The organism is Arthrobacter sp. StoSoilB5, from assembly GCF_019977235.1.
Taxonomy (GTDB): domain Bacteria; phylum Actinomycetota; class Actinomycetes; order Actinomycetales; family Micrococcaceae; genus Arthrobacter.
Genome location: NZ_AP024646.1, coordinates 3,675,447 through 3,906,132, shown reverse-complemented (window position 1 = coordinate 3,906,132; position 230,686 = coordinate 3,675,447). Strand labels below are relative to the sequence as shown.

204 protein-coding genes, 3 tRNA genes and 1 riboswitch (2 of these 208 only partly in view) are annotated in these 230,686 nt (G+C 62.0%); of the genes, 139 read left to right on the top strand and 68 right to left on the bottom strand.

Annotated features, from left to right (window positions below):
• A protein-coding gene (locus LDN75_RS17645; protein ID WP_223933899.1) for a formate--tetrahydrofolate ligase crosses the window boundary here: on the bottom strand, positions 1–1,446 show its 5' portion. Its footprint begins 243 nt before the window's first position; only the first 1,446 of its 1,689 coding nucleotides appear in the window; it begins with the start codon at positions 1,444–1,446; the stop codon falls past the left edge of the window.
• Positions 1,447–1,548: 102 nt separating this feature from the next.
• Positions 1,549–2,793 carry a D-inositol-3-phosphate glycosyltransferase gene (mshA, locus tag LDN75_RS17640; RefSeq protein WP_223933897.1) on the bottom strand — a complete coding sequence of 415 codons (1,245 nt, stop codon included), beginning with the start codon at positions 2,791–2,793 and terminating at the stop codon, positions 1,549–1,551.
• Positions 2,794–2,903: 110 nt separating this feature from the next.
• Between mshA and LDN75_RS17635 the strand changes: the two genes are divergently transcribed.
• Positions 2,904–3,440 (top strand): GNAT family N-acetyltransferase, encoded by a 537-nt coding sequence (locus LDN75_RS17635; RefSeq protein WP_223933895.1) that lies wholly within the window; start codon positions 2,904–2,906, stop codon positions 3,438–3,440.
• Between the two features lie 9 nt (positions 3,441–3,449).
• Here the strand turns inward: LDN75_RS17635 and LDN75_RS17630 are convergent, their stop codons facing one another.
• Entirely contained in the window at positions 3,450–4,826 is a 1,377-nt protein-coding gene (locus LDN75_RS17630; protein ID WP_223933893.1) for a 6-phospho-beta-glucosidase, read from the bottom strand.
• Positions 4,827–4,872: 46 nt separating this feature from the next.
• Here LDN75_RS17630 and LDN75_RS17625 point away from each other — a divergent pair, with 46 nt between their 5' ends.
• The 6 genes from LDN75_RS17625 to tsaD are packed head-to-tail and all read left to right on the top strand — an operon-like array spanning position 4,873 to position 10,217.
• The gene (locus LDN75_RS17625) at positions 4,873–5,967 is read left to right on the top strand and encodes a carbohydrate kinase family protein (protein WP_223933891.1); all 1,095 of its coding nucleotides are present in this window, start codon (positions 4,873–4,875) and stop codon (positions 5,965–5,967) included.
• A 49-nt stretch (positions 5,968–6,016) separates the two neighbouring features.
• On the top strand, positions 6,017–7,270 hold the full coding sequence (alr, locus tag LDN75_RS17620) for an alanine racemase (protein ID WP_223933890.1): 1,254 nt from the start codon (positions 6,017–6,019) through the stop codon (positions 7,268–7,270).
• Positions 7,267–7,878, top strand: a complete 612-nt coding sequence (gene tsaE / locus LDN75_RS17615) for a tRNA (adenosine(37)-N6)-threonylcarbamoyltransferase complex ATPase subunit type 1 TsaE (protein WP_223933888.1) — start codon at positions 7,267–7,269, stop codon at positions 7,876–7,878. The genes alr and tsaE overlap by 4 nt, the downstream gene beginning before the upstream one ends.
• A complete protein-coding gene (gene tsaB / locus LDN75_RS17610) occupies positions 7,878–8,549 on the top strand; it encodes a tRNA (adenosine(37)-N6)-threonylcarbamoyltransferase complex dimerization subunit type 1 TsaB (RefSeq protein WP_223933886.1) in 672 nt (223 codons plus the stop codon). Before tsaE ends, tsaB begins: the two co-directional genes overlap by 1 nt.
• 28 nt (positions 8,550–8,577) lie before the next feature.
• On the top strand, positions 8,578–9,054 hold the full coding sequence (rimI, locus tag LDN75_RS17605) for a ribosomal protein S18-alanine N-acetyltransferase (protein ID WP_223933884.1): 477 nt from the start codon (positions 8,578–8,580) through the stop codon (positions 9,052–9,054).
• Positions 9,055–9,089: 35 nt separating this feature from the next.
• On the top strand, positions 9,090–10,217 hold the full coding sequence (tsaD, locus tag LDN75_RS17600; RefSeq protein ID WP_223933882.1) for a tRNA (adenosine(37)-N6)-threonylcarbamoyltransferase complex transferase subunit TsaD: 1,128 nt from the start codon (positions 9,090–9,092) through the stop codon (positions 10,215–10,217).
• Between the two features lie 62 nt (positions 10,218–10,279).
• On the opposite strand, the gene LDN75_RS17595 is transcribed toward tsaD, so the two are convergent.
• Positions 10,280–11,431, bottom strand: a complete 1,152-nt coding sequence (locus tag LDN75_RS17595) for a glutamate--cysteine ligase (protein ID WP_223933880.1) — start codon at positions 11,429–11,431, stop codon at positions 10,280–10,282.
• Positions 11,432–11,617: 186 nt separating this feature from the next.
• Between LDN75_RS17595 and LDN75_RS17590 the strand changes: the two genes are divergently transcribed.
• The 3 genes from LDN75_RS17590 to LDN75_RS17580 are packed head-to-tail and all read left to right on the top strand — an operon-like array spanning position 11,618 to position 13,777.
• Positions 11,618–12,757: a GTP-binding protein gene (locus LDN75_RS17590; RefSeq protein WP_223933878.1), complete on the top strand. Its 1,140-nt coding sequence runs from the start codon at positions 11,618–11,620 to the stop codon at positions 12,755–12,757.
• 46 nt (positions 12,758–12,803) lie between these two features.
• Positions 12,804–12,926, top strand: coding sequence for a type B 50S ribosomal protein L36 (ykgO, locus tag LDN75_RS17585; protein WP_011775528.1), 123 nt, complete (start codon positions 12,804–12,806; stop codon positions 12,924–12,926).
• Positions 12,927–12,964: 38 nt separating this feature from the next.
• Positions 12,965–13,777, top strand: coding sequence for a shikimate 5-dehydrogenase (locus LDN75_RS17580; RefSeq protein WP_223933876.1), 813 nt, complete (start codon positions 12,965–12,967; stop codon positions 13,775–13,777).
• A 6-nt stretch (positions 13,778–13,783) separates the two neighbouring features.
• On the opposite strand, the gene LDN75_RS17575 is transcribed toward LDN75_RS17580, so the two are convergent.
• The gene (locus LDN75_RS17575; protein ID WP_223933874.1) at positions 13,784–15,010 is read right to left on the bottom strand and encodes a class I SAM-dependent methyltransferase; all 1,227 of its coding nucleotides are present in this window, start codon (positions 15,008–15,010) and stop codon (positions 13,784–13,786) included.
• 67 nt (positions 15,011–15,077) lie between these two features.
• Here LDN75_RS17575 and LDN75_RS17570 point away from each other — a divergent pair, with 67 nt between their 5' ends.
• The 17 genes from LDN75_RS17570 (at position 15,078) to LDN75_RS17490 (ending at position 40,440) form a co-directional block, all read left to right on the top strand.
• Positions 15,078–15,506 carry a hypothetical protein gene (locus tag LDN75_RS17570; RefSeq protein ID WP_223933872.1) on the top strand — a complete coding sequence of 143 codons (429 nt, stop codon included), beginning with the start codon at positions 15,078–15,080 and terminating at the stop codon, positions 15,504–15,506.
• 191 nt (positions 15,507–15,697) lie between these two features.
• Positions 15,698–15,994, top strand: coding sequence for a co-chaperone GroES (groES, locus tag LDN75_RS17565; protein ID WP_011775524.1), 297 nt, complete (start codon positions 15,698–15,700; stop codon positions 15,992–15,994).
• 84 nt (positions 15,995–16,078) lie between these two features.
• A complete protein-coding gene (gene groL / locus LDN75_RS17560) occupies positions 16,079–17,692 on the top strand; it encodes a chaperonin GroEL (RefSeq protein WP_223933870.1) in 1,614 nt (537 codons plus the stop codon).
• Between the two features lie 249 nt (positions 17,693–17,941).
• The gene (locus tag LDN75_RS17555) at positions 17,942–19,597 is read left to right on the top strand and encodes a response regulator transcription factor (RefSeq protein WP_223933868.1); all 1,656 of its coding nucleotides are present in this window, start codon (positions 17,942–17,944) and stop codon (positions 19,595–19,597) included.
• 170 nt (positions 19,598–19,767) lie between these two features.
• The gene (locus LDN75_RS17550; protein ID WP_223933866.1) at positions 19,768–20,109 is read left to right on the top strand and encodes a hypothetical protein; all 342 of its coding nucleotides are present in this window, start codon (positions 19,768–19,770) and stop codon (positions 20,107–20,109) included.
• 35 nt (positions 20,110–20,144) lie between these two features.
• The gene (locus LDN75_RS17545) at positions 20,145–21,254 is read left to right on the top strand and encodes an NAD(P)-binding domain-containing protein (RefSeq protein WP_223933864.1); all 1,110 of its coding nucleotides are present in this window, start codon (positions 20,145–20,147) and stop codon (positions 21,252–21,254) included.
• 147 nt (positions 21,255–21,401) lie between these two features.
• The gene (locus tag LDN75_RS17540) at positions 21,402–23,504 is read left to right on the top strand and encodes an acyltransferase family protein (RefSeq protein ID WP_223937621.1); all 2,103 of its coding nucleotides are present in this window, start codon (positions 21,402–21,404) and stop codon (positions 23,502–23,504) included.
• Complete coding sequence (locus LDN75_RS17535; protein WP_223933863.1) at positions 23,501–25,555, top strand: acyltransferase family protein; 2,055 nt, start codon at positions 23,501–23,503, stop codon at positions 25,553–25,555. The genes LDN75_RS17540 and LDN75_RS17535 overlap by 4 nt, the downstream gene beginning before the upstream one ends.
• Before the next feature lie 257 nt (positions 25,556–25,812).
• Positions 25,813–27,324, top strand: coding sequence for an IMP dehydrogenase (gene guaB, locus LDN75_RS17530; protein ID WP_223933862.1), 1,512 nt, complete (start codon positions 25,813–25,815; stop codon positions 27,322–27,324).
• 88 nt (positions 27,325–27,412) lie between these two features.
• A complete protein-coding gene (locus LDN75_RS17525) occupies positions 27,413–29,302 on the top strand; it encodes an ABC transporter ATP-binding protein (RefSeq protein WP_223933860.1) in 1,890 nt (629 codons plus the stop codon).
• A gap of 100 nt (positions 29,303–29,402) precedes the next feature.
• Positions 29,403–30,539 (top strand): GuaB3 family IMP dehydrogenase-related protein, encoded by a 1,137-nt coding sequence (locus LDN75_RS17520; RefSeq protein ID WP_223933859.1) that lies wholly within the window; start codon positions 29,403–29,405, stop codon positions 30,537–30,539.
• Between the two features lie 72 nt (positions 30,540–30,611).
• Positions 30,612–32,366, top strand: a complete 1,755-nt coding sequence (locus LDN75_RS17515) for a glycerol-3-phosphate dehydrogenase/oxidase (RefSeq protein ID WP_223933857.1) — start codon at positions 30,612–30,614, stop codon at positions 32,364–32,366.
• A 47-nt stretch (positions 32,367–32,413) separates the two neighbouring features.
• A complete protein-coding gene (locus LDN75_RS17510) occupies positions 32,414–32,902 on the top strand; it encodes a PTS sugar transporter subunit IIA (protein ID WP_223933855.1) in 489 nt (162 codons plus the stop codon).
• A gap of 83 nt (positions 32,903–32,985) precedes the next feature.
• Entirely contained in the window at positions 32,986–33,873 is an 888-nt protein-coding gene (locus LDN75_RS17505; RefSeq protein ID WP_223933854.1) for an SURF1 family protein, read from the top strand.
• Entirely contained in the window at positions 33,870–34,370 is a 501-nt protein-coding gene (locus tag LDN75_RS17500) for a DUF3817 domain-containing protein (RefSeq protein WP_223933852.1), read from the top strand. Before LDN75_RS17505 ends, LDN75_RS17500 begins: the two co-directional genes overlap by 4 nt.
• Positions 34,371–34,492: 122 nt before the next feature.
• Positions 34,493–36,082: a glutamine-hydrolyzing GMP synthase gene (guaA, locus tag LDN75_RS17495; RefSeq protein ID WP_223933851.1), complete on the top strand. Its 1,590-nt coding sequence runs from the start codon at positions 34,493–34,495 to the stop codon at positions 36,080–36,082.
• Positions 36,083–36,210: 128 nt separating this feature from the next.
• Positions 36,211–40,440, top strand: coding sequence for a DUF4011 domain-containing protein (locus tag LDN75_RS17490; protein ID WP_223933849.1), 4,230 nt, complete (start codon positions 36,211–36,213; stop codon positions 40,438–40,440).
• Between the two features lie 43 nt (positions 40,441–40,483).
• Here LDN75_RS17490 and cpaB read toward each other — a convergent pair whose 3' ends face one another.
• From cpaB to LDN75_RS17475, 3 genes are all read right to left on the bottom strand, one after another.
• Positions 40,484–41,110, bottom strand: a complete 627-nt coding sequence (cpaB, locus tag LDN75_RS17485; protein WP_223933847.1) for a Flp pilus assembly protein CpaB — start codon at positions 41,108–41,110, stop codon at positions 40,484–40,486.
• Positions 41,111–41,343: 233 nt separating this feature from the next.
• Positions 41,344–41,610: an FmdB family zinc ribbon protein gene (locus tag LDN75_RS17480; protein ID WP_223933845.1), complete on the bottom strand. Its 267-nt coding sequence runs from the start codon at positions 41,608–41,610 to the stop codon at positions 41,344–41,346.
• A 165-nt stretch (positions 41,611–41,775) separates the two neighbouring features.
• Entirely contained in the window at positions 41,776–42,381 is a 606-nt protein-coding gene (locus LDN75_RS17475) for a 5-formyltetrahydrofolate cyclo-ligase (protein WP_223933843.1), read from the bottom strand.
• 127 nt (positions 42,382–42,508) lie between these two features.
• Between LDN75_RS17475 and galU the strand changes: the two genes are divergently transcribed.
• From galU to LDN75_RS17450, 5 genes are all read left to right on the top strand, one after another.
• Positions 42,509–43,414: a UTP--glucose-1-phosphate uridylyltransferase GalU gene (galU, locus tag LDN75_RS17470; protein ID WP_223933841.1), complete on the top strand. Its 906-nt coding sequence runs from the start codon at positions 42,509–42,511 to the stop codon at positions 43,412–43,414.
• A 5-nt stretch (positions 43,415–43,419) separates the two neighbouring features.
• On the top strand, positions 43,420–44,046 hold the full coding sequence (locus LDN75_RS17465) for a GNAT family protein (RefSeq protein ID WP_223933839.1): 627 nt from the start codon (positions 43,420–43,422) through the stop codon (positions 44,044–44,046).
• Between the two features lie 131 nt (positions 44,047–44,177).
• On the top strand, positions 44,178–45,074 hold the full coding sequence (locus tag LDN75_RS17460; RefSeq protein WP_223937620.1) for a hypothetical protein: 897 nt from the start codon (positions 44,178–44,180) through the stop codon (positions 45,072–45,074).
• A gap of 6 nt (positions 45,075–45,080) precedes the next feature.
• Complete coding sequence (locus tag LDN75_RS17455; RefSeq protein ID WP_223933838.1) at positions 45,081–45,881, top strand: NAD(P)H-binding protein; 801 nt, start codon at positions 45,081–45,083, stop codon at positions 45,879–45,881.
• Positions 45,882–45,918: 37 nt separating this feature from the next.
• Positions 45,919–45,991, top strand: a tRNA-Ala gene (locus tag LDN75_RS17450).
• Between the two features lie 66 nt (positions 45,992–46,057).
• Here the strand turns inward: LDN75_RS17450 and LDN75_RS17445 are convergent.
• Positions 46,058–46,261 carry a cold-shock protein gene (locus LDN75_RS17445; protein WP_144648155.1) on the bottom strand — a complete coding sequence of 68 codons (204 nt, stop codon included), beginning with the start codon at positions 46,259–46,261 and terminating at the stop codon, positions 46,058–46,060.
• 202 nt (positions 46,262–46,463) lie between these two features.
• On the opposite strand from LDN75_RS17445, the gene LDN75_RS17440 reads away from it, so the two are divergent.
• The 5 genes from LDN75_RS17440 to LDN75_RS17420 are packed head-to-tail and all read left to right on the top strand — an operon-like array spanning position 46,464 to position 48,691.
• Positions 46,464–46,808: a zinc ribbon domain-containing protein YjdM gene (locus tag LDN75_RS17440; protein WP_223933836.1), complete on the top strand. Its 345-nt coding sequence runs from the start codon at positions 46,464–46,466 to the stop codon at positions 46,806–46,808.
• Positions 46,809–46,822: 14 nt separating this feature from the next.
• A complete protein-coding gene (locus LDN75_RS17435) occupies positions 46,823–47,329 on the top strand; it encodes a universal stress protein (protein ID WP_223933834.1) in 507 nt (168 codons plus the stop codon).
• On the top strand, positions 47,316–47,747 hold the full coding sequence (locus LDN75_RS17430; RefSeq protein ID WP_223933832.1) for a CrcB family protein: 432 nt from the start codon (positions 47,316–47,318) through the stop codon (positions 47,745–47,747). Before LDN75_RS17435 ends, LDN75_RS17430 begins: the two co-directional genes overlap by 14 nt.
• Positions 47,744–48,115, top strand: coding sequence for a fluoride efflux transporter CrcB (crcB, locus tag LDN75_RS17425; RefSeq protein WP_223933830.1), 372 nt, complete (start codon positions 47,744–47,746; stop codon positions 48,113–48,115). The genes LDN75_RS17430 and crcB overlap by 4 nt, the downstream gene beginning before the upstream one ends.
• 45 nt (positions 48,116–48,160) lie before the next feature.
• Complete coding sequence (locus tag LDN75_RS17420) at positions 48,161–48,691, top strand: ferritin (RefSeq protein ID WP_223933828.1); 531 nt, start codon at positions 48,161–48,163, stop codon at positions 48,689–48,691.
• Between the two features lie 40 nt (positions 48,692–48,731).
• Here the strand turns inward: LDN75_RS17420 and zapE are convergent, their stop codons facing one another.
• From zapE to LDN75_RS17400, 4 genes are read right to left on the bottom strand one after another with little or no spacing between them, the layout of a single operon-like run.
• A complete protein-coding gene (gene zapE, locus LDN75_RS17415; RefSeq protein ID WP_223933826.1) occupies positions 48,732–49,889 on the bottom strand; it encodes a cell division protein ZapE in 1,158 nt (385 codons plus the stop codon).
• Positions 49,886–50,881: a magnesium/cobalt transporter CorA gene (gene corA / locus LDN75_RS17410; protein WP_223933824.1), complete on the bottom strand. Its 996-nt coding sequence runs from the start codon at positions 50,879–50,881 to the stop codon at positions 49,886–49,888. Before corA ends, zapE begins: the two co-directional genes overlap by 4 nt.
• A 9-nt stretch (positions 50,882–50,890) precedes the next feature.
• Entirely contained in the window at positions 50,891–51,316 is a 426-nt protein-coding gene (locus LDN75_RS17405; RefSeq protein ID WP_223933822.1) for a DUF1761 domain-containing protein, read from the bottom strand.
• Between the two features lie 47 nt (positions 51,317–51,363).
• On the bottom strand, positions 51,364–51,834 hold the full coding sequence (locus LDN75_RS17400; RefSeq protein ID WP_223937619.1) for an Lrp/AsnC family transcriptional regulator: 471 nt from the start codon (positions 51,832–51,834) through the stop codon (positions 51,364–51,366).
• 186 nt (positions 51,835–52,020) lie between these two features.
• Between LDN75_RS17400 and LDN75_RS17395 the strand changes: the two genes are divergently transcribed.
• On the top strand, positions 52,021–53,256 hold the full coding sequence (locus tag LDN75_RS17395; RefSeq protein WP_223933821.1) for an MFS transporter: 1,236 nt from the start codon (positions 52,021–52,023) through the stop codon (positions 53,254–53,256).
• 6 nt (positions 53,257–53,262) lie between these two features.
• Here the strand turns inward: LDN75_RS17395 and LDN75_RS17390 are convergent, their stop codons facing one another.
• Positions 53,263–53,769, bottom strand: a complete 507-nt coding sequence (locus tag LDN75_RS17390; protein ID WP_223933819.1) for an Lrp/AsnC family transcriptional regulator — start codon at positions 53,767–53,769, stop codon at positions 53,263–53,265.
• 158 nt (positions 53,770–53,927) lie between these two features.
• A complete protein-coding gene (locus LDN75_RS17385; RefSeq protein ID WP_223933818.1) occupies positions 53,928–55,151 on the bottom strand; it encodes an MFS transporter in 1,224 nt (407 codons plus the stop codon).
• A 124-nt stretch (positions 55,152–55,275) separates the two neighbouring features.
• On the opposite strand from LDN75_RS17385, the gene LDN75_RS17380 reads away from it, so the two are divergent.
• Positions 55,276–56,250, top strand: a complete 975-nt coding sequence (locus tag LDN75_RS17380) for a LysR family transcriptional regulator (protein ID WP_223937618.1) — start codon at positions 55,276–55,278, stop codon at positions 56,248–56,250.
• Here the strand turns inward: LDN75_RS17380 and LDN75_RS17375 are convergent.
• Positions 56,225–57,274 carry a nitronate monooxygenase gene (locus tag LDN75_RS17375; protein ID WP_223933816.1) on the bottom strand — a complete coding sequence of 350 codons (1,050 nt, stop codon included), beginning with the start codon at positions 57,272–57,274 and terminating at the stop codon, positions 56,225–56,227. The two genes, LDN75_RS17380 and LDN75_RS17375, sit on opposite strands and share 26 nt — an antisense overlap.
• 41 nt (positions 57,275–57,315) lie before the next feature.
• On the opposite strand from LDN75_RS17375, the gene LDN75_RS17370 reads away from it, so the two are divergent.
• Complete coding sequence (locus tag LDN75_RS17370) at positions 57,316–58,251, top strand: BadF/BadG/BcrA/BcrD ATPase family protein (protein WP_223933815.1); 936 nt, start codon at positions 57,316–57,318, stop codon at positions 58,249–58,251.
• Positions 58,252–58,261: 10 nt separating this feature from the next.
• Here LDN75_RS17370 and LDN75_RS17365 read toward each other — a convergent pair whose 3' ends face one another.
• Positions 58,262–59,284: a pirin family protein gene (locus LDN75_RS17365; RefSeq protein ID WP_223933813.1), complete on the bottom strand. Its 1,023-nt coding sequence runs from the start codon at positions 59,282–59,284 to the stop codon at positions 58,262–58,264.
• Between the two features lie 50 nt (positions 59,285–59,334).
• Here LDN75_RS17365 and LDN75_RS17360 point away from each other — a divergent pair, with 50 nt between their 5' ends.
• The 9 genes from LDN75_RS17360 (at position 59,335) to LDN75_RS17320 (ending at position 68,953) form a co-directional block, all read left to right on the top strand.
• Positions 59,335–61,131, top strand: a complete 1,797-nt coding sequence (locus LDN75_RS17360; RefSeq protein ID WP_223933812.1) for a beta-galactosidase family protein — start codon at positions 59,335–59,337, stop codon at positions 61,129–61,131.
• Positions 61,132–61,208: 77 nt separating this feature from the next.
• Entirely contained in the window at positions 61,209–61,661 is a 453-nt protein-coding gene (locus LDN75_RS17355) for an NUDIX domain-containing protein (protein ID WP_223933810.1), read from the top strand.
• A gap of 223 nt (positions 61,662–61,884) precedes the next feature.
• Positions 61,885–63,072 (top strand): ribosome small subunit-dependent GTPase A, encoded by a 1,188-nt coding sequence (gene rsgA / locus LDN75_RS17350; RefSeq protein WP_223933808.1) that lies wholly within the window; start codon positions 61,885–61,887, stop codon positions 63,070–63,072.
• Positions 63,073–63,169: 97 nt separating this feature from the next.
• On the top strand, positions 63,170–64,264 hold the full coding sequence (locus tag LDN75_RS17345) for an ATP-binding cassette domain-containing protein (protein ID WP_275959787.1): 1,095 nt from the start codon (positions 63,170–63,172) through the stop codon (positions 64,262–64,264).
• Positions 64,264–65,007, top strand: coding sequence for an ABC transporter permease (locus LDN75_RS17340; RefSeq protein WP_223933807.1), 744 nt, complete (start codon positions 64,264–64,266; stop codon positions 65,005–65,007). Before LDN75_RS17345 ends, LDN75_RS17340 begins: the two co-directional genes overlap by 1 nt.
• Positions 65,004–65,750, top strand: a complete 747-nt coding sequence (locus LDN75_RS17335) for an ABC transporter permease (RefSeq protein ID WP_223933805.1) — start codon at positions 65,004–65,006, stop codon at positions 65,748–65,750. The genes LDN75_RS17340 and LDN75_RS17335 overlap by 4 nt, the downstream gene beginning before the upstream one ends.
• A complete protein-coding gene (locus tag LDN75_RS17330; RefSeq protein WP_223933803.1) occupies positions 65,747–66,706 on the top strand; it encodes an ABC transporter substrate-binding protein in 960 nt (319 codons plus the stop codon). The genes LDN75_RS17335 and LDN75_RS17330 overlap by 4 nt, the downstream gene beginning before the upstream one ends.
• A 120-nt stretch (positions 66,707–66,826) precedes the next feature.
• A complete protein-coding gene (locus tag LDN75_RS17325) occupies positions 66,827–68,047 on the top strand; it encodes a pyridoxal phosphate-dependent aminotransferase (protein WP_223933801.1) in 1,221 nt (406 codons plus the stop codon).
• 51 nt (positions 68,048–68,098) lie between these two features.
• A complete protein-coding gene (locus LDN75_RS17320; RefSeq protein WP_223933799.1) occupies positions 68,099–68,953 on the top strand; it encodes a polyphosphate kinase 2 family protein in 855 nt (284 codons plus the stop codon).
• 131 nt (positions 68,954–69,084) lie between these two features.
• Here LDN75_RS17320 and LDN75_RS17315 read toward each other — a convergent pair whose 3' ends face one another.
• Together LDN75_RS17315 and xseA are read right to left on the bottom strand one after the other, a co-directional pair.
• The gene (locus LDN75_RS17315) at positions 69,085–69,339 is read right to left on the bottom strand and encodes an exodeoxyribonuclease VII small subunit (RefSeq protein WP_223933797.1); all 255 of its coding nucleotides are present in this window, start codon (positions 69,337–69,339) and stop codon (positions 69,085–69,087) included.
• 56 nt (positions 69,340–69,395) lie between these two features.
• A complete protein-coding gene (gene xseA, locus LDN75_RS17310) occupies positions 69,396–70,673 on the bottom strand; it encodes an exodeoxyribonuclease VII large subunit (RefSeq protein ID WP_223933795.1) in 1,278 nt (425 codons plus the stop codon).
• A 229-nt stretch (positions 70,674–70,902) separates the two neighbouring features.
• Between xseA and LDN75_RS17305 the strand changes: the two genes are divergently transcribed.
• Together LDN75_RS17305 and LDN75_RS17300 are read left to right on the top strand one after the other, a co-directional pair.
• Entirely contained in the window at positions 70,903–71,775 is an 873-nt protein-coding gene (locus LDN75_RS17305; RefSeq protein ID WP_223933793.1) for a hypothetical protein, read from the top strand.
• 9 nt (positions 71,776–71,784) lie between these two features.
• The gene (locus LDN75_RS17300; protein WP_223933792.1) at positions 71,785–72,870 is read left to right on the top strand and encodes a 4-hydroxy-3-methylbut-2-enyl diphosphate reductase; all 1,086 of its coding nucleotides are present in this window, start codon (positions 71,785–71,787) and stop codon (positions 72,868–72,870) included.
• Positions 72,871–73,016: 146 nt separating this feature from the next.
• On the opposite strand, the gene LDN75_RS17295 is transcribed toward LDN75_RS17300, so the two are convergent.
• On the bottom strand, positions 73,017–74,246 hold the full coding sequence (locus tag LDN75_RS17295; protein WP_223933790.1) for a DNA recombination protein RmuC: 1,230 nt from the start codon (positions 74,244–74,246) through the stop codon (positions 73,017–73,019).
• A 112-nt stretch (positions 74,247–74,358) separates the two neighbouring features.
• Here LDN75_RS17295 and ychF point away from each other — a divergent pair, with 112 nt between their 5' ends.
• From ychF to LDN75_RS17270, 5 genes are all read left to right on the top strand, one after another.
• Positions 74,359–75,444 (top strand): redox-regulated ATPase YchF, encoded by a 1,086-nt coding sequence (gene ychF / locus LDN75_RS17290; RefSeq protein WP_223933788.1) that lies wholly within the window; start codon positions 74,359–74,361, stop codon positions 75,442–75,444.
• Positions 75,445–75,771: 327 nt separating this feature from the next.
• Entirely contained in the window at positions 75,772–77,454 is a 1,683-nt protein-coding gene (locus tag LDN75_RS17285; RefSeq protein ID WP_223933787.1) for an ABC transporter substrate-binding protein, read from the top strand.
• Between the two features lie 126 nt (positions 77,455–77,580).
• Positions 77,581–78,510 carry an ABC transporter permease gene (locus LDN75_RS17280; protein WP_216925185.1) on the top strand — a complete coding sequence of 310 codons (930 nt, stop codon included), beginning with the start codon at positions 77,581–77,583 and terminating at the stop codon, positions 78,508–78,510.
• On the top strand, positions 78,500–79,444 hold the full coding sequence (locus tag LDN75_RS17275; protein ID WP_223933785.1) for an ABC transporter permease: 945 nt from the start codon (positions 78,500–78,502) through the stop codon (positions 79,442–79,444). The genes LDN75_RS17280 and LDN75_RS17275 overlap by 11 nt, the downstream gene beginning before the upstream one ends.
• Positions 79,445–79,454: 10 nt before the next feature.
• Positions 79,455–81,164: an ABC transporter ATP-binding protein gene (locus LDN75_RS17270; protein ID WP_223933783.1), complete on the top strand. Its 1,710-nt coding sequence runs from the start codon at positions 79,455–79,457 to the stop codon at positions 81,162–81,164.
• 153 nt (positions 81,165–81,317) lie between these two features.
• On the opposite strand, the gene LDN75_RS17265 is transcribed toward LDN75_RS17270, so the two are convergent.
• Positions 81,318–82,169, bottom strand: coding sequence for an SGNH/GDSL hydrolase family protein (locus LDN75_RS17265; protein ID WP_223933781.1), 852 nt, complete (start codon positions 82,167–82,169; stop codon positions 81,318–81,320).
• A 281-nt stretch (positions 82,170–82,450) separates the two neighbouring features.
• On the opposite strand from LDN75_RS17265, the gene typA reads away from it, so the two are divergent.
• The 5 genes from typA (at position 82,451) to LDN75_RS17240 (ending at position 88,174) form a co-directional block, all read left to right on the top strand.
• Positions 82,451–84,367 carry a translational GTPase TypA gene (gene typA / locus LDN75_RS17260; protein ID WP_223933779.1) on the top strand — a complete coding sequence of 639 codons (1,917 nt, stop codon included), beginning with the start codon at positions 82,451–82,453 and terminating at the stop codon, positions 84,365–84,367.
• Positions 84,368–84,400: 33 nt separating this feature from the next.
• Positions 84,401–84,850: a hypothetical protein gene (locus tag LDN75_RS17255; RefSeq protein WP_223933777.1), complete on the top strand. Its 450-nt coding sequence runs from the start codon at positions 84,401–84,403 to the stop codon at positions 84,848–84,850.
• 318 nt (positions 84,851–85,168) lie between these two features.
• Entirely contained in the window at positions 85,169–85,495 is a 327-nt protein-coding gene (gene fdxA / locus LDN75_RS17250) for a ferredoxin (protein ID WP_018776555.1), read from the top strand.
• Positions 85,496–85,509: 14 nt separating this feature from the next.
• Entirely contained in the window at positions 85,510–86,658 is a 1,149-nt protein-coding gene (gene dapC, locus LDN75_RS17245) for a succinyldiaminopimelate transaminase (protein ID WP_223933775.1), read from the top strand.
• A 232-nt stretch (positions 86,659–86,890) separates the two neighbouring features.
• Positions 86,891–88,174: a citrate synthase gene (locus LDN75_RS17240; RefSeq protein ID WP_223933774.1), complete on the top strand. Its 1,284-nt coding sequence runs from the start codon at positions 86,891–86,893 to the stop codon at positions 88,172–88,174.
• Positions 88,175–88,256: 82 nt separating this feature from the next.
• Here the strand turns inward: LDN75_RS17240 and galE are convergent, their stop codons facing one another.
• Positions 88,257–89,297: a UDP-glucose 4-epimerase GalE gene (gene galE / locus LDN75_RS17235; RefSeq protein WP_223933773.1), complete on the bottom strand. Its 1,041-nt coding sequence runs from the start codon at positions 89,295–89,297 to the stop codon at positions 88,257–88,259.
• 80 nt (positions 89,298–89,377) lie between these two features.
• On the opposite strand from galE, the gene LDN75_RS17230 reads away from it, so the two are divergent.
• Both LDN75_RS17230 and LDN75_RS17225 read left to right on the top strand, forming a co-directional pair.
• Entirely contained in the window at positions 89,378–90,004 is a 627-nt protein-coding gene (locus LDN75_RS17230) for a TetR family transcriptional regulator C-terminal domain-containing protein (protein WP_223933771.1), read from the top strand.
• Between the two features lie 114 nt (positions 90,005–90,118).
• Positions 90,119–90,730, top strand: coding sequence for a hypothetical protein (locus LDN75_RS17225; protein WP_223933770.1), 612 nt, complete (start codon positions 90,119–90,121; stop codon positions 90,728–90,730).
• 31 nt (positions 90,731–90,761) lie between these two features.
• On the opposite strand, the gene LDN75_RS17220 is transcribed toward LDN75_RS17225, so the two are convergent.
• Entirely contained in the window at positions 90,762–91,604 is an 843-nt protein-coding gene (locus LDN75_RS17220; RefSeq protein WP_223933768.1) for a hypothetical protein, read from the bottom strand.
• Positions 91,605–91,617: 13 nt separating this feature from the next.
• Positions 91,618–92,631 (bottom strand): 2,3,4,5-tetrahydropyridine-2,6-dicarboxylate N-succinyltransferase, encoded by a 1,014-nt coding sequence (dapD, locus tag LDN75_RS17215; RefSeq protein ID WP_223933766.1) that lies wholly within the window; start codon positions 92,629–92,631, stop codon positions 91,618–91,620.
• Positions 92,632–92,737: 106 nt separating this feature from the next.
• Between dapD and dapE the strand changes: the two genes are divergently transcribed.
• Positions 92,738–93,862 carry a succinyl-diaminopimelate desuccinylase gene (dapE, locus tag LDN75_RS17210; RefSeq protein ID WP_223933764.1) on the top strand — a complete coding sequence of 375 codons (1,125 nt, stop codon included), beginning with the start codon at positions 92,738–92,740 and terminating at the stop codon, positions 93,860–93,862.
• Positions 93,863–93,949: 87 nt separating this feature from the next.
• Here the strand turns inward: dapE and LDN75_RS17205 are convergent, their stop codons facing one another.
• The 4 genes from LDN75_RS17205 to LDN75_RS17190 all read right to left on the bottom strand — a co-directional run bounded on the left by LDN75_RS17205 (position 93,950) and on the right by LDN75_RS17190 (position 97,264).
• Positions 93,950–94,807: an amino acid ABC transporter permease gene (locus tag LDN75_RS17205; protein ID WP_223933762.1), complete on the bottom strand. Its 858-nt coding sequence runs from the start codon at positions 94,805–94,807 to the stop codon at positions 93,950–93,952.
• The gene (locus LDN75_RS17200) at positions 94,804–95,454 is read right to left on the bottom strand and encodes an amino acid ABC transporter permease (RefSeq protein ID WP_223933760.1); all 651 of its coding nucleotides are present in this window, start codon (positions 95,452–95,454) and stop codon (positions 94,804–94,806) included. Before LDN75_RS17200 ends, LDN75_RS17205 begins: the two co-directional genes overlap by 4 nt.
• A gap of 96 nt (positions 95,455–95,550) precedes the next feature.
• Positions 95,551–96,432 (bottom strand): glutamate ABC transporter substrate-binding protein, encoded by an 882-nt coding sequence (locus LDN75_RS17195; protein WP_223933758.1) that lies wholly within the window; start codon positions 96,430–96,432, stop codon positions 95,551–95,553.
• 76 nt (positions 96,433–96,508) lie between these two features.
• Positions 96,509–97,264 (bottom strand): amino acid ABC transporter ATP-binding protein, encoded by a 756-nt coding sequence (locus tag LDN75_RS17190; RefSeq protein ID WP_223933757.1) that lies wholly within the window; start codon positions 97,262–97,264, stop codon positions 96,509–96,511.
• A 163-nt stretch (positions 97,265–97,427) separates the two neighbouring features.
• Between LDN75_RS17190 and LDN75_RS17185 the strand changes: the two genes are divergently transcribed.
• From LDN75_RS17185 to LDN75_RS17170, 4 genes are all read left to right on the top strand, one after another.
• On the top strand, positions 97,428–98,267 hold the full coding sequence (locus LDN75_RS17185; RefSeq protein WP_223933756.1) for a TIGR00730 family Rossman fold protein: 840 nt from the start codon (positions 97,428–97,430) through the stop codon (positions 98,265–98,267).
• Positions 98,268–98,288: 21 nt separating this feature from the next.
• Entirely contained in the window at positions 98,289–98,630 is a 342-nt protein-coding gene (locus LDN75_RS17180; RefSeq protein WP_223933754.1) for a DivIVA domain-containing protein, read from the top strand.
• 80 nt (positions 98,631–98,710) lie between these two features.
• Entirely contained in the window at positions 98,711–99,901 is a 1,191-nt protein-coding gene (locus LDN75_RS17175; protein WP_223937616.1) for a hypothetical protein, read from the top strand.
• A 229-nt stretch (positions 99,902–100,130) separates the two neighbouring features.
• On the top strand, positions 100,131–100,298 hold the full coding sequence (locus tag LDN75_RS17170) for a DUF3117 domain-containing protein (protein ID WP_064721643.1): 168 nt from the start codon (positions 100,131–100,133) through the stop codon (positions 100,296–100,298).
• Positions 100,299–100,424: 126 nt separating this feature from the next.
• Here the strand turns inward: LDN75_RS17170 and LDN75_RS17165 are convergent, their stop codons facing one another.
• Positions 100,425–101,057, bottom strand: a complete 633-nt coding sequence (locus LDN75_RS17165; protein ID WP_223933752.1) for an O-methyltransferase — start codon at positions 101,055–101,057, stop codon at positions 100,425–100,427.
• A gap of 236 nt (positions 101,058–101,293) precedes the next feature.
• Here LDN75_RS17165 and sigE point away from each other — a divergent pair, with 236 nt between their 5' ends.
• Genes sigE through LDN75_RS17150 form a run of 3 tightly spaced genes read left to right on the top strand, consistent with a single transcriptional unit; the run spans position 101,294 to position 103,311 of the window.
• The gene (sigE, locus tag LDN75_RS17160; protein WP_223933751.1) at positions 101,294–101,917 is read left to right on the top strand and encodes an RNA polymerase sigma factor SigE; all 624 of its coding nucleotides are present in this window, start codon (positions 101,294–101,296) and stop codon (positions 101,915–101,917) included.
• Positions 101,918–101,924: 7 nt separating this feature from the next.
• The gene (locus LDN75_RS17155) at positions 101,925–102,881 is read left to right on the top strand and encodes a hypothetical protein (RefSeq protein WP_223933749.1); all 957 of its coding nucleotides are present in this window, start codon (positions 101,925–101,927) and stop codon (positions 102,879–102,881) included.
• Between the two features lie 31 nt (positions 102,882–102,912).
• Positions 102,913–103,311: a Sec-independent protein translocase TatB gene (locus tag LDN75_RS17150; protein ID WP_223933748.1), complete on the top strand. Its 399-nt coding sequence runs from the start codon at positions 102,913–102,915 to the stop codon at positions 103,309–103,311.
• Positions 103,312–103,342: 31 nt separating this feature from the next.
• On the opposite strand, the gene LDN75_RS17145 is transcribed toward LDN75_RS17150, so the two are convergent.
• The 3 genes from LDN75_RS17145 to LDN75_RS17135 are packed head-to-tail and all read right to left on the bottom strand — an operon-like array spanning position 103,343 to position 106,478.
• Complete coding sequence (locus LDN75_RS17145) at positions 103,343–104,470, bottom strand: Mrp/NBP35 family ATP-binding protein (protein WP_223933746.1); 1,128 nt, start codon at positions 104,468–104,470, stop codon at positions 103,343–103,345.
• A 3-nt stretch (positions 104,471–104,473) separates the two neighbouring features.
• A complete protein-coding gene (locus LDN75_RS17140; RefSeq protein WP_223933745.1) occupies positions 104,474–105,202 on the bottom strand; it encodes a DUF1003 domain-containing protein in 729 nt (242 codons plus the stop codon).
• Positions 105,195–106,478, bottom strand: coding sequence for a CBS domain-containing protein (locus tag LDN75_RS17135; protein WP_223933744.1), 1,284 nt, complete (start codon positions 106,476–106,478; stop codon positions 105,195–105,197). The genes LDN75_RS17140 and LDN75_RS17135 overlap by 8 nt, the downstream gene beginning before the upstream one ends.
• A 76-nt stretch (positions 106,479–106,554) precedes the next feature.
• Here LDN75_RS17135 and LDN75_RS17130 point away from each other — a divergent pair, with 76 nt between their 5' ends.
• Positions 106,555–107,361: a general stress protein gene (locus LDN75_RS17130; protein ID WP_223933742.1), complete on the top strand. Its 807-nt coding sequence runs from the start codon at positions 106,555–106,557 to the stop codon at positions 107,359–107,361.
• A 97-nt stretch (positions 107,362–107,458) separates the two neighbouring features.
• On the opposite strand, the gene LDN75_RS17125 is transcribed toward LDN75_RS17130, so the two are convergent.
• Positions 107,459–109,042 carry an aminopeptidase P family protein gene (locus LDN75_RS17125; RefSeq protein WP_223933740.1) on the bottom strand — a complete coding sequence of 528 codons (1,584 nt, stop codon included), beginning with the start codon at positions 109,040–109,042 and terminating at the stop codon, positions 107,459–107,461.
• An 80-nt stretch (positions 109,043–109,122) separates the two neighbouring features.
• On the opposite strand from LDN75_RS17125, the gene LDN75_RS17120 reads away from it, so the two are divergent.
• Together LDN75_RS17120 and LDN75_RS17115 are read left to right on the top strand one after the other, a co-directional pair.
• The gene (locus tag LDN75_RS17120; RefSeq protein ID WP_223933738.1) at positions 109,123–109,971 is read left to right on the top strand and encodes a PHP domain-containing protein; all 849 of its coding nucleotides are present in this window, start codon (positions 109,123–109,125) and stop codon (positions 109,969–109,971) included.
• Between the two features lie 154 nt (positions 109,972–110,125).
• Entirely contained in the window at positions 110,126–110,488 is a 363-nt protein-coding gene (locus LDN75_RS17115; RefSeq protein WP_223933736.1) for a hypothetical protein, read from the top strand.
• Positions 110,489–110,498: 10 nt separating this feature from the next.
• Here LDN75_RS17115 and LDN75_RS17110 read toward each other — a convergent pair whose 3' ends face one another.
• The 3 genes from LDN75_RS17110 to LDN75_RS17100 form a co-directional block, all read right to left on the bottom strand.
• Positions 110,499–111,362, bottom strand: a complete 864-nt coding sequence (locus tag LDN75_RS17110; protein ID WP_223933735.1) for a site-specific DNA-methyltransferase — start codon at positions 111,360–111,362, stop codon at positions 110,499–110,501.
• An 8-nt stretch (positions 111,363–111,370) separates the two neighbouring features.
• On the bottom strand, positions 111,371–113,077 hold the full coding sequence (locus LDN75_RS17105) for a DEAD/DEAH box helicase (RefSeq protein ID WP_223933733.1): 1,707 nt from the start codon (positions 113,075–113,077) through the stop codon (positions 111,371–111,373).
• A gap of 286 nt (positions 113,078–113,363) precedes the next feature.
• Entirely contained in the window at positions 113,364–114,848 is a 1,485-nt protein-coding gene (locus LDN75_RS17100) for an RNB domain-containing ribonuclease (protein ID WP_223933731.1), read from the bottom strand.
• Positions 114,849–114,889: 41 nt separating this feature from the next.
• On the opposite strand from LDN75_RS17100, the gene LDN75_RS17095 reads away from it, so the two are divergent.
• The gene (locus tag LDN75_RS17095) at positions 114,890–115,558 is read left to right on the top strand and encodes a ferritin-like fold-containing protein (RefSeq protein WP_223933729.1); all 669 of its coding nucleotides are present in this window, start codon (positions 114,890–114,892) and stop codon (positions 115,556–115,558) included.
• Positions 115,559–115,600: 42 nt separating this feature from the next.
• Here LDN75_RS17095 and thiE read toward each other — a convergent pair whose 3' ends face one another.
• A complete protein-coding gene (gene thiE, locus LDN75_RS17090; RefSeq protein ID WP_223933728.1) occupies positions 115,601–116,284 on the bottom strand; it encodes a thiamine phosphate synthase in 684 nt (227 codons plus the stop codon).
• Between the two features lie 27 nt (positions 116,285–116,311).
• A riboswitch (TPP riboswitch) is annotated at positions 116,312–116,429 on the top strand.
• On the opposite strand from thiE, the gene LDN75_RS17085 reads away from it, so the two are divergent.
• The 4 genes from LDN75_RS17085 to LDN75_RS17070 all read left to right on the top strand — a co-directional run bounded on the left by LDN75_RS17085 (position 116,422) and on the right by LDN75_RS17070 (position 119,093).
• A complete protein-coding gene (locus tag LDN75_RS17085; protein WP_223933726.1) occupies positions 116,422–117,708 on the top strand; it encodes an FAD-dependent oxidoreductase in 1,287 nt (428 codons plus the stop codon). (Overlaps the previous riboswitch by 8 nt.)
• Positions 117,705–117,941 carry a sulfur carrier protein ThiS gene (thiS, locus tag LDN75_RS17080; protein ID WP_223933725.1) on the top strand — a complete coding sequence of 79 codons (237 nt, stop codon included), beginning with the start codon at positions 117,705–117,707 and terminating at the stop codon, positions 117,939–117,941. Before LDN75_RS17085 ends, thiS begins: the two co-directional genes overlap by 4 nt.
• Before the next feature lie 4 nt (positions 117,942–117,945).
• Positions 117,946–118,743 (top strand): thiazole synthase, encoded by a 798-nt coding sequence (locus tag LDN75_RS17075; protein WP_223933723.1) that lies wholly within the window; start codon positions 117,946–117,948, stop codon positions 118,741–118,743.
• Positions 118,744–118,757: 14 nt separating this feature from the next.
• Positions 118,758–119,093 (top strand): 4a-hydroxytetrahydrobiopterin dehydratase, encoded by a 336-nt coding sequence (locus LDN75_RS17070; RefSeq protein ID WP_223933721.1) that lies wholly within the window; start codon positions 118,758–118,760, stop codon positions 119,091–119,093.
• Between the two features lie 74 nt (positions 119,094–119,167).
• Here the strand turns inward: LDN75_RS17070 and LDN75_RS17065 are convergent, their stop codons facing one another.
• The 3 genes from LDN75_RS17065 to LDN75_RS17055 are packed head-to-tail and all read right to left on the bottom strand — an operon-like array spanning position 119,168 to position 120,514.
• Positions 119,168–119,470: a hypothetical protein gene (locus LDN75_RS17065; RefSeq protein WP_223933720.1), complete on the bottom strand. Its 303-nt coding sequence runs from the start codon at positions 119,468–119,470 to the stop codon at positions 119,168–119,170.
• A gap of 34 nt (positions 119,471–119,504) precedes the next feature.
• On the bottom strand, positions 119,505–119,729 hold the full coding sequence (locus tag LDN75_RS17060; RefSeq protein WP_223933719.1) for a DUF3107 domain-containing protein: 225 nt from the start codon (positions 119,727–119,729) through the stop codon (positions 119,505–119,507).
• A gap of 50 nt (positions 119,730–119,779) precedes the next feature.
• Positions 119,780–120,514 (bottom strand): TetR/AcrR family transcriptional regulator, encoded by a 735-nt coding sequence (locus LDN75_RS17055; RefSeq protein WP_223933717.1) that lies wholly within the window; start codon positions 120,512–120,514, stop codon positions 119,780–119,782.
• Between the two features lie 6 nt (positions 120,515–120,520).
• On the opposite strand from LDN75_RS17055, the gene moeB reads away from it, so the two are divergent.
• Both moeB and LDN75_RS17045 read left to right on the top strand, forming a co-directional pair.
• On the top strand, positions 120,521–121,720 hold the full coding sequence (gene moeB / locus LDN75_RS17050; RefSeq protein WP_223933715.1) for a molybdopterin-synthase adenylyltransferase MoeB: 1,200 nt from the start codon (positions 120,521–120,523) through the stop codon (positions 121,718–121,720).
• Positions 121,721–121,776: 56 nt separating this feature from the next.
• Complete coding sequence (locus LDN75_RS17045) at positions 121,777–122,781, top strand: SDR family NAD(P)-dependent oxidoreductase (protein WP_223933713.1); 1,005 nt, start codon at positions 121,777–121,779, stop codon at positions 122,779–122,781.
• A 10-nt stretch (positions 122,782–122,791) separates the two neighbouring features.
• On the opposite strand, the gene LDN75_RS17040 is transcribed toward LDN75_RS17045, so the two are convergent.
• The gene (locus tag LDN75_RS17040) at positions 122,792–124,111 is read right to left on the bottom strand and encodes a glutamyl-tRNA reductase (RefSeq protein WP_223933711.1); all 1,320 of its coding nucleotides are present in this window, start codon (positions 124,109–124,111) and stop codon (positions 122,792–122,794) included.
• 159 nt (positions 124,112–124,270) lie between these two features.
• Here LDN75_RS17040 and hemE point away from each other — a divergent pair, with 159 nt between their 5' ends.
• From hemE to LDN75_RS16990, 10 genes are all read left to right on the top strand, one after another.
• Positions 124,271–125,398, top strand: coding sequence for a uroporphyrinogen decarboxylase (gene hemE, locus LDN75_RS17035; RefSeq protein WP_223933710.1), 1,128 nt, complete (start codon positions 124,271–124,273; stop codon positions 125,396–125,398).
• 5 nt (positions 125,399–125,403) lie between these two features.
• Positions 125,404–126,897, top strand: coding sequence for a protoporphyrinogen oxidase (gene hemG / locus LDN75_RS17030; RefSeq protein ID WP_223933708.1), 1,494 nt, complete (start codon positions 125,404–125,406; stop codon positions 126,895–126,897).
• A gap of 72 nt (positions 126,898–126,969) precedes the next feature.
• A complete protein-coding gene (gene hemQ, locus LDN75_RS17025) occupies positions 126,970–127,671 on the top strand; it encodes a hydrogen peroxide-dependent heme synthase (protein ID WP_223933706.1) in 702 nt (233 codons plus the stop codon).
• Positions 127,668–128,891 (top strand): ferrochelatase, encoded by a 1,224-nt coding sequence (locus LDN75_RS17020; RefSeq protein WP_223933704.1) that lies wholly within the window; start codon positions 127,668–127,670, stop codon positions 128,889–128,891. The genes hemQ and LDN75_RS17020 overlap by 4 nt, the downstream gene beginning before the upstream one ends.
• Positions 128,888–129,874: a hydroxymethylbilane synthase gene (hemC, locus tag LDN75_RS17015; protein ID WP_223933702.1), complete on the top strand. Its 987-nt coding sequence runs from the start codon at positions 128,888–128,890 to the stop codon at positions 129,872–129,874. The genes LDN75_RS17020 and hemC overlap by 4 nt, the downstream gene beginning before the upstream one ends.
• Before the next feature lies 1 nt (position 129,875).
• Positions 129,876–130,781, top strand: coding sequence for a uroporphyrinogen-III synthase (locus tag LDN75_RS17010; RefSeq protein WP_223933700.1), 906 nt, complete (start codon positions 129,876–129,878; stop codon positions 130,779–130,781).
• Entirely contained in the window at positions 130,778–131,758 is a 981-nt protein-coding gene (hemB, locus tag LDN75_RS17005) for a porphobilinogen synthase (protein ID WP_223933698.1), read from the top strand. The genes LDN75_RS17010 and hemB overlap by 4 nt, the downstream gene beginning before the upstream one ends.
• Positions 131,758–132,873 carry an LLM class flavin-dependent oxidoreductase gene (locus tag LDN75_RS17000; protein ID WP_223933697.1) on the top strand — a complete coding sequence of 372 codons (1,116 nt, stop codon included), beginning with the start codon at positions 131,758–131,760 and terminating at the stop codon, positions 132,871–132,873. The genes hemB and LDN75_RS17000 overlap by 1 nt, the downstream gene beginning before the upstream one ends.
• Positions 132,874–132,926: 53 nt before the next feature.
• Complete coding sequence (hemL, locus tag LDN75_RS16995) at positions 132,927–134,246, top strand: glutamate-1-semialdehyde 2,1-aminomutase (protein WP_223933695.1); 1,320 nt, start codon at positions 132,927–132,929, stop codon at positions 134,244–134,246.
• A 143-nt stretch (positions 134,247–134,389) separates the two neighbouring features.
• A complete protein-coding gene (locus LDN75_RS16990) occupies positions 134,390–135,670 on the top strand; it encodes a glycoside hydrolase family 3 N-terminal domain-containing protein (RefSeq protein ID WP_223933694.1) in 1,281 nt (426 codons plus the stop codon).
• 149 nt (positions 135,671–135,819) lie between these two features.
• On the opposite strand, the gene LDN75_RS16985 is transcribed toward LDN75_RS16990, so the two are convergent.
• The 4 genes from LDN75_RS16985 to LDN75_RS16970 all read right to left on the bottom strand — a co-directional run bounded on the left by LDN75_RS16985 (position 135,820) and on the right by LDN75_RS16970 (position 139,315).
• A complete protein-coding gene (locus LDN75_RS16985; RefSeq protein ID WP_223933692.1) occupies positions 135,820–136,557 on the bottom strand; it encodes an amino acid ABC transporter ATP-binding protein in 738 nt (245 codons plus the stop codon).
• On the bottom strand, positions 136,554–137,318 hold the full coding sequence (locus LDN75_RS16980) for an amino acid ABC transporter permease (RefSeq protein WP_223933691.1): 765 nt from the start codon (positions 137,316–137,318) through the stop codon (positions 136,554–136,556). The genes LDN75_RS16985 and LDN75_RS16980 overlap by 4 nt, the downstream gene beginning before the upstream one ends.
• A gap of 12 nt (positions 137,319–137,330) precedes the next feature.
• Positions 137,331–138,281 (bottom strand): ABC transporter substrate-binding protein, encoded by a 951-nt coding sequence (locus LDN75_RS16975; RefSeq protein WP_223933689.1) that lies wholly within the window; start codon positions 138,279–138,281, stop codon positions 137,331–137,333.
• A gap of 323 nt (positions 138,282–138,604) precedes the next feature.
• On the bottom strand, positions 138,605–139,315 hold the full coding sequence (locus tag LDN75_RS16970) for a 3'-5' exonuclease (protein ID WP_223933687.1): 711 nt from the start codon (positions 139,313–139,315) through the stop codon (positions 138,605–138,607).
• 65 nt (positions 139,316–139,380) lie between these two features.
• Between LDN75_RS16970 and LDN75_RS16965 the strand changes: the two genes are divergently transcribed.
• From LDN75_RS16965 to LDN75_RS16955, 3 genes are read left to right on the top strand one after another with little or no spacing between them, the layout of a single operon-like run.
• Positions 139,381–139,797, top strand: coding sequence for an MGMT family protein (locus LDN75_RS16965; protein ID WP_223933685.1), 417 nt, complete (start codon positions 139,381–139,383; stop codon positions 139,795–139,797).
• Positions 139,794–143,129: an ATP-dependent DNA helicase gene (locus LDN75_RS16960; RefSeq protein ID WP_223933684.1), complete on the top strand. Its 3,336-nt coding sequence runs from the start codon at positions 139,794–139,796 to the stop codon at positions 143,127–143,129. The genes LDN75_RS16965 and LDN75_RS16960 overlap by 4 nt, the downstream gene beginning before the upstream one ends.
• Entirely contained in the window at positions 143,126–146,668 is a 3,543-nt protein-coding gene (locus LDN75_RS16955) for an ATP-dependent DNA helicase (protein ID WP_223933683.1), read from the top strand. Before LDN75_RS16960 ends, LDN75_RS16955 begins: the two co-directional genes overlap by 4 nt.
• A gap of 33 nt (positions 146,669–146,701) precedes the next feature.
• Here the strand turns inward: LDN75_RS16955 and LDN75_RS16950 are convergent, their stop codons facing one another.
• On the bottom strand, positions 146,702–148,036 hold the full coding sequence (locus LDN75_RS16950; RefSeq protein WP_223933682.1) for a macrolide 2'-phosphotransferase: 1,335 nt from the start codon (positions 148,034–148,036) through the stop codon (positions 146,702–146,704).
• A gap of 179 nt (positions 148,037–148,215) precedes the next feature.
• Between LDN75_RS16950 and nudC the strand changes: the two genes are divergently transcribed.
• From nudC to LDN75_RS16935, 3 genes are read left to right on the top strand one after another with little or no spacing between them, the layout of a single operon-like run.
• On the top strand, positions 148,216–149,205 hold the full coding sequence (gene nudC / locus LDN75_RS16945; RefSeq protein ID WP_223933680.1) for an NAD(+) diphosphatase: 990 nt from the start codon (positions 148,216–148,218) through the stop codon (positions 149,203–149,205).
• The gene (locus tag LDN75_RS16940; protein WP_223933679.1) at positions 149,202–151,334 is read left to right on the top strand and encodes an ATP-dependent DNA helicase UvrD2; all 2,133 of its coding nucleotides are present in this window, start codon (positions 149,202–149,204) and stop codon (positions 151,332–151,334) included. Before nudC ends, LDN75_RS16940 begins: the two co-directional genes overlap by 4 nt.
• Positions 151,334–151,969, top strand: coding sequence for a M48 family metallopeptidase (locus tag LDN75_RS16935; RefSeq protein ID WP_223933677.1), 636 nt, complete (start codon positions 151,334–151,336; stop codon positions 151,967–151,969). Before LDN75_RS16940 ends, LDN75_RS16935 begins: the two co-directional genes overlap by 1 nt.
• A gap of 39 nt (positions 151,970–152,008) precedes the next feature.
• Here the strand turns inward: LDN75_RS16935 and LDN75_RS16930 are convergent, their stop codons facing one another.
• Complete coding sequence (locus LDN75_RS16930) at positions 152,009–153,460, bottom strand: zinc-dependent metalloprotease (RefSeq protein WP_223933676.1); 1,452 nt, start codon at positions 153,458–153,460, stop codon at positions 152,009–152,011.
• 226 nt (positions 153,461–153,686) lie between these two features.
• Between LDN75_RS16930 and LDN75_RS16925 the strand changes: the two genes are divergently transcribed.
• The 5 genes from LDN75_RS16925 to LDN75_RS16905 all read left to right on the top strand — a co-directional run bounded on the left by LDN75_RS16925 (position 153,687) and on the right by LDN75_RS16905 (position 159,510).
• A complete protein-coding gene (locus tag LDN75_RS16925) occupies positions 153,687–154,823 on the top strand; it encodes a S16 family serine protease (RefSeq protein WP_223933674.1) in 1,137 nt (378 codons plus the stop codon).
• Between the two features lie 130 nt (positions 154,824–154,953).
• A complete protein-coding gene (locus tag LDN75_RS16920; RefSeq protein WP_223933672.1) occupies positions 154,954–157,950 on the top strand; it encodes a UPF0182 family protein in 2,997 nt (998 codons plus the stop codon).
• Between the two features lie 207 nt (positions 157,951–158,157).
• A tRNA-Met gene (locus LDN75_RS16915) sits at positions 158,158–158,231 on the top strand.
• A 251-nt stretch (positions 158,232–158,482) separates the two neighbouring features.
• Positions 158,483–158,556, top strand: a tRNA-Met gene (locus LDN75_RS16910).
• Between the two features lie 156 nt (positions 158,557–158,712).
• Complete coding sequence (locus LDN75_RS16905; protein WP_223933671.1) at positions 158,713–159,510, top strand: GntR family transcriptional regulator; 798 nt, start codon at positions 158,713–158,715, stop codon at positions 159,508–159,510.
• 99 nt (positions 159,511–159,609) lie between these two features.
• Here LDN75_RS16905 and LDN75_RS16900 read toward each other — a convergent pair whose 3' ends face one another.
• The gene (locus tag LDN75_RS16900) at positions 159,610–160,401 is read right to left on the bottom strand and encodes a PspA/IM30 family protein (RefSeq protein ID WP_223933669.1); all 792 of its coding nucleotides are present in this window, start codon (positions 160,399–160,401) and stop codon (positions 159,610–159,612) included.
• A 99-nt stretch (positions 160,402–160,500) separates the two neighbouring features.
• Positions 160,501–162,549 (bottom strand): TPM domain-containing protein, encoded by a 2,049-nt coding sequence (locus LDN75_RS16895; protein WP_223933667.1) that lies wholly within the window; start codon positions 162,547–162,549, stop codon positions 160,501–160,503.
• 346 nt (positions 162,550–162,895) lie between these two features.
• Between LDN75_RS16895 and LDN75_RS16890 the strand changes: the two genes are divergently transcribed.
• From LDN75_RS16890 to LDN75_RS16865, 6 genes are all read left to right on the top strand, one after another.
• Complete coding sequence (locus tag LDN75_RS16890) at positions 162,896–164,575, top strand: trypsin-like peptidase domain-containing protein (RefSeq protein WP_223933665.1); 1,680 nt, start codon at positions 162,896–162,898, stop codon at positions 164,573–164,575.
• 296 nt (positions 164,576–164,871) lie between these two features.
• Positions 164,872–165,675, top strand: a complete 804-nt coding sequence (locus tag LDN75_RS16885) for an electron transfer flavoprotein subunit beta/FixA family protein (RefSeq protein WP_223933663.1) — start codon at positions 164,872–164,874, stop codon at positions 165,673–165,675.
• 13 nt (positions 165,676–165,688) lie between these two features.
• Positions 165,689–166,642 (top strand): electron transfer flavoprotein subunit alpha/FixB family protein, encoded by a 954-nt coding sequence (locus LDN75_RS16880; protein ID WP_223933662.1) that lies wholly within the window; start codon positions 165,689–165,691, stop codon positions 166,640–166,642.
• 5 nt (positions 166,643–166,647) lie between these two features.
• The gene (locus tag LDN75_RS16875; RefSeq protein WP_223933660.1) at positions 166,648–167,427 is read left to right on the top strand and encodes a PIG-L deacetylase family protein; all 780 of its coding nucleotides are present in this window, start codon (positions 166,648–166,650) and stop codon (positions 167,425–167,427) included.
• Between the two features lie 74 nt (positions 167,428–167,501).
• Entirely contained in the window at positions 167,502–168,047 is a 546-nt protein-coding gene (locus LDN75_RS16870; protein ID WP_223933659.1) for a gluconokinase, read from the top strand.
• On the top strand, positions 168,044–169,447 hold the full coding sequence (locus LDN75_RS16865; protein WP_223933657.1) for a gluconate:H+ symporter: 1,404 nt from the start codon (positions 168,044–168,046) through the stop codon (positions 169,445–169,447). Before LDN75_RS16870 ends, LDN75_RS16865 begins: the two co-directional genes overlap by 4 nt.
• Before the next feature lie 101 nt (positions 169,448–169,548).
• On the opposite strand, the gene LDN75_RS16860 is transcribed toward LDN75_RS16865, so the two are convergent.
• The 4 genes from LDN75_RS16860 to LDN75_RS16845 all read right to left on the bottom strand — a co-directional run bounded on the left by LDN75_RS16860 (position 169,549) and on the right by LDN75_RS16845 (position 172,679).
• Positions 169,549–170,382, bottom strand: a complete 834-nt coding sequence (locus tag LDN75_RS16860; RefSeq protein WP_223933655.1) for an anti-sigma factor — start codon at positions 170,380–170,382, stop codon at positions 169,549–169,551.
• 1 nt (position 170,383) lies between these two features.
• Entirely contained in the window at positions 170,384–170,989 is a 606-nt protein-coding gene (sigK, locus tag LDN75_RS16855) for an ECF RNA polymerase sigma factor SigK (RefSeq protein ID WP_223933653.1), read from the bottom strand.
• Between the two features lie 190 nt (positions 170,990–171,179).
• Positions 171,180–171,647, bottom strand: a complete 468-nt coding sequence (locus LDN75_RS16850) for a tRNA (cytidine(34)-2'-O)-methyltransferase (protein WP_223937615.1) — start codon at positions 171,645–171,647, stop codon at positions 171,180–171,182.
• Between the two features lie 87 nt (positions 171,648–171,734).
• Positions 171,735–172,679 (bottom strand): J domain-containing protein, encoded by a 945-nt coding sequence (locus tag LDN75_RS16845; protein ID WP_223933652.1) that lies wholly within the window; start codon positions 172,677–172,679, stop codon positions 171,735–171,737.
• Positions 172,680–172,801: 122 nt separating this feature from the next.
• On the opposite strand from LDN75_RS16845, the gene LDN75_RS16840 reads away from it, so the two are divergent.
• Both LDN75_RS16840 and LDN75_RS16835 read left to right on the top strand, forming a co-directional pair.
• Entirely contained in the window at positions 172,802–173,728 is a 927-nt protein-coding gene (locus LDN75_RS16840) for a YegS/Rv2252/BmrU family lipid kinase (RefSeq protein WP_223933651.1), read from the top strand.
• Positions 173,729–173,792: 64 nt separating this feature from the next.
• Positions 173,793–174,494 (top strand): hypothetical protein, encoded by a 702-nt coding sequence (locus LDN75_RS16835; RefSeq protein ID WP_223933649.1) that lies wholly within the window; start codon positions 173,793–173,795, stop codon positions 174,492–174,494.
• A gap of 3 nt (positions 174,495–174,497) precedes the next feature.
• On the opposite strand, the gene LDN75_RS16830 is transcribed toward LDN75_RS16835, so the two are convergent.
• Complete coding sequence (locus LDN75_RS16830) at positions 174,498–174,917, bottom strand: hypothetical protein (RefSeq protein WP_223933647.1); 420 nt, start codon at positions 174,915–174,917, stop codon at positions 174,498–174,500.
• A 91-nt stretch (positions 174,918–175,008) separates the two neighbouring features.
• Between LDN75_RS16830 and LDN75_RS16825 the strand changes: the two genes are divergently transcribed.
• Both LDN75_RS16825 and LDN75_RS16820 read left to right on the top strand, forming a co-directional pair.
• Positions 175,009–175,692 (top strand): helix-turn-helix domain-containing protein, encoded by a 684-nt coding sequence (locus tag LDN75_RS16825; RefSeq protein ID WP_223933645.1) that lies wholly within the window; start codon positions 175,009–175,011, stop codon positions 175,690–175,692.
• A gap of 43 nt (positions 175,693–175,735) precedes the next feature.
• A complete protein-coding gene (locus tag LDN75_RS16820) occupies positions 175,736–176,965 on the top strand; it encodes a cysteine desulfurase family protein (protein WP_223933644.1) in 1,230 nt (409 codons plus the stop codon).
• Between the two features lie 53 nt (positions 176,966–177,018).
• On the opposite strand, the gene LDN75_RS16815 is transcribed toward LDN75_RS16820, so the two are convergent.
• Positions 177,019–178,269 carry an FAD-dependent oxidoreductase gene (locus LDN75_RS16815; RefSeq protein ID WP_223933643.1) on the bottom strand — a complete coding sequence of 417 codons (1,251 nt, stop codon included), beginning with the start codon at positions 178,267–178,269 and terminating at the stop codon, positions 177,019–177,021.
• Positions 178,270–178,469: 200 nt separating this feature from the next.
• On the opposite strand from LDN75_RS16815, the gene mnmA reads away from it, so the two are divergent.
• Positions 178,470–179,591 (top strand): tRNA 2-thiouridine(34) synthase MnmA, encoded by a 1,122-nt coding sequence (gene mnmA, locus LDN75_RS16810; protein ID WP_263422404.1) that lies wholly within the window; start codon positions 178,470–178,472, stop codon positions 179,589–179,591.
• 103 nt (positions 179,592–179,694) lie between these two features.
• Positions 179,695–181,320, top strand: coding sequence for a hypothetical protein (locus LDN75_RS16805; RefSeq protein WP_223933641.1), 1,626 nt, complete (start codon positions 179,695–179,697; stop codon positions 181,318–181,320).
• Positions 181,321–181,349: 29 nt separating this feature from the next.
• On the opposite strand, the gene LDN75_RS16800 is transcribed toward LDN75_RS16805, so the two are convergent.
• Complete coding sequence (locus LDN75_RS16800; RefSeq protein WP_223933639.1) at positions 181,350–182,177, bottom strand: caspase family protein; 828 nt, start codon at positions 182,175–182,177, stop codon at positions 181,350–181,352.
• A 319-nt stretch (positions 182,178–182,496) separates the two neighbouring features.
• Here LDN75_RS16800 and LDN75_RS16795 point away from each other — a divergent pair, with 319 nt between their 5' ends.
• From LDN75_RS16795 to LDN75_RS16780, 4 genes are all read left to right on the top strand, one after another.
• Positions 182,497–184,125 carry an ABC transporter substrate-binding protein gene (locus LDN75_RS16795; RefSeq protein ID WP_223933638.1) on the top strand — a complete coding sequence of 543 codons (1,629 nt, stop codon included), beginning with the start codon at positions 182,497–182,499 and terminating at the stop codon, positions 184,123–184,125.
• A 127-nt stretch (positions 184,126–184,252) separates the two neighbouring features.
• A complete protein-coding gene (locus LDN75_RS16790; protein WP_223933636.1) occupies positions 184,253–185,344 on the top strand; it encodes an ABC transporter permease in 1,092 nt (363 codons plus the stop codon).
• 2 nt (positions 185,345–185,346) lie between these two features.
• The gene (locus tag LDN75_RS16785; RefSeq protein WP_223933634.1) at positions 185,347–186,351 is read left to right on the top strand and encodes an ABC transporter permease; all 1,005 of its coding nucleotides are present in this window, start codon (positions 185,347–185,349) and stop codon (positions 186,349–186,351) included.
• Positions 186,348–188,054, top strand: a complete 1,707-nt coding sequence (locus tag LDN75_RS16780; RefSeq protein ID WP_223933632.1) for an ABC transporter ATP-binding protein — start codon at positions 186,348–186,350, stop codon at positions 188,052–188,054. Before LDN75_RS16785 ends, LDN75_RS16780 begins: the two co-directional genes overlap by 4 nt.
• Positions 188,055–188,127: 73 nt before the next feature.
• Here LDN75_RS16780 and LDN75_RS16775 read toward each other — a convergent pair whose 3' ends face one another.
• Positions 188,128–188,784 (bottom strand): NAD(P)-binding domain-containing protein, encoded by a 657-nt coding sequence (locus tag LDN75_RS16775; RefSeq protein ID WP_223933630.1) that lies wholly within the window; start codon positions 188,782–188,784, stop codon positions 188,128–188,130.
• Positions 188,785–188,914: 130 nt separating this feature from the next.
• Between LDN75_RS16775 and LDN75_RS16770 the strand changes: the two genes are divergently transcribed.
• Positions 188,915–189,304: a chorismate mutase gene (locus LDN75_RS16770; RefSeq protein ID WP_223933629.1), complete on the top strand. Its 390-nt coding sequence runs from the start codon at positions 188,915–188,917 to the stop codon at positions 189,302–189,304.
• A 4-nt stretch (positions 189,305–189,308) separates the two neighbouring features.
• Positions 189,309–190,340: a hypothetical protein gene (locus tag LDN75_RS16765; protein ID WP_223933628.1), complete on the top strand. Its 1,032-nt coding sequence runs from the start codon at positions 189,309–189,311 to the stop codon at positions 190,338–190,340.
• Positions 190,341–190,348: 8 nt separating this feature from the next.
• On the opposite strand, the gene LDN75_RS16760 is transcribed toward LDN75_RS16765, so the two are convergent.
• The 6 genes from LDN75_RS16760 to LDN75_RS16735 all read right to left on the bottom strand — a co-directional run bounded on the left by LDN75_RS16760 (position 190,349) and on the right by LDN75_RS16735 (position 196,417).
• The gene (locus tag LDN75_RS16760) at positions 190,349–191,074 is read right to left on the bottom strand and encodes a DUF4166 domain-containing protein (protein ID WP_223933626.1); all 726 of its coding nucleotides are present in this window, start codon (positions 191,072–191,074) and stop codon (positions 190,349–190,351) included.
• Positions 191,075–191,085: 11 nt separating this feature from the next.
• The gene (locus LDN75_RS16755; RefSeq protein ID WP_223933624.1) at positions 191,086–192,378 is read right to left on the bottom strand and encodes a DUF58 domain-containing protein; all 1,293 of its coding nucleotides are present in this window, start codon (positions 192,376–192,378) and stop codon (positions 191,086–191,088) included.
• Between the two features lie 43 nt (positions 192,379–192,421).
• On the bottom strand, positions 192,422–193,507 hold the full coding sequence (locus tag LDN75_RS16750; RefSeq protein ID WP_223933622.1) for a MoxR family ATPase: 1,086 nt from the start codon (positions 193,505–193,507) through the stop codon (positions 192,422–192,424).
• A complete protein-coding gene (locus LDN75_RS16745; RefSeq protein ID WP_223933621.1) occupies positions 193,504–194,607 on the bottom strand; it encodes a DUF4350 domain-containing protein in 1,104 nt (367 codons plus the stop codon). The genes LDN75_RS16750 and LDN75_RS16745 overlap by 4 nt, the downstream gene beginning before the upstream one ends.
• Before the next feature lie 86 nt (positions 194,608–194,693).
• Entirely contained in the window at positions 194,694–195,386 is a 693-nt protein-coding gene (locus LDN75_RS16740) for a DUF4129 domain-containing protein (RefSeq protein WP_223933619.1), read from the bottom strand.
• Positions 195,383–196,417 carry a hypothetical protein gene (locus LDN75_RS16735; RefSeq protein ID WP_223933618.1) on the bottom strand — a complete coding sequence of 345 codons (1,035 nt, stop codon included), beginning with the start codon at positions 196,415–196,417 and terminating at the stop codon, positions 195,383–195,385. The genes LDN75_RS16740 and LDN75_RS16735 overlap by 4 nt, the downstream gene beginning before the upstream one ends.
• A gap of 464 nt (positions 196,418–196,881) precedes the next feature.
• Here LDN75_RS16735 and mtrA point away from each other — a divergent pair, with 464 nt between their 5' ends.
• The 7 genes from mtrA (at position 196,882) to secA (ending at position 207,321) form a co-directional block, all read left to right on the top strand.
• Positions 196,882–197,556: an MtrAB system response regulator MtrA gene (gene mtrA / locus LDN75_RS16730; RefSeq protein ID WP_144649950.1), complete on the top strand. Its 675-nt coding sequence runs from the start codon at positions 196,882–196,884 to the stop codon at positions 197,554–197,556.
• Positions 197,557–197,728: 172 nt separating this feature from the next.
• A complete protein-coding gene (gene mtrB / locus LDN75_RS16725; RefSeq protein WP_263422403.1) occupies positions 197,729–199,507 on the top strand; it encodes an MtrAB system histidine kinase MtrB in 1,779 nt (592 codons plus the stop codon).
• The gene (locus tag LDN75_RS16720; protein WP_223933615.1) at positions 199,504–201,222 is read left to right on the top strand and encodes an LpqB family beta-propeller domain-containing protein; all 1,719 of its coding nucleotides are present in this window, start codon (positions 199,504–199,506) and stop codon (positions 201,220–201,222) included. The genes mtrB and LDN75_RS16720 overlap by 4 nt, the downstream gene beginning before the upstream one ends.
• A gap of 100 nt (positions 201,223–201,322) precedes the next feature.
• Complete coding sequence (locus tag LDN75_RS16715) at positions 201,323–202,333, top strand: phosphoribosyltransferase family protein (RefSeq protein WP_223933613.1); 1,011 nt, start codon at positions 201,323–201,325, stop codon at positions 202,331–202,333.
• 158 nt (positions 202,334–202,491) lie between these two features.
• Positions 202,492–203,220: a ribosome-associated translation inhibitor RaiA gene (gene raiA / locus LDN75_RS16710; RefSeq protein ID WP_223933612.1), complete on the top strand. Its 729-nt coding sequence runs from the start codon at positions 202,492–202,494 to the stop codon at positions 203,218–203,220.
• A gap of 27 nt (positions 203,221–203,247) precedes the next feature.
• The gene (locus LDN75_RS16705) at positions 203,248–204,537 is read left to right on the top strand and encodes a crosslink repair DNA glycosylase YcaQ family protein (RefSeq protein ID WP_223933610.1); all 1,290 of its coding nucleotides are present in this window, start codon (positions 203,248–203,250) and stop codon (positions 204,535–204,537) included.
• Between the two features lie 42 nt (positions 204,538–204,579).
• Positions 204,580–207,321, top strand: coding sequence for a preprotein translocase subunit SecA (gene secA / locus LDN75_RS16700; RefSeq protein WP_223933608.1), 2,742 nt, complete (start codon positions 204,580–204,582; stop codon positions 207,319–207,321).
• A gap of 51 nt (positions 207,322–207,372) precedes the next feature.
• Here secA and LDN75_RS16695 read toward each other — a convergent pair whose 3' ends face one another.
• The 3 genes from LDN75_RS16695 to LDN75_RS16685 form a co-directional block, all read right to left on the bottom strand.
• On the bottom strand, positions 207,373–207,795 hold the full coding sequence (locus LDN75_RS16695; RefSeq protein ID WP_223933606.1) for an Rv3235 family protein: 423 nt from the start codon (positions 207,793–207,795) through the stop codon (positions 207,373–207,375).
• A gap of 161 nt (positions 207,796–207,956) precedes the next feature.
• Positions 207,957–208,754, bottom strand: a complete 798-nt coding sequence (locus LDN75_RS16690) for a LysM domain-containing protein (RefSeq protein ID WP_223933604.1) — start codon at positions 208,752–208,754, stop codon at positions 207,957–207,959.
• A 747-nt stretch (positions 208,755–209,501) separates the two neighbouring features.
• Entirely contained in the window at positions 209,502–209,717 is a 216-nt protein-coding gene (locus tag LDN75_RS16685; protein ID WP_223933602.1) for a helix-turn-helix domain-containing protein, read from the bottom strand.
• 156 nt (positions 209,718–209,873) lie between these two features.
• Here LDN75_RS16685 and LDN75_RS16680 point away from each other — a divergent pair, with 156 nt between their 5' ends.
• Genes LDN75_RS16680 through LDN75_RS16665 form a run of 4 tightly spaced genes read left to right on the top strand, consistent with a single transcriptional unit; the run spans position 209,874 to position 218,241 of the window.
• Complete coding sequence (locus LDN75_RS16680) at positions 209,874–210,518, top strand: SAF domain-containing protein (RefSeq protein ID WP_223933601.1); 645 nt, start codon at positions 209,874–209,876, stop codon at positions 210,516–210,518.
• On the top strand, positions 210,515–211,825 hold the full coding sequence (locus LDN75_RS16675) for a P-loop NTPase (protein ID WP_223933599.1): 1,311 nt from the start codon (positions 210,515–210,517) through the stop codon (positions 211,823–211,825). Before LDN75_RS16680 ends, LDN75_RS16675 begins: the two co-directional genes overlap by 4 nt.
• 57 nt (positions 211,826–211,882) lie before the next feature.
• Complete coding sequence (locus LDN75_RS16670) at positions 211,883–216,739, top strand: NAD-glutamate dehydrogenase (RefSeq protein WP_223933597.1); 4,857 nt, start codon at positions 211,883–211,885, stop codon at positions 216,737–216,739.
• A gap of 32 nt (positions 216,740–216,771) precedes the next feature.
• Positions 216,772–218,241, top strand: a complete 1,470-nt coding sequence (locus LDN75_RS16665; protein WP_223933596.1) for a PAS domain-containing sensor histidine kinase — start codon at positions 216,772–216,774, stop codon at positions 218,239–218,241.
• 132 nt (positions 218,242–218,373) lie between these two features.
• Here LDN75_RS16665 and LDN75_RS16660 read toward each other — a convergent pair whose 3' ends face one another.
• Entirely contained in the window at positions 218,374–218,622 is a 249-nt protein-coding gene (locus LDN75_RS16660) for a WhiB family transcriptional regulator (protein WP_003804966.1), read from the bottom strand.
• 301 nt (positions 218,623–218,923) lie between these two features.
• Here LDN75_RS16660 and LDN75_RS16655 point away from each other — a divergent pair, with 301 nt between their 5' ends.
• A complete protein-coding gene (locus tag LDN75_RS16655; protein ID WP_346347146.1) occupies positions 218,924–219,370 on the top strand; it encodes a hypothetical protein in 447 nt (148 codons plus the stop codon).
• Here LDN75_RS16655 and LDN75_RS16650 read toward each other — a convergent pair.
• A complete protein-coding gene (locus tag LDN75_RS16650; RefSeq protein ID WP_223933594.1) occupies positions 219,367–223,542 on the bottom strand; it encodes an FtsK/SpoIIIE domain-containing protein in 4,176 nt (1,391 codons plus the stop codon). The genes LDN75_RS16655 and LDN75_RS16650 overlap by 4 nt on opposite strands.
• 171 nt (positions 223,543–223,713) lie before the next feature.
• Here LDN75_RS16650 and LDN75_RS16645 point away from each other — a divergent pair, with 171 nt between their 5' ends.
• The 7 genes from LDN75_RS16645 to LDN75_RS16615 form a co-directional block, all read left to right on the top strand.
• Positions 223,714–224,331, top strand: coding sequence for an acyltransferase (locus tag LDN75_RS16645; protein ID WP_223933593.1), 618 nt, complete (start codon positions 223,714–223,716; stop codon positions 224,329–224,331).
• On the top strand, positions 224,328–225,419 hold the full coding sequence (locus tag LDN75_RS16640) for a DegT/DnrJ/EryC1/StrS family aminotransferase (RefSeq protein ID WP_223933592.1): 1,092 nt from the start codon (positions 224,328–224,330) through the stop codon (positions 225,417–225,419). Before LDN75_RS16645 ends, LDN75_RS16640 begins: the two co-directional genes overlap by 4 nt.
• Complete coding sequence (locus LDN75_RS16635; RefSeq protein WP_223933590.1) at positions 225,419–226,405, top strand: Gfo/Idh/MocA family oxidoreductase; 987 nt, start codon at positions 225,419–225,421, stop codon at positions 226,403–226,405. The genes LDN75_RS16640 and LDN75_RS16635 overlap by 1 nt, the downstream gene beginning before the upstream one ends.
• Positions 226,406–226,591: 186 nt before the next feature.
• Complete coding sequence (gene glf, locus LDN75_RS16630) at positions 226,592–227,776, top strand: UDP-galactopyranose mutase (protein WP_223933588.1); 1,185 nt, start codon at positions 226,592–226,594, stop codon at positions 227,774–227,776.
• The gene (locus tag LDN75_RS16625) at positions 227,773–229,785 is read left to right on the top strand and encodes a glycosyltransferase (RefSeq protein WP_223933586.1); all 2,013 of its coding nucleotides are present in this window, start codon (positions 227,773–227,775) and stop codon (positions 229,783–229,785) included. The genes glf and LDN75_RS16625 overlap by 4 nt, the downstream gene beginning before the upstream one ends.
• A 2-nt stretch (positions 229,786–229,787) precedes the next feature.
• Positions 229,788–230,645: an ABC transporter permease gene (locus tag LDN75_RS16620; RefSeq protein ID WP_223933584.1), complete on the top strand. Its 858-nt coding sequence runs from the start codon at positions 229,788–229,790 to the stop codon at positions 230,643–230,645.
• Positions 230,646–230,686, top strand: partial view of an ABC transporter ATP-binding protein gene (locus tag LDN75_RS16615; protein ID WP_223933582.1) — the start only. The gene runs 691 nt beyond the window's last position; only the first 41 of its 732 coding nucleotides appear in the window; its start codon is at positions 230,646–230,648; its stop codon lies beyond the right edge, outside the window.

The following is a 230,686-nucleotide window of genomic DNA, read 5'->3' as shown; positions in this document are numbered from 1 at the left end:
CTTCTGGATATCGAGGAGCCTCTTCTGTGCCGGCACGGAAAACTCCACGCCGTCAGCGCCATAGATCTCCTGCACTATGGTCCGGATCTTGTCCTCCACAGACATTTCAAGCGGGTAGAGGTGGTGGAAGTTCGACGGCCCTTCCATGGCCGCTGCGACTTTCGCCGCGAGCTCATCTCCGCCGTCACCTCCGCCGCCACCGCCCCAGACATCGGCGACGGCGGCCTCCACACCTTCCGCTGCGCACCACGTCAACAGCCACTGAAGTTCTTCGGGAGTGTCGGTGGCGAACTTATTGATGGCAACGACCGGCGAAATGCCGAATTTGGCAACGTTCCCGACATGGCGTTTAAGGTTTTCCACCCCGGCGGCCACGGCATCCACATTGGGTTCGCTGAGTTTGTCCTTTGGAACCCCGCCTTGCATCTTAAGCGCGCGGATCGTTGCCACGACGACGACGGCGGACGGTGCCACGTCAGCGATGCGCGACTTGATGTCCATGTACTTTTCGGCCCCGAGGTCCGCACCGAATCCGGCCTCGGTGACCACGACGTCGGCAAGCTGCTGTGCGGTCCGTGTTGCGATGAGCGAATTGCACCCGTGGGCAATGTTGGCGAAGGGGCCACCGTGCACCAGCGCCGGTGTCCCGGCGATGGTCTGGACAAGGTTTGGTTTGATTGCGTCCTTCAGGAGCAGAGTCAGGGCACCTTCCACACCGAGGTCCGCGACGGTGACGGGTTGGCGTTCGAAGGTGTAGCCGAAAGTGATCCGGCCCAAGCGCGCTCGGAGGTCGTCAAGATCCGCTGCCAGGCAGAAAACGGCCATGATTTCGGAGGCCACTGTGATGTCGAAGCCATCTTGCCGGGGTACGCCCTGGGCAGGGCCGCCGAGTCCAATAACTATTTCCCGCAAGGAACGGTCGTTCATATCGATGACGCGCTTGAACGTCATGCGTCGGGGGTCGATTCCCAACTGGTTGCCTTGGAAGATGTGGTTGTCAACGAGTGCCATGAGTGCGTTGTTGGCCGACGTGACTGCATGGAAGTCGCCAGTGAAGTGGAGATTGATGTCATCCATGGGCAGCACTTGGGAGTAGCCGCCTCCGGTTGCTCCTCCCTTCATGCCGAGGATGGGTCCGAGTGACGGTTCACGAAGTGCGATCATCACTTTATGGCCTGCCCTTGCGAGGGAATCGGCCAGCCCAACTGTGGTTGTCGATTTGCCTTCGCCCGCCGGGGTGGGGGACATGGCTGAAACAAGGACCACCTTGCCGGGTGCCTTGCCTTCTGGGAGTACAAGCTTGGCCGGATTGATCTTGGCCTTGTAGGGCCCATAGTGTTCCAGCGCGTCCACGCTGATGCCGGCCCGCTGCGCGATCTCCTCGATGGGCAGGATAGTGGCGTTATGGGCGATCTCGAGATCGCTCAGGCCCTTGTTTTCAGACATCGTTGTCCTTCGGCTTGGTGCTTACGCTGTGTGGCTGACGCTAAGCGCTGCCTACGCTGTGCGCGACAATCTATCAGCCGGCAGGCGGTAACGGCGTGAGGTTCACCGCCGCGGGACGAGCAGGCCACCAACTGCCTCCCTGTAGCTCTCCAAAGTGATGGCGGCAGTGCGCTGCCAGCCAAAGGATTCGGCATGGGTCGCGGCTAAACGGCCCATGTCCTCGCGTGTTTGTGCGTCGTCGTATAAATCCTCAAGTGCATCAGCCCAGTCGGACGGATCGTGGCCGTCCACGAGAATGCCCGTCCGGCCATCGGAGATGGCGCGCGAGAGTCCGCCCACGTTGGTGGCCACCACAGGGGTCCCGCACGCTTGTGCTTCCAAGGCCACAAGACCGAAGGATTCGCTGAACGAGGGCATCACCACGACGTCGGCAGAGCGGAACCAACTGGCGAGCTCGAGCGCTACAACCGGCGGGCGATGGGTAACGACGTCGGCCAGTCCGGCTTCCTCGATGAAGTGTTGCAGGTTGAAGTCCTTGGCCCCGCTGAGCGAGCCCAGGATGGTCATTTCCAGATCGATGTCCGGCCTGCGTTTCCGCAGCAGACCGGCGGCCTTGACGAAGACCTGGGGGCCTTTGAGCCGTTGTATCCGGCCCGCGAACAGAATGTGGAAGCTATCCGGCCTGACGTCCCGTTCGGCGCGCGACTTGCGACGGAACGATGGTGTGAAGACCTTAAGGTCCACACCCGGAGGTGCGATATCGATTTTGTCGATATCGGCGCCATAGTGGGAGACGAGTTCTTCAGCCTCGGCGGGTGTGTTGGCGATGAGGCGGGCGGCCCCATCAACGATCCGCTGCTCGCCGTCCTCCCGACGCCGCGGCTCGGGGCGCTCGCCGGACTGGAGGACGAGGTTCTTGACCTTGGCCATGGTGTGCATGGTGTGCACCAGCGGAACACCCCAGAGTTCAGACAATTCCAGACCCGCAACCCCGGACACCCAGTAATGCGAGTGGATGGCGTCGTAACGGCCGTGCGGCTGCTGCTGGCGGATCCGATCGATTTCCTCCACCATCTGGTGGAGGAGGGCAGGTAATTCTTCCTTGGCGATTTTCCTGCGGGGTCCCGCCATGACGTTGTGGACGCATACGCCGGGTCCGGGATGCTCGACGGCGGCTTGGCCGGCTTTGGTGGAACGGGTAAAGATCTCTACCTCCACACCGGACTCGGCCAGCGCCATGGCCAATGCCCGGACATAGACGTTCATCCCACCCGCATCACCGGCCCCTGGCTGCTCCATGGGTGAGGTGTGCAGCGAAAGGAATGCCACCCGACGGATCAACGGCACGCTCTCCTCCTGCATATGAAGCCAAACCACTTTTGCCCTGCAGAAAACACTACTCCTGAAGCCCACCGGTACAGGGCGCCAATCCCGGCTATGTGGATAAGGCTGCTAGCGTGTGCGCTGTGAGCCAAGAAACCACCTTCGACATTCGCCCGGCAACGCCCGATGACTGGCCCGGCATCTGGTCCGTCATGGAGCCAATCGTCCGTGAGGGGGAAACCTACACCTGGGACCGCGACACCACCGAAGAAGCCGCCCGTGCCAAGTGGATGAAGGAAGCCCCCGGCCAAACCTTCGTGGCAGTGCGTATTGGGGGCGACCAGCGCCCGGGAGGAGAAATCCTCGGCACCGGTGAGTTCCATCCCAACCAAGCCGGTGGCGGCAGTCACGTGGCGAACGCCGGATACATGGTGGGTTCCAGGCATGCGGGCCAGGGAATTGCACGGGCACTGTGTGCCTACTCGCTAAAGGAAGCCAAGGCGGCAGGATTCCGCGCGATGCAATTCAATGCCGTGGTGGAGAGCAACGTCCGGGCGGTGTGGTTGTGGCAATCCATGGGTTTCCGCATCCTGGCCACCGTTCCGGAGGCCTTCAACCACCCTGAAATCGGCTACGTCGGACTTCACGTGATGTACCAGAAGCTCCAGTAGCCAAGGAAGTCATTTCCAGAGTCCGCGGAGTTCCGGGAACGCCGCCTCGTAGGCTTCAAGGAGCCCAGCGCCCAGCGAAGCCGAACCTACCAGCGGGTGCGCGGCAAAAGCCTGGAGGGCGGCGTCGCGGTCACCGTCACGCACTGCCCGGACCGTCAGCCGCTCCACTTCCTTGATGTGTTGCATTAATGTGAGGAACTGGCCTCCCGGCCGTTCCTGCGCAAGCGGCAGGGCGCCGTCGGGTGTTACTTCGCAGGGAACTTCGACGACCGCGTCTCCCGGCAGCCCGGGCACGGCTACTTCTGCGTCACTTGCCACAGAGCCTGCGACCGGCGCATTGGGAACATTGAGAATCAGCTGGGCTGTCCCACCCCCTGACAGGGCCCGCATCACCGACAACGCCACGCGCTCGTAGCCGCCCCCGGCGAGGTCTTCCTCGTCCCGCTGCTCCCCGTGCGTGCGGGCCTCGGCCAGGTAGCCTTCCTCCCGGGAACGCCGGGCTGCATCCCACATGGCGTAGGCGTTCGGGGACTCCGCAAGGGAAGGATAAAGCGAGCTCTGTTGCTGGTGGATGGACGCCCCACGGGTTTGGCGTTGCTTCAGGATGGTTTCCGTAGCCTGTTCGGTTTGGTAGTAGTAGTAAAGGTATTCATTAGGCAGGCAACCGAGTTTCTCCAGAGTGTGTTGGCCGAACAAGCGCCCTTCTTCCAGCTTTTCGAGCGCCGAACGATCCGACAACAGGCCGGGCAGCAGGTCCCGGCCGCCGGGTGCCAGGCGGTAAAGCCAGCCGAGGTGGTTCAACCCGAAGTAGCCCACGCCGTCGAGCGTTCCTTCTGGAAGGGGTGAACCGGCGGCCCGGGCCGCGCGCTGGACCAGGCCGCTGGCGGAATCGCAGATGCCGATCACCTTTCGCCCCAGCACCGGCACAAGTGCCTCGGTCACCATCCCGGCAGGGTTGGTGAAGTTGACCAGCCACGCGCCGGGGCAATAATGCTGCATCGCGTCGGCGAGCTCCAGCATGCGCGGAATGGAGCGAAGGGCGTAGGAGATACCGCCCGCACCCGTGGTTTCCTGGCCCAGCAAGCCGAGGTCCAGGGCCACGCGTTCATCCGCGATCCGACCTGCCGTCCCGCCGGGGCGGATCGCGGCGAAGACCATGTCGGTACCCCTAAGAGCCTGCTTCAGATCAGTGGAAATCACGACGACGGGCCGGGAGCCTTCGGGGGTGGGCATATCGCGCAGGACCGCCGCAATGGCTGTGAGGCGTGCGGGATCGACGTCGTATAGCACCACCTCGTTCACCAGCCCCGCAAAGGGGCCGGTGCATAAGGCACGGTACACAAGGGGTACCCGGAATCCGCCGCCGCCGGCGATCATGAGCCGCATGGGTCGAGTCTATGCAGCCCGGGAGGCGCAGCGTAGTGTGCCGTGCATGGACGCAATGCCCCAGCGACGTTTTGATCCCCTTGCCGCCGTGCGCACGGAGGGCGAGGGCCAATGCGACCTTCTCCTGGCGGGAACGGTCTTCCAGGACATCATCTTCACCGGACTCCCGCACTCACCCGAGCCCGGCACTGAAGTGTGGAGCGAAGGCATGGGCAGCTGCCCGGGCGGGGTTGCCAACCAAGCGATCGCCGCAGCCCGGCTTGGACTAAGGACGAACCTTGCGGCAGCTTTTGGTGACGACGGCTATGGGGATTACAACTGGCAGATCCTGGAAAGCCAGGAGCATGTGGACTTGTCCTTATCGCGTCGTGTCCGGGGCTGGCACTCTCCGGTGACGGTGTCCATGTGCGTTAACCAGGATCGGTCCATGGTCACCCACGGGCACCCGGCGCCGATCAAGGCCTCGGACCTGATTGGGCAGCCACCCAGGGCGCTCGCCGCTGTCGCAGACCTGGGCGAGGAGTTGGAACCGTGGATGCTGGCGGCGAAATCAGCGGGAACCAAACTTTTCGGTGTGGTGGGCTGGGACCCCAGCGGAGAGTGGTCACAGCGCAGGCTGGAGCAACTGGAACACTTTTACGCTTTCCTGCCCAACGCACCGGAGGCTATGGCATTCACGGGCAAGAGCGATCCCTGGGCAGCGCTCTATTCCTTGGCAGATCGCGTTCCGGTAGCTGTGGTGACGCTCGGAGCACAGGGCGCCATGGCCGTGGACTCAGAGACGGGCGAAGAGGAATGGGTGCCGTCGTTGCCCGTGAATGCGTACGATCCGACCGGCGCCGGTGATTGTTTCGGGGCGGCCTTCATTGTGGGGTGCTTGGCAGGGTGGAGATTGGGGGACCGTCTGCGGTTCGCGAACCTCTGCGCCTCACTGGCCGTACAACAAGTGGGCGGGTCCCTGGCCGCACCCGGCTGGGGCGACATCGCGGACTGGTGGCAGCGTGCCAACGCACGGAAGGAACGCCAATCGAGCCAGTGGCTGCGGCGGTTCGCCTTCCTTGAGCCGATCGTGAAGGACATCCCCGCCGAAGCCCAGCGGCGCGCCCGCGCCACGATCGCCCACTTGTCAGATGCCCAGTAGCAGAGGCTGCAGTTAACCCCACTTCACCCACACCACTAGAATCTCTAGGGTGACTTACGAAGCAGCTGCAGATATCGGGATCGGGTCGAAGGCCTCCATAGCAAAGTCAGCGGTGCTTGAGCGTTCCGCCGTGATCGACCTTGAAGCCGTGCGGCACAACGTTCGTCAGTTTGTTGCGATTGCGTCCCCGGCTTCCGTCATGGCTGTGGTGAAGGCCGACGCCTATGGCCATGGCGCAGTACAGGTGGCACGTGCTGCACTCGACGCCGGAGCGTCCTGGCTTGGTGTCGCCCATATTTCAGAGGCGCTGGCCTTGCGTGCTGCCGGCATTGACGCACCGTTGCTGGCATGGCTGCACACCCACGAAAGCAACTTCCAGGCCGCAGTCGCCGCCGGCATCGACGTCGGAATTTCCGGTTGGGAGCTGGACGCCGTGGTGGCGGCTGCCCGCGAACAGGAGCGCCCTGCGCGGGTCCATTTGAAGGTGGATACAGGGCTGGGCCGCAATGGCTGCCCTATCGCCGACTGGGACCAGTTGGTGGGTCAGGCCATGGAATACCAGGACGAGGGCCTGCTCCGCGTCGTTGGTATTTTCTCCCACCTCGCTGTGGCCGACGAACCGCACCGGCCCGAAACGGACCAGCAATTGGCGGTTTTCCGTGACGCGCTCGCCATGGCTGAGGATGCCGGCGTCGATACTGAGGTCAGGCACATCGCCAACACTCCCGCTGCGCTGTCCCGGCCGGACTCACACTTCGACCTCATCCGCGTCGGCCTCGGTATCTACGGGTTGTCGCCCTTCGAAGGGGTCACGTCCTCGGAACTTGGCCTGCACGCCGCAATGACCGTCCGGACACTCCTCTCCAACTGCAAAAAGGTGCCTCAGGGGCAAGGCGTTTCCTATGGCCTGAAATACCACACCAGCCAGGAGAGCACGCTTGGCCTGGTTCCTTTGGGCTATGCCGATGGCGTCCCCCGCATCGCTACTGGCGGTCCAGTTCGCGTCAACGGCGTCAACTATCCGGTGGTTGGCCAGATCGCGATGGACCAAATGGTGATTGATCTTGGACCGCTCACCCCTGAAGAAGCAGCCGGGCTCAAGGGCAGCGAAGCCGTCATGTTCGGCGACGGTGCCGATGGCGGCCCCACCGCGGATGACTGGGCGGCCGCAGCGGGAACCATCAACTATGAGATCGTTACTCGCATTAGCCCGCGCGTGCCCCGCAGCTACGTCAATGAAGCTCCGGCGCTACCGGAGGTAGAAGATGGCGCGCGGGCAGCATCGGAAACGGCGACTCTGTGAGCGAGCCGCTGGTCGAGCTTAGTGAACCACTGTGGGAACGCAGCCTGAAGGTCACGACGGCGGAAGAGACCCATGCGATTGGCGCAGCACTCGGCGGGGTGCTTGAGGCGGGGGACCTCCTTGTCCTGACGGGAGAGTTGGGTGCGGGGAAGACGACCTTCACGCAGGGGCTGGGGGAAGGCTTGGGAGTCCGTACCGGCATCATCTCCCCTACGTTCGTGTTGGTGCGGATCCATCCCAACCTGCCGGATGGCCCGCGGCCCGGGGGGCCGGACCTGGTCCACGTTGACGCCTACAGGCTGGAGTCAGCTGCTGAGATCGATGACATCGACCTTGAGAACACCATGGACACGTCCGTAACGGTGGTGGAGTGGGGAAGGGACCGGGTGGAGCACCTCTCGGACAGCCGCTTGGAAGTTGAGCTTCATAGGTCTGTGGGTGGCGTAGGCGTTGTGCCCGCCACCAATGACGCAGACAGCGGCACGGTGCTGGACTTTGACACCGATGACGATGACGAACCCCGCACGATCGTTTTCCGTGGCTTCGGTCCCCGCTGGGCCGAGGCGCCGAAGCTTCTTGAAACTACGATCTCCGAAGGAGGCAACTGATGCTGATCCTGGCCATCGATACCTCGGCAGTGGCCAGCGCCGCGCTGATTTCGGACGTTGCCATGGAAGGCGTGGTGGATTCCTTCTCCACCGAGGACACCCGCAGCCATGCCGAAGTCCTGGCACCCGGCATCGAGAAGCTCCTGGCCGGGGCCGGGGTTACCGGCGCCGACATTGACGTGATCGTCACAGGTGTTGGCCCGGGACCATTTACCGGGCTGCGCTCGGGTATTGTAACCGCACGCACCTTGGCTTTCGTCTGGAACAAGCCGCTGTACGGGTTGATGAGCCTTGACGCGATCGCCCTTGAAGTCGCGGAGTCCACTGCCGCCGTTCCCGAATTCCTGGTGGCTACTGACGCCCGCCGCAAAGAGGTCTATTGGGCGCGGTACGTCCTGGAGGAGGGCCAGCTTCCCCGGCTCATCGACGGACCACACGTGGGCTTCGCCTCCGAACTGCCGGACCTGCCTGTGTTTGGGGCCGGCGCTGGCCTGTACCCGGACGTTCTCCGTGCGGACGAAGACTTTGCGGACACCCAACCCGACGCGGCCTCCCTTGGCCAGGTCGCACTTGCCAGGTTGACGGCAGGGCAGGAACTCCTTGACTCCACGCCGTTGTACTTGCGTGAATCGGACGCCCAAGTGCCGGGTCCCCGGAAGCGTGCCCTATGAAACTGCGTCCTGTCATGAAGGCTGAATCGTGAAACTGTCACCCAAGCTGGAGCTCGCAGGCGTCTCCCTGCGCGAGATGACCCAAGCTGATGTCCCTGCAGTTGAAGCCCTGGAACGGCGATTGTTCCCGGTGGACGCCTGGCCCTTGCAGATGTTCTTCGACGAGCTGTCCCAGCCGGAGACACGCCGCTACGTGGTGGCCGAGATCGGGGGCCAGATCGTGGCGTACGCCGGCTTGATGTGCATTGCGCCAATCGCGGACGTCCAGACAATCGCCGTCGTTCCCGAATTCGAAGGCAAGGGCATCGGTTCTGCCATCCTGACCGAACTGATCGAGGAGGCGCGGCGGCGCCGCGCGGCGGATGTCCTCCTGGAGGTGCGCGCGGACAACCCCCGTGCACAGCAGCTGTATCTGCGTTTTGGATTCGAACAGATCCATGTCCGGCCGCGGTATTACAGGGACGGTACGGACGCGTTGATCATGCGCCTGCCCCTGAACACATGACACTGAACGAGCTACATTCCACAGAAGGAGCCCACGTGAGCGGCCCTTATTCAGACCAGCCGAAGCAGCCGTTGGTGCTGGGCATCGAATCGTCCTGCGACGAAACCGGAGTGGGGATTGTCCGCGGCACAACGCTGCTGACCAATACGGTGTCCTCCTCCATGGACGAGCACGTGCGCTTTGGCGGCGTCATCCCGGAGATCGCCTCGCGTGCGCACCTTGATGCCTTTGTCCCCACGCTCCAGGAATCGCTGCATGAAGCAGGAGTCACACTGGATGACATCGACGCCATTGCCGTCACCTCAGGTCCCGGTCTGGCTGGCGCACTCATGGTTGGCGTCTGCGCGGCCAAGGCCCTGGCTGTCGCTACGGGCAAGCCGCTTTACGCGATCAACCACCTCGTGGCGCACGTTGGAGTGGGGCTACTGGATTCAGGGCCCGACGCCGGTGCTTCCGCCGGCTTGGGTGCGGGCAAGCTGCCGGAGAACCTCGGTGCATTACTGGTTTCCGGGGGCCACACGGAGATTTTGCGTATCCGCAGCATCACAGACGACGTGGAGCTCCTTGGTTCTACCATCGATGACGCCGCTGGCGAGGCCTACGACAAAGTAGCCCGGATCCTGGGCCTCGGCTACCCCGGTGGCCCAGCGATCGACAAGCTGGCACGCCAAGGCAACCCGAAGTCCATCCGCTTTCCCCGTGGACTTACGCAGCCCAAGTACATGGGGACCGCAGAGGAGAAGGGTCCGCACCGCTATGACTGGTCCTTCAGCGGACTGAAAACCGCGGTGGCCCGGTGCGTGGAGCAATTTGAAGCCCGCGGTGAGGAAGTACCTGTGGCCGATATCGCCGCAGCATTCCAGGAAGCCGTGGTGGACGTCATTAGTTCCAAGGCGGTGCTGGCCTGCAAGGAGTACGGCATTACTGACGTGCTGCTTGGAGGTGGCGTTGCTGCCAACTCACGGCTGCGGGAACTGACCGGACAACGGTGCGTCTCGGCGGGCATCAAGCTTCACGTGCCGCCGCTGGGGCTCTGCACGGACAATGGTGCCATGGTGGCCGCGCTGGGCGCCCAGTTGATCATGGCCGGAATCGGCCCAAGCGGGGTAGCCTTCGCACCGGATTCCTCCATGCCCGTGACCACGGTATCGGTGCCTGCGTAGCCTAAGACCCCCGTCGGGACCCATGTATCGGGACCCATGTGTCGGGACCTGTGCGTCAGGACCTACGCGTCCGGGCCTTTGCGCATCTGCTGTACGAGGTCCATGACCACTGCCTGCAGGTCGCCGTTGTGTTCGGCGGCAACGCGGCGCTGGCGCTGGTAGCTGGCGCCGCGTTCGATGATCTTCATAACATCGGCAAGTTCATCAGAGCAGCCGAGCTTGGCTGCCACAGGCTTCAAACGTGCCACTGTTTCTGCGAGGTGCTCGGTGACCAATTGCTCGTTGCCCTTGGCATCCAGGATGATGATGGCTTCCATGCCGTAGCGCGCTGCACGCCACTTGTTCTCCTGGACGTGCCAGGGCGGCATGGTGGGGATGCTGCCGCCGGCATCGAGGATAGAGGAGAACTCGTCCACAAGGCATTGTGTCAGCGCTGCGATAGCGCCCACTTCCTCAAGGGTGGCCAGGCCATCGCAAATGCGCATTTCGATGGTGCCCAGGTTTGAAACAGGCCGGATGTCCCAGCGGATCTCAGAGATGGCATCGATGACACCGGTCGTGAACATATCCTGGACATAGGACTCGTAGGCTTCCCACGTTTCGAACTGGAACGGCAGGCCAGCGGTGGGGAGTTGCTGGAACATGAGGGCGCGCTGGGACGCGTAGCCGGTTTCCTCGCCGGCCCAGAAGGGGCTGGAAGCGGAGAGGGCCTGGAAGTGCGGGAAGTAGTTGACCAGGCCGTCCAGGATGGGGAGTACTTTGTCCCGGCGGTCAATGCCCACGTGGACGTGGACGCCGTAGATGACCATTTGGCGTCCCCACCATTGGGTTCGCTCGATCAGCTTGGCGTAACGCTCTTTGTCGGTGACGGGCTGGAGCAGGGGAGGGCTGAACGGGTGGCTGCCTGCGCAGAACACCTCCACTCCCATGGGATCGGTGACCTCGCGGACCGCCGCAAGGGAACGGCTGAGGTCCTCCTTGGCTTCGCGGACCGTTTCGCAGATTCCGGTAACGAGTTCCACCGTGTTGAGGAGAAGTTCGCGCTTGATGTGTGGGTGTTCGTCGTCCTCGTTGAGGTCCGGGTGGTTCGCGGCGACACCCTTGAGGACGTCGTTCGCGACTGAGACCAGTTCCCCGGTGCGTGCATTGACGAGCGCCAACTCCCATTCCACACCCAGTGTCGATTGCCTGGATGGCGCAAACTCAATCTGCACGTAGTCCCCTCGTTGTGTCGTTTTTTACCTGGACGCAACCCGCTGCGGGGCCGTCAGCGGTCGGCTCAAGTCTAGTGCAGCCGAAGCATCGGTGATTGCGGACCGGAGGAAGTTAAGCGCGGTCACGGGACTGAAGGTTATTGAAAAGAGTTGCTAATGAGAATGATTTGCAACTAGAATCTTGCCATGCACCTCACCGTCGTCAGCTCCCTGGACAGTCAATGCCGCGAAGCGGCCACCACCCGGCTTGGCCGAACCCACACCAACTCCGTAGTAGTCCTCCACGACCTCCTGGACGGTTCCTTGGTTCTGCGACGCGTCTACAGGGGAGGCCAGCTGTTCGAGCGCGAAACAACAATCCTGGAGCACGGATGCCTGAGCTGTACGGTCAGGTTGGATGTAGTGCCGACGGCGGAACGTCTCGCCGCTTGCGGGTTCGACCACGTGGTTCTGGGCCTACCTCCTGGCGTCGCAGCAGGGATGGCAGTCGCGGAACTCCGGCGCGGCCTCACCCAGCCGGCCCTCATGGACAACGCCATCCTGGCTTTGGACCCCGTGGATCTTGAGGATCACATCTGGGACCGTCACACCCTTTTTGAATCCGGCTTCACCTCGATGCCGGAGGATGACCGGACCAGTGGCGAATTCCTGATCGGCGAGTTCGGGCAAGTGGACACCGTCATGTTGCACCCCGGGCTGGGGGCGGAACTGTCGGGAAATCCTCGTGTGGGATCCGAAGAGTGGGTGACCGGCGTGGAGTTGCTGCGGCAGCTGGCACCCCACGCTGCAGCAATCGGTGCAGCCGATGACTTCAGATCGGGCTGCTTCGACGACGCCGAAGCGGCCGCACGTACCCGGCCCGGCGTGGTCCGCCTACCCTTGGACGATTCGCCCGGTTCCTTCCGCACGGTCCTCCACAAGGCCGGGAGGCCCCTGCATCCAGGTCGTTTCCGTGAAGCACTTCCCCAACTCGCGGCCGGAACCCACTGGCTCCGCGGACGTTTGTGGATCGCCTCGGCCGCCAAGACGCGGATTGCGGTACAGGGAATTGGGCCGCGCGTCTGGCTTGAGAGCACCGGGACATGGCTGGCGGACGCACCTACCGCGGGCGGCAACCCCAAGGTGCGGGCCGACGTCGACGCCGTCCTTGACTGGCACCCGCACTACGGCGACCGCGGTACGGACCTGGCCATGACCGGACGTTCCGAGGACATCGATCCCCAGGAAATCCGCGCCCTCCTGGAGGGCTGCCAATTGACCGAGGCCGAGATGGATCTCGACTTTGGTGTCTGGGAGGACCCCCTGGAACTCAGCGAAGCGCTATAACCCAGCCACCCGAAAGGCCAATCCACCAACAAGAAGGAGAATAACCATGAAGGTCAGGAACTCACTGCGTGCCCTCAAGAAGATTCCGGGCGCACAGATCGTCCGGCGGCGTGGGCGCACTTTCGTCATCAACAAAAACAACCCGCGCATGAAGGCCCGCCAGGGCTAACCCGACGGCAGTGTAAAAGGCCGTTGTTTAATGGGTGAATGCCAATCCTGAACAAAGACATGTCCCTGTGCATTTCGCTCGCGGCCCGGCCCAGCAACATCGGGACCCGGTTCCACAATTATCTGTATGACCTGCTCGGACTGAACTTTGTCTACAAGGCATTCGCCCCGGCGGACATCACTCTTGCAGTGGCTGGCATCCGCGGCCTCCCCATCCGGGGAGCCGCGGTGTCCATGCCCTATAAGGAAGCCGTCATCCCGCTTGTGGACGTGATGGATCCGTCGGCAAAGGCCATCGATTCGGTCAACACGATTGTTAACAACGATGGCGTCCTGACCGCGTACAACACCGATTACATCGCCATCGCGCGGCTCCTGAAGGACCACAAAGTACCCAGCAGCCACACAGTGCTGCTGCGTGGAGCCGGAGGAATGGCCAAAGCGGTGGCCGCAGCCCTCAGGGACGCCGGCTTTACGACCGTGACCATCGTGGCCCGGAACGAAACTACTGGGCGTGCGCTCGCGGACCTTTACGGTTTCGGCTGGCAGGACGACGTCAACGGCTCCACGGCCGATCTCATCATCAACGTCACCCCCTTGGGCATGGCGGGTGCCGATGAGCAAGCCCAGTCCTTCGACGACGCAACTATTGCCGCCGCGAAGATAGTGTTCGACGTCGTGGCACTTCCCTCCGAGACGCCGCTCATCACAGCTGCCCGCGAGGCAGGTAAGCCGGTGATCACGGGAGCCGAAGTCATCGCCATCCAGGCCGAAGAGCAGTTCGTCCTGTACACCGGCGTGCGCCCAAGCGCTGACCAGGTCCGCGAAGCCTCGGAATTCTCCCGCCGCTGACGTGGCCTAGAACGTCACGGGTTCCACGACTACGGCCACTCTCTCCTCGCCGATCCTGGTGAGGACCAGGGTGGCCGTTTTTGCGGGCTTGGTGTCGCGCTTGGATGGAAGCAGTTGTTTCCGCAGTTCTTCGGGAGTGACTGCCGTGCCGCGCTTCTTGATATCCAGTACCGTGATGCCATTCGTTTTGACCCAGGCTTTGAGGGCTTTGACGTTGTAAGGCATCACGTCCAGCACCTTGTATGCGCGGGCAAAGGGCGAGTCATGAAGTTCCGGGGCGCAGATGTAGGCGATATGTTCATCCACCAGGTGCCCGCCCAGGCGTTCTGCGACGTCGGCCACCAAGCCTGCGCGGATGACAGCACCGTCCGGTTCGTAGAGGAACCCTTCAACAGGCCCGACGGCGGCCACCGGACCGCCGTCGAAATCCTCGCCGCTGGTGAGCTCAGCAGCGCCCTGGGAACCGATGACAAGTGCCGCGCGCCGGATCCCGGGGCGGGCCACCGCGTTGAACCACAGCGTGACCTCCGTGACGTCACCACCTACGGAGACCCACTGCGCTTCACAGTTCGCTGGAACCGAGTCGTGTGGCATGCCGGGACCCATCTTGACTCCCACGGCACGGCCGGCTGCGGCCAGGCCTTCAACGAATGACAATGGGGGAGAGAACGCTTCCGGATCCCAGATCCTCTTGGTCCCGGACGTCGAGGTCGTGCGTCGTGCGGGATCCAGCCACACGCCGTCGATCCCGTCCAGGTCCACTGACGTGGCATCCGAATGCACCACTGTGGCGTGCGGGAAGGGCATGAGGTTGATGGTGGCGCATGCGGCAGTGGTTTCGTCCATTTCCACGGCGGTCACGGCAATGTCCATCGAGGCCAAGGCCATGGAGTCGGCTCCAAGGCCGCAGCCCAGGTCTGCTACGTGGGAAATGCCGGCCTTGGCGAAACGCTCGGCGTGCCGGGCCGCGACATTGAGGCGGGTCGCCTGCTCAAGTCCTGCCTGGGTAAACAGCATCTGCCGGGCAAACTCACCGAACTTGGCCTCCGCGCGGGTTCGAAGCCGGGACTGCGTCAACACCGCGGCCACCAGCTCAGGGGAGTGGCCTGCCTTTCGGAGATCGGCGTTCATGCTGAACGCATCCGCTTCGCGGTAGGGTCCCAGCGAGGCAAGGAGTTCCCATCCTTCAGTGGTCAGCAAGGGTGCGATCTGTTCCTGCGGTGCGTGAGACATGGGATCAAGCCTAATGGCGCGCGCCTTGACGCCGTGAGTTCGGAACCAGCCCGATAGGGTTGTTTTCATGGAAGACAACGCAGCTCCGCAGCCCTCCGACACGAACAACCCGGGTGGGAACCATTCCCCTGCCCCAGGAGCCGCAGAGCATTCCTCCGGCCGTTCCCTCGTGGCATACGCCCGTCCTGCCTTGATCGTGGGCGCCGTGATCGTTGTCATCTGCGTTGCCCTACTGATCGTCATCTTCGCCTTGGATTCATTCAACGCGGCGGCCTACTCCGTGACGGGCAAGAGCGTGAATGACGCTACTGACGAAGCCCGCGATATACGGGAGCTGTACAGCGGGGCCCGCATTGGCGGGATCATCGCCTTGGTGATCTCCGGCGTCGTTGCCCTCGCGGCCGCCGTCGTCCTGTATGTGAATCGCGGATCTGCGGCTGTGGATGAAGACGACGACGGCGAAGACTACGATCTCGATGACCTCACCGGGCGGTAACGGGAGTTCACCAACGACGAAATTCTGGCACTCACCTTGACCGAGTGCTAACGCTTACATAGAGTCTTGTTAGCACTCTCCCTCGGAGGGTGCTAATCACGCCAGGCGTCCACCGGCACCGCGACGACGGTTGCACGCCACGGCACCCTAGTTCTTAGTCCATGAATCAGCTCATGAAAAGGAGAGTCCGAGTGTCGGTCTCGATTAAGCCTCTTGAGGATCGTATTGTTGTTCGCCCGCTCGAAGCAGAGCAGACCACGGCTTCCGGCCTGGTAATTCCGGACTCCGCACAGGAGAAGCCGCAGGAAGGCGAAGTTGTTGCAATCGGCCCCGGCCGCTTCGATGACAACGGCAACCGCGTGCCGGTTGACGTAGCTGTTGGCGACGTCGTTATCTACTCCAAGTACGGTGGAACCGAAGTCAAGACCGGCGGCAACGAGTACCTCGTTCTGTCCGCCCGCGACGTCCTTGCGATCGTCGTAAAGTAACTTCCTGGAGCCCCGCACCGCAGCCGCGTTGGAATCATTCCGACCTTCTGCGGTGCGGGTTTTCTGTCTTGAAAGGACACAACCATGGCAAAGCAGCTTGCTTTTAACGATGCTGCCCGCCGGTCTCTTGAGGCCGGTATCGACAAGCTCGCCAACACTGTCAAGGTGACGCTTGGCCCGCGCGGCCGCAACGTCGTGCTGGACAAGAAGTGGGGCGCTCCCACGATCACCAACGATGGCGTGACGATCGCCCGCGAAGTTGAGCTTGACGACCCCTACGAGAACCTTGGCGCGCAGCTGGCCAAGGAAGTAGCCACCAAGACCAACGACGTCGCCGGCGACGGCACCACCACCGCTACGGTCCTGGCTCAGGCACTGGTCAAGGAAGGCCTGCGCAACGTTGCCGCAGGTGCCGCTCCTGGCGAGATTAAGCGTGGCATCGAGGTTTCCATTGAAGCCATCGCAGCCCGCCTCCTGGAGAACGCAAGCGAAGTGCAGGGCACCCAGGTTGCCAACGTTGCTGCTATCTCCGCCCAGAGCGACGAAATTGGCGAGCTGCTCGCCGAGGCGTTCGGCAAGGTGGGCAAAGATGGCGTTATCACCATCGAAGAATCCTCCACCACCCAGACCGAACTCGTCCTCACTGAAGGCATGCAGTTCGACAAGGGCTACCTCTCCCCGTACTTCGTCACCGACGCAGAACGCCAGGAAGCCGTCCTCGAAGACGCCCTGATCCTGATCAACCAGGGCAAGATCTCCTCGCTGCAGGAATTCCTGCCGTTGCTGGAGAAGGCGCTGCAGGCGTCCAAGCCACTGTTCATCATCGCCGAAGACATCGAAGGCGAAGCCCTCTCCACGCTGATCGTCAACCGTATCCGCGGCACGCTCAACGTTGTTGCCGTCAAGGCTCCGGGCTTCGGCGACCGCCGCAAGGCCATGCTCCAGGACATCGCTACGCTCACGGGCGCCCAGGTTGTTTCCCCGGACCTTGGACTTTCGCTGGACACTGTTGGCCTCGAGGTACTGGGTACGGCACGCCGCATCACGGTCACCAAGGACAACACCACCATCGTCGATGGCGCCGGAACCGAGCAGGACGTTGCCGACCGCGTGGCCCAGCTGCGCGCCGAGCTCACCCGCACGGACTCCGACTGGGACCGCGAGAAGCTGCAGGAACGCCTTGCCAAGCTGGCTGGCGGCATCGGTGTCATCAAGGTTGGCGCAGCCACCGAGGTTGAGCTGAAGGAAAAGAAGCACCGCATCGAGGACGCCGTTTCCTCCACGCGTGCGGCCCTTGAAGAGGGCATCGTTTCCGGTGGCGGTTCCGCCCTCATCCACGCCCTCAAGGCACTGGACGAGTCGCCCGCCGTCAAGGCCCTGGAAGGTGACGCGGCAGCTGCTGTTGGCATCGTCCGCCGTGCCTTGATCCAGCCGCTGCGCTGGATCGCCCAGAACGCTGGCTTCGACGGCTTCGTCGTCGTTTCCAAGGTCTCCGAACTCGAGGCCAACCACGGCTTCAACGCCAAGTCCGGCGAGTACGAGGACCTGATCGCTGCTGGCGTGATCGACCCCGTCAAGGTCACCCGCTCCGCACTCCGCAACGCCGCTTCCATCGCTGCCCTGGTTCTCACCACCGAGACCCTGGTTGCCGAGAAGCCGGCCGAGGAAGAAGACGCACACGCAGGCCACAAGCACTAATCGCCTGTTCGAAAAAGCCCTGGTCACCTTCGCGTGGCCAGGGCTTTTTTCTGCCCTGAACACGCCCCACGCAACCCAAAGAGGGTGAAAACAGGGGTCTGCGAACCAAGGAAGGTCAGGAACCCGCACGGTTCCTCTCGGACGCGGGGACCTATTGTGGGACTTACGACGGCGGCGGTACCCTGACGCTAATACGGCGGCTTGGGTGCGCCAACCGGGTAGCTCCCGGTCGCGGAATGAGTGTTCACTATGTCGGTCACAGCCTTGGATCTGGGACGCTCGGCGTTCTCCGAGCATCGCTGGAGCGATGCGCTGGACTGCCTTGCCCGGGCCGATTCCGAAGGTGGCTTGCCTGCCCGGGACATGGAACTGGTGGCATCCGTGGCAATGCTGCTGGGCCATGACGATGACGGAGTGAAATACCTGACGCGGGCCCACGAGGAATTCCTGACACTGGGCGACATGGCCGGTGCGGCGCGCTGTGCGGCGTGGCTGGTGCTGTTCCTCATGGACATCGGGGAACCCGCGCGAAGTTCCGGTTGGATGTCACGCGCCCAGCATCTGATTGCCGAAATGGAAGAGCCCACAGAAGCGGAGGGCTACCTCCTCATCCCATCCGCCCTTGGTTCACTGTACGGAGGAAACCCCGCGGCCAGCCACGAGCTGTTTGGCCGGGCCTTTGAAGTGGGCCAGCGTTTCCACGACCGGGATCTCATGGCGTTGGGCCAGCTGGGCTTGGGCACGGCTACGATTACCCTCGGCTCACCGGACGAGGGATTGCAGCTCCTCGATGAAGTGATGTTGTCCGTCACCGCCGGCGAGGTCTCGCCCATACCTTCCGGGATCATCTACTGTGCGGTGATTGGAAGCTGCAGGCTGGCCTTGGATGTCCACCGCGCCCAGGAATGGACGGCAGCCTTGGAACGGTGGTGCGGGGACCGGCCGGACATGGTGATGTTCAGTGGGCAATGCCAATCGCACCGCGCAGAGCTGTTCATCCTGCATGGCGCCTGGAACGATGCCTTGGCCGCGGCCCGCATCGCCCAGGACCGTTCCCGTCGGGGCGATCCGGAAGCGGCCTGGGGAGCTTGGTACCAACAGGCTGAAGTCCTCCGCCTCAGGGGCAGGCTGGACGAGGCCGACGCAGCCTACGCCAAGGCAGGGGAGACCGGTTACGAGCCATTGCCCGGCCTTGCGCTTCTACGCATGGCCCAGAACAAAACGTCCCAAGCGCAGGCCATGTTGCACCGTGCAATGTCCGGAGCGGATCCGGCCAACCGGTGCAGGCTGCTTCCGGCCGTGGTCCAGGTGGAGCTTGCCGCGGGGGACCTCGTCGCAGCCAGGGCGGCGGCGGATGAACTCGCAGCGCCGCTCCACGAAGCCAGCCGCCCCTTGGAACGGGCGCTATCAGCGCAGGCCGAAGCCAGCGTTCTCTTGGCCGAGGGGAGTGCCGAGGCCGCACTGATGTCCGCCCGGAAGGCCTGGCGGCTTTGGTACAGCCTTGAGGCTCCGTACGAGGCCGCCCGGTGCCGGGTGTTGGCTGGTCGTGCCTGCGTCGGGTTGGGCGATCCCGACTCTGCAGACATGGAATTCGAAGCCGCCACAGCCGAGTTCGCTGAACTCGAAGCAGTGCCGGCCATGACCGAGGTGCTCGGGCTCAGTGCGGGAGCCGGCACGGTGAGTGGCGGCGGGGGCGGTGGCGGCGATGGTTCCATGCTCACTGCCCGTGAGCTTGAAGTCCTGCGGCTCGTAGCTGACGGAAAAGCCAACAAGTCGATTGCGCGGGAACTGTACCTCAGCGAAAAGACCGTTGCCCGGCATGTCAGCAACATCCTCAACAAACTCGCCCTGCCATCCAGGGTCGCTGCGACCAAATATGCCTTCGAACACCATTTGATCAAGTGATGTTCTCTCACATCCCACAGCTTTTCTCCCGATGTTCTCTCACATCCTGCGGGGTTTTCCCTGGATGCTCTATCACTTCCCGGGCATGCGCATTAATACCCATGCCCCATCCAACGGAATGCGTCATTTGGCCGACGCGGCGGAGGGCACCGGACTCATAGCTTGGGCTTATGAACATTCCACTGCTCGCCGGCACCGTATCCACCGTGCTCTTTGCATCCAGCATGCTGCCCATGTTGGTGAAGGCAGTCCGAACCAAGGACCTGGCCTCCTACAGTTTGAGCAACATCACCCTGACCAACATCGCCAACGCCGTGCATTCCTTCTACGTCTTCGATCTTCCGGCCGGACCCGTGTGGCTGCTTCACTCCTTCTATGTGGTGACGTCGGCCTTGATGTTGGTGTGGTGCCTGCGGTACGGGAAGGTTCCCGCTGAAACCCCAGCAACTGAAACCCCGGCAACGCGGGATCATCCAAGGCCCATGGCGGCTGCCGCCATCGCCCACGAGTGATTTCGCGTTGGATCAATAACGAGACAGGAACAGTCATGAAGAAAGAGAGCGACCCACAGTTCGATACCGTCATCGTGGGCGGCGGCCAAGCCGGCTTGGCCCTCGGCTATTGGCTGGCCCAACGGCACCACAACTTTGTCATCCTTGACGAGAATGCGAGGACTGGCGATGCGTGGCGCCAACGGTGGGATTCGCTTCGGCTCTTTACGCCGGCCAAGTATGACGGTTTGCCGGGCGCACCTTTTCCGGGAGACCCCTTGGCGTTTCCCAGCAAGGATGAGTTGGCGGACTACCTTGAAAAATATGCACGGCGCTTCAGTCTTCCCCTGGTTCACGGAGTCCGTGTTGACGAGGTGCGGGAGCATGGCGGCCGTTTCCTTGTGAGCTCTGGCGATCGGTCCTGGACTGCCAGCAACGTAGTGGTAGCTACCGGTGGATATCGCGTTCCCAAGCAGCCGGCATTCGCCAATGAGCTGGATCCGGGCACCGTCCAGCTTCACTCACAGGACTACAAGAATCCCGGACAACTCCAACCAGGGCCGGTCCTCGTCGTAGGACTCGGCAATTCCGGCGCGGAGATTGCCCTTGAGGCCAGCAGGACACACACCACGTTGCTGGCGGGCAAAGCCAGTGGGGAACTTCCTGTTCGCCATGGACGCGCTGCAGCCCGGTTTGTCCTGCCTGTGGTCCGTTTCGCAGGACTGCACGTCCTGACGCTGAACACTCCGGTTGGCCGGAAGGTGGCGCCGGCATTCAAGACCATGGCGGCACCTTTGATCCGGACGCGCACCAAGGAACTGCGTGGCGCGAAGGTGGAACTGCTGCCAAGGATAGCCGGGGTAAAGCAAGGCAAACCGGTGCTTGAAGAGGGCCGGCCATTGGACGTCGCGAACGTTATTTGGTGTACCGGATACCGCGAGGACTACTCGTGGCTGAAGCTCCCGTACCAGGACGGGGATGGAGCTCCGGCCCACAAGAGGGGAGTGGTGGAATCTGTGCCCGGACTCTACTTCATCGGCCAGGAGTTTCTGTTCGCGGCAGTCTCGGCAACACTTCCCGGAGTGGGCCGCGATGCCCGCTATTTGGCACAGCGGATCACAGCGGAACAGCCGCTGGCAGCAGAGCCTCGCCCGGCTTTGGCCTAGTTCCCCGGGGTTCAAACAGACCTGCCCGAGCACAGGCCACGCACAGTTTCATCTTTGCAAATGCATAGTCCAACCTGAGCTAATGGACACTCGTAAGGCGGTTCCACAGGCTGGCCCGACTGGGGCGGGCGCCCGGAACGGCGTATGATGGATGCTTTGTGCAATAGCCTTGAGGAACTGCCTAACGTGACTACATCAACGATCCGACCGCCCGCCCGTCCCAACAGGCGGGCTACCGGTCCCGTTGTAAAGTCCACTTTCCGACCCGAAATCCAGGGCCTCCGCTCGCTCGCTGTCCTCATGGTGGTGAGCTACCACATCTGGATTGGGCGGGTATCAGGCGGGGTGGATGTCTTCCTGCTGATCTCGGCATTCCTCATGACGCTCCAGTTCACGAGCCGCTTCAAACAGCGGCGCCCGATGGACTTGTTGCGGCATTGGCTGCACCTGTTCAGGCGCCTGCTGCCCGCAGTGGTTGTTGTCCTCCTGGGAACACTGGCTGCCACCTTTGCTTTCCTGCCTCCCACCCGCTGGGTGGAAGTGGTCCACCAGGCCTGGGCTTCACTGTTCTACTACGAGAATTGGCTCCTGCAGACCCTGGCGGTCAACTACTACGCCACCGACCACAGCCTCGCCAGTCCCGTGCAGCACTTCTGGTCGCTTTCCATCCAGGGCCAGGTCTTCATTCTCTGGCCAGTGATCTTCGCCGTGATAGCGGTCATCTGCCGCAAATTCGATCTCCGATACCGGGCCTCGCTCGCTTACGTATTTGCGCTGATCTTCGTCGTGTCCCTGACGTACTCCACTATTTTTACGGCCAACAACCAGGCGGTGGCCTACTTCGACACCTTTGCCCGGCTTTGGGAGTTTGCACTCGGAACCCTTGTTGCCTTGATCCTGCCTGCCCTGGACTTTTCCAAACCCGTCCGTGTGGTGATGGGGTGGATCGGCGTGGCTGCCATGCTCAGCTGCGGCATTCTGCTGCAGGTCCAGACGGCGTTTCCTGGCTTTGTAGCGCTCTGGCCCACTCTGGCTGCGGTTGCTGTGATCGCTGCGGGTCAGACCGGTAGCCGCTTCGGAGTGGATCGTATCCTGAGCTCCAAATTCCTGGTCAGGCTTGGCGATAACTCCTATGCCCTCTATCTCTGGCACTGGCCCATTCTGGTCATCGCCTTGGCCTGGAGTGGCAAGGACCATGCCGGCTGGCTTTCCGGCACCGCCATCGTGGCGTTGGCACTGGTCCTGGCGTTCCTGACTACCAAGTACGTGGAGAAGCCCTTCCGGGAGTGGAAGTGGCCCGAAGTGAAACGCCGCCGCGCAGCCATTTCCATCGCTGTTTGCCTGGCCTTGGCGTGCACGCCGTTGCTTGGCTTCGAGTACAAGCAATATCTGGACCAGAAGGCCGCCGAAACGCAGGCGTTCAATGACAACCCAGGAGCGCATGCACTCCTTCCCGGGTACGTGGACCAGGTCAGCAAGGATGCCAAGACGCTGCCTACGGCAGAGCAGCTACCTGAGGATTGGGCACACCTGGGTGGGACGTGTGAGGGTGATTCCCGGCCGGAGGACAAGTCGCTGCAGGAGAATTGCCAGCAGAACGGCGTGGGGGACGACGCCACCAAGAGCATCATTGTCTTGGGCGATTCCCATGCCCAGCAATGGCTGGCCGCACTGGGCCCCCTCGCTGAGGCTGAGCATTGGAAAGTCACGGCTCTCCTGCTGGGCGGATGCCCCTTCATGCCGGACAACGCCGACGCTGACCAACACTGCAACGATTTCAACTCGGCCGCTTCCAAGTACGTGGCAGCCCACACGCCGGATTCCGTGTTCATGGTGGGCACCAAGGCGGCCCCGTCATCTCCGGATGAGGAGTTGGTGTACGGCTTTGAACAGACCGTCACCAACTTCAACGACCTCGGCATCCAGGTGGTTGCCATCCGTGACAACCCACGGTTTGACCACAACGTCACCGAATGTGCGCTGTCCAAGGGCGTGGACAGCAGCGAGTGCAAGTCTGACCAGCATGACGTCCTGGCCGCGGAGAGCCCCTTTGCAGCTGTACAGGGAAAGTTCGGCAATGCCGCATTCCTGGATATGACGGATCTCCTGTGCGACGGTGTCCAGTGTCCCAGCGTCATAGGAAATGTGTTCGTCTACTTGGACGATAATCACCTGTCGAAGACCTACGTCACCAGCATGGGTGAAATGTTCGACGAAAGGTGGTTTGCCGCGACGGGGTGGACGCGATGAGCAACAACATGGAACGGACGACTGCGGAACGCGGCTTCCGCCCTGAGGTCCAGGGCCTGCGCGCCCTGGCTGTACTGATGGTGGCTGCGTACCACATTTGGCTCGGCCGGGTATCCGGTGGGGTCGACGTCTTCCTGCTCATCTCGGCTTTCCTGCTTACCCTGTCGTTTACACGGAAGCTCGAAAACCACAAGCCCCTGAGCCTCCTGCGGCATTGGCTCCACGTGTTCAAGCGGCTGCTGCCCGCCGTCGTCGTTGTCTTGTTGGCAGTCCTGACCGCCACGTGGGCCTTCGTCCCGCAAAGCCGGTGGCCGGACGTGCTCGCCGAGGCGTGGGCCTCGTTGCTTTACAGGCAGAACTGGCAGCTAGCTGACTCTGCCGTTGATTACTATGCCCAGGACCACTCCGGGGCCAGTCCTCTGCAGCACTTTTGGTCCTTGTCCGTCCAAGGCCAGGTGTTTATCCTGTGGCCGCTGATTTTCGCGGCCGTGGCCCTGCTGCAGCCGCAACTGGCAAAAATGTTCCCGGGGCGCAAGGGCTTGGCCCACCGGCAGCTGCTGTTCGTGGCGTTCGGCGTGGTCTTCGTGGCTTCGCTGGTGTATTCCATCGACCAGACGGCCCACAACCAGGCGTATGCCTACTTCGATACCCGTGCGAGGCTGTGGGAATTCGCGCTGGGGTCCCTGCTGGCATTGGCTCTCCCGTACCTCAAACCGGGACGCTGGCCTCGGGTAGTCCTGGGTTGGGCCGGTCTGGCCGCCATGCTTTCGTGTGGGCTGATCCTCACTGTCGACCGCTCCTTCCCAGGCTTCGTGGCCTTGTGGCCGACCCTCGCGGCAGCGGCGGTTATCGTCGCCGGCCAGAGCAACAGCCGCCTGGGTGCGGACCGCGTGCTCAGCTCAAAGCCTTTGGTCCTGGTGGGAAACAATTCCTACGCCTTGTACTTGTGGCATTGGCCTGTCCTGGTGTTCTTCCTGCTCCTCACGGACACCACGAGCCCCAACCTCCTGCAGGGCCTGGGCATCATGGCCGTATCCATGGTGCTGGCTATCGCCACCACACGGTATGTCGAGATGCCGATGCGCCGCTGGGAGTGGCCGGACGCCCGGTCCTGGCGGGCCGTCGTCGTGATTGTTTCCTGTGGTGCGTTGCTGGCGCTGCCGGTAACTGCTTGGCAGGGTGCCATCTCCGCGGAAAGCGTGGCGATAGCCGACCAGCCCAGGGAACTGACGCCCGGTGCTGCAGCACTTTCGCCTGAGAACGCGGGGCAACCGACGCCTGAGGCAATGATCATTCCCGCACCGGCCGCCATGAAAGATGAATGGGCTGACATCGACGGGCTGTGCACAGGCGCCAACGTCCCAACGGATCCGTTGCTGCAGGGTTGCCTCCAGAATGATGAACCCGAGGTAGTGACCAAGAGGATCGTGGTGCTCGGTGATTCGCATGCCCAGCAGTACATGGCCGCCCTCGGTCCGATCGCCAAGGAGCACGGTTGGGAAGTGGTCACACTGCTGAAGGGGAATTGCCGGTTCGGTGCCGAATCTCCCGAGCGTGCTGGCGACTGCAACGACTTCAACAAGGCAAGTGCCGCTTACGTCATGGAACATAAACCCGATGCTGTGTTCACCGTGGCGTCATTGACCCACGTCACGGCCCCGTTCGAGACCGAGGTGCCTGGCTATTTGGAAGGCATCAAACCCTTTACGGATGCAGGAATCGACGTCGTCGGCGTGCGGGACAACCCGCGGTTCAGCATTAACATGCCGGAGTGCGTGCAGAAGAAGGGCCCCGAATCGCCTGACTGCAACCCTCCCTTGGAGGATTCCCTGGCGGCTTCCTCGCCCTTGGACGATTACGTGGGCAAGGTGGATCGGTTGTACCTGATGGACATGAGCGACTTCATCTGTGAAAAGGGCACGTGTCCGGCAGTGGTTGGGAATGTGTACGTCTACAAGGACGACAACCACCTCACCAAGACCTACGTGCAGAGCATGATTCCGATGTTCGAGGAGCGGCTCCTCGCCGCGACGGGCTGGTCAGAGCGCTAGCCCCGCCGCCCGCGGGAGCATGGAACGCACGACGTCGGCCTGCCGCCAGTGCCGTTGCTCACACTCAGGCGTCGCGGAATATGGCGATCGCCGCGGAGGTTCTACTATTTATTCAATACCCGAAGCACCTTTGCCTTGCAGTACCTCATGCACAGGCCAGTACTTTATGCACAGGCCAGTCCCGTAATGACGGGCTGGTCATCAGTTGCAACCCCTACCAGTTATAGCCCCCGGAACCCAGGTAAGAGGCCGCACTCATGACCCAGCCCGAACACGATCCCTTTGGCTTCGTAGGCCTGACCTACGACGACGTCCTGCTCCTCCCCGGGCACACTGACGTCATCCCCTCTGACGCGGACACGTCCTCCCGCATTTCCAAGCGGATCACGGTGCAGACGCCGTTGCTTTCTGCTGCCATGGACACCGTGACTGAGTCCCGCATGGCCATCGCGATGGCCCGCCAGGGTGGCCTGGGCGTGGTGCACCGCAACCTGTCCATCGATGACCAGGCTGAGCATGTGGACCGCGTCAAGCGCAGCGAATCGGGCATGATCACCAACCCGCTGACCATTGGCCCGCAGGCCACGTTGCAGGAGCTGGACGAGCTGTGTTCCCGCTACCGTGTCTCCGGCCTTCCCGTGGTGGACACGGACGGACGCCTGCTGGGCATCGTGACCAACCGCGACACCCGGTTCATTCCGGAATCGGAATTCCCGCTGCGCAGCGTCAGCGATGCCATGACAAAGATGCCGCTCATCACCGGGCATGTGGGCATCAGCCGCGAGGAAGCCTCGCACAAGCTGGCCACCAACAAGATCGAGAAGCTCCCTCTCGTTGACGAGCAGGGCCGCCTCAAGGGCCTCATCACCACCAAGGACTTCACCAAGGCAGAGCAGTACCCGCTGGCCACCAAGGACGACGAAGGCCGCCTGCGCGTAGGTGCTGCCATCGGCTTCTTCGGTGATGGCTGGGAACGCGCCATGAAACTCATCGACGCCGGCGTGGACGCCCTGTTTGTGGATACCGCCAACGGCCACTCCCAAGGTGTGCTGGACATGATCCGTCGCCTGAAGTCGGATCCGATTGCTGCCCACGTGGACATCATCGGTGGCCAGGCTGCAACCCGCGAAGGTGCCCAGGCACTGATCGATGCCGGTGCCGACGGCATCAAGGTAGGTGTGGGCCCGGGCTCTATCTGCACCACCCGTGTCGTCGCCGGCGTAGGCGTTCCGCAGATCACCGCCATCTACGAATCCGCCAAGGCTGCCATCCCGGCGGGCGTGCCGCTGATTGCCGACGGCGGGCTGCAGTACTCCGGCGATATCGGCAAGGCCTTGGTCGCCGGTGCTGACACCGTGATGCTGGGCTCGCTCCTGGCTGGTTGCGAGGAGTCCCCGGGCGAACTCATCTTCGTCAACGGCAAGCAGTTCAAGAGCTACCGTGGCATGGGCTCCCTTGGTGCCATGCAGTCCCGTGGAAAGAACACGTCCTACTCCAAGGACCGCTACTTCCAGGCCGACGTTTCCGGCGATGACAAGCTCATCCCGGAAGGCATCGAAGGCCGCGTGGCGTTCCGCGGACCGCTGGCTTCGGTGGCCTACCAGCTTGTGGGCGGCCTTCGTCAGACCATGTTCTACACCGGCGCTCCCACCATTGCCGAGCTCAAGGCACGCGGCAAGTTCGTCCGTATCACTCCGGCTGGCCTGAAGGAATCGCACCCGCACGATATCCAGATGACCGTAGAGGCGCCGAACTACGGTTCCCGCTGACCACTCCTGTTCCCCGCGGACGTTTCCGCGGGGAACAGCTGTTTAAGGGCGGCAACGGAATGTCTGCGGGGAGGAATAGGCTGGGGACATGTCCGAAAAGCCCGCACAACCGCGGCACCCGGAGTCGGTCCGCCTGAACTCAGTCCAACCCGGCAAAGCGCCCCGCAAGCTTGCGCTCCGGCCGTACGCCCGCGCCGTCGGGCAGGTCCTGAAGGTGAGCTTCAAGGCATCACCCGTGGCGGTCATCATGAAAGTGGCCGGGTCACTGATTTCGGCCACGTTGCCGCTGGTTACCACCTACTTCGCCGCGTTGACCACCACAGCGTTGGCCGCCGGTTATGCGGGGGATCCCGACGCCGGTCCGCGGGCGATCCTGTACGTCATCATTACGGCAGCGCTGGGGCTGTTCTGGGGCGCCTTCAGCAGCGTCGACCGGTACATCCAGCAGTTGATGAGCTTCAAAGTGGGCGCGATCGTTGGCGACATGATGTATGAGCGCTTCCTGGCACTGGAGTTTTGGCGCTATGACGACAAGGAAACGGTGGACCTCTACGATCGCGCCAAGCGATTCTCGGATTCCTATGCGCGGGTCCTGGACCGGATCGCGGCCATTTTTACGCAGTTGGTTTCAGTCATCCTGGCAGTGGGGGCGCTGCTGCTGGTCAGTTGGTGGATCGCGGTCATTGTCCTCATTGCGATCGTCCCGAGCGTCTACCTGCAGTTCAAACTCTCGCGCGAGCAAATAGCCCACTGGAATACCCAGGTGGATTCGCGCCGGCAACGGCGCATGATCGAGACCAACCTCCTGCGGCCCCAGCACATTGCCGAGATGCGGCTCTATGGAATCGTAGGCTATCTGATGGGCCTGCGTTCGCGGCTTCGCGACGCTGACGAGCGCCGGCGCCTGGACTTCCAAAAGCGCTACATCCCCAAGCAGCTCGCAGCGGACGCCCTGCAGTACGGGGCCGAGGTTGTTTCGTTGATCTGGGTGGTGGGACAAATCATTGCCAGGGCGCAACCCGTAGGGCAGTTCCTCTATATCCAACAGATCGTCAGCCGGGCCCTTTCCACCGCCAACAACCTGGTTTCGTCGCTGAGTTCCATTGACGAAGACCTTGCCAACCTCAAAGACTACGAGCTGTTCATGGCACTTCCCGTGCCCAGCGGCCATGAGCCTCCTTTGGTGAAGTCGCCTTCCGTTGTGGAAATGCGGGACATCCGCTTCAGCTATACCGGGAGTGACATTGAAGTCATCAAGGGCATTTCCCTGACCATCAGGGCAGGCCAGCACATTGCAATCGTTGGTGAGAATGGTGCGGGAAAGTCCACGCTGATCCGGATCCTGGCAGGCCTGTACCGGCCGGATTCAGGCCAGGTATTGCTTGACGGCGTCGATCTCACCGGAATCGACGTGACCAGTTGGCACCGGCACTTGGCGGTCCTGAGCCAGGAATTCCTGAAGTATGAATTCGCCACTGCCGCGGAGAACATCTACCTGGGCGATGTCCGCCAACCGCGGGACGATTCCCGCATTCGGCGTGCCGCATCAGATGCCGAGGCCATGGAGTTCATCAACAAGCTACCCAACGGCCTGGAAAACCATGTGAGCAACTGGATGGAGGATCCCCGGGGACGCAAGGGGAGCGGCCTCTCCGGTGGGCAATGGCAGCGGCTGGCCATGGCGCGTAACTTCTACCGGGATGCCTCCTTCATGGTCATGGACGAACCGACCTCGGCCATAGACGCTTTGGCGGAGCACCGGATCTTCACGCGGCTTTTCGCGGACCGGAACAGCACCATCATTGCCATCAGCCACCGGCTGGCCACCATCGAGAAGGCAGATGTTGTGTACATGCTCGAAGATGGCCGGATCGCCGAAGAAGGGACACACAAGGAGCTTGTGGCTTTGAGGGGCCGCTACTTCCGGATGTTCGAATCCCAGCTCACCGTGGAAGAGACCAGCCAGAACACCCCCTAACAGCCGGTTGGAAACAGAACCTGGTAGGCGGTTGGAAACAAAACCCGGGAGCCGGTTGGAACAAAACGGTTGCTTGGTTTTGGTGGGATAAACTCGAGCAGTGACTTATGAGATTGAGATTGGCCGTGGCAAGCGTGGGCGTCGTGCCTACTCCCTGGATGACATCGCGATCGTTCCGAATCGTCGGACGCGCGACCCGAAGGACGTCTCTGTCTCCTGGCAGATCGACGCCTATAAGTTCGATATGCCGGTGATTGCCGCTCCCATGGACTCCGTGATGTCGCCGGATACCGCCATTACTTTGGGCCGGTTGGGTGGTCTCGGCGTCCTGGACCTTGAAGGCCTCTGGACCCGGTACGAGAACCCACAGAAGGTGCTCGACGAGATCGCCGGCCTGGCCAACGAAACCAGCAGCCCGGCAGTCACCCGCCGGATGCAGGACCTGTACCAGGCGCCCATCCAGCCGGAACTCATCAGCTCCCGCTTGGCCGAGATCCGTGCCGCAGGCGTCACTGTCGCGGGCTCCCTGACCCCGCAGCGCACCCAGGAACACTACAAGACCGTGGTGGCCGCCGGCGTCGACATCTTCGTCATCCGCGGAACAACGGTCTCCGCTGAGCACGTATCCAAAAACCACGAACCGCTGAACCTTAAGCAGTTCATCTACGAACTCGATGTCCCTGTGATCGTCGGTGGAGCAGCTGGTTACACGCCGGCCCTGCACCTCATGCGCACGGGTGCCGCAGGCGTCCTCGTTGGCTTCGGCGGAGGTGCTACCACCACTACGCGCCGTGCACTCGGCATTCATTCGCCCATGGCGTCGGCCATCTCGGACGTCACTGCCGCCCGGCGCGACTACATGGATGAGTCCGGTGGGCGTTATGTCCATGTGATTGCCGACGGCGGCATGGGCAGGTCGGGCGATATCGTCAAGGCCATCGCAATGGGTGCGGACGCCGTCATGCTGGGCAGCGCCTTGGCCCGCGCCGAAGAAGCACCCGGCCGCGGCTGGCACTGGGGGCCGGAAGCGCACCACCTCGAATCGCCCCGCGGCGACCGCGTCAACGTCGGCACAGTTGGCCCCCTGGAGGAAGTCCTCTTTGGGCCCGGGCACCACACGGACGGCACGTCCAACCTTATTGGCGCCCTGCGCCGGTCCATGGCAACCACCGGGTACTCGGACCTCAAGGAGTTCCAGCGTGTGGATGTCGTAGTGTCCCCTTACGCGGGCAATTAGGACTCCTGCCAATCGGGCCGAGCAACAAGTAGGGTAGGGGACTACCAGCTGTTGCGTTTGAGGAGGGGTCCGATGAGCAATGTCGCAGGCGGTCCGCAGGTGAATTCGCCGGGAGCATTGAGCCCGCAATCGCGTGCCGCGTCGATTGAAGTCCTGAAAGCCACTGCCGAACCCGGCAAACAGCTGGACATCCTGATTGTCGGCGGAGGCGTGGTGGGGGCTGGCGCAGCCCTGGACGCAGTGACCCGTGGCCTCACAGTCGGCATAGTTGAAGCCAGGGACTGGGCCTCAGGGACGTCATCGCGCTCGTCCAAACTCATCCATGGTGGCCTCCGGTACCTTGAGATGCTCGATTTCGGACTGGTCCAGGAGGCGCTCCAGGAACGCGGGTTGCTGATCCAGCAGATCGCACCCCATCTGGTGCGCCCTGTCCCTTTCCTCTACCCGCTGACCCGTAGGTTCTGGGAGCGCCCCTACGTGGGCGCGGGCATCATGCTTTATGACACATTGGGCCTCACCTCGGGGCACAGCCGGGGCGTTCCCATGCACAAGCACCTCTTCAGGCGTGGCACCCTCAGGGCGGCTCCGAGCCTGAAGGACGATGCTTTCGTTGGCTCCATCCGCTACTACGATGCCCAAGTGGACGACGCCCGTTTGGTGGTCAACGTTGTGCGGACGGCCGCGCACTACGGTGCCCACGCCGTGAACAGGGTGCGCGTGGTGGACTTCCTCAGGGAAGGTGAACGCGTGGTGGGCGCCAAGCTGGAAAACCAGGAAGACGGCAGCGTCTTTGAGGTCCGCGCCAAGCAGGTGGTGAATGCCACAGGCGTTTGGACGGACGAAACCCAAGCCATGGTTACCGACCGGGGCCAACTCAAAGTCAGGGCATCCAAGGGCATCCACCTTGTGGTGCCGCGGGACAGGTTCCAGTCCACTGTTGGGTTGATCCTGCGCACGGAAAAGTCTGTGCTCTTCGTGATCCCCTGGGGCCGCCACTGGATCATCGGTACTACGGACACGGACTGGAAGCTGGACAAGGCGCACCCTGCAGCGTCCAGCAAAGACATCGACTACGTCCTGGAGCACGTCAACAAGGTCCTTAAGCGGCCACTCACCCGGGAGGACGTCGAAGGCGTTTACGCAGGGCTCCGCCCCCTTCTTGCAGGCGAAAACGACTCCACTGCCAAACTTTCCCGCGAACACGTCGTGGCCCACCCGGTGCCAGGCCTGGTGGTGGTGGCCGGCGGTAAATTCACCACTTACCGTGTCATGGCGAAGGATGCGGTGGATGAGGCCACCCGGGCGATGGATGAACGGGTTCCCTCCAGCTGTACTGAAACGATCCCGTTGCTCGGTGCGGAGGGGTTCAAAGCCGCCTGGAACCGCCGGGCCCGCTCCGCAGAAGAGGCCGGCGTGCACGTGGCGCGCGTGGAACACCTGCTCAACCGTTACGGCTCCATGGCGTCGGAAGTGCTGGATCTCATCGCTGGGCAACCCGAACTCGGGGAACCGCTTCCCGGTGCGGACGATTACCTTGCCGCCGAGGTGGTCTATGCGACCACCCATGAGGGCGCCCGTCATGTTCACGACGTTTTGACGCGCCGTACCCGGATCTCGATCGAAGCGTGGGACCGGGGTGTGTCAGCAGTGCCTGTAGTGGCTAAGCTGATGGGAGAAATCCTTGGCTGGAGCGAGACGCAGCGGGAAAGCGAGATTAAGCACTATTTGGCGCGGGTGGAAGCTGAGCGGCTCAGCCAGCAACAACCCGATGACGAATCAGCTGACGCCGCGCGCATGGGAGTCGATGACATCGTTCCCCTTCGCTGAGCAACACAGGACCTGCGGCCGGAAGGCCACACTGGAGGGAACACGACTTGGCTGAACCACTTGACCGGTATGACGCCGAACTGACTACGCCGGAAACCGTCATCCTGGAACTCGTTGCCGAGGACAAAATCGATGCTGCGGCACAGTTGGCGGAGCGCCTTCACGCGGCCGGCCGGATCTCCAACCTCGAAGGCTTCCTTGAACAGGTCCATTCCAGGGAACACCAACTGGCCACCGGTCTTCCCGGAGGTATTGGGCTGCCGCACGCACGCAGCGAATTCGTGGACAGGATTTCCATTGCCGTGGGCGTCACCAAGTTCGGTCACGCCTTGGATTTCGGTGCCACAGATGGCCCGGCCACATTGATCCTGCTCATTGCCACACCGGCCAGTTCCTTCTCGGACCATTTGGAAGTCCTCGCTACTTTGGCGCGTTCGCTCTCCAAGGAGTCATTCCGCGAGTCCCTGCGCCGCGCGCACGATACCGAAGTCATTTCCGAACTCATCAACTCAAGCCTGGTGTTCTTCGACCATTGAGTCCGGGCGCCGGGCCGGGCCCAAAGCCCAGCTTCTTACCGTTCGTTTCGTTGTTCTACAGCGTGACGAAGTACGGTTAAGGGGTGTTGAAAACCGCGCTGAAACCCCGCTGGATCGCAGGACTCGTCTTTGCGCTTCTCCTGTCCGCGGTGTTTGTGCTGCTTAGCCAGTGGCAGCTCAGCCGGTCCACCCAGCACGAAGCCCCGGTGTCTTCGAGCATTGAAGAGGTCAAGCCGCTGGTGGACGTTCTGCAGCCGGGGCAGTTTTTCCCTGGCTCTGTTTCGGACCAGATGGTCAGCGCCACCGGGACGTACGATCCCGCCAAGCAGGTGCTCGTCGAGGGCCGCCTATATAACGGCCAGAAGGGATTCTGGATTGTCTCGGCCTTCGCGGTGGACAACGCTCCGAAACTGAGCGGTGTTGCGGCCTCGCCCAAGACCTGGATTCCAGTAGCCCGGGGTTGGGTGGCCGATGCCGCGCAAGCCGGCCCTCCGCCGTCGGGCACCCTGACGGTGACCGGCCGCCTGCTGCCGTCCGAAGCGCCGGTGCCAAATGTCGACGCCGGTCCAGGCCGGGCGTCTGCAGTGGCCGTTGCCGAACTCATCAACACGTGGGAGATCTCCAGCTACCAGGGCTTCGTTGCCGCGACATCCGAGGTTGCCGACGGCGTTCCCGTAGCCGCCGACGAGGGGGTGAAGGCCCTCAACATCCCAGCACAGCCGCCCGCACAACAGGTTAACTGGCTGAACCTCTTCTATTCCGTGGAGTGGGTGGTCTTTGCAGGATTCGCGCTGTACATCTGGTGGCGGATGGTGGCGGACGACTACCGTCGCGACCTCGAAGACGACGAATACGACGCACACGACGAATACGACCACGAAGACGGACTCGACGAAGACAAAGACGAGCCCAACAAACCGACAAGCCCTGAAACCCAGCAACCTGGGCCAGAACAAAAGGTGCAGCAATGATTGAGCCCAAACCGGCCATCCAGCCAGAGCAATCCGGACCCAAGCCCAAGAAGCGCAGGTTTGGCGGAACGGAAGCCCAAATCCGTTCCGCGCTGAAGTTCTACAAGGTCATGGCCTACCTGACTGGTGCCATGCTCCTGCTGCTCTGCGCTGAGCTGATTGCGCGCTACGGTTTTGGCGTATCGCTCTTTGCCGGTGGAACGAACGCCGTTACCGGTCAGCCGTTCGGCTTCGGATTCGCCGAGTCTGAGCCCAAGGGCGTGATCGGTGGCTTCAATATCTCCACCACTGTGTTGATCGTCCACGGTTGGATGTACGTGGTCTACCTGGTCTCCGACTTCCGCTTGTGGTCGCTCATGCGCTGGCCGTTCTCCAAGCTGGTCCTGCTGGCCCTGGGCGGCGTAGTGCCGCTGATGTCGTTCATCGTGGAGAAGAAGTTCCACGCACAGGTTGAAGCGGAACTGGCAGCCAACCCGCAGGCCTCAAAGCGCTACTAGTCGCGACGGGGGCAGGCGAGGCAGGTGCAGCGGTGTGAGATGCCTAACGACTTGCCCGTAATTGACCCCTTCGGGCCCTTGCCAACGTGCACCGGGGCGGCCCGGCAAAGTAGTCTTGGTGGGTGACTACTCCCACCGCACCCCAGACTTCCCAGAAGCCGGTGCTGGTTGTTGACTACGGTGCCCAGTACGCGCAGCTGATTGCACGCCGCGTCCGTGAAGCGAATGTGTATTCGGAAATTGTTCCGCATACCTTCACCACCGAGCAGCTTCTGGCCAAGAACCCGGCAGCCATCATCCTTTCCGGCGGACCTTCCAGCGTCTACGCAGAGGGAGCTCCGCGGGTCGGAGCGGACCTTTTTGAAGCCGGTGTGCCCGTTTTTGGTATCTGCTACGGCTTCCAGGCCATGGCCAACGCGCTTGGCGGCAAGGTGGCCCAGACGGGCCTCCGGGAGTACGGCGCAACCGAAGCACTGGTGGTTGGCGACGCCCGCTCGATTCTTGACGGTGTGCCCTCCTCGCAGAACACCTGGATGAGCCACGGCGACTCCGTCCATGAAGCTCCTGAGGGTTTCGAGGTGCTTGCCACCACGGCAGGAGCGCCGGTAGCCGCCTTTGCCAACGAGGAAAAGCGCCTCTACGGTGTGCAGTGGCACCCGGAGGTCAAGCACTCCGTGCACGGTCAGCACGTCCTGGAGAACTTCCTGTTCAAGGGCGCGGGCCTGAGCCCCAACTGGACCACCGGCAATATCCTCGAAGAGCAGGTAGACCGGATCCGCCAGCAGATCGGCGATTCCAAGGTCATCTGCGGTCTCTCCGGCGGTGTGGATTCGGCTGTTGCTGCGGCTCTTGTCCAGCGGGCCGTTGGAGACCAGTTGACGTGTGTCTTCGTGGACCACGGCCTCCTGCGCGAAGGTGAAGCCGAGCAGGTTGAACGCGACTTCGTGGCTGCCACCGGGGTCAACCTGTATGTTGCCAACGAGCAAGAGCGCTTCCAGTCTGCTTTGGCCGGAGTCAGCGATCCCGAGACGAAGCGCAAGATCATTGGCCGGGAATTCATCCGTGCCTTCGAGGAAGCAGAGAGGGCGATCATCGCCCAGGCCGCTGCCGAGGGCGAGAAGATCAAGTTCCTGGTCCAGGGCACGCTTTACCCGGACGTCGTCGAGTCCGGCGGTGGCGAAGGCGCTGCGAACATCAAGAGCCACCACAACGTGGGTGGACTTCCTGAAGACCTGCAGTTCGAACTGGTCGAGCCGCTCCGCGCCCTGTTCAAGGACGAAGTCCGCGCCGTTGGTGCCCAACTTGGCCTGCCGCAGGAAATTGTTGGCCGCCAGCCGTTCCCCGGCCCGGGCTTGGGTATCCGCATCGTCGGCGAAGTTACCAAGGAACGCCTTGACCTGCTCCGCAAGGCCGACGCCATTGCCCGTGCAGAGCTGACCGCTGCTGGCCTGGACAATGATGTTTGGCAGATGCCGGTGGTCCTGCTGGCTGATGTCCGTAGCGTCGGGGTCCAGGGCGATGGCCGCACCTACGGTCACCCGATCGTCCTCCGCCCGGTATCGTCCGAGGATGCCATGACGGCCGACTGGTCGCGTTTGCCGTATGACCTCCTGGCCCGCATCTCCAACCGCATTACCAACGAAGTGGATGGAGTCAACCGCGTAGTGCTGGACGTCACCAGCAAGCCGCCGGGAACCATCGAGTGGGAATAGCATTTTGAGTGGCCGGCCTCCTTTGGGAGGCCGGCCACTGTTCTTCCAGCTGTGAAATGACGGCGAATTTCGTATTGCCACTGTGTTGCGGAGCGGGCTAAAGGCGTATTCCCGCTACCCTCGAAAGTATGCCGGTATGGTCCAAGGCGTCTAAAGCTAGTACAGAAAAGAAGGCAGCAGTTGTGTCATTAGGTCAAGGCCAGGAAGAGGGCTCCGAAGAGCTCCGGAAATGGCTGTCCGGACTTAAGCCCGTTACCGGGGCGGACACGATGCTGCGTTTCGTCAAGACGCCCGAAGGCGCCATCGACCTCAGCAACGCGCATCCCTCGGGACTGGCGCAGTTGCTGGCAGGGCGCAGAACGCGGTTGTCCACCCTTATCCGCGACCGGCAGCAATATCTGGTGGCGGCCCGGGCGGCACGCAACATCCGGTCCAAAATTTTCGAACTCAGTAATGATCGCGGTATTGAGGCCGGGTACCTCTCTGCCGGCACGGTGGTGTGGACGTCAGCCGTGGGTGGCAAGCCCCAGCGGGTCTCCGCTCCTGTCATGCTGACCTCGATTGTCCTGACCGTGCGCCCGGGCGAGGACGACTTCGAGCTGCAGCTCACCGAGCAAGCGCGCATGAACCCGGCTTTGGTGCGCCACCTGAAGACCGTCCATGGCATCGTCTTCGACGTCAATGCAGTTGCCCGCATGGCCTACAACACGGCCAGGCTCGACCCCCAGCCGGTCCTTGATCGCCTGGCTACGCTCGTTCAGCCCATCCATGGGGCCGAGGTTGAATTCAACTTGCTCGTGACCACGTTGGCTGATCTCTCGGGAAACCTCGATGACCCGTGGATCAACATGAACAACCCCACCGTGGCTGCCCTGGCTACTGCTGCCAACGGTGGCGACATTGAGCCCGAACCCATCAAGGCGGGCAGGTTCCCCAGCCTGGATGAACGTGATCCGGCGGACGAACTCCTCCTGCTCGACGCCGACACTGACCAGCAGTATGTAGTGGATGCTGTTCGCGCAGGAGATTCGCTTGTTGTCAGCACTCCACCGGGTAGCGGCCAGACGCAGACGGCCATCAACGCCATTGGCGCGTTGGTCAGCGAAGGAAAATCTGTCCTGGTAGTGGGGGACCGGCAGTCCAGCCTTGCAGGGCTTTCTGCACACCTGGAGTCGCTGGGCCTTGATTCAATGTTGTTCCGTCCGGGCAACGGCACCACACCACAGCAACTCAAGGGCCAGTTGGTCCGGGCCATTATGCGCAATGAAAAGGCCCTGGAACCGCAGCTCGGGAACCTCCACCAGACGCTGACCGGACACCGGCACGCGCTGATGGACCACGTTGCGTCACTCCACAACGTCCGCGAACGCTGGGGCTGCTCGCCCTACCAGGCAATGCAGTCGTTGGCGGAATTGACCTCCATCCATCCGGCGCCGTCCACCACAGTGCGCCTGAAGCGCAGCGTGCTGGACAACATCAAGGACCGTGAGGAGCTCGCCGGCCGTTTGCGTCGGGCTGCTGAGCTGGGCAGTTTCAGCCGGGCTTCCACCTCCAGCCCCTGGTATGGAGCCCGGCTCGTAACCCGCAAGGAGACCGAAGAGGCCCAACAGCTGGCCCGCATTGCCGAGGAGAAGCTCCCCATCCTTCGTGAGCGCATGAAGGAGGTATCGGATCACGCTGAGATCCGTTTGGCGGACACCTTCACGGAGTGGGGCGCCCAGCTTGAACTGCTGATTGCCGTGCGCGAAAGCCTGGACAAGTTCACTCCGGACATCTTCGATCGCCCTGTCCATGACCTCATCTCGGCAACGGCAAGCTCCGCGTGGCGCCGGGAGCGCAATCTGGAGATGCCGTCCATGCAGCGCTCCAGGCTGCGGCGTGTGGCCAAAGAGTACGTGCGGCCCGGTGTCCACATCGCGGACCTCCACAGCTCCCTGGTCCTCGTCCAAGAGCAGCGTGCCCTGTGGGCCGGCTACGCCACCACGCAACGCCACCCGGCCGTGCCGTCCGGGCTCGCAGACCTCGGTGCCTTGTACCGTGAACTGGACGCCGAGCTTCGCCGCCTGGGTGAGGCTCTCAAGCACACTTCTGCCGGCGGTTCGCTGCACCAGACTCCGTACCTGGAACTCATGGAGCGGCTTGAACGACTCGTAGCGGACACAGCCACGCTTGAAACACTTCCCGAGCGCACTCTCCTGATTGAAGAGATGCGCGAGCATGGACTCGGGGAGCTCCTGGCTGACCTTGCTGCGCGTGAAGTCCCCGCAGCGTCGGTGGCAGCCGAGCTGGATCTTGCCTGGTGGCAGTCTGCCCTGGAAGCAATGATCAGCGGTGACGACTACCTCGCCATGTCCGACGGCGACTCCCTCCGCCGCCTCGAAGCTGAGTACCGCCTCGCGGACCAGGCCCACATTGCCAGTGGTGCTGCCCGTCTGCGGTGGCAGTTGGCCCGGAAGTGGGGCCAGGGGATAGTGGAGCATCCCCGGCAGGCAGAGTTGCTTCGTGCCCTGCTCAAGGATGGTCGGGTGACCCTCCCCGCCTTGAGCGCCCAGGCACCTGACCTCGTGCCCATGCTGGTTCCGGTGTGGTCCGTCAGCCCTTACCTGCTGACGGGTGTTCTTCCCGCGGAGCAGAAGTTTGACGCCGTGGTTATCATCGACGCCGAATCGACGTCGCTCCAGGCCGTCCTTCCGGCGATTGCCCGAGCCCGGCAAGTCGTTGCCTTCGGTGATGCGAAGATCGCCAATGCCCGCACCTTCAGCGTGGCCGTGGAACCTCCCGTGGCCGGAGTCTCCAGCCACGAGACCGTGGACAGTGCCTACAAGGCACTGGCACGCGTGCTGCCGACGTGGCAGCTGAACTGGGTCTACCGGGCTGTCGACGAGGACCTGATCCTGCAGCTGAGCAAGAACTACTACGACGGCGGCCTCCGGCGCCTGCCTGATGGCAGCTCTGTGACGGGCTTGGACCGTTCGATCCTGGTGGAGTACATCCCCGATGGAACCGGCCTCCCGGGTGCCGACCACGAGGGTGTGGAGTCCGTTACGGCAGAGGTCAACCGTGTGGTGGACCTTGTCTTCGAACATGCCAGACTCCGGCCCCGTACGTCGTTGGCTGTGGTCACTGCCAGCCTGCGCCACGCTGCGCGGATCGGTGAGGCTATCCGGCTTCAATTGCCCAACCACCCCTTGTTGTCCGCCTTCTTCGGCGCGGGCCCGGAGTCCTTCCGCGTGGTGGACCTCGAGCGTGCACAGGGGCTGGTGCGTGACCATGTCATTTTCTCCCTGGGCTACGGCCGGACTCCGCATGGCCGTGCTTTGCATTCGTTCGGGCCATTGTCCACCGAGGGCGGGCGGAACCGCTTTGCTTTGGCGATGACCCGCGCCCGCCGCTCCATGCATGTCCTGAGCTGCTTCCGTCCGGAAGATCTGGACCAGGATCGCTTGGCGCACGGCGCTGTGGACTTTTACGAGCTGCTGGACCGGGAACTGTCCGGGAACAGCAACCTTGGAACTCCCGCCTCGCGTGCAGTTGCCAGTGAACAAGCCTTGGGTGAGGATCCCTTGGTTGCCGATCTGGGCGAGCGCTTGCGAGCCAGGGGCGCCCGCGTGTGGCACCTTTACGACGGTGTCCTGGACATTGCTGCAGCTGCCGACCCCGTCCACACCATCGGACGGGAAGGGGCCGAAATTCCCACTCCAGTGGCAATCGAATCCGATGGCACGGAACGGTACCGGCGCATGAGTGTCCGTGAACGGAGCCGTCTGCGTCCCCAACTGCTGGAACGCATGGGATGGCGTTACATGTCCCTGTGGACGATTGAAGTGTTCACGGATCCCTCGTCCTGCGCAGATCGAATCGGTTCCTATTTGGGGCTTGAGAACCATGTTCCGCAATCCGTCCAGGCCTCGCAGCATGGCTTCCTGGACATGGATGTTGAACAATTGAATCTGGACAATGCAAGGTCGTCGTATGGCAGCTCCTCCGAAGCCCGGGCTTCGCATCGGCAGGGTTTCGGCGCTGTGCAGGCAAGTGTGTACAAGCAGAGTGCATCGGCTGGCCAACCACGCAATGCAGACGCCAGTAATGCAGACACCACCGATCCAGAGGATGGGACTGAAGTACCAGTGATTGAACAGGGAACCGGCAACGGAAGCGGCTCCGAAGAAGAGACCGGAACTGTGGGTGCCGAAAACACGGATCATCCAGCGGAGCCAAAGGCACCAGCGGCCAAGCCAGGCTCCGGTGGCATCCTGCCTACCAAAGCCGCTGAAGACGATCCCCGGCGTTGGGGCGACGAAGGCAGCTATGACCATGAGCAGTGGTTGAAGGAACAGAAGCCTCCGCATTGGGGCTGATGGATCCACGAACACAAGCCCTGCACAGGGTTTGACCAAAAACCTAGGGATTGACCAAAACAAAGAAAAGCTTGCCTTGCGTGGATGCGCCGGCAAGCTTTTCTGCTTGCCGGGGATCTGCAGCTACCACCATCAAGCCGTCGGTGTCGCTGGTTCCGAGCCACTGGCCGGGCTTACCCCCTTGGGCGGACGTCCAGAGTACGGGTACGGAGGCAGCCAGGACTTCGGTTTGCCTGGACTCATCGTATGATCCTGCGGCCGTGAGGACTACATTCACTAACTGTCCTGGCGACAGAAGCTGGATGGATGATGGGTCAGCCATGCGAAGGGGGACCGCAGCTGACCCTACGGGTGCACCAGTGAGGAGTCCCGGCCCCAGAAGATTTGATTCCGTGGGAATCTGCCCTTTCGTCAAAGGCGAAGCAAGCTGGCGGCCCACCAAGGAAGCGTGATCCTCCAAGGCTCCGGAAATTGCGACGTCCGGCGGCACCCCAACACTGGTGAAATCGGCGTCGGTAAGGCTGGTGCCTGCTGCAAGGTCATGGGCTGCGACGAGAATGCTGACGCGCTGCTCGGTTGCAGGCGTTAGTTGTTGAACAGTAATGCCGGTGGCCAGACACAACAGGAGCGCCACGGTCAGCCTACGGTTCCGGGAGATCCAGAGATTCATGCTCTGCCTTGGGGCCAGCCTCACCGGTCGATGTGGCCCTTGGTTCCGGGGAAGCAGCGGGCCAGCCGACGCAGTGGGGTTGATCCGTGAGCGACCATAACGGCTGGCAGGCGGAGCGGAATGTCCGCGGCGGGGGAGGAAGGAAGCAGGTGTCTTTTGTGGCATGACGCCACGCTAGCCACCGGGCCCGGCCGCCCAACAGCGGCCGAATGCCCTATGTGGATAAAAGCTGGTTAGCTGGCTGCAGCCGCGGGTGCTGGCGTGGCGGCCGGGGCTGGAGTCGCCGGGGCAGAGGGTGCAGCTGAGACGGTGCTGCCCTTGGAGTCGCGCGAATCCGTGCGGTAGAAGCCCGAGCCCTTGAAAACAACGCCGACGCTGTTGAACTTCTTGCGGAGCGCACCCCGGCATTCAGGGCACTCCGTCAGGGAGCTGTCAGAGAAGGACTGGACGATGTCAAAGGCATGGTCACAGTCTTTGCAGGCGTACGCGTATGTGGGCACTGATTTCCTCCTTCAGGACAAAGTTCAGGTCCTGTGGAGCCGTGGCGGAGAATCTCCGCATTAGCAGTCGCAGGGCCTGAGTGCCAATTCTATCATCCGCTTCCCGCTCACCTGCTATCTGCCAACTCCACGGACGAGCGGGACTTCACCCAGGCGGTGGGCCGCTCAGTTCCCGCGCCCCAGCTTAACGATTCCGGAGGGCGTTAGCGCGTCAGGCACCGGGCGGTCAAAGGGCTCCGCGGGGATAGCTCCGGACGGCAAGACGTCGTCGTCGTACACCACCGCGATGGTGGGCGGCCGCCCGCCGGAAGCATCCAGATATTGGAGAAGGCGATCGTAGTAGCCACCGCCCTGCCCGATGCGGTTGCCGTCGAGGTCCACAGCGGTAGCAGGCATGAAGATACCAGCAACGGCGCTCACCACCGCACTGTCCAAACGTTCGCCTTCCGGTTCGTCAATGGGTGCGTATTCGGACCGGACGAAGGCCGTTTCCGGTGTCCAGTACACCCAGCTCAACTGGCGACCGGGTTCGCAAACGGGAAGCAGAACCTGATGGCCGGAGTTGTGGAGCCCCGCAATCAGGGGCATGGTTGGGGGTTCGTGGGAGACGCCCACGTAGATAGCGAACGCGGCGTTGGAGCCGCCCGAGACTTGAGCGGCCCAGTCCAGGCCGTGCCGCGCAATCGACTCGCCGGCTTGCGCGACTTGCTCCGTGGTGAGGCCGCGCCTGTACAAGCGCCGGCTGCTGCGGATGTCTTCCTTCGATGCCATTATTGTCCGATCATGAGATTCGCGGGCCCCGGGAAGCAGCAAATCCGCTCCAGTTTCAAGGCTGTTTCTGCGTCCTGCCACGGCGGGGGTTTACCCGTTGGTGTATTCCTTCCGTTACATTAGTCCGGTGACTCTCGATAACAATGCTGTCCGTAAGGCCGTCATCCCCGCAGCGGGTCTTGGTACCAGATTCCTCCCCGCCACCAAGGCGATGCCGAAGGAAATGCTGCCCGTGGTTGACAAGCCAGCCATCCAGTACGTCGTCGAAGAAGCGGTGAAGGTTGGCCTGCACGACATCCTGATGATCACCGGGCGCAGCAAGCGCGCCCTGGAAGATCACTTTGACCGTGTGCCGGCGCTGGAAGCGACGCTGGCAGAGAAGGGTGATACTGCCAAGCTTGAAGCCATCCAGTCCGCCACCAACCTGGGCGACATCCATTACGTCCGCCAGGGCGACCCCAACGGCCTTGGCCACGCGGTCCTGCGTGCAAAGCAGCACGTCGGGTACGAGCCATTCGCCGTATTGCTTGGCGATGACCTGATCGATCCCCGTGAAGACCTGCTGAGCGAAATGATCGCCGTCCAGCAGAAAACCGGCGGCTCCGTCGTTGCCCTCATCGAAGTTGAGCCTTCCAAGATCAGCGCCTATGGTTGCGCGGACATCGAGGAAAACGATGAAGACGGCTACGTCCGCATTAAGCAACTGGTGGAAAAACCGTCGCCCGAAGAAGCCCCATCCAACCTTGCCGTGATCGGGCGCTACGTTCTCCACCCGGCGGTGTTTGATGTCCTGGAGAAGACTGCTCCCGGGCGCGGCGGTGAAATCCAACTGACGGATGCCCTCGAGGTTCTGGCTGCCGGGGAAGGTGAGGGCTACGGCGTTTATGGCGTTGTGTTCCGTGGCCGCCGCTATGACACGGGAGACAAGCTGAGCTACCTGAAAGCCTGCATCGAGTTGGCATGCGAACGCGACGACCTCGGGCCCGAGCTCCGCGAGTGGCTGCCGACCTTCACTGCCGCTCTTCCCAAGTAACACCGGTGTACGGCTCTGCGATCTGGCCGGTAACGCTGGAAAGCGGAGCCTTGGTGCTCCGGCCAATCCGTTACCGCGATAAGCGGGAGTGGTCTGAAGTCCGTTCGCGGAACAGTGAATGGCTTGCACCCTGGGAGGCGTCCAACCCTGCCCCGGGTGGCCGCCTTCCCAGTTACCGACAAATGGTGGCATCGCTGAACGCGCAAGCCCGGCAGGCCACGGCTTTGCCATTTCTCATCACGGAGCGGACCGAGGGATTCCGCGAGCCGCAAATTGTCGGCCAGCTGACTGTCTCGTCCATCGTGTGGGGTTCAGCGATGATGGCTACCCTGGGCTATTGGGTTGATAAGGAACGTGCCGGGCAAGGCATCGCACCCACCGCAGTTGCCATGGCTACCGACCACTGCTTCCGGACCCTGGGCCTGCACAGGATGGAGATCAATATCCGGCCTGAGAACGCGCCGAGCCTCCGGGTCGTGGAGAAGCTTGGATTCCGGGACGAGGGGTACCGTCTGAGATACCTGCATATCAACGGCGAGTGGGCAGACCATCGCTCCTTCGCGCTGACATCGGAGGAAGTTCCGCAGGGACTCCTCGATGCATGGCTCAGAGGAAGAAGCGGCAGGTCATAGCCCCTTTTGGGCCGTATCTCCATTCATTTGCGGACTCGCCGACGACACACCGACCGCAATGCCGCCGCCCCTGATGATTTGCTTCTACGGTTTTGAATGTGGACTTCCCTCTCAGCAGCTCAGTGATACTCGTGGTCACTGTTGCGCTTTGGATGGTATGGGTCGCTCCCTACGTTCTTCGAAACAGACGGCAGCAGGTCCAGGCGGCCACTGTTTCAGCAGAGGCATTTGACGACGAACCAGACGAAACGCAGGCAGGGGTGGTACTGACTTTGGCACCCCGGCAGGAGAAACCGATGGAGACCATGCACAGCAAAGCACCGGCGTCGCCCCAGGAATCCCGCGTGGCTGAGTCGTCCGCCAAGAAGGCGCCCACAACTCCCTTTACGATCCGATACGCCCGGCTCACCTTGGCGTTGTCCGGCCTTGCTTTGCTGCTGACTGCCATTGTTTCGGGGGCGCTGCGGCTGTTCGGCACCGGTACCGTCTGGCTGCCATTGGTGTCGTTCATCGGCGCAGTGCTCGCCGTGGTGACGCTGCGGCGGCTCGCCCTGCGGGATCTCCGCGAACGGCGGGCGCGCCGGGCTGCGCCGGTGGTGCCCATCCAGACCCCCGCGCGGTACCTGCCAAAGGAACCGCCCGCCGAAGCCAAGGAAACACCGGTTTTCGACGCCGAGGCCGGAAAGTCCGAGGCCGCACGCCTCTCTGCCGTGGAGCTTCGCCAGGCTGCCTTGGCTGTTGCGTTGGCAGCTGGTGACAAATCAGCTGCAGCCGGGTCTGGTTCCGAGGATGCCGGTTGGGAGCCGGTTGAGGTTCCCAAGCCCACGTACGTTGGTGCCGCAAAGGCGCCCCGGCCCGCTCCGGAACCGCTGGACCTTCCGGAGGCCCCGAAGCCTGTGGGCAAACCGGTGCTTAAGCAGAGTGTTGAGCCGGCAGAGGCCGCTGCGGCTGCGCAGGTGCGTACTGCCGCCAAGGGGCAGAGCGCCCTGAGCAACCTGGACGATGTCCTGCAGCGCCGCCGCGCCTAGGCCGGCATGACCACTCTCTGTGTTGCAGGCGGCACCGGCCAGGTAGGCCGTGAGGTTGTTCGTCAGGGGCTCGAGGCCGGGCACACGGTATCTGTGCTGAGCCGCCACGTGCCGACTCCCGGTTCGGAGAAGCACCACGACGGCGCCACCTACTTTGCGGGCGACGTCACCACAGGTGATGGTCTGGCAGCCGCGGTGGCGGGTGCCGACGTCGTCATTGATTGCCTTGAGGGACGGCTCGGCAAAGCACAAAAGCAATTTGCCGGCGGCGGTGCCCGGCTTCTTTCCGCGGCCCGTCAGGCAGGTGTGCGCAAGGCGGTGGCGTTGTCGATTATCAACTGCGACCAGAGCAACTATTCCTTCTATGTCTCCAAGGCAGACAAGGAACGCATCTACGCGAGGGCGGACATCGAAACGGTGGTTGTCCGGGCCACCCAATTCCACAGCCTTGTGGAGATGGTCTTTCGTGCAGGTGCGAAGGCGCGCCTAATTCCGGCATTCAAGGGCGTGCGGTTCCAATCGATTTCACCCACTGACGCTGCAGCTGCGTTGCTCGAAGCCGCGCTGGAAGCGCCTTCTCCCGAGCGGCACCGTGTCAGGACCATTGGCGGACCCGAGGTACTGGCCATGAAGGACATGGCTGAGTCGTGGAAAGCAATCACGGGTGCGCGAGGCAGGGTTGTGGAGGTCCCTTTGCCCGGCGCGATGGGCGCCTACCTGCGTGCGGGGCTCAACCTCGTGCCGGAGCAAAGGTACGGCGCTGAAACGTTCGTGTCGTGGTTGGAAAAGCGCCGGGAAACTTTGTAGCCTAGGGACACTGGTCCGGCTCCAATCGCCGCGCTAAGGGGCTATAGCTCAGTTGGTAGAGCGCTTCGTTCGCATCGAAGAGGTCAGGAGTTCGAATCTCCTTAGCTCCACAGATTTAGGCATGTACAACGAAACCGGCCAGGCAATATTTGCCTGGCCGGTTTCTTGTCGAGAGTCTAGAGGGGCTGGATGTTCTCCGCCTGAGGTCCCTTGGGGCCCTGGGTGATGTCGAACTGGACCTTCTGGTTCTCGTCCAAGGAACGGTATCCGCTGGACGTGATTGCTGAATAGTGGGCGAATACATCCGGTCCACCGTCGTCCGGGGCGATAAATCCGAAGCCCTTTTCAGCGTTGAACCATTTCACTGTGCCTGTAGCCATGCTTGTTTTCCTTCACGGGTAGCTGGTCGGTACCGCTTGTCGGATCACCGTCCCCGCCACTCACATTATTGAGCCTATGTGTCGATCTGACATGGGGCAACAGGTTCTGCCATGCCTTCGTGATGTCGTAGTGCAGTGCACGCTATCTGGCCGTAGTTGGTGGGGAGCCTTAATGCGGTGGTTGCCCCTCTAGAATTACCCTGTGAACGACTCCCTGCCTCCGTGCCCCGAATGCTCCAGTGAATACGCCTATGAGATGGGCGTGCTGCTTGTCTGCCCTGAGTGCGCCCACGAATGGTCACCGGCGAACGGGAGCGACGAGCAGGAGAATGTCATCAAAGACGCGGTCGGCAATGTCCTGAGTGACGGCGACACCGTCACGGTCGTCAAGGACCTCAAGGTCAAGGGCAGTTCCACGGCCATCAAGGTCGGCACCAAAGTGCGGAACATCCGGCTGGTCGATGGCGTGGGGGACCACGATATTGACTGCAAAGTGGATGGCTTCGGCCCTATGCAGCTCAAGTCCAGTGTTGTGAAGAAAGTCTGACGGGAGGCTTCACGATGACCGGAACCTCAGTACCCAAAGGCCTCATCGGCCCCATCCTGGTAGGCGTCATGCCCGGGCAGCGTCCGGTCGTTGTGGAGCGCGCCGCCGAGGTGGCGCTTAGCGCTGGGCTGCCACTGGTGTGCGCCTTCGTTGATGTGACCGTTTATCCCGTGGATGGAACCACGGGCGGGCCGTCTGCTCCGATTGATCCCGACGGCGTGGACGATGACGCCGAGAACGCCCCGGATTCCTTGCGGGCAGCGATTGCCGCCCAGCTGGCCGAAGCTGACCTGAGCTGGTCCATCGTTTCCCTGGCAGGGGAGCCGGCGCGGGCGTTGGCCCATGAGGCCGAAGATATCGGCGCGTCCATGATTGTGGTGGGCTCCAGGGACCGTAAGCTTGGGTCGGCCATCAAAGAGCTCACTGCTGGTTCCATTGCCAGGCAGCTCTTTCACCGGCAGGACCGCCCGGTGCTTGTGGTACCTGTGGAGCCGCGGGTGCCGGTGGATGATGACGACTGACGCCAGGCGTCCCGTCCATCTTCACTGGGGGTTCATCGGAATTGTGGCCGCGGGTGGCGTGTTCGGGGCACTCGCCCGCTACGGCCTCGGACTTATGATTCCTGCGCCAGGATCCTGGCCGTTGCCCACCCTTGTGATCAACCTTTCCGGCGCTTTGGCGCTTGGCGCCTTGCTGGAGGGACTCTCCAGGCGGGGGCCCGACGTCGGAAGTCGCCGGCTCTGGCGCCTGGCCTTGGGAACGGGGTTCCTGGGTGCGTACACCACCTACAGCACGCTCGCTCTGGACGCGGTGCACCTGTTCACTGCCGGCGACACGCCTGCTGCGATAGGTTATCTCGGCGTGAGCCTGCTGGGTGGCGCGGTGGCAACCACGGCCGGAATCTGGCTCGCCGCGTGGCATCACGGACGTGCGAAGTGACCGTCATCCTGCTGGCCCTGGCGGGGGGATTGGGTGCGGCTGCCAGGTTCGTGATGGACGGGCTCATTCGGGCACGGCTTCGCACTGCCCTGCCGTGGGCCACCATCATCATCAATGTTTCCGGTTCCTTGCTCCTCGGATTCCTAGCGGGCCTGGCGCTGCGGGGGCTGGCGAGCGAGTCCCTTCAACTCATCCTCGGCACTGGTTTCCTCGGCGGCTACACCACTTTCAGTACGGCAAGCCTGGAGACCATAAGGCTCGTGCAGAGTGGGCGGGTGGGGCTGGCGCTCGTTAACGGGCTGGGGTCCATGGCCGTTAGCGTCGGTGCGGCCGCTGCAGGCGTTTGGTTCGCTCTGCTGCTGGCTTAAGAGATGACTGCCTGAGGGTCTTTGCCCGGCTGTAGGATCGGTGCCATGGCTAAGAAGACATTCAATGAGCTGTTGTCCGCCCAGGTCGCCAATGAGTTTGCGGCCTCCCAGCAATACATTGCAGTAGCCGTGTATTTTGACGGCCAAGACTTGCCGCAGCTTGCCCGGCACTTCTACCGCCAGGCCCTTGAGGAGCGGAATCACGCCATGATGATGGTCCAGTACATGCTGGACCGCAACGTGCACGTCGAGATCCCCGGCATCGCCCCGGTTCGCAACAACTTCACCAATGCCAAGGAACCCATCGCCCTGGCCCTGGAGCAGGAAAAGGAAGTCACGCGCAACATTGAGGAGATGTTCCGCGCCGCTCGTGCCGAGGGCGACGCCTTGGGCGAGCAGTTCATGCTGTGGTTCCTGAAGGAACAGGTTGAGGAAGTGGCTTCCATGACCACGCTTTTGAACATCACGGAACGGGCGGAGAACCTCTTCGACATCGAAAATTACGTTGCCCGTGAGAGCGTCGGCGATGGCGGGCGCGATACCAGCGCTCCGTCCGCTGCCGGCGGTGTTATCTAGGGGGCAAACTCCCGAGGTGAAACCAGAGGCCGCCCGAAGCTCAGCTTCCGGCGGCCTCTTCGATTGCCAGGGCATCGTCGCGGTCGGACCGGCCCAACAGGGACAGTCGGCTGGCAATACGGGCCAGATCCGTGGGCAGGACGCTGCCGGAAGGTTCTGCATCCCAGTCCAGGGGTCCCGTACCGATCAGGAACAAGGTGATGTCCTGATCGTGAAGCACATCCACGGCATTGCTGAACCGCTGCCACGCGGGCGCGGAATTCGGGTCCATCAGGGCAGGGGAGGGAACGTCGTCGACGACCCAGGTCTTGAAACTGTCCGCCAAGGCGAGAAAATCAGCGGTGGAGGTCAGGCCTCCGCACAATTCCGGGAAGCCCACCCAGAGCAGGTCCGGGTCTGCGTTCTTGACCACGATGGGTTGTGTTGTTGGCGTCAGGACACGGCTTTGGGAGGCGGTGGGCCTGAACAGCCCCAGCCGTCCCAGCTGCTTGGGCGTGCCCGGCGTAATGATCCTGCCCGAGCGGAACGCCTGGGTGCCGGCGTCGGGAGTTTTATGTGCCGCAGGAAACCGCCGGAAGTCGGCGGGGCCGTTGATCTCCACAATCTCCATCATCTCCTTGATGGCCTCGATGGTCGGCGCAAAATGATCGTGCCACAAGGGGTTGGGCAGCAAATCGTCCGGAGCGTAGTTGGACGTCACCACCAAGGGAATCCTGCGTTGCGCCGCGGAACGCAACAACCGGGCGATGAACATTCCATCCCCGACGTCGTGGACGTGAAATTCGTCGAAGAACAGGACGTCGATGTCCGTCAGGAGCGCATCCACTGAGTGCTGGATGGCTGTTCCATCGGCGGAAGCTGAACGGTGCGTTCCCGCGTGCAACTTGCGGAAGAAATCATGAAAGTGGACGCGACGTTTCCGGGCCGGAAGCCTGTCGTGGAAACTGTCCATGAGCCACGTTTTGCCGCGGCCCACAGGTCCGTGAAGATAGATGCTTCGCGGCGTCCTCTGCGGGAGCGCACGACGGCGGGCGGTTACGACTGCACCAAAGGCGGCCAGCCGCTGGGCTGCTTCCTGCTGGCTGGGCTCAAGCTGGAAACCCGACCGTCCGGCGTCGTGCGTGATGCCCTGCATGAGCGCAAGGGCAGCGCCCCGGCCTCCCTGCTTTCCTCGTGGTGGGAGGAGCGACGGCGTCACAGCCAGCCTTTCCGCTTGAAAATGAGATACATGAGCACCGCTGCTCCAAACATGAGCCCGATGGCCATCGGATAGCCGAAGTCCCAGTGCAGCTCCGGCATATGGTCGAAGTTCATGCCGTACACCCCGGCCACAAACGAGGGTGCGAACAGGATGGCGGCCCAAGAGGAGATCTTCTTGACTTGTTCGTTCTGGGCAGCGCTCGCCTCATTCTGGCGGTTCGCCGTCAGTGTGCCGTCAAGGGTCAGGGCGTTCTGCAGGAGATCCCTGAAGGAGTTCACCCTGGAGATGACGCGCTGAACGTGGTCCTCCACGTCACGGAGGGAGCGCTGGAGTTCAATGTCCACCCCGTACTTCTCGAAGCCCTTCTCAAGCAGCACCATGATGTCCGGTAGAGGCTGGATTGCCCTTTGGAATTGGATGACTTCACGCGCAAGCTCATAAATCCGCCGTGAAACTGCGGTATCGCCGCTGAAGAGTTGGTCTTCAATTTCATCGATGTCGTTCTCGAGCCCTGCCACCACAGGCGCGTAATCGTCCACCACCTGGTCCAGGAGGGCGTACAGCACCGCTTCCGGTCCATGCCGCAGGAGATCCGGGCGCTGCTCCAAACGGTGGCGGACACGCGCAACTCCACCGGTTTCAGCATGGCGGATGGTCACCACGAAGTTGGGACCGGTGAAGATGTGCAGCTCGCCGAACTCCACCGTCTCGGTGGCATCCAGGTACCGGGCGGGCCGCAGGACCGTGAAGAGGTTGTTGTCGTAGCGCTCCAGCTTTGGCCGCTGGTGCGCTGAAACGGCGTCCTCCACAGCGAGTTCGTGGAGGCCGAACTCGTGGGCGACAGCGGTCATCTCGTCCCGGGTGGGCCTGTAAAGCCCGATCCACGCCATGCCACCTTGCTCCGAGAGTGTCTCGAAAGTCTTCTCCAGGTTATGTGGGGTGGCTGTGCGTACGCCTTCTACATAGACGGCGTTATCAATGATGGTCACGAGTGAACGCTACTGCATGGCACCGATGATGGCGCCCGCAATGGTCATGGCGAGGATATCGTGCCCCGCATCAATAACGGTTACTTCAGAGGGGCGCCCGGCGAAACCATTGTGGATGACGTGTCCTCCGGCGCGGAAAACCAGGGCCAGGACCAGGGCGAAGAAGCCTCCGGCCAGGAAGGTGTTGAGCTCCAGGGCACTGATCAGGATGGCCAGGAGAATGCTGGTGAGTGCCGAGGCAAGCATCATGGGAATCCAGATACCGGCGCCGCCGTCGATGTTTTTGAGGTCCTCCTCGGTTTTGCCGATCGCTTGCATCCACCGCCGACCCAGGACGGCCGGCATGTACCAAACGAACCCGATCACCACGCTTGAGATGAACGCCAGAAGGACAGCGAGCCAGTTGATCTGCGAAATGTGTGAGAGCCAATCCATGGTCAAAAGCCTAGTAGGGCGGACCACTGGAGCCGGTGTTCAAGCGTTCACGCTGACCGCGTGTTGGTAGTTCCGGCCAACCTTTCCATCAAAGGCTCGGTTCGGTAGGGGATATGCGTATGAAGGGCCAGGACGGTTTCCGTTCGGATGACACCTTTGGTCCGCAGGACGGACCTCAGCGCGGATTGCAGGTTATGGGTGTCCGTTGCCACCACGCGGCACCAGAGATCTCCGCGTCCGGAGATTTCATGGACCTCCAGCACCTGTGGAATGAGCCGCAAGGCTCCGATGACACCATCGAGTTCGCGGTGCGTTACTTCGATGGTGATGAAAGCGACGACGTCGTACCCCACCTTTTCAAGGTCCACTTCTCGGCCCGCTGCCTGAAGGACCCCGGAACGGAGCAGCCGTTTTAGACGGCTTTGGGCAGTGTTGCGGGCAATGCCCAGTGAGTCGCTGAGTTCAGCGATATGGATACGAGGGTCCTTGATGAGTTCCAGCAGGATCTTCAAGTCCATGGGGTCCAAGGTATTCAAATGGTCACTCCGGCTCACGTAGACGTCACTACTTTGATTATTTCGCTCAATTTTCCCACCATTCTGCTCCTTTGAGCGCAGTAATGCGGCATCCTGTTGCCACCGAAACATGGCCGTGCTGCCATCCCACAAGGAGCCCGCGCACTGCCCCGAACCTAAGGCACGGAAATGACTGTCTTGAGCGAACTCCGCATGCGTCCGGCCACCGCCGGCCGCTGGGGTTGGGATGCCACTACGACGGCAAGGCTGGTCCTGGCCGGCATAGTGATCTTCACGCTGCTGGTGGGCGCAAACCTGGCCACGCCGCTGTATCCCTTGCTGCAGGCCAGATTGGGCATGTCCTCCTTGGACGTTACGGTGGCTTTCGCCAGCTACGTCCTGGCCCTTGTGGTGGTCCTGATGGTGGCGGGGCACTGGTCGGACCACATTGGAAGACGGGCGGCGCTGGTGCTGGCCGTCCTTATGGGCCTGCTGGGCGGCACAATCTTCGCGAATGCCGACAGCCTTGGCATGCTGTCGCTGGGCAGGGCTTTCCAAGGAGTGGCAGTAGGTCTGGCCACCGGTGCAAGCTCCGCGGCGCTGCGTGAACTGTTGCCCCGTAGGCCCGAGTGGGCTTCCCGCTTCACGTTGCTGTCTTCGGCTGGTGGTGTGGCTGCCGGGCCCGCGATCGGTGGCCTCCTCTCGCTGCTTCCGGACCCGACGCGAACCCCCTACTATGTCCACTCCGGGGTGCTGTTGGCTGCGCTCGTTCCGCTGTGGCTCCTCAAAGCAAGGCCTGCGATTGCGCCCGCTGCAGGAAAACCGGTGTTCAAGGTTCTCGCTCCGCGTAGACCTGCCGTTTCGAGTCACGCACGCGGCGCCTTTTGGATGGCGTCTGCAGTGGGGTTCCTGAGCTTCGCGGTCTTCGGGTTCTGCCTTTCACTGGCGCCCGGATATTTCGCAGCCGTGGTCCATGCAGATTCCAGACCCGTCATCGCGCTGCTGGCTGGGGTCACTTTGGGTGCATCGGCGCTCAGCCAGCTTGTGGGAGTGCGTGGACGATACATGGTCCCGGTTGCCCTGGCAGTGTTGGGCGTCTCGGTGATCCTGGTTGGAGCTGCCGCGGCTTGGTCGAGCCCCTTGTTGCTGGTGGCCGCCAGCATCACTGCGGGGGCAGGTCAGGGAATCGCGTTCCGTCAGGTGTTCAACGATGTTGCCGGGAAAGTGGAGGCAGCCCGGCATGCGCAAGTCATCAGCACGGTTTATGTCATCACCTATATGGGAAGCGCTGTTCCGGTGATTGGCCTGGGATTGGCTGTCTCGGCACTTGGCCTGGAGGCCGCCGTCGTTGGTTTTACCGTGCTGTGCGGGGTTGCGGCCCTGGCCCTCGCCGCGGTGTCCCTCCACGGTGCCCGCCGGGGCTGAACAGGGTTACTCCGGAAGCGGGCCGCGGTTGCCGGGTATGTGCTGGAAGACCATCGTGGTCTCCGTGTGTCCTACCACCGGATCTGTGGCGAGGTTATCGAGCAGCCAGTTGCGGAGGTCGTCGGTGTTGGCGACGGCAATGTGCAGGAGGTAGTCCACGGAACCTGTGGTGTGGAACGTGGAGATCACTGCAGGCAGCTTGGGGACGCGTGCCGTGAAGCGGTCAATCTGGTCCCGATCATGTGCACGGAGACGGACGGCAATGAGCGCCTGCACCGAGCGGCCGATGGCTGGCAGGCTAAGGACAGCCTCGAAGCCCTCGATAATCCCCCGTTCGGACAGGGCCCTTGTGCGCATCAGGGCAGTGGAGGGAGCGATTCCCACGAGTTCCGCCAATTGCTTGTTGGAGATACGCGCGTCCTCCACCAAGGCCGCCAGGATTCGTTCGTCAATAGCGTCCAGCGGCTCGGCGCTGCCTGAATTTGGCCGAACATTCTTCGCGGGGTTGCTCACGGATCCTCCTGAAATTGCCTTTCATTCATCATAATCGCTGAATTCATGGCAATCCATTCGTTCCTACTCCACAATCCCGAATATTTACCCGCATGGGTACCGGTACAGCGTGGATTATTCTTGCGCAGGGTCCAAGCTTTGTGGCTCGCTGAGCACCATCAGGAACAGTGGAAGGGTGAGCGATGAACGACGGCGGTGACTACCGCCGTCGTGATGGCAAGCGCCATGACGCTCCACGCCAAAGCTGGCCACCCGAACTCCTGGAAGGCCAGGCCCCCGGCCCAACCGATAACGCTGGACCCGAGATAGTAGGAAAGGTTGTAGAGCGAGGCGGCTTGGGCACGGCCTGTTGTGGCGATGGCGCCGGTCCAACCGGAACCCACGCTGTGGGCAGCGAAGAAGCCGCCGGTAAACACCACGAGGCCTAGCAAGGTGGCCACGAGGTTCTCTGCCAACGTGAGTGCGAGTCCCGCGGACATCAAGCCAACTCCAACGAGCAGCACGTTGCGCCGCCCAAAGCGGGTTGTAAGTCCGGCCGCCCAACGGGAACTCACGGTACCGGACAGGTAGGCCAGGAAAATGAGGCTTACCAGTGTGGTGGGAAGCCCGAACGGTTCAGCGTGGAGACGGAACCCGAGGTAGTTATAGACCGCCACAAATCCGCCCATGAGCAGGAAGGCCTGTAGGTAGAGCGATACCAGCTTGGGGTTGCTGGAATGGCTGCCCAGTGTGCGCAAGGCGCCGCGGAATCCCCTGGGAGGTGCGGGCATGAAGCGTCGCTGTTTGGGAACCAGCACCACAAACAGGACCGCGGACACCGTGGCCAGCAGGGACACTGCCAGCGCGGCTGCCCTCCAGCCCCACAGTTCACCCACTGGACCCGCCACCAGGCGTCCCGCGAGTCCGCCGAGCGTGGTTCCAGCAACATAGCTTCCGGCCGCCAGTGCCGTGTGGATCCTGGTCACTTCCTCGTTGAGGTATGCGATGGCTATGGCTGGGATTCCGCCGAGGGCCATGCCTTCGAGAGTGCGGAGTCCCAGGATCAGTGGAACGGTTGGTGCCAGCGGAACCAGCAGCCCCAGCACTGTTGCTGCTCCGATGCCGATGGCCATGGCACGAACCCGGCCAATCCTGTCTGCCACGAAGGACCACGGCAGGACGCTGACGGCGAGTCCCACGGTTGCCAGGGAGATACTCAGTGCTGCTTCTGCTGCGGAGATGTGGAGGTCGGCCGCCATGAGCGGCAGCACCGCTTGTGTGGAGTACAACTGGGCAAAAGTCGCAACCCCGGCCAAAGCCAATGCGGCAAGCACGCGCCGGTAGCCACGGGATCCCTTGGCGTGCCCATCCCATTGCGTAACGCCCACGGCTGCTCTAGTCACTTGCCCAGATTAGGCTCCCCGAACTGTGCGTTCCAATGCATGATTCGCTTATGATTCATCCAGGAATGCATGATTTCTTTCTAATGCCTGGAACTTCCTGATGGCTGGATCGGAGCGGCGGCGCGTGGAACCGGATCACCAACAGCTTGTGCAGCTCCTGCCGCTGCTTCCCGTGCTGGCAGAGTTGGGCCGGACGGAGCATATGACGGAGACCGCTGAGCTCCTTGGCGTTCCCCAGTCGACCGTGAGCCGGGCAGTCGCCAGGGCAAGCGCCATTGTGGGGATGGACCTTCTGGTCCGTGATGGGCGTGGCATCCGCTTGACTCCAGCGGCAAGGACTTTGCTGCCCTACATCGAAGCCGCCTTGGAAGACTTCCAGGCAGGATTGGACAGGGTGAGGCACGAGTCCGACGTGGTCAGGGGGCGCATCGGCATCTCGTTCCAGCACACGTTCGGTGAAGCGACGCTGCCCCTGCTCATCAGCGCGTTTCGTAGCCGCCATCCGCAGCCCGTCTTCGAGCTCCGCCAGGGTCCACGCGACGACTGCCTGGAGGAACTGGCAAAGGGCGAAACAGATTTCGCCCTCACAGCACCGATCGCGGCGGAAGGCCGGGGCATCCAGGCGCTGCCGCTCTACAGGGAGCCGCTGCGCGTAGTGCTGCATTATCTGCACCCCCTCGCCGGCCGGCCGAGCGTGCACCTGTCCGAGTTGCGGCATGACCCGTATGTGACGCTGCCGCCCGGCGTCGGCCTCCGGGCCCTGGGCGAGGCGCTTTTGCGCGAAGCAGGCTTCCGTCCCCGGACTGCCTTTGAAGTCCAGGAATCCACCACTGCCCGGGGCCTGGTCTCGGCCGGTTTGGGTTTCAGTATCCTTCCGCCCGCGGGGCCTGGCTCCGGCACTGGCCAGTTCCTGCCGGGGGCGGAGTTGGGACTTGTGGAAGTACGCATCGAATCCGACCTTGCCTTCCGGCAGATCGGCATTGCTTGGCGGGAGCGCACCTTCGAACCCGACGCCGTCAGGCTGTTCCGTGAGCTGGTGGCCAGGGAAGGCGAAGCATTGCTGGCCGAGCTTGTCAGAGCCCGCTCAGGAAATCCCTGACAACATCCTCCGCAGATCCTTCCTTCGCTGACCGCCAACCAGTGCCTGCCCACAGATTGAGGCGGTCAGAATCACCTGCCGCCGACGCTGCCGCCCGAATCGGCGCCGTCAGGTGATGGATTGCCGGATAACCCTCCGGTGCGTCCTGGTGATCGCGGACGAACTCGTTTACCAGCGAGCGGGCGAATCTTCCGGTAAAGGCCCGGGTCATGGCCGTCCCGGTGTAGCGCGGATCGCCGAGGGCATCCTTGTGTGGTTGCCGGGCTCCGCTTTCCTCCGTGCGTACCAACGCTGTACCCACCTGCGCGGCGGCCGCACCAGCAGCCAGGACTTCGCGAAGCGCGGAACTGTCCATGATCGCGCCTGCCGCAATCAGCGGAAGGTCGACGGCGGTACGCACCTGGGCGACGAGTCCCGCCGTCGTACGTGTTGACCGGGTCCCGCTTCCGGGTCCTCCGGCGTCGCCAGCGAGGAACGCTGCCGTGTGTCCTCCTGCGGAACTGTGCTGCACGGCGAGGGCGTCCGGGCCTTCTTCCGCGGCTGCCAGGGCCTCGGCAACACTTGTCACACTGGAGATGACAGCAGTTCCGGCCTTCTGCAGGGCCTTGACCACAGAGCGTCCCGGCAGCCCGAAGACGAAGCTGACGAACTCCACGGGATCCGCGATCAGTGCGTCGATTTTGTCCTGCCAGGCGTCGTCGTCGTCGAATCGGAGGGCTGGGACTGCCACACCATAGCGGGCCGCCTCTGCTTCAAGTTCCGTCCGGTACGCCTCCAGCCTCGCGCGCGCCGCCGGGGTCGGGGAAAGTTGCGCCATATCCGGTACAAAAACGTTCATGCCGAACCGGATACCCATTGCACGCGCAGCCGCGATCTCGGCCGCCATGGCCGCCGGGCTTTTATACCCCGCGGCGAGAAAACCCAAGCCACCGCCGGATTGCACCGCCTGCACAAGTGCGGGAGTGGACGTTCCGCCAGCCATTGGCGCTGCTATGAACGGCGTATCAAACAGGGAATGCGTCATGTGCGGTTTCTCCTCGGTGCGCTCCAAGCTAGTCTTTCACGGTGAACAATCGTGACTCTGCCAAGCATTCCCACGCGTCCCCCGAAGCCCTCCGCGGTACCGTGATCGGGCTGGATATCGGCGGTACAAAAACGCGGGGCGTGCGGTTCGAAGACGGCGTTCCAGTCCTTGACGAAAGCGCCGGAAGCGCCAACGTCCAGAACGTGAGCCGGGAGCAGGCCATGGCAAACCTTGCCGAACTTTTCGCGAAGATCGGCGGCGGCGACGTTGACGAGGTTTACGCAGGCGCCGGTGGAATTGATACCGACGAGGACGCTCAGGCGCTCGCCGACCTGATTTCTCCGCACGTCCCCCGGGCACGCATCACCGTGGTTCACGATTCCAGGCTGCTCCTGGCCGCGGGAGGAGCGAGCACAGGCGTCGCCGTGATTGCAGGCACCGGTTCTGCCGCCTGGGGTAGGAACGCCGCTGGTGAGGAAGCCCGGGCCGGAGGCTGGGGCTACCTTCTGGGCGATGAGGGAAGCGGCTACTGGCTGGGCCGCGAAGCCGTGCGCCACAGCTTGCGGCGCATGAACCAGGGCCTGGAACCGGACACGCTGAGCCGTGCCCTGCTGGACTCCTGCGGAGTGGAAGAGCCGGGCAAATTGATCGCCCTGTTCCATTCCCCGGAAACGGGTCGCCGTTTCTGGGCACAACGGGCACGGCTCGTCGTAGAGGCTGCGGACGCCGGCGACGAAACCAGCGCCCGGCTGGTGGACCAAGCCGGCAAGGACCTCGCTGACCTTGCCGAGCAGGCCGTTCGCCAGCTCGGCTTGGACGGGCCGGTCATCCTGGGCAGCGGGCTGGGCATGAACGTCCGCCGCCTGCAGGAATCATTCAAGGCACGGCTGGCCGAGCGGGGCATCATCGACGTCCGGATTCTCCAGCAGGACCCCGTGTTCGGCGTCCCGCGGCTGGTGGCCGAGCAGCGGGCCTAGCGCCTTGGACTCAGCCCCGCGTACGGGGGCGGAGCCTGACACCCGGAAGCGGCGGAGCTGGGATGCGCCCGGCTTCGGGCCCTGCGTCAGGGCCATGGCCCTGGACGAATCCGAAGCGTGAGGCGGCGGCAGCGTCGTCGTCGAGCAGGCCTTCGGCTTCCCACTCCAGACGCGCTTTTTCCACTTCGTCATGCGTACGTCCCACAAAGTTCCACCACATCAAGACGTCTTCCCCGAACGGTTCGCCACCCAAAAGCATGAAACGGGTCTCCGGCTGGGCCTCCACTATCAGGCCCTGCCTGCCGGCACCCAGGTAGGCAAGCGGGCCGGGCTGGATCTCTTCGCCATCGATAACCAGATGCCCATCCAGCACCAAAACTGCATGTTCAAACTCCGGGCGGAGCGGAAGCTGGAGCATCCCTGTGCCGGTGATGTCCGCACCAACGATGGGACTGAACATAGTGGCTGGTGAGCGCTGACCGGCGAATTCACCCACCATTACGGTTGCTGTGTAGCCTTCGCCAACAGCCACGGGAAGCTCACGGTGTTGCTCAAAGGAGGGTTCGCGGTGCCGGTGTTCGTCGGGGAGTGCAACCCACAGTTGGAGTCCCCGTGACATAGGAATCTCGTCATCCGTTCCGGCCACCGTAGCCGCAGGCAGGACCGAGAATTCCGAGTGGGAGATCCCGTGGCCGGCGGTCATAATGTTGAGTTCACCTGGTTTGACCACAACGTCGCTGCCCACGCTGTCGCGGTGCCGCACGGCACCCTCCAGTGGCCATGTCACGGTTTGGAGGCCGCAGTGGGGGTGGGGGAGAACGCTCATTGCCACGCGGTCTGGACCAAAACTGTCCAGGAAGCACCAAGCTCCAACAGTCGGCAATCCGCGCTGCGGCAAGGTGCGGAACACGTTCATGGCACGGACGCCGCCGAGGGGAACTTCACGCTCCGGCCATAACTGGACGCACGGGCCCTGTCCTTCATGGGCGGCGGGGCAGACTTGCTCCGCGGGCGAAGTATCCAGATTGGTCATGTGTTCATCACCTGTGCATAAATGTTGGAAGTTGAGCTAATCTGTTCCGTGTGAACAACGCCCTTTTGAGCTACCACGACGCCGTCCTCTACCGTTCGGGTGAACCGTATCGCATCCTTGCGGGAGCCATCCACTACTTCCGCGTCCACCCCGATTTGTGGCAGGACCGGCTGCGTCGACTCAAGGCCATGGGTGCCAACACAGTTGACACCTACGTTGCTTGGAACTTCCACCAGCCTACGCGCGAGGAGGCGCCGGACTTTACCGGCTGGCGGGACGTTGGCCGTTTCATCGACCTCGCCGCGGGGGAAGGGCTGGACGTCATTGTCCGTCCGGGGCCCTACATCTGCGCCGAGTGGGATAACGGCGGCTTTCCGGCCTGGCTCACCGGAATTCCCGGCATTGGCCTGCGGTGCATGGATCCACAATTTACCGCTGCGATTGAGGATTGGTTCGACCACCTGCTTCCGATTGTCGCCTCCCGGCAGGCATCGCTAGGCGGTCCCGTGGTTGCCGTGCAGATTGAGAACGAATATGGCAGCTACGGCGACGATCACGACTACATCCGCTGGAATCGCCGTGCCTTGGAGGAGCGCGGGATCACGGAGATACTCTTCACAGCCGACGGCGGCACGGACTATTTCCTCGACGGCGGCTCAGTCGAGGGAACATGGGCGACTGCCACCTTGGGAAGCCGCGGTGACGAAGCGATCGCAACATGGAAGAGGCGGCGGCCGGACGAGCCCTTCTTCAATGTCGAGTTCTGGGGTGGTTGGTTTGACCACTGGGGCGAACACCACCATCGGCGTGGCGCCGATGACGCTGCTGCGGAAGCGCGGAAGATGCTCGATGCCGGTGGATCGGTGTGCGTCTACATGGCACACGGCGGCACCAACTTCGGCCTGGGATCGGGCAGCAACCACGATGGCACCATGCTCCAGCCAACGGTCACCAGCTACGACTCCGATGCCCCCATTGCAGAGAACGGGGCTTTGACGCCTAAATTCCATGCCTTCCGGAAGGAGTTCTACCGCGCCCGGGGCATCGAGGACCTTCCTGAACTGCCCGCGGAGCTGCTGGCTGATGCTCCGGTCCTTCCGGCGCAGTCCCTGGCCCTGACGGGAGGCCGGGACCTGTTGGAGCTCGTCCGTGCATCAGGCAAGCCCGTAAACAGCGTCAAACCGCTCACCTTTGAAGAGTTGGGTCTCGACGCCGGCATGGTCCTTTATGCGGCCGAAGCCGTCCTCCCGGGACGCCCCGAGGCTCCCGCGGAGAGCCGCCTCAAAATCGCAGGGTTGAATGACCGCGCCTACATCTGGATCGATGGACAGTACGCCGGGGTCCTTGACGATACAGACGGGGCCGAAGGGTTGGCCGTCAGCGGAACCGGTGTCCCTGCCAAGCTGGAGATCCTGGTGGAGAACCTGGGCCGCATCAACTACGGCCCGCTGACCGGCCAGGGCAAAGGAATCCTGGGTGGCGTCCTGATCAACCAGCGCTACACCTTCCATTGGACGCAGACGCCTCTGGCTTTGGCTGATTGGGCTTCCGAGGACCTTGAGGGACTATCCGGAGCGGAGTTCGAGGTTGCGGAACCGGCGGATACATATATTGCACTCCCTGATTCCGGAAAGGGCTTCGTCTGGCTCAACGGCTTCCTCTTGGGCCGATACTGGGACAAGGGGCCACAGGTTACTTTGTACGCCCCGGCGCCACTGTTAAAGGCTGGCCTCAACAGCATCAAGGTCCTGGAGCTCGCCAAGGCGGGGAGCGTCGTCGAACTCCGCGAAGGCCCGGATCTCGGCCCGGAAGAGGCGGGGCCGATAGCCGCAGCCGAGCTGCCGTAATGCCGTTGCCAACCATGCTGTTGCCAACGACGCCGTTGCCAATCACCTGACAAGCAGCCGCCAACTAAGCTGGCACCATGACCCTGGATTTCGACACCCGCCCTGCCGCTTACGCCGTCATCATTCAGGAGGCCCGGATCCTTTTGGCCTACTGGAAGCAGGACGGCAAGGAAGGCTGGACGCTGCCGGGCGGGGGACTGGACCTCGCGGAGCATCCCGTGGACGGATGCCGCCGCGAGGTCTATGAAGAAACCGGTTACGAGGCCCGCATCGATGGCATGCTGGGCATCGACGTCGGACACTGGCCCGCGGAGGCCGGACAGGACGGTACGCTGCGGGACTTCCAGGCGCTCCGGCTGGTCTACGAAGCTACGATCGTCGGGGGTGAGTTGACGCACGAGGTGGATGGCAGTACCACGCACGCGGCGTGGATTCCCCTGGACGATGTGGGCAAGCTGAACCGGGTCTCCTTGGTGGACGTGGCGCTGCGGCTACACCGTGAGCGGCCTGCCGATGGGAAGCTCAACTAGGTACTCTCAAAGAGGCCTAGCCAAAGCCAACTGCCTTGGCTACGCTGTAGAACGTTGCCGGCCCACCAGCCGCCGGCCCGGATGCCGAGGAGGTGGATTCTGATGATTGCCATAGTTTTGCGCGCCCTGCACTCGTTTGCGGCGCTCCGTCATCACACCACCATCCACGTCCCGGCATCAGCCTGCCAACACTAGGCGGCCGGGCCTCAGCAGAGGCTATCCCTTGAACACTTACGCTTCTTCAAGCGACCCAAAAATCAGTTTCAGCAGCGCTGGCGACGGCAACCGCATGGAAGGCCCAGCAGATTACGGCTTTACCGAAAATACGGCGGAACTCTTCCGCGCCAACCCAGTTACCGGTGGGGACAACAGCGACAACACTCCTGGTCGGGTAGTCCGGCTGGACAGGAACCGCGTCCTCGTAGCGTCGGAGAGCGGCCTGCTGCATTTGGCCTATCCCGGGCATGGCCCGGTTCCCGCCACCGGGGACTGGGTGTGGCTGGGGCATAACCGCGCCGGTGAGCCGTCCGTCGTCGAGGTTCTTCCGCGGCATTCGGCACTCAGCCGCAAACGCGCTTTCGAGGCATCCTCCGAAGAACAAATCCTGGGCAGCAACATCGACATCGTGGCGGTCGTGGTGCCTGTGGACAGGCCCCTCACCCATAACCGCCTGGAGCGTACGCTCGTCGCCGCTTGGGATTCCGGCGCGACCCCACTTGTAGTCATTACCAAAGCCGATCTCGCTGACCTTGCGGACGACGTCATAGGAGAAGTCATTCTCCAAGCAGCTGGAGTAGAGGTGGTTACTACATCCGCCGAGCAGGGTGACGGCCTTGAGGAGCTCATGCAGCACATTCCGAAAGGGGCAACCCTGGTTCTGCTAGGCCCCTCGGGTGCTGGCAAGTCGACACTCATCAACGCCCTGGCCGGAGGCAATCTCCAACAAACAGGTGAGGTGCGAACCGGCGATGGGAAGGGACGGCACACCACTACATCCCGGGAACTGGTGCCGCTGGGAGGCGGCACAGTACTCATGGACACTCCAGGTGTCCGCGGGTTCGGGCTGTTCGATGCCGAGGAGGGAATGGAGGAGATGTTCGGTGACCTTGAGGAGTTGTCAGCCCGCTGCCGCTTCGCCGATTGCTGCCATCAGGCCGAGCCGGGGTGTGCCGTGCAGGCGGCGCTCGCCGACGGAACCCTGGACCCTCGACGGTGGGGGAGCTATCTCAAACTGCAACGCGAACTGGCGGCCCTCAACCGGAAACACGATGCCGCAGCCCGCCGTGCCTATCAGCGCGAATGGCATCAAAAGGTGATGTCGGCGGACAGGGGACAGCGCGCCGTGGAGCGGCACCGGCACGATCAAGCCGAGGAACGCGCAGCAAAGGGCGCAAAACGACGTAAACGCTGAACATTGCCGATTCATTACGGAATACGTGGCGTCGCTGACATCGTCGGTGGCGCTGGCTACGCTGGGTGAAGATTGTCCGCCAAAGATAGGCCCGGGTATGGCTGAAGCCATGATTGAGTTCCAGAGCGTGACTAAGCGATATCAAGGCGGCCAGCCGGCCGTCGACAACCTGACCATGTCCATCGACAAAGGAGCCATCACTGTCCTGGTGGGTCCCTCGGGCTGTGGCAAGACGACATCCCTGCGCATGATCAACCGGATGGTGGAGCCGAGCTCAGGAACCATCACTGTGGCGGGCAAGGATGTCTCGCAGGTGCCGGCAGCGCAGCTTCGTCGCTCCATGGGCTACGTCATGCAGTCTTCCGGGCTCCTCCCGCACCGGTCCGTGCTGGATAACATCGCCACGGTCCCGCGGCTCAACGGCGTATCGAAAGCAGACGCGCGGAAACGCGCGGCGGAACTCCTCGACGTCGTTGGGCTGGCTTCCGTTCTTGGCAAACGGTATCCCTCGCAACTGTCCGGCGGTCAGCAGCAACGCGTCGGCGTGGCGCGCGCGCTCGCCGCCGATCCGCCGGTCCTTCTGATGGACGAGCCGTTCAGTGCCGTGGATCCCGTGGTGCGCGATGAACTCCAGCAGGAACTCCTGCGCCTGCAGCGCGAGCTCGCCAAAACCATCGTGTTTGTCACGCATGATATTGACGAGGCAACAGTGTTGGGTGACAAAGTGGCAGTTTTTGCCGTTGGCGGCAAACTTGCCCAGTACGCGGCCCCGGAAGAAATCCTGCGGGCACCGGTCAATGATTTTGTGGCCTCCTTCGTGGGCCGGGACCGTGGCTTTCGCCACCTCGCCTTCGACGTCGCCGATTCCGTGAGGCTCCACCCCGTCACCATGGTGGGCCAGACTGAGGGTCAAAACGCCGGGCGCCGGACGGGGGAATGGGCCTTGGTCATCGACGAAGAATCACGTCCTCTCGGGTGGTCCTCACCCCGGGACGGTGCCGGGCTGATCCCGGGCGGCTCACTCTTCCATAAGGGGGACACCCTGCGCCGCGCGCTGGATGCGGCGTTGTCTTCGCCGTCGGGCCTGGGCGTTGCGGTGGACGACGACGGCAGGGTTGCCGGGGTCTTGAGGGCGCCGGAAGTCCTTGCCCTGATCGAAGAAGTCCGCCGCCACAGGGAGGACGCCACCTGATGGAGTGGTTCCTGGCGAACATTGGCCTGGTCCTCGGCTTGGCTGGCCAGCACCTTGTGCTCGCCATCATCCCGATGCTCCTTGGGCTGCTGATCTCAATTCCCTTGGCGGAGCTCGCCCGGCGCAACAGTACGCTGAGGTCCGTGGTGGCGACGGGTACGTCCTTGCTCTACACCATTCCGTCCCTGGCGCTCTTCATCATCCTGCCCACCATCCTGGGCACGCGGATCCTGGATCCCCTCAACGTCGTGGTCGCGCTGACGATCTATGCGGTGGCCTTGCTGGTGCGTGCGGCAATGGATGCCTTTGACTCCGTTGACGACGACCTCCGCAATGCTGCCGTGGCCATGGGCTTCAAGCCCTCGGCCCGGTTCTTCCAGGTGGACCTTCCTCTCTCCCTTCCCGTTCTCTTCGCCGGGCTCCGCGTTGTGTCAGTCAGCAACATCTCGCTGGTCAGCGTTGCTGCCCTGCTGGGAGTTGGCAACCTCGGAATCCTTTTCACCGATGGCTTGCAGAGGACCTTCGTTACCGAAGTGGTGGTTGGCATCATCGCCATCCTTGTTCTGGCCTTGCTGATGGATGCAGTCCTTGTGGTACTGGAGCGTGTCCTGACTCCGTGGACACGTGCGGCAGGTGGCGACAGGGGCGAACGCAAGAACGGCACCGCTTTGCTCACTGAACCGAAAACCGTACCGCGCTTGCCCCACACCCCAGTTCAGCCGGATCCGGGTGCATCGGCATGAGCAACGTGTTTACGGACACCATCGCCTGGTTGACGGATCCCATTCATTGGACGGGAAGCGGAGGCATCCCCATGCGGTTGGCCGAGCACCTCCAGTACAGCGGGCTGGTGCTCCTCATTGCCGCAGCCATCGCTGTTCCTGTGGGTCTTTACATTGGCCATACCGGACGCGGCAGGGTGGTTGCGGTGGCCCTAGCGGGCGCCCTGCGGGCCCTTCCTACCTTGGGCCTCCTGGTCCTCTTCGCCTTGTTGGCGGGCAGCGGGCTGATGCCGCCGGTGTGGGCACTGGTGATCCTCACGGTTCCACCGCTGCTTGCCGGGACCTATGCGGGCATCTCCAGCGTGGATTCCTCCGTGGTGGACGGAGCCCGGGCCATGGGCATGACCGAGCTTCAGATTCTGTTCCGGGTTGAGCTCCCCAATGGTCTCCAGGTGATGTTCGGTGGCATCCGGACTGCCGTTCTTCAGGTGATTGCCACCGTTTCGGTAGTTGCCTACTTGCCCCTGGGCGGCCTGGGCCGGTATTTGTTCGATGGCCTGGTCCTGCAGGACTTTCCGCGGATGCTTGGTGGATCACTCCTGATCGCTGCCCTCGCCATCGCCGTGGACCTTGTTCTGGCCGCTTTGCAGAGGCTGGTCCTCTCGCCCGGCCTCACCCTCGACTCAAGCGGACGCCACAAGGCGATCGACAATCCCACAGCCACAGCTCCCGCCGGGGCTGCCGTTCAAGGAGGTACACCATGAAAAACCCCGTTCCCATGACCCTTACGCGCCGTGGACTCGGCGGCCTGGCGGCCGGCGTCGGTGTGGCCCTGGCACTGAGCGCGTGCGGGGGCAGCCCTTTGGCCACCCCATCCACTTCTGCCCCCGGCGGATCCAGCGGGTCCGGTGGCTCGCTTGTAGTTGGGTCAGCAGACTTTCCGGAGAGCCAGGTGATCGCCGAGGTTTACGCAGGCGCCCTGAATGCTGCTGGCGTTACTGCTACTACCAAGCCGAACATCGGCTCGCGCGAAATCTACTTCAAGGCTGTCCAGGACGGATCCGTGGACCTCGTCCCGGACTACTCCGGAAACCTGCTCTCCTACGTCGATACGGAGGCCACCGAGGTCTCGGCTGAGGATGTGTACAAGGCGCTCCCTGGCAAGCTTCCGGACGGACTGGCCGTGCTTGATCCGGCAAAGGCGGAGTCCAAGGATGCCATGGTGGTCACCAAGGCCACTGCCGAGAAGTACCAGCTCAAGTCCATTGAGGACCTCGCCAAGGTCTGCAAGGACTTCACGATGGCAGCCCCCGCAACATTCGAGACACGTGCTTATGGCTTCCCGGGGCTGAAGAAGAACTACAACTGCGAGCTCAAGGGCCTGCAGCCGTTCAACGACGGCGGCGGGAACCTCACGCTCCAGGCGCTGTTGGAGGACAAGGTCCAGGTGGCTGACATCTATACCACCACCCCGTCGATCGCTGACAATGACCTCGTGGTCCTGGAAGACCCCAAAAACAACTTCAAGGCCCAGCAGGTATTGCCGCTCTACAACAAGGCCAAAATGACGGACAAAGCCAAGGACGCACTCAACAACGTCTCCAAGATACTGACCACGGATGATTTGGTGGACCTCAACCGGGCAGTCAGCGGCGACCAGAAACAAAGCCCCAAGGACGCCGCAGCCGCATGGCTGAAAGACAAGGGCATCGTTAAGTAGCGCTTGACGCAAACCGCGTACGACGGCGGTGACGGACCCGCGGGGGTCTGTCACCCCCGTCGTCGTATGTGTGAGTTAAGTCTCAGCTGAAGTCCATCACCGGTGTGGCATATTTGATGAATGGCGAATTTCAAGCAGTCCACCAAGCTTCATAATGTCCTTTACGACATCCGTGGACCGATTCTTCAGGCCGCCCAGCAGATGGAGGCAGAGGGTCACCGGATCCTCAAACTGAACATCGGAAACCCGGCTCCTTTTGGCTTTGAAGCGCCTGACGCCATTTTGGTGGACATGATCCGCCACCTGCCCAATGCCCAGGGCTACAGCGACTCCCGCGGTATTTTCTCGGCCCGAACGGCCGTCTCGCAGTACTACCAGACCCGCGGAATCCAGAACATCCACGTTGATGACATCTACCTCGGCAATGGGGTCAGCGAGCTCATCACCATGTCCCTCATGGCCCTGCTTGAAGATGGCGATGAAGTCCTGATCCCCACGCCGGACTATCCGCTGTGGACGGCTTCCGTTGCCTTGGCCGGTGGCCGGCCCGTGCACTACCTCTGTGATGAGGAGTCGGGTTGGCAACCTGATCTTGCGGACCTGGAATCCAGGATCACGCCGCGGACCAAGGGCATCGTCGTGATCAATCCGAACAACCCCACGGGAGCCGTGTACCCCGAAGACACGCTCAAACAGATTGTTGCTTTGGCTGAAAAGCACGGCCTGGTCCTGTTTGCCGATGAAATTTACGAAAAGATCCTTTACGAAGACGCCGTCCACGTCAACCTTGCCGGACTAACCGGGGACGACGTTCTATGCCTGACGTTCAGTGGACTGTCCAAGGCCTACCGTGTTTGCGGCTACCGCGCTGGCTGGATGGCCATTTCGGGTCCCAAGAAGGATGCTGCCGATTACCTTGAGGGCATCAACCTGCTGGCCAATATGCGCTTGTGCGCAAACGTCCCGGCGCAGCATGCCATCCAGACGGCGCTGGGGGGCTACCAGAGCATCAACGATCTCATCCTCCCCGGTGGCAGGCTCCTTGAGCAGCGCAACAAGGCATACGATCTCCTGAACGCTATTCCGGGTGTCAGCACGCAGCAGGCCAGGGGTGCTCTCTACCTGTTCCCCAAACTGGATCCAGAGGTTTACCACATCCGGGACGATGAGAAGTTCGTCCTGGACCTGCTGAAGGAGCAGAAGATCCTGGTCTCCCACGGACGTGCCTTCAACTGGGTGCGGCCGGACCACTTCCGGATGGTGACGCTGCCTAACGTCAAGGATATTGAAGAGGCAATTGGCCGCATGGCGGACTTCCTGTCGAGGTACCCCGGGAACTAGCCTGTGGTCCATGGCCGCGTCACGAGGTCGCGTCAGGCAGAAAGGCAAGCCATGCCCGTTGCAGTTGAGTTCGCCGAGAGTCCAGCCAAGGTGCTGAAGGTTGGGCCAGGTTTTTCGTTGGCCAGCGTTGATCCCCAAGCCACGCCTGGCTACGCCGGAGCAAAGGCCGACGGCAAGTCATTGCTGGCTGAACAGGACGCCAGGCTCGCCGAACTGCAGGAAAAGCTCTTTGCAGAGGGGAAGTTCGGGAGCAACAAGCGGCTGCTGCTGATTCTTCAGGCCATGGACACTGCCGGCAAGGGTGGCATCGTCAGCCACGTTGTGGGGGCAATGGATCCGCAGGGCGTGCAGCTGAAGGCATTCAAGGCACCCACTGAGGAGGAAAAGTCGCACGACTTTCTGTGGCGGATCGAGAAAGAGTCACCTGCCGCTGGGATGGTGGGAGTCTTCGACCGCTCACATTATGAGGACGTCCTGATCCACCGCGTCCACGCATGGGCCGACGCCGCGGAATTGGAACGGCGCTACGCCGCTATCAACGACTTCGAGTCCAGGCTGGCCCAGCAGGGAACCACCATCGTTAAGGTCATGCTCAACATCAGCCAGGATGAGCAGAAGAAGCGTCTCCTTGCGCGGCTTGATGATCCCAGCAAACACTGGAAATACAGCCGGGGCGATCTCGCGGAGCGGGCGTTCTGGGATGACTACATGGATGCCTACAACACGGCCTTTGAGAAGACATCTACGGACGTCGCCCCGTGGCACGTTGTTCCAGCGAACAAGAAGTGGTACGCCCGGATCGCCGTCCAGCAGTTGCTGTTGGACGCCTTGGAGGGCTTGTTCCTGGACTGGCCAAAGGCGGATTTCGACGTCGCTGCGGAACGTGCCCTTGTTGAGGAATCCTGAGGTTGAGGAATCCTGAGCTTTAGGGCAACCCCGAGCGGTAGGGGAGTCCTGGGCCGTTGAGGAATCCCTGGCGGTAAGGGCATGCTGGGCGGCGTAGCCGCCGTTGATCGTTGTGGGGTCCGTCAACGAGGCTAGTCTTTGCCGGCGGCAGCTCCGGCGTCGTTGGCGCCCCGGGCTGTTGCCAGGCGTTTGCGGGCGCCCTCAAGCCAGTCTTCGCAACGCTTTGCCAATGCCTCGCCGCGCTCCCATAGCGCCAGCGATTCCTCAAGGCTGGCGCCGCCTGCTTCCAATCGGCCCACCACCGCCACCAGTTGTTCCCGGGCTTCCTCGTAACTGAGGGAATCCAAGGATTCCGGTGAAGATGCAGCGGGAGTGTTCTCGGTCATGGTGGTCCTTCGCATTCGATGGTGAGTATATGTGCCGTCTAGATGCTGCTGCGAAATCAGTGCTCGGCGAGTTGTGCCTGGCCGGTGGAGACAGCCCTGAACCGGCCTTCTGCCACTCGGATGGCCAGCGCCGTGCCCTCCGGAGTCTGTTCCGGACTGCTGACTACCGTGTGTCCAGCTTGGTCTTCCCCGACGATCTGGACCACCGCGTAGCCGCGGTCCAAGGTCTTCTGCGGAGACAATGCCCGCACTTGGGCGCGCAGGTGGTGGACTTGGTCAAGCGCCCGGACCACTGCAGTAGTGACGGCGGCATGAGACCTCCGCTGAAGGCGGGTGATGTCCTCGGACCGGGCTGCGACCATGGTGTCGGGTGTGGCAAGGACGGGCCGCGACCTCAAGGCATGGAGCCGGTCCGTCTCCCTGTCCACCATCCGGCCGATGCTTCGGCGAAGATGGTCCCGGGCCTGGCGGACCATGGCAAGTTCCTCGCTGACATCGGGGACTATGCGTTTCGCGGCGTCGGTGGGTGTCGAAGCCCTCAGGTCAGCCACGTCGTCCAGGATTGGACGATCTGCTTCGTGGCCAATGGCGCTAACCACTGGTGTTGTTGCTGAGGCCACAGCCCTGATCAGGTCCTCATTGCTGAACGGCAGAAGATCTTCCAACGCGCCACCACCCCTGGCAAGGACGATGACGTCCACGTGCGGGTCGGCATCCAAAGACCTGAGCGCGGCAATGATCTGGGCAACTGCCGTGTTGCCCTGGACGGCTACCTCGCGAACGTCGAACTCAACAGCCGGCCAGCGTAATGCCGCGTTACGGAGGACGTCCTTCTTGGCATCCGAGTCACGCCCGGTGATGAGTCCAATCCGGTGTGGGAGCAGGGGCAGCTTCCGTTTCCGGGAATCAGCGAACAGGCCTTCTGCGGCCAGGGCCTGACGCAGCCGCTCGATCCTGGCGAGGAGATCACCCAGGCCCACGGGCCGGATGTCCTTGACGGACATATTGAGGCGTCCGGTTTTGACCCAGAAGTCGGCCTTGACCAGGGCGACCACCCGGGAACCACGCTCAATGGGTACCTTCTGGCGATCGAGGACTGTGGACCATACGGATGCCGGCAATGAAATCTCAGCATCGACGTCCCGTAGCGTCAGGAAAGCATTTCCGCCTCGGCGGTTGAACTCAATGACCTGGCCTTCGATCCACGCCGCGGGCGCGCGCTCAATGTGGGCCTTCAGCTTCCGGGACAGCAACTGCAACGGCCAGGGATTATCCGGGCTGGTCTCCGCAGCGGTTCCTGGCAGCGTCGATTCCGGGGTCGCGTCAGCTGCCATGGGTGGTCCGTGCTTTTACCTGCATGTGTATATCCTCGCTAGCTGTGCGGCCGGGGGTCGAGGCCACTCGGTCCGTGCCACTCGGTCCGTGCCACTCGATCCGTGCCACTCGATCTTTGGGCCGGCCTTCCAACTCTATCCATAGCTTTAGCACTGGACCCGGACATTTTTCCTATCCTGTGGACAGACCTAGGATGGTGGCACTGGCCCCTTACCCCGAGGATGACTTTTGCGCAGTTTCATTTCCGCGGTGGCAGTGGTCCTTGCCTTGTTGCTCACGGCCGCCGCAGTTCCGGCTGCTTGGGCGGACGTCAACGTGGTCAAAGAGGACGGTTTCGTCCAGATGGCTGGCGCGTTGGGCAAAGATCCAGAGTTCCAAAGCCGCCTTGCTACAGCCGCAGTGGGGAACTTTGAGTCCTCCGTAGATCTTCCGGAGCCGCTCAAGTCGGTGGCTGCGGATGTCCTCAGAGGAGCTGCTTCCGGAATGCAGTCATGGCCCGAATACCCCAAAGCATGGGAGGAAACGGCCCGGAACAGTCATAGGTTGAACTTCGGAGGCGGTAAGCAGTCGGAGGAGACGGTATCGCATACAGCCCTGCTCCTGGACATCGGCCCCCTTGTCAGGCTCATCCGCGACCATTTGTCCTCAGCCAGCGGGCTACAGATTGAGGTCCCGGCGGAAAGCCTCGTGACCATGGGCGAGCCCTCGCAGAAGCTGCTCGTGGAACGGGTGGCGGCCTTCGCGCCGCTTTGGTGGCTCGCCGCCCTGGGTGCAATGGTGTCGGTGCTGTTGGCCGTCGCTGCAGCGCGTCGCCGCTCGATAGTATTTGTCTTCCTCGGACTCGGCGGTTTGGTGCTGGCTGCGCTGTGGTCGGCGATGGTTGACTGGGCTGGCGGACTGATGGGAAGCCTCTCCAGCGCCAATGGTGTTGCAGAGCTGTTCAAGCAGGAGTTCTTTTCGGCAGCCCGGACAGGCTTTGGTGATTGGATTGGTATCGCTGCTGTGGTGTCCGGTGGGTTCCTGGCATTGGGTGTCATCGCTTGGATCCTGTCCGCGAGACGGCGGTCACCTTCTGCCAGCGACCAGGTGCCGGGCCGGTAGCATGGAGGGATGACCAGCACAGCAGTTTCCATTCCGATGCCCACGGTGCCCCGCAGACGGCGATCACCGGAAGAGGTTCAGGCGGCGGCCCCGGTTACTGGACCCAAGAAGGTTCTGCTGGCGGCTCCGCGTGGCTATTGTGCCGGCGTGGACAGGGCCGTCATTGCTGTCGAGAAAGCCTTGGAACATTACGGACCGCCCGTCTACGTCCGCAAGCAGATCGTCCACAACGTCCATGTCGTAAGCTCCCTCGAAGAGCAAGGCGCCATTTTCGTAGAAGAAACTGATGAGGTTCCTGAAGGCGCCTTGGTGATCTTCTCGGCCCACGGCGTTTCCCCTGCCGTAGTCCAGTCCGCCGAAGACCGCGGTCTTCGCACCATTGACGCTACCTGCCCGCTTGTCACCAAGGTCCACCGTGAAGCGGTGCGCTTCGCCAAGGAGGACTACGACATCCTGCTCATTGGCCACGAGGGCCATGAGGAAGTCGAAGGAACAGCCGGCGAGGCCCCGGAACACATTCAGATCATCAACGGCCCGCACGAGGTAGACAAAGTCACCGTGCGGAACCCGGAGAAGACCATCTGGCTCTCCCAGACCACGCTGAGCGTGGACGAGACCATGGAGACCGTCCGCCTGCTCAAGGACCGGTTCCCCACGTTGCAGGATCCGCCCAGCGACGATATCTGCTATGCCACCACCAACCGGCAGGTGGCCATTAAGAAAATCGCTCCGCAGGCTGACCTGGTCATTGTGGTGGGTTCGGCCAACTCGTCCAACTCGGTGCGCCTGGTTGAAGTGGCTCTCGAGTATGGGGCACGCACCTCGTACCGCGTGGACTTCGCGAATGAGGTGGATGAAAGTTGGTTCGAGGGCGTGGCAACAGTTGGTGTCACCTCCGGAGCTTCCGTCCCCGAAGTACTCGTCCAGGACGTTCTCCGGCTTTTGGCGGACTACGGCTATGGCGAAGTCCAGGAAGTTGTCACGGCCGAGGAAGACCTTCTCTTCTCTTTGCCGAAGGAACTACGGGCAACCCTGAAGAAGGCTGGCGACGTGACCCGGGCCCTCGGTGGCCGTGGGAACCGGCCTGCGTCCTAGACGTACTTGTCCTAGATGTGTTTAGCAGGCCCGCTGTGGCAGCCACCCGTTTGGGAAGCTCTCACAGCGGGCCTGTCCTGTTAAGGCGCAGATCCCTACGGCCGTAGGGATGTCTTAGGCCGTGGTCGTCTCCTAAGCCGCATCTCTTAAGCTGCAGACTCCTCGGAGTCCACTGCGAGCAGCTCGGGCGCGGCCAGAGCCCGGGGGACTGCTTCGACGGACATGGGCGTGGCCAGTCCGGCGTCGTCCATGGTGTTAAGTTTGCGGGCGGTGGGGAGTACCCGTGCCTCCAGCGTGCCGACCATCGCGTTATAGCGATCCACTGATGTCTTCAAGGAGCTTCCGAGCTTCCCGACATTCTCGCCCAGCGTGCCCATGCGTTCGTAAAGCTGTTTGGCCAGTTCGAAGAGTTCGTGTGCGCTGTCCGTCAAGACATCCTGCCGCCATGTGAAGGCCACCGACTTGAGTACGGCCAGCAGTGTTCCCGGCGAGGCCAGGACGACGTTGCGGGAAAGGGCATGCTCCAGCAACGCCGGATCGGCTTCAAGGGCTGAGGCCAAAATCGACTCCGCGGGAAGGAAACAGATAACGAGCTCCGGGGAGTTGCCGGGAATGTCCCAGTACTTCTTGGCCGCCAGGGCATCGATGTGGGCTTTGAGTGCCTTGGCATGCTGTGCCAGGAGGGTCTTGGAATCATGGTTGGCCGTTGACATGACCGTTTCACCCATCGAGCCTTCACCGTGCAGCTGTTCCTGCGCCGCCAAATATGAAGCCAGGGGGACCTTGGCATCCACTACGAGTTGCTTGCCGCCCGGTAATTGCACCACAAGGTCCGGACGCAGCGTGTTCTCGTTCCGGCCTGAGTGCACTTGCTCATGGAAATCCACGTGGCGGAGCATTCCGGAGGCTTCGACAACCCTGCGCAACTGAACCTCGCCCCATTGGCCGCGGGCGCTGTTGGACCGTAGTGCCGAAGCAAGGGCATGCGTGGACCGCAGAAGCTGTTCGTCGGACAGCTTGGCGTCCTGAAGTTGCTGGGCAAGTTGACCATATTGCTCGACCCGGTCGCGTTCAAGGAGCGAGACCTGCTGCTGTACGGCAGTGAGCTTTTCGGCCACGGGACCCAAGGCGCGCAGCACGCTGCCGTCTGAGGTCCTTGATTCACTCAGCTCACGGTTCTGTGCGAACAGAAGCCGGCGTTCGGCGTCGGCGGCTGCGAGCTGGGCGGTCACCTCCGAAAGGCGCGACGAAACGGCGTCGAAGTCCTGTTCCAAGCCGGCCGCCCGGCGTCGGAAGACTACATATGCCGTACTGAGTCCCACTGCCGCTCCGATCAGCAGCATGAGCAAAGCCAAAACCAATCCAAATCCATCCATGTGGCAACCCTGTCACAGGGGTACGACAGTTTTAGCCGACAGGGCCGTTGACGGCGTACTCTTGCGGTGCGAACAAGCGTGGGCATGGTTGCAACGGGTAGAATAAATGCTCGTGGCTCTTACTATTGGCATCGTCGGACTGCCCAACGTCGGCAAATCAACTCTTTTCAACGCACTGACCCGCAATCAGGTGCTTGCTGCGAACTATCCGTTCGCAACGATCGAACCGAACGTCGGTGTCGTTAACCTGCCGGATCCCCGGCTGGCCAAGCTGGCGGAGATCTTTGGTTCCCAGAAGCTGCTTCCCGCTCCTGTGTCCTTTGTGGACATCGCCGGCATCGTGAAGGGCGCCTCCGAGGGCGAAGGCCTGGGCAACAAGTTCCTGGCCAACATCCGCGAGGCACAGGCCATCGCTCAGGTCGTCCGCGTATTTGATGACCCCGACGTTATCCACGTCGACGGCAAGGTTGATCCGCGCTCCGACATGGAGACCATCAACACCGAGCTGATCCTGGCAGACCTTCAGACCATCGAAAACGCGATCCCTCGCATCGAAAAAGAAGTCAAGATCAAGAAGCGCGAAGCAGCCGAGCTCGTTGCCATCAAGGCGGCCCAGGCAGTTCTGGAACGCGGCGACACGATTTTCAGCTCGATCAAGAGCGACAAACTGGAGATGGAGCACCTCAAGGAGCTCGGACTTCTCACCGCGAAGCCCTTTATCTACGTCTTCAACGCCGATGAAGGCATTCTTGGCGATCCGGCAAAGCAGGAAGAATTGCGCGCCCTGGTTGCTCCTGCTGACGCAGTATTCCTGGACGCAAAGCTCGAATCCGACCTCGTGGAACTGGACGAGGAAGAAGCCCGCGAGATGCTGGAAATGAACGGCCAGAGCGAGTCCGGCCTGGACCAGCTGGCCCGCGTTGGATTCCACACCCTTGGCCTGCAGACCTACCTCACCGCCGGTCCCAAGGAAACCCGGGCCTGGACCATTCGCCAGGGCGACACCGCGCCCCAAGCCGCTGGCGTGATCCACTCTGACTTCCAGCGTGGCTTCATCAAGGCCGAGGTTGTCTCCTTCGATGACCTGATCGACGCCGGTTCCATGGCTGAGGCAAAGTCCCGAGGCAAGGTCCGCATCGAAGGCAAAGAGTACGTCATGGCCGACGGCGATGTGGTGGAGTTCCGGTTTAACGTCTAAAACCAGGACGCTGCCCGGCTAGCGAGATTCTCAAGGGCCCCGGTTCAGAACATGAACCGGGGCTCTTTTTTTGCGCCTAAAACGGCTTGTCCTGCTGTCAGACAGCGAATATTACCACCGAGTAGCTTTTGACTTGAAATTCCCGCCAGTTTAGGCATCTGGAGGTTGCGGAACGGTTACAGTTTGGCCAGCGAGTCCCAACATCTGGACACAATGTGGGTAGGCTTACACACACATGTAGGCAACGTCACAGTAGGAAAGCTGTGTCCGCGCCTGGGGGTCATCACAAATTACCCCTGATCAACTCCACGACTCATAGGAGGCGGAATGCGTTTCTCGCGCACTTCCAAAGCTCTAGGCGTAGCGGCAATAATCGCCCTCGCAGTGACCGGTTGCGGCGGTGGCTCCGGCAGCAACACGAACAGCTCTGCCGCAGCCGACCCCAACAAGGTCATCACCGCATACAGCAACGAACCGCAGCACCCGCTGCTTCCCGCAAACACCAACGAGGTGTACGGCGGCCGCGTTGTCGAGCTGCTGTTCGAAGGCCTCCGCGCCTACGATGCCAGCGGCAAGCCGGTCAACGCGCTGGCCGAATCCATTGACACCACGGACTCGCAGAACTGGACCATCAAAGTTAAGTCCGGTGCCAAGTTCACGAATGGCGAGGAAATCACAGCCAAGACGTTCGTTGACTCCTGGAACTTTGCAGCGCTGAGCACCAACCTCCAGAACAACGGCTTCTTCTTCGAGTCCATCGAAGGCTATGCCGATGTCAGCGCCGTGAATGAAACCACCGGGGCCGACGGCAAGAAGACCTCCACTCCAGCACCGAAGGCTCAGACGATGTCCGGTCTGGCAGCCAAAGACGACCAGACTATTACGGTGAAGCTGTCCCAGCCTGAGGCTGACTGGTCACTGCGTCTGGGCTACTCCGCCTTCTACCCGCTGCCCTCCGCTGCTCTCAAAGACCCGAAGACTTTCGGTGAAAACCCGGTTGGCAACGGCCCCTACAAGTTCGCCAAGGATGGTTCCTGGGTACACGACCAGTCAATCTCGCTGGTCAAGAACCCTGACTACAACGGTCCGCGAGCTGCCAAGAACGGTGGCGTGACCTTCAAGTTCTACACGGACCCGGGTCCCGCTTACACGGATCTCCAGGCGGACAACCTTGACGTCACCGACGTCCTGCCATCGAACGCACTGAAGACGTACACCACGGACTTTCAGGATCGTAACTCCACCAAGCCGGTTGCCAACAACTCCACCCTGAACATTCCGGGTTACAACCCGAACTTCCAGGGCGAAGCAGGCAAGCTGCGCCGCCAGGCGCTGTCCCACGCCATCAACCGTGAGGAGATCACCAAGGTCATCTTCAACGGCACCCGCACCCCTGCCACTGAATTCACGGCACCCGTGCTGGATGGCTACAGCGACAAGATCCCGGGCAACGATGTTCTGAAGTTCGATGTCCAGAAGGCTAAAGACCTTTGGGCGCAGGCTGAAAAGATCCAGCCATACGATGCTTCCAAGCCGCTCCAGATTGCTTCCAACACCGATGGTGGCAACAAGGAATGGATCGACGCCGTGGCCAACGGCTTCAAGAACAACCTCGGAATCCAAGCCGAAATCCAGCCGTTCGCGAAGTTCGCTGAAGTCCTGGACCTGCGCAAGTCCCAGTCACTCCCGGGCCTGACCCGCTCTGGCTGGCAGGGTGACTACCCGTCGCTCTATAACTTCCTTGGACCGGTGTGGGCAACCAACGCATCGTCGAACTACGAGAAGTACTCGAACCCGGAGTTCGACAAACTGCTCAAGGAAGGCCTTGCGGCCAAGACGCCTCAAGACGCCAATACCAAGTTCAACAAGGCACAGGAAATCCTGTTCCAGGATCTCCCCGGCCTGCCCCTGTGGTACCTGAACCGTCCGATTGTGTGGAGCAACAACGTTGTGAAGGCCGAGACCGGCTGGAACGGCGGAATCCTCTACTACAACATCGAGGCCAAGTAGTCCTCAGGATCTGAACTTGCCGTGAGGCATGGGGGCCCGGCCATCGTGCCGGGCCCCCAATTGCTTGCTTCGGCAGGAAGGCAAACATGACACACCTACAACCGTCCATAGAGAGCGGGGTGAACCGTGGTCCGCTACATTCTGCGTAGGCTCCTCCAGGTGATTCCCGTCTTCCTGGGAACCACACTCCTTGTCTACTACATGGTGTTCGCCCTTCCCGGTGACCCCATCGCAGCGCTCTTCGGCGATCGCCAACCTCCTCAGAGCGTCATCGACGCACTGAGGAACCAGTACAACCTTGACCAGCCGTTCTGGGTGCAGTACGGGATCTTCCTGAAGAACCTGTTCACCTTCAACCTCGGCGTTGACTTTACGCAACAACCCATTGCAGCTTCGCTTGCAAGGGCATTCCCGGTGACCGCGATGCTCGCTGTTGAAGCACTTATTATCCAGGCCGTCTTCGGCATCGCGTTCGGCGTTTTCGCCGGTCTGCGCAAGGGTAAGCTCTTTGACTCCACCGTCCTGGTCGCCTCACTGGTGGTCATTGCTGTTCCCACGTTCGTCCTCGGCTTTGTCTTCCAGCTCGTGTTCGGTGTCCAGCTTGGCTGGGCAAAACCGACCGTTGGGGCCAACGCCGACTGGGGCAACCTGATCCTGCCCGCAGTGGTCCTGGGCCTGGTCTCGTTCGCGTACGTGCTGCGCCTGACCCGTGCATCAGTCAGCGAAAACATGAACGCCGACTATGTGCGGACTGCAACGGCCAAGGGACTTTCCCGCCCGCGCGTCGTGATGGCGCACATTCTGAGGAACTCGCTGATTCCAGTGGTGACCTATCTCGGTGCGAACCTCGGTGGCCTCATGGGCGGTGCAATTGTCACCGAAGGTATCTTCAACGTCCCGGGAGTTGGCAACAAGCTTTTCCAAGCCATTCAGCGCAGCGAAGGCCCCACCATCGTTGTGATCGTCAGTGTCCTTGTTCTTGTCTTTGTTGTCACCAATCTCCTGGTTGACCTCCTGTACGCCTGGCTTGACCCGAGGATCCGCTATGACCAGTAACACCGAACACTTCGTCGCCCCAATCGATGAGACTCCGCTGCAGGCCACGGACACCGTCAAGCTTGAACAGGCGCCCCTCAGCCTTTGGGCCGATGCCTGGCGCAAGCTGCGCCGGCGCCCGCTGTTCATTATCTCTGCGCTGCTGATCCTTCTGTTGACGACCGTCGCACTTTTCCCGGGCCTGTTTACGAGCGTTGCGCCCGACAACGACTGTCAGTTGGCCAACTCGGAGGCAGGACCCACTTCCGGACACCCGCTCGGTTTCACGCTGCAAGGCTGTGACGTCTATTCGCGTGTCATCCATGGCACGCAAGCTTCACTGTCCGTGGGTGTCCTGTCTGTGCTCTGCGTGATCGTCATCGGTGTGACCCTGGGTGCACTGGCCGGATACTACGGCGGCTGGCTCGATGCTGTACTGGCCCGTTTGGGTGACATCTTTTTCGCCCTCCCCATCATCTTGGGCGCCCTCGTCATCACGCAGCTGCCGTTCTTCCGGGAAAACAGGGGCGTCTGGACCGTCGTCATCACCATATCCATGCTGGCGTGGCCCCAGATGGCACGAATCACCAGAGGGGCCGTCATCGAGGTACGCAACGCGGACTTCGTTACGGCGGCCCGGTCTCTCGGTGTTTCCAAATTCGGGGCGCTGGTCAAGCACGCCTTGCCAAATGCCCTGGCTCCGGTAATTGTTCTGGCCACGCTGGAACTTGGCGTATTCATCGTCCTGGAAGCGACATTGTCCTTCCTTGGCGTCGGGCTGCCTACCAGCGTGATGTCGTGGGGTAACGACATTTCAGCGGCCAATGCCTCTATTCGAACCAACCCCGGAATCCTGCTCTATCCGGCAGCCGCCCTGTCCATCACCGTCCTGAGCTTCATCATGCTTGGCGACGCCGTTCGCGATGCTCTTGATCCCAAGAGCCGTCAGCGCTAAGGAGGCGAACATGGCTTCTGCCAACGTAAGAATCAATGAAGTCACGGCACAGGTACGGCCAATCCTGGAAATCAAGGATCTGGCCATCACCTTCAAGACTGGCTCGGGTGAAGTGAAGGCCGTCAAAAACGCCCACTTAACCATCATGCCCGGCGAAACCGTCGCGATTGTCGGGGAGTCCGGTTCAGGAAAGTCGACGACGGCCCTGGCTGCCATCGGCTTGTTGCCGAACAATGGACGCGTCTCGGGTGGGCAGATTCTGCTGGATGGCGAGGATATCTCCCATGCACCTGAAAGGCGCATGATTGAGCTCCGCGGTAGCCACATCGGTATGGTTCCCCAGGACCCAATGTCCAACCTCAATCCCGTATGGAAGATCGGTTACCAGGTTCGCGAGACCCTCAAGGCCAACGGTCGTCCGGACGGACCCGAAGACGTCGCCCGCGTTTTGGCGGAGGCGGGTCTTCCGGATGCTGCGCGGCGAGCCAAGCAGTATCCGCACGAGTTCTCCGGCGGTATGCGGCAGCGGGCTCTTATCGCTATCGGTCTGAGTTGCCAGCCCAAGCTCTTGATTGCGGATGAGCCTACCTCGGCATTGGACGTCACCGTCCAGCGCAAAATCCTGGATCACTTGGACAAAATGACTACAGAGCTCGGTACATCGGTGCTGCTCATCACGCACGACCTCGGCCTTGCTGCCGAGCGCGCGGACAAAGTAGTCGTGATGTACCAGGGCAACGTTGTGGAGGCGGGTCCTTCACTGGAACTGCTGCAAAACCCGCAGCACCCCTACACGAAGCGCCTCGTGGAATCGGCGCCCTCGCTCGCCTCCCGCCGCATTCAGGTAGCGAAGGAGCTGGGCGTGGAGGCCAGCGACCTCTTGGCGCCTGTCGCGGCAATTAAGAAGCATGCAACGGACGAGGTCCTCCAGATCCGGAACCTGCGCAAGATCTACAAGCTCCGGCAGGGCCTGGGCAAGACCTCGGACTTCGCTGCTGTGGACGACATCAGCTTCAGCGTCAAGCGCGGAACCACCACGGCGATCGTGGGGGAGTCGGGTTCAGGTAAATCCACCGTGGCCAAGATGGTCCTTCAACTTGAGAAGCCCACCGAGGGCCAGATTGTGTTCGACGGCGTCGACACGGCTGGACTCAAAGGTAAGGACCTCTTCAAGTTCCGGCGCCGCGTCCAGCCGATTTTCCAGGATCCCTACGGCTCCCTGGACCCGATGTACAACATCTTCCGAACCATCGAAGAGCCTCTGCGGGTACACAAGATCGGAAATGCGGCTAGCCGCGAGAAGAAGGTTCGCGAGCTGTTGGACCAAGTGGCTTTGCCGCAGTCCATGATGCAGAGGTATCCGAATGAGCTCTCTGGTGGGCAGCGCCAGCGTATTGCCATTGCCCGTGCGTTGGCCCTGGACCCTGAAGTGATCATCTGTGATGAAGCCGTTTCGGCCTTGGACGTCCTGGTCCAGGCCCAAGTGCTGAACCTTCTGGCGGATCTCCAGGACAACCTCGGCTTGACGTACTTGTTCATCACCCACGACCTCGCCGTCGTGCGCCAGATCGCTGACCACGTCTGCGTCATGGAAAAGGGCCAGCTCGTGGAAACGGGCAGCACGGACGATGTCTTCGACAACCCGCGCGAGGCCTACACGCAGGCCCTGTTGGATGCCATTCCTGGCGGTTCGCTGCTGCTGCCGCCCGCGGTGGCCTGATCGGCGTCGTCTCTCTGCTGACGAGACAACGGCAAGAGCCGGTGGTTCCCACATGTGGGAACCACCGGCTCTTGCCGTTAAGCACTCGTTGTTAGGCCTGCTCTGCGTGCCAAATCACCCATAAAGGGCGCAAAGCAGGCCCCACAACGGCCGTTATTGGGGTGAAACAGACGAATCCGTGTCCGGGCGGGCTGTGAGGCCAAGTGCGGTCAACTCCCGCGCCAGAACACTGCCCAGCTTCGCGTGTCCCGAGGGCTTCATATGGACGCCGTCCTGTAGGTCGGCAACGGCATCGTAACGGGTCAACCAATCGCCCGTGCTGACAAATGGAATGGCGTGCTTGGCGGCGATACGGCCCAAAAGTGCATCCACCTCTGAACGGCGGCCACCACCGTTGCCGGCTCCGCGGGCCAACGTTCCGATCATTGCGAGCCGGGCGCCGGGATAGCGTTTCTTGAGCGCGGCGAGGAGGCGGTCGGCGTTACTGGTGATTTGGGCGTCTGTGGCCTTTTGGGTGGCGTCATTGCCGCCACCCTGGACCACGATCAGCGGCGGATCACCGTAGGGGAGCAGCCAGTCCCCCCGCTGCAGGGCGTCGATATAATTCCCTGTCTTGCCGTTGGAGGCCACAAAGCCCGTGCCACCCATGCCGACCACGTGCAACTTGTACCCAAGCGCCGAAATTCCCCTTTGCGGCCATGAGTCTTTTGGCATGGCCTGGGAGTCGCCGATCAACACGGCCGTGTGGCGCACATCGGCAAGGACCACTTCGTCGCGGCCATTCGCCGGATTCCTGTAAAGCGAGCCCACTGGCAGATCCAGGGCGCTCGGAGCGGGTGCCACCCGTAGGGGTTTGTCCGCCGCTGACGTCGCCGCAGGCACGGGCGCGGCTGAGCGCGAGGGGGCGGATTGTGGGGTTGCTTGGTTTGGTCCGCAGCCGACCACCAGAACGCCAACGGCGATCAAGGGTGCGAGCAGGCGGAACGCGGCCGAGGCTTTGCGCATCGTTGGTCTCCGTATGGCACTGGTTCTGCAGCAATCATGGGGCACAGGGAGCAGAAAATCCAGCATCTGGACTGCCGGTTACTAAAGCGTGATGTGCTGTGATCGACGCCACAACCGAGGGCTAAATGGCTTGCTTTTTAGGCTGATAAATGCAACTGCGTTTAGACTTGCTGTAGGTGCCCTGTGTCCCGGGGTCTTTTCGTTGTGTGTTCCGATCACGTGATCAGGTATGCGCGCGGATAAAAACAACTGACTTCACCACTGAAACGAGTCATAAACGCATGTCTGAAACCATCACCAACACTGCGTCGCGGAGCGATCTGCGCAACGTCGCGATCGTCGCACACGTTGACCACGGTAAGACCACCCTGGTCGACGCCATGCTCAAGCAGACCAACTCCTTCGCTTCCCACGGTGAGGTTGAGGACCGCGTCATGGACTCCGGTGACCTGGAGCGCGAAAAGGGCATTACGATCCTCGCCAAGAACACCACGGTTGCCTACAACGGCCCGTCGTCCAACGGCGAAACCATCACCATCAACGTCATCGACACCCCCGGCCACGCCGACTTCGGTGGCGAGGTTGAGCGCGGTCTTTCCATGGTCGACGGCGTTGTCCTGCTGGTCGACTCCTCCGAAGGCCCGCTTCCCCAGACCCGTTTCGTGTTGCGCAAGGCCCTTGCTGCGCACCTTCCGGTGATCCTCCTGGTCAACAAGACGGACCGTCCCGACGCCCGCATCGACGAAGTTGTCCACGAGTCCATGGACCTGCTCCTGGGCCTGGCTTCGGACCTTGCAGACGAAGTCCCGGACCTGGACCTGGACAAGGTCCTTGAGGTTCCGGTTGTCTACGCTGCTGCCAAGGTTGGCCGCGCCTCCCTGGACCAGCCGGACAACGGCTCCGCCCCGGAGAACGAGGACCTTGAGCCGCTTTTCAAGACCATCATCGAGCACATCCCGGCTCCCACATACAACCCGGATGGCGTGCTTCAGGCACACGTGACCAACCTGGACGCCTCGCCGTTCCTTGGCCGCCTCGCCCTGCTCCGGATCTACAATGGCACGCTCCGCAAGGGCCAGACCGTAGCTTGGGCCCGCGCCAACGGTGAACTCAAGAACGTCAAGATCACCGAACTCCTGGCCACCAAGGCACTGACCCGCGTTCCTACCGAGTCGGCCGGTCCGGGTGAGATTGTTGCCGTCGCAGGTATCGAGGAAATCACCATCGGTGAAACCCTTACGGACGCCGAGAACCCGCAGCCGCTGCCGCTGATCACTGTGGATGATCCTGCGATCTCCATGACCATCGGTATCAACACCTCGCCCCTGGCTGGCAAGGTCAAGGGCGCCAAGGTTACTGCCCGCCAGGTGAAGGATCGCCTGGACAAGGAACTGATCGGTAACGTCTCCATCAAGGTTCTGCCCACCGAGCGTCCCGACGCTTGGGAAGTACAGGGCCGTGGCGAGCTCGCCCTGGCGATCCTCGTTGAGCAGATGCGCCGCGAAGGCTTCGAACTGACCGTTGGCAAGCCGCAGGTAGTCACCAAGACCATCGACGGCAAGATCCACGAGCCGATGGAACACATGACCATCGACGTCCCCGAAGAGTACCTCGGTGCCGTGACGCAGCTCATGGCCGCCCGCAAGGGCCGCATGACCAACATGGCCAACCACGGCACAGGCTGGTGCCGCATGGAATTCATCGTTCCGGCCCGTGGCCTGATCGGTTTCCGCACCAAGTTCCTCACCGACACCCGCGGTGCCGGTATTGCGGCCTCTATCTCCGAGGGCTACGAGCCGTGGGCCGGTCCCATCGAATACCGCACCAACGGTTCGATGGTTGCCGACCGCGCGGGCGTCGTCACGCCGTTCGCCATGATCAACCTGCAGGAGCGCGGTTCCTTCTTCGTGAAGCCCACCTCCGAGGTTTACGAAGGCATGATCGTGGGCGAGAACTCACGCGCCGACGACATGGACGTCAACATCACCAAGGAAAAGAAGCTCACCAACATGCGTGCTGCTTCCTCGGACACCTTCGAGAACCTGACGCCGCCGCGCGATCTGACGCTTGAGGAGTCCCTCGAATTCGCCCGTGAAGACGAGTGTGTTGAGGTGACGCCGGAGGACATCCGTATCCGCAAGGTCATCCTCGATTCCAACGAGCGTGCCAAGGCCAACCGCGCCCGCGCCAAGGCATAGTCCCGCCCGGTCGAATCCGGCTGGACCAGCAGCATGAACAAGGGAGTCGTCAGTACGGCCCGTGGCATCGCCACGGCCGTGCCGGCGGCTCTTTTTGTTGCTGCGGCAGGCACGGCATTGCACCGGCAAGCGGTGGTGCTGTCCGGCGTCGACGTCCCCTGGGGCGTCGGGGCAGCGCTCTTGATGCTTGCGTCGGTCCAGTTGTGGCTGGCGGCGTGGTCGGCTTCAGTTATTCCGACGGCGGTAGCTGGCGTAGTGGCATACGCCGGCGTCGGTGCGTTGTCGTCCGGGGGACCCGGCAAACAGTTGTTGCTGGGCGACGCCGTGGGCAACATCTGGGTATTTGGCATTGCAGTGGTCACGTTGATCATGCTTGTGGTAGCCAGTCGGCTACGGATGCGCTGGCGGAGCGCTTTTCAAGTCGCAGCTGCTAACGCTGCCCGCGCCGGGGCGGCGGAGGAGGAACTTCCTTCGCCGCGATGACCAACTCAAGCGGAATTTCGACGTCGGATGCCCGGGTGCGTACGGTGCAGCTGCTTTCCGTGGTGGTCACGAGATACCCCAGCGCGTCTGTCAGACCGTCCTGAATCCTGTAGCGGACCACCACCCGAATGCCCGGCTGGGCTTTGAGCAGGAATTCTCGAGGTGGCAAATACGGGGGAGTCACCGTTTCATACTAAGACGCGAGCTAGGTTGGCGTCATAGCACTGTTGGATAATAGGCTGAGAAGTTGAGTGTCCGGCATGCTGCCGGCCGTATTACCCCGGCATGGCCGGGACAAACCGTGGAGAGGTCTGGGACGTGACGTACGTAATCGCGCAGCCGTGTGTAGATGTCAAGGACAAGGCATGTATTGAAGAATGCCCTGTTGACTGCATTTACGAAGGTGAGCGTTCCCTCTACATCCACCCCGATGAATGCGTCGACTGTGGTGCCTGCGAACCCGTATGCCCTGTTGAAGCCATCTACTACGAGGATGACACCCCGGAAGAGTGGGCTGATTACTACAAAGCAAACGTCGAGTTCTTTGATGACCTCGGTTCCCCGGGCGGTGCTGCGAAGATTGGCAACACCGGCAAGGACCACCCGTTCATCGCCGCCCTGCCCCCGCAGAACCAAGACCACTAAGGGCGGTTGCTTCCTTGATTTCCGCGGCACCGGCCTTTGGCCTTAACCTGCCCGACTACCCGTGGGAGGCAATGGCGCCGTATGTGGCAACAGCTGCCAAGCATCCCGGGGGAGTGGTTAACCTGTCCATTGGGACGCCGGTCGACCCCACTCCCGGACTGATCCGGGACGCGCTGGCTTCAGCGTCGGATGCCCACGGCTACCCAACTGTGCATGGCACCGAAGCCTTGCGGCAGGCTGTCGTGGATTGGTTTGCCGCCCGCCGCGGCGTCATGGGCTTGAATCCTCGGGACGTCATGCCCACAGTTGGTTCGAAGGAATTGGTGGCCTGGTTGCCCTTCCTTCTCGGACTGGGCTCCGGTGATGTGGTGGTACGGCCGACCGTTGCCTACCCCACCTATGACATCGGCGCGATGCTGGCAGGAGCCACAGCCGTAGCGGCGGATAGCTTGGACGAATTGGATGCCGCCACGCGGGCCAGGGTTCGCCTGGTGTGGATCAACTCGCCGGGCAATCCCACGGGCAGCGTCCGGAGTGTCGAATCGTTGCGGGACATCGTCAGCCAGGCACGCGAAGTCGGCGCCGTTGTGGCCTCCGACGAATGTTATGCGGAGCTGGGCTGGGGCGAGTGGGATGTCCAGCGCGGGGGAGAAGCTGTTCCGAGCATCCTGGACCCGCGGGTCTCCGGTGGTTCTACCGATGGCCTGCTCTGTGTCTACTCCCTGAGTAAGCAGTCAAACCTCGCTGGCTATCGCGCCGCGTTTGTTGCTGGTGACTCCGCAATTATGGCCAACCTCGTGAACAGCCGGAAGCACGCAGGGATGATCGTGCCCTATCCTGTGCAGGAGGCGATGCGCGTCGCCTTGGGCGATTCGGGCCACGTACTTGCCCAGAAGGATCTCTATCGCGGGCGCCGCGAGAGGATCGTTCCGGCCCTTGAGAAGTTCGGATTGCAGATCCATGAGTCCAAGGCCGGCCTTTATCTATGGTCCACGGCCGGTGAAGCAACGTGGGACACGGTGGCCCGTTTTGCTGAGCTTGGGATCGTCGTGGGTCCTGGCGTCTTCTACGGCGATGCCGGCAACGGCTTCGTCCGGGTGGCACTTACCGGCAGCGATGAACGCATTGACGCAGCCGTGGAGAGGTTAAGCGCAAGCTCATAACAATGCTGTGACTTGTGCCACAAGTCGCGTCATTCCGCCAGTAACCGGACGGAACGGATTAGTTCCGGAGGGTTACTGGCGGTAGCTTTTTAACTGACTATCAATGGTGGCCTTCAATAAGAAAGCACTGCGGTCGTTGGAGCCCTGCAACAGTGGGGCCGAAGACGGCGTCACCAGAAGTTGGTTGGACAAGCGTTCTATAGAGGCCCAGAGGCCTCATGAAGGGGACTCCATGACTGAGACCACCAGCGCGACACTGCGCCATGCCGGCGGCGAACTCGAACTGCCGCGCATCCAGGTTGTAGAAGGAAACGAAGGTTATGACGTTTCCAAGCTGCTGAAGCAGACGGGCGCCGTTGCCTATGACCCCGGCTTCATGAACACAGCGGCCACTACCTCGGCCATCACGTACATCGACGGCGACGCAGGCATCCTGCGCTACCGCGGGTACCCGATCGAGCAGCTCGCCCAGCACTCGAGCTTCCTTGAAGTTTCCTACCTGCTGATCTACGGCAACCTCCCTACTCCCACGGAGCTGGAAGAGTTCGATCAGCGCATTCGGCGCCACACGCTCCTGCACGAGGAACTGAAGGGCTTCTTCGGCGGATTCCCGCGCGACGCCCACCCTATGCCGGTGCTTTCCTCGGCGGTTTCGGCGTTGTCCACGTTCTACCAGGACTCGCTGGATCCCTTCAACGCGGAGCACGTGGAAGTTTCCACCATCCGCCTCATGGCCAAGCTGCCGGTTATTGCCGCTTACGCCCACAAGAAGTCCATCGGCCAGCCGATGCTCTACCCGGACAACTCCATGAACCTCGTGGAAAACTTCCTGCGCCTGAGCTTCGGCCTCCCGGCCGAGCAGTACGAGCTGGACCCCGTTGTGGTCAAGGCACTGGACCTGCTGCTGATTCTGCACGCTGACCACGAGCAGAACTGTTCCACCTCCACCGTCCGCTTGGTAGGTTCCTCCAACGCGAACCTCTTTGCCTCGGTGTCTGCTGGCATCAACGCCCTCTTCGGTCCCGCCCACGGTGGCGCCAACGAGGCCGTCCTGAAGATGCTCCGCCAGATCCAGGCCGACGGCATCAAGCCCGAGGACTACATGGAGAAGGTCAAGAACAAGGAAGACGGCGTCCGCCTCATGGGCTTCGGGCACCGCGTCTACAAAAACTACGATCCCCGGGCCAAGATCATCAAGGCAACGGCCCACGAGGTCCTCGGCAAGCTCGGCGGCAACGACGAACTGCTGGACATCGCCATGCGCCTTGAAGAGAAGGCCCTGGCCGACGACTACTTCATCCAGCGCAAGCTGTACCCGAACGTCGACTTCTACACCGGCCTCATCTACAAGGCCATGGGCTTCCCGGAGAAGATGTTCACCGTCCTCTTCGCCATCGGCCGCCTCCCGGGCTGGATTGCCCAGTGGCGCGAAATGATCAACGATCCCCAGACCAAGATCGGCCGCCCGCGGCAGCTCTACACAGGGGAGCCGGAGCGCAACTACCCGGCCAACTAACAACCGGCCAAATATCGACGGCGGCCGCCCACCTCGGCGAGGTGGGCGGCCGCCGTCGTTGGTCGCGTGGCTTCTTTGCCGACTAGGCGTTGCCAGCCGTTGCGGGTTCCGCGGCGTTGTACCCGTAAGGGTTATTCTTCTGCCAGCGCCAGTGGTCCTCGCACATCTGGTCCACGTTCTTCGTGGTGGACCACCCCAGGTCCGCGAGGGCAGACGAGGCGTCGGCCCAGAAAGCGGGAAGATCGCCGGCACGGCGGCCCGTGATCTCGTAGGGCAGTTCATGTCCCACGGCCTTTTCGAAGGACCGCAGTACCTCCAGGACGGAGGAGCCCTTGCCGGAGCCAAGATTCCAACGGCGGACCCCCGCGCGCTCTGCAATGTAGTTCAGCGCGGCCACGTGGCCTTCTGCGAGATCCACCACGTGGATGTAGTCGCGCTGCGCCGTTCCATCGGGAGTGTCATAGTCGCCACCGAAAACCATCAGCTTCTCGCGGCGCCCCACGGCAACCTGGGCGATGAACGGAACGAGGTTGTTGGGGATGCCCTGTGGGTCCTCACCGATGCGGCCGGACGGGTGGGCCCCAACCGGGTTGAAGTAGCGCAGCAGTGCGATATGCCAGCGATCGTCAGCGTTGCCAAGATCCGAGAGGATGTCCTCGATCTGTTCCTTGGTGCGGCCGTAAGGGTTGTTGGCACCGATTTCCATCTTCTCGATGTACGGAATCGGATTGTGCTCGCCATAAACCGTGGCGGAGGAGCTAAAGACGATGGAACGGACGTTGTGCTTGTCCATCGCGCGGAGCAGGTTCAGGGTGCCCACGATGTTGTTGTAGTAGTACGCCAAGGGCTCCTGGACGGATTCGCCCACGGCCTTGAGTCCCGCGAAGTGGATCACGGCGTCGATCTGGTGCTGGTCGAACACCGCCTCGACGGCGGGCTCGTCCACCAGGTCCACCTTGTGGAAGGCTGCTGTCTTGCCAGTGAGCTCGGAAACCCTCCGCAGGGATTCTTCGCTGGAGTTCACGAGGTTATCGATCACGACGACGTCATGGCCGGCTTCCTGAAGGGACAGAACGGTGTGCGAACCGATATAGCCGGTGCCACCCGTGACAAGAATTTTCATGATGTCTACGCTATCGGAAATCGGAGCCACGCCGCTCAGTGTTGAGTGGTGTTGAAGCACGTTCGTGCTAAAAAATACTGGTGCCCAAAATTGTTGATGCCGAAGCCCGGCGCCAGGAAGTTGTTCAAGCCGTCTTCAGGATCATCGCAAGCGACGGTTTGGAGCGGGCATCTCTTCGCGAAGTAGCTGATGAAGCAGGGCTGGCAGTGGGTTCGGTACGGCACTACTTTGCCAGCAGCGACGAGCTCTTGACCTTCTCCTTTGCTGCCGTGATCGACCGTATCAGTGGCCGGCTCGAATCAGCCTTGCTCGCAGTGGAGGACGAAGCCCCCGGCAGCCCGGAACAGCACTCTGCAGTCTTGAACCTCCTGGGCCAGTTCCTTCCTTTGGATGAGGAACTCGCTGTGGATGCCTGCGTTTGGATGGCCTTCCGCCACGCTGCCCGGATTAATCCCGTCTTGGCTGCCGAGGCCGAGCGCAGCCACCGCGCAGTGGCTGCCATTGTGGGACGCCTCATCGTCCTGTTGAGCCCCGGCGAAGCCGAAGTGCGGCAAAGCCTCGTCACGGAGGCTGAAAGGCTCCTGGCCACCATGGACGGGCTTTGCATGCACGCCCTGCTCCAGCCTGAGTGGATGACTGCCGAGATGTGCAGCGACGTCCTCACAGCGCACCTCGCCGCCTTCGAACCGATGCAGGCCGCGCGATAGGGGCCCCTGCCCGCCATCGTCGGCCCGGCAAGCAGTGCCTCCCGCACCGTTACCGTAGGAAGCCAACGGGAATAGACTGGGACATGTCGGGAACCTGCCAAGGGAGGAAATCGGATGCATGAGTCAGGCGGCCCGGGATGGCGCATTACCATGGACACGTCCGGGCCGATGCTCATCGCCCTGTACTTGCGCGACGTAGCTGGACTCGACGGTGCCGGAAAACCGTTACTTTCGCACGCTGCTCCCAAGGTCCGCCAAGCCGACCATAGCCACCTCACTTCGGATGTCGGTGGGATTCACGCCCTTAAGACCGAGTGGGAGGCCTGGTGGGAGAAGCTCGTGAAGACTTATCCCAACCCTGCGCTTGAGCTCGCGCCACCCAGTTTCAAGGCGTTCGGCAATTCCCCTGCCCTCCAACGCGTCCTGCAAGCACACTTTGGCTCCGCCTTGGGGTGGGCAACGGACAGGATCGACGAATACGCGAAGATCGAGGCAGAGCGCGAAGCCAATGGGATCACGGAAGTCCTGAACGAGATGGTGGAGGACAGGCTCCTTGAAGTCGGCCGCAGCTCCAGGGACTTTGATCTCACCATCATCGAGTTGCCGCTCAACGAACCGCGCGCATGGTACTTGGAGCCCAGCACCATGATCATGAGCCACAGACTGCTTTCCGAGCCTGATGTCTTCCGCAGTTACGTCCAGCCTGTAGTGGAGATGCTCGCCTAAAGAGGCCAAACGGCAGAAACCGTCGCCGACGTCAGGTCGCGGGTGCCGAGACCGTGATGGTCAACGACTCCGACGGCGCCGCGGAAGCGATCCAGCCGTTGCGTTTTTCCCTGTTCCACGTCTGTCCGCCGACATCCACTTGCGTGATGGAGAGGGACTTGGCGTTTGCCACTGCCCAATGGGCAATTGCCCAGGCTTGCGTGCCAGTCATATCCAGGTGCACCGAGCGGCCCTGAACAGTGGCTGGCTGGGTGCCAAACGCCGTCGTCAGTTCCTCCACGACGGCGGCAGGGTCACCGGCTGCTTCAGGCATCCGGAGTTCGCAGGTCAGCGCTGATTCGGAATGACCGGTGAGGGCCGAAGCGAAGGCGCGGCCCATGTTTTCGTGCTGGGCGTACGCCCGGGGGAAGGCCGAGCGCTGGACCTGCTGCGCTGCCTGGGTAATTTCCATGGTCTCGTAGCCTGGAATTTTGATGAGGCCGTTATAGAAGGCGTTCGTCGCATAAACGGGGTCCATGACCTGTGCCTCGCTTCCCCAGCCTTGGGATGGCCTTTGTTGGAACAACCCGCGGGAATCAGGTCCTGCTTCATCGCCGTAGTTGATGTTCCGCAGTCTTGATTCCTGCATGGCAGTGGCCAGGGCGATGCTTGCCGCCCTCGGCGGAAGTCCGCGCTGGACCGAAATGGCAGTGATGAGAGAGGCGTTCGCTGCTTGGTCGGTAGCCAACTCGTAGCTTTCGGACCCCATGACTGCGACGCAGCGCTCCGAGACCAGGGTCTCGGAGCGCTGCAGTATGGCAACTATCCCATAGATAGCACCGGCCACGAGGGCCAGGGCCAGCACCGCAACGATGGCGCGGCGGAACCGGCGCATTGCTTGTCTCCTGCTAGTTGGCGTGGAGTGCCTCGTTCAACTCCACGGTCTGGCCCTTGCGGGGCAGGACTTCCACGCCACCGGTGGTGGAGTTGCGGCGGAACAGCAGGTTGGGAACACCGGAAAGCTCCACGGCCTTGATGATCTTGCTGGTGTCTTCGCCGTTTTCGTCCTTGGGACCAGGTACGCGAACTCGGGTACCCGCCGTGACGTAGAGGCCTGCTTCCACCACGGAATCGTCGCCGATGCTGATGCCCACGCCGGAGTTGGCGCCAAGCAGTACTCGCTCGCCCAACGCAATCTTTTCCTTGCCACCTCCGGAGAGCGTGCCCATGATCGAGGCGCCGCCGCCGACGTCCGTGCCGTCACCGGCCACGACTCCAGCGGAGATGCGGCCCTCCACCATGGACGTGCCAAGGGTTCCGGCATTGAAGTTCACAAAGCCTTCATGCATCACGGTGGTGCCCTCGGCAAGGTGCGCACCCAAGCGGACGCGGTCGGCGTCGGCGATCCGCACGCCACTGGGAACCACATAGTCAACCATGCGCGGGAATTTGTCCACGCCGTAAACCACTACGTTGCCGCGCCTACGAAGGCGCGCACGGGTCATTTCAAAACCCTCGACGGCGGCAGGACCGAAATTGGTCCATACAACGTTGGGGAGCTTGCCGAAGACGCCATCCAGGTTGATGCTGTTGGGCTTGACCAGACGGTGGGAAAGGAGGTGAAGACGGAGGTAGGCGTCGGCCGTATCCGCCGGCGCGGCGTCGAGGTCGATCTGTGCGAAGACTACTTTCTGCTCCGTGCCGCGATCGGCGTCTTTGCCGTCGTCAGCCAGCGCAGTGAGTGCAGGATCGGCGTTCTCAACGTCACGAAGGGTTTCAGCGGCTACGCCCAGGGCCGGTGCGGGGTACCAGACATCCAGCACGGTTGCTTCCCCGGAAGGCGAGGTGGCGATGGTGGCGAGGCCGAATCCGTAGGCTGATCGGTGGTTTGCGGGCACAGCAGAGGAAGCAGTTTCAGTCATGGCCCCAGTGTATCGAGCGCCCGTGGCACGGCTGAAACCCGTCTCACGTCGGGTAGGTCGCATTTGTTGCCTGAAACACAGCGGACCGGGGCGTTAAGGTGGAGTGGTGACCCTTAACCCTGCCCCCGCCCTACTGGACTTGCGCCAGGACGTTGCCTTGCTGACAGCCGCGCTCATCGATATCAACAGTGTCTCGGGCAACGAGACCCCACTCGCCGACGTCGTCGAGGCTGCCCTGAGCGCCATCCCCGAATACACGGTGGTGCGCGACGGCGACGCGATCATCGCCCGGACAGAGCTTGGCCGCGCCGAGCGCGTCATCCTGGCCGGGCATCTGGACACGGTGCCATTGCCTACGGTGGAAGGCTCGCTTGGCACCGTTCCGGCCACGTGGGAGTCGGGCATCCCGGGGGAGGGTGTGCTTTATGGCCGGGGGACTACCGACATGAAGGGTGGCGTTGCCGTGCAGCTCGCCCTTGCTGCCACGCTGTTCGACGACGGCAGGGAGCCGGACAAGGACGTCACCTTTGTCTTCTACGACCATGAGGAAGTGGAGGCCGTCAAGAGTGGCTTGGGCAGGTTGGTCCGCAACCATGGTGACCTGCTTCTGGGCGACTTCGCCATTCTGCTGGAGCCCACACACGGCACAGTTGAAGGCGGCTGCAATGGAACCAGCCGGTTCGAGGCGACAACCATCGGTGAAGCGGCCCATTCGGCCCGCGCATGGATGGGCAGCAATGCCATACATGCGGCGGCACCCATCCTCGCCCGCCTCGCAGCCTACGAGCCCCGCACTATCAACGTGGACGGCCTCGACTACCGGGAAAGCCTCAACGCGGTGAGGATCAATGGCGGCACAGCCGGCAACGTCATCCCTGACCGCTGCGTGGTGGAGATTAATTACCGCTTCGCTCCCGATAAGACACCCGACCAGGCGGAGGCCCACGTGCGCGAACTCCTGGAAGGATTCGACGTCGTCCGGACAGACGCTGCTGCTGGCGCGCGGCCCGGTCTGAACCACCCTGCAGCCGCGTCTTTCGTTGCCGCAGTCGGCGCGGAACCAAAGCCCAAATACGGTTGGACCGACGTCGCGCGTTTCAGCGAGCTGGGTATCCCGGCCGTGAACTTCGGACCCGGTGATCCATTGCTGGCGCACAAGGACAACGAACACGTCGACGCCGATGCCGTCCGTGAATGCCTTCGTGCACTGAGGACGTGGCTGGTTCGCTAAAGTCGAAAAGCACGTGAAAAAGAAGGTCCGCAGCCAGAGATGGCTGCGGACCTTCTTCGATGTAGCTGAAGCTGGACGGGAGATCCCTTATTTAGGGCCGCCGGCGTCCACCTGGAGGTCGACTGTCTTGATGGCCGAAGCCACCCCGCCGGCAGCCTTCTTGGAACCGCGGCGTTCGATCCAGATCGCGAGGCGGGACACCGACAAGTTGATCAGGATGTAGATCGCGGCACCAACGAAGAATGCAGAGAACAAAAGGCTGGGCTCGAGGTCGGAAATCAGCTTGACCTTTCGCAGCAGCTCCTCGTAGGCCACGATGTAGCCCAGCGAGGTGTCCTTGAGCAGGACTACCAACTGCGCAATGAGCGATGGGAGCATGCGGCGGATGGCCTGTGGGAATTCGATGCTCATCCGGGACTGGAAGCTCTGAAGACCGATCGCCAATCCGGCTTCGCGCTGTCCCTTCGGGAGGGACTGGATGCCTGCGCGAAGGATCTCGGCAAAGATCGCTGCGTTGTACAACACCAGGCCGCTAACAACTGCCACGAACGGGGTGGTGGCGAACACCAGCAGTACGAACAGGATCATCAGGACAACGGGCATACCGCGCAGGAACTCAAGCACCACCTGTGTGGGAACCCGAACCCACGAGATCAGGGAAATGCGGAGCAAACACAGTGCGACTCCGAGGGGGAAGGCAATGACGGCTGCAACGCCGGCGGCCTGCAGGGTGGCAAGAACGCCGTAACCGAGCTGCGTCCAAACATCCTTGGCAGATTCGTTAACAAAGACTTCCCAGCGGGAGGCGTTGAAGATGCCCTGCGAAGACAGGATGACGATGGCTCCCACCACGCCACCGGCGATGATGATGGACCCGACAACCGAACCAATGAGGGAAACGCGGCGGGCCTTGGGGCCTGGTACGTCATAGAGAACCGAAGTCATCGGGCAATCGCCACCTTTTTCTCGACGAAGTGGGCCAACAAGCCCAGGGGCACGGTGATCAGCAGGTAGAAGAATGCCACACCGATCAAGATCCACATGACTGCGTCACCATGGCTATTGGACAACTGCAGGCCATAGCCGAAGAGCTCCAGGACGAAGAATGCACCTGCGACCGATGAGTTCTTGACCAGGGCAATCATGATGTTGATCAGCGGGGGTACTACGGTGCGAACAGCCTGTGGAAGGACCACAAGGCCCAAAACCTGCGTGAACGTCATGCCGATGCTGCGGGCTGCTTCGGCTTGTCCTACCGGGACGCTGTTGACGCCGGATCGCACGGCCTCGGCAACAAACGCTGCCGTGTAGCTGCTCAGTGCGATGATGGCGGCGACTTCAAACTGTTCGAATTTGACGCCGAGCCGGGGAAGCACGATTGCTGAGAAAAAGAAAATAATTGTGAGTGGGGTGTTTCTGGCGACTTCAACATAGAACGTGCTGAAGCCCCGTAAGGCTGCCACGGGCGAGACACGCATTGCGGCGAGGAGGGTACCTGCTGCCAGTGCAATCACGCCGGAAACGACGGCTAGAAACAGGGTTCGGAGAAATCCGTCCCAGTATTGGGGGAGGCTTTCGAAGATGGCGTCCATTGGCTTCCTTCGGCTGCTGCGGAAAGGTAGAGAGTCCTCAAGGTCGGTGGCTGCCACCCTTCCCGCAAGGGGACGGCGGCAGCCACCGGTTTCCGGCTAGTAACGGTCGATGGCGGGCAGCTCGGGAGCGGTCTTGATGACCTTTCCTGCTGTTGCTTCCCAAGCCTTCTTGTATGTGCCGTCCTTGGCGAATGCCTCAAGCTGGTCATTGATCCAGTTGCGGAACACCGTGTCATCCTTCTTCAGGCCAATGCCATACGGCTCCTTCGTGAACGTTTGGTCAGAAGCGAGCTTGAAGGCGTCCGGTTCCTTGTCAACGTAACCGGCAAGGATCACGTTGTCCGTGGTGACGGCCACAACCTGCTTGTTACGCAACGGCTCAAGGCAAGCGGTGTAGTTTGCTGCCGGAACGAGCTCGGCACCGTACTTTTCGACGATGGTCTTTGCCGGTGTCGAACCTGTGACAGAGCAGACCTTCTTGCCCTTCACGTCCTCGGGCTTGGTGATGGAGTTGTCGTCCTTGTTCACCAGCAGGGCCTGGCCGGCTTCGTAATACGGGCCCGCGAATGAGACCTTTTCCTTGCGGGCGGCATTGATGGTGTAAGTGGCGATGACGATGTCAACGCGGCCCTGTTCGATGAACGGTTCACGGTTGGCGGAAACTGTTTCCACCCACTCGATCTTGTCGGGTTCAATGCCGAGCTTGGCGGCGATTGCCTTGCCGATTTCGACGTCGAAGCCAACAGGCTTGCCGTCCAGGCCCTTCTGGCCGAACAGCGGCTGGTCAAATTTGGTACCAATGGTGATCTTCTTGGCCTGGTTCAGCTTCGCCATCGTGGTGCCGGCCTCGAAGCTCGCCGAGGCGACGGGGGGAGTGGTGGTGCCACTGCCTCCACCGCAGGCGCTCAGCGAGAGGGCCAGTGCAGCCGAAGCGGCCACCAGGAGAGATTTCCTCCGGGTAATAAAAGCCTTCTTCATGACATTCCTTTCATTGGTTGGCCGGCGTAGGGCCTGGGTGCGGTCCGTGCGGGCCTGGATGCGGGTCAGCAGGGAGCTAGTGGGTCAAAAGCTTGGACAGGAAGTCCTTGGCGCGGGTGCTCTTCGGGTTGGTGAAGAATTCCTCGGGTGTTGAATCCTCCACGATCTGGCCATCGGCCATGAATACCACCCGGTCGGCGGCCTTGCGGGCAAAGCCCATCTCGTGGGTGACCACGATCATGGTCATGCCTTCCTTTGCCAGCTGGATCATGACGTCCAGGACCTCGTTGATCATTTCGGGGTCCAGAGCCGACGTGGGCTCGTCGAACAACATCACCTTCGGCTTCATGGCAAGCGCGCGGGCAATGGCCACACGCTGTTGCTGGCCACCGGAAAGCTGGGCGGGAAGCTTGGGAGCCTGGTGGCCGACGCCGACGCGTTCCAGGAGGGCCATGGCCTCCCGTTCCGCCGTGCCTTTGGCGACGCCCTTCACCTTGATCGGTCCCAGCGTGACGTTCTCAAGGATCGTCTTGTGGGCGAACAGGTTGAAGGACTGGAAGACCATTCCGACGTCTGCACGCAGGTGGGCGAGTTCCTTGCCTTCTTCCGGGAGCTTCTTCCCGTCGATCGCGATGTCGCCGTCATCGATCGTTTCCAAACGGTTGATGGCACGGCACAACGTGGACTTTCCGGAGCCGGACGGCCCGATGACCACGACGACTTCACCCTTCCGAACCTGGAGGTTGATGTCTTTGAGGACGTGCAATTGACCGTAGTGTTTGTTGACGCTGTTCAGGGAGACGAGCGCATCGCCGGACACTTGAGTAGTCATAGGACGAATCTAGCGAACAAAGACACAATTATGACCACGGTCACGGCAAGTTCCTCCAGATCGTGACTGAACAGAAACCTGCCCTCCAGCGATATACCAGACTGCAATGCAAGAACCGCGTCGTAGCGTCTGCGCTGGCATTTATCCGCGCTAGCCTTGGGCAATGAGCATTAGCCAGCACCCGATTCCCAGCCCGGACGCGAATGGTCGCGTCGCGGGCGTCCCCGTGCCCCTGCCCTCGGAGATTGCACCGGCCAAGCACAAGGGCCCCTTGGAGCTGCGGCGCAAACAGGCGGACACGGGAATGTCCGATCAGCACTTGCTGGACACGAGTGGTGCCGGGCAGTTCATCCACACCGACCCCTGGCGCGTCCTGAGGATTCAGAGCGAATTCGTTGAAGGTTTTGGTGCGTTGGCTGACATTGGTCCTGCCGTCAGTGTTTTCGGTTCAGCCCGGACCAAGCCGGGAACCGAGTACTACGAGATGGCAGTCGATGTAGGACGCAAGCTGGCTGAAGCCGGCGTTGCCGTGATTACCGGGGGCGGTCCGGGCTCCATGGAAGCGGCCAACAAGGGCGCTGTGGAGGGTAACGGCGTGTCCGTCGGGCTGGGTATTGAGTTGCCGTTCGAACAGGGGCTGAACCAATGGGTGGACCTGGGCATCAACTTCCGGTACTTCTTCGCCCGCAAGACCATGTTCGTGAAATATGCCCAGGGCTTCGTCGTGTTGCCCGGCGGGCTTGGCACCTTGGATGAGTTGTTCGAGGCCATGGTCCTGGTACAAACACGCAAAGTGACCTCGTTCCCCATTGTTCTGTTGGGCGTTCGCTTCTGGGGCCCAATGATTGAGTGGATCCGGGACACTCTGGTCGCCGAAGGAATGGTTTCCGAAAAGGACCTGGACCTGATCCAACTGGTGGATGACCCTGCCGATGCTGTCCACCGCGTACTGCACGGTGCCCCGCTTCCAGCCACCACCAATGGAAACCAGCGCCCGGAGTAGGCGGCGGCTGTTTCTGGCACGATGGTGGCTGTGAGCTTTTTCCTGGTGTTTGTCGCGATTGTACTCATTGGTGCCGCTTTGTATTTCGGGGCAGGCATCATCCGGGGCGCTTCCATGGGGGCGGGCCTGGACGACGCCCTGCCCAACCTGCCTCCGGTCCTGCTCCCGGAGAAGGCCGGGGCGGCCGACATCGACGCCCTGCGCTTTGCCGTAGGGCTGCGCGGCTATCGAATGGACCAGGTAGATCAGGTCCTTGACGAGCTACGGGACCAGTTGGTGGCCAAGGACCGTGAGATCGAGAGACTCAGCGCCTTGGTCCAACCAAAGCTTGAGGACGGCGACGCCAAGCGGACCACACCGTGAGCACACCTGCCCCTACCCGTGTTGGCGGGGAGGGGCTCACTGCGCGCCTTTCGCGGGGTATTTCCGCCGCGGGGGCACGCATGTCGCGCTGGCCGTGGTGGCTGCAGGTTTCCCTGGTTTTTGTGGTGGCCCGGGTGGTCAGCGCCTGCATCTTTATGGCTGCCGCCGTTCACCAGGGAGTGAATCCATGGTTCCCGCCCGGGCCGGACTACTGGAACTTCATCACCATCTGGGATGGACGCTGGTATTCGCAGGCGGCGGACAACGGCTACCCCTCCGTGCTCCCGGTCGATGCCAACGGGGTAGTCAAGGAGAACGCCTGGGCCTTTTATGCGCTGTTCCCGTTCCTGGGGCGGGGACTCACTGCCATCACGGGCCTCGGGACCCTGCAGTCCCTCACCGCAATAGCCATGGTTGCGGGCCTTGGTGCTGCTTTGGTGATCTTCAAGCTGTTCAGGGAAGCGGCCAGCCGGCGCGCTGCCATGTGGGGCGTTATCTTCGTGTCCACTTTCCCGGTATCGCCGATTCTCCAGGTGCCCTATGCAGAGTCCTTAAACCTGTTGTTGCTGTCCGGCTCGCTGCTCCTGGTGGTCAGGCGACATTACCTGGCAGCTGTACCGGTAGTGCTGTTGATGTGTCTTTCCAGGCCCACCGGTGTTCCGTTCGCTGCCATGCTGGGCCTCCTTTTGGCGTGGCGGCTCTGGCAGCGGTTCAGGCCATCAGGCCCGGATACCCAGCCCGGGGCCACTGCTTCGGCCACGGCAGAACTGCTGTCCCTGGGTGCATTGGTGCTGGCCACCGGGCTTGGAGCACTTGCGTGGCCCGCAATCGCATGGGCAGTGACCGGGGATCCCAGCGCCTACACGCGGACGGAAACCGCATGGCGCGGACATGACCTGGTGCCCTTCAAACCGTGGTTCGATACCGGAAGGATGCTGTTCGGTCCGGTTCTTGGCGTGCTGGCGCCCTTCATTTTCGTCGGCCTGTTCGTGCTGCTGATGGTCTCAAAGCCTGTCCGGGCGCTGGGAACGGAAATGCGCCTTTGGTGTGCCTCCTACATGGGCTACTTGCTTGTGTTCCTGCATCCCCAGACAAGTACTTTCCGTATGCTCCTCCCGCTCTTCCCGCTTGCGCTGGCCGCGGCGCTGCTCTCCAAATCCAAGGCGTACCGGGGGACGGTCGTGGTCATGTTTGTCCTCCTCCAGATCGTCTGGGTCGTGTGGCTTTGGGCCTGGGCCCCATTGCCCGGGGGCGGTGACTATCCCCCATAACCCCACAGGCCGCCGTCGGGAAGTGTCTTTGTTGCGTGTCGCGGCAATTAGTCCATTGATTCGCTACGGACGGGTAAGTACGGGATAATGGAATACGAGCAAGGACAAAAGCACCTAAAAGTGCCCGGCCAAGGCGGCCTCCCAAGCGGTGCCGCCGGCTGCAATTGCGAAGCGGATCCAGCCCGGCCGGGTTGGGCGTGACTTGGGACAAATGGAGGGGATTTTCCTAATGGCGGCTATGAAACCACGTACTGGCGACGGCCCTATGGAAGTAACCAAAGAGGGACGCAGCCTGATCATGCGTGTGCCGCTCGAAGGCGGAGGGCGTCTTGTTGTCGAGCTCAATGCCGCGGAGGCGGAGAACCTCAAGGAATGCCTTGTGGGCGTTACCGAATAGATTCATAGGCAGGCTGGATTCAAAAGACCAGGGCCCGGCGAGAGCCGGAGCCCTGCTTTTGTTTAAGCAGTAGCGCCTTTCTTAGGGGGCGGTTCTTTTTAGAAATGTCCGCTAAAGGGCAATTGACTATTTCTTGACAGCCACCAGAAGCCCGTCGCCGGTGGGAAGCATTGCAGAGGCCAGGCGGTCGTCGTCGCGAATGGATTTGCCGACTTGCCTAAGAACCACAGTGGTGGAGTCGCGGGCAGCTGGGTTTGAGACGCGGTCTTTGTCCAGGGCATCGTTGATCACCAAGGTGCCACCGGACTTGAGCAACCGGATAGCCTGTTCAACGTAGCGGGGGAAGTTCGGCTTGTCGGCGTCGATGAAGACCAGGTCATACGCGGAGTCCGTGAGGCGTGGAAGGACATCGGCGGCCCTGCCGGAGATAGTCCGGGTCCGGTTGGCGGGGCTGCCGGACTCAAGGAAGGCTTCCCGGGCGGCCTTGAGATGTTCGACGTCGACGTCGATAGTTGTCAGAACGGCCTGGGGGCCCAGGCCCCGCAGAAGACAAACACCCGAGACTCCCGCGCCGGAACCAACCTCGACTACTGTCTGTGCCTTGGAAGCCGCGGCAAGGACGGTCAGCACCGCACCAACACCGGGGCTGATGGGCTTGACCCCCAGCTCGAAGGACCTCTCACGGGCCCGCAACAAGACGTCGTCCTCAGCAGGCAGATCTTCTGCATAGGACCAGCTGGTTGACTTGTCGGCACTCATGAAGGGTTCGCTTTCCGCGCGTAGGGGTGTCTGTACCAGCGTACTGTGTCCGGCGCTGCAAACCCGGTGTTCTCCAGTCGTCCGGGACTGTTTCTGTGGCCGGATTTCGCCTTGCGTGGAATTTGTGCGTTAGTCAGGAAATTCCCAGACAAACTTGGGATGATATTGATCCGGTCATCCACGCGGTGGGCGGCACCGGAGGAGTTCGGTGAACCACAGTTTGAGGGGAGTGGACGATGCCGGCATCGCATGCTGCGCCAGTCCAGACAACAGAGAGCCTTGAGGCCGCTACGGACTGGGTCATGCCCAGCTGGGAGGACGTGGTCGCCAACCACTCCGCCAAGGTATACCGCCTCGCCTATCGCCTGACCGGAAATAAGTTCGACGCCGAGGACCTCACCCAGGAGGTGTTCGTCAGGGTCTTCCGTTCCCTTGAAAACTTCAAGCCGGGGACTTTGGACGGTTGGCTGCACCGCATCACCACCAACCTGTTCCTGGACCAGGCGCGTCGTAAGAGCCGAATCCGCTTTGACGCCCTTGCCGAGGACGCCGAGTCACGCCTGCCGGGCCGTGAGCCAGGTCCCGAGCAGAGTTTTGAGCACAACAACCTGGACCTTGACGTTCAGCGCGCGTTGGAAGAACTGCCACCGGATTTCAGGGCCGCCGTTGTTTTGTGCGATCTTGAAGGATTGTCCTACGACGAAGTGGCGGAAGCGCTGGGCGTGAAGCTCGGGACAGTCAGGTCCCGTATCCACCGTGGCCGCACCATGCTGCGGGAGAAGCTTGCCCACCGTGACCCACGCCCGGCTGACGCCCGTAAGCCCCGCCTGAAGATGCCTCGCATCGCAAGCATTCTTTAGGTAGTCGATGCCTCGACGCGATCTTCGTCCGGGTGCACTGCCACGTCGCAAACTGACTGCACATCGCAAACTGGCTGCCCTGCGCCACACCCGGAATCCAGAGCACCTGCAGCATTGCCCGGAGTGCCGTGCTGCCCTGAACAGGGAGCGGCAGTATCTTGAACGGCTTCGCGGAGCAGCCGTGCCCGAAGCGAGCCAGGACCTAACGGCGCGTTTGATTCAGCACACACAACGGCTCGCCAATGAGCCGGCAGCGCCCGTCCGTAATGCGAGGGCCCAGGCTGCAGCGTGGCGGGGCCTTCGGATAGCCGGCCTGGCCGCTGGCACTCTCACGGTGAGTGCGGGCGCCCTGGCCGTGGCGGCGTACGCGGTGGCAGGAGATGCCACGCCGCAGGCTCGTATCGGTGGAGGCAACGACGCCGCATCCGTTTCCAGCGCGCTTACCGGTGGGCCTGCGGCGCTGATGGTGACGCCAGAACCCGCTTCGACGCCGGACTTTCGTCCCACTTCACCCGTCACATTGAGTGCGGAACAGTTGGATGCCTTGCGGGACCAAGGTTGGGCATGCCCTGAACTTGGCGGTATGGGCTTCCACGTGGTCTCAGCCCAGGCCACCATGCACAGCGGTCACCCGGCCGTAGAACTCCGGCTGGAAAGCAACGGCCATTACGCCACTATCGTGGAAGAGCACCTGCAGGCCCCAGACCTGGCCGGCGCCGGCCAATCTGCATCGGCGCAGCTCTCCGTCACCCAGGGGACGCCGTGGGAGGCCGTATACCGGACCTCGGCGGCAGTCCTCAGTTATGCATCGGACCTGCCAGCAGACCTGGCCGACGACGCCGTTCCCGAGTTGGTTCGTGCAGGCGATTCCATGGTTGGCATGAAAACTTCGCAAGCCTCCGAGACGTGGTCCGAACGGATGATTCGCGGCCTCCGGACATTGCTCCGTCCCGCTGGTTTATGACCGGCACCACAGACAAGGTAATCTTCGTAGCGTGTTTGGAATCAACGGCCCGGAGTTCATACTCCTTCTGATTATCGGCGTACTCGTCATCGGTCCCAGCCGTTTGCCCGAATACACTCAAAAGCTCGCCAACCTGGTGAAGGAAGTCCGCCGGATGGCCTCTGGCGCACGCGAGCAGATCAAGGAAGAAGTCGGCATCGACATCGATGAGGTCGACTGGAAGAAGTACGATCCCCGCCAGTACGATCCGCGGCGCATCATCAAGGATGCCTTGCTTGATGACGATTCCAAGCCCGTCAACGCCGGCGCACCAGCCGCTGCCGCAACAGTTGCGTCCGCAGCAGTAGACACCAAGCCCAAAGCTCCGGCCCGGATTATTGAGCGGCTGGCCGAGGGCGAGGCTGCGCCCTTCGACACGGAAGCTACTTAGCCTTCCAAGGCCGTTTCGAATCCCAGTGCGTTCAGCGCGGCTGGATTCCCAGCGGCATGCCGGATAATCCCCGCGGCCGCGTCGCCAACATCCCGGCAATCCCTTCCAGCGCCTTCGCGGCGGCAGTTTCACTTGCGCCAAGGACCACGGGCTTCCCTGCATCCCCGCCCTCACGCAGCCGGATGTCCAACGGAATCTGGCCGAGAAGGGGCACATCGCTGCCCACGGCAGCACTCAACCGCTCAGCCAGGACGGCACCGCCCCCACTTCCGAACAAGTCCATGCGGCCGCCGTCGGGCATTTCCAGGAAGGACATGTTCTCGATGACGCCGGCCACCTTCTGGCCCGTTTGGGTGGCGATGGTTCCGGCGCGTTCGGCAACGTCCGCAGCGGCTGCCTGCGGGGTGGTCACCACGAGGATTTCGGCGTTCGGGAGGAGCTGGGCCACGGAGATGGCGATATCGCCTGTTCCGGGAGGCAGGTCCAGGAAAAGGGCATCCAGGTCACCAAAGTACACGTCCGTGAGGAACTGTTCCAAGGCGCGGTGCAGCATGGGACCACGCCATGCCACCGGCTGGTTTCCCGCAACGAACATGCCAATGGATATGACTTTCACCCCGTAGGCCACCGGAGGCAGGATCATGTCGTCCACCTGGGTGGGTTTCTGCGTGATGCCCATAAGCCCGGGCACTGAGAAACCGTGCACGTCGGCATCCACGATGCCGACTCGGAGGCCCTGTGCGGCCAGTGCGCAGGCAAGATTGACGGTGACGGAAGACTTGCCCACGCCGCCCTTGCCACTCGCCACGGCGTAGACCTTCGTCAGGCAACCGGGCTTGGCGAAGGGGATGCCCCGTTGACCGCCGGGACCGCGGAGTTGTTCCTTCAATGCCTCGCGCTGGGCGGGGGTCATGACCTTCAGCTCTACGTCAACGCCCGTGACACCTGCCACGCCGGAGAGGGCGGTTGTCGCATCCTCCGTAATCGTTTCGCGCAGGGGGCAGCCCGCGATCGTCAGCAGCACCGCCAAGTGGACGGTGCCGTCGTCGTTGGCTGCCACGGACTCCACCATGCCGAGTTCGGTGATGGGACGCCGCAACTCGGGGTCAATGACGGTTGCCAGGGCAGCGTGAAGTGCCTCGGCGGATGGAGTGGTCATGGGTTACGCTCGGCTTTCGGGATTTTCGGGTGGGGCCGGTTTCGCGCTGGAGTGCTGAGGCCCTGTGGCCCGCGGAGGCCGGACCTTCGGAATTTGCTGCGTGCGTGGGCCACGCGACTTGTCCCGCTTCTCCTTCAGTTTCTCCTTGACTTTATCGGCCGGGGACTCGCTTCCCTCTGCCGCTGCTTCGCTCTCCCGCAGTTCCTCCTGGGCATCGATGATGTCTTCCAGCAGGCTGCGAAGTTCGGCGCGGACGTAGTCGCGTGTGGCGACCTCACGCAGTGCGATACGCAGGGAAGCCAATTCGCGGGTCAAGTATTCCGTGTCTGACAGGTTCCGCTCAGCGCGCTGGCGATCCTGCTGAAGCGAAACGCGGTCCCGGTCGTCCTGACGGTTTTGGGCCAGCAGCAGGAGCGGCGCGGCGTAGGAAGCCTGGAGCGACAACATGAGTGTCAAGAGCGTGAAGCCAAGCTCCACACGGTCGAACTGCCACTCCGTGGGCGCAAACGTATTCCAGGCCAGCCAGAAGAGACAGAAAATCGTCATGTAGACGAGGAACTGCGGCGTACCCATGAACCGGGCGAAGCCCTCCGTGGCATTGCCGAACGCGTCCGGGTTGGGGGAGAACTTAGGCAGTATGCGTTGACGCCCGCTGAGGGGCGTGTCGAGGCTCCCCGGATTGTTTGCGCGTCCAGTGGACCTGGGGGATCGGGTGGCGTGGTTATCAGCCAATGCGGCCTCCGAGTTTCCTTACAGGGGCGTCGTCCTCGTGAGCGCGCCAGTCATCGGGCAACAGGTGATCCAACACGTCATCAACAGTCACCGCCCCCACAAGGCGGCCGTCGTCGTCGACGACGGGAAGCGAGTTGAGGTTGTACGTGGCCAGCGTTCGGGCTACTTCGCTGATATGCGCCTGGTCCGAGAGCGGTTCAAGGTTCTTGTCAACGAGGTTGCCCAGCGGTTCGGGAGGAGGGAAGCGCAAGAGTTGTTGTATATGTACGACGCCCAGGAAGCGGCCGGTGGGCGTTTCCAAGGGAGGACGCGCGATGAAGATGGAAGACGCCAGGGCGGGGGAGAGTTCCTCACGGCGCACGTGGGCCAGGGCTTCGGCCACCGTGGCTTCAGGTGGAAGGATGACGGGCACCGGTGTCATCAGGCCACCTGCAGTGTCTTCGTCGTACTCCAGGAGACGCCGCACGTCTTCGGCCTCCTGGGGCTCCATGAGCTGCAGCAGTTCTTCAGCTTGCGCCGAGGGGAGTTCGGCGAGAAGGTCGGCGGCGTCGTCGGGATCCATTTCCTCCAGGACGTCGGCGGCCCGTTCCACGTCCAGCGCGGAGAGGATCTCCACCTGGTCGTCTTCGGGAAGCTCCTGGAGGACGTCCGCCAAGCGCTCGTCCTGAAGTTCGCTTGCTACTTCAAAGCGGCGCTTGTCGCTCATCTCCTGCAGGGCCTCGGCGAAGTCGGCAGGTTTGAGGTCCTCGTGCGTGGCAACGAACTGTGTGGCCGCCTGCGGCTCGTTGTGGCCGCCGGTTTGGGCGTCGGCCCAGTCGATGATCAGGGTCTCATTGCGACGCAGCCTGCTCAGGGGCGACAACGAATGTCCGCGACGGACGAAGAGTTTGCTGACGAACCAGTCCTTGGACCGGTGCTGGTCCATGGCGATGTCCTCAATTGTGGCGTCTCCGCTGCCGTCGGCCAGGGTGACCCTGCGATCAAACATCTCTGCTACAACCAGCGTTTCAGCACCCCGTTGTTCGAAACGACGCAGGTTTACCAGGCCAGTGCAGATGATCTGCGTCTGGTCGATGGAGGTGATCCGGGTCATGGGTACGAAGACCCGCTTTTTGCCAGGTACTTCTACCACGATGCCCACCACATGCGGGGCTCCGCGGGACCCCCGGGAGAGCACGACGACGTCGCGGAGCCGGCCCAAACGATCGCCCAGGGGGTCGAAGACGTCCAAGCCGAGCAGGCGCGCGACAAAGACGCGTGAGGGATGTGTGCTCATGTTTACAGGCTACCGAGTCTGCTCTCTTTTAGCTGAATTCCAGCCGCTTCACATCTACATGCGACACAATGGGGCTATGTCTAACATTTTTGGTGCTCCAAAAGCCGTTGAGGAATCCCGCAGCGTACCCCAAGGTGACACTGTTGGCTCGTACACCTCATATTTGGATGCCCAGAAGGCGGTGGACTACCTCGCGGACCAGCAGTTCCCCGTCCAGTTGGTATCGATCGTGGGCAACGACCTCAAAATGGTGGAACGGGTAACCGGCCGCCTAAGCTATCCGCGCGTGGCACTGTCGGGTGCTTTGAGCGGCATGTGGTTCGGCCTCTTCGTCGGCGTCATGCTCTCCTTCTTCACGCCGGCAGGTGGCACGTTCTCCATCATCACCTCTGTGCTCATGGGCGCGGCTTTCTTCATGCTGTTCGGGATCGCCACGTACGCCACGCAGCGGGGCAAGCGCGACTTCACGTCCACCAGCCAGGTGGTTGCCACCAACTACGACGTCATTGTTGCCATCGAGGCAGCCCACGAAGCCCGCCGGTTGCTCCAGCAACTGCCCATGAACGCCTCCCAGGCCGCGTCTGGGCAGGCGCGGAATTACAATGCGCAGAACGCGCCATTCCAGCAGCCGGGCCAGGCGCCCGACCGTCCTGCCACCTGGAACGATCCTTATGGCCAGCGCGGACCGGAGCCTACCGAATCCGGTGCTTCCGGCGCCCAGGCTCCCGCTGCACAGCCTGCACCAAACCCGACGCCATCACCTGTGCGCTTCCCGGATCTGCCGGATGGCCGCCCCCAGTACGGCGTCCGTGTCACCGAGGGCCAGAATGCACCCCGGCACGAGGACCAACAGCCTGGGAACGACGACCCGCACAAGCAGTAGTTCCCGCAAGCAGCCCAAATCAATAAGCAGCACAAAGGAAAGGCCACCGGAATATCCATCCGGTGGCCTTTCCTTTGTGCTGCTTTTGCCCTGGGGTCTAGCCCGCAACTTCCTGGTAGATGCCAGCCATCCAGGATTCGACGTCGTCGGCCTTGCGTGGCAAGGCAGCGCTCAGGTTCACGGGGCCCTCTGCCGTCATGAGGATGTCGTCCTCGATGCGGACGCCGATGCCACGGTATTCGGCAGGAATGGCCAGGTCTTCGTTCTTGAAGTACAGGCCGGGTTCGATCGTGAATACCATACCCTCCGTGAGGATTCCGTCCAGGTAGAGCTCACGCTTGGCTTGGGCACAGTCGTGGACGTCCAGGCCGAGGTGGTGGCTGGTGCCATGCGGCATCCAGCGACGGTGCTGCTGGCCTTCGGGGCTGATGGCTTCCTCAACAGAAACCGGCAGTAAACCCCACTCGGCGAGGCGCTCAGCAAGGACCGTGGTGGCTGCCTTGTGGATGTCCCGGAATTTCACGCCCGGCCGTGCGGCGGCAAATCCCGCGTCAGCGGCGTCCAGGACAGCTTCGTAGACCTTGCGCTGCACATCGGTGAACGTGCCGTTTGCGGGCAGGGTCCGCGTGACATCCGCCGTGTAGAGCGAATCAGCCTCCACCCCTGCATCCAGCAGCAGGAGTTCACCAGCGTTGACGGCTCCCGAGTTGCGGGTCCAGTGCAGCACTGTGGCGTTGTTGCCGGAGGCCGCGATGGTGTCGTAGCCGAGCTCGTTGCCTTCCTCGCGGGCACGGGCAAAGAATGCGCCTTCAACAACGCGTTCGCCGCGCTTGTGCGTCAAAGCGCGCGGGAGGGCCCGCACGACGTCGGCGAAGCCTTCAACGGTGGCGGCAACGGCGATCTTCATCTGCTCGATCTCCCACTCGTCCTTGATCAGGCGGAGTTCGGAGAGTGCTTCGCTGAGCTTTTCGTCCAGGGCATCGAGTTCGCCCAGGTCAAGGTTCTCGGGATCCTTGGCCGTGTTGTAACGGGCAGTGTCCACCAAAGCATCGATGTTGTCATCTACCTTGCGGACCAGGCGGATGGAGATACCACCGATTTCCGGGGCGCCAACGTTCTTGGTGATGGCCAGTTCAAGTTCGGAAATGTGTGCAGTGGGCAAGCCCAGGCGGGCTTTGAATTCTGCCAGTGTGGGTCGCGCCCCAATCCAGAATTCACCGGCCCGGGAGTCGGCGTAGAACTGTTCGGTGTCGCGGCCGGCCAAGGGGCGGAAGTACAGCGTCGCAGTGTGGTGACCGCCGTCGTCGCCTTTTCCTTCAGCCGCCGGCTCCAGGATCAAAACGGCATCCGGCTCGTGGTCCAGGCCCAAACCTGTGAGGTGGGCGAATCCGGAGTGGGGGCGGAAGCGGTAGTCGCAGTCGTTTGAGCGGACCTTCAGCGGACCGGCCGGGATAACGAGCCGTTCGCCCTTGAACAGTTCGGAAATGGCACGACGGCGGCGGGCAGCGTGGTCTGCAACGGCATCACGAGCGGGGGTTACCTGCGGGGCGGGCGCCCAGTTGCTGGCCATGAATGCCTTGAAGGCATCGGATGTTGGCCGCTGCGAACGGTTGTTGACGCGTTCTTGCAGGGGCTGGGAATCTGTGGATTCCGCGTACGGGGTGTTTTCGGCATCATTCACCGTTACATCGTCCCACCAGTTTCGTGAGGAGGCCAACGGCGCAACACTCCAAGCCGCTCCCTATCCCATAGGCTGGGAAAGTGAGGATAGACCTGCATACGCACTCGAATGTTTCCGACGGAACCGAGACACCCGCCGGGGTGATCATTTCGGCCGCCGCTGCAGGCCTGGACGTTGTTGCGTTAACGGACCACGACTCCACTGATGGATGGGAACTGGCTGCTGCCGCGGCCAAGGAGCACGGTGTCGCTTTTGTTCCTGGCATGGAGATCTCCTGCCGGACGGAACAGGGCATCAGCGTTCACCTGTTGAGCTATTTACATGATCCCTCCCACCCAGGGCTCCTTGAAGAGATCACCAAGTCAAAGGACGCCAGGCTGACGCGCGCTGAGCGCATGGTCACGCTGTTGTCCGAGGATTACCCCCTGACGTGGGACGACGTCATCCACCATGTGGCCCCTGGAGCGACAGTAGGGCGTCCGCATATTGCCGATGCGTTGGTTGCTGCGGGCGTGGTCGCGGACCGCTCCGAAGCCTTCACGTCCATCCTCACCTCTCATTCGCGATACTTCGTGCAGCACTACGCGCCCGAACCCGCTTTCGCCGTCGGGCTTGTCCGTGCGGCTGGGGGAGTGCCGGTCTTCGCACATCCCGTGGCTTCGGCGAGGGGACGGATCGTGGGGGAGCGGACGTACCGGGAGATGATCGACGCCGGATTGTTGGGCCTTGAGATCGAGCACCGGGACAATCCGGAGGAGGGCCGAGACTACCTCCGTGCGCTCGCGGCAGAGAACGGCCTCCTCATCACGGGGTCCTCGGATTATCACGGGACAGGGAAACCGAACCGGCTGGGTGAGAATCTGACTGCTCCCGAGGTCCTGGAGAGGATTGAAGAGCTGGGCACTGGAACGCAGGTTGTCCGTCCCTAAGGATGAGGACCAAACAAGCCCTACCGCGGTTTCAGAAAGTATCTTGACGTACTGTCCGGCAAGAGTAGTCTGGCGCTCGTGGGGGGAGGCGGGCTGGGCCGCACCACTGGAGGTCTCATCGCAAGGAATCACTCACTCTGTCGATGGAGCAATCATGTTCAGGAAATCCTTGGCTGCAACAGCCCTTGCAGCCGCCTTAATGTTCATCCCTGCCACGGCAAATGCCTTGGACTGTAACAACGTCAGCCGCGCTGCCTACACGGGCAGCGAATGGGTATTTATTCCGGACATCAACAGCAATGTCCACTTCAGCGGAAACTGGGGCTATGTGGAAGCCTGGGCCGCCTGGGTGTTCATTCCGCCAGGGACGGTGCCCGGTGTGCCCGGCAGCGGCGGGAACTATCAGAACGGCCAAGGCTTTGCGCTGCTGGTCAATGCGTTGTGTGATTCCCACGGAGCGGTCCTGGACAACAGGCAGGGCGACCACGGAATCCAATTGATGCACGGGTGCGGCTAAGGGCCACGGCCTAATTTGGGTGGAAGGACGCTTTGGCGCCCAGGCGCTTTCGCATGACCTCGATGGCTTGCTCGTTCTGGTCCACGCAGACGAAGTTGCGGCCCAGTTTGGCGGCAACAGCGCCGAGGGTTCCTGATCCAGCAAAGAAGTCCAGGCACCAATCGCCCTCGCGGCTTGAAGCGGAGACGATCCTGCGCACCAGGCCTTCGGGTTTTTGGGTTGGGTAGCCCGTCTTTTCCCTGCCTGTGGGCGAGACAATGGTGTGCCACCAAACGTCCGTGGGGAGTTTGCCGCGCTCGCGTTTGGCAGGGGTGACCAGGCCTGGGGCCATGTAGGGTTCGCGGTCTACTTCAGCGTTGTCGAAGTGATACTTCGCGGGGTTCTTTACGTACACCAGGATGTTGTCGTGCTTGGTGGGCCAACGGTTCTTGGCGCGGGCGCCGTAGTCGTAGGCCCAAATGATCTCGTTGAGGAAGCACTCGCGGCCAAAGATGGCGTCCAGCATCACCTTGGCGTAGTGCACCTCGCGGTAATCCAGGTGCAGGTACAGCGTGCCGTCGTCGGCAAGGAGCCGCCAGGCCTCTACGAGCTTGGGTTCCAGGAAGGACCAGTAGTCGCTGAAGGCGTCATCATAGCTGTGCAGGGCGCCCTTGATGGTGTCGTAGGAGCGTCCCTTGAACCCGACGCGGTCGCCGTCGCCGTCCGCGTTGCGGACCATGCGCGTTTCCTGGCGGCGTTGGACCCGTCCTGTGTTGAACGGCGGATCCACGTAAATGAGTGTGAAGGCACCGTCCGGCAGCGTCGGGAGGAATTCCGCGTTGTCCGCGTGCACCACCAGATTGCCGCCGTCCGGCGCCCAAACAGTTTCAGTCATTGAGGATTTTAGGCCTCGGAGTTGCCGGACTGGGCGCCAGCGGTCCCACCGGAAACCACTTCGCCGTTACGGCGGCGCGTGCGGGTACGCCGCGTGCGGGCCGGCTTCTCGGCGTTCTCGCCCGTGGCGGTGCGGGTTTCGGAGGAACCGGCAGCGGGGGCCGCCTCGGCTTCGGATGTACGACGGCGGCGCGTACGGTTGCGGCCGCCATCACCGTTGGATTCAGAGTTGGCTTCGTTGGACTTGCCAGCGTTGACACGGCCGCGGCCGTCCCTGCCACGGCCGCCATCGCGTCCACCGTCACGGGCTGAACCGGCGGAACGGGAGTTCTTTTTGCCCGTTTCGCCCAAGTCCTCAAGGACCTCGGCGTCGACTCCGGCAAGCGTGCGCTTGTTGCGCGGGAGGCGGCCCTTGGTGCCCTCGGGAATGTCGAGGTCACTGTAGAGGTGGGGCGAAGAGGAGTAGGTTTCAACCGGCTCCGGAACGCTGAGCCCCAATGCCTTGTTGATCAAGCCCCAGCGAGGCATGTCGTCCCAGTCAACGAAGGTCACCGCTGTTCCCTTGTTGCCGGCGCGGCCCGTACGGCCCACGCGGTGCAGATAGATCTTTTCGTCCTCCACGCACTGGTAGTTGATGACGTGCGTGACGTCATCCACATCGATGCCACGGGCGGCAACGTCCGTGGCAACCAGGACGTCCACCTTGTTGTTGCGGAAGGCGCGAAGGGCCTGCTCGCGTGCACCCTGGCCGAGGTCGCCGTGGATGGCTGCCGCAGCGAATCCGCGGTCAACGAGCTCCTCAGCTACCTTGGCCGCGGTGCGCTTGGTCTTGGTGAAGATAATGGTGCGGCCACGTCCGCGGGCCTGCAGGATGCGGGCCACAACCTCGGTCTTGTCCATGCTGTGGGCACGGTAGATGAGCTGGCGGATGTCGCGCTTGGTGAGGCCTTCATCGTTCGGATCGGCTGCCCGGATGTGGGTAGGCTGCGTCATGTAGCGGCGGGCCATCGCGATGACCGGTCCGGGCATTGTGGCGGAGAAGAGCAAAGTCTGGCGAACAGCCGGCGTACCTGCAATGAGTGTTTCGACGTCCGGCAGGAAGCCCAGGTCCAGCATTTCGTCGGCCTCGTCCAGGATCACCATTTTGACGTTCTTCAGGCTGAGGTGCTTCTGCTTGTAAAGGTCGATCAAACGCCCGGGGGTGCCGACCACTACCTCGACGCCCTTCTGGAGGGCGTCAATCTGCGGCTCATAGGCGCGGCCACCGTAGATGGTGGCGATGCGGGCGTTGCGCTTGCGGGATGCCGTCTGAAGATCGTTGGCCACCTGTACCGCAAGCTCGCGGGTGGGCACGATGACCAGGGCCTGCGGCGCACCGGGGACGGCCAGCTTTGCGTAGCCAGGGTCATCCCGGCCTTCCACGCGCTGCAATGCCGGGATGCCGAAACCGAGGGTCTTGCCGGTACCGGTCTTGGCCTGGCCGATGATGTCGTGGCCGCTGAGGGCTACCGGCAGCGTCATGGCCTGGATGGGGAAGGGGTGCGTAATTCCGGCGTCAGCGAGGGACTCGACGATGTCGGGGCGGACGTTGTAGTCAGCGAACGATTTTTCTTCGATCTCGTGGGGCGTCTCATCGGAGATGATCGTTTCCTCGGGTTCGATGGATTCGGTTCCGGTGGCGTCCGTCAGGACTTCATGGGTGTGCAATTCACTCACAGGGAGTTTCCTTATTCATTTGGGCATTGGCGCTGCATGCTCAACGGGGTGGCGGAGCCGTACCGGAGCACGAACGGGCGCGCAAGCTAATCCAGTGGAAGCCGATCGCGGGCTATCTAAGTACTGGCACTGGTGACCAGCGGGCACATCTCAAGATCGCGTAGGGGCGGGCTTGTTGATTTCAAAAATTAACTGAATCAACGACCGGGCATCCATTACTACAGGGTCAGTCTATCCTCTGGGAGCCCTAAAGCCCGGATCGGTGCCCGTTTGCGTCCCCCGGGCCTCAGGGGAGCAGGGTAAAGCGGATCTCGCGGCTGGCAATATCTGCCTTCAGGAGCTGCACCCGGACCTTGGTGCCTGATTCCAATTCGCCGTCACATCGGGCGGTCACCGCGGGTTCCGCGATCTGGATGATGCCAAACGGCCCGTTTCCGTTTCCATTTCCCTTTCCGTTGCCATTTGCCGCTCCATTGGACGGCTTGGAACCGGAGATGACCACCGCGTCAAACTCCTCGCCGATGTGGTTCGCCACGAGTGCTGCTTCCACGGTGTCCATAGCCAGGCGCTCAAGCCGCCCTGCCAGTTGGTCGGAGGACGCCATGATCTCAGGCAGGGATGGCAGTGCTTCCCGCGCCCACGCCGGTATTGGGTGGCCGTTGCTGAGAGCCTCGCAGATCACCAGGACAAAGCGGTCGATGAGGCGACGCAAAGGGGCAGTGGTGTGCGCATAAGGTGCGCCGATGGCTGACTGGATGACATTGGGGGGAAGTTCGCCATCGAAAGGCGTGTATCCAGCACCGCGGAAGAGCGTGCCTGCCGAGTGGAGGATGGCTAGCTGTTTGGGATCCGAAGCGTCCAGGGTCCGGAGGTACTCGCCGTAGGTAATCTCGCCGTCCCACGGTTTCCCAAGAGCCTTGGTCTGGCGTTTGAAGTGGAGCAGCGAGCGTTCATCGGGCGCGGGCATGGTGCGCAGAATGCCCACTTTTCCGTCGAGCATCAGTTGGGCCGCTGCCATACCGGTCATGAGGGATATCTGCGCGTTCCAATCCTCCACAGGTAAGGAGGGTGCGGCGACAATCCTGTAGCCTCCGCCACCGGTTGCCTGCACAATCTCCTGCTCGGGCATGTTCAGGTTTGCGCCACCGCGCAGGCGTTCCAGTTCCACCCGCTTCAGGCCAACCTCCTTGAGGAGCCCAAGGACCGGTGGGGCTGTGCCGGCATCGATCTGCTCCTGGGCACCTCTGTAACTCAGCTTGGCGCGGCTACGGACAGTTCCGCGGGACACGGACATGGCGGATACTTCGGCATTGTGGTCCAGCTCGAAGTCCCATACGAAGGCGCTGCAATCCTGATCAGCCAACAGGCTGCCGGCGTTCTCGCTGATAACTTCCGGATGCAGCGGGATCCTCCCGTCAGGAGCGTAGAACGTTTGCCCCCGGTGCCGGGTTTCTGCATCCAACGCCCCGCCCGGAGCAACAAAGGATGGCACGTCGGCGATTGCATAGAGGACTCTGTAACCGTCACCGGCACGTTCAATGAACACCGCCTGGTCCAGGTCAGTGGACGTGGCTGGATCAATGGTCACGAACGGAATGTCCCGGAGGTCACGTTCCGGCAGTGTATGGTTTTCTACCGCCTTCCGGGCTTCCGCTACGGCCTCGGCCGGGTATTCACCAGGGAGCTCCAGCTCGGTCCGGAGGGCAGCAAATGCCTCGGCGAGCTGGTCCGACGAGTCGTCGACGTTGGGCGAAATCCGATGATGTGACACGAAAATCAGGTTAGCCCGAAATCGCTGGATAGTCTTGGACCATGAGCACTTCCCCGGACGACAATGCTCGCGTCCAGCGCCTCGCCTCCGAGCTGCTGGGAGCCATGGCCTATGGCGAGCTCTCGGCGTTTGGCCGGCTGTCTTTCGACTCCCGGTACGCTCCCACCCTGCATGACAGGGCAGTGCTGGCAAAGATCGCAGTTGGCGCATACGGAAACTTTGCCTTGATCAGCACGCGGTTATCGGAGATGGGACTCGATGCCGAGGATGCCATGCTTCCGTTCCAGCGCTCCTTTGACCACTTCCACGAGCGAACAAAGCCAGCGGACTGGTTTGAATCAGTCATGAAGGCCTATGTGATCGACACAGTGTCGTCGGACTTCTACCGGACGGTGGCTTCGTTCCTTGACGCCGGGACGCAACTCTTTGTCCAGAAGGTTGCCTCCGCCGACCAAGCCACGGAAGTACTCCGCGTCCTCCTGCGCCGGGCGCTGGCTGATGACCCGCGCCTCGCGTCGCGACTCGCTTTGTGGGGCCGGCGCCTCGTCGGAGAAGCGCTGACCCAAGCCCAACGTGTCGGCCTGGAACATCCTCACTTGGGCCCAATGCTCAAGGGCGAAGGGGATTCGCGGGCGGCAGTCAAGGCGCTCACGGCCGAGCTTGCCGAACGGCACGGACGGCGGATGTCCGGGCTCGGGCTCACGGCTTAGGCATATTTCGCTTTCGCGCCGCGGCAAACCGGGCGCCGATACCTAAGCGGCGTCGAGCGCTTCCAGCAGCGTCTTGGCCGCCGCCGTCGGGTCCTGCGCCTCGGTGATGGCCCGCACGACGACGATCCGGCTCGCTCCCGCGGCAACCACCTGTTCAACGTTGGTGAGGTCGATGCCGCCGATAGCGAACCAGGGGAGGAGCACGCCACCCACAGTCTCCTCGTCTGCGCGCTTTACGGCTTCCGCGGCATATGTGACCAGATCCAGCCCGACTGCTTCGCGGCCTGGCTTCGTGGGTGTCGCCCATACTGGACCAACGCAGAAATAATCCAGCCCACTGCGGCCCGGGGAGGCCTCTATGGCCGCGTCAACCTGGTCCGGTGTGTGGGTGGACAGGCCGATGACGGTCTGGTCGTGGAGGAGGTGCCGTGCTGCGCGTAATGGGATGTCTTTTTGGCCGATATGGAACACAGGAGCCCCGGAAATACTGGCAACATCGGCACGGTCGTTGACGGCCCACAGCCTTCCGTGCCGGCGGGCAACGTTGTGCAGGACCTCCAGGACCTCCAGCTCCTCGGCGGCCTCGAGCGTCTTGTCGCGAAGCTGGATGATGTCGACGCCGCCCTCAAACGCGGCGTCGACGAAGTCTTCAAAATCGCCCTGCCGCTTGCGGGCATCGGTGCACAAATAGAGACGGGCAGTGGTGTGGACATCATGCTGGGTCATGGAAACCAGAGTAGTTCCTCTAAACTGGGCACGTACTGCGGGAGCCGTGACAGCGTCATATGACCGTCCGGCTGAGAGGGCTTCAGCGCCGACCGCTTGACCTGATCCGGCTAATACCGGCGTAGGGAAGGAAACGCATGGCAGAATCCGGCCAAAACCCTCTGCAGGCGGATGTTGCGGTCATCGGTGGCGGCATCATTGGCCTTGGCATCGCCCACGAAGCCCGCCGACACGGCCGCTCGGTGGTCCTTATTGATCCCGCACCGGCAGCGGGCGCGACGTTCGCCGCTGCCGGGATGCTCGCTCCTGTGAGTGAACTTCACTACCAGGAGGAAGACCTTCTGGAACTCATGCTGGAGTCCTCTCATTTGTGGCCGGCTTTTGTCCGGAGCCTGCCCGGCGACGAATCAGCCACCGGATACCGCACGACGTCGACAATCGCCGTTGGCGCCGATGCTGCCGACCGCCGCGCGCTGGCAGACCTCCGCACAGTCCAGCAGGCCGCAGGGCTTCAGGTAGAGCCTTTGTCCTTGCGGCAAGCGCGCGAGCGTGAGCCCCTGCTCAGCCCACAGATTTCCAGCGCCTTCGACATCCCGGCGGACCATCAAGTGGACCCACGGATGCTTGCACGATGCCTCATGGAAGGGCTGGCAGGCCACAGTCGAAGTGACGCAACGTGGGTTTCCGGAGCGGAGGACGGTTTCGCGCTGCCGTTCCCAGCGTCCCGTTTGCTGTGGGACGGGGACCGCGTCTGCGGAGTCGAGCTCGATCCGGGCGCCGGATCCGGCGACGGGCGCGTCGTTTTGGCGTCAGAGACCGTGGTCGCCTGCGGGCTGGATGCGGCAAGGCTAGGCAATCTCCCCGAGGGTCTCAGCCTGCCCGTGCGGCCGGTCTATGGCGACATCCTCAGGCTGCGCGTTCCCGAACACCTCCAGCCGCTCCTCACATCCACCATCCGGGGCATGGTGCGCGGAGTGCCGGTGTACATCGTCCCCCGGGCCGACGGAACGGTGGTGATTGGAGCTACCCAGCGCGAGGACGGACTATCCGCGTCCACCAACGCAGTGTCCGCCGGAGGCGTCTATCAACTCCTGCGTGATGCCCAAGTGTTGGTTCCTGCCGTGGCGGAGCTGGAACTGTTGGAAGCCACAGCCCGCGCACGGCCCGGCACTCCGGACAACGCACCGCTCCTTGGACGCGTCGCTGGACCCAGCGGCAACATCGAGGGTTTGGTGATCGCAACCGGCTTCTTCCGCCATGGCGTTCTATTGACGCCCATCGCCGCAAAGATCGTGGGCGGGCTGATAACCGGTTCCTCCGATCCACGCTGGTCAATCTTCCGGCCCGACCGCTTTGCGGCGAACGCAGGCCAACGGACTCCAACCCCCTCAGCTGCACAATCTCCCACCAAGGAAACAGTATGAATATCAAACTCAACGGCTCCGATCACGCCGTGGCGGACGATGCATCCGTCAGCACGCTCGTCAGCGCCATTACAGGCCGCACCCTGGACCACCGCGGACAGGCAGCCGACGGCGGCAAGCTGGGTGTCGCCGTCGCACGTAATTCGGAGGTTGTGCCGCGCAGCCAATGGGCCGCGACGGCGCTCGCCGATGGAGACGAACTCGAACTCGTAACAGCAGTCCAGGGAGGCTGAAGACATGACAGCAGCAAAAACTGACATTCGCACAGACGGCTTGGTGATCGACGGCGTCGAAATCGGCTCCCGCCTGATCATGGGTACAGGTGGTGCGCCGAGCCTGGACGGCTTGGGAGCAGCCCTTCTGGCCTCAGGAACGGAACTGACAACTGTGGCAATGCGCCGGTACTCGCCAGCCGAGACAGGGTCGTTGTTCCAGCTCCTGGTGGACCACAACATCCGGGTCCTGCCCAACACGGCTGGCTGTTTTACTGCCAAAGACGCAGTGATGACCGCGGAGCTCGCCCGGGAGGCGCTGGAGACGGACTGGGTGAAGTTGGAAGTCATTGCCGATGAACACACGCTTCTTCCGGACGCGGTGGAACTCGTGGAGGCAACCGAACAGCTGGTGAACCGCGGCTTCAAGGTTTTCGCTTACACCAATGACGACCCCGTCCTGGCGCTGCGCCTGGAAAACCTGGGTGCCACAGCAGTCATGCCCCTCGGCTCGCCTATTGGAACGGGGCTTGGCATCCTGAACCCGCATAACATCGAACTGATCGTGTCCCGGGCTTCTGTTCCGGTAGTGCTCGACGCCGGCATTGGAACTGCCTCGGATGCCGCGCTTGCCATGGAGTTGGGCTGCGACGCTGTCCTGCTGGCGACGGCAGTGACCCGTGCGCAGAACCCGGTCCAGATGGGCGAGGCCTTCAAACACGCAGTGATCGCCGGTAGGCTTGCCAAACAGTCCGGCCGGATTCCGCGGCGGGAGCATGCGCTCGCGTCCTCGGCGATGGAAGGCCGGGCAGAGTTCCTCTAGGCAAGGGAGCAGTTATGGCCGGCAAGGAAGGGCAATTGCCTCAAGCCGAGGTGGAAGCCGCCCTCAAGGACCTCCCCGGCTGGAAGTACCAGGACGGTCTGGTGACCGTCTTCAAAACCTCGACGGCAGCCGACGCCTTGGCGCTTATCGCCGCGGTGGGCCGGATCGCCGAAGAACAGAACCACCATCCGGACTTGGAATGGCGCTACAACCGCGTCTTTCTCCGCTACGTCTCCCACGATGCCGGCGACAACGTGACGGAACGCGACGTCGCCGCTGCCGCTGCCGTGAGCGAGGCAGCAGCCGCGTCCGGTGCCCTGGCGCAGCCGGATCGCTACCCGGAAGCTTGAACGAGCTGGAAAGTTAAACGGCACTGGTCGTCACCTATGGGTGACGACCAGTGCCGTATAAGAGCGGGGAGCGTCTAGAGCCTCAGAGCTTTGGTGAGGGCGGCGGTGTCATGCTGGGTGCGCTTACGGCCCAGATAGACCACAACGGCAATCGCGATGGCCGTCCCCAAAACGATAGGGAGGATCCACGGGATCCAGGTGAGCCCGGGCTGGTAACCGAACCCAGCCATGATGAAAGCTATCCAGCCCAGCACGCCGACGGTCGCCGAGACGCCCGCTGGCAATGCAATGCCGTACTTACCGTGTCGCTTGTCATTTGCCCACACGATGAATCCTGTAGCGATGGTGGCAAGCACCACCACAACGAGTGAAAGCATGGAGACTCCTTAGCGGCCGCTGCCAGTGGGAACGCTAGAGGGCGCCGAAACCGACGCGGCGGACTTCCTCGGCACCAATTTCAACGTAGCCCAGCGCATTTCCGGGAACGATGATCTGGCGGCCCTTCTCATCCGTGAACCGCAGATCCGAACCCTTGGAGATGGCCTCTCCGACGATCTTGGCTACAGCATCAGCATCGAGTGCGGATTCGAACACGATTTCACGGCCAACATTCTGAATGCCGATCTTTACTTCCACAGCAAGGCCTCCAAGCCAATCAAGTTTTAAGTCAGTCCTCTATTTGTAGCCTAGGACTCTTTGGGGAATCGACTGATTCCGCGCCAAGCTAAACGATAGATCAGATCACTGGCTACATCGAGGTCGAGATTTCCATCGGTTTCGAGCCAGTAGCGGGCGCTGACCTGCGCCATTCCTGCCAGTCCGCGGCCCAGGAGCTGTGCTTCCAAAGGGGGAAGCTTGGTGTCCTCGGCGATGACGTGGGCCACTGCGTCGGCGAACGTTTTGTTGAAAGTCTCCAAGCGCGAGCTGACATCGGGGTCGTTAATGAGGTCAGACTCGAAAACCAGGCGGTGGGCTTGGTCGTCGTCGGCAATGAACCTGTAGTAGGCCCGCATGACTGCCTTCACGCGCTCTTTATTGTCCGTGGTGGAATTCAGGGCATTGAGCATCAAATCGGTCAGCGTCGCCAGATGGCTGTCCAGCAACGCCATGTAGAGCTCGCGTTTGGAAGGGAAATGCTGATACAGGACCGGCTTGCTCACATGCGCGGTCTCGGCGATTTCGTCCATGGCGGCACCATGGAAGCCGTTGGATACGAAAACCTCCAAAGCGGCGTTTAGCAACTGTGCGCGGCGCTCGTCTCGCGGCAACCTTGCTGAACGCGTTGAACCAGTCCGTTCTTGCTTCGCTGGTGCCCCATCGTTTGCCCGTGTGCCGTCAGCCACAGTCTGCCGCCTTTCCTTTGCAGTTATGACCACTGTACCGGTGGGTAATATGACCGGGCGGCATCGGCAGGCATACATTGGGGTATGGCCTCAATTCTTGCTGCCCACCCCGCGCCCGCTGTCCTGCCACCCCTCGTTGAACCGGCCGCCGCACTAACGCCGGCCGAGGTGGAACGGTACTCCCGGCATCTCATCATTCCGGAAATCGGCGCTCTGGGCCAACGCAGGCTTAAGAATGCGAAAGTTCTTGTCATAGGCGCTGGCGGCCTGGGATCCCCAGCTTTGTTGTACCTCGCCGCGGCCGGCGTAGGAACTCTCGGCATAGTCGATGACGACGACGTTGACCTCAGCAACCTGCAGCGGCAGGTCATCCATGGCGTCAAGGACGTTGGCACCCCGAAAACCGAATCTGCGCGGAACGCCATTGCGGAGCTCAACCCGTTGGTGAACGTGGTCCTGCACAACGTCCGCCTTGACTCCTCGAATGCCTTGGAACTGTTTGCCGATTACGATCTCATCCTGGACGGCGCGGACAACTTTGCTACCCGCTACCTGGTCAACGACGCCGCCGCGATTCTCGGCAAGCCGTACGTTTGGGGCTCAATCTTCCGCTTCGACGGGCAGGTCAGCGTCTTCTGGGCCGAGCACGGCCCCACATACCGTGATCTCTACCCGGAAGCCCCGCCAGCCGGCTCAGTGCCCTCATGCGGTGAGGGCGGAGTCTTTGGCATGTTGTGCGCCGCCGTTGGATCCCTCATGGTGACGGAGGCAGTCAAGTTGATTACCGGCGTCGGCCGTTCCTTGCTTGGCCGCGTAGCGCTGTTCGACGCCCTGGGCGGCAGCTGGCGCGAGATCAAGGTCTCCAAGGATCCGGAAGCGGAGCCCATCACGGAACTCGTGGATTACGAGGCATTCTGCGGTGTGACTCCGGCTGCGGCCACTGACCAGGAGCACACGGTCACTGCCAAGGACCTTGCACGGATGTTGGCCGAGCGGGAGTCGGGTGAACGCGACTTTGAATTGGTGGATGTCCGCGAGTCCGGCGAGCACAGCATCGTGAATATCGATGGTTCGGTCCTCATCCCGCAGGGGAGGATTCTCTCAGGCGAGGCCTGGGTCGAGCTGCCGCAGGACAAGGACATAGTCTTCCACTGCAAGGCTGGTACGCGCTCTGCTGCGGTCCTGGAGGCCGCACAGAAGGCGGGCTACACACGCGTCAGCCATCTCGACGGCGGTATTCTCGCCTGGGTTCGCGACGTCGAGCCGGAGAAACCGGTCTACTGACCCAGCCCGTGCGTGGGTTCGTTGCCGCGAACGCGGCAAATCTGCGAAGCTCAACCATGAGCGAAGATTCAAGCGTGACTCCCCAGCAACCCATCGGCTCGGGGTTCGGGCACTACTCAACTGCCTCGGACGTCATCTCCGGCATTGACCTGACCGGGAAGACCGCCATTGTCACAGGCGGATATTCCGGGCTGGGGCTGGAGACCGTGAAGGCCCTTTCCTCTGCAGGCGCCCGTGTCATTGTCCCGGCGCGCAGGCTGCAGCACGCCCAGGAAATTGTGGCCGAGGCCGGGCTCGCTGCCACAGGGGTTGCGGGTTCCGTAGACGTTGAGCTCCTGGATTTGGCGGATCAAGCAAGCGTCAAGGAATTCGCCGCCCAATACCTCCGCACTCACGCGACCCTGGACATCCTGATCAACAATGCAGCGATCATGGCAAGCCCCGAGCAACGTGTTGGGCCTGGGTGGGAGGCGCAGTTTGCCACCAACCACCTGGGGCATTACACCTTGGCCAATCTGCTGTGGCCGGCATTGGCAGCCGCTGGGAATGCGCGCGTTGTGTCCCTCTCGTCCACCGGTCACAAGCTGTCGCGCATCCGTTTTGATGACATCAACTTCGATTCCGGCTACGACAAATGGCAGGCCTATGGCCAGGCCAAGACAGCCAATGCGCTCTTTGCCGTGGAACTGGACCGGCTGGGCCGGGCTTCCGGGGTACGGGCGTTCGCTGTCCACCCCGGCGGGATCATGACCGAACTGCAGCGGCATTTGCCGCACGAGGAAATGGTCGCGGCGGGCTGGATGGACGCTGAAGGAAACTTGAGGGAGGGCTTCAAAACCCCTGCGCAAGGTGCAGCTACATCGGTGTGGGCAGCCACATCGCCGGCCTTGAATGGCAAGGGCGGCGTTTACTGCGAGGATTGCGACATCGCCAAGCCCACGGACAAGAATTCGCCACTCGCCCGGTACCAGGGCGTGGACGGCCACGCGATTGATCCGGGCGATGCCACGAGGCTCTGGCAGGTATCTGCCGAACTCACAGGAGTCAACGCCTTCAGCTGACTTGGGGTGGCTAGGCGCTTTCGGAGCGGAGTTGCTCGTGGTCCACGGGGCATTCCGCAGCAGCCGGAGCCTGGGGCTGCTCCACCTGGATGCCGTACAGGGCTTCCAAAGCGGCTACGTAATCGTCCTGTTGCCCGTTGGCCGCGAGTTCGCGGGCGCGCACGGTAGGAATATGGAGGAGTTGCTTGACCATCCGGCGCAGCGCAAATTCCACCTCTTCGGCGGCAGCGGTGCAACCGTGGCGGGCGCGGACCTTCTCCATTTCCGCGTCCAGTACGTTCATGGTGTGGCGCCGGAGGGCAACGATAGCGGAGTCGACGGACCGGGATTCGCGTTCCGATTCAAACGCCGTTGCCGCGCCGTTGACTATCTCGCTGGCATGGGACAACGATTCTGCCTGTTCCTGGGGTGCAGCCAGACGCACAGACTCAAGGGTGAGGAGTTCGACGCCGTCGAGCTCGCCCACAGCGGGGTCGAAGTCGTGGGTGAGCGCAAGATCGATCGCGATGAGCGGCTTACCGGAATTCGCCCTGACCCGGGCGAGATCCTCAGCTTCAACGCGGGTATCCGAACCGCTGCAACCGATCATGACGTCGGCTGCGGACACCGCTGACGGGAGACTATCGGCGTCGAGCGCCCTGCCACCACGGGTGGCCACGAAACCCTCGGCGCGGCCGGAGGAGGAGTAGACGGAAATATCGGTGCAACCGCGTTCACGGAGCAGTGACATCGTGGCACCGGCATAGGCGCCAGTTCCGAAGACAACGACCTTCTTGGCCGACCAGTCATCGCTGTCAGAGAGGTCCGTTGCCAGATCCAGGGCTACGGAGACGATGGAAAGGCCGCGTGATCCAAGGGCCGTCTGGGCGCCAACATCTTTTGCGGTCTTGGATGCAGCCTGGAAGAGCCGGACGAGTCCGGAACTCGCAGTGCCTTCCTGCTGGGCCGTAATCAAGGCCCGGCGGACCTGCCCGGCGATTTCGCGTTCCCCAACCACGGCGGAATCCAAGCCGGCGCTAACAGCGAAGAGGTGCCGTGTGACGTCAGGTCCCGTGTGGGTGCTGAAGGAGCGGGAAACGAGTTGCTCGTTGAGGCCGCTCAATTCGCTGATCCGCGAAACAAGGGCAGAACGGGCGGCCTCGAGGCCTGCTCCGTTGGCCGTTTCGCCGTAGATCTCATAGCGGTTGCAGGTTGCCAGGACGACGGCGCCGGAGACCAAGGGAGATCCGGAGAGGGCCGAAGAGGCAAGCTCAGAGGAACCGTTGCTCAGCTGAGCAACGGTTTCGAGGTCGATGTCGGCGTGTGTAGCCACCAATGAGAAAAGAACCACAGCACCCCAATCATAGCTTTTTCGCAGCCCGGTAGAACAATGTGCCGCAGTGGGAATTCACACGCGGTTCCGTGATCCCCGCCACGCAACCCCTTGAAGGGGCGCTACGTGACAGCCTGTCGTTATCTTTTGGCCCGGATTTTCGGCACAATCAAAGGCATGACTTCTAGCGCGGCAGCATCCAATAGTACGGCCACCAACGCCCCCGCAGGCCACCCTGCCGGCAAACTTGACGCGAATCACCCGTTGATGGACGGCCGTACTTCGGACTCCCCGCTCATCACTGCCTACCGGGGCGGCAAGCCCTCTCGCAGGCCTGTATGGTTCATGCGCCAAGCCGGTAGGTCCCTGCCGGAATACCTTAAGGTACGCGAGGGCGTCGCCATGCTCGACTCCTGCCTGCGTCCCGAACTTGCCGCCGAGATCACCCTGCAGCCGGTTCGCCGCCATGATGTGGATGCGGCCATCTTCTTCTCTGACATCGTCATACCGCTGAAGCTCGCGGGCGTCGGCGTGGATATCGTCCCCGGCGTCGGTCCTGTCCTGGATAAGCCGGTCCGGACTGCCGCTGATGTTGCAGCCCTTCCCGAGCTAACGTGGGAGGCACTGGAACCCATTCGCGAAGCGGTCCGCTTGACGGTGGCTGAACTGGGCAAGACTCCACTGATCGGGTTCGCCGGCGCGCCGTTTACGCTCGCGGCCTACATGGTGGAAGGTAAGCCTTCGCGGGACCACCTCGGCCCGCGGACCATGATGCACGCGGACCCCGAGACCTGGACAGCCCTCGCCAATTGGGCCGCGGATGCTTCCGGGTTGTTCCTTCAGGCGCAGCTTGAGGCCGGGGCGTCCGCTGGACAGCTCTTTGACTCTTGGGCGGGATCGTTGGGCCTGGCTGATTACACCAAGTACGTGGCTCCGGCATCCGCCCGGGCACTTGACCACGTGCGCGGGCTGGGTGCTCCGCTGGTGCACTTCGGTACTGGCACGTCCGAGCTTCTTGTCGCCATGCGGGACGTCGGTGTGGACGTTGTGGGGGTCGATTATAGGCTGCCCCTGGATGAGGCCAACCGCCGCTTGGGCGGCACGGTTCCCCTCCAGGGCAACATCGACCCCGCCCTCCTTCCGGCCCCCTGGGAGGTCCTCGAGGCGCATGTCCGCGAGGTTATCGCGGCTGGCTCGCACGCTCCCGGCCATGTCCTGAACCTGGGCCATGGCGTGCCCCCGGAGACGGACCCCGCCGTCCTGACGCGTGTTGTGGAGCTCATCCACTCCATCCCGGCAGAGTAGGACGCATGCGCGGGGGAAACGTACACGCCAAGGCGAAGGAAGCAGTCACGCCGCACCCAGCGCCTGGACCCACCGCTGTTGTGGTCGGTGGCGGTATGTCCGGCCTACTGGCAGCGAGGGAACTGGCCATGGCTGGAACGTCGGTGACGATCCTTGAGGCAAATGATGCCTGGGGTGGTTGCGTCGGAAGCCACGTGGTAGCGGGATTGACTTTGGACAGTGGCGCGGAGTCGTTTGCTACGCGGTCCACCGCCGTGGCGGACCTCGCGCGCGAGCTCGGACTGGAAAGCCGGATCGTTTCCCCGCACCCGGGCGGCGCGTGGGTGCAGCTTCCGGACGGACCCCAAGAGCTGCCCAAGACTGGCGTTCTTGGCATCCCTGCCAACCCCTGGGACGCCGAGGTCAGGCGTTCCCTTGGCCTTTCCGGCGCCGTGCGCGCCTCTCTGGACCGTTGGCTGCCCGCCTCGCTTGGCACATCCTCCGAGGTCACCAGCGTGTCTGCCCTGGTCCGCGCCAGAATGGGGAAGAAAGTCCTGGAGCGGCTGGTTGCTCCGGTGGTGGGTGGCGTTCACTCTGCCGATCCCGGTCTGTTGGACGTCGATATGGTGGCCCCCGGCCTCCGCGCGGGGCTTCGGAAGCACGGGTCCCTGGCTGCGGCTGTTGCTGCCCAGCGCAAAGCAGCCCCCGGCCCTGGTTCCGCTCCCGCGAAGGCAGGTTCCGCCGTCGGGGGTTTGAAGGGCGGCATGAACACACTGGTATCCGCGCTGGTCAAGGATCTCCGGGACCGCGGCGTGGAAATGCTGAGTGGAAAGCGTGTTGGCTACGTTTCGAAAACGGGCAACGGTTGGCGGGTCACCGCCGGTGAAACCACGTACGACGCCGGTCGGCTGGTAGTTGCCCTGGATGGCCCCGCTGCCGTCGGGCTGCTGGAAACGGCCATACCGGAGCTGTCCGGCCTACGCCCTGCCGCAGGACCTCTGGTGAGCTTGGTGACGATGGTTGTTGACCTTCCTGAATTGGACGGCCGGCCCCGTGGGACCGGGATCCTCGTAGCTCCCCAGACGCCAGGGATCCAGGCGAAGGCCCTGACGCATGCCACCGCCAAATGGGATTGGTTGGCGGAAGAAGCCGGTCCGGGCACGCACGTCCTGCGCCTTTCCTATGGCCGCCGTGAGGATGCCGAAGGGGGAGCGCCGGATCTTGTGATGGGAGATGAAGAATTGCTGGCAGCCGCGCTTGATGACGCCTCGGCGTTGCTGACGGTACCGGTTTCGCGGGCGGACATTGTCGATTGGGATGTTGTGCGCTGGGCAGGCGCCCTGCCGTTCGCCGCCGTCGGTCATAAACAGCGCGTAGCTCAAGTGCGGAAGTTGTGCGCCGCAGCTGATGGCCTCACCGTCGTTGGTGGCTGGCTGGCCGGTAATGGCCTCGCCGCCGTGGTGGCGGACACGCGTTCGCAGCTCGCTCAGGGAATCATTGGCGATCGCCCAATTTCGTGATTTGTGTCACTTCTACGCCCTGTAGAAGTGATCCATTTCGACTTAGCGGCTGGCACGGGGCAAACTTGAACCATGAGCCACACTTCTGCCGAATCTGTCACTAAAACTGCTGGAACCGAAGAGCAGTTCTTTACGCTCTGGACCGTCTTCAAGCGCTCGGCCGACGTCCTGCGCAGCGGCGATGCTGCCCAGGAATTTGAAGCCCTTGAAGGGAAGCTCGCCAAAGAAGGCGTGATCCTGAGGGGCAGCTACGATGTTTCCGCCATGCGCTCGGACGCCGACATCATGGTGTGGCTCCACGGACCCAAGCCGGAAGACCTTCAGTCAGCCGTCCGTTCCATTCGCCGCAGCAAGCTCTTTGCCGGCACTGAGATCGTCTGGTCCGCGATGGGCGTGCACAGGGAAGCCGAGTTTGCCAAGAGCCACGTCCCGGCCTATGCCCGCGGCGTCGAGCCCAGCACCTGGCTGTGCGTCTACCCGTTCGTCCGCTCGTACGAGTGGTACCTGCTTCCCGCCGAAGAACGCGGAAAGATGCTGCGCGATCATGGACTGCTGGGCCGGGAGTTCCCGCAAGTCATTTCCAACACCGTTTCCTCGTTCGCGCTGGGTGACTGGGAGTGGATCCTTGGCCTCGAGGCGCCTGAACTTGTTGACCTTGTGGACCTCATGCGCCACCTGCGTGCCACCGATGCCCGCAACCACGTCCGTGAGGAAATCCCCTTCTACACCGGCCGCCGCGTAACCGCTGCCGAGATTGCAGAGGTCCTCGCATGAGTGGCATTGCCGTTTCCACGGCCGGCAATGAGGTCACCGAGCGCGGTCGCCAGGAAGCAAAGCAGTACGATGCCGTGCTGCTTGCATCCTTTGGAGGTCCTGAAGGCCAGGAAGATGTCATTCCCTTCCTTCGCAACGTCACCCGGGGCCGTGGCATCCCAGATGAGCGCCTTGAAGAGGTCTCACACCACTACCGTGCATTTGGGGGCATCAGCCCCATCAACCAGCAGAACCGTGAACTGAAGGCCGCGATCGAGGCTGAGCTGGCCAAGCGCGGCATCGAGCTTCCCGTTCTGTGGGGCAACAGGAACTGGGACCCGTACATCGCGCCGGTTCTGCAGGACGCCTACGACGCCGGCCACCGCCGGATCCTGATGCTCACCACCAGCATCTACTCCTGCTACTCCAGCTGCCGCCAGTACCGTGAAGACATTGGCATCGCCCTGACCGAAACAGGACTGGACGGCAAGCTCGAGGTGGACAAGATCCGCCAGTACTTCGACCACCCCGGCGTTGTTCAGCCGTTCCTTGAGGGCACCGCCGCGGGCCTTGAAGAGATCCGCGGCAAGCTGGCCGCCGCCGGCGAAGCAGATCCGGACTCAAAGATCCGTGTCCTGTTTGCCACCCACTCCATCCCTACGCGCGATGCCGAGGCCGCCGGCAAGTCCGAGGACGAGCCACGCGAGTTCGCAGAAGGATCGGCGTACGCGGCCCAGCATCTGGCAAACGCCAAGGCCATCATGGATGTCGTAGCCCCGAACGTGGCCTGGGACCTTGTGTACCAATCCCGCTCCGGCGCACCGCACATTCCATGGCTGGAACCGGACATTAACGATCACCTCGAAGAAATCGCCCCCCAAGGAGTGCGAGGCGTCGTGATCGTTCCCCTCGGTTTCGTCAGCGACCATATGGAGGTTGCCTGGGACCTGGACACCGAAGCCCTGGACACCTGCAGGAACCTGGAGATGGAAGCCACGCGCGTCCCCACCCCGGGAACGCATGCTGCCTTTGTTTCCGGGCTGGTTGACCTGATCTGTGAACGCACGGTGGAGAACAACATCGCCGATCGCCCCCACGCTACTGACCTGGGTCCTTGGTACGATGTCTGCCGCCCGAATTGTTGCGAAAACTTCCGCGGTGCCAAGCCCGTCATTGCCGAGGTCGGCTCCACTGTCGGTGTTGGGCATGACGCTTACACCTCTACGGAGGCCAGCAAGTGACCATTCGCATCGGCACCCGGGCCAGCAAGCTCGCGCTGACCCAGACCCAGCAGACTGCCGATCAGCTGGCGGCTGTTGGTGGCTTCCCGGTGGAGCTGGTGCACATCAAGACCGAGGGCGACGTCAAGACCGGCTCGCTGTCGCAGATGGGTGGCACGGGTGTCTTTGTGGCGGCCCTGCGGGATGCCTTGCTTGCTGAAACCTGCGATGTCGCTGTTCATTCTTTGAAGGACCTGCCCACAGGGGCTGCGGTCGGACTGAGCATCGCCGCTACCCCCAAGCGCGTGGACGTCAGGGATGTCCTGTGTGCCCGTGATGGCCTCACCCTTGCAGAGTTGCCCGGTGGCGCCAGGGTCGGCACGGGCTCGCCCCGCCGTGCGGCGCAGCTCCGTGCAGCACGCCCGGACATTGAGGTGCTGGATATCCGCGGAAACGTGGACACGCGCCTGGGACGCGTCCCCGGACTTCCCGGCAATGGCACCGACCAAGTTGTTCCCGGCAAGTCCTGCGACCTGGACGCCGTGGTGCTGGCTGCTGCAGGCCTGGAACGGATGGACCGGCTGGACACCGTGAGTGAGTTCTTCGAGACGGATGTCATGTTGCCTGCCCCGGGCCAGGGCGCATTGGCGATCGAATGCCGTACGGAGGACGCCCCGCAGTTGGAAGGCTCCCAAAGCGTTCTCGCCCAGGCTCTCGCCGCATTGAACGACGACGACACCCGGCTTGCCGTAACAGCCGAACGCGCCGTACTGGCCCGGCTCGAGGCTGGCTGCGCCGCACCGGTTGGCGCCCACGCCTTCCGGAAGGGCAGCATGCTGCACCTTGAAGCTGTTGTCTGCGCCGTAGACGGCACCAAGACCGTACGCGAGAAGAAGGCTACCGATGGCCTGACTGAAGTTGGTGCCACGTTGCTCGGCATTGAAGTTGCGGAGCTTCTGCTCGCCGCCGGTGCCGCGGAGATCGCGGATCTTGCAGCGTCCTGATGTGACTCACGCATCTGGCCTGGCAGGTCGGCGCGTCCTCATTACCAGGAGCGCCGACCGGGCCCGGCCGCTTGTTTCGCTCCTGCACTCCCTCGGAGCGCAGCCGCTGGTGCTTCCCCTCATCGATTTCGAGCGGGCGGAGGACCAGGCTTCCCTCGACGCCGCCCTGGACAAGCTCGCCGCTGGCTATTTTGAGTGGGTGGTGATCAGCAGCATCACCACCGTGCGTGTCCTGCTGGAAAAGGCCGCCCAGCGCGGCACGATCCCCGCGAAACTCGTACCCACCGGGACGCGGGTGGCGACGATTGGCCCATCGTCACGGGGGATACTTGAAGCTGTGGGACTGACAGTCTCGCTGGCACCCACTGACCTCCAATCCGCCGAAGGCCTCGTCGCCCTCTGGCCGACGGCTCCTGCGCGCGTTCTCCTCCCGCAAGCCGATATCGCTACTCCCGGCCTGCGGGACGGATTGGTCGGCAAGGGCGCTGACGTAACGTCCGTGATTGCCTATCACACAGTGGACTACCCGGCCCGCACAGGACGACGCCTGGAAGCGGAACTGCCCGCCGTCGTCGGGGTTTCCGGCAGTATGGGTTCCGGCAGTGCCGATCACAAGGCGACCTCCGGCGGCGCACAGCTGCAGGAAATGACCCCTGCAGAAGCGCGGGCCGCCATCGGCGCCGGGACGCTGGACGCCGTCGTGGCCGCTTCCCCGAGCGCCGCCCGCCGGATTGCGGAGACCCTCGTGCCCTTGGGCGGTTGCCGGTTCATAGCCATTGGGGGTCCGACGGCGGCAGAGGCCGCCCAGCTCGGCATCACCGTTGCAGCCACCGCCAAAAAACCTACCCCGGACGGCATCGCGGCCGCCCTGGATTCAGTATTCGCCAACGAAGGGAACCCCAGATGAGCTTTCCGAACCACCGTCCCCGCCGCTTGCGCACCACCCCGGCGATGCGCAGGCTTACGGCAGAAATCCGTCTCGCCCCGGCAGACCTCATCCTTCCGGCCTTCATCCGGGAGGGCCTCAGCGAGCCCAGCCCGATCAGTTCGATGCCCGGCGTCGTCCAGCACACCACTGAGACGCTTAAGCGTGCCGCTGCGGAAGCTGTGGAACTTGGCGTAGGCGGCATCATGCTGTTCGGCGTGCCGGAGGTTCGCGACGCCCGGGGCACGGCCTCCCTGGACCCTGAAGGTGTCCTGAACAAGGCCATCCGCGACGTCAAGGCTGAAGTGGGCGATGACCTGGTCATCATGGGCGACGTTTGCCTGGACGAATTCACCGACCACGGACACTGCGGCGTTTTGGATGCCGACGGATATGTGGACAACGACGCCACCTTGGAAATCTATGGCCAGATGGCCGTGGCCCAGGCAGAGGCGGGCGCCCATGTGCTGGGACCTTCGGGCATGATGGACGGACAAATCGCCGTCATCCGCCAGGCCTTGGAGGATTCGGGCCATAAAAATACCGCCATCCTGGCGTATGCGGCCAAGTACGCCTCAGCTTTCTATGGTCCGTTCCGTGAAGCGGTGGACTCCCAGCTCAAGGGCGATCGCCGAACGTACCAAATGGATGCAGCCAACCGTCGGGAAGCCATTCTCGAAGTGGAATTGGACCTCGAAGAAGGCGCCGACATGGTGATGGTCAAGCCCGCCATGAGCTATCTGGACATCCTCGCGGACGTTGCGGCCATGAGCCCGGTGCCAGTCTCGGCCTACCAAATCTCGGGGGAGTACGCCATGATCGAAGCGGCTGCTGCCAACGGCTGGATCGATCGGCGGGGTGCCATCACCGAGTCCGTGCTGGGCATCAAGAGGGCCGGCGCGGATACCGTCCTGACCTATTGGGCCTCCGAACTGGCAGGCTGGCTGAAGGAGTCCTGATGACTGCCGTGCCTTCCGAATCCAGCTTTCCGCCCGCAGCCGGAATTCCCGCGGACCCCACAGCGCCCGTAGCGGCCAACCAAATCCTGCTCGGCCTGAACACCTTCGGGGATGCAGGGCTCGACGCCGACGGAAATCCGAAGGAGCACGCCCAGGTGCTGCGCGAGCTGCTGGAGGAAGCAAAGCTGGCTGACGCCCTGGGCATTCACGCTTTTGGCGTGGGAGAGCATCACCGCCGCGATTTCGCTGTGTCTGCTCCTGAGGTCTTCCTCGCGGCAGCTGCCGCAGCGACCTCCCGGATCAGGCTTGGCTCGGCTGTGACGGTCCTCAGCTCGGATGATCCGATCCGCGTCTTCCAACGTTTCGCGACCGTTGACGCAATCTCCAATGGGAGGGCAGAAGTGATGTTGGGCAGGGGCTCGTTCATTGAGTCCTTCCCCTTGTTCGGCCTGGACCTTGCGGACTACGACGTCCTGTTCGAGGAAAAACTTGAGCTGTTCGACCAAGTACGGGCCCAGAAGCCGGTTCACTGGGAAGGGCGGACGCGGCCCAGCATCAGCGGACTCCAGGTCTATCCACGCTTACAGCATCATTTGCTGCCGGCATGGATCGGTGTGGGTGGGACGCCTGAGTCCGTTTTGCGGTGCGCGGAGTACGGCTATCCCATCATCTTCGCGATCATTGGGGGAGAGCCTCGGCGGTTTGCTCCGCTCGTGAATCTTTACCGCGAGGCGATGGCAAAATACGGGCACCCCATGCGACAGATCGCCACCCACTCGCCGGGTTTCATTGCAGACACAGACCAGGCTGCCCGGGAGGAACTCTTCCCGCATTGGCTGGAGCAACGCAACAGAATCGGGGCCGAGCGCGGCTGGGGGCCGGGAAACCGGGCGGAATTCGATGCCATGTGCGGACCGGAGGGCGCCCTGTATGTGGGTTCTCCCGAGACTGTGGCCCAAAAGATCGTCCTGCTCAAGCGCAACCTCGGCGTGGACCGCTTCGATCTCAAATACAGCAACGGCACGCTGCCGCACCGATCCATGATGCGCTGCATCGAACTTTTCGGCACGGAAGTTGCTCCACGGGTAGCGCAGCTGCTGGCGGACGCCCCATAGCGGCGCTTCTGAATCACCAAAGACGCTTCTGAATGACTGAAAGAATAGGAACCATGACTTCAAACACCCCTGTGTCCGACCAGCTTTTCGACCGTGCCCGGTCCCTGATGCCCGGCGGAGTGAACTCCCCGGTACGCGCCTTTGGATCCGTGGGCGGAACCCCGAAGTTCATGGTTTCGGCCAAGGGCGCCTACCTCACAGACGCCGATGGCAGGGAATACGTGGACCTCGTCTGCTCCTGGGGCCCGGCACTGCTCGGTCATGCCCACCCGGCCGTGCTCGACGCCGTGCACGCAGCGGTGGATCGCGGCTTGTCTTTCGGTGCGTCCACCCCGGACGAGGCCAACCTTGCCGAGATCGTTAAGGAGCGGGTGTCCGCCGTCGAACGCCTGCGCATGGTGTCCACGGGCACAGAGGCCACAATGACGGCGGTTCGCCTCGCCCGCGGCTTTACCGGGCGCAACCTGATCATCAAGTTTGCGGGGTGCTACCACGGCCACCTGGACGGGCTGCTGGCAGCCGCAGGTTCCGGCGTTGCTACGCTGGCTCTCCCTGGTTCGGCCGGCGTCACGGCGGCCACTGCCGCTGAGACCCTCGTTTTGCCTTACAACGACCTCGCTGCCGTCGAAGCTGCGTTCGCCACGCACGGCAACAACATCGCGGCCGTGATCACCGAAGCTGCCCCGGCAAACATGGGCGTCGTCACCCCGGGCGAGGGATTTAACGCCGGACTGTCGCGCATCACCAAGGAACACGGTGCCCTCCTCATCCTCGATGAAGTCCTCACAGGCTTCCGTACCGGCTACGCCGGCTACTGGGGACTCACAGGCCGCCAGGAAGGGTGGGCCCCGGACCTGCTCACCTTCGGCAAGGTCATCGGCGGCGGAATGCCGACGGCGGCTCTTGGCGGACGCGCGGATGTGATGGATTACCTCGCGCCCGTGGGCCCGGTGTACCAAGCCGGCACTTTGTCAGGAAACCCCGTGGCCATGGCTGCTGGCGTGGCAACACTGACCCATGCGACACCCGACGTCTACGCCTATGTCGACGCCCGCTCGCTGGAGCTCTCCGCCGCTTTGTCCTCGGCGCTGGATGCCGAAGGCGTGGACCACTCCATCCAGCGTGCGGGGAACCTGTTCTCCGTTGCCTTCGGCACTTCTGCCCGGGGTGTGCACAACTACGACGACGCCCAAGGCCAGCAAGCCTACCGTTACGCACCGTTCTTCCACTCGATGCTGGACTCCGGCGTCTATCTGCCGCCGTCGGTCTTCGAGGCGTGGTTCCTTTCCGCGGCACATGATGACGCTGCTATGAACAGGATCGTTGACGCACTCCCTGCTGCTGCGAAGGCCGCAGCCGCGGCGATCGCATAAGTCGGCGATCGCATAAGTCGGCGACCGCATAAGGCAAGGACAACGCAGTGCCTTGGCCTGCTGCTACAAGCTGGCTGGGGCACTGCGCCTCCCCGGGGTAGGCTCGTAATGGAAACCCAACCCCAACGAATTCACGGTTTACCATGCGCTCCATCCAAACAATTGCATCCCTTGGCTTGTGCGCCGCAGCGGCCGGAATCGTGGTCACCATGGTGTCTGGCTGCTCAAGTGGCAGTGGAACCGCGGACCCAACATCTTCGCCGGTTTCGCCGACGGCAAGTACCCCCTCGCCGACGAGCACCCCTGTTCCAAGCACGTCCACCACTCAGGCGTCAAACGAACCCCGGGAATCCCGGACCCCCTCGACAGCGCCTACCCCTCAAGCCTTGTCCACGGCGCAACAACAGCTTGCCAAGCTAAGCCTCGAGCAACGCGTAGGGCAGCTGTTCATGGTTGCTGCCAAGGCCACCGGTGCGGAACCGGGCACGATGGAAGCCCTCTCCAAATACCACGCGGGCAACGTTTACCTGAGTGGTCGCAGCAAGGCCGGGGCAGAGGCCACAGCTGCCGTAGTGGCCTCCCTGACCGGGAAGGTTTCCGCCGAAACTACCGGTGGGCTGCCTCTCTTCGTGGCCACGGACCAGGAAGGTGGATACGTCCAGGTTCTGGCTGGTCCAGGTTTCTCCACGATTCCCGCAGCTTTAGTGCAAACGGGAGCTGGTCCCGCGAAGCTGCGGGCAGACGCCACCGTTTGGGGGAAGGAACTCCGTAGCGCCGGCGTCAATGTCAATCTGGCCCCCGTCCTTGATGCTGTGACGAGCCCTGAATTCGCGCCATCCAACGCGCCCATCGGGCAGTTCCAACGGCAGTACGGATATAGTCCGGGCCAAGTTTCTGAGCTGGGAAACGCTTTTGCCCAAGGCATGAGGGACGCGGGGGTCGCGCCCGTTGTGAAACACTTCCCGGGCCTCGGCAGGGTAGTGCCCAACACCGATGTCAGCCGTAACGTCAGGGACACCAAGACCACGCGGAACGATCCCGCCCTGGAGCCATTCCGCACAGCCATCACGAACGGCGTGCAATGGGTCATGGTGTCCAATGCGTACTATGACCAAATCGACCCAGCCAACATTGCGCCGTTCTCGCCCGTGGTTATGGGGCAGATGCTTCGCGAGGACGCCGGCTTCAAGGGCATTATCCTTTCGGACGACGTCTGTAGTGCAGCACAATTGGAGCCTTGGCCGGCCCCTGACCGTGCCATCAACTTCTTCGGAGCCGGTGGCACGATGCTCGTGTGCGCCGACCCCGGAAGCATCCCGTCCATGTATGAAGCCGTCCTGCAGAAAGCGCAGTCCGACCCAGCTTTCCGCCACAAGGTGGATGCCGCGGCTTTGACAGTGCTGTCGGTCAAGTCCGGTAAATAAGCCTGAGTCGCGGAGACTGGCTGGTGCCTTAGAGCTGGTGAGCTGAATGCAGAAGACCCCGCCTACCGGACTGTCCACCCCTGAGGGCGGTTGTCTGGAGGCGGGGTCTGCTGTATTTCTGCGCTGTGGTTCCCTGGAGGAGCTGTGGCCTAGAGGACGTCCGAGAGGAAGCCCTGGAGCCGTTCCGTCCGGGGGCTGTTGAAGAGCTGCTCCGGGGGACCGGATTCCACGACTACGCCAGCGTCCATGAACGTCACGACGTCTGAGACATTGCGGGAGAAGCCCATCTCATGGGTTACCACCACCATGGTCATGCCACCCTGTGCGAGATCGGTCATCAGGGCCAGGACGCCCTTGACGAGTTCCGGATCCAGAGCAGAAGTGGCCTCGTCGAAGAACATGACCTCGGGCTTCATCGCCAGCGCACGGGCAATGGCTACGCGCTGCTGCTGGCCGCCGGAAAGGTTGGCGGGGCGGGCATCGGCCCTGTGCTTGAGGCCGACCAGGTCCAATTGGGCCAACGCCTCGTCACGCGCCTGTTCCTTGGACATTCCGCGGATCTTTCGCAGTGCCAGGGAAATGTTCTCGGCCACGGTCTTGTGAGGGAAGAGATTGAACTGCTGGAACACCATGCCGATCCGACGCCGAAGTTCGTCGGGGTTGTCCTTGAGGACTGAACGGCCATCCAGCAGGATGTCGCCCTGATCCGGCTCGATGAGTCGGTTCATCACGCGAAGGAGCGTTGACTTGCCTGAACCCGAGGGGCCGATCACGGAAGCCGTGGTGCCCTTCTCAACGTGCAGGTCGATGCCCCGCAGGACATGGTTGGTGCCGAACGACAAATGGATGTTCTTTGCCGTCAACGTGCCAGATGAAAATTCACTCATGCGTGGGCTCCCTTCCCGACGACCGCCGCGGCGTCGTCCGGTTCCTTCTTTTCCGGCCGGCCTGAACGGAAGCGGGCATCAATCCAGTTCACAAAGTGCGTAAGCGGGATTGTGAGTACCAGGTAGAAGATGGCCGCAGCAACGTACGGTGAGAGGTTGCCGCTGGTTGCAGCCGCGTCCTTGCCGATCTGGAAGATCTCCCGCTCCGTGGCCAGCAGGCCCAGGAGGAAGACGAGTGAGGACTCCTTGATCAGGGCAATGAATTGGTTGACCAGGGCAGGAAGCACCCGACGGATGCCTTGGGGAACCACTACCAGCCGCATGGAAGCGCCGTAGCCGAACCCCAAGGCGCGGGATGCTTCGAGCTGTCCCTTATCCACGCTCTGGATACCTGAGCGGAAGATCTCACCGATGTAGGCACCCGACATCAAAGACAGTGCGGCGATGGCCATCGGGTACGGGCTTGTGGAGCCCGTCAGTTCACGGATGATGGGGCCGAAGCCGAATCCGATGACCAGAATGGTCAGCACGGGCGGAAGTCCGCGGAGGACGTCCGTGTAGATGCGTGCAATCCATCGGGCTGCGGCGTTCCGGGAGATCCCCATCAGGGCCAGGGCCATGCCCAGCAGGGTCCCGATGATGCCCGAAATGACAGCGAGCACCAGGGTGTTCGGCAGGCCGACAGCGAACATCTTGGGAATGACTTCGCCCATCGCCTTCCAGTCAAGGAAGGTGTCAGCTAGTTGCTTGAGGATATCCATGGAACGCCCGGGTTACTTGGCCGGGATCTGGACGGCCTTGCTGCCCGGCTTCCAGCCCTGCGGAGTCTGCTCGGCCGCTGTAGGACGATCGGTGTACCACTCGGAGGTGAGCTTGGTCCACGTACCGTCAGCAATGACCGCGTCCAGCCCGGCATTCAGGGCATCGAGGAGGGGCTGATTGTCCTTGTTCACGGCGTAAGCCGTGAAGTTCTGCGTGTTGACAACCTTTTCGGCGATCTTGGTGCCGTCGCCGTCCTTGACCTGGCCGGAAGCCTGCTGGGAGGGGGCCACCCAGGCGTCGATCTGACCGTTCTTCACGTTGCCATAAACGGTGTTGTAGTCAGGGAAACGCACGGGCTCGAGCTTGAGTGTGTTGGTGACATAGTCATCCTGAACGGTGCCCTGGACGACGCCGATCCGGACGCCTTCCTTGAGGTCGGCGAAGCCCGTGACCTTGGCGTCGTTCTTGGTCACAACAGCCATGTAGCCAAAGTCGTAGCCGTTGGTGAAGCCGACTGTCTTGCGACGGGCGTCCGTGGTGGAGATCGAGGAGGATCCGACGTCGAACTGCTTGTTTGCTACCTGCGAGAGCAGGGCGGAGAAGTCGGTCGATGCGAACTCCACCTTCAGGCCAAGCTTGTCGCCGATGGCGCGCAGGAGCTCGTTGTCATAACCGGTGAATTTGCCGGAAGGATCGATGAAGATGTTCGGCGGTGCATCGGACAGGGTGCCTACACGCAGGGTGCCATCAGTGACGAGGCCCAGCTTGGACTTGTCGATCTTGTCCAGCGCCGTGACGTCCGCGGTGGTGTACTTGTCCAGCGTCTGTTGGTCGCTGCCGGCCAGGGCATCGGTGGGCGAACCGCTGGGCTGGGAGGTTCCTCCTCCGCATGCTGCCAGGGAGATCACCAGGGCCGCGGCTACGGGAGCAGCAGACAGCCACTTGAGGGCTTTGAATTTCATGAAGAAATCACTTTCATCGGGTCACAGAGACGTTTCGCGGTGGGCGGGGAACGTGGCAACAAGAATGGGGATGGCTGCCCTAGCAGACTTCAACCCGCCAAACTTAATTATGTCACCAGCCCGCCGAAGCACGGTGAATCGAAGAAGTGATTGCTCTGGCTCATTTTTTCCGAACAAAGTTCCGGCATCAATGCTGGGCTCGCGGAACTATTCCGGGCTAGGGTGCAGGGGCGGAATCCGCGCGCAAGACGTATGTGCTGGCAGGTTCCCAAAATTCTTGTGACTTGCATCCCAACCGCGGCTCTTTTGGAGCTGGAGCTGCCTCAGAAGCCGCCGCGGCTGGCATCCTCGGGTGGCAGGACGGGCCACTCGCCCTCGATCACAGCCGTAGGCTTGCTTCGCCGCAGATACTGCTGGAAGTCGGCCGCTTGGGATGCGGCCCAGTCCACCTGCAAATGGTGCAGCTTGGACGCAGGCATCTGCAACTTGGGGAATTTGCCAGCCATGGCATCCAGGACGCGCAGAGTCGCCAAGGCGTCGGCAGCGGAGGTGTGGGCGTTGTCCAGGCTCACGCCATATTCCTCGCATAAAGCGGTCAACGTCCGCTTGCCCTTGCGGTACCGGTCCACCTGCTTGTTCATCACGTAGGGGTCCAATACCGGGAAACGGGTGAGTTGCGGGACACCGTGCCGTGCTGACTCGGCAGCGAGCACCGTGAAGTCGTAGCTGGCGTTGAAAGCAATGACTGGAGTGTGGTCGTCGAACAATTCCTGTAGAACGGCCGCTACCTCGCGGGTGACCTCGGCCGCCGGGCGGCCTTCGGCCCGGGCTTTTTCCGTGGTCACCCCGTGCACCTCGCTGGCCTCCAAAGGAATCTCGACGCCGGGATCCGCCAGCCATTCATGCTCTTTGATGAGCTGTCCGTGCGCATCCACCACAGTGATTGAAGCAGTGACGATGCGGGCAGAACGGGAATTCTTCCCGGTGGTTTCGAGGTCGAAGGCAGCGCGGGGGAGGGTGTTCCAGGAGCTCATGGTTTCACGCTACCGGCTGGCCCCGACAGTACTGGGGACGACACTCCTGCGGCTACGCTGATCACATGCGGATGGAGTATGTGACGGCGGTGCTGGCCGTTGTGGACCTTGTTCCGCCCGGCACGGCCGTGTCATATGGTGACGTCGCAGAACTCCTTGGAGCTGGCGGACCCAGGCAGGTGGGCGCCGTGATGAGCCACTACGGCAGTTCCGTAGCGTGGTGGCGGGTCCTGCGGGCAAGCGGCGATGCCCCGCCGGGCCACGAGGCAGAGGCGTTGCGCCACTACGTGCAGGAATCCACCCCACTGCACGGTGCCTTTGAGGCATTCCTGCGGACAGGTGAGGGCCGTTGGCGCGTGGACCTCGGCACCGCGCGATGGGCGCCAACTGATGCTGATTTCGATCTTATTGATGTGATCTCGGACCAGTTGGAGCGTCAGCTCCATATTTTGTCGGTGCCCGATGATGAAATGACTGTGTGACCGCAACAGCTACCAGAACCCGCCAAGCCCCGGCAGCCCTTCGCTTGCTTCCGCCGCGCGAGATCCACTACGCGGCACCTGACCTGTCTCCGGACCAACGTGCGGTTGTTTCAGTCAGGCAGGGAGGCGGGCCGGTCCTGGTCCCCGGAGGCCCGGGCACCGGAAAGTCCACAGTGCTGGTCGAATCAGCAGTCCGGCGGGTAAATGAAGACGCGGTGGATCCTGAACGGATACTTATTCTCGCTCCAGGGCGCCACGCCGCGGCCGCCTTGCGGGACACCTTCACCGGTCGCCTGGACAGAAGCCTCAGTACGACGCCGGCCCGCACCTGGGCGTCTTACGCTTTCGACGTCATCCGGCGCGCTAAAGCGGAAGGCGTCTTGCCGCTGCCACGACCACCCAAGCTCCTGTCCGGCCCGGAACAGGATCTGATCATCAAAGAGTTGCTGGAAGGCCACTCCCGCCCCGGGCACCAGTTGCCCTGGCCAGAGGACCTTTCCGCAGCACTGCCCACCCGGGGATTCCGCCACGAGATCCGCCAATTGTTTGATCGCATCATCGAGTCTGGCCGCACTGCAGAGGACTTGGTTGGCCTCGCCTACGAATGTGGGCGGCCCGATTGGATGGCGGCGGCCGAGCTGTACAGCGAGTACCGGGACGTTTTGGACCTCCGAATGCCCGAGGCCTTCGATCCCGCAGGCATCATCACTACCGCACGGCAGATTTTTCAGGACTCGCCTGCTTTCCTGGCTGCCGAGCGTGAACGCCTGCAGCTGATCCTCGTGGATGATGCACAGGAATCCAATCCGGCTGTGTTTGAGCTCCTGGCCGATATTGCAGAGGGCAAGGACACTGTAGTCACATATTCGCCTGACACTGTGGTGCAGGGCTTTCGCGGGGCGCGGCCGGACCTTGTCGCTGAGCTTCCCTCGCTCCTGGCGGGAAGCCACGGGGTTCTTGAACGGCCACTGTGGATTACGCACCGGCATCGCTCCGAGGTAGCGCAGGCCTGGACGAGGGTTGCCGCACGCATCTCACAACGATCCGGGGGCCAAAGGGCCAGGCGCCTGGAACAGCAGGAGTCCCTCGACGCCGTTCAGGCAACCAGCCCGGAGGGGCGGGTTGAAGGACATGTGCTGCCTTCTCCTGTCCATGAGCTTCGCTATGTGGCCCAGCGGATTTTGGAAACTCAGTTGCGTGAGGGGCGCGACTTCAGTGACATTGCTGTCATCGTCCGCAACGGCGGCTTGATCTCGCAGCTCCAGCGCTACCTCAGCGGGCAGGGAATCCCTGTACGGGTTCCTGTGGCGGATTCTGCGGTCCGGGATGAGGTGGCCGTCCGGCCCCTCCTGGAGGCCTTCGCTGTCGTCCTTGATCCCGCAAAGCTCACTCCTGAAACTGCCGTTTCCCTCCTGACCTCGCGGATTGGCGGCGCATCCGCTATTGAGCTCCGCCGACTCCGTCAATCTCTCCGTCGCGAGGAGCTGCTCGGTGGCGGCGGACGATCCAGCGACGCTCTGCTGGTGGAGGCGCTGCTTGAACCGGGAGCGCTTGCTTCGCTGGGCATTGAAGGAAACTCTGCCCGCCGGCTTGCCCGGATGATTGCTGCCGGCACTGCCGCGTCGGCTGCGCCTGGGGCCAACGCGGAATCGGTCCTTTGGGCGCTATGGCACGCCACGGGGTTGGCTTCCCGCTGGTCGGACGCCGCGCTGGAAGGAGGAAGCGCCGGAGCCCGCGCGGACCGCGACCTTGACGCCATGATGGCGCTGTTCCACACGGCAGAACGCTTCGTGGATCAACTGCCAGGCTCCGGTCCGGAGCAGTTCCTCGATTACTTGTTGAACCAGGAACTCCCTATGGACACCCTCGCGGCGAGGGCCCAGCTTGAGGAGTGCGTGGAAATCATGACTCCGGCAAGTGCTGCGGGCCGCGAATGGCCTGTAGTGATCGTCGCCGGCCTCCAGGAAGGCGTCTGGCCGAACACGCGCCTGCGTGGGGAACTCCTGGGCAGCACACTGTTCGCTGACGCCGTGGAGCACGGAGTTGAGCATGCGCTGGGACGTGGCCCCCTGAGCAGGCTAAGGGACATCCGGTACGACGAACTGAGGAGTTTCTCCACTGCGGTCTCACGGGCCCGGGAGGTCCTTATCTGTACTGCTGTCTCCTCAGAGGACGAACAACCTTCGGCCTTCCTGGACTACGTGGCACCTTTGGCTCCCGGCGAGTACAGGCGGGACTACACGCCGGTGGATCGTCCCATGACTCTGCGCGCCTTGGTTGCCGAGTTGAGACAGCATGCCCAGGCTGAGGACCCGGACGCCAACGAGCCATCGCGGACCGCGCAGGAAGCAGCACGTGTGCTGGCCCGGCTCGCCTCTGTTGATCCACCTGTGCCCGGGGCCCATCCGGATACGTGGTGGGGTTTGGCACCCTTGAGCTCCCGGGAAGCCGTTGTCCCGCCGGGAGGCACCGTGTCGGTATCGCCATCCAAGGTGGAGGCTGTCCACAAGTCCCCGCTCGACTGGTTTGTTCAGGCGGCCGGGGGCGAGGCCGCCACTGACTTCGCACGGAGCCTGGGCACGCTGGTCCACACCATTGCGCAGGAATTGCCGGACGCCTCAGGTGCGCAGTACGTTGCGGAACTCGTTCGCCGGTGGCCCACCCTTGGCATGAAGGACAACTGGGAAGGGAAGCTCGATTACCAGCGCGCTGAACTGATGGTCCGTAAGTTGGCTCAGTACGTACTCATCATGCGCAGCGAAGGCAGGAGCCTGCTCGCGGTGGAGCACGACTTCGAAGTGCAACTCCCCGACGTCCAGCTACGTTCCACACCTCTGGATTCGGTTGTGGACGATTCAGATGCCACTCGACACGCCGTGCTTCGCGGACAGGTTGACCGGCTGGAACTCGACGCCGAAGGTCGCCTGGTAATCGTCGATCTCAAGACCGGGAAACGCCAGCCAGGCAAGTCCGAGGTAGCCAGGCACCCCCAGCTGGGGGCGTACCAGGCAGCGGTGCTCAAAGGTGCGTTTGAGGATGCCGGTGCGCTTGAGGATGCCGGCGCGTTTGGGGATGCCGTGCGCCGGGTTCCGGGTGGAGCCGTCCTCGCACAGCTGGGAACCAAGACCAAGAGCCCAGGAGTTCAACAGCAGGATCCACTGGAGCCTGATGACAACTGGGCAGAGGCTTTGGTCAACGAAGCCGCGGAACTGATGGCTGGTGCAACGTTCGAAGCCAGGCACGATCCGAGCAAGGGGGGACACGGCGGACATGGCTGCCGTCTGCCCGATATTTGCCCACTGTGCGCCAGAGGAAAGCAGGTCACTGAATGAGTACCGATCTTCTTGAAGGATCCGCACACGTTGAAGGAACTGAACAGGGCGAAGCCGGAATCCTGGACGCGGAGTCCGCGCTACCTGCTCCCAGGTTCTCCCCATCGGAGTTGGCAGACATCCTTGGCGAAAAGAACCATCCCACAGCAGAACAGGCAAGCATCATCGCTTCCTCGCTCACGCCACGCCTTGTGATTGCCGGCGCAGGGTCGGGGAAGACGGCCACGATGGCCGACCGCGTGGTTTGGCTTGTTGCCAATGGTTGGGTCCGGCCCGAGGAAGTCCTAGGCGTGACTTTCACCCGTAAAGCCGCTGGCGAGCTTGCTGGCAGGATCCGGGCCAAACTGGCCACTCTCCAGCGGATCGCCGGAGAGGACGATGGCAGCATCGGCTTTCCTGACGGGCTTCTGGGCGCCGACGACCTCGAGCCCAAGGTGTCTACTTATCATTCCTACGCCAGCGGAATTGTTTCGGACTACGGATTGAGATTGGGGATCGAGCGGGACGTCGTCCTGCTGGGTGGTGCACAGTCGTGGCAGTTGGCAAGCGAGGTGGTGGAGGCTTATGACGGCGAATATGAGCATTTCACCGCAGCAAAGTCGACGCTTGTCAATGCTGTCATCCAGCTCGCTGGCGAGTGCGCCGAACACTTGCAGGACCCGGGCGCCGTCCGGGACTGGGTGCTGGAACGCGTTCAGACCTTCGAGCAGCTCCCTTACGTGGCCGGTGCAAAGAAGAACCCCACTCAGGCAGCGGGGGAGCTCGCGGCGATGCTGCGGACCAGGGCCAGCGTCGCAGACATGGTGGTCCGTTACCAGCAAGCCAAGCGGCAAAAGGGAGTGCTGGATTTCGGGGACCTCGTTGCACTCGCGGCGCGTATTGCCAGTGAAATTCCGTTGGCCGCGGCCACTGAGCGGGCACGCTACAAGGTGGTGCTGCTGGACGAGTTCCAGGACACCTCGCATGCTCAGCTTGTCTTGTTTTCGCGCCTTTTCGGCCGCGGCCATGCCGTCACCGCTGTGGGGGACCCCAACCAATCCATTTACGGATTTCGCGGCGCCTCGGCTGGCCAGCTCTTCCACTTTGTGCAGGAGTTCCCCGTAAGGCACAACGATCCAGCATCAGGCGGTGATGACTATTCTGTGGCGCCAACGTCGTACTTGACCACGGCTTGGCGCAACGGCAGGAACATTCTCCAAGCTGCAAACACGATTGCCGCACCCTTGAACAAGGCGGCCGCTTCCGAGGGGCCGGCAGGGGAGCGAGGCACTGCAAGCAACGTGAGTGTTCCACCCTTGGTGCCGAGTCCGGTGGCCGCGGAAGGCAGCGTTGTCATCGCTCGATTCAGCACTGACGAAGACGAGGCCGGCGTTATCGCCCGGGACATCCGGCGTTACCAGAGGACTGTCTTCGAGGAAGAGAACGACGGTACCCCGGTCAAGCCAACCATGGCGGTACTGTGCCGGCGGCGTGCGCAGATGGAATGCCTCCGGCGGGAATTCGAACTTCAAGGAATTCCCTATGAGATCGTTGGCCTCGGCGGTTTGTTGGACACACCTGAGATTGTGGACCTGGTGGCAACGCTGCGGGTTCTGGCTGATCCAGGCCGTTCCGATGCGTTGATGCGGCTTCTGGCAGGAGCCCGATGGCGGATTGGGCCTGCAGACCTCATGGCCTTCAACGATTGGTCCCGTTTCCTGGCCAGAAGGAGGTCAGGCGCTGGCAGCGCTCTTGAGCTCGCCGACGAAGAACCGGCTGCAGTGGTGGTGGAAAGCGACATCACTGATGCCGCAAGCCTCGTGGAAGCCCTGGACTTCCTGCCCCGCCCGGGTTGGACCTCCGGACATGGAAGGACGTTGAGCCTTTCTGCCTTGGAACGATTAACGAGGTTGTCGGAGGAACTGCGCTCTCTCCGAACCTACATCGGGGATGATCTGACAACCTTGCTCGGTGAGGTGGAACGTGCCATGTTGCTCGATATCGAGGTAGCAGCAAAGCCTGGCGTTAGCATCCATCAGGCACGCCGAAACCTGGATGCCTTCCAGGACGCGGCCGCCGGGTTCCTGCAGACCTCCCAGCGGATCGATCTCCTTGCATTCCTCTCCTGGCTGGAAGCCGCGGCCTCCGAAGAGGGCGGCCTGGACATTGCCCCCTTGGAAACCAACCGGGAAGCTGTCCAACTCTTGACAGTGCACGCTTCCAAAGGGCTTGAATGGGACGTCGTCTTTGTCCCCGGGCTCAACGCGGGCTCCTTCCCGAGCAACAGGGACTCACGTTGGAGCAGTGGCGCGGCTGCGTTGCCTTGGCCGTTGCGGGGTGACCGCGCCGATCTGCCGCAATGGGATCTGGACCACCACGATCAAAAGGGTTGGCTGGACGCAGAGAAGGATTTCAAATCCGACGTTCAACATCACGGCGAAGCTGAAGAGCGCAGGCTTGCGTACGTCGCCTACACGCGGGCGAAGTTTGTTTTGTGTGTTTCCAGTTCCGCGTGGAACGGGTCGAGGTCAGGCATGGCGGGGATGTCGTCGTTCCTGTCCGAGCTGGCGCCACTCGCGGGAGTTTCTTCCTCCGGCGAAGCCGCGGTCAGTGCCGAGGCGAGCGCCCTGGTGCATCCCGAGTCGGTAGCCGAAGAAGCACTGCCGGAAAACAGCCCGCTCACTACTACGCTGGAAGTGGCCCAATTTCCGTATGATCCGCTCGAAGGCCCGGCCGATCCCCGGACAGGAGCCCGGCTTAGGCTCGTTCCCGGCCGTCGAATCGCCATGGACCGGGCTGCTGCCAGAGTGCTCGAATTCATGGAGGAATCCGCTTCTCAAGCATCATCGCAAGAACTCACGGGCATCTCGGGGCGATGGTCACACGAAGCGCAGTTGCTATTGGATCGCCGTCGGCAGGGAAAGCTCCATCAGGACGTGCACTTGCCCAGCCACATCTCGGCGTCCCTCTTCGTTGACCTTGGCATGGATCCTGCAGCCGTGCTGGCCCAGCTCCGCCGACCAGTGCCCCGGGAACCAGGCATTTCGGCGCGAAAGGGCACAGCCTTCCATGCCTGGGTGGAGGAGTACTTCGGAACGACCGGCATGTTGGACATCGACGAAGCACCTGGCTCGGATGCCCATATCGACGAAGCGTACGGCTTGGATCACATGGTTGAAGCGTTCAAGCAATCGGAGTGGGCGCACCGGGCTCCAGCTTTTGTGGAAGTACCCGTGGAAACGAGGATCGGTGACGTTGTGGTCCGAGGACGCATCGACGCCGTTTTCCGCGACGCCGACGGTCGCTGGCAACTTATTGACTGGAAGACAGGTCGCCGGCCTGCAGGCAAACAGCTGGAAGCGAGGGCCGTGCAGTTGGCCGTGTACCGTCTCGCATGGTCGCGGTTGAAAGGTGTTCCCTTGGAGGAGGTCAGCGCGGCGTTTTACTACGTGGCGGAAGATGCAGTCGTCCGCCCGCACGACTTGGGCACCGCCGAGGAACTCGAGCAGATCATCGAGAAGGCACTTAAGAACGATCCCTCGGCTGCGGACTCCAAGTAGCCGGAGTCCGGGAACTCCGGTCGGGAACGCAGGTCAGGATCGTTCGCCCGCATGCAGCGGAGTCACGTTGACAACATTCAACGCTGCAGTTGAGGCGTCATCACCTGCCGGCGAGGCCTGATTTCCCGCGTCCGTCTCTTGCCTGGGGGAAGGACTTGCGGCAGAAGCTCCCTGAGGTCGGGAAATGGGGCCCTCTGTCGACTTGTCCGGTGCGGTTACGGTAACCGCGCCTGGGAGCGCATCGTTGCCAGCCGCTTCGGCGTGCGGGAGCTCCTTCGGAGACGTGGGAGGTAAGGGCGCCACTGAGACTGCAGCACCGGCGTCGGGAATCGCCACGACCGTAACGGCTGGCTGCTGGGTGCTGGCCTGCGGATTAGATGCATCCTGTACGGCTGCGCTTTCAGCCTCGGCTGCTGCCGCCTGCTCAGCTGCCAGAACGGCCTCGTCATGCCTGGCTTGCTCTTCGATGTCGGCCGCAAGGGACTGCAGCATTGATACTGCCTCTGACGTCATGTCCTCATGCCCAACAGCCATTGCCTTTACCAGGTACTGGGCCAAGGCGAATTCAGCCAGCAAGGCGGCGCGTCGGAGCAGATGGGCGTCGGGCGTGTCCCGGCGTGCCTCGGTATACCGGCTAAGTACGGCCTCAACGAACGAGGCTTCGTTGGACGCCACCAGCCAAGCGAAATCATCGGCGGGGTCTCCGATGCGAAGATCGGTCCATCCCGTCAACGCCGTCACAGTATCGTCCTGGACCATCAGGTTGTCTTCGTGGAGGTCCCCATGAACCACCGAAGTGTTGAAGCGCCAAAGCGCCACGTCCTCAAGGGCATGTTCCCAGCGACGCAGCAAAGTGGCAGGAATCTTGCCGGTGGTGGCTGCCTGGTCCAATTCGTTGAGCTTGCGCTGCCGAAACTCGTTGGCAGAGTAACTGGGCAAATCGGCATTGTTGACCAGTGCCAGGGGAAGGTCGTGGATGGCGGCCAGTGCATTGCCAATTTCATGGGCCAGAGCAGGGCTGCCAGCGGAGAGTTCGTCAATTGAGAGCGTCGAACCCTGCAAATGGGCATACACGAACGTTGTGAGGGCGCCCTGCCGGACCGTTCCGGCGACGGTTGGCACATGGAAAGGGAGCTCGGCACGGATGGCAGGCGCAAAAGCCCTCAGGACCATGAACTCCGTTTCGAGGCGGGTACTGGCCTCGAGATGCCGCGGCGAACGGACGCGCCAGCGCTTGCCTTCCGCGTCGAGCAACAACGCCGAATCGAAGTCGGCGTCGTCGTCGGGGGAATAGGCTGTAGCCGTCGGTGCCAGTCCGGGCACCGCCGCGGTTGCTACAGCGGCCAGTTCGAGCGGTGTTCTTCTCACGTCTTCCACGGTAGATTGAGTGGCGCCTATGGCCATGATGCAGTGCGGCGAGTCTTCAGATCCGCACGAAAACAAGGCAGAAGTTGACCATCAGATCGTTCAGGGCGCGGCAGCGCGGTGATATGCACATGCGGCCGTTCCAAATGTTCTTTGTCGGTGCGAATCAGTACGGTAGATACATGAGTTATACGGAGTCGCCGGCGCTGGCCAACCACTTGATGGAAACTGTTCTTCCAGTGCGCCCGGCGTTGGTGGACCGAGGCTCCAGTGCGCGCATGAAGCCGGGCATGGTTGAGGACCTCATCGTCTCCGGCAAGGCCAAAGCGATGGTTATATCCCAACGCAAAGCGTTGGTGAACGCCGACGGACTCTGGTTCGGCGACGCCGGTCCACTCTGGGCCGCCCTCGGCGAGGCAGAGGCTGGCGCCGTGACTGCTATCTATTTGGGTATCACCTTGCGGGCCTCGTCCGTAGCCGAAGGTACTCCTGTTTTGCTGTTTACCGTCATGGAGCCACCCGCACCGGGGACAGCCCTGATCCCTTCCGATGCGGAATGGGCCGGGTTCCGGGAAGTTGCCGGACGTCTCGATGCTACTGACACCGCTTTGTTTATCGAAGCCAGTGCCATCTCCAACTGGCATGCGACGCATACGCACTGCCCGCAGTGCGGCACGCCGACTGATATTGAAACCGGGGGCTGGGTCCGGCGTTGTCCCAGGGACAACTCTGAACACTATCCGCGCACAGACCCCGCGATCATCGTTACCGTGGTGGGCCCTGATGGCCGGCTCCTGCTCGGCGGCGGCGGACCCGCCGATGCCAGGAACTACTCCACACTTGCTGGATTCGTTGAACCCGGGGAATCGCTTGAGCAGGCCGTTGTCCGTGAAATCGGCGAGGAAGTTGGTGTCCGCGTTACTGCGTGCCAGTATCTCGGTTCGCAGTCGTGGCCCTTCCCTGCCTCGCTCATGCTGGGCTTTACGGCAAAGACCGACGACGCCGTTGCCCGCCCTGACGGCGTGGAGGTCACCCGCGCGCGGTGGTTCAGCCGGGAAGAGTTGCAGGAGGCCGTGCTAAGTGGCGAGATCACCATTTCCACGCGCCTGTCGATTGCGCGCTCGCTGATTGAGCATTGGTACGGCGGCGTTATCGAAGACCTCCAGCCGTGACAGGTGGAATTTTCGACGCCGGCGGCTCACTCGAGGAGCGAATTCTCAGTGGTTTGGATGACGAGCAACGTGAAGTAGCCAGTACTCTCACCGGCCCCCTGTGCGTACTCGCAGGTGCAGGCACAGGCAAGACCCGCGCCATCACGCACCGTATCGCCTACGGGGTGCACTCAGGGGTGTATTCCCCACAAAGGTTGCTTGCTGTGACCTTCACTGCGAGGGCGGCGGCCGAAATGCGCAGCAGGCTTCGGGATCTTGGCGTGGCCAATGTGCAAGCGCGGACCTTCCACGCTGCCGCCCTGAGGCAGTTGCAGTTCTTCTGGCCCCAGGCGATCGGCGGGACCCTGCCTAGCCTGCTGGACCACAAGGCCAACATGATCGCTGAAGCCTCACGCAGACTTCGCCTCAGCACGGATCGCGCGTCCATCAGGGACTTGGCTGCAGAGATTGAGTGGGCCAAAGTGTCCATGCTGACACCGGCAAACTATTTGGAGAACGCACAAGGCCGCGGAACTCCGGGAGGCTTCGACCTTACGGCGGTGTCCAGGGTGTTCCAGGCGTATGAGGATATTAAGACCGACCGCAACGTCATTGACTTCGAAGACGTCCTGCTGATTACGGTTGGGATCCTCCAGGAGGATCCAAGAGTGGCAGCAACAGTCAGGGAGCAATACCGCCACTTCGTCGTCGACGAGTACCAGGACGTTTCACCGCTTCAGCAGCGGCTCCTGGATCTCTGGCTGGGTGGCCGTGACGAATTGTGCGTCGTAGGCGATGCCAGCCAGACCATCTACTCTTTTACCGGGGCTTCGCCCAAACATCTCCTGAATTTCAAGGCGCGCTATCCGGACGCCACTGTGGTCAAGCTCATCCGTGATTACCGGTCCACTCCACAGGTCGTCAAGCTGGCCAATGACCTCCTCGCGTCCAGGCGAAGTGGCGGACCAATCGCAGATGCCGCATGGGCGCCGCCGCTCAAGCTTGTGGCTCAGCGGCCAGCCGGCCCAGAGCCGCGGTTTATGGAATGTCCGGACGACGAAGCAGAGGCCGCGGTCGTTGCCGGCAGAATCCAGGAGCTACTCAATACGGGGGTCAAAGCCAGCGAGATCGCCATCTTGTTCCGCACCAACGGGCAATCGGAAGCTTACGAGCAAGCGTTGGCGTCGGCCGGGATCGGCTACCAGCTTCGCGGTGGAGAGAGGTTCTTCGCCCGCAAGGAGGTCCGGGATGCCATCCTGCAGTTGCGCGCCGCAACCAGGGCAGTGGCAGAAGGCCCCCCGGAGCCCTTGGGTCAGATTGTCCGTGACATTGTTGCTTCGCTTGGCTACAGCGAAGCCGCACCGCACAGTGGGGGAGCTCTTAGGGAGCGTTGGGAATCGCTGGCTGCCTTGGTGGCTTTGGCTGATGAGTTGTCGGTCAGCCGCGGAGAGTCCTTCACGTTGGCCGAGTTCGTCAACGAGCTCCAGGAACGTTCAGTAGCCCAGCATGCTCCCACGGTTCAGGGCGTGACCCTTGCTTCCCTTCACTCAGCAAAGGGCCTTGAATGGGATGCCGTGTTCTTGGTGGGCCTGAGCGAAGGACTTATGCCTATATCCTTCGCGGACACGCCAGAGGACGTCGATGAAGAGCGGCGATTGCTCTACGTCGGGATTACCCGTGCCCGTGAGCAGCTGAACCTCTCATGGTCCTCTGCGCGAACGCCGGGAGGCCGCGCCAACCGCAAGCCCTCGCGCTTCCTCGATGGACTCCGGCCGGATTCCGTGGCGTCTGCCAATGCCCGCAGCCGGGCAGGCTCCACGCGACGCAAAGCCGCCGCACCGGCGTCGTGCAGGGTGTGTGGAAGCATGCTTGCCTCCGGAGCCGAGCGGAAGGTGGGTCGCTGCAACCAGTGCCCACCCACCTATGAGGAACAGACTTTCGACGCCTTGAGGCAGTGGCGACTGGATGAAGCGCAAGCGGCCGACGTCCCCGCCTATGTGGTCTTCACTGATGCCACATTAACCGCCATTGCTGAAGCCCGGCCTGCATCGCTGGAGGAACTGGCGGGCTTGGCTGGGGTTGGGCCATCCAAACTGGAGCGCTATGGCGAAGCCGTCCTCGCAGTCCTGGCAGAGAGCACTAGCTTCTGATGCCGCACTCAACAGCCAGCGGCCCCGACGTTCCGAATCTCACCGACGACGGCGCTCCGGTCGTCGTTAGGCGCTCAGCCCGGCGGCGACGGACCGTGGCGGCGTTTTGGGAAGACGGTAACGCCGTAGTCGCGATTCCGGCCAGTTTTACCAAGTCGCAGGAACGCGAATGGGTGCGGCGCATGCTTGCGAAGCTTCAGAGGCAAGGGGAACGCCAGGCTGGCAAATCAGCTCGGCGCCGACCTGCCACCGATGAGGCCCTTGCCCAGCATGCGGCGCACCTTTCGAGGACCTACCTCGGAGGGCGGGCGGTCCCGTCGTCGGTCCGGTGGGTGACCAACCAGAACTCACGTTGGGGCTCGGCGACTCCTGCGGATGGCACCATCCGGCTTTCAAACAAGCTTCAATCGATGCCCCAGTGGGTCATCGATTACGTGCTCCTGCACGAACTGTCGCACTTGCTGGTAGCTGGACACAATGCGCATTTTTGGCGCCTGCTTGAGGCCTACCCCGAGACTCAGCGCGCCAAAGCGTTCTTGGAGGGGGTCGCCTTCGCGACGTCCCGGGGTCTCACCGGGGACCCTCATCAATCTGCCGAAACCGGCCCGGACGCGGACACCACGGGCTGGGAATGACGATGGTCGCCATGAAGTTCATGGCGACCATCCCAGACGCTAGTTCGATGGCGACTGCGGGCCTGCATTGCCTGAGTCGGGCCCGGCGTCGTCCGGGGAGCCCTCGTCTTGGGATCCCTCATCCTCGGATGCTGCGTCCCCCGGTACGTCATACCCACCGCTCAGGAGCTTCTGCAAAGCATCATCAACCTCGGTGTCGCTGGCCTCGGCGAGCCTGCGGCGTTCGGAGAAGCCCTTGGGGTCGTCCAGGTCTTCACCGGTGGGCAGGAGATCGGGGTGGTGCCAAATGGCGTCACGGCCCGCGATGCCCCGTTCAGCTTTCAGGGTAGCCCACAAAGTAGCGGCCTCCCGAAGCCTGCGTGGGCGCAACTCCAAACCTACAAGCGAAGAGAACGCATGTTCGGCAGGACCGCCTGTGGCACGGCGGCGGCGGACAGTTTCGCGCAGGGCCGTAGCCGACGGCAGTACCTTGTCCGTGGCTTCAGCAGTGAGTTCGTCTACCCACCCTTCCACAAGGGCCAACGCCGTTTCGAGCTTCTCAAGAGCGGCGGTCTGAACCGGCGTGCGCTCCGGCGTGAAGACACCTTGGGACAAGGCTTCCTGGATTCCTTCGGGATTACTGGGGTCCAGATCCCGGGCAAGGTCCTCGATACGGGACATGTCAATATGAATGCCTCGCGCATAGGCTTCGATAGCGCCGAGCAGGTGCCCGCGAAGCCATGGCACCTGCACGAACAGCCGGGCATGGGCTGCTTCGCGGACGGCAAGGAACAGCCGTACATCATTTTCGGGGAGGCTGAGGCCTTCCCCGAACTTGGCAACGTTGGCGGGGAGCAGAGCCATCTCCAGGTCAGCCAAGGGGACACCAATGTCCGTAGAACTGACTACCTCGGCCGAGAGTGCACCGATGGCCTGTCCCAGCTGCATCCCAAAAATGGCACCGCCCATGTTTTGCAGCATGGATGAGGCGCCGCCCATCATGGACTTCATTTCCTCGGGCATCTGCTGGGTGAGTGCGTTGGACAAGGCGTTGGCGATGCTGTTGGCGACTGGTTCTGTCAGCCGCTTCCAGGTTCCAAGCGTTGCCTCGACCCATTCTGCGCGGGACCACGCGCGGCCGATGAGCCCGGTGGCGGAAAGATCTGTCACAGGATCCAGCCACAGCTCGGCGAGCCGGAGTGCTTCATCGACCTCCCGGGCTTGATGGGCGTTGACGGAGGGGTCGCTCCCGGCGGCCGCCACGCGCCGCGCGTTCTCATGGGCCAGTTGCCAGTTCACTGGGCCCTCGGACGTTGAACTCATCATGGCCTGAACCTGCGCGAACATTTGCTGTAACAGCTGGGGGTCGTTGGGGAGCCCCGCAGCTTTGGCGAGTTCGGCGGGATCGATGTTGCCCATGCCCTGGCCGCCCATCAGGTTTTGCAGCATTTCCGCCAGCGGATCCTTGGGCGTCTCATCGTCATCTGACGGGTTGTTGGGATTGGAAGTCATGGTGCCGCCGATCGTCGAACTGGCTGGTGATCACTTTCACCGTACCGCGCGGTGGGAAGGCTGTCTGCCTGTGTGCGGCGTCGTTCGCTGTAGGCAAAGCATCCGCCACAACGTCCGACCGCGTAATGTGGATGTTTGGTATGTGCCCGTCGCCGCGGCCAGCGGCAGGAGCCAGAATACCGGACACGAAGCGCCGGTAAAGATGTACCGGTAAAGAGAGGCCTCAATGCTTACTTCGCCCAGCCCGGAGGGCTCGCTCGATCCGCGTCAAACGCCCGACGCCGATCCCTCCCCGGCGTCCCCGGAACCTCCCGGCAGCGGCCGGTACATGATCATGGTCGTTTCGGGCCTGCTGGCCCTGGGACTGGGGATCGGGGCCGCGGCGCTGCCTGTTCCCTACGTTGTTGAGTCTGCGGGACCCACCTTTAATACGTTGGGGCAGGACGGGGACAAACCGGTCATCAGCATTTCGGGTCACGAGTCCTTTCCGGCCAAGGGAAACCTGGACCTGACCACCGTCGTGATGGCTGGCGGTCCCAAGAGCCCTGCCACTATTTACGAAGTCTTCCGGGCCTGGTTGGACAAATCAAAAGCCATCTATCCCGAGGAACTGATCTATCCCAAAGGCACTACCGCCGAAGAGACGGTTCAGCAGGGCGAGATTGCGATGGAGACCTCACAGGAGAATGCTGTTGCCGCAGCTTTGCGGCAACTGGACATTCCGTTTGAGCAGCGGCTCAACGTGGCGGGACTCTCGGATCCGTCCCCTTCCGTGGGGAAGCTCCGGGAGGGTGACCGTTTGACATCAATTAATGGAAAGCCCATCTCCTCCCTCGGCGTGGTCCAGGCTGAACTGGCGGCCGGAAACGGCGCTCCGGCTGTGGTCGTCGTGGAGAGGAACGGTTCTTCCGTCACCGAGACGATAACGCCCACCAAGAATCCCGCCGGCCGCTACGTCCTGGGTATCCTGCTGGCCAGCGATTTCACTTTCCCGTTTGATGTGAAAATTTCTTTGGACAACGTGGGCGGTCCGAGCGCTGGAATGATGTTTGCCCTGGGAATCGTGGATAATCTCACGCCAGGGGACCTTACCGGAGGAAAGCATGTGGCCGGGACCGGAACCATCACCCCTGATGGAGCAGTGGGAGCCATTGGCGGCATTGCGCAGAAAATGATCGGCGCCCGTCAGCACGGGGCCACCATGTTCCTGGCTCCCGCCGCGAATTGTGCGGACGTGGTGGGGCACGTTCCTGATGGCCTGCAGGTAGTGAAGGTGGAAACGTTGGCCGACGCTACCGCGGCGGTGGAACGACTCGGTTCAGGACAAGACACGGCTGGCCTTCCCACCTGCGCAAACAACTAGACTGGCGGTGGAACTTAGCTCCACCGCCACTCGTGGCATATATGACGGACTCCGCCATCGCCCAGGGGCAGAGATCGTCGAACACGCGCACACCGACTTTTAACTGACGACCACCAATGAGGTACAGAGTTTGTCCCGTCCCGCCAGCTCCAACCCGCCCGGAAGATCGCCGCTGAGACGAGGTGCCCTGACTCCGACGCTCATCGTCGTGGCAGTGGCCGTCGTTGGATTCATTTTCTTCGCCAATGTGTGGACAGACGTCCTCTGGTACCAACAGCTTGGCTTCTTCGAAGTCTATGTCCGCGAGAACCTCGCCCGGATCGTCACCTTCCTGGTCGGGTTCGCCATGATGTTCGCCGCCGTTTACTTCGCAATCAGGATCGCCTACCACGCCCGGCCCGTTTACGCCCCGGATGCTGAGTCCCGCGACAACCTGAACCGTTACCAGGCCCAGCTTGAGCCTGTCCGCCGTGTGGTCATGATCGGCCTCCCCATCCTGTTCGGGCTCTTTGCCGGCAGCGCGGCGGCAAGCCAGTGGCAGAAAGTCCTCCTGTTCTTTAACCAGGAGCCCTTCGGTCAATCGGATCCGTTATTCAATCTGGACATCAGCTTCTACCTGATGTCGCTTCCGTTCCTTGGTTTTGTTACCGGATTCCTCATCAGCATCGCCGTAGTTGCTGGCATAGCGGGCATCCTTACCCACTACCTGTACGGAAGCATCCGGCTCATGGAGCGGGGTGTTTTCACCAGTCGTGCTGCCCAGATCCACATCGCTGTAACGGGCGCATTCTTCCTGTTGCTGCTCGGCGTTAATTTCTGGCTGGACAGGTACTCCACCGTGCAGAGCTCATCGGGCCGGTGGGCCGGCGCGTTGTACACGGACGTCAGTGCCGTCGTACCCACCAAGGCCATCCTGGCGGTTGCCGCCGGCCTGGTCGCGATTCTCTTTATCATTGCTGCGGTCATTGGCCGCTGGCGCCTGCCCGTGATCGGCACCGCGATGCTGATCATCACGGCCATCCTGGCCGGTGGCGTCTACCCGTGGGTTATTCAGCAATTCCAGGTGCGTCCGTCGGAGAACACCCTGGAAAGGGAATACATCGACCGCAACATTAAGATGACCCGGGCAGCCTACGGCTTGGACAAGATTGATGTCTCTGCCTATAACGCCACCACAACGGCCACAAGCGGAGCATTGGCAAAAGACGCCCAGACCGCGGCCAACATCCGCCTGCTGGATCCGAACCTCATCTCCTCGGCGTTCGCCCAGCTTGAGCAGTACCGTCCGTACTACCAGTTCCCCCAGACACTGAACGTGGACCGCTACACCGTGGACGGCAAAGTGCAGGACACCGTCATCGCTGTTCGCGAACTGAACCCGGACGGCCTGAGTGCAAACCAGCAGACCTGGGTCAACCGACACATCGTTTACACGCACGGCTACGGTGTTGTCGCAGCGAAGGGCAATAAGTTCACGGTTGATGGCAAGCCGGAATTCCTGCAATCAGGCATTCCGTCCAACGGCGTTCTCGGCAACGACACTTCGTACGAACCGCGTATCTACTTCGGCGAGAACTCTCCCGAATATTCGATCGTTGGCGCTCCGGAGGGTGCCCAGCATCGCGAACAGGACCGCCCAGCAGGTCGCGAAGGCGGGGGAGAAACCCAATACACCTTCACCGGCAACGGCGGGCCCATCGTGGGCAACTGGCTCAACCGTATTCTGTACTCCATTAAATTCCAGTCTTCGGACTTGCTGCTATCAGACGGCGTAAATGAGAAATCCCAGATTCTCTACGACCGGAATCCCCGCGAACGGGTTGAGAAGCTCGCCCCGTACCTGACTGTGGATGGCAACGCCTATCCGGCTGTCGTCGATGGTCGCGTGAAGTGGATCGTTGACGGTTACACCACCAGCCAGTACTTCCCATACTCACAACCTCAGCAGTTGCAGAACGCGACAGTTGATTCGCAGACCAGTGCGGGCCGGACGGTGACACTGCCCAACAGTTCGGTCAATTACATCCGCAACTCGGTCAAGGCCACGGTTGACGCATATGACGGTTCCGTCACGCTCTATGCCTGGGACGACCATGATCCTCTCCTGAAGGCTTGGCAGAAGGTGTTCCCTACCACCATCAAGCCCTACACAGAGATGTCCGGCGACCTCATGAGCCACGTCCGCTACCCGGAAGATCTTTTCAAGGTTCAGCGTGAACTCCTGGGGCGCTATCACGTCACCAACCCTGACAGCTTCTACCAAAACAACGATGCGTGGAGTGTTCCGAATGACCCCACAGTCTCGGAAGCCGTCAAGCAGCCGCCGTTCTACATGTCTCTGCAGATGCCTGACCAGGACAAGCCTGCTTTCCAGCTGACGTCATCCTTCATTCCGCAAACGGTCAACGGCAACGCAAGGAATATCCTCTACGGATTCCTGGCCGCCGATTCAGATGCCGGAAACGTCAAGGGAGTTAAAGCTGACAGCTACGGCAAGCTAAGGCTGTTGCAGCTTCCTACGGATACCCAGGTTCCTGGCCCAGGCCAGGCGCAGAACAAGTTCAACTCGGATCCCACGGTGTCGCAGGCGCTGAACTTGCTACGTCAGGGCGCATCCGACGTTTTGAACGGCAACCTGCTGACCCTGCCCGTGGGTGGCGGTCTGCTTTACGTCCAGCCCGTCTACCTGAAGTCGACGGGCGAGACCTCTTACCCCACCTTGCAGCGCGTACTTGTAGCCTTCGGCGACAAAATCGGCTTTGCAGCTACCTTGGATGAAGCCCTGGACCAGTTGTTCGGCGGTAACTCCGGTGCCAAGGCAGGAGACTCCGAGAACAACGGACAAACGCCCGCCACACCCCCTGGCACCACGACGCCACCTGCCGGACCTACGGATGCCAAAGCTGATCTCAAGGCGGCCCTGGACGAGGCCAACAAGGCAATCCAGGATGGCCAGGCCGCCCTGGCCAAGGGAGACTTCGCCGGCTATGGCCAGCAGCAGACCAAGCTGTCCGAGGCTCTCAAGAGGGCGATCGACGCCGAAACCCGCCTGGGCATTGCGCCGGAACCGACAGCGACGCCGAGTGCTACGCCAAGCGCCACGCCGTCGCCTTCGCCGAGCAGCTAACGCCCCGTGAATGAGTGACGGATCGTGATTTGGAAGGGCCGTTGCCCGCTCCTCCTGGAGCGCGCAACGGCCCTTCCTGTATGCAGAAAGCATCCGTGGAGGAAACGGTCCTTGGGAGGCAGGTTGGGCGATATTGTCGGGGGAGATGCACATCACGGTGCCAGGATTTGGTCTGCCATTCACCGGACGGTAATGTTGTTCTTGCGACGCGGGGTGGAGCAGTTCGGTAGCTCGCTGGGCTCATAACCCAGAGGTCACAGGTTCAAATCCTGTCCCCGCAACTGGAGAAAAGGTCCGGATCAGTTATTACTGATCCGGACCTTTTCTTTTGCTCGAACGTTTTTGTTTAGCCCGTACCTTGTCGATGATCCGGTTCCGCGTCCCCAACGAAGCAACGTGTCTCGAGTCGGAGCTGACAAGTGCAGGGCACCGGATGTGGTCTGCGGTCCAGCCCTCAAGAGAGTGATCTACGGCACCTTCGGGTGCGCATGGTCAGAAGCACTCTGTGGGTGCGGTAGAGTTGTTCTTGCGACGCGGGGTGGAGCAGTTCGGTAGCTCGCTGGGCTCATAACCCAGAGGTCACAGGTTCAAATCCTGTCCCCGCAACTGGAGAAAAGGTCCGGATCAGTATTCACTGATCCGGACCTTTTGTTTTGTTCTTCACTAGCTTTTGCTCGTCCTGCAGTAGGGGCCGCCCTTGCAGTGCCGGTGTTAGCATCGAATCCGGAATGGCGGCATGCCGGGAACGGATGGGAAGGCCGGATGGTCAAGGAAGACTTTAGCCAGGGCCTGGATCGGCAGGCCCTTCAAAGGGACAGCCCAGTAGCCGTGTACCAGCAGGTTGCAGACGTCCTGACGGATCAGGTCAGCCGGTTGGAACCGGGCTCACGGATCCCGACCGAAGAGTCGCTGATGGACGAGTACGGGATCAGTCGCACTACGGTCCGCAAGGCAATCGAAACCCTCGTTGTGAAGGGACTGCTTGTTCGCCGGCAGGGTAAGGGAACGTTCGTCATGGCCCAGCGTCCGGTCCGGATGCTGAACCGCTTGGCGCCCTTCATGGAGACGTTTACAGCGGCTGGGATGAAGACTGTCAAAGGCCTGATCGAATACAAGTGGATGGAGAAGGACAGGTCCGTGCCAGCCAAGCTGGTATCCGATGACAATCTCGTCCTGGTGATCCGTCGCTCCTATTCAAGTGGCGGGTGGCCTTATGCCATTGCGGAAATCTTCATCCCTTCCCACATTGGCCGTCACATCAGCCTCGCGGATGCTGAGCGCAATTCCATCTACCAGGTGATCCAGGACAGGACGTCCAAGCCACTCCAGCGGGCCGAGATCACGGTTACGATGCACGCCCCACCGGAGCACCTTGCCGATGCCCTGAATGTCCGTGAATTTCCCATGGTCCCGCGCTTGGAGCGGACCACTTTGGGGCCGCACGGTGAAGTCCTCGAATGCACGGTGACTTATTTCCACCCCAAAGGTTTCGAAATCCGTGCTGAAGTGGCCACAGACAGTGGTCCTAGCCAGGATCCTCTGGAGGCCTCTCCGCTCTAGGCAAGGTTGGCGACATAAACAGAATGGCCGGACCCTGGGAGGGATCCGGCCATTTGCATGGTTCAGGTGCACATCAGAGAGCAGTAAGGCCCTGCGTTGCTAGAGTTTGTCGAAGTCGGTTTCGTCAATGTTTGCACCGCTGGAGGCGGGGGCGCCGGCCCCGATGGCAGGCTTGCTGCCGCCAGACTCCTTCAGGGCCGCCAGGCGGGCGTCAATCTCGGTCTGCTCCCCAAGGTCCTCCAGCTGGTTGAACTGGGCATCCAAGCTGGATGCAGCAAGTTCCTGCTGGCCCAGCACCTTGGCTTCCTCCCGGCGAATCTTCTCTTCGAAGCGGCCAACTTCACTGGTTGGGTCCATGATGTCAATGCTCTTCAAGGCATCGTGCACCTGTGACTGCGCAGCGGCGGTCTTGGAACGGGCCACGAGTTCGTTGCGCTTCGCCGTGAGCTGGTTGAGCTTGTTCTTCATCTGGTCAAGCCCATTCTTGAGCTTGTCCACAACCTCGGTCTGGGACGCAATGCTGGGCTCCGCGGCCCTGGCTTCGGACTCTGCCGTCATCTGACGTTGGATGGCAACCTTGGCAAGGTTATCGAACTTCGTGGCATCCTCGGTGTCACCGGCAGCCCGGTACTCGTCCGCCTTGCGCGACGCGGCAAGGGCTTTGCTGCCCCAGTCCTGTGCGTTCTTGACGTCTTCGTTGTAGTCGGCCTGCAGCATGCGGAGGTTGCCGATGGTCTGAGCCACTGCAGACTCGGCCTCAGCAATGTTGTTCGTGTAGTCGCGGACCATCTGGTCCAGCATCTTCTGCGGGTCTTCAGCCTGGTCCAGCAAAGCGTTGATGTTTGCTTTGGCAAGCTGCGAGATCCGGCCGAAAATGGACTGCTTAACCATGGTGTTGCCTTTCGTCCTGCTCAGTGGAATCCACTGAAATCAGTGATCAGTTGTTGTACCGCTCCTAGATGGGGCATGGACCCCAGCTAAACTGTGTGGCTAGAAACTGCCGGAGTCGCCGCCGCCGAAGTCACCTCCGCCGCCGCCCCAGTCGCCGCCGCCGCCGTCGCCACCGAAGAATCCGCCGCCACCGCCGTCGCTGTGGCCGCCGCCCCAACCGCCACCACCGCTGTTGAAGATGGAGTTGATGAGGATGCCGCCGAGAATTGCGCCTCCAAGGCCGCCACCTCCGCCGCCGCCCCCGAACATTCCACCGCGGCCGTAGCCTTGATCGGCATAACCGAAGTGGTCGACGTCGGCCTGCGCCAGTTGTGCTGCCTGTGCAGCGAGTGAGTGGGCCTGCTGGGCGTAGGTCAACGCCGTTACAGGGTCATTGCGCGAGATCGACAAAGCGTAGTCGAGATTGCGTTGGGCCTCGGCGAGCCTGGTGCGGGCCTCAGTCCCAACGCCGCCCCGACGTGCCGTGATGTAATCCGAGGTCGCGCTGATCTGGGCCTGCGCCGCCATGATTGTCTGCTGCAAGGACGCTTGAGCGCGGCGGGCCTGCTCCTGCTGGTCCCGGATGCCGGACAGCGACTGATCAAGCGCTTGGTGTGCTGTTTCAACGCGGGTCAGCGTAGCAATGGGGTCGATCTTTCCACCTTGGATCTCAGTCTTGACCTGGGCAAGGGCCGCTTCCACGCCAGCTACCGGCCCTGCGAGTTCAGGATGTTCACCCGACTGGATCATGGCCCTGGCCTGCGCGAGGTCCTGGCTGGTCTCGGCAACAGCGCTTTCCAGGGAGGCGCGGGCCTCGTCAAGGTTGCCCGCCGTCTTGGATATCGCGTCGATCAGGACGTTCGTCTGGTGCAGGCTCTCTTCGGCAGCGCGAACCGCTACGGCAGCCAGGCTGTTTTCTCCCGCAGCCAGCTTTTCCTGAGCGGTAGTGGCAGCATTCTGAACGAACGCCAGGCGTTCCTTAGCCTGCAGGATATTGTCGGAGACCTGCGTCAACGCAGACTCGGCGTACTTGCTGCGCAGGGCTTCAAGGGACTGCTCTGCAGTGGCGATCCTGGAATCGGCCTCCCGGGCACCTGCCGTGACTGTTGCCAGGGCCTGTGGGGCCTTCTTCTCAAGCTCGCGGAGGGAGTCGAAGTCCGCCTTCTGGTCACGCAGTGATGCGAGGGCCGCCTCAGAACGGCGAATAATCTCTCCGAGCCACGTCCGCTGTTGTTCCTCGGTGTCCGGGATATGGTCGTCCAGCTGTTGCTGCAGCTTGAATGATTCGGTCATGTGGGCTTTGGCTTCCTGAAGAGCCTTGGTGAAGTTGCCGATCGCCGAATCACCGTACTGGGCCTGGGCGAATCCGAGTTCCTGTTCGCTGGATTTGATGGCGTCATCGGCTTCGATCAGCAACGAGCCGCTCTTCTGGCGCAGCTCCGGAATGCTCAGGCCTGCCAGGGGGTCAAGCTCTTCTCCTTGGGGGCCGTAGCTGGCACTGGATGCTTGGCCAGCCTTCTTGCGGCGATTTCGCAGGTAGAGATAGGTGGCTGCGCCGCCTGCTGCCACTACGCCCACACCGACGAGGACTCCGACACTGCCATTGCCGCTAGGCACGGTACCACTGCCGCCACCGGCGGCGTCGCCAATTGCTGCGGCTGTGTCAATCGCTGCCTGGGCATAGTCTTTCTTGCCGCCGCCCAGGTTGGCGGCAACGGCGTTCTGCGCGATGTTGGACTGCTTGGAGTAAATGGAACTTCCGGAGTTCAAGGCGAAGTTGTACTGGCCTGCAGTAGAGATTGCCAGAATGGCGTCGGCCTTGCCCATGCCCTTCTTGGTGGCTACGGCCCTAACCCATTCCGCAGGAGAAGAAGGGTTCTCAAAGGAGTTCACCGTGACCACGTACAAGTTGTATTTGTGGTCCTTGAGTGTCTTCTGGATGGCTTCCTGAACTTCGCCCTTGCGGCTGCCCAGGACGTTGGCATCATCCACGATGTTTTGGCCGGACGGTATGGTCACCGGATCTGCAGCCCAGGCGGCGCCGGCCGGGAGGGCCAACATTCCAGCCACGCCAATCACGGCGAGTACACGTTTCACTATTGACCGCATGTGCAACCCTTCAGCACGTCTGCGACTGGAACAAGGCGAACCAATCGTCACAGAATGCTCAGCGCCCCCACGCATGGTTTGTAAAGCCGCAGGTCGCTGTGGCAATTCCACTTGATTCTATGGTGCACCCCATACCCCGTCCACAGCGTTGAATATGCCACCAGCGAAACACAGGAGAAACGCTCAATGCCTGCACGTTGAGGCCCTGTGTGTCAGCCCTCGCTGCCGTTCGTGCGGGCTCCTTTGCAGCACCGAGACCGGCTTTCAGGAAGCTCCCAGCGAACGTCCGAATTTGTTCCAGTAAAAAGGGCCATAGTTATGGAAGACAAGGATGAAAGGAAGTCCCATGACGGAGAACCCAGCGCAGGGCACCGCACCAGAGAACCGTGATCCGTCCGAGCCCCGGGATCCCGCTGCAAGCTCTGACGCCGCCCAAACCCACCAGCAGCCGACCCAGCAGTCTGCCTGGAACTCCGGGCAGGGCGCCGGTACGCATGCAACAACTCCGCTGCCGGCCTTTCAGCCGCCTGCCCAACCGGCGCCGCACGCCAATGCCAATCCAGTCAATGCCAACCCAGGGGCACACACCAACAGCCAGCCCCAGGTCAACCCGCGCTCCGAAGGAAACACAGGCCAGCCAAACACAGGCCAGCCAAACACGGGCCAGCCACAGTACTACGGTGGCCCGCAGCCCCACGAACCCGGGCACCGCCCCAACTACCCGCAGCACCAGCCGTTTTATGGCGGGGGGACCAATCCCGGAAACCCCACTCCCGGCCAGGGCTTCCACAGCGCACCTGGCCAGCAGTCCTCGGTAAGCACCAAGCGCAAGCCTGCGTTCGGTATTGGCACGCTCCTTGCCAGTATCCTCGCTGCAGGCTTGGTAGGCGGCGGCGTGGTGGCGGGCAGCAGCATGCTTTTGGACAACCCGGCACCGACGGCTTCAACTGGCGGACAGTCGAGCACGGTGATCGTCAACAACAAGGATGACGTCAACGTCATCACCGCAGCGGCAGCGAAAGCGTCGCCAAGCGTCGTCACCATCAAAGCGACGGCCGGTAATGAAGGCGGAACCGGCTCCGGCATCATCATCGATGACCAGGGCCACATCCTTACCAATACGCACGTCGTTACCCTGGACGGTGCAACGTCGAATGCTGCCATCGAGGTCCGCACGAGTGATGGAAAGGTCCTGAAAGCCAAGGTGGTTGGAACCGATCCGCTATCGGACCTCGCGGTCATCAAAGTCGACGACACGTCGGGCTTGGTACCTGCCACGCTCGGTGACTCTTCGAAGATCAACGTGGGGGACACCGCCGTCGCGATCGGTTCGCCTCTTGGCCTGACTGGCACGGTGACGGACGGTATCGTCTCCACGCTCAACCGCACCATCAGCGTCGCGTCCTCAGCTGCCCCGAAGGAAGGCACCGACAATTCGCAGGGCGGTGACCAGGGCTTCCAGTTCGCACCTCCGGGTGGTGGCCAGAGCCCGTCCACCGCGAACGAGGGCTCGATCTCGATCAACGTGATCCAGACTGATGCCGCGATCAACCCGGGCAACTCCGGTGGCGCGCTGGTGAACAGCAAGGGCGAGATCATCGGCGTCAATGTCGCCATCGCATCTGCGGGTAGTGGCACATCGGATTCCTCCACCGGCAACATCGGCGTGGGCTTCAGCGTCCCGATCAACCATGCCAAGCGCGTTGCTCAGGAAATCATCGATACCGGCAAAGCAAGCCATGGCCAGTTCGGTGTCTCCGTACGTTCGAAGTCGTCCACCGGTAGCGACTCCGGATTCTCGGTTGGCGCAGAAGTGGCTTCGGTAACTACGGGTTCGGCCGCTGCGAAGGCCGGCATCAAGGTTGGCGACGTCGTTACCAAGTTCGGTGACTACGCGGTGACTGACCCCAACCAGTTGACAGCGGCAGTGCGCGAGCAGCCTGCCGGTGCCAAGGTCAAGGTAACCATCCAGCGCAACGGGCAGTCGCAGGAAGTCGAAGTTACCTTGGACGCCGCTCAACAGTAAGAACAACAACGGTATGGAACCAGCGCACCATTAGGGAACCAGCGCAACAATAGGGAACCTGCTGGCAGCGAACGACGGCGGGCGGCACCTCAGCGGTGCGGCCCGCCGTCGATCTGTGCTCCTGTTGCCGCTCCTGTTGGCACGGCCGATGAAACAGGGGTTAACGCACGCAGTGGATTTCTGCGGGCAATATGCTTAGCTAGGGGGAGCCCACGCGCTGGGCAATTCACGGCCACGCTGCTGCGGTTGGCCGTCCACAAGCATGGAAGGCTGCTTCGAAGACAGTGGAAGAGACATTGAAGATTGTCGTTCTGGTCAAGCACGTCCCGGACGCGCAGTTCGACCGGCACATCACCGGACCCGGCAACACAACTGACCGTGACGAGAGCATTTTGTCGGAACTGGACGAGTACGCCCTTGAGGCAGCACTGCAGCTGGCTGAAGAGCGTGGTGGAACCAAAGCCGGCAACGAGGTCATTGCCCTCAGCATGGGACCCTCTGGTGCGGTGAACGCCCTCAAGAAGTCGCTCCAGATTGGCGCCTACTCTGGAGTCCACCTCAGCGATGACGCGCTGGCCGGTTCGGACGCTGCGGCTACATCCCTGGCGCTTGCGGCCACCATCCGACACCTCTCCGCGGACGGCCGCCCGGTGGACCTGGTCCTGACCGGTATGGCATCCACGGACGGCGAGACGTCGTTGATTCCGGCCCAGCTGGCCGAGCGGCTATCGCTCCCGCAGCTGACGTTTGCCTCCAGCCTTGAGGTCAACGGACGCACCGTGGTGGCACGTCGCGATGCCGGCGCCCACTCGGAGACCGTGGAAGCGCAGCTCCCTGCACTCGTCTCGGTGACAGATCAGATCAACGAGCCGAGGTACCCCAACTTCAAGGGAATCCTGGCAGCCAAGAAGAAGAAGATCGCCTCGCTGTCGCTTGCCGATATTGGAGTCGATCCCTCCCAGGTAGGCCAGGCAGGCTCGTGGACGGTTGTGGAGTCGGCAGCCGCCCGCCCGCCACGGACCGCAGGCACGATCATCACCGACGAAGGCGACGCCGGCATCAAGCTCGTCGACTTCCTGGCCGCCCAGAAGCTGCTCTAAGAGGACTCCAACCATGGCAAATGCACTTGTTTTCATTGACAACCCCGGGGCCGCGCTCAAGAAGAGCAACTTGGAGCTCCTGACCCTGGCGCGAAAGCTGGGGGAGACCGCCGTCGCGTTCACTGGTGAATTGACCGACGACGTCGCCGCCACCTTGGGTGCCTACGGCGCAACGACGATCTACCAGCCCTCGGTGGATGACCTGGCTGACTACCTGGTTGCACCGAAGGCCGCCTACCTGGCGGCCGCGGTGGCGACTTCCGGTGCGACGGCTGTCCTGCTGGAAAACTCGCCTGAAGGCAAAGAAATTGCCGGACGGCTAGGCATCAAGCTAAACGCGGGAGTCATCACCGATGTTGTTGGCTTGGACGCGGACCGCACGGCACACAAGTCGGTCCTGGCCGGTTCCTACAACACCACCGCCAAGGCGACCACTCCGGTGGCAGTCCTTTCGGTCAAGGCCAACATCGTCGAACCGGAGCCGGCAGGTACGGTTGCCGAACCCGCCACTGCAAAGGTAGAGGTTCCGGCGGATGCTGTCGCTAATGCAGCCCGGATCTCCTCCCGTACGGAGAAACCCGCCAGTGGCCGTCCCGACCTCAGCGAGGCACGGATTGTCGTGGCAGGCGGCCGCGGCGTCGATGGCGACTTTGCCCCGGTGGAAGAACTCGCCGATGCCCTTGGTGCCGCCATCGGCGCTTCCCGTGCGGCAACTGATGCGGGCTGGATCGGCCACGACGCCCAGGTGGGCCAAACGGGCGTGACCGTCTCTCCGCAGCTGTACATTTCGGCAGGTATCTCAGGGGCAATCCAGCAAAAGGCTGGAATGCAGACGTCCAAGGTTATTGTGGCCATTAACAAGGACGCGGAGGCTCCTGTTTTTGAGATCGCGGACTTCGGCATCATCGGCGATCTTTTCAAGGTTCTGCCGCAGGCAACTGCTGAGATCAAGAAGCGGAAAGGCTGATCCCTTTGACTTCTGGCGTTTCGTCAGCAAAGAGCCCGTTCAACGCCTCCACGGAGCGTGTTGAGCGGGTGCTTTGTTTTACTGCCCATCCTGACGACATCGACTTCGGGGCGGCAGGCACCATAGCTGCCTGGACTGCTGCTGGAGTCCAGGTCAGCTACTGCATCATGACCGACGGCGACGCCGGTGGGTTCGATCCCGTGGACCGGGAACGCATCATTGAACTCCGTGCCACGGAACAGCAACGCGCGGCGGCGTTGGTGGGAGTTCACGATATCCACTACTTACACGAGCATGACGGCTACCTTGAGCCGACACACAACGTCATCAAGCAGGTTGTAAAGCTCATTCGGGAAATCCGGCCGGACATCGTGCTGACCATGCATCCCGAGAGGAATTGGGACCGCCTTCAGAAGAGCCACCCCGATCACCTCGCAGCAGGGGAAGCCGTGACCCGGGCGGTTTATCCTGCCGTGGAGAATCCCTTTGCCTACCCTGAGCTGGCCGAGGCGGGATTGACAGCCTACAAGCTGCCATGGCTGTGGTTTATCTCCAGTCCGGAGGACCGTGAGAACCATTTCGTGGACGTCACCAAGCATGTTGATGCGAAGATCGATGCCATCCGCATCCACGCTAGCCAGCACCCCGATGTCGAGGGGATGGAGCGCGTGGTCCGCGGCATGTTGCTGGCCAATGGTGCCCGTGCAGGGCTTCCGACGGGGGCAAGCGCTGAGAGTTTCCACGTGGTGTCGGTCAACGGATCCAGCACTATCGCCGGCTTCTGATATTGCCGTTATGTAACCCGTGTCATATGCTGGACCTCGGTTAAATCATATTTATTCGAGGAAGGCAGACTTTGATGGCGAAGACTGCACAGCAACCCGTGCTGGTGATTATGGGAGTCTCCGGCTCGGGCAAATCGACTGTAGCCGGCGTTCTTGCCGGAAAGCTTGGATGGGATCTCGCCGAAGGCGACGATCTGCATCCTGAAGCGAATGTGGCCAAGATGCACTCAGGTCAGGCCCTCAGCGATGAGGACCGCTGGCCTTGGCTTGGCATTATTGCTGCCTGGATCCGGGAACACACAGATGCCGGTACGCCGGCCATCATTACGTGCTCGGCGCTGAAGAAGAAGTACCGCGACGTGCTCCGCGGCGAAGGCGTTGTCTTTGTTTTCCTTCAAGGGAGCAAAGACAAGATCTCCGACCGCCTTGCGTCACGGCACGGGCACTTCATGCCGCCGTCGCTCCTGGAGTCCCAGTTTGAAGCACTTGAGGAACCCACGGAAGACGAGAACTACGTCTCGTTGTGTGTTTCGGCGTCACCTGCCGAGGAAGCGGACGAAGTCATCGAACGGCTTGGCTTGCGCCCCGTCGGTGACGGTTCCGAAGCGACAGCCTCGTGATCGCCCTGGAAACTGCCACGCAGGTACAGGAATGGACAGCGCACGACACCCAGCTTCTTGTGGTGGCAGCGTTGGGTATTGCCTTGATCGTGGTCCTCATCGCGAAGCTGAAACTCCACCCATTCCTGGCCCTGGTGCTGGGCTCGGCATTCGTTGGGCTTGCTTCCGGCGTGGAGCTGGGCAAAGTCATTACCAACTTCGAAGACGGGGTTGGGGGAGTCCTCAAGGAAGTCGGCCTCCTCATTGCGTTGGGCGCAATGCTTGGCAAACTGCTTGCCGACTCGGGCGGGGCCAACCGGGTTGTGGACACCTTGTTGGCGAAGGCCACCGGAAACAAGATCGTGTGGATGATCACGCTTGTGGCCGTGATCATTGGGCTGCCGATGTTCTTCGAAATCGGGTTGGTTCTCCTGCTGCCCGTGATTGTCCTTGTGACGCAGAGATCCGGGATGAAGCTCATGCGGATAGCCATCCCGGCTTTGGCGGGGCTTTCCGTGCTCCACGGACTGGTGCCCCCGCACCCCGGGCCCCTGATCGCCATCAGCGCGGTGAAGGCTGAATTGGGGACAACACTGGGCCTGGGTATCCTCGTGGCCATTCCCACGGTCATCATTTGCGGGCCGCTCTTCTCGCGGCTGGCCGCGCGTTGGGTTCCGGTAGAGGCTCCCGCCGTGGCGGGCGGGATCGACACCAAGCACAGCGCAGACCTTAGTGATGTCAAGCGTCAGCCCTCGTTCCTGGTGACGCTGCTGACCATCATCTTCCCGGTGGTCCTCATGCTGCTAAAGGCGTTGGGCGACATCATCTGGCCGGATGCAGCAACCGCTCCGATGATCCGGATCTTCTTCGATTTCGTGGGCCAGCCCTTGGTTGCCATGACATTGGCCGTACTGGCCGCCATCGTGACGTTCGGATACGCGGTGGGATTCACGGGCGGCAAGATCACCGCCAAGCTGGGCGACAGCTTGGGCCCCATCGCCGCAATCCTTTTGATCGTCGGAGCCGGCGGTGGCTTCAAGCAGACACTGATTGGTGCCGGCGTGGGCGACGCCGTCAAGAAGTGGGCGGAAGGTGCCAACATGTCCGTCCTCGTGCTGGGCTTCATCGTGGCGGTAGCACTCCGCCTCGCCACGGGCTCGGCGACCGTTGCAACCGTGACTGCTGCGGGCATTGTCGCGCCCCTGGCCAGCAGCTTGACCCCGAGCCATGCGGCGCTGCTCGCCTTGGCCATCGGTGCAGGCTCATTGTTCCTCTCACACGTGAATGACGCCGGATTCTGGCTGGTCAAGGAGCTCTTTGGACTGACGGTCGGTCAGACGTTCAAGACGTGGTCCGTTATGGAGACGCTGATCTCCGTGGTTGGCTTCGGCTTTGTGATGCTCTTGTCGCTGGTTTTGTAGCTGGACTGTTTTGTAGCCGTCTATTGGCTGCAGGAACAGTACGACGGCGGCCGCCCCACCGAGGTGGGTTGGCCGCCGTCGGGCGTTAATCTCCGGTGTCGTCAGGCGCTCAGCGGGACAACCAGCACAGGTGGCTGGGTGGGCGAGCTTGACCCTCCCACGGGCTCCACCGTGATGGCGACCGAGGAGGCTGAGGACAAGCCCTTCACGACTGCCGGCTTGGACAATGTCTCGGCATCCATTGTGCCCTGTGGAACCGGGGCCGATCCGTCCTTTGGCAGTGTCCACAGCTGGTAGACCTTGCCGTTGGGGGCAGGGGCAACGCCGTCCATCAGCACCACAAAGGAGTCCTTGGCGGAGGAAGCGGAAATCGTTGCCGTGCCACCTCCAGGAACCTCTGCAGTCTTCTTCCGGACATCCTGGGCCTGGAGGACCTGGTTCACGGGGTCGTTCTGGGCGGCAACGTATGCCCCCACACCCACGCCTCCCAAGGCTATGACAGCAGCAGCCGCCACACCCACCAGCCATGCGCGCCCACCACTCAAGCCCCGGCGCTCTGCGCGCTTGGTCCGGGCGGCGGAGAGTTCATCGACGACGGTCCCGGATGTGGCGGGAAGGGCTCCTTCAGCAGGCGGCCGTGTAGCAGCGTCTTTGGTGATCCGGTCCATGATGTTGCCGAAGAGGGCCGCGGGAGGCTCTTCCTCATGAGCGAAACCAAGGGTCAGAGTCTCACGGGCCTGCCGGACCCGCTCCTTGAAAGCCGGACCTTCCGGTGCATCCTTGATGTAGTCCTCAATCATGGCCCGCTCGGATTCAGTCACCGCATCCAAGGCATAGATCTCTGCCAGCTCGAGGACACGGCCCTCGGCCAAGTCGGTTGCGATGTCATTGGCGAACATTCTGCGGACAAATCCTCCACCGTTGTTTTCGCTCATATCAGCCCACCCCCAAGCAGGTTTTCAAGCGCAGGAGTCCGTCGCGGATGCGGGACTTAATGGTTGGGACGGCGGCGCCCAGGTGTTCCGCGACCTCCCTGTAGGTGAGTCCGCCGTAATAGGCGAGGCGAACAGATTCGCGCTGGGTTTCCGTCAGGGTGCCGAGGCACCGGCTGACGGCCTCGGCCTCAAAGTTTGTGTCGGCTTCTTCGGACACGACGTCGCGATCGAGGTCCTGGCTCGCAGCACCATACCGCGCTTCGCGGTCCGTGGCTGCCTGGACGGCGCGAACGCGGTCTATGGCACGGCGATGGGCGATGGTCATCAACCAGGCCAGGGGGCTTCCCGCCGCGCGATCGAACTTGGCGGCACCTTGCCAGACCTGGATAAAGACTTCCTGGGTGGCGTCTTCGCTCAGCTCAGAGTCGATCAGGACTCGCCTGGCCATGCCAAAGACGCGCCTTGAGGTCAGCCGATAGAACTCGGCGAAGGCCTCCTGGTCGCCTGCAGCAATCATTTCAAGCAGGCCCGTAAGCTGCGAGTTCAGGTCTGTCGCCGTGCCCGAAGTCTCGACGACCGGGGGAGCGGGATTGTTGGGGATGTCCATCACTGTCCAGCATAAGTCGTGCGGTTTGAAACCGGCAGCACGAGGGGAAGGCGTTGTGGATGCAGCGGACCGGCAGACTGCCGCCGCCGCTCTGGTCTCCACCGCACTCATGCAGGCTCCCTCATCGAATGTCCGTGGCAGGGAATCGATCCTGCATAGGTTATTCGGGGCCGGAGGCTCCGTGGATGGGCTACACCTTTGCGCCGGCAAATCCGTTCTGCCGCCAGGCCTCAAAAACGGCGATCGACGCTGCGTTGGCCAGGTTCAGTGAACGCAGGGAGGGCCGCATGGGGAGCCGCACCCGCGCAGTGACGTGTGGATCCTTCTTCAGCCATTCCGGGAGGCCCACGGATTCAGGGCCGAACATCAGCACGTCACCTTCACGGTAACTGACGTCTGTATAGGAGGTTTCGCCGTCGGACGTGAACGCAAAAACGCGCTCAGGTTGCAGCACGTCCCAAGCGGCGTTGATGTCCTTGTGGACCGTGACCACGGCGAGGTCGTGGTAGTCCAGGCCCGCCCGGCGCAGCTTGGCATCGGAGAAGTCAAAACCAAGTGGCTCCACCAGATGGAGTTCGGCGCCGGTGATGGCGGCCAAACGAATGGCGTTGCCCGTATTGCCCGGGATTTCTGGTGTGTGGAAGAGGATGCGGAACACCATCCCATCCTAGCCATTCCCATGCTAGCCAGTTCCATCCCGGGGGGGGCATGCGGGCAGTTTCATGCGGCCTGCGAACGCATGAGGTCAGTGCATGCCGCGGAGCAGGCGGGCGAGGACTGGAACCACCACGGTGTTGGGCGCTGGTCCTGAACTGAGGAAGTGCTTCAAACCGCGGGCCAACCCGGCGCCGTTGACCACTTCCACCGCATTATGGCCGGACTGCCCTTTGCCGTACTGGTCGATGACTGGTTCGTGCACGTTGCCGTCAGGGCTGTGCAGTACAACCCATCCGGTGACGTTCAACTCAGGGAAGATGTCCTGCATATGGCGGACAATGTGGGCCAGCTGCGGAGGCGCCACCGACCGCCCACCGTGGCGCAACGAACTCCCATCCCAGGCGTAGGCGCCCTTGGGCAACAGCATGGAACCGACCAAAGCCAGCCGGTAACCGGAGAGGACCGCATGGTCTATGTGGTTGTTGTCAGAGGGTGAGCGGAGCCCGTTGATGAGCCGTGCCGCGGGGATGGCCGGGAGGACCTGCCTGCTGATGAGCTGAACTGTCCGCATCTCGCGTTGGATGCGCGCTTCGGCACCGAAAATCCCGCGCTTTCTCGGCAACCCGTGGACCTGTTGGGCAGCTTCTGCCTTCGAAATGAGCGGAACCTCAAGGGGGTCATCAAAGGCTGGAACGTAAATGGGCGGATCGCCGGCCGTGTTGCGCTGGGGCTGTGGACGCCTGACCCCGGCGGTGGTCGCCGGGTCGGGTGCGGGCGCACCAGTGTAGTCGCCTGGACGCGGTTGGGTGCGCCCGGCGACGCCGCTGGCATACCTTCGGTCATACTCGGCCCGACGCTGCGGATCGATCAAGGTCTCATATGCGAGCGTTACCCGGCGGAACATTTCAGCCTCGCCGCCGTGATCCGGGTGGGCCTTCCGGGCTGCCTTGCGATATGCCACCTTGATCTCCTTGTCCGTCGCAGTGACGGACACGCGAAGGACCTGATAGTGCGAACTGCTGCCCTCGGCCAAGCACAGGCCCTTCTCTAGGATGTTGGTCCGCTCCTTTGGCGGGGCGGTCTGGTCAGTTTATCCAGCCACTATGTGAACGTCGGCAGCGCGTGCGGTGGTTCCCGGCTGGAATAATTCGACTGGTGAATCCTCCCTCGCCCAAGAATCCGGCCCACTCGTCGGGGAGGATCGCCCTTGCCATTAATCCAACAGCATCGTTCGGCCGTCACGGCAACGCCGGGAACGACGCCGCAGCATGCCTTCGCGCCGCGGGTCGCGACGTCGTCGTACTGGAAGCGGGCAGCTACGACGACCTCCGCACCTTGGTGGATGAGGCCATAGCTTCCGGCATCGGGGCGCTGGTTGTGGTGGGCGGCGACGGCATGGTCCATTTGGGGGTCAATGCGCTCGCCGGTTTGGACGTTCCTTTGGGAATCGTTCCGGCCGGCACGGGCAACGATGTGGCCAGGCTCCTTGGCCTGCCGCTCATGGACACGCAGGCGGCCTGTGATCACTTGCTTGCCGCGATGGAATCCGGCGGGCGCAGGATCGACGCCGGACGCGTCACCATTGGCGGGCGAAGCACCTACTTCGCAGGGGCGCTGTCTGCTGGATTTGATGCTGCCGTCAACGAACGGGCCAACTCGTGGCGTTGGCCGCGGGGAAGGAGCCGCTACAACCTGGCGATGCTCCGTGAGCTCGGATCCTTCCGACGCATCGAATACACGGTGACCGCCGATGGCGAGCAGTGGCGCCAGCCGGCACTGCTGATTTCTGTGGCAAACGGCCAATCGATCGGAGGCGGCATGAGGATCACGCCCGACGCCTTGCCCGATGATGGGTGGCTGGATTTATTTGTTGTCAAGCCATTGTCGCGCCTGCGTTTCCTTGCAGTGTTTCCCAAGGTCTTCGCCGGCAAACACATTGGCCATCCGGCCGTGGAGATCCGCAGGGTACGGAGAGTGCGGTTGGCGGCTGAAGGTGTAGTGGCCTACGCCGACGGCGAGCGCGTGGGCAGCTTGCCTCTGGAGGTCGAGGTCATCCCTGGTTGCCTCCGCGTCCTTGCGTAGCGGCCCTGCCGGTTAGACTCGATGGCGGCAGACGCCGGCTCGCCAGCAAAAGAGAGGATCGCCGATGGCACGGAGTGTTGGACCATTGAAGGCGGCCCCGGCCATGGTTGGGACGGTAGGTGCTGTGTCTGCCGCTGCTGCTTTGAGTGTGGTCCTTGCCGCATGCAGCGTGAACGTGCCCGATCCAGCGGCACCGAAGCCCTCGCCTTCCGAGTCGACGCTGTCCACCCCAACCATCACCCCCGGACACGATGCGGAGGCTGTCGCGGCCAAGGATCTGCCGTTGGGCGCCGGCGGAACGTTGGCCCCCGGGGATCCAGTGACGGTGTCCAGCCGCTTGGAGGAGGTGCCTGGATGGTCTGTCGTGCACTCAGGCATGCAGGGTGAAACCCGCTACTTGAAGACTGATGGTTGCGCGGTGGTTGTCCGGGTCAGCGTCAACCAGGGACCGTTGGTGGTACCGGGCGATGACGCCGGCTCCACCAGGGAACTGTTTCGCTACTTGGATCCGGGCATCGCGGTGGACAAGCTCAAGCCAACCTCATTGCGCTGGGGTCAGGACTCCGCCAAGCCAGCGCACAGAGTGGAAGTGCTGGCCTTGGAATCGGCCAAGCCGTCCGGCGGCACCGCTGCCTTGGTGCTTGCCAGGCTCTTCAGCAACCCGGCTTCCTCTGTTTATGTATCGCTGGCTTGCCCGGATAGCGGGACCTTGGCCAATGCCCGTGCCGACGTCGAGTCACAAGTGGCCTTGGTCCCACCAGCCTGAGTGTTATTTCTTGAACGCGATGGCCAATCGGTTCAACGCGAGTGCTCCCACCAGCAGGCCGAAGTCCCTCAGGGCGACGTCGAAGAACGAGCCAAGCACCAGCAGGTTGACGATGATGCCGAGCAGCCAGGCGGCGACCACGAGGGATCCCCAGCGTGGTCGCAGCGCAACGACAATGCCGGCGATAATTTCGATGACTCCCACGCCATACATGAAGGTCTGGGCTGAAAGAGGCACCACTGTGGTGGCTGCGGGTGCCAAGTACACGGTCCAGTCCACCAAGAGGTTGCTGAATTTGTCGAGCCCGAAAATGATCGGGGCAATCGTGAAGACCGTCCGCAGGAGGACAAAGGCCTGCCGGGAAGGATCCCGGAGGTCGCCAAGGCTGGACTTCGGGCTCACGTGGGTGGTTGCGGCTTCCATGGCGCATTCCTTTCTAAAAATGGATACTTTGATTTTAGATCTCCTCCATGAATTAAGCAACGAATCTTGTTTTTAGAGATATTCTGGCTGTATGACCGATGCACGCCGCTCATGGCTCCAAAGAATTTCGGCGATCGCCTCCTTGGACGACCACAATCGCCGGGCACTGTTCGCCTACGTGCGCGGCGCCTCAGATGCCGTTGGACGCGATGAGGCTGCCCGTGCCCTGGGTATTCCCCGCAGCACGGCGTCCTTCCACTTGGATCGGTTGGTGAAGGACGGCGTTCTGGAGGTGGAATTCAGGAAATCGTCCGAGAAAGCCGGGCCCGGTTCCGGTCGGCCCGCCAAGCTCTACCGTCCAGCCGTGGATGAGGTTGCTGCCTCCGTCCCTGAGCGCCAGTACGATCTCGCAGGGGACTTGATGGCTTCGGCCATCGCGCGTTCCCTGAAAGGGGACGTGCCCGTGAGGGACGCTTTGATGGACGTTGCAGACCGCAAAGGCCAGGAAGCAGGCAGGCCCGGTGACTTCCTTGGCGCATTGGCAGAACTTGGCTATGAGCCAATGGTCGACGATGCAGGGGGATACCGGCTGCTCAACTGTCCATTCCACCGGCTCTCGCAGCATCACGAGGAGGTGGTCTGCGCCATGAATGGTGCCTTCCTCAAGGGTGCGGCCACGGCAGCCGGCCTTAGTGCAGACAACGTCCTTCCGGAGCCTGGGACCGGATATTGCTGTGCCCGGATTGGCGGCCTGGAACCGGGCCCCAAGAACTGACAGTGACGCCGTCAGTAGAATTACAAGTCGGTAGAATTACAAGGTGCCCGTATACCTTGATCACGCCGCCACCACGCCAATGTCGGCCCAAGCCCTTGCTGTCATGACGCGCGAGCTTGCGCGAACCGGTAATCCCTCGTCCCTTCACGGAGCCGGACGTCGGGCAAGGCGCGCGGTTGAAGATGCGCGCGAAACCTTGGCGGCGGCCGCTGGTGCCCACCCTTCCGAGGTGATTTTCACCTCGGGTGGGACTGAGGCGGACAACCTGGCCGTCAAGGGCCTTTATTGGGCGCGCCACGACGAAAACCCGCGCCGGAAGCGCATCCTGTGTTCCGCCGTCGAGCATCATGCGGTCATGGACACGGTGGAGTGGCTTGAACGTCATGAGGGGGCCCAGGTTGTGTGGCTTCCTGTCGATGCAGAAGGTACGGTGCAGCTTGATGCCGTGCAGCGCGAACTGGAGCAGGATCCCGACTCCGTTGCGCTGGTCACGGTGATGTGGGCCAATAACGAGGTGGGCACCATCCAGCCCGTTGCCGGGATCGTGGAACTGGCCAGCCGATACGGGATTCCCGTGCACTCGGATGCTGTCCAGGCCTTCGGTTCCGTTCCGGTCGATTTCCGGGCTTCTGGGCTGGCGGCAATGTCAGTGTCCGCGCATAAACTTGGCGGACCCGTGGGCGTCGGCGCGTTGTTCCTCGGGCGGGCGATCAAGCTGACTCCGGTTCAACACGGCGGTGGCCAGGAGCGCGATGTGCGCTCGGGAACACTGGACACACCGGCCATTGCCGCCTTCGCGGCAGCCGCGGAGGCTGTCACCGCCAACCTTCCCGCGGAGAGCGGGCGAATCAGCAGGCTGCGGGATCGTCTCATCGCCGGGGTTGGGGAAGCCGTTCCGGACGCGGTGCTCCGCGGAGCGCCCGGGGAAGGCCGACTGCCAGGCAATGCCCACTTTACTTTTCCTGGTTGCGAAGGAGATTCACTGCTGTTCCTTCTTGACCTGGCAGGGGTTGAGTCATCCACCGGTTCGGCCTGCACCGCAGGGGTGCCCCGTCCGTCGCATGTTCTTCTGGCCATGGGGCTGGATGAAGATACTGCCCGTGGCGCCCAGCGCTTTACGCTGGGGCACAGCTCTACAGATGCCGACGTCGATGCCCTGCTTAAGGCGCTTCCCGAGGCTTGCGCCCGGGCCCGTCAAGCAGGCATGGCCGGTCATGAATCAAACATCCAGACAGCGGCAACGGTAGCGCGGCGGGGAGCCGCGGCGTCCTAGCCGGTCAATGAGGCCTGCGGCAAAAGTGGGTCGAAAAAAACCAGTCGCGAAAGTCAGTCGGGCAAAAGGTCCTCAAGGGGAACGTCGGGATTCGTCAGATTTGCTACGTTCACCTGCACCCGGCCTGAAATCAGTGCCTTGATCGGTTTTTGTACGCGGCGCATGTTGACGCTCATGCCAGCAACTACTTCGCCCTGCTCCTTCTCGCCGTTGCGGATCCAAAACGCGATGAAATTGGCGTCGTCGAGCGAGCCGCGGATCACCGGCGCTACGCCCGAGGTCAGCGAAGGAAAGCCCGAGTACTCCATGCTGAGCGTGAACTGGTCCGTGTAGAAATACGGAACAACATCCAGCTCGACATCGTGGTCCAGCATCGACCTGGCAGCCACTTTGCCCCCATTAAGTGCATTGGCCCAATGCTCACTTCGATGATGCTCGCCGGTGAAGGGATGCAGGGCGTTGGCGACGTCGCCAGCTGCCAGGATGTCCGGGGCGCTGGTGCGGAGCGCGGAATCCACCAGGATTCCGTTGTCCAGGGTTAGCCCCGCTGTTTCCGCCAAAGATGTGTCAGGCACTACCCCCACGGCAATGATGACGATATCTGCGGGCAGCACCTCGCCGGTGTTGGTTCGCACTGCGGTCGCGCGGCCATCCTTCCCTTCGATGCCGGCAGCACTGGCGGGCAGCCTGAAGCTGACGCCGTTCCCTTCGTGGAGTGCCCGGAAATAGTTGCCCAATTCGGGGCCGATGGCGGAACTGAGGGGGATCTCCTCCAAGCCAAGCAGGACCACATCATTGCCGTAACTGCGGGCAGCTGCGGCCAGTTCCATGCCGATCCATCCGGAACCGACCATGACCACCCGCCTGCCACCGTCCCGGAGCAGGGACCGCAGGCGCAGGCTGTCCCCAAACGTCCTGAAAGTCATGACTCCCTCCAGATGCGTGCCGGGAAGCGGGATCTGCCGGGGTTGCGCCCCGGTGGCTATCAGCAGTTTGGCGTAGTCCAGGCTCCGGCCGTCCTTTAGCGTGACAGCGCGGCTCCGTGCATCGATGCCCGCCGCAGGGCTGCCCAGGAGGAGCTCGACATCGTTTTCTTCGTACCAGCCAGCCGGCACCACCGGGACGGTATCCTCTTCCGCCTTGCCCAGGAGGAACTCCTTGGACAGCGGTGGCCGAAGATAGGGGATCCGTTCCTCGGCTGCCAGGACGGTGATGGGTCCTCCGAAGCCATCGGCGCGCAGGGTTTTTGCTGTGGTCGCACCGGCCAAGCCGCCGCCGGCGATGACCATTCGTTCATGTGCCATTTCAGCCCACCTCCATCGTGGCGATTTCTAAAACAACTTACTTTGACTTTAGAAGCCGGTCCTGTTCCCAGTCAAGGGATTTACCGCGAACACTAGTGCGGGAGCTAGAATAGACGGGCGTGCCGGCTGGCCTCAGCCGGAATCAATGACCACATCCTTTTGAAAACCCACGGAAAGCCAGCATGCGAGTACTTGCAGCAATGAGCGGCGGAGTCGATTCCGCCGTGGCCGCCGCCCGCGCCGTCGAGGCCGGACACGACGTCGTCGGAGTCCACCTTGCCTTGTCGCGCATGCCCGGCACACTTCGCACCGGAAGCCGGGGCTGCTGCACCATTGAAGACTCCCGCGATGCCTGGCGTGCCTGTGATGTCCTTGGGATTCCCTACTACGTGTGGGACTTCTCGGAACGCTTCAAGGAAGATGTCGTCCAGGACTTCATCGACGAATATGCTGCCGGACGCACGCCCAATCCATGCATGCGTTGCAACGAGCGCATCAAGTTCGCTGCCTTGCTGGAAAAGGCCATTGCCCTGGGCTTTGACGCTGTGTGTACCGGCCACTACGCCAAAGTGATCGAAGACGCCGACGGCAACCGCGAGCTGCATCGCGCAGCGGACTGGGCCAAGGACCAAAGCTACGTATTGGGCGTCCTGACACATGAGCAGCTTAAGCACTCCATGTTCCCGCTGGCGGATACTCCCTCCAAGGCCGAGGTCAGGGCCGAGGCCGAAAGGCGGGGTTTGTCTGTGGCAAACAAGCCGGACAGCCACGATATCTGCTTTATCTCCGATGGGGACACTCGTGGTTGGCTGGCCGAGAAGATCGAAATGACCACTGGCGACATCGTTGATGAAACTGGTGCCAAGGTGGGGGAGCACCCGGGTGCCAACGCCTTCACCGTGGGACAGCGCCGCGGCCTGAAGCTGGGCACCCCTGCATCCGATGGCAAGCCCCGGTTCGTCCTGGAAATCCGGCCCAAGGAAAACAAGGTTGTCGTGGGGCCGGAAGCGCTCCTTGCAATCGACGAAATCCGCGGAATCAAGGTGTCCTGGGCTGGTTTGCCCATCTCCGAGGTTGATACCGGTACGGAGTTCGACTGCCACGCCCAGGTGCGGGCGCACGGCGATCCCGTTCCAGCCCGCGCGCGCGTTGAACTAGTTGCCGATGACGAGGGTGTTGAGCGGGCCGAACTCGTGGTCACCCTGACCGAACCGCTGCGCGGGGTGGCACCTGGCCAGACGGTTGTGCTGTACCAAGGCAGCCGGGTACTGGGACAGGCAACCATCGACGCCGCGCGTTCCCTGCAGAGGGCAGTCCTCTAGGAGGCACGTGGATCATTGCCTCCGGGTTTGAGGGCCCCCATACTGGCCTAAGCAGCGCAACCGCTGCGGTGTGTTGGGGTCCGCATTCGGGATGGCGATGACTGTGGCATTTCCAAAGAAGAGCCCCGGAGACATCAAAGCCGGGCAGATGGTCTCCGTGACGGTCCTTGCAGAGGGGCCGATAGGCAGCGGCGGGGAGCCGCCGCTTACAGCCCAGGTGCGCATACCTGTAGAGCGGCTGCGGCGCGGCCCCACTGGCCACCGCTACGCGATACACATCCGGAAATGGCGCGGGACCACCGTGTCACCGGTTACCCTGACCCTCCAGGGCAACCCGTGGCAATTGGTGTCGGAACCTCCCCCCACGGACCTTCGCGAGCTCCTGGACGATACCCGTTTCCTGGCCCAGCACGTCTACGGAGTGGCCATGAGCACCTTGGATATCTTCGAATCCACGCTCGGCCGTCGGATGCCCTGGAACCCGGAGGGCCGGGTAGTCCTCAAGGCAAGGGACCTTGTCACGGCCATCGACACCGGATATGAGCGGGGTACCAACACCATCCGCTTTGGTTCGGTGGACCGCATGGGATACAAAGTACCCACTGCGCTGTACAGGGACATTGTGGCCCACGAAGTTACACATGCGATCCTTGATGGCTTCAGGCCTGCGTGGGCAGACCAGCTTGCCACCATCGAGCAACTTGCCATGCACGAGGCACTGGCGGATCTGGTGGCCATCCTGTCTGTGTTCTCATCGCGTGAGGTGGTCTTCCGGCAACTTGAAGCTGCCGGGGACGGCTTTGAGGCCGGGCAGGTTGTGGACGATGCGATCCTGAACAGGTCCCTCTTCGACTTTGCGCGCGACTTGTTCGCCCGCGGTCCCTTGAGGGAGCCATTTGTTGGCGCCATTCCGGAGGGTTGGCAAACCCTGCTGGAGCCGCACGCGCGGGGAGCCGTTGTGGTCGGGGCAGTACTCCGGGCGGTCCAGCGGTTGTGGTCCGAGAGGAATGCCCGTTTTGGGGATAACCAAAGCCTGCAGCAGAAGGCCGAATCGGGTTCGATCGTGGCCATGAGGGTCCTGCGCATGGTAATCCGCGGCCTCTCCTATATGCCACCGGTGGACGTTACCTGGCGTGATCTCCTACGTGGCATCATTGCCGCGGACCTGGACATGGTCCCCGAAGACAACCACGGGTATCGGGAGGCCCTCCAAGCTGAATTTTCGGCCATAGGGATCCGCCGGGTGTCGCTAAACAACATCAGCGGCGTGGATAACTACCAGGGGTTGCGTTATCCGATCCGGCTTTCGGCCCTGGGATCAGATCCCCAGGAAGTCCAGCGTTTCGTGTGGGAAAATCCGCGGCTCCTGGACGCAGCACGGCTGGAGCGGCGCACTCCCTTGAGCTCCACCCGGGTGCGGACGTCCGAACGCGTGTCACCAGACGGTTTCATCATCTCGGAGATCGGGGCGTCGTTCATACAGACGGTGCGCATGAGCCGCAAGGAGGCCTACGTCCGCCTTGGCTTGAAGACCCGTCGGGATTTCGTGGATATCCGTGGCGGAGGACTCCTCAGGTTCGACGCAGGTGGGCGCCTGGTGTACGCCGCCCTGAAACCCGTGATGGACCGGGAACGGCAGGGAATGCTGTATGGATCCGATCAACAGCACGACGTCGAGGAGGCAGCTTCCTCCGGCGTTAGGAACAAGTTTCACGGTACGGGCGAATAGCTGATGTCCCTTGGGGCGCCAGTCAAGGACTAGCTGCCCCACGCAGCCTTGCGTGCCGCCGTCGTCCCTTCCAGCTGGGCGACTTGATCAAAACCGCCGCCTTTGAGCCCCTTACTCACCAGCTTCAGCACCTCCGCCCGCCCGGCAGTGCCGTTGCCCTGGAGGGACTTCACGAAGTGGTAGGTGAAGGCGCCGTTGTAGCGTCCGTCAATGAGGGCATCTGCTGCCGTCTGGTCAGAGCGGCAGGCTGCCATCAGGACAGGCTTGGAGAGCTTTGCTGATTTCACCAGGTCGCGCAGGGTGCGGGTGTCGCTGAACTCGTTTGCGATCACAGCCCGGGGCGTCGGAGCGGGCAGGAAACGGGGGCGTCGGCCTGGCAACAGGTCCAGGGACTTCAGTCCGGTACCGCTGTGGCAAGTGTCCAGCACGACGTCCATGAGGACACCGTCCGGCAGCCGCCCGAAGAGCGTCGCCAGCTCATCATCCGTGATCACTGTGTCCGGGTCCCAGGAGTCGCCGGAGTTGTTGATGTCATAGCAGGCGAAGGCCTCGTCCAGCCGATCCGCTTCATCGCCGCTGGCATCGGGTATCTGCGTGCCATGGCTTGAGAAGGTGAAGACGATGTGGTTGGACTTTCCGTCTACGGCGCCATCCACCAACTTGTTGAGTTCGGTCATCACGGATTTCTTGGTGGCCTTGGCGTCACGCAGGACCTTGATACTGGAAGCGGCGAAACCGTACTGCGCCTCAAGGAGGGCGGCCAGGTCCCCGGCGTCGTTCACGCAGCCGTTAAGCCAGCTTGATTCGGGTAAATACTTGAACTTGTTGATCCCTACGCAAAGGGCTGCCTTGCTCATGTGCCTGTCCTTCGGACTGGTCCTGCACCCATTACCTCGGCGGCCCCCTAAACCGCCGCCTGGATGCTGCCCACGGCGTGGTTCTGCCTGACCGTGATCCAGCGCATTTCAACTCGGAATAAAGATATTCCGGCGCTCCCTCCGGGGCAATGCCTCGATGCGGCCCGGAAAACCTACTCGTAGGTAAATATTGTGTCTCGAATCACTAAATCAAGGTATCCGGGCGACTGAAGTCTGATTGAATCGTGGAATCAAGAGTGCGCTCCGTCACAAATATCCCACGGCGGTGCGCCTAATCCATCGAACAGAAGGTTCACAGATGGCACTGAAGAAGAAGGCCCTGCATGGCGTTATCGCGCTCGCGGGCGTTTCCGCCCTCGCTTTGACTGCATGCACCGGGCCCTCCGGCGGCGGGTCCTCATCCGCCCCGGCTGCCGCCGGCCCGATCGCCTACGGCACCACAGACAAAGTCACGTCGCTGGACCCCGCCGGGTCCTATGACAATGGTTCGTTCATGGTGATGAACCAGATCTACTCGTTCCTGTTGAATTCCAAACCCGGCGGTGCTGAGCCAGTCCCGGACCTTGCGGAGTCGTCCTCGTTCACGGCCCCTTCCGAGTACACAGTAAAGCTCAAGTCCGGCCTGAAATGGGCCAATGGACATACGTTGGACTCCAAGGACGTCAAGTTCTCATTCGATCGCCAGGTTGCCATCAATGACCCTGCTGGCCCGGCGTCGCTGCTGACCAACATCGAGAATGTGAGCACTCCCGATGCCACCACGGTGGTCTTCAAGCTGAAGAAGGCAAACGACCAAACATTCAGCCAGATCCTCAGCAGTCCTGCCGCGCCCATTGTGGACGACGAAGTTTTCCCGGCCGACAAAATCCTTCCGGACGACGAGATCATCAAGGCCAAAGCCTTCTACGGCCAATACACGATTGACAGCTACAAAAAGAACGAACTTGTCAGCTTCAAGGCCTTTGCAGACTATAAGGGTGTCCTTGGCAAGCCGGCGAACGATGAAGCGACCATCAAGTACTACGCCAGCCCCACCAACCTCAAGTTGGACATCCAGCAGGGCAACATCGACGTCGCCTTCCGCAGCCTCAGCGCCACGGACGTCGATGACCTGAGGAAAGACTCCAAAGTCAAGGTGCTGACGGGACCGGGCGGCGAGATCCGCTACATCACGTTCAACTTCGATACCATGCCGTTCGGCACCAAGGCCGCCGGGGCTGATCCCGCCAAGGCACTCGCTGTCCGGCAGGCTGTTGCCAACCTCGTGGACCGCCAGGCCATAGCTGACCAGGTTTACAAGGGCACTTACCTCCCCCTGTACTCCAACGTGCCCAGCGGATTCCTTGGGGCCAACGAGTCATTCAAGGATGCCTATGGAGACAACGGAAAGCCCAGCACCGACAAGGCAAAGAAGGTCCTGGCCGATGCCGGCATTACAGAGCCCGTTGCGCTGAACCTGCAGTACAACCCGGACCACTACGGCGGTTCTTCAGGCGACGAATACGCCATGATCAAGGAACAGCTGGAGAAGTCCGGCCTCTTCAAGGTCAACCTGCAGTCCACGGAATGGGTTACGTACAGCAAGGCGAGCCGCGCTGACGAGTACCCTGTATTCCAGTTTGGGTGGTTCCCCGACTTCAGTGACGCCGATAACTACCTGACCCCGTTCTTCCCGGACGGCGGCTTCCTGAAGAACCACTACAACAACCCGACTGTGAACGATCTGATCGCCAAGCAGCTGACCGAAGCTGACAAGACCAAGCGTGAGGCAGACATCAAGGATGTCCAGAACGCACTGGCCAAGGACATCTCAACCCTTCCCCTGCTTCAGGGTGCCCAGGTAGCGGTGGCCGGAAGCGGCGTGAACGGCGTCGAGAAGACGTTGGACGCATCGTTCAAGTTCCGCCTCGGAACGATTTCCAAGTAACCACGCCTCTGTGGTGGGAAGGAGGCGGGACGCTGATCCGGTGTCCCGCCTCCTTTGCTGACCACCTTCGTGGCCGGCATGCACGAGCCAATCCCGCGCAATCCGCGGGCAGGAAATACAGGTAACAATGACAACACTTATAGACGTACCCGAGGCAGAGCCCGGAATCGTCACTCCAAAGAGCAAGTCCAAGGCTGGGGGAGGCCTCGGAAAGTACATCGTGATCCGGTTCTTCCTGATCATCCCCACCGTCTTCATTCTTGTGACGTTGGTCTTCTTCCTGATGCGGGTCATTGGAGATCCCATCACGGCTGCCCAGGGCGGACGCCTCCCACCGGATGTCCTGGCCCAGCGAATCCATGATGCCGGCTACGACAGGCCCATCTTCATTCAGTACTTCGAGTACCTGGGCCAGCTCATCACAGGCAACTTCGGCACGACGATCACTGACCGAAGGCCAGTGGCCGAGATGATCACTACGTTCGGTGCCGCGACACTGGAACTCAGCATCAACGCCATTGTTGTCGCCCTGATGGTCGGCATTCCCCTCGGCCTCATCGCGGCCTACCGCCGCGACAAAGCAGCGGACGCATCATTGCGTTTCTTCGCAATCCTTTGCTATGCCACCCCGCCCTTCTTCTCGGGACTTCTCTTGAAGCTGACGTTCTCCACCTGGCTGGGCTGGTTCCCGGTCGCCGGACGCGCGTCGACGCGAACGGAACTTGCAATGGGAAGCCTGGCTGCGCCGTCGGGCATTTATTGGGTTGATGCCCTGCGCAGCGGCAACTTCACCGCCTTCGGCGACGTCGTCTCGCACGCAGTCCTGCCCGCGGCGACCCTGGGCCTCCTCACCGCCGGCATCTTCCTCCGGTTGGTCCGTACAAACGTGATCGGGACTTTGGGTAAGGATTACGTCGAGGCTGGCCGGTCCCGCGGCGTCAGCGAATTCCGGCTCGTCACCAAGCATGCGTACAAGCCGGCGCTGATCCCCATCATCACCGTCATGGGCCTGCAAATCGCGTTAATGCTTGGTGGAGCCGTCCTCACTGAAACAACGTTTGAATGGAAAGGACTCGGCTACCAGCTGGTGCAATACCTGAATGCCCGCGACTTTGTAGCTGTCCAGGGCATCGTCGTGCTGCTGGCCATCATCGTTGCCGTGACCAACTTCATCGTGGACATCATTGCCGCGCTCATCGACCCGCGAGTGAGGTACTGACCATGAGCACTCCTGCACTGACTCCTCCCAAGCAGCCCCTCTTCTCCCGTCTCCCCGTGGTCTCGCACCTCAAGAAAAGCGTTGGCCTCCAAAGGGGCATGCTGGTGGTGGGCGTTGTTCTCAGCGGGTTGTTCCTGCTAACGAGTATTTTTGCGCCGCTGCTGGCCCCGTATGGCTACTCCCAACTCAGCGATGCGTCCGGGTCCTTCCCTACCCAGCAGCCACCGGGTGCCAAGCACCTGCTTGGCACGACTGTCGGCGGTTATGACGTTTTGTCCCGTGTCCTATGGGGTTCCCAAACCGCCGTGACCGTCATCGTGGTGTCCGTGGCGATGTCACTCTTCCTTGGCGTTGCACTGGGCCTGCTCAGCGGCTACTTCGGAGGCTGGCTGGACCGCATCCTGGTGGTTGTGGCCGACGCAATCTACGCCTTCCCCACACTGCTTCTGGCAATCGTCATTTCCATCGTTATCAGCCGTGGCCAGTCCAGTTTCTGGGGCGGTATCTTCTCCTGTGCGTTCTCCATCACTGTGGTATTTGTACCGCAGTATTTCCGGGTCATCCGGGCTGAGACCATCCGACTCAAAGCTGAACCCTTCGTGGAGTCGGCCAAGGTCCTCGGAGCCTCCAGCTTGCGCATCATCGGACGGCACATCTTCAAGAACGCCACGCGCACGTTGCCACTCATGTTTACGCTGAACGCTTCCGAGTCCATCCTTACACTGGCAGGCCTGGGCTTCCTGGGCTTCGGCATCGAGCCGACGTCGGCTGCCGAGTGGGGCTTCGACCTCAATAAGGCGCTGGCGGATACGTCGTCCGGCATTTGGTGGACCGGCGTCTTCCCGGGCATCGCGATCGTCCTTACGGTCCTTGGACTGACCTTGGTGGGCGAAAGCATCAACGACCTCAACGATCCCCGGATCCGTGGGCGCAAACGCGCAGGCACGGGAAAGTCCCCGGCAACTCCCGCTGGTCCGTCCACCCCTTCAGAGGCAGGCAAGCCATGACCACCAACCTGGGAAACATTTCCGATCCCACGGCCTCCCGTGAACCTGTGCTCACCATAGACCGGCTCAAGGTAACTTTTGCCACCGATAGCGGGGACGTCCATGCAGTGAAGGACGTCAGCCTGGACGTTAAGCCCGGTGAAGTCGTGGCGATTGTGGGGGAGTCCGGTTCCGGCAAGACAGTTACTGCCAAGACCATCCTGGGCTTGCTGCCCGAAACAGCCATCAGCTCCGGTGCGGTGGTGATCAACGGCAACAACGTGATCAGTGTCAGCAAATCCGCGCTTCGAAAGATCCGCGGACGCGACGTCGCCATGGTTTTCCAGGAGCCCTCTACGGCCTTGAATCCCGTGTTCACTGTTGGCTGGCAGATTGCCGAGGGGATCCGCGCCCACGCCAAGGATGGCCACCGCGTTTCGTCCAAGGAAGCGAAGGAACGGGCCACTGAGGCTCTCCGAAAAGTGGGCATTCCGGACCCCGAAACCCGCGTCAACTACTACCCACACCAGTTTTCGGGTGGGCAAAAGCAGCGTGTGGTGATCGCGGCGGCGCTGGCCCTGAACCCGGGCCTGATAGTGGCCGATGAGCCCACCACAGCCTTGGACGTCACTGTCCAGGCCGAAATCCTGCAATTACTCCGGGACCTGCGGAACAACTACGGAACCTCGATCGTGCTGATTACCCACAACATGGGCGTCGTGGCCGATCTCGCCGACCGCGTGGTGGTCATGTACCAAGGCGATGTGGTGGAGGAGGCAGCCTCGAGGGTGCTGTTCGCGGAACCCAAGCAGGACTACACGAAGAAACTGCTCGCCGCCGTCCCGCACCTTGGCCGCAACTCAGCCTCGGAAGGAGCACGGGGGAGGCTGCACCAGGACGGCAAGGTCCTCGTTGAGGCGAAGAACCTCACCATCGAGTACCCAGGGCGCTTTGGGCGCCATGGCTTCAAAGCTGTGGACAACGTCAGCTTTACTGTCTCGGAGAATGAGGTCTTCGGCTTGGTGGGGGAGTCCGGCTCAGGTAAATCCACCATCGGGCGGGCGATCGCCGGGCTGACAAGGACAACCGGCGGGAGCCTGAAGGTCCTCGGCTACGAAATGCTGGACTTCAAGGAGCGGACTTTCCGTCCGCTGCGAAAGGAAATCGGCTTCGTTTTCCAGGACCCGGCGGCCTCGTTCAACCCGCACCTCACCATCGGTGAGTGCGTCGCCGAGCCGTTGATTATCCACACCAAGCCGAGCGCGGCTGAGGCACGGAAAAAGGTAGGCGAGCTGCTCGAATCAGTCCAGTTGCCGGCGTCGTACGCGCAACGGTATCCGCACGAACTTTCCGGTGGACAGCGGCAGCGCGCCTCGCTTGCGAGGTCGTTGGCGCTCAATCCGCGCCTGCTGATTGCCGACGAACCCACCTCGGCACTGGACGTCTCGGTGCAGGCCAAGGTGCTGGATTTGTTCAAGGACATCCAGGAACAGTTCGGCTTCGCGGCGCTCTTCATCAGCCACGACCTCGCAGTGGTGGACATGTTGGCGCACTGGGTTGGCGTGCTGTACAAGGGGCAGCTGGTGGAGCAGGGCATCGGCAACCACGTGATGGGCTCACCGCAGCACGACTATACCAAGCGGCTGATCGCCTCCTTGCCGGTTCCGGATCCTGATGAACAAGCACGACGCCGGGAAGCGCACCGCGCGCTGCTGGGCGGCTAACCCGTACCCAGGCTGAACGCCATGAAGGTCCGCCCCACTGGGGCGGGCCTTCATTCGGTCTTGGCCCAATGCGCTACTCGGACACGATTGCGATGTTGAACATCTTTCCCCGTGGCTGTTGCATGAAGATCCGCAGCCACAAAGGCAACCACATTTCCATTCCGCGGGCAGCGTCGAGTCCACCGAGGTCCCTGATGTGCCCGGGGGCCCAGCCAAATTCCTGCAGCAAGCCCGAGACCGTGGACTTTGCCTCCGCGTCGTTTCCCGCCATGAACATGTCATGCGGGCCGGGAAGGCGGCCTGGATCCACCATTACGGGAGCGCTGACCGTGTTCAGCGATTTCACCACCCGCACCTGCGGGTAGGTCCGTTGGATGGTCTCGGCGATGCTGTCTGTGTTGCAGACTGTGAGCGTTGGCGGGAAGCCGCTGGACCCGTCAAGGGCATTTGCCACGTCCAAGAGGATTTTGCCGTTCAGGTTGGCGTCGCCGGCTTCAGCGAGGACGGCCAGGGTCACAGTACCGGGCGTGGCGTTCACGATCAGCTCAGACTGTGCACAAGCTTCCGCGAAGGAGCCCGCATGGGCACCTGGGCCAGCCTGCCGGGCCCACTCCTCGCCCTTGGGATTGCCGGATTCGCGGGAACCCATGATGACCTCGTGTCCCAAAGACACCAGCTTGCCGGCGAGGGCGTGCCCCACCACTCCTGTTCCCAGAACAGCGATTTTCATGGAATCTCCCTTGGTTGACGTGCAGTGATGTTGCCTATTCTGCTCCGATTCGGACGACGGGAACACCGCTCTCCCGACGCCTGGAGGTAACACCCGCGGCGCCAGGGCCCCACACCATAGACTGGGGAGCATGACCGAGCAGAACATTGCCCTTCCCGAAGACGACGATTCCTTTAACCCGGCAGCGAGTTCCCTCGCTGGCCAGGTAGATCGCGGCGTCATGGATGAGTTGCTCTCCATCCGGTCCAGCATTGACAACATCGATGCCACACTCGTTTTCCTGCTCGCGGAACGCTTCAAGGCCACCCAGAAGGTTGGGATCCTCAAAGCCACGCACAAGCTTCCCGCTGGCGACCCCGGACGGGAAGCGGCCCAAATCGCCCGGCTGCGCCGACTTGCCGAGGACGCACATCTTGACCCTGCGTTTGCCGAGAAGTTCCTGAATTTCATCATCAGCGAAGTGATCCGCCACCATGAGGCCATCGCGGAGGATCACCAGATTTCCAGCCAGCAGGCCTAAAAATATGTCTGTAGAAGTACCGCGGGTCAGCGCTACTGCGCTTGGCCCATGGCCAGGCATTGAGCCAGCCGAGTCCATTCGAATCATCCGGGGCGAATTGGGCGACCCCCACCTTCCTTTCCTGCCCGAACTGCCGGACCGTGGTGTCGGATCCGACGCCGTTGGCCGGACAGCTTCGTTGCTCGTGGACTTGGCCGTGGACGTTCAACCCCACGGCTGGAGATTCGTGGACCGGCCAGGAAAGGACGCGCAGCGGGCACGATCCGCCCTTGCCACTGACATCAACATCCTGGCCGACATCGCTGGAACAGAAGAAGTTCAGGCCACCGGGATCAAGATCCAGCTGATGGGTCCCCTGAGCCTCGCGGCCGGTCTGTACCTCCACAATGGCGAGAGAGCACTCCTCGATTTTGGCGCGCGCCGTGATATCGCAGATTCATTGGCTGCCGGAGTCGTGGAACACCTTCAGCGAATCTCGGGGGCGGTCCCGGGCGCAGGGATTGTGGTCCAGCTGGACGAACCGGATATTGCCGCCGTGATGGGCGGCACAATCCCGACGGCGAGTGGTTACCGGACGCTCCGGTCCATCCCCGGCGAGGAAGTGACTGGAGCCTGGCGGCTGGTGATCGACGCACTTAGGGCAGCGGGCGCCGTCGAAATCGTCGTGGCCGTACCGGAGATCGAGGCCCCCATCGACCGCGTACTCGAAGCGGGCGCAGATGGCGTTGCCTTGCCACTGAAGGCGTTGACTACCCGCCAGTGGGAGCACCTTGCCGGGGCAGTGGAAAATGGTAAACGCGTGTGGGCCGGTGCAATGCCCACAGCGGACGCTGATGCCATGCTCACGCGGACCAAAGACGTCGTGGAAAGCATTTGGCGGCCGTGGAGCCAACTGGGTCTACCGGCGTCGGCGTTATCAGCACTTCGCGTGACTCCCGCAACGGGACTGGCACACGTGAAGCCGTCCACAGCCAAGGAAATGCTCACCCGGCTCACCCAAGTGGCCGACGGCTTGGACCAACTGGCGCAAGGCTGATGGGCGCGTTAGATCCTCTTTTCCCAGCGATCGGGTTCCGCGTACCGGGGGAGCGATGTGCCAGGGACTGCCCCGGGCAAGTAGGGCGCCAACCAGTAGTCGAAGCTGCCAGCGTAGACAAGTACGACGCCGATCTGGGGCTGGATGACCTTGACCTGGATCCGGTGTTTGCCCTCGTTATCGTCCCACCATTGCTCGGCAAAAGCCTTTGCGTCGAGCGCGCGCGGCAATTGAATGCGGAGCGGACCCAGGAAGAGCCGGCTCGCTTTCGACACACCCCGTAGCCTGCCGTTGGGTGTGACGCTGATGTCGAGGTCGGTGACGAGCCGGCGGTAACGGCCAACGTGGTCCACCAAGCGGGCTGGCGAGGGCGTGCCGGAGTTGGCATCCGCGGCGGTGATGGCGCTCGTGGTGTCGTGGAACAGTCGCGTCCCGGACGGGAAGTAGATTTCGCGTCGCGCGGTGAGGGCCTGCCGTCCAAACGGATCCTCATGCGCATGGTTCTCAATGCGGAACGGAATGCCCTCACCGTATTCGGGGAAGAAGGCCTCTTCGCTTCCCGTCAGGGCCAGCAAGGGACGCAGCCACTTTTGCCGGCACCCCACCACATCAAAGACCCCTTCACCGATTCCGTATGACCCGGAGCCCGCCGCCAGGGAGAAGTACTCCTGGAGTTCGGGGGCCAACTTGGTGAAATCATTGCCCAGCGCGAGCCGGTAGATAGGTGCGTTCATGGCCTTCCTTCCTAGAGCCTCCCGGCCGCTTTGAGCCGGATATACGTATCGGCAAGCAGTGGCGGGACCTCAGATGGTTCGGCGTCCACCACTTCAGCGCCGAGTTGCCGCAGTTGTTCTGCTACCGCGGCGCGTTCCAGCAGGGCGCGTTCCGCGGCGGCCGCACGGAACACCTGGCTGGCTGTGGAACGCTCGGTCTTCATTGCCGCCAGCAACGGGTCCCGGACAGAGGCCACCACCACTACATGCTGACGGGCAAGCTGGGCCACCATGGGGAGAAGTCCTTCCTCGGGGGCGCCGCCGTCGAGCGCAGTCAAAAGCACCACCAGCGAGCGGTGCGCCGAGACGGCACGCACCTGCCCTGGGATCTGCTGCCAGTCGAGCTCAATGAGTTCAGCCTCCAGCGTCGACATGGCTTGTACGAGTTGGCCCAGTAGATTGCCCTTGGAGGCAGACTCGACCCTCGCGCGGAGCATGCGGTCATAGGCGAGGAAGTCAACACGATCCCCGCCGCGTTCCGCAAGGACGGCTAGCAGCAATGCGGCCTCAATCCAGGTATCAAGCCTCGGCTCGTCGTCAATCCTGGCCGCGGCGGTTCGGGACGTATCCAGGACGATCACAACGCGACGGTCGCGTTCCGGACGCCAGGTACGCACTACTACCGACGTGCGCCGGGCGGTGGCACGCCAATCAATGGAGCGGACGTCATCACCGCGAACGTAGTCCCGCAAGGAATCGAACTCGGTTCCCGCGCCGCGGATCTGCACGGCCGCCTTGCCATCCAGTTCACGCAGTTTCCGCAGCTTCGATGGCAGATGCCGTTTGGAATGGAAGGGTGGCAGCACTCGAAGCCGGCCCATAAGTGCCCGGGTTCGCTGCCGTGCGGCCAGCCGCAAGGGGCCATATGAGCGGATTGTCACGTGTGGACTCTCAAGGTCGCCGCGGCGCCGTGGCACCAAGGAGACCGTCATACGGCGGCGCTCGCCAGGTGGGACGTCGAGCGACTGGGCCGGGTTGAGGGCTCCGGCGGAAGGCTGCCAACCATCCCGGACCACCGCCCTGAGCTTCCGGCGGCCCATGTTGGTCACAGTGAGGACGGAATGAGCCTGGCTTTCCAACGTGACGTTGCCCGGTTGCTGGCGTTCCAAACCCAGTTTGGCCGGGGATGCCGCCAGGATAAGGTCAACCGCCAGGAGCAGCAGCGGCCCGATCGTGACGACCAACACCGTGCTCCAAGCCGGAAACAACAGCAATGGAACCAGCCCGGCAACTGCCAGCAATACAAAACGACCCGTGATGGACATCAGGGCACCTTTGCCTTCGGCGTCATGCGCACCACCGGCAGAATCAACGCGGTACCGGCACGGAGGCCAGGATGCTGCCGAGGATGTCGTCAACCTGGATGCCATCCATCTGGGCCTCAGGACGCAGGCCTACGCGGTGCCTGAGGCACGGCAGCGACAAAGCCTTGACGTCGTCCGGCGTCACGAAGGGCCGCCCGGACAACCAGGCCCAAGCCTTTGACGTGTTCAGGAGGGCAGTGGCTCCACGAGGCGAGACGCCAAGCTGGAAGGACGGGGCTGACCTGGTAGCCCGGACCACATCCACAATGTAGGCCAGGATTTCCGGGGCCACAGACACCTGCGCCACGGCCGCGCGGGCGTTGGAAAGCTCGACGGCGCCAGCCACCGGCCGCACGCCGGCTGCGGCCAGGTTCCGGGGATCGAACCCGCCCGCGTGCCGGCGGATCACCTCGATTTCTTCGGCCCTGCCCGGTAGGGGCATGGTCAGTTTGAGGAGGAACCTGTCCAGTTGGGCCTCTGGCAGTGGATAGGTTCCTTCGTATTCCACCGGATTCTGGGTGGCGGCCACTATGAACGGGGCAGGCAGGGGCCGGGATACTCCATCCACCGAAACCTGGCGTTCTTCCATTGCTTCCAAGAGCGAGGCCTGGGTTTTGGGCGGCGTTCGATTGATTTCGTCGGCCAGCAGGATGTTGGTGAAAACCGGGCCCTCCCGGAAAGTGAATTCCGATGAATGCGAGTCGTACACCAAGGAGCCCGTCACGTCACCAGGCATGAGATCGGGAGTGAACTGTACCCGCTTGGTATCCAGGCTGAGGGCCGTGGACAGCGCCCTGACCAACAGGGTCTTGGCAACGCCGGGCACGCCTTCCAGGAGGACATGGCCGCCGCAAAGAAGAGCGATGAGCATGCCTGTCACCGTGGGGTCCTGCCCCACCACGGCCTTTCCAACCTCGTTCCGGACGTTCAGCAGGGACTGCCGGGCAGGATCCTCCGTCCCGCTGTGCTGGCCGCCGTGCGGTGAGTGACTCACCTGTGGTTGGCCTACGTGTGCATCATTTACCTGTTGCGCCGCGCCACCGGAGTATTGGTTGTTGCTGGCCGTATAGTTGTTCGGCTGGTTGCTCATTGGGCCATCGCCTCCTGTTCGATTCGTTCGATCTGTTGTGCCCACTGCACCAGTTGTCCCTCTGTCTGCGGCTTGGAATCAATCAACGCCCACCTGATCGCCGGTGCTTGGCGTCCGAGGCGCCTGGCCACGGCGTCGACGATGCTCTCCCTCGTAGCGTCGGCCCCCAGATTAAAATGCTTGGCCAGCCGGGCAAAGGTTCCTGCCCGCAAATTGTCGGCTGCCCGTTCCACGGCACGTGAATCCTGATAGAGACGTGCACGGCCTTCCGCTGTTTCAGCAGCCTGGACAACCACGGGAAGTGGTTCAAAGACCAGCGGTCCCAAACGTCGCCCACGCCAGAGGATGGCAAGGATAGCTACGATAGCGAGCCACGGACCCGCAAACGCCAGCCATGGAGGTGCAAGTTCGTTGAGCGTCGGCGCGGATCTATCGGCCGAGACGTCCGTGAGCCCTGGTGTGTACCAGACCAAGTCACGGCCCTTGCCCAAGGTCCGGATCGCCAAAGCGGCGTTGCCTTCAGCAGCCAGGTGTTGGTTTTCCAATAACTCCGGACTCCCCAGCACAATGACCCGCCCATCGGCGGAGGCCACATACAGTCCAGGTCCATCGCCGCGGGTGGCGTAGCAAACGCCGGGCCCCAGGTACACCGGTCCTTGCGCGGAGACAGGTCCCGCCTTCTCCGCGTCTTCGTGGCCGCAGCCGGGTTCAAGGATTCTTGTTGCTTCGGGGACCACTCCGCCGGGACGGATGTCCGGATCGAGGCCATCCAACGTACGCAGCCGGGGGGCGACCACCACCACGCGTCCGGCTGCTGCCTTCATATCGTCCAACTGCGATCTGTCCAGGAAACCCCGGGGGTCATACAGCAGCACGGTGGCATCCTCGGCGTTCGAAAGTGCCGCCAAGGTGTCGTCAAGCTTATCGGTGGGGGTTATGGCCACACCGTGGCGCCCCAGTATTTCGGCCAAGGCCATGGCTCCGTCCGGAGCAGGATTTTGCGCAGACAAGGATCGGGAGTCATTGGGCGCCGAGAATCGTTCCACCACCAAGTACGTCACCAGCGCGGCAAACACGGCTCCCAGGGCAATCCAAACCACGTGCTTTCGGAACCAACTCCGAAGTGCCGAAGTCCGCCCTCGAGGAGCATCACCGTGTACGGGTTCGCGTATTTGTTCGAGAAGGGTCATCGCGGCACCGCGAATCCGTGCTGGCCATGGCCGCTGAAGTCAGGGGTTAACGCCAGGAGATCCGCATCCAGCTTGCGCACTTCGTCATAATCCGAGCGTGTTGCGGCCTGTTTTCCGTAGCGGACTCCATCAAACAGGCGGGCGGCATCTAAAAGGCGGAGTTGAGTGGCAGCGAAAGCCTGACCCAGGTGGCCTGCGGCCTCATCCGCCGTTCGGCCGGCACGCGATTCAATGACGTCCCGTTCCTCCGCGGAACGCACCAAGGCCCGGAACTGATCGACGACGGCGGAAGGCCAGTCGCCGTCGTCGGCCGCGGCCAACGCACGCTTCCTGTACGTCGCGGCATCCACAGCGCTGTCCTTGCCGTAAATGCCCGCAACAGGGGCCTTTCGCTTTGCATTCAGCCTGGGACGGACAAGGAAGATTGCGATGACAATGAGCAGCACGGCCAAGGCAATGATCACGGGAACAGCAATGTCACTTCCCTGAGTGGTCCCGTCACCATCGAGGGAGCTGAGCCAGTCCAGGAAATCGCGCCAAAGCTGGTCCAGCCAACTGGGCTGAGCCTGGGCATACTGTGCTTTGGACAGTTCCTCCTCGGCCCAACGACGTGCCTGATCACGGTCCGGGGTCACCGGCGGTTCAGCGATGGCCAAAGCGGGAATGAGGTGGCTTAATGCCTCCCTCATGCCTGGGGCCGACGCCCGGGAGGAGTGCCTGGCCATTGTCCGCCGCCCGGGGGCCACGTGTTGCCCTGGACATGTGTAGCAGGACCACCGGGGATTCCCTCCGGGTCGGCGCCGCTTTCCATCAGCCGCATCAACTCCACGTCCAGCCCATCCCGGCGCATTCTAAGATCCATATAGATGAGCGCAGACACGGATGTCTGGAAAGCGAACGTCACCGACCCGACCAGGGCCCCAATGATCATCGAGATCACGGTGGTGAGGATCAGTGTGGAGGCCACGGTCCCGGCGTCCGGGTGGGGGGAGACTACCGAACTGATGGCGGTCGCGGCGAGGGAGGCTGGAATCTGAACTATCTGGGCGATGATTCCCACCATGATGCTCACGAGCAGCGTTATGCCGAAGATGCGCCACCAATTGCTCTTGGTCAATTGCCAGGACCGCAGCAATCCGTCGTAGACTCCGATCCGCTCCACGACGATTGCGGCGGGGGCAAACATGAGCTTCAGGCCGATCCAGATAAAGACGACAATGGCACCGAAGCCCAACGGAACGACGATCACCACAGCGGCCGGTCCCAAGGCCGTGAACAACAGCACGGCTATCCCGACGACAGCAGCTGCGGCAAGCAGTGCGCCGAAAGTAAGAAGGGCGGCAACGCCCAGAACGGGGAGGATCCGCCCGGCAGCCAGCTTCCACATTTGCCCGAAGCCCGTACGCCGGTTGAGGACAGAGCGGGAAACGGGAATGACCATGACCCCCTGGAGAACGGCACCGAGAAAGCCGATCAGCACGGAGACTCCCACTGAACCAGCCATGACGGCCAGGAACGGGCCAAAGAAACCAGCCGGGTCCCCGCTGAAGTCCACCGCTTCCAGTGAATCCATAAGCTCATACATGGCGACGGTCACAACCCCCAAAAGGGCAGCGGCGATCGCCTGAACGATCAGGGCTGAGCCAAACATGGAGGCTGCATTCCGACGGATGGTCTGGAAGGAGCCATCAAGTAGCTCACCGAATTGCAGGGGTCGCAAGGGAATGACACCTGGCTTAGGTGGGGCAACGTACATCGGCTGGCCGTAGGGTGGGCCGCCGGGCGATCCACTGGGCCATCCTCCCGGAGGGTGGGCCGGCCAGTTGCCGCCACCCTGTGGGTTTGACCCCTGTGGGTTTGACCACGAGGGTGGCCCGCCCCATTGTGGCTGGTTGCCCCACGCAGGTTGACCGCCCGGATATGGCTGCTGGCCGTGCTCTGGCTGTGACACGATTTCCTCCCCAAGAGACCCGGCCCGCCGTCTCCGACGTCCCCCATATGGACCTTCGCCCCAAGCCTATAGTCCCGGTGTCCTCCCTCATAGCCTGGGACCGTACTGCCCGCACAGAAGATCTGCGTCGAGCGGAGTGGAGCCGTGCAGTACGGTGGAAGTGCCCCGGGGGGACGCCATGCCGTGCGCCTGCCCAACGGGACAAAGGCTTGGCGATAAGGGAATATATAACTATGAAGGCACGCATTCTGGTAGTTGACGACGACGAAGCGCTCGCAGAGATGATTGGTATTGTCCTGCGCAATGATGGCTTCGAGCCGGTATTCTGCGCAGACGGCGGCCAGGCACTGGAGGTGTTCCGTTCGTCCAAACCCGATTTGGTGCTCTTGGATCTGATGCTTCCCGGTTCGGATGGCATTGAAGTATGCCGCCAGATCCGTGGAGAATCGGACGTTCCCATCGTCATGCTCACCGCAAAATCGGACACCTCGGATGTTGTCCGCGGGCTTGAATCCGGTGCCGACGACTACGTGCCCAAGCCCTTCAAACCCGCCGAACTCGTGGCCCGTGTCCGTGCGCGCCTTCGGCCAGGTGAACAAAAGGCACCGGAAACCCTGCGGATTGCTGATGTAACCATCGACGTCGCCGGGCACCTGGTCACCCGCGGTGGAGAGCGTATCTCGCTGACCCCGCTGGAGTTCGACCTTCTGGTGGCCCTGGCCCGCAAGCCGTGGCAGGTCTTTACGCGTGAACTTTTGCTCGAACAGGTATGGGGATACCGCCATGCCGCGGACACCCGATTGGTCAATGTCCATGTTCAGCGTTTGCGCTCCAAGATTGAACGCGATCCGGAAGCGCCCGAGGTTGTATTGACGGTGCGTGGTGTCGGGTATAAAGCAGGTTCCTGAGTCTTCCGCCGGCAACACCGGCACCACGGACAAGGGTCAGAGCTCCGGCGGTCCGGAGCAGCCCGAAGCCCAGCAGCAGCCCGCAGCCCAGCCGCAGCCCGCGGGGTCTTCGGCGTCCGGGAATTCACCCTCCGCTCCCACCGATCCAGTAAGAAGGAACCTTCCCTGGTTGATGTGGCGCGCCCGGATTTGGACCCGACGTGGCCTGATCCTGGTCCTCAGGGTTTCCCGCCTCGTCGCGATTGGTGTCCGGCAGATACGGCCGGGACTTCGCTTCCTCTGGCGTTCGTTGCTAAGGCGGTGGCGGCGGTCATTGGAGTTCAGGACAGTGCTGACCACACTCCTGCTGGCTGTTACCTCCTTTGCGATCGTCGGAGCCTACCTTTCCAACCAGATCGCCAATAACCTGTTCCAGGAGAGGCTGGCCCAAGCGGAGTCGGAGTCCCGATACAACGTAAAACAGGTTCAGGACACGTTCGACGGCGCACAGGTTACCGATCAGTCAAGCGTCATCACGTTGGTTTATGACACGTTGACCGCCGTGGAAGGCCGGGGCTCGGTGATCCAACGGCGCTACGTCTTTGAAGCTGTGCCGGAACAGACCAAACCCCGTAACCGCTGGGTTGAGTCGCGGGCCTCGGACCAGCTGACCGTCCGCGTCATTCCGCCCGAACTGCGAAAAGCCGTCCAGGACGGCGGCAAGCAACAGTTTTGGGCCTCCATGCAGTTCCCGGTGGGCAACGAGGACCGTCCAGGTATTGCTGTCGGAAACAAGGTAACGTTCAACGGCACTGCGTATGAGCTGTATCTGATCTACGACCTCAACACCGCCCAGAAAACCCTGGACGAAATCCAGAACGTCCTGTGGGCTGGTGGCGCAGCGCTCGTGCTCATGATCGGTGCCATCGCGTGGTATGTCACGCGCAACGTCGTCAGCCCAGTGAGCCACGCTGCCGTGGTATCGGAAAAGCTGGCGGCCGGCCAACTGCAAGAGCGCATGGTGGTCAAAGGTGAGGATGAGGTAGCCAGGCTCGGTGCCTCCTTCAACCATATGGCGGCCAGCCTGCAGGAGCAGATCACCCAGTTGGCCACGTTGTCCCAAATGCAGCAGAGGTTCGTCTCCGATGTCTCCCACGAACTGCGGACTCCCCTGACAACCGTCCGCATGGCCGCGGAGGTCCTTTACGACGCCCGTGAGGACTTTGACCCCATGAACAAGCGCTCAGCCGAGCTCCTTTATCACCAAGTGGAGCGCTTCCAGTCCTTGTTGTCGGATCTGCTGGAGATTTCGCGTTTCGACGCCGGTGCTGCCGTTTTGGACGCCGAACCGCAGGACATCTTCCAAGTGCTTTCGCACGTCATGGAGGGTGCAGCGCCCGTAGCCGCCGAATATGGCTCGGAGGTCCGCCTGAACGCCCGCCAGAAGAGCATCATCGTGGAAATGGACTCTCGCAGGATTGATCGAATCCTGAGGAACCTGCTCCTCAACGCCCTGGAGCACGGCGAGGGCAAGCCAATCCACATATCTGTCGCTGCCAATCATGATGCCGTGGCCGTGGCCGTGCGGGACCACGGCATCGGAATGAGCCAAGCGGAAGCAGCCAGGGTCTTCGACCGCTTTTGGCGGGCTGACCCGGCGCGTGCGCGTACAACCGGTGGAAGTGGATTGGGCTTGTCCATCGCGGCCGAAGACACCAAGCTGCATAACGGCTGGCTCCAGGCGTGGGGCCGCAAAGGCGCGGGCTCAAACTTCAGGTTGACCTTGCCACTAAGACGCGGGGGAACCATCCTCAAGTCGCCCCTTCAGTTGGAACCGGCGGACATCGAGATGCCAGGGGCTGCCAGCGAACGCCAGATGCTTGTCCTGGGCACGGGTTTTGGTGCTGGTAAAGGCAAATTCGACGCCGGAACTCCCCTTTCGGGTGACGACGGAAAGGGCGACGCATCATGAGGGCCCTCGACACCGCCCGCAGGCGGACGTTCGTGGCCGTGCTGGCGGCAATCATGGTTTTGTTGGCCTCATGTGCCCAGATTCCCCGGTCCGGTCCAGTGGGGAAAAGCCACGACGAGGGCGCTGGAAACCCTAACGCGCCTGTGTTCTTTCCTGCAGCACCGCGCGCTGGCTCTACGCCAGAAGCCGTCATTGAGGATTTCTACATGGCTGGCAGCGGTTATGAGGACGACTACCCTGTAGCACGGCAATATTTGACGCAAGCCCAAGCCGTGACGTGGAAGCCGGATAAGCGGGCCATAGTTTTCCGCGGGGCGGAAGTGGTTAAGACGGCCGTGGAGAATGAATACCTCTATGAAGTAGACCTTGCCTACTCAGTCGATGCCGACGGAATTGCCACGCAGTTCCCACCTGGAACGAAGGAGACCATCCCCGTCTCCCTTGAAAAAGTGGAGGGGGAGTGGCGGATCTCCAAGGTGCCGGATGGTACCGCGATTCCGGAAGAGACGTTCAAAGTCATTTACGGCGCCTTTCCCATCTACTTCTATGACCCGACGTTCACCTATGCGGTGCCGGACTACCGCTGGTTCATCAAAAAGAAGACCGTTAAGTCCATGACCAGCGCCCTGCTCGCCGGCCCTGCGCCTTATTTGCGCGGTGCCGTTGTGAGCGCCTTTCCCTCCGGGATGAAGTTGGCCCGGGAATCTGTCCCGGTGGTTTCCGGAGCAGCCCAGGTGGATTTGTCTGCCAAAGAACTCTTCGACGCATCAGCAGAAGACCGCCAACGGATGCAGAATCAGCTGGCATTAACTTTCAGAGGGCAACCGGACGTCATTAACGTCCAGCTTCGCGCCGACCAGGACCTGGTCCGCGTAGAGGATAACGGAACTGTTCTTCCGCCGGTTGTAGACAAGAACGTCCCTGCCCGCCAGGTTGCCGTCAACAACGGCGACCTGGTGCGCTATGAGAACAACCGTGTTTCGCCATTGCCGGACATTCAATCCGTTGCAGGGTTGGGCCCCCACTCACCCGCGGAGTCGCCGGTATCCCAAACCGTTGCCTTCCTCAACGGCGACAAAACCACCTTGTATTCAATCGAGCCGGGTCAAGTGGCCCGCCAACTGACCACCCGAAGCACGTTGACCGGGCCTTCGTTCAGTCCGCATGATTGGGTTTGGACGGCAGGGCCTGGTGCCAGGGGAAACACTGAAGTTGTGGCGTTCAAGCCCACTGGCGTTGCCCCGGGAATGGCTGTACCCGCGGTGACCATGTCTCCCACGTGGCTTTCCGGGCGGACAGTCAAGGATTTCCGGATCTCGCGCGAAGGTACCCGGGCGCTGGTGATATCCGAGGCGAACGGAAAAGCGGTGGTCCAGGTGACGGGCATTGTCCGCAACGCAGACGGCGTGCCCAAGGATCTCACGGCTCCCATCACCCTTTTTAGTTCCACCTCGCCTGACCAAGGAGTGTGGGTTAACGGTTCCACCGTTGCCGTCATGGCCAGTTCGGCTACGGCCACCGTGGTACCGGAGTTGCTCTCGCTTACATCGGGGGAGCCCCAGCAATTGGCGCCTTGGGACGGCCTCGTGAGCCTGAGCGCAGGGAATGGGTCCGAACAGATTTACGGCCAATCCAATGCTGGAATCTTTCAGCGGGTCGGCAACGGGTGGGAGCTTCAGCTTAAGGGCCCCACCGAGCCTGCCTTCCCTGGCTGAGGGGACGTAACCCGAACCCGCTGGACAAAAAGGTGGTTCGTTGTTCACATAGCGGTTTGTGGGCCTGTTGCCGGAACAAGAAGTGCCTGAGGCTATCAGCATGATCGATGCCTTGAACCACGTTCCTTCTGCCGCTGATGGTCCCCAATCCGCGAAACGCATCCGGCGCATGCTTGACCCGGATGTCGTGGCCCGGGACCCCTCTGCACCTCCGCGACGCGGAAGGGATCGGCGTCCATTGGGGCGCCTGATGGCCAGCCTGCAAAGGGCATTGATGGAGTTGCTTGCACTTCTCGTTCCCGTTGATTGCGTCTGCTGCGGCGTGGAAGATACCGCTCTGTGCAGCCGTTGTGCCAAGCGGGTGCGTCAGCTTTGCAGGAAGCCTTTCAGGGCCGAACAGGAATCGCCCGCGCTTGTGGATGTCGATGGCACTGCAAAGCTGGGCGTGGTCGCCGCAGGACCCTACAGGGATGAACTTTCCCAGTCCCTGTTGTCGTTCAAAAGCTTCGGCCAGTGGCGGCTGGCAGAAGTGTTGGCGCCGTGCCTCGGGAACGCTGTTCGCGCGGCCATTGGCGATCAGCCGGGGGTTTGCCTTATTCCTGTTCCCAGCAGCGGCAAGGCATTCCGGAGACGGGGTTTCAGCCCTGTACACCTTCTGCTCGGCTGTATGGGCAGACGCGGGATGTTGGCCGAATGCGCGGGCCTGGATGCTCTTGAGAAGACACGGCGCCTCCTCGAGGACCCTGCGCTGGCCGTGACCTGCAAAGACCTGATTCGAAATGGCATCAGCGCCATCCTTGGCGCGGACGCGGGCAGCCGTTCCAGCGGCCAAAAAGGACTCGGCCGGGGTGAGCGTGCCAGGCGTGTGCGGGGTTCCATGAGAGTTCGAGCCCGCTATGCGGAAAAAATCCGTGGGCAAAGATGCGTGGTTGTGGACGATGTCCTCACCACCGGAGCTACCCTCGCAGAGGCCGCCCGGGCGGTGTCCGCGGCCGGAGGGATAGTCTGCGGCGCCGTTGTTCTTGCGGCCACGAGGCCACCAGCCTACGCCTCGAATACCGTTGGGGACGAGCCGCATCGTGTGGTTAAGACGCAAACAAAAAATAAGTAGCCAAAGGGTGAATAACTCGTGCCGATGAACTAACGTCGGTTGTGGGTACCAAGAACAGATGTACCTGTCGATAGCGGCTCGGAAAGGGGCTCGACTGTCCGTCAGACCAGCCCCCAACAGCGTCGTTGTCGTGTCACCTGAGTTATTTGGAGGGCACCATGGAGTTCATGATCAGCGGACGAAATCTGACAGTTTCTGACCGCTTTCGCGAATATGCCGGCGAGAAGATCTCAAAGATTGAATCGCTGGGGGACAAAGTCCAGCGAGTCGACGCCAAGGTTTCCAAGGAGACCAATCCCCGGCAAACGCCGGGACAGCTCACCGTTGAAGTGACAGTCCTGGGCCGAGGCCCTGTTATCCGTGCCGAGGCCACAGCCGCTGACAAATTTGCTGCCTTCGATCTTGCGTACAACAAGCTGCTTGAGCGGCTGCGTCGCGCAAAGGATCGGAAGAAGGTGCACCATGGGCGCCACACGCCCAAGGCCGTTCGGGAAGCAACGGCCTCCCTTGAGCCCGCGAGTGCCAGCGAGCCAATCTACGTAGGGGCCACCAGCCAGGAAGAACCTGCACCCCAGGTCGATGAGCGGTCGCCCTACGAAATCGAGAACGACATCCCAGCGGGAGATTCACCCGTTTTGATCCGTCGTAAGGTTTTCCCGGCAGCATCCCTCACACTCGATGATGCAGTGGACAACATGGAACTCGTGGGGCACAACTTCTACCTGTTCCTGGACAAAGAAACCAATGCGCCCTCGGTTGTTTACCGGCGCAGTGGCTGGACTTATGGTGTGATTACCCTCGACTCCACCTGCGAGCCCGGCGAGGAAGCCGTGGAGGAGAAGATCCACGCTTACCGCTCCGACGATCAGGCGGCCACTGCCAAGTAAGGCCTGGTTGCACGTGAAAGGACTTCAATGACAGCTTCGCTGAGCCTGTCACAGGCGCGGCGGATCGCATTGGCAGCCCAAGGATTGGCGAAAGTCCGGCCCGCCGGCCCCGTGACCCCACGGGCGGTGGGCCGGACCTTTGCCCAGATCCAGCTTGTCCAGATCGACTCCGTGAACGTGCTGGCGCGGAGCCACTATCTGCCATTCTTTTCGCGGCTGGGAAACTATGACCCGGCAATCCTTCATTCCATGGCGGGAAGGAAGCCGCGCAAAATGATGGAGTACTGGGCTCACGAGGCCAGCTACATCCGGCCAGAGCATTTTCAAGACCTGCTGCATTGGCAAAAGCGCGCGTGGGTGGGTGCGCATCACTTGGAACCCACGGTGCGCATTGCCATGGAAGAACGAATCCTCGCAGCCCTTGAGGCCGGACCGCCCATGACGGCGTCGGCCTTGACCGCACAGCTTGGGCACACCGAGGACGCTGAACTGGAGAATTGGGGCTGGAACTGGAACACGGTAAAGCGCGTTCTGGAGCACTTATTTGAGGAAGGTCGCGTTTCGGCGGCTTCACGGACGCCCCAATTTGAACGTCTATATACACTTACCTCCAGGGTCCTGCCAGGTTCCGTACGGGCCGGCATGGATGCGGACGCCGCCCTTGACCGGCTCATGGAAGCAGCCGCGTTGGCCCATGGCATTGGAACGGTCCGATGTTTTGCCGACTACTTTCGAACCCCGCTGAAGGCGGGGGCCGACTCGGTGCAGCGACTTCTCCGGGCAGGCCGGCTGGAGCGCGTTTCCGTGCGCGGTTGGGACCGGGAAACCTACCGGCACGTCGAGGCCAGGCTGCCACGCAGAGCCGAAGGCCGAGCCTTATTGAGTCCTTTTGACTCGCTGGTGTTCGAGCGGCGCCGATTGGAAGAGTTGTTCGGGTTCCACTACCGGATTGAAATCTACACGCCCGCTGCCAAACGCCGTTTCGGATACTACGTTCTGCCCTTCCTGCTCAGGGAAGCCATCGTGGCACGAGTCGATTTGAAGGCTGAAAGAGCCACAAGCCAACTTCTGGTTCGTTCCGCTTATGGTGAGCCAGGAGCACCAGCGGATACCGCCGTCGAGCTTTCCGCCGAACTGTGGCTTATGGCCGAATGGCTGGGCCTTCAGGAAGTTGTTGTGTGGCCGGTGGGGGATCTCGCGGCTCCGCTGTCTGAGGCAGTGGCTTGGGGTCCCATCGGGCTCTGGGAACCAGAACGCCAAAGCAGTCCGCTCACAGGGGAACCCGGCAGCGTGGCGTTGGTCTCTCCCGTAGACTGAAACAGCCAGAATTCGGCAGCATGAGACTGGGAGCAATTTCACGTGGCATCACTAATCGAAAAACTTCTCCGCACGGGTGACAAAAAAACACTCAAGCAACTGCGGAACTATGCCGATTCCATCAATGCCCTGGAAGACTCATTCAAGACCTTCTCTGACGCCGAACTTCGGGAGGAAACGGACCGTCTCCGCTCCCGCCACCAAGATGGCGAGACCTTGGACGATCTCCTGCCGGAGGCATTTGCCGCCGTGCGCGAGGCCTCATCACGGACGTTGGGCATGCGTCACTTCGATGTCCAGCTCATGGGTGGCGCAGCCCTGCACCTGGGCAACATCGCCGAAATGAAAACCGGTGAAGGCAAGACCCTCGTGGCAACCGCGCCGGCCTACCTGAATGCCCTGACCGGCAAGGGCGTGCACGTGGTCACGGTGAACGATTACCTTGCCGAATACCAGTCAGAGCTCATGGGCCGTGTCTACCGCTTCCTTGGTCTCACAAGCGGCTGCATCCTCTCCAACCAGGATCCGTCCGTTCGCCGGCAACAGTACGCGGCGGACATCACGTACGGGACAAACAACGAATTCGGCTTCGACTATTTGCGCGACAACATGGCTTGGGATGCCAGTGAACTCGTTCAGCGGGGCCACAACTTCGCGATCGTGGATGAAGTTGACTCCATCCTGATCGATGAAGCCCGTACCCCACTCATCATCTCGGGCCCGGCTCAGGGCGACACCAATCGCTGGTACAGCGAATTCGCGAAGGTCGTGCTCCGGCTTCAACCGGAGGTCGACTACGAAGTCGACGAGAAGAAGCGGACTGTCGGTGTTCTGGAAGCCGGAATCGAAAAGGTTGAGGACTACCTCGGTATCCAGAACCTGTACGAATCGGCCAACACACCACTCATTGGTTTCCTGAACAATGCCATCAAGGCGAAGGAACTGTTCAAGCGCGATAAAGATTACGTCATCCTGGATGGCGAGGTCCTGATCGTGGACGAGCACACAGGCCGTATCCTCGCCGGACGTCGATACAACGAGGGCATGCACCAGGCCATCGAGGCCAAGGAAAACGTCGAAATCAAGGCCGAAAACCAGACCCTGGCCACGGTGACGCTGCAGAACTACTTCCGCATGTATTCGAAGCTGTCCGGAATGACCGGTACCGCCGAGACCGAGGCGGCCGAGTTCATGAGCACGTACAAACTCGGCGTGGTGCCGATCCCCACCAACCGGGACATGCAGCGCATTGACCAATCGGACCTCGTCTACAAGAACGAGATCGTCAAGTTTGACGCCGTTGTCAAAGACATCGCAGAACGCCATGAGAAGGGCCAGCCCGTACTGGTTGGCACCACCAGCGTTGAGAAGAGCGAATATCTCTCCAAGCTGCTGGCCAAAGAGGGAATCCGCCACGAAGTCCTGAACGCCAAGAATCACGCCCGGGAAGCGTCCATCGTCGCGCAGGCCGGACGTAAAGGTGCCGTCACGGTTGCGACCAACATGGCTGGCCGTGGTACCGACATCATGCTTGGTGGCAACGCCGAATTCACTGCCATCGCAGACCTCGCCAAGAAGGGCCTTGACCCGGAGGAGAACTCGGAAGAGTACGAGGCAGCATGGCCCGAGGCACTCGCGGCGGCCAAGCAAGCGGTCAAGGACGAGCACGAGGAAGTACTGGACCTTGGCGGCCTCTACGTGCTGGGCACGGAGCGTCACGAGTCCCGTCGAATCGATAACCAGTTGCGGGGCCGCTCCGGACGTCAGGGCGATCCCGGCGAATCCCGTTTCTACCTTTCACTGACGGATGACCTCATGAGGCTGTTCAATTCAGGTGCTGCCGAGCGGCTCATGAACAGTTCGGTGCCCGACGACGTCGCGCTGGAATCAAAGCTTGTTTCCCGGGCTATTGCCTCGGCCCAGGGCCAGGTGGAAGCCCGAAACGCGGAGCAGCGTAAGAACGTCCTCAAGTACGACGACGTCCTGAACCGTCAGCGTGAAGCGATCTACGGGGACCGTCGTCGGATCCTCGAAGGCGACGACCTCCACGAAAAAGTGCAATTCTTCCTGGAAGACACCATCAACGCACTTATCGAGTCCGCCACAGCGGAAGGCAACGGCGATGACTGGGACTTCAACCAGTTGTGGTCCAACCTGAAGACGTTGTACCCGGCCACCGTGACTGCACAGGAAATCATTGATGAAGCTGGCGGTAAGTCCAGGGTCACTGCTGAATTCCTCAAGGAAGAAATCCTCTCTGACGCGCGGCTGGTGTACCAGGCCCGTGAAGAAGCCATTGGCTCTGAAAGCATGCGCGAGTTGGAACGCCGCGTGGTTCTCTCGGTTCTCGGGCGTAAATGGCAAGAGCACTTGTACGAGATGGACTACCTCAAAGAGGGCATTGGGCTGCGGGCCATGGCCCAGCGCGATCCGCTGGTTGAGTACCAGCGCGAAGGCTTCGTGATGTTCCAGAGCATGATGGAAGCGATTCGTGAGGAAAGTATCGGCTTCCTCTACAACCTTGAAGTTGAGGTTACGCCAGCCGAAGACGTCGTTGTTGCCGACGATACTGCCGCGGGTGCACACACTGAGCATCACGATCCCCAGATCCGCGCTGCCGGCTTGGAGACACCGGAAAAGCCCGCCCAATTGCAGTACACCGCCCCGGGTGAGGACGGAGCGAGCCAGACCCGCATAGAAGGCCGCTCCTCAGGACGTTCGGGCAATCCTGCCAAGGCAGCCACGCAGGAGCAGCGCAAAACTGCCAAGAAGAAGCGTCGCTGATCGCACACCTAGGACGAAGGGTCCCGGACACACAAGTCCGGGACCCTTTTTCTAGCCGATCTCCAATGCGGTGACCTGCCATGTTCCGTCGCGGTGTTCCAACCTCATGGCGATGGCGCGGGAACGCTGCTCCTCAGACACGACGATGCTGGCCTCATAAACGGTCTCCGAAATGGCACAAGCACGAACGGAGCGGACCATTGGGCTTCTGTGTACCAGTAGTGAACCACGGGTACGTGCTGCGTGTTCGCGTGTGAGGGCGGCCCGATGCTGGAGCGACAGAAAGCAATCCGGATCCAGTGATCTGGACAGTTGGAGAATCGAACGTGTCCCGGCCAGGACCTCAACCGCTGCTTGGGCGATGCTTCGCGCCACCAGCCTTACGTCGAGGGTAGAAGCGTTGCCTCCGGCATTCATTTCAGGACGTTTGGTCCGCTGGCGGCTGGCGTGGCGGTGGGCAGTTACAACGGTCATGGTCAATCCTCATGAGTTCACTCTGTGAGCCGTTGCGCGGGCATCGCTTGGCTCAGGTTGCTACGTCTGGGATGACACTGGGAGTGGTTTTAGGGCTTGAACGCGTGCCCCTGAGTGGGTGGCGTCCATCGAAGTCGGGTTCTACTACGGGCGTGGAAAGCCTAACCCGGTGTTGGGGGCTGCAATATTTGCCCCGGGAGCAGCGCTGCAGGGTTGTCGCCTATGACTGCCCGGTTTGCTGCATACCAGTTCGGCCAATGGAGAGCGATGTCCACGTCCGTTGCGAATGGTCCAAGGCTGTCAGCGGCAATGGACCACAGCGAATCACCAGCCTTGACGACAACGCTGTCCTCGACTGGATGGGCCGGGGCCAAGCCGCGAGCGCCTGGACGCGCCAGGAGGCTGGGACTGACGACGGGAGGACGTGGCTGCCAGCCTGGCCCAAGCTTATTCGCGTCGTGGCCTTCGTCGCTGGCTTGCGATGGAGCCCCTCCGACAGGGATCCGGTGGGCCGCCTGGGTCCCAGCAGAGGGGTGCAAGGCCGCAAGCCCGGGCACTGTCGCACCGGTGGGGTGCCACGCGGGTTCCGGGGTCGTGGCAGCCTGTGCGGCATTTACTCCAAGAAAGTTCAGGCTTAGGAGGGCGAACGCCAGTCTTAGCATGAAGCCTGGACTGAACTTGGCCAATGCGTTGGCGCCGTCACTTTTGCCCGCACCGTGCAGGAGCGCAGCCCAAGCCGCGAGGCCAAGTGAGAGTATCCACCAGGAGACAATGGCGATTCCGAAGGCGCTGGACATAAGGGCGAGGAGGTGTTCGAAGGTGCTTCTTTGCCCGTGGGCCGCATTCACCTGCCACTGCCCCAACAAGCTCTGCCCGATGATCAAGAGCAACAGTCCCAGTCCGAGAAGCGTGGCGGCCAAGGCGGTGTCGTGCCGGATCCTGGATGGATCGCTGGTCATTCTTTACCTTCCGGCTCTTTAATGCTGTTTGATGTCATTTGATGATGTTTGCTCATTCTGAGCACAGACAAAGGACTTTGTCCAATCATGACGGGAAAAATGCGGCGGCGGTTGGCGCGACGCGCTAGGAGTCCTATTGTGACCATATGAGATGGGACTCTCTCTTTGAAGATCTGGAAGCGCAATTTTCTGCCGAGCGCGCCCTGGCCCGAGAATCGGAAATATCCGAACGTGTTCGGGTCGAAGTTGCGGGCCTGGACCTTGCCGACAGGCTTCGGGGAGTGGCCGGAGCTGAGATAGCACTGGTTCTCACTACCGGCGTGTCTCTACAGGGAACACTGGGCCATGTTGGCGGAGGATGGTTTGTCTTAGTCGACGGTGGACGGCAATGGCTCATTCCATGTGCATCGGTAACTCACTACGACGGACTCGGAAGATTGGCTCAGAAGCCTACGTCCCACGTGCAAAGTTCGCTGGGTCTTGCCAGCGCCCTCCGGGGACTCTCGCGTGACAGGGCCCAGGTGACAGTGGTCTTGAGCGCTGGTCCGCGAACGGACCTCAGGCTCCACGGTGTGATCGACAGGGTGGGGCGGGACCATTTCGACTTTGCCGACACCCGGGGTGAAGTGCGGCGAGGAAGTGCCGTGGCTGCCGTGAAGACCATACCCTTTACATCGCTTGCAGCCGTTTGCTCAACAAGTAGCCGGGGATTCTAGCTCTTCATCCCTACGCGTGGCAGCCCCCGAGTTAATCCGACTTGGACTTGGCCTCTTCAATCATGCGGCTGGCCTCGGCATACCGCTCCTCGATGTATTGCTCCAGCATCTTTTCCTCGATACGCCATTGACCACGTCCTCCGACCTGGATGGCTTTCAACTCACCGCTGCGAACCAGGGCATAAGCCTGTGGGGAATTGATCTGCAGTTGTTCGGCGACGTCCGCCAGAGTCAGGAATCGGGGCATGCCACTATTTTGGCATCTGTTGGTGCTGTTTGGCGTAGTTATCCACAATTTCGCATGATTTGCACTTCTTGACTTTGGCCCGGGCCTCCTCCCGGTAACAATGAACATGCGGCCCAGGGTTACCACGCCGCCAACTTCAATGGGGGAGCAGGAAAAATGGATCCGAGTACAGGCGTCGGCGGCGCCAGGTTTAAGAAGCCGTCGTGGAAGGATCCACGGCTGCTGGTGGGAGTGCTGCTTGTGCTCGTGTCCATCGCCGGAGTCATCTCCGTTGTCAGTACAGCCGACCGGACCACGCAGGTTTATGCCGCACGGGAAGGCATCTCCGTTGGCCAAACCGTGAAGCCCGGGGATCTGACCGTAGTTCAGGTTCGCTTGGACGACGTCGAGTCTGGCTATGTAACCGTGGAGGGCGGGATCGCCGAGGGCAAGGTCGCACTACAGAGAATTGAGAAGGACCAGCTGGTTCCACAGAAGAGCCTGGGGCAGGCTGACGCTTTGAACCGTAAGCCCGTTGCCATACCGATGGACGAGTCACTTCCGGCGCAGGCGGTTCCCGGGACAAAGGTGGACGTCTGGGTTGCCATGCCTGGCGCGCAAACTGCCTTTGACGAACCGCAGTTATTGCTGCCTGGTGCCGAGATCGCAGAGGTACTAGCCGGTTCCGGTGCCTTGGGCGCCTCAAAGACACCAGTCGTGCTGGTGCTGGTTACGGATAAGCAAATGCCCAAGCTGCTGGGTGCCAAGGCCAACGCGGCCAAGGTATCCGTTGTTTGGAACCCTACGGGCACCGGTCAATGAGCATCCCGGTCATCACTGTTGGCCCGGCACAGGAAGCCGTCGTTGGCGGTCTGGAGCGCCTCCACGGTCCCGTCACCGTAGTTCGTCGGTGTTCCGAGCTTGCGGAGTTGATGGCTGCCTGCCAGAGCGGGCTTGCCCTTGCGGCGGTCGTGGCCGAAGGCTGTGAGGAACTGACAGCAACATTGGTGGATCGGCTGGGTGCCGTAGGTGTGTCAATTGTCGCTCTGACGGGGGACCCCGCTGAGGCCGCGCGGCTCACCGCCATTGGCGTAGCAACAGCGTCCGCTGATATTGAACCCGCAGCTCTTGCCTCAAGGATCTCCGAGACGGTCGGGCGCTATGGGGGGATCGTTGGATCCCGCAAGTTTCCGGATGCCGGCTTCGCGGACTTCTCTTCCGGATTTCAGGTGGCGTCGGAAGGGCCGGAACCGGAAGCGGCTGCCGTCGGCTCCGGGCGGGTGATTGCGGTGTGGGGACCCACAGGTGCGCCGGGAAGAACCCTGGTTGCGGTAAACATGGCTGCCGAATTGGCCGCTGAAGGCAAGTCCGTGATCCTTGTGGATGCCGACAGCTATGGTGCGAGCGTATCCGCGATGCTGGGGCTGCTGGAGGAGTCCGCCGGCCTGGCTCAGGCCTGCCGGCTCGCTGACCAAGGATTGCTGGATGCGGATGCACTGGGCCGGGCCGCTACGACTGTCTTCACCAAGGGTGGCCTATTTCGAGTACTCACCGGCACCACGCGGGCGGACCGTTGGACTGAACTGAGGGCCTCTGCGCTCTCGCTCGTCCTTGAAAGAGCCAAGCAGGCTGCCGACGTAGTGGTTGTGGACACCGGCTTCTGCCTGGAAGCAGACGAAGAATTGAGCTTTGACACCATGGCTCCACGTCGGAATGGCGCTACGCTGCGTAGCTTGGAGCTGGCTGACGAAGTTATTGCCGTTGGGGCTGCGGACGCGATAGGCGTCCCGCGGTTGGTCCGCGGCTTGGCGGACCTCGAAGCCGCAGTTCCACAGGCAACGCCACGTGTCGTCCTCAACAAGGTCAAGAGGGCGTCAGCTGGTCGTTCGCCCAGACGGCAGTTATCCGAGGCCTGGGAGCGCTTCGGCCCTGGGCATGGCGTGGATGCGTACTTGCCGGCGGATGTGGACGCATGCGACGCGGCCTTGTTGTCAGGATCCGTTCTGCTGGAATCCGCGCCCGATTCTCCATTGCGTTTGGCCATCGCAGGGCTCGTCTGTGCACCCATCCAGCAAAAGCGGAAATCCCTTGGCCGATCAACCAGAGCCTTGGGCCTGCTTAAGCGCTAGGCTCGCCATGTGGGCTGCAGAGTCGCAGCAATCAACATGTGATGGAGGCGTTTGTAAATGTCGTCAGGATCCAGCGTGGAGGATCGGTCCGATGCAGCAGTTGTCCGTGAGGGGTTCTTTGGTGACTACTATGAGCATCTCGCAGAGGAGGATTCCCGGGCATATTCGCCTGAGCTACTGATTTCCCGGGCCAACACACACAGGAAAGTTGCGCAGTCCCGGCGACCCGGAAATGCCATCGTGGAAATCGGCGTCGAAGCTGACCGCAACGTTGTTTACATCGTTACTGATGACATGCCGTTCCTGGTTGACTCCGTGAACGCCGAACTCGTTCGCCAAAACTGCGCCATTCGGTTGGTTATGCACCCACTTTTTGTGGTCACCCGAGATCGCGTTTCTGGCGAGCTCAGCAGCGTTTCCCGCGTCCCATCAAACATCGGCATTTCCAGCGGCGACACCGCAGCGTTGCCCAGCGTTGCCCACTTGCTCGGAGATGGCGACAACGCCTCGCACATGGAGTCCTGGATCGCCGTCGAAATTGACCGCGTAAGTGAGGAAGCCCGCGAAGAACTGATTTCCGGTCTCCAACGAATCCTTGGCGATGTTCGCGCTGCGGTTGAGGACTGGCCGAAAATGCGCAGTAAGGCACTGGAACTCGCAGAGGCGCTCGGAAGCGTCTCACACCCGGAACAGATTGCAGAACTCAGGCAGGCGCAGGACCTCCTGCGCTGGCTGGATAATGGCAACTTCACCTTCCTCGGGTACCGCGAATACGACCTCGTGAACGAAGACGGCGAGGACGTCCTGGAACTGCGTGAGGAAAGCGGACTCGGCTTGCTCCGTGCGGGCGACCACACGCGGCAGATTCAGCACCTCACGGATGCTGGCCGCAAGCGCGCCCGTGAAAAGCGGGCATTGGTGATCACAAAGGCAAACTCCCGCTCAACGGTCCATCGCCCGGCGTACCTGGACTACATCGGAGTCAAGAGCTTCGACGCGGCAGGAAACGTCAATGGCGAGCGCCGCTTCATTGGTCTTTTCGCCACCAGTGCCTACACAGGATCGGTCCGCAACATACCTATCGTCCGCGACAAAGTGGATGCTGTGTTGCGCAACGCAGGCTTTCCCATGGACTCACACTCGGGCAAGGACCTCCTGGGCATCCTGGAAACGTACCCCCGCGACGAACTGTTCCAGATTGAAATCCCGGACCTTGCTGCCACGGCCACAGGTATCCAGCGACTCCAGGAACGGCGCCGGACCAAGCTGTTCCTGCGTCCTGACATTTACGGACGCTTCATGTCCGCAGTCGTCTACCTGCCGCGTGACCGGTACACCACGAGTGTTCGGCTCCGCATCGAGCAGGAGCTGCGCGAGACCTTCCAGGCGGAGAGTATTGATTACGAGGCGAGGATCACCGAGTCGGCCCTTGCACGTGTCTTCTTCAGGATCAGGCTTCCTCGGACCGCGGAACTTGCCGAAGTCAACGTAGAGGAACTCGAACACCGGCTGATGCGTGCTTCGAGGTCCTGGAGCGAAGGCATCGCCGAGGTTCTTCGTGAGAACCGTCCCGCTGACAGCGCTGAAGTGCTGTCCGCCCTCTGGGCCGAGGCTTTCCCTCCCGGCTACCGCGTCGACTACGAGGTTGAAGACGCCCTGGAGGATATCGAACGCTTTGAGAAGTACGGAGCGCAGGCCGAACGGGCAGGGGAAGCGAGCAAGGAACTCCGACCCGGAGTCCACGTGTACCTTCCCGAAGGTGCCGGTGACGCACTGGAGGAGGACGCGCGGGTCAAGCTCTACTTGATGGAACCCAAGAGCCTGAGCCAGATCCTCCCTTACTTCCACAACCTTGGCCTCGAAGTTCTGGACGAGCGGCCCTTCGAAATCGAAACTGCGGATCACCGCGACTTTTTCCTTTACGACCTTGGACTCAAGTACCCGGCCGGCATCGACCCGCTCGCCACTGGAGACCTCTTGGCCGACTCTTTTGGTGCTGCTGTCACGGGTGCCGTCGAGTCTGACAACTTTGACCGGCTCGTGCTCCGCGAAGGAATGCACTGGCGCCAGGTAGTGGTCCTCCGCGCCTACGCCAAGTACATGCGCCAGATGGGTAATACCAACTCCTTTGGGTTCATCGCCGATACGCTCCTGGCCAATCCGGATGTTGCCCGGGGCCTGATCGTCCTGTTTGCTGCACGTTTCGATCCCAACGTCGAGGAAAGCAAGCGCCCGCAGCAGCAAGGAGCCGCAAGGGCAGCCCTGGCGGAAGCCATCGAACAAGTGGCCACGCTGGATGCGGACCGCGTGCTTCGGACATTCGTCAACCTCATTGAGTCGACGTTGCGCACCAACTTCTTCCAAAACAAGGGTTACCTGAGCTTCAAGCTGGATCCCACCACGGTAGACGGCTTGCCGTTCCCGCGCCCCATGTTCGAAATCTGGGTCTACTCCCCGCGCGTGGAGGGCGTCCACCTTCGCTTTGGCAAGGTCGCACGTGGCGGTCTTCGCTGGTCCGATCGCCGGGAGGACTTCCGTACTGAAATCCTGGGCCTGGTGAAGGCTCAGACCGTGAAAAACGCCGTCATCGTTCCGACCGGCGCCAAAGGTGGCTTCTTCGCGAAGAAGCTGCCGAACCCGGCAGTTGACCGCGCCGCATGGATGGCCGAGGGCGTGGAGAGCTACAAGACCTTCATTCGCGGCTTGCTGGACATCACCGACAACCTCGTGACGACTACGGACGGCGAAAGGCTAGTGCCGCCGTCGGACGTTGTTCGCCACGACGGCGATGATTCCTACCTTGTAGTGGCGGCCGATAAGGGAACTGCAACGTTCTCGGACACAGCCAATGGATTGGCGGCTGAATATGGATTCTGGCTTGGCGATGCATTCGCATCCGGCGGATCAGTGGGCTATGACCACAAGGCCATGGGTATCACCGCCCGTGGAGCTTGGGAATCCGTGAAGAGGCACTTCAGCGAACTCGACCTTGACACGCAGACCGAAGAGTTCAGTGTCGTTGGCGTAGGCGACATGTCTGGTGACGTTTTCGGCAACGGCATGCTGCTTTCGCGCCACATCCGGCTCGTGGCGGCATTCGACCACCGCCATATCTTCCTTGACCCCAACCCGGACACTGCCGCTTCGTACGCAGAACGGCAGAGGCTCTTCGAGCTCCCGCGATCATCGTGGGATGACTATGATCGGACGCTGATCAGTGAAGGTGGTGGGGTCTACCCACGCCAGGCCAAGACAATCCCCGTGTCAGACCAAGTGCGAAGGGCGCTGGGGTTGCCGGACGGAACCACACAGCTGAGCCCGCCCGAATTGCTTCGGGCAATCCTGCTTGCCCCGGCCGACCTTCTTTACAACGGTGGCATCGGCACGTACGTCAAGGCCAGCACGGAAACCCACGCTGCTGTAGGGGACAAGGCCAATGACGCCATCCGTGTGGACGGCAAGGACCTTCGCGTCAAGGTGGTGGGCGAAGGCGGCAACCTGGGTTTGACCCAGCGTGGACGTATTGAAGCTGCCCTGCAGGGAGTCATCCTTAATACTGATGCGATTGATAACTCGGCGGGCGTCGACTGCTCCGATCACGAGGTCAATATCAAGATCTTCGTTGACCGCATGGTGGCAGCCGGAAAGCTCGAGGCCACCGAACGCGCGGCATTCCTGGCTGACATGACCGAGGAAGTTGGTCGCTTGGTCCTGCAGGACAACATCGACCAGAACATCCTGCTCCTCAACGACCGGACGCGTGTTGCGGACTGGAGCCCCAGCTACGAGCGCCTCATGGACTGGTTGGAAAAATCAGCCGACCTCAAGCGTGACCTCGAAGCATTGCCCTCCACCGAGACATTGCGGCAGCGCCTGGAGCAGGGCCAGGGACTGACATCTCCTGAGCTGTCTGTCCTGGCCGCCTACGCCAAGATCGAGTTGGCGGGTGCCCTCCGGGACAGCAACCTGGCCGACGACCCCTGGTTCAAGGACACCATCCGGGCCTACTTCCCCGAGCAGTTGCGGGAGAGGTTCGACGCCGAACTGGATACCCACCCGCTGCGGCGCGAAATCATCGCTACGGTGGTGGCCAACGACATCATCAACCTCGGTGGAATCACCTTCGCATTCCGGGCCATCGAGGAAACGTCTGCCAACGAGGTAGCCGTAGCCAAGGCATTTGTGGCGTTGCGTGAAATCTACGATCTCGATCCGATGGTTGAGGAACTGAATGCCCTGCCGGCATCGTTCCCCACCGAGCACTGGAGCGAAGTCCACCTTGATATCCGCCGTCTCCTTGACCGTGCGGTCCGATGGGTGCTCGGCCAGGGCATTGCATCCCGGCCGATTGCCGACGTCGTGAAGTCGTTCAAGCCCATGATGGTGCCGCTTCGGGCCAAACTGCTGGACTACTTGCGAGGCGATGACAAAGTCCGTATCAGCGGCTGGTTGGAAAAGGCCCGGGGCTGGGAGTTGCCGGACCACCTGGCCCACAGGTGGGCTGAGCTGTTCGAGAGCTATGCCCTGCTGGACATCGCCAGGATTGCCCAGACCGGAACCAACAGCGTCGAGGACGTGGCGCATGTCTACTACACGGTATTCAACCGCTTCCACGTGGACTCGCTCCTGGAACGGATCAGCGCCCTGCCGCGCGACGACCGCTGGCAGGCCCTAGCCCGTGCGGCGCTCCGGGACGACCTCTACTCAACCGTCGCAGATATGACGACGTCGGTACTTGAGTCGAGCGCGGCCGGCACCCCTGCAGAGGACCGCCTGAAGACGTGGGAAGGCCTCAATGCCGAACAACTCGGACGCGCCAAGACCATGTTTGACGAGGTCAATTCGCTCGAGGCCGACGACATGGCTTCACTGTCGGTAGCATTAAGGCTCTTGAGGTCAATCGTTCGACGCTAGGGGCTGGTCCCGGCGTCGCAAATGGAGGTGCAGTGGCAATCTTTACAGACCCCATCAGGGAACATGCTGATTTCGGGCCTGGAGATGCCGAATGGCTGCACCTCCTGGTCGGCGACTGGCAAATGGTCGCCGACCTCGCATTTGCCGACCTCGCCTTGTGGTTTCCGCATCCGGAGCTTGGATACATTGCCCTCGCCCACGTCCGTCCGTCAACATCGCACACGGTGTTTCACGCGGACTTCGTGGGCGAGGGCATCCGCTCGGATCTTCGTCCACTCGTGGAAAAGGCGTGGAACAGCCGCTCCATAGAGCGCTCCAGCGAGACAAGCTGGAGCAGCGAGATGGCGCTGCGGGTCGAGGCCGTCCCGATGGTGCGTAACGGTAGGACCCTCGCCGTTGTAACTTCCCACATGGACCTGTCCAGTTCCCGCATGCCGTCAAGGCTGGAACTCACGTATCGCCAATGCGCCTATGACCTCCTTCGGATGGGGACACTCGGGTTGTGGCCCGACTTCGCCTCACCCACCGGGTCCCGCCGGGGTGCCCCTCGCGTAGGCGATGGGCTCATCCGGCTCGACGCTGAAGGTATCGTGCAGTACGCAAGTCCCAATGGGGTCTCGGCTTTCCGGCGACTGGGCGAGGTGGAGTCCCTGGAAGGGCGTTCCCTGGCTGAGGTGACAGCGGGACTGCTGAAGGACAGACGCATGGTGGACGAGACACTGCCGCTGGTGGTAACTGGTCGCATGCCGTGGCGTAGCGAAATCGAATCCAGAGGCGTCAGCCTTTCACTCCGTGCCATTCCGTTGCGTGACGAGCAGCACCGCTTTGGTGCCCTTGTCTTGTGCCGTGACGTCTCTGAGTTGAGGCGCCGTGAAATGGAGCTTGTAACCAAAGACGCGACCATTCGCGAAATCCACCACAGGGTGAAGAACAACCTCCAGACGGTGGCAGCGCTGCTGCGCATGCAGTCGCGCCGCATGGTCAGCGACGAAGCAAAACAGGGACTCGAACAGGCGATGCGGCGGGTGGCTACCATCGCGCTTGTTCACGAAACCCTTTCCCAAGGCCTGACGCAGAGTGTCGATTTCGATGAACTCATAGGACGCCAGTTCAGGCTTTCGGCCGAAGTCGCCTCGCCCTCCCAGCATGTCCGCACCGAAAGGTCGGGGATGTTCGGGGAACTGCCGAGCGATTTCGCCACCCCCTTGGCACTGGTCATCAACGAACTGGTCACCAACGCCGTTGAGCACGGGCTGGAGGGGAGGACAGGAACCGTATGGTTGCTGGCTGACCGTGCGGCAGGCGAGGGAAATGACGAGTTCCTCACAGTGACAATTGCCGACGACGGCGTTGGCTTGCCGGACGGGCAATACACGGAAGGCCTGGGCCTGCAGATCGTGCGCACCCTCGTCACAAGTGAGCTCGGCGGATCCATTCAATGGAGCCCCCGCGAGGGTGGCGGTACCGCAGTCGAAATTGTCCTTAATCTCGCGCGGGCATAGCGCCTTTCGGCAGCGTTGCCACCTCACACGGCTGTGTGTCAAACGCTGAAGGGTGTTAAACGCTGAAGGCCGCGGACCATGTGGTCCGCGGCCTTCAGCGTTTAATGGTTCAAATGCTTGTACAGCAGCCTGCTAGGAAGCGCGTCGGGCGCGTGCCGCGCGCCGCTTGAGTGCGCGGCGTTCGTCCTCGCTCATGCCACCCCAGACGCCTGCATCCTGACCGGACTCAAGGGCCCACTGAAGGCAAGTGTCCACGACCGGGCAGCGGCGGCAAACGCTCTTGGCTTCCTCAATTTGCAGAAGTGCTGGTCCCGTGTTGCCGACTGGGAAAAAGAGCTCCGGGTCCTTGTCGAGGCAGGCTGCGCGATTACGCCAATCCATGCTGATCAGTCACTCCATTCGTGAGAACTAGTTGAGCCTTTTGTGAAAACATTCACGAGAGGCTCCAAAGGAAAGGGGCCCGCATGGGCCCCCTTGGTCGTCTGAGTCAAGCGTTTCATGTTAACGCCTTGTAAACAAGGGGTATTAGTCGTTGAAATGCCCTGAATCCGTGAGCGATGCATCACATCAGCCGCCAGTGCCCTCACTGCTAGATGACTATGTCCGGTAGTGTGCCAGTGTGTCAAGACCTCCAGTTAACCCAGCCCAACCAAACTCTGGATCAGATGGAAACAATGGTCCGGTGAAGCCTGCGTCCGAACGTTCCATGGCCGAGCGTATGGAATCCGGTGGCAAGAAACCCCCTGGAATCCTGATCATTTCAATCGTTGTTGTGCTGGAAGCCCTGGCCCTCCTGGGTGCTGCCGCGTGGTACGCATTCGAACTACTCACCGGAGCCCCTGTCCTGACTTTTTGGGGAGCGGTCTTTACTTTGGGCCTTTTGTTGGCTTTCTCGGCCTGGCTGTTCGCCGTTGGCCATTTCCTCTTCCGCGGGTACAGATGGACCAGGGCGGCCGCCCTGGTGGCTCAGTTGTTCGTCCTTACCATCGGCGTCCCCACTATGACCGGCGGCTTGGTTCTGCCCGGGTTGGCCATGATTTTGCCCGCGCTTGCAGCGATCGTGTTTCTCTTCCAAAAGAACGTCATCGCCTATGCGTCGCGAGTGGGAGGGACACAGGGCGCGCTCTAGCTGTATCCGCCATCGCTGCCGGTAACGCTGATATCCGTCGTGGAGCCTGTGGTGAAGGCCACCTGCACCTGCGCCATACGGTTTTCCCGGACAATCACGCCCCGACCGGCACGCGGCGAATCCTCCACGTCAAGCCTCACGCCCAGGATGTCGCCGTCCAGTGGAGTCCTCGGAGCCAGAATCAGGCCCATGCCAGTAGCTTGGACCTCCCGGGCCAGCGGCAAACGCTGAGTCAATGCGGGACCCGACGTGGCCGTCATGATCACGCCTCGTGTTTGGCCGGCAAGGGCCGCGAGAGCTGCACGCCCCTCCGTACCCAGGACGTCGGCGTCATCGACGAGGAGGATGCTTGCAGGATCCAGCGATCCCGCAGCTGCAGAGCGCGCCACGGTTGCCCAGAAAGCATCGGCAGCACGTCCAGCTTCCGGAAAGACCCACGGAACATGGGCATTCATAGATGTGAGGGCTGCCAACACTGAAGTCTTCCCGGTGCGGTGACCCCCAATGACAATGCTGACGCCACGCGGCTCAAGGGGAAATGACACGGGAACGGATTCGTCACCCCCAATGCCGATCCATAGGACGCTGGTTTCCAGGGATGTCCGGAGGCCCGTGTCTTCAGCCTCAGCGTTGTAGCTAACGGGTTCGGCCGAGCCCGGGGATGGCAGTGGTGTTCCTGGAATAGATGCCATCGCGACATCGAAATCAGACCGACTGAGGGATTCGGGGAGTGGCCGCACCCGGAAGGGTGGGTGTGCTGAAGGTTGAAGGTCAGCGAACGGCCACGCCGTCTTGCTTGGCGCCGAACGGAAATGGGCCACCGCCGCTCCGCCCTGAACGAACTCACCCATGGCAACGGAGCGGCCCGGGAGGGACTCAACCTCCGGAAGCCGAGGCCAGTGATAGCGCGCCTCTTCCGTGGAGCCTGTTGGGAAGAATGCCCGGTTGGGGATGGCGGCGAAGAAGCGTGAGGTGACGAGTTCGCGTTCGCCGGATATCAGGACTGTCACTCCAAGGGGCGTTCCGTCCCGGATGATGTCCCTCAAAAGGTCCTCTGCCCACGCGAAGCGCCCTGATCGAAGCGCTGCGGCCCATGAACACCAGCCGGCAACGATCAGGACCAATCGGGAACTCTTCGACCCGTCCTCGCCTGCTAAACGCCGACGTGCCATTTCTTGAGAGAGCCGCTCAAGAACCCGCACCGCCAACGGCAACTGATGCAGGCCAAGGGTGGCGCCATAACTGCCCGCTTGCCTGGGCTTTCCCAGCATTCCTGTCGCATCCAGGACGTAGAGATGCGGTTGGGGCCCATGCGCTGCCAGCATCGCCGACGCCGCCCTGAAACATTCGTGCATTCCACTGGAACTGCTGCCGATCATGGCGAGATGGCCATGATCGGAAGGTGACCATCGCAGGGCCTCAACCGACTGTCGTTCCGGTCTGTCCAGAATCCCCAAGGGACCTACCGCAGCCCTGGAGGCATCCGACAGGGTTTCAAACTCCTCGCCTGCCAGCCCAAAGGCCGACAAATCCTCGGTCCACCCAATGGAAGCTGGCAGTGGTGGCGCAACGGGTTGCCTGGGTTGGGCTCGCCCCAGGGATTGCCAGACGGTTCGGATAGCCGAGACCACGGTCTCCACCCTTTCCTCCGCGAGGGCCAACGACTTCCCGGCAGGTGGATCCACGTCCTGCGCGGAATGCAAGGCTTGGGCTGCCGACTGCACGATTGCTGCCCTTGCGGACGAGCGGCGCACCGTGGCGGGAACAGCAAGCGATGCCGTCTGGAATTGTTCAGGGGAGCCGGCGGCCCTGACAAGATACGCGCGCCCGGGGACATCCACGCCGATGGAAGCTGCGGCTTTGGAATTGATGATGTCCACTGACTCCGCATCAGACTGGACACGTAGGGCGATGCTTGAAGTGACGTTGGCGCGGATGTCGGCGGTCAAGGCACCTTGTGGCCTTTGCGTAGCCATGACCAGATGAATACCCAACGACCGCCCAATGGCGGCAATGCGCATGAGCTCACGAAGAGCTTCTGGGGCTTCATCCACCAGCATCCGAAACTCATCGATAATCAGCATCAGATGGGGGAGAGCCAGCCTCGTGGGCTGCGCAGACCTTCGGTACGCTGACAAGTCAGAAGTCCCAGCCGCTGCAAACAACTCCTCGCGATGACGAATCTCGCCACGCAGGGAAGTAAGAACCCGGTCAAGATGGCCGCTTCCCAAATCAGTTAGAAAGCCTACGCAGTGCGGAAGCCCAATCAATGGGCGTAGCCCGGAGCCGCCCTTGAAGTCGACGAACAAAAACGTCACCTTGCTCGGCGGGTGATTCAGGGCCAAAGACGACACGATGGTCCGCAGCAGCTCAGACTTCCCGGCACCGGTTGTTCCCGCTACCAAGAGATGCGGTCCATCCAGATGGAAGTCAAAGGACAAAGAGCCGTTCCTGCCCTGCCCCAGAACCGCGGTGAGCTCGTGTCTTGTGTTCTCATCAGCCCATCGCCGGAGTATGCCTCGAGGGCCGACTGGAAGCACGTCATCCAAAGAGCACGATGGAGGAATGCTGGCATTGGCAGGATCTTCCGAATGCTCCTGGGACGCCGCCCTGCGGCAAAACTGATCGAAAGCCTTCAGCGGGACCATGTCAGGGATGAATTGTCGGCGCTCACCGTAGGCCTGCAGAACTGCTGATGTACCCGACTGCCCTATCTCAATCGCCACGCCAGTGGCTCCGCCGAGGGGACCGCAGTATCGCAACACCTGCCACGAGGCCTCCAGAGCGGCATCAAGGAGTGCGGCATCGCGGCCCGCCCCGCCCCGTGAGTCCTCGAGAACAATAAGCGTGCCTTTGGGGATTCCTTTGAACCCTCGGAAAGCTGCCGTAGCAGTCGCGTCATTTGTGGCAATCGTCAGATTTGGCAGGAAGCGGGCGCTGAGGGGCAGCCGGATGATGGGCCCAAGAAGGATGATCGGCGTGTCCCTCGACGCGGGGAAGCTTGCAAGTTGCATGAGGATGAAACGGATCATTGCATCGACATGCTCCGTCTGGCCGTGCAACGCAACAGTCGAGGAGTGCGGGCCCAGCGTTACCGGCATGGCGCCGATTGATGGCGGACGGAAAAGGGGATCTGCAGGGACCAGTCGAACATTGGCATCCGTGGGGGCGGTTCCAAGGCGGACCCACGTTCCGGACCCGGAGGCCGGCGCTTGGGGTGATGAAGCAGTCAGACCTAGTTCCGGGCTGGGCGATGGAACGTGTACCGAAGGCGTCAAATCCCCGCCCTCTGCCGGAACCAAGGCGGCAACGATGATGTCTGCCGCAGACGGAGAACATCGACGGCGGCGTTCGGCGTCCTCCCGGGCCGCCGTCGCAACGGCAAGCTTGAACTCCGCGCGTTCCTTCTTGCCGGCGATCATGGGAACAATCAGGCCGACGGCAGAAACGGCCGTGAACCCGAGGAACATCCACATTCCGGTTGCGAGGGCAAGACCAAGGCCTGCCACGAGCGGCAGCCCTGCCGAGGCGGCAATCGACCACCGGTTCAGGGAACCCCTACGACGCTGGACTTCGAGCGGCTCCTCAACAGAACGGCCGGCGTCGGCTTGAATTCCGGGCCTCGAGCCATTTGGCGTAACGATAGTGAAGGTGGTGTTGCCGCAGAGAATCCTCGACGATGATGTCACCTTCCTTTGCCGGGCAGGCTCCCCATCAACAAACACTGAATTCCGGCTCCCTGTGTCCGCGACTTTCATGGCGGTGCTGGACACCTCCAACACGGCGTGTTCCCGGGACATCCCGGGATCTGGGACGCAGATGTCGGCAGGGCCGCGCCCAATGCGGTGGTGACCGCGCTGGAGCGCAAAGACTGAACCGGCTCCTGGCCCGGTATGTGCCAGGAGCAAGAGCGGCGGTGCCGGAAGCATTGTCTTTCCCGGCGGGGACCCGCCCTCCACCAGGACCGCACCAGAAACCAGTGGTGGGTTTCCCACGATCAGGGCAGACAAGTCTTCCCCGGCAACCGACAAGCGACCGACCCCTCGGGCCTTCTGCAATTGTGACTGAAGCTCTGAGCCGGGCATGCCGCGAGCAACGGTGATTGTCAGCTCTTCCGGGGGCGCGGGAGACGCGGCGTCCGGGCCGCGAACCAGCGTGCACTCCAAGGTCATCGCCATTCCTTTCTGCCTTGAGGTTGCCGTCCAGAACTGAGGCTATGGAATTTCTGCGGTGAAGGCTCTCCCTTCCCTGGGCTATGTGGACAACTTTTGGCTATACCAGCGCGGGCATCGCCTTGACGCGAGGGCATGGCGTCTCGGCTAAGATGAGACTCGTTGTCGCGTGTGCTCAATGAGAAGGGACCTTCACCGGTGATAGTGGTTGCAGAGAGCGCCGATGTTTCAGACGAGGCGGTAATTGGTGATGGATCCAAGATCTGGCATCTGGCCCAGGTCCGCGAGAAAGCCGAGCTGGGCGTCAATTGCATCGTAGGACGCGGTGCCTACATCGGCACCGGCGTCAAGATGGGGGACAACTGCAAAGTACAGAACTATGCACTTGTCTACGAGCCCGCAGAGCTTGAAGCCGGTGTCTTCATCGGCCCGGCAGTAGTGCTGACGAATGATACCTATCCGCGTGCGGTCGGTCCGGACGGCAGCCTGAAGAGTGCACATGATTGGGAGCCCGTGGGCGTCACCATTCGTGAGGGAGCGTCCATTGGTGCCCGCGCAGTATGCGTCGCTCCCGTGACCATTGGACGCTGGGCCACCGTCGCCGCAGGAGCAGTTGTCGCCAAAGATGTTCCCGATTTCGCGCTGATGGTCGGGGTTCCGGCCAGGCGGCACGGGTGGGTTGGTAAGGCGGGTTTCCCGCTGCAGCGCAATGGCGAGAACTGGGTATGCCCGGAAACCGGCGCCACATATGTTGAACAGAACGAGACCCTTCGAGAGGTAGAGGCATGAGCCCCGAATTCATTCCCCCCGCCAAACCCATCATCGGCGACGACGAGCGCAAGGCCGTCGAGGCAGTTTTGGCCTCCGGCCAGCTCGCCCAAGGCTCGGAGGTTGCGTCCTTCGAGCAGGAATTTTCCCAAGTACTCCTGGACGGCCGCGCAGCTGTCGCCGTCAACTCAGGCACTTCGGGCCTGCACCTTGGCTTGCTGGCCGCCGGCATTGGCGCCGGCGACGAAGTCATTGTTCCTTCGTTCACCTTCGCAGCAACGGCCAACTCGGTCGCGCTGACCGGAGCCACACCTGTTTTTGCCGATGTTGACCCGGACTACTACACGCTTGATCCTGCGTCCGTTGAGTCGAAGATTACTGACCGTACGGCCGCGATCATGCCGGTCCACCTGTACGGCCATCCCTTTGACGTCGATGCCATCGGAGCGCTCGCCGCAAAGCATGGGGTTAAGGTGTTCGAGGATGCAGCCCAGGCTCATGGTGCTGCTGTCAACGGCCGGAAGGTCGGAACCTTCGGCGACTTCGCTATGTTCAGCCTTTACCCAACGAAGAACATGACCTCCGGCGAAGGTGGCATGGTCAGCACAGGCCTGGCCGACGTCGAACGCCGCCTCCGCCTCTTGCGCAACCAGGGCATGGAGCGCCAGTACGAGAATGAGTTGGTTGGCTTCAACGCCCGCATGACCAACATCCATGCAGCCATCGGGCGCGTCCAACTGACGAAGGTCGAAGGCTGGACGAAGACGCGGCAGGAAAACGCGGCATTCTTTGATGCCAACATCGAGGGCGTCATCACCCCGAAGGTAGCAGAGGGGTATGAGCACGTGTACCACCAGTACACCATCCGCATTACCGAGGACCGTGACGGTTTCGCAAAGGCATTGCGTGAGGAATACAACGTCGGCTGCGGAGTGTACTACCCCATCCCGAACCACCGCCTTGCCCCTTTCCAGACATCAGATGAATTGCCCGTAACTGAAGAATCTGCAGCCAGCGTCCTGTCCCTCCCGGTGCACCCATCGTTGAGCCAGGACGACCTGGACCGCATCGTGACGGCAGTCAACGCCATCGCAAAGGCAGGAAGCTAGTGGCAAACCTCCGCGCAGGCCTCATCGGTCTGGGTATGATGGGCCGCCATCATGCCCGCGTTATCCGCGAGCTTGATGGCGTTGACCTCGTTGCTGTCGCGGATTCGTTCGGTGATCCACACAATGTTGCCGATGGGCTGACTGTCTACAACACGGTCGAAGAATTGATCGAGCAGGGAATCGACATGGCAGTGGCTGCCGTGCCGACCATCCTCCACGAGGAAGTGGCGCTGCGGCTCGCTGAGGCCGGTATCCACTGCCTCGTCGAGAAACCGATCGCCAACGATTCCGAGTCGGGCGGACGCATTGCCCGGGCCTTTGAAGCCAAAGGACTCATCGGCGCCGTCGGCCACATCGAGCGCTTCAACCCTTCACTGCAGAGCCTTCGCGAGCGGCTCGGGAATGGTGATCTTGGTGACGTTTACCAGATCAGCACGAGGAGGCAGGGACCTTTCCCCGCACGTATCGCTGACGTCGGGGTGGTCAAGGACCTCGCCACGCACGATATCGATCTCACCGCTTGGCTCGCGCAGAGCAACTTCGTGAATGTCGTAGCGCATACCACGTCGCGTAGTGGCCGGGAGCATGAAGACATGGTTACAGCCATCGGCCACCTCAAGAGCGGCGTCGTAACCAACCACATCGTCAATTGGCTGTCACCGATGAAGGAACGCACAACAGTTGTTCTGGGCGAACGTGGCGCTTTCATCGCCGACACTATTTCTGCCGACCTGACCTTCGTGGAGAACGGAACCTTCCAGACGGACTGGGATTCCGTCGCGGCCTTCCGGGGTGTATCGGAGGGATCCTCGACCCGTTTCGCCTTGGCCAAGCGCGAGCCCTTGAAAATGGAACATGAGGCATTCCGTGATGCAGTTCTCGGAAAGTCGATGAATATCGTCACGATGGCTGAAGGCCTTGAGACGTTGCGGGTTGCCGAGGCCGTGCTGGACTCCGCCAAATCAGGCTCCGTCATCACCCTCTGATCCGCCAAATTAAGCAACGCCTTTGGGGGAGGCTGGCCACGTGCCAGCCTCCCTTTGCCGTTTGTGGACCCCGGCTGCCCCTGCTTGACGATGGGCCCGGATACGGGGAACCCGCGCCATGTCGGGTAGCCTTGACCAGTAGACGTGGGCACTTCTGTGCCCGCACGCCAATACACAGGAGAGTTTGTGAACGCTGATCTCGTCGTCGTCGGCTCGGGTTTCTTTGGCCTGACCATTGCAGAACGCGCCGCTACCGAGTTGGGGCTTAAGGTCGCGGTTCTTGATCGCCGCCACCATATTGGAGGAAACGCCTACAGCGAGAATGAAGAGAAGACGGGAATCGAGGTGCACCGCTACGGAGCGCACCTCTTCCACACGTCGAATGAACGTGTCTGGGAGTATGTGAACAGGTTCACCAAGTTCACCAACTACCAGCACAAGGTTTACACCAGCCACAAGGGCGAGGTGTACCCCATGCCGATCAACCTGGGTACGATCAACCAGTTCTTCCGTGCAGCAATGAGTCCCACGGAAGCACGCCAGCTCATTGCCGAGCAGGCTGGCGAGCTCGCCGGCACTGATCCCCAGAACCTGAATGACAAGGGAATACAGCTGATCGGGCGGCCCCTGTATGAGGCGTTCATCAAGCACTACACGGGCAAGCAGTGGCAAACGGATCCGAAGGACCTTCCTGCGGAGATCATCTCCAGGCTCCCGGTGCGCTACAACTATGACAACCGCTACTTCAATGACTCCTACGAGGGGCTCCCGGTCGACGGCTATACAGCGTGGATCGAGCGCATGGCGGACAACCCCAATATCGAAGTTATCCTCAACACGGACTTCTTTGACGACGGCGAATTTGGCCGCTCCTCCGTCCTCGGGCAGGTTCCGGTCGTCTACACAGGCCCAGTGGACCGCTACTTCGACTACGCCGAGGGTGATCTCTCCTGGCGCACCATCGATCTCGAAGAAGAAGTTCTGCCGATCGAGGACTTCCAAGGGTGTGCTGTGATGAACTACCCGGACGCTGAGACCGCATTTACGCGCATCCACGAGTTCCGCCACTTCCACCCCGAGCGTGACTACACGAAGGACGCAACAGTCATCATGCGCGAATTTTCGCGTTTCGCGGAGAAGGGCGACGAGCCTTACTACCCTGTCAACACATCAGAGGACCGCAACAAACTGCTCGCTTACCGCGATCTTGCACGTGGCGAGAAATCCGTGCTGTTTGGCGGCCGTCTCGGGACGTACAAGTACTTGGACATGCACATGGCTATCGGCTCGGCCCTGTCCATGTTCGACAACAAGATCAAGCCGCACTTCACGGGCGGCGCCAAGCTGGAAAGCGGTGGAGTGGACGCATGACCGCCACAACGAATGAAAGCCAGGAAACTGCCATGACGGCCACAACAGCTGCAGACAGCCCGGCCTCGACCGAGCAGAATCTTCGAATAGTCCAGCGTGTGGTTTTTCCGGCCAACCGCGACCTCGATACCCTCCCGCTCTATGTCGACCCGGACACCAATAAGGTCCGCAAGCAAGACGACAACGGCGCAGCAGTCATTCAGGCCGTAGGCATGGCCCGCAAACTCCACCCGGAGGACATCCTGGACCGCGGATCGGTGCAGGTGCGCCGTGGCGAACGTCTTTCCTTTGGTTCCTACTTCAATGCCTTCCCCGCCAGTTACTGGCGGAAATGGACCATCGCCACAAAGACGGTTCTCCACATCGAGACCGAGGGCGAAGGGACGGTGATCGTCTACCGGTCCAACGCACGCGGCGCTTCGCAGCGAGTCGACTCGATCCTCGTTGAAGGAAATGCATCGAACGAGTTCGAACTTACACTCGCTCCCTTTGGGGACGGCGGTTGGTACTGGTTCGATCTCATTGCCGGCGGCGACGGAATGACCCTTAAGGGCGCCCACTGGGCTGTTCCTGACGAAGGCAGGCCCCAAGGGAGGGTCACCCTGGGTGTTACTACCTTCAACCGTGCCGACTACTGCCTTGAAACCATCAAGTCGATCGACGCCGACTCCGGTCTCCGTGAAATCCTGGCGGAACTGATCATTGTGGACCAAGGCAACAAGAAGGTCGCCGACGAAAACGGGTTCGACGAAGTCGCCGCGTCCATGGGCGACCAGTTGCGCATCATTAACCAGGGAAACCTCGGTGGCTCGGGTGGGTTCGCCCGCAACATGTACGAGATGCTTGTCTCGGACAAGAGCGACTACGTCATGCTGCTCGACGACGACATTGAACTTGAAACCGAAGGTGTGCTCAGGGCTGTCGCGTTTGCCGATCTATGCCGTAAGCCCACCATCGTCGGCGGACACATGTTCGACATGTATAACAAGTCCGTACTGCACGCTTACGCCGAAGTGGTGAATTTCTACCGGTTCCTATGGGGACCCGTCGAGGGTCTGGGAAACCACGACTTCTCGGCAGAGGGTCTCCGTTCAACCCCGCTGCTGCACCGCCGCTGGGACGCGGACTACAACGGTTGGTGGATGTGCCTCATTCCCAAGACCGTAGTGGAAACCATCGGACTGTCCCTTCCGGTGTTCATCAAATGGGATGACGCTGAATACTCCCTTCGGGCCCGCGCGGCAGGCTTCCCCACCGTCACGCTGCCGGGCGCGGCAGTCTGGCATGTCTCCTGGGCTGATAAAGATGACTCCGTGGACTGGCAGGCTTACTACCACGAGCGCAACAGGCTCATCGCGACCCTTCTGCATTCGCCGTTCCCCAAGGGCGGCCGCATTTTCCGCGAGAGCCTGAACACGGACATCAAGCATCTGGTGTCGATGCAGTACTACCCCGAGCAAGCCCGCGTCATGGCTCTTCGGGACGTCTTGGAAGGCCCGGACAAGCTCCATGAGCAGCTTCCCACCACGATGCCCAAGCTCCGCGCCATGCGTGACGAATTTGTAGACTCACAGGTCAAGACCGATCCCGGTGCGTTCCCTGAGTCCTTCCGCAAGCGTCCGCCCAAGAAGCCGCAGAGCTACAAGCAGCCCGGCGCCCTTGGCCTGCTGCCTTGGGCTGTCAAGACCGTCCTCAAGCAGACCCTTGCTCCGGTCCGCGACTCTGCGAAGACCAACCCTGAAGCCCATGTTGCGCATCAGGACGGCAAATGGTGGAGCCTGGCCCACCTGGACAGTGCCGTTGTCTCCACAGCAGATGGCACAGGAGCCTCCTGGTACCAGCGCGATCCCAAGCTGGCACGCCGGCTTTTGGTTGAAACAACGCAGTTGCACGCACAGCTCTTCTCCAACTGGGAGACGCTCCGGGCGCAGTACCGTGCCGCGCTGCCGCAGATCACATCGATGGAATCCTGGCGGGAAACGTTCGATGCTTCGGAGCCCAAAAAGTAGCGATGGCCAACTCCACTGATATCTATGCTGTTCCCGGGGTGGGTGCCGGTCTGCTGGATGTATTCCGGCGCCGGTACCTCCTCAAACTGATCGTCCGCAAGGAACTCAGGGTCCGCTACCGGGGCTCCGTGCTGGGTCTGGCGTGGTCCTACGTGAAACCGTTGGTCCAATACCTGGTTTTGTTCTTTGCACTGGGCATCGTACTTCGCGTGGGGGACCAGATTCCCAACTACGCGCTTTACATGTTCTCCGGCGTCATCGTGGTCAACTTCTTCACTGAGGCTTTTTCAAATGCAACGCGTTCGATCGTTTGGAATGCTGCCCTGGTGAAAAAGATCTACCTGCCCCGGGAGCTCTTTCCCGTGGCGTCAGTGTGGGTCGCTGCTGTACATTTCCTTCCCCAACTGGTCGTCCTGTTGGTTGCCGCCCTTTTCAACGGGTGGCGACCCGATGTCATGCAGCTTCTGGGTGCAGCGCTGGGCTTTGTCATTGTGGCCGTCACCGCCACGGGCCTTGGCCTCCTGGCAGGGGCCGTCAACGTGTTTTTCCGTGACGCGGAGAACATCGTGGACATGCTGATGATGATCGTCACCTGGACCTCGCCCGTACTCTATGACTGGACCATGATCCGTCGGCTTGCTCCCGACTGGGTCCTGACGATCTATCAGCTCAACCCGGTGACGGTGGCTGTTGAATTGTTCCATTGGGCGTTCTGGTATCCCACGGTCACCAAGCCCGTCGAGCTACCCCCGCATCTCATGTTGACGGGGCTGGCTGGACTGGGCATGGCCGCAGTTTTCCTTATTATCGGCCAGCTGGTCTTCCGCCGGCTCGAAGGCCATTTTGCGCAGGAGGTCTGAGTGGGCACCGCCGTCATAGTCAAAGGCTTGAAAAAGACCTT

Coding starts and splice junctions, on each gene's coding strand:
- LDN75_RS17630 (WP_223933893.1), bottom strand. CDS start 4,826: ATGCGGCTCATGATCGCCGGCGGCGGCGGATTCCGGGTACCCCTTGTG.
- LDN75_RS17625 (WP_223933891.1), top strand. CDS start 4,873: ATGGACGCAATGCCCCAGCGACGTTTTGATCCCCTTGCCGCCGTGCGC.
- tsaB (WP_223933886.1), top strand. CDS start 7,878: ATGCTGATCCTGGCCATCGATACCTCGGCAGTGGCCAGCGCCGCGCTG.
- LDN75_RS17590 (WP_223933878.1), top strand. CDS start 11,618: ATGCACCTCACCGTCGTCAGCTCCCTGGACAGTCAATGCCGCGAAGCG.
- ykgO (WP_011775528.1), top strand. CDS start 12,804: ATGAAGGTCAGGAACTCACTGCGTGCCCTCAAGAAGATTCCGGGCGCA.
- LDN75_RS17580 (WP_223933876.1), top strand. CDS start 12,965: ATGCCAATCCTGAACAAAGACATGTCCCTGTGCATTTCGCTCGCGGCC.
- LDN75_RS17575 (WP_223933874.1), bottom strand. CDS start 15,010: ATGTCTCACGCACCGCAGGAACAGATCGCACCCTTGCTGACCACTGAA.
- LDN75_RS17570 (WP_223933872.1), top strand. CDS start 15,078: ATGGAAGACAACGCAGCTCCGCAGCCCTCCGACACGAACAACCCGGGT.
- groL (WP_223933870.1), top strand. CDS start 16,079: ATGGCAAAGCAGCTTGCTTTTAACGATGCTGCCCGCCGGTCTCTTGAG.
- LDN75_RS17555 (WP_223933868.1), top strand. CDS start 17,942: ATGTCGGTCACAGCCTTGGATCTGGGACGCTCGGCGTTCTCCGAGCAT.
- LDN75_RS17550 (WP_223933866.1), top strand. CDS start 19,768: ATGAACATTCCACTGCTCGCCGGCACCGTATCCACCGTGCTCTTTGCA.
- LDN75_RS17545 (WP_223933864.1), top strand. CDS start 20,145: ATGAAGAAAGAGAGCGACCCACAGTTCGATACCGTCATCGTGGGCGGC.
- LDN75_RS17540 (WP_223937621.1), top strand. CDS start 21,402: ATGGATGCTTTGTGCAATAGCCTTGAGGAACTGCCTAACGTGACTACA.
- LDN75_RS17535 (WP_223933863.1), top strand. CDS start 23,501: ATGAGCAACAACATGGAACGGACGACTGCGGAACGCGGCTTCCGCCCT.
- guaB (WP_223933862.1), top strand. CDS start 25,813: ATGACCCAGCCCGAACACGATCCCTTTGGCTTCGTAGGCCTGACCTAC.
- LDN75_RS17525 (WP_223933860.1), top strand. CDS start 27,413: ATGTCCGAAAAGCCCGCACAACCGCGGCACCCGGAGTCGGTCCGCCTG.
- LDN75_RS17515 (WP_223933857.1), top strand. CDS start 30,612: ATGAGCAATGTCGCAGGCGGTCCGCAGGTGAATTCGCCGGGAGCATTG.
- LDN75_RS17500 (WP_223933852.1), top strand. CDS start 33,870: ATGATTGAGCCCAAACCGGCCATCCAGCCAGAGCAATCCGGACCCAAG.
- LDN75_RS17490 (WP_223933849.1), top strand. CDS start 36,211: ATGCCGGTATGGTCCAAGGCGTCTAAAGCTAGTACAGAAAAGAAGGCA.
- cpaB (WP_223933847.1), bottom strand. CDS start 41,110: ATGAATCTCTGGATCTCCCGGAACCGTAGGCTGACCGTGGCGCTCCTG.
- LDN75_RS17475 (WP_223933843.1), bottom strand. CDS start 42,381: ATGGCATCGAAGGAAGACATCCGCAGCAGCCGGCGCTTGTACAGGCGC.
- LDN75_RS17455 (WP_223933838.1), top strand. CDS start 45,081: ATGACCACTCTCTGTGTTGCAGGCGGCACCGGCCAGGTAGGCCGTGAG.
- LDN75_RS17445 (WP_144648155.1), bottom strand. CDS start 46,261: ATGGCTACAGGCACAGTGAAATGGTTCAACGCTGAAAAGGGCTTCGGA.
- LDN75_RS17435 (WP_223933834.1), top strand. CDS start 46,823: ATGACCGGAACCTCAGTACCCAAAGGCCTCATCGGCCCCATCCTGGTA.
- LDN75_RS17430 (WP_223933832.1), top strand. CDS start 47,316: ATGATGACGACTGACGCCAGGCGTCCCGTCCATCTTCACTGGGGGTTC.
- LDN75_RS17420 (WP_223933828.1), top strand. CDS start 48,161: ATGGCTAAGAAGACATTCAATGAGCTGTTGTCCGCCCAGGTCGCCAAT.
- LDN75_RS17405 (WP_223933822.1), bottom strand. CDS start 51,316: ATGGATTGGCTCTCACACATTTCGCAGATCAACTGGCTCGCTGTCCTT.
- LDN75_RS17400 (WP_223937619.1), bottom strand. CDS start 51,834: ATGGACTTGAAGATCCTGCTGGAACTCATCAAGGACCCTCGTATCCAT.
- LDN75_RS17395 (WP_223933821.1), top strand. CDS start 52,021: ATGACTGTCTTGAGCGAACTCCGCATGCGTCCGGCCACCGCCGGCCGC.
- LDN75_RS17375 (WP_223933816.1), bottom strand. CDS start 57,274: ATGACGCATTCCCTGTTTGATACGCCGTTCATAGCAGCGCCAATGGCT.
- LDN75_RS17365 (WP_223933813.1), bottom strand. CDS start 59,284: ATGACCAATCTGGATACTTCGCCCGCGGAGCAAGTCTGCCCCGCCGCC.
- LDN75_RS17355 (WP_223933810.1), top strand. CDS start 61,209: ATGACCCTGGATTTCGACACCCGCCCTGCCGCTTACGCCGTCATCATT.
- LDN75_RS17345 (WP_275959787.1), top strand. CDS start 63,170: ATGGCTGAAGCCATGATTGAGTTCCAGAGCGTGACTAAGCGATATCAA.
- LDN75_RS17340 (WP_223933807.1), top strand. CDS start 64,264: ATGGAGTGGTTCCTGGCGAACATTGGCCTGGTCCTCGGCTTGGCTGGC.
- LDN75_RS17335 (WP_223933805.1), top strand. CDS start 65,004: ATGAGCAACGTGTTTACGGACACCATCGCCTGGTTGACGGATCCCATT.
- LDN75_RS17330 (WP_223933803.1), top strand. CDS start 65,747: ATGAAAAACCCCGTTCCCATGACCCTTACGCGCCGTGGACTCGGCGGC.
- LDN75_RS17325 (WP_223933801.1), top strand. CDS start 66,827: ATGGCGAATTTCAAGCAGTCCACCAAGCTTCATAATGTCCTTTACGAC.
- LDN75_RS17320 (WP_223933799.1), top strand. CDS start 68,099: ATGCCCGTTGCAGTTGAGTTCGCCGAGAGTCCAGCCAAGGTGCTGAAG.
- LDN75_RS17315 (WP_223933797.1), bottom strand. CDS start 69,339: ATGACCGAGAACACTCCCGCTGCATCTTCACCGGAATCCTTGGATTCC.
- xseA (WP_223933795.1), bottom strand. CDS start 70,673: ATGGCAGCTGACGCGACCCCGGAATCGACGCTGCCAGGAACCGCTGCG.
- LDN75_RS17300 (WP_223933792.1), top strand. CDS start 71,785: ATGACCAGCACAGCAGTTTCCATTCCGATGCCCACGGTGCCCCGCAGA.
- LDN75_RS17295 (WP_223933790.1), bottom strand. CDS start 74,246: ATGGATGGATTTGGATTGGTTTTGGCTTTGCTCATGCTGCTGATCGGA.
- LDN75_RS17285 (WP_223933787.1), top strand. CDS start 75,772: ATGCGTTTCTCGCGCACTTCCAAAGCTCTAGGCGTAGCGGCAATAATC.
- LDN75_RS17275 (WP_223933785.1), top strand. CDS start 78,500: ATGACCAGTAACACCGAACACTTCGTCGCCCCAATCGATGAGACTCCG.
- LDN75_RS17270 (WP_223933783.1), top strand. CDS start 79,455: ATGGCTTCTGCCAACGTAAGAATCAATGAAGTCACGGCACAGGTACGG.
- LDN75_RS17265 (WP_223933781.1), bottom strand. CDS start 82,169: ATGCGCAAAGCCTCGGCCGCGTTCCGCCTGCTCGCACCCTTGATCGCC.
- typA (WP_223933779.1), top strand. CDS start 82,451: ATGTCTGAAACCATCACCAACACTGCGTCGCGGAGCGATCTGCGCAAC.
- LDN75_RS17255 (WP_223933777.1), top strand. CDS start 84,401: ATGAACAAGGGAGTCGTCAGTACGGCCCGTGGCATCGCCACGGCCGTG.
- LDN75_RS17240 (WP_223933774.1), top strand. CDS start 86,891: ATGACTGAGACCACCAGCGCGACACTGCGCCATGCCGGCGGCGAACTC.
- galE (WP_223933773.1), bottom strand. CDS start 89,297: ATGAAAATTCTTGTCACGGGTGGCACCGGCTATATCGGTTCGCACACC.
- LDN75_RS17225 (WP_223933770.1), top strand. CDS start 90,119: ATGCATGAGTCAGGCGGCCCGGGATGGCGCATTACCATGGACACGTCC.
- LDN75_RS17220 (WP_223933768.1), bottom strand. CDS start 91,604: ATGCGCCGGTTCCGCCGCGCCATCGTTGCGGTGCTGGCCCTGGCCCTC.
- dapD (WP_223933766.1), bottom strand. CDS start 92,631: ATGACTGAAACTGCTTCCTCTGCTGTGCCCGCAAACCACCGATCAGCC.
- LDN75_RS17205 (WP_223933762.1), bottom strand. CDS start 94,807: ATGACTTCGGTTCTCTATGACGTACCAGGCCCCAAGGCCCGCCGCGTT.
- LDN75_RS17200 (WP_223933760.1), bottom strand. CDS start 95,454: ATGGACGCCATCTTCGAAAGCCTCCCCCAATACTGGGACGGATTTCTC.
- LDN75_RS17195 (WP_223933758.1), bottom strand. CDS start 96,432: ATGAAGAAGGCTTTTATTACCCGGAGGAAATCTCTCCTGGTGGCCGCT.
- LDN75_RS17190 (WP_223933757.1), bottom strand. CDS start 97,264: ATGACTACTCAAGTGTCCGGCGATGCGCTCGTCTCCCTGAACAGCGTC.
- LDN75_RS17185 (WP_223933756.1), top strand. CDS start 97,428: ATGAGCATTAGCCAGCACCCGATTCCCAGCCCGGACGCGAATGGTCGC.
- LDN75_RS17180 (WP_223933754.1), top strand. CDS start 98,289: ATGGTGGCTGTGAGCTTTTTCCTGGTGTTTGTCGCGATTGTACTCATT.
- LDN75_RS17175 (WP_223937616.1), top strand. CDS start 98,711: ATGTCGCGCTGGCCGTGGTGGCTGCAGGTTTCCCTGGTTTTTGTGGTG.
- LDN75_RS17170 (WP_064721643.1), top strand. CDS start 100,131: ATGGCGGCTATGAAACCACGTACTGGCGACGGCCCTATGGAAGTAACC.
- LDN75_RS17165 (WP_223933752.1), bottom strand. CDS start 101,057: ATGAGTGCCGACAAGTCAACCAGCTGGTCCTATGCAGAAGATCTGCCT.
- sigE (WP_223933751.1), top strand. CDS start 101,294: ATGCCGGCATCGCATGCTGCGCCAGTCCAGACAACAGAGAGCCTTGAG.
- LDN75_RS17155 (WP_223933749.1), top strand. CDS start 101,925: ATGCCTCGACGCGATCTTCGTCCGGGTGCACTGCCACGTCGCAAACTG.
- LDN75_RS17145 (WP_223933746.1), bottom strand. CDS start 104,470: ATGACCACTCCATCCGCCGAGGCACTTCACGCTGCCCTGGCAACCGTC.
- LDN75_RS17135 (WP_223933744.1), bottom strand. CDS start 106,478: ATGAGCACACATCCCTCACGCGTCTTTGTCGCGCGCCTGCTCGGCTTG.
- LDN75_RS17130 (WP_223933742.1), top strand. CDS start 106,555: ATGTCTAACATTTTTGGTGCTCCAAAAGCCGTTGAGGAATCCCGCAGC.
- LDN75_RS17115 (WP_223933736.1), top strand. CDS start 110,126: ATGTTCAGGAAATCCTTGGCTGCAACAGCCCTTGCAGCCGCCTTAATG.
- LDN75_RS17110 (WP_223933735.1), bottom strand. CDS start 111,362: ATGACTGAAACTGTTTGGGCGCCGGACGGCGGCAATCTGGTGGTGCAC.
- LDN75_RS17095 (WP_223933729.1), top strand. CDS start 114,890: ATGAGCACTTCCCCGGACGACAATGCTCGCGTCCAGCGCCTCGCCTCC.
- thiE (WP_223933728.1), bottom strand. CDS start 116,284: ATGACCCAGCATGATGTCCACACCACTGCCCGTCTCTATTTGTGCACC.
- LDN75_RS17085 (WP_223933726.1), top strand. CDS start 116,422: ATGGCAGAATCCGGCCAAAACCCTCTGCAGGCGGATGTTGCGGTCATC.
- thiS (WP_223933725.1), top strand. CDS start 117,705: ATGAATATCAAACTCAACGGCTCCGATCACGCCGTGGCGGACGATGCA.
- LDN75_RS17075 (WP_223933723.1), top strand. CDS start 117,946: ATGACAGCAGCAAAAACTGACATTCGCACAGACGGCTTGGTGATCGAC.
- LDN75_RS17070 (WP_223933721.1), top strand. CDS start 118,758: ATGGCCGGCAAGGAAGGGCAATTGCCTCAAGCCGAGGTGGAAGCCGCC.
- LDN75_RS17065 (WP_223933720.1), bottom strand. CDS start 119,470: ATGCTTTCACTCGTTGTGGTGGTGCTTGCCACCATCGCTACAGGATTC.
- LDN75_RS17055 (WP_223933717.1), bottom strand. CDS start 120,514: ATGTATGCCTGCCGATGCCGCCCGGTCATATTACCCACCGGTACAGTG.
- moeB (WP_223933715.1), top strand. CDS start 120,521: ATGGCCTCAATTCTTGCTGCCCACCCCGCGCCCGCTGTCCTGCCACCC.
- LDN75_RS17045 (WP_223933713.1), top strand. CDS start 121,777: ATGAGCGAAGATTCAAGCGTGACTCCCCAGCAACCCATCGGCTCGGGG.
- hemE (WP_223933710.1), top strand. CDS start 124,271: ATGACTTCTAGCGCGGCAGCATCCAATAGTACGGCCACCAACGCCCCC.
- hemG (WP_223933708.1), top strand. CDS start 125,404: ATGCGCGGGGGAAACGTACACGCCAAGGCGAAGGAAGCAGTCACGCCG.
- hemQ (WP_223933706.1), top strand. CDS start 126,970: ATGAGCCACACTTCTGCCGAATCTGTCACTAAAACTGCTGGAACCGAA.
- LDN75_RS17020 (WP_223933704.1), top strand. CDS start 127,668: ATGAGTGGCATTGCCGTTTCCACGGCCGGCAATGAGGTCACCGAGCGC.
- hemB (WP_223933698.1), top strand. CDS start 130,778: ATGAGCTTTCCGAACCACCGTCCCCGCCGCTTGCGCACCACCCCGGCG.
- LDN75_RS17000 (WP_223933697.1), top strand. CDS start 131,758: ATGACTGCCGTGCCTTCCGAATCCAGCTTTCCGCCCGCAGCCGGAATT.
- hemL (WP_223933695.1), top strand. CDS start 132,927: ATGACTTCAAACACCCCTGTGTCCGACCAGCTTTTCGACCGTGCCCGG.
- LDN75_RS16990 (WP_223933694.1), top strand. CDS start 134,390: ATGCGCTCCATCCAAACAATTGCATCCCTTGGCTTGTGCGCCGCAGCG.
- LDN75_RS16985 (WP_223933692.1), bottom strand. CDS start 136,557: ATGAGTGAATTTTCATCTGGCACGTTGACGGCAAAGAACATCCATTTG.
- LDN75_RS16980 (WP_223933691.1), bottom strand. CDS start 137,318: ATGGATATCCTCAAGCAACTAGCTGACACCTTCCTTGACTGGAAGGCG.
- LDN75_RS16975 (WP_223933689.1), bottom strand. CDS start 138,281: ATGAAATTCAAAGCCCTCAAGTGGCTGTCTGCTGCTCCCGTAGCCGCG.
- LDN75_RS16970 (WP_223933687.1), bottom strand. CDS start 139,315: ATGAGCTCCTGGAACACCCTCCCCCGCGCTGCCTTCGACCTCGAAACC.
- LDN75_RS16965 (WP_223933685.1), top strand. CDS start 139,381: ATGCGGATGGAGTATGTGACGGCGGTGCTGGCCGTTGTGGACCTTGTT.
- LDN75_RS16955 (WP_223933683.1), top strand. CDS start 143,126: ATGAGTACCGATCTTCTTGAAGGATCCGCACACGTTGAAGGAACTGAA.
- nudC (WP_223933680.1), top strand. CDS start 148,216: ATGAGTTATACGGAGTCGCCGGCGCTGGCCAACCACTTGATGGAAACT.
- LDN75_RS16935 (WP_223933677.1), top strand. CDS start 151,334: ATGCCGCACTCAACAGCCAGCGGCCCCGACGTTCCGAATCTCACCGAC.
- LDN75_RS16930 (WP_223933676.1), bottom strand. CDS start 153,460: ATGACTTCCAATCCCAACAACCCGTCAGATGACGATGAGACGCCCAAG.
- LDN75_RS16925 (WP_223933674.1), top strand. CDS start 153,687: ATGCTTACTTCGCCCAGCCCGGAGGGCTCGCTCGATCCGCGTCAAACG.
- LDN75_RS16905 (WP_223933671.1), top strand. CDS start 158,713: ATGGTCAAGGAAGACTTTAGCCAGGGCCTGGATCGGCAGGCCCTTCAA.
- LDN75_RS16900 (WP_223933669.1), bottom strand. CDS start 160,401: ATGGTTAAGCAGTCCATTTTCGGCCGGATCTCGCAGCTTGCCAAAGCA.
- LDN75_RS16895 (WP_223933667.1), bottom strand. CDS start 162,549: ATGCGGTCAATAGTGAAACGTGTACTCGCCGTGATTGGCGTGGCTGGA.
- LDN75_RS16890 (WP_223933665.1), top strand. CDS start 162,896: ATGACGGAGAACCCAGCGCAGGGCACCGCACCAGAGAACCGTGATCCG.
- LDN75_RS16880 (WP_223933662.1), top strand. CDS start 165,689: ATGGCAAATGCACTTGTTTTCATTGACAACCCCGGGGCCGCGCTCAAG.
- LDN75_RS16870 (WP_223933659.1), top strand. CDS start 167,502: ATGGCGAAGACTGCACAGCAACCCGTGCTGGTGATTATGGGAGTCTCC.
- LDN75_RS16860 (WP_223933655.1), bottom strand. CDS start 170,382: ATGAGCGAAAACAACGGTGGAGGATTTGTCCGCAGAATGTTCGCCAAT.
- sigK (WP_223933653.1), bottom strand. CDS start 170,989: ATGGACATCCCCAACAATCCCGCTCCCCCGGTCGTCGAGACTTCGGGC.
- LDN75_RS16835 (WP_223933649.1), top strand. CDS start 173,793: ATGGCACGGAGTGTTGGACCATTGAAGGCGGCCCCGGCCATGGTTGGG.
- LDN75_RS16830 (WP_223933647.1), bottom strand. CDS start 174,917: ATGGAAGCCGCAACCACCCACGTGAGCCCGAAGTCCAGCCTTGGCGAC.
- LDN75_RS16825 (WP_223933645.1), top strand. CDS start 175,009: ATGACCGATGCACGCCGCTCATGGCTCCAAAGAATTTCGGCGATCGCC.
- LDN75_RS16815 (WP_223933643.1), bottom strand. CDS start 178,269: ATGGCACATGAACGAATGGTCATCGCCGGCGGCGGCTTGGCCGGTGCG.
- mnmA (WP_263422404.1), top strand. CDS start 178,470: ATGAGCGGCGGAGTCGATTCCGCCGTGGCCGCCGCCCGCGCCGTCGAG.
- LDN75_RS16800 (WP_223933639.1), bottom strand. CDS start 182,177: ATGAGCAAGGCAGCCCTTTGCGTAGGGATCAACAAGTTCAAGTATTTA.
- LDN75_RS16795 (WP_223933638.1), top strand. CDS start 182,497: ATGGCACTGAAGAAGAAGGCCCTGCATGGCGTTATCGCGCTCGCGGGC.
- LDN75_RS16790 (WP_223933636.1), top strand. CDS start 184,253: ATGACAACACTTATAGACGTACCCGAGGCAGAGCCCGGAATCGTCACT.
- LDN75_RS16785 (WP_223933634.1), top strand. CDS start 185,347: ATGAGCACTCCTGCACTGACTCCTCCCAAGCAGCCCCTCTTCTCCCGT.
- LDN75_RS16780 (WP_223933632.1), top strand. CDS start 186,348: ATGACCACCAACCTGGGAAACATTTCCGATCCCACGGCCTCCCGTGAA.
- LDN75_RS16775 (WP_223933630.1), bottom strand. CDS start 188,784: ATGAAAATCGCTGTTCTGGGAACAGGAGTGGTGGGGCACGCCCTCGCC.
- LDN75_RS16770 (WP_223933629.1), top strand. CDS start 188,915: ATGACCGAGCAGAACATTGCCCTTCCCGAAGACGACGATTCCTTTAAC.
- LDN75_RS16765 (WP_223933628.1), top strand. CDS start 189,309: ATGTCTGTAGAAGTACCGCGGGTCAGCGCTACTGCGCTTGGCCCATGG.
- LDN75_RS16760 (WP_223933626.1), bottom strand. CDS start 191,074: ATGAACGCACCTATCTACCGGCTCGCGCTGGGCAATGATTTCACCAAG.
- LDN75_RS16755 (WP_223933624.1), bottom strand. CDS start 192,378: ATGTCCATCACGGGTCGTTTTGTATTGCTGGCAGTTGCCGGGCTGGTT.
- LDN75_RS16750 (WP_223933622.1), bottom strand. CDS start 193,507: ATGAGCAACCAGCCGAACAACTATACGGCCAGCAACAACCAATACTCC.
- LDN75_RS16740 (WP_223933619.1), bottom strand. CDS start 195,386: ATGAGGGAGGCATTAAGCCACCTCATTCCCGCTTTGGCCATCGCTGAA.
- mtrA (WP_144649950.1), top strand. CDS start 196,882: ATGAAGGCACGCATTCTGGTAGTTGACGACGACGAAGCGCTCGCAGAG.
- mtrB (WP_263422403.1), top strand. CDS start 197,729: ATGTGGCGCGCCCGGATTTGGACCCGACGTGGCCTGATCCTGGTCCTC.
- LDN75_RS16720 (WP_223933615.1), top strand. CDS start 199,504: ATGAGGGCCCTCGACACCGCCCGCAGGCGGACGTTCGTGGCCGTGCTG.
- LDN75_RS16715 (WP_223933613.1), top strand. CDS start 201,323: ATGATCGATGCCTTGAACCACGTTCCTTCTGCCGCTGATGGTCCCCAA.
- raiA (WP_223933612.1), top strand. CDS start 202,492: ATGGAGTTCATGATCAGCGGACGAAATCTGACAGTTTCTGACCGCTTT.
- LDN75_RS16705 (WP_223933610.1), top strand. CDS start 203,248: ATGACAGCTTCGCTGAGCCTGTCACAGGCGCGGCGGATCGCATTGGCA.
- LDN75_RS16695 (WP_223933606.1), bottom strand. CDS start 207,795: ATGACCGTTGTAACTGCCCACCGCCACGCCAGCCGCCAGCGGACCAAA.
- LDN75_RS16690 (WP_223933604.1), bottom strand. CDS start 208,754: ATGACCAGCGATCCATCCAGGATCCGGCACGACACCGCCTTGGCCGCC.
- LDN75_RS16685 (WP_223933602.1), bottom strand. CDS start 209,717: ATGCCCCGATTCCTGACTCTGGCGGACGTCGCCGAACAACTGCAGATC.
- LDN75_RS16680 (WP_223933601.1), top strand. CDS start 209,874: ATGGATCCGAGTACAGGCGTCGGCGGCGCCAGGTTTAAGAAGCCGTCG.
- LDN75_RS16675 (WP_223933599.1), top strand. CDS start 210,515: ATGAGCATCCCGGTCATCACTGTTGGCCCGGCACAGGAAGCCGTCGTT.
- LDN75_RS16670 (WP_223933597.1), top strand. CDS start 211,883: ATGTCGTCAGGATCCAGCGTGGAGGATCGGTCCGATGCAGCAGTTGTC.
- LDN75_RS16660 (WP_003804966.1), bottom strand. CDS start 218,622: ATGGATTGGCGTAATCGCGCAGCCTGCCTCGACAAGGACCCGGAGCTC.
- LDN75_RS16650 (WP_223933594.1), bottom strand. CDS start 223,542: ATGACCTTGGAGTGCACGCTGGTTCGCGGCCCGGACGCCGCGTCTCCC.
- LDN75_RS16640 (WP_223933592.1), top strand. CDS start 224,328: ATGAGCCCCGAATTCATTCCCCCCGCCAAACCCATCATCGGCGACGAC.
- LDN75_RS16625 (WP_223933586.1), top strand. CDS start 227,773: ATGACCGCCACAACGAATGAAAGCCAGGAAACTGCCATGACGGCCACA.
- LDN75_RS16620 (WP_223933584.1), top strand. CDS start 229,788: ATGGCCAACTCCACTGATATCTATGCTGTTCCCGGGGTGGGTGCCGGT.